Source organism: Nocardioides exalbidus (genome assembly GCF_900105585.1).
Taxonomy (GTDB): Bacteria; Actinomycetota; Actinomycetes; order Propionibacteriales; family Nocardioidaceae; genus Nocardioides; species Nocardioides exalbidus.
Genome location: NZ_FNRT01000002.1, coordinates 285,325 through 511,704, shown reverse-complemented (window position 1 = coordinate 511,704; position 226,380 = coordinate 285,325). Strand labels below are relative to the sequence as shown.

The window sequence follows — 226,380 nt, the reverse complement described above, 5'->3', positions numbered from 1 at the left end:
GGCTGCTGACCAGCGGCTCGTCGCGGCCCGACTCCCTCGACGCGCAGGTCGTCTACGACGACGGCTCGATCCAGGACTGGGCCGACGCGACCTACGGCGACGGGCTCGTCACGGTCACCTCGGCGCTGGTCCCGGCTTCCTGATCACCGCTGGCCCGGGCGGCGGCTACTTCTTGTTCAGCGAGATGCTGATCGAGTTGATGCAGTAGCGGTCGCCGGTGGGCGTGCCGAAGCCGTCGGGGAAGACGTGGCCGAGGTGCGAGCCGCACGTTGCGCAGCGGACCTCGACGCGCTTCATGCCGTGGGTGTTGTCCTCGATGTACTCCACGGTGTCGGTCATCGGCTGGTAGAAGCTCGGCCAGCCGCAGCCGGAGTGGAACTTCGTGTCGCTGGTGAACAGCTCCGACCCGCAGGCCTTGCACGAGTAGGTGCCCTCGGTCTCGGTGTCGGTGTATTCGCCGGTGAAGGCGCGCTCGGTGCCGGCCTGCCGCAGCACGGCGTACTCCTCGGGGGTCAGCTCCTCGCGCCACTGCTCATCGGTCTTCTGCACGTCGTAGGCCATGCCTCCAGCCTACGGCGGCACACCAGCGCGCCGGACGGCTAGGTTGTGGCCATGGCAGCTGCGAAGCCGGTGATGGTGCAGGCCGGCGACCGGGAGGTCCGCGTCTCCTCGCCCGACCGCGTCATCTACGAGGCGACGGAGACGACCGGCGAGGTGACCAAGCTGATGGTCGCGGAGTACTTCGCCTCGGTCGAGGACGGGCTGATGCGTGCGCTGCGCGAGCGGCCGACGGCCCTCGAGCGCTGGACGTCGGGAGTGCGCGAGGGCATGAAGCTGGCGACCGGGCCGCAGGACCGCAACGCCGACGCGTTCTACCAGAAGCGGGTGCCCAAGGGCGCTCCCGACTACCTCGAGACCGCGACGATCACCTTCCCGTCCGGTCGCACCGCCGACGAGATCTGCCCGACCGAGATCGCCGTGCCGGTCTGGTGCGCGCACATGGGCACGCTGACGTTCCACCCCTGGCCCGTGCGGCGCGACGACGTGGACCACCCCGACGAGCTGCGCATCGACCTCGACCCCCAGCCGGGTACGACGTTCGGCGACGCGGTGCGCGTCGCGGGGGTCGCGCGCGAGCTGCTCGCCGACCTCGGGATGGCCGGGTTCGCGAAGACCTCGGGCAACCGGGGCATCCACGTCTACGTCCGGATCCAGCCGCAGTGGGACTTCGCGGCAGTCCGGCACGCCGCCATCGCCTTCGGACGCGAGCTCGAGAAGCGGGACGACGGCGTGACCACGGCGTGGTGGAAGGAGGAGCGCGGGGAGCGGATCTTCGTCGACTTCAACCAGAACACCCGCGACCGCACGATCGCCTCGGCCTACTCCCTCCGCCCCATCGCCGGCGCTCCGGTCTCGACGCCGGTGACCTGGGACGAGCTGGAGACGCTGACCTCGCCGAGCGGGTTCAACCTCTTCACCGTGCCCGAGCGGCTCGCGTCCGACGGCGACCCCTGGGCGACGATCGACGACGAGCACCACTCGCTCCAGCCGCTGCTCGACCTCTGGGACGAGCACCCCGTCGAGCTCAACTTCCCGCCCGACCACCCGAAGATGCCCGGCGAGCCGCCCCGCGTCCAGCCGTCGAAGAAGGTCGAGTCCCACTGGGACTCCGACGGCAACCGGATCGAGGACTGAGGACTCCGGTCACGCTGCCGACACGCGGATGAGCGGTGAGTGACCCACGTTCCGGCGGCCAGGAATGTGGCTCACGCACCGCTCAGCGGCCAGTCGTACGCCGACACCCCCGCCAGCGGTGAGTGACCCACATTCCAGCGGTCAGGAATGTGGGTCACGCACCGCTCAGCCGAGCTCCCAGGGGGCGGCGATCGGGAAGTACTCCTGGAGGAACTCCATCAGCAGCCCGTCGGCCCGCTCGGAGTCGAAGGCGGAGACGTGGTTGTCGGCCACGCAGAAGAAGTCCCGGTCGCGCTTGAGCATCTGCTTGAGCTGGACGGGCAGCTGCTGGTGGCCGAGGTCGACGTAGCCGTGGTGGGCGCTCGCGCGGAAGGCTTGGCCGGTGACGAGGCCGTAGTTCTGCGCGAAGGACGACAGCAGGGACAGGTCGGTCGCCGAGCGGAACGGCGCGTGGGTCGTGGCGTCGACCTCGGCGGGGAAGCGGGCCGCGACCTCCTCGAGGACCGTGCGCCGCTGGGGGTGCGGGCTGTGCATCATCGTGTTCGTCAGCGCCACGCCGAACGCCTCGGTGAGCACGCGGCGGTTGTTCTGCGCGGCCGAGAGGTAGGGGCGGTCGTCGGTGCCGGGGAGGCCGATGGCGCGGTGGTCGGCGACGAACGCGGCGTACTGCCCGCCGGGCGTGAAGAAGTGCTCGGGGCGTCGCGGCTTGCCGAGGAAGACGTCGTCGTTGACGTAGACGAAGTGGTCGGCGAGGTCGGGCACGGCGTGCAGCCGGGTCTCGATCGCGTGCGAGCTGAAGGTCGGCAGCGCGGAGGCCGGGAGGACGTCGCGGTGGTCGACGAGGCGGATCTTCTCGTGCGAGGTGTCGAGCCACGACGGCACCTGGCCTGCGGTGACGAGGTGGATCCGGCGCACCCACGGCGCGAAGAGGTGGATGCTGCGCATCGAGTAGCGCAGCTCGTCACGGCTGCGGAAGCGCGCCGCCCCGCTGGCCCGCTTGTCGGGGGTCTGGCCGAGCCCGGTGAGCCGCTCGTCGCGGGCGTCGAGCCACGCCTCGTCGTCGCCGTCGACCCACGTGTAGACGACGTCGACGTCGAAGCGGCAGTCGTCGACGGTGGGCAGCGCCATCACCTCGAGGGTGGGTACGTCGACTCCCTCGACGGCGATCGTGGTGCGGGGCGAGCCGGCAGGCACGCGGTCGCCGTAGCGGTTGAGGTCCGGCGCCAGGAGGTCGCCCTCGGGCGACACCTCCCAGAACTGCACGCCGACCTCCACGCCCTCGCCGAGGAGGCCGTCGTGACCGCCGCGCATGGGCCACGGCTCGAGGAAGAGCGAGGCGGTGCGGGCCTTGGCCAGCTCGACGGTCATCGCGGCCACCGTGCCGCGGCGCTCCGGCCAGCCGCGCTCGGCGGGGTCGCGCACCGAGAGCCAGTCGGGCACGTCGCCCGCGGCCAGCGTGGTCAGGAACGCGGCCCGCCGTGAGGACGGCACGACGACGACCGGGTGCGGGTCGAGGCCGCGGGCCGGCATCACGAACCAGCCGTCCCCGGCCGCCGCGGCGGCGGAGGCGAGCGCCCGCAGGGTCGTCGTACGGCACTCGGCGGGGGTGACGCCGCGTGCGCCGGTGGTCTCGGGCAGGTCGCCGAGCGGCCCGGGGCGCAGGCCGTGGAGGACGCGACGCGGGGCGAGCGGGTCGGCGCGGCGGGCGACGGCGCGGCGGAAGACGTCGACCCACTGGGCGGCCAGAGTCGGCCCGTCCCATGCCCGGGAGCGCTCGAGGGCGGCGGCGCCGAGGCGGGTGCGGAGGTCGTCGTCGGTGGCGATCCGCAGCATCGCGGCGGCCAGCGCGGGTTTGGACCCGGGCGGGACGAGCAGCCCGTCGACGTCGGGGGTGATGATCTCGCGGGGACCGGACGGACAGTCGTAGGACACCGTCGGCACACCCGCCGACATCGCCTCCTGGAGGACCAGCGGGTAGCCCTCGCCACGCGAGGCGAGGACGGCGACGCTGGTGCGCGCCCACTCGGAGCCGAGGTCGTCGGTGGAGCCGGGCAGGTCGACGCGGTCCTCGAGCTCGAGCTTGCGGACCTGGGCGGCGAGGTTGTCGGCGCGCGGACCGTCGCCCCAGATCCGCAGGGTCCAGCCCGGCACCTCGTCCCGGATCCGCCAGAAGGCGTCGACGACGTGCTCGAACTGCTTCTCCGGCGCGAGCCGGCCCGCGGTCACGAAGGTCTTCTGGTCGAGCGGCGAGCGCCGCTGCGCCTGGGCGGGCAGCGGGTTGGGGATGACGAGCAGCTCCGGGGCGGCGCCACCGAGGCGGCCGGCCAGCCAGCGCGACATCGACTCGGTCAGCGAGACGACGACGTCGGCCCGCGGGGCGAACTCGAGCAGCGCGCCGAGGTCGTTGACCCGGCTCGATGAGGCGCGGTGCTCCTGGTGGACCAGCGCGACGTCGGCCGGGGCGAGCTGTGCGACGACGGCGAGCAGCTCGGGGGTCGTGGTGACGAGGACGTCGGCGTCGATGCTGCCGAGCGCCTCGCGCAGGGTCGCGTCGGTGAGGCCGTTGAAGAGGGCGTCCCAGCTGCGCGGCACGATCACCGACTCGCGCTCGGCGAGCTCGGCCGGGTGCCTGCCGTCGACCGCGACGTGCTGCGGGCGTCGTACGTCGACGAGGTAGGTGACCTCGACTCCGTCCGCCAGCCGGTAGTGCGTCGACTCGCCGCTCCGCGTGACGCTGAGGATGCGGACCCGGTGCCCCTCGCCGAGCCCGGCCAGGGCGTTGGCCTGCTCGATGCCGGAGCGGGCGGTACCGCCCATGCCGTCGGCGTTGAAGAGCACGAAGACGATGTCGAGCGGGCCGTCGCGGCGGACCCGGCGCACGGCCGAGCGCACCTTCCCCCCGAGCTTGTCGGTGAGCGCCACGTGTCCCTCAGTCCTGTCTCTTCGAGCGGGTCGCCACGATCCTAGAGGCCGGGCGAGCGGCCGATAGGGTGAGCCGCATGCCGACGTCCCCCACCCCGCTGGTCCTCGTCTCCGGTTCCGGCCGCAGCGGCACCAGCTCGCTCGCCGGCACGCTGAAGCGGCTCGGCCTGCACGTGCCGCAGCCCGAGGTGGAGGCGTCGGAGACCAATCCGCGCGGGTTCTACGAGCCGCAGTGGGTCATCGACTTCCACAAGCGGCACCTCAAGGAGCTCGCGCTCTTCAACATCGACAGCCGCCCGGCCGCGGTCCAGCTGGTCGCAGACTACGTCGCCGGGGGAGTCCCCGCGGCCGAGCTGCGCGAGTGGATGGCCGGCCAGCTCGAGGCCGATCAGGTGGTGGTGAAGGACCCGCACGCCTTCTGGTTCGCCGAGGTCTGGGAATCGGTCTCCGCTGAGCTCGGCGCCGACCTGCGCTGGCTCACCGCGCTGCGCCACCCGGCCGAGGTCGTCGGCTCGCGCGACATCGCCTACCTCTCCAGCCAGTCCGACGAGCTCCGGCTGACCAAGGAGACCTCCAACGTCGCCGGCTGGGTGCACGCCGCGCTCCTGACCGAGCAGGCCGGGCGCGGCTCGAAGCGCTCGTTCGTGAAGTACGTCGACCTGCTGGCCGACTGGCGCGCCGCGCTCGCGCCGGTGCAGGAGCAGCTCGAGCTCTCCTTCAACACCGGCCTGTCGTCGACGGAGCACCACTCCGTCGACGACTTCATCGAGCCGTCGATGCGCAAGTCGCAGCTCGGCTGGGACGACGTCGCTACCCCCGACTGGCTGAAGGACATGGCCGAGGAGGTCTGGCAGCTGCTCGGTGTGCTGACCACCTCGCCGCACGACGAGGCCACGATCGCCCGCCTCGACGAGGTCCACGCCGACTACGTCGCGCGCTACGCCGACGCGGTCGCGCTCACCTTCGACCACACCAAGGCCGAGTCGACCCTGGCCGCCCGTGAGGCCCGCGACTCCCAGCGATCCACCCTCCAGCAGGTGCGCCGCGACCTCGAGCAGGCCCGCCGCGCCGGCTCGACCCCGGTCGCCCAGACCGTCGGCGGCCGCGAGGCGGCCGCGATCCTGCGCCGCGCCGTCGTACGCCGCGTCACCCGTCGCTGAGCCCGCCGCTGAGCCTGCCGGCCGTCAGAGGCCGGTGACGCCCTCGCCGGTGCCGGAGGCCTGCTCGTCGAAGTTCTCGTGCTCGATGAGGTGGAGGACCGGTACGCCGAGCTTGCGGCGCGCGCGCGATGTCCAGTCGACGTGGAAGAACTCGGCCACGACGTGCGGACGGGTCAGGATGATGGCCTCGCGGGCGTCGACCGCCGTGACGAGGGCGGCCAGCGCGTCGACGGGCGGCTCGGACGTGACCTTGCCGTCGGCCTGCGCGCCGGCGGCGACCAGGACGGCCAGCGTCGCCTGGAGGTCGGCGGAGGAGGTCTCCTCGCACTCGCGCCGCAGCGACTCGAGGTCGACGTCGTTCATGGTGAGCGCCGGGGCGGCCATCAGGTCACCCGCACCGAGCGTCCCCATGGACGCCTCGACCCGCGCCGCGGCGTCCTCGAGCGGCAGGAGGACGTGGTAGACGACCTGGTCCTCGATCTCGGAGTGGAGCGAGCGCACCTGCTGGGCGTCGCCGGCCGTGAGGGCCTGCTCGACGAGGAGCACCACGTCGTAGGTGCCCTGCCCGTCGTGGATGTCGCCGTCGTCGATCGGGCTGTTCTCGGTCATCAGTGGCCTCCAGGTTCGGTGCTGAGGATGCGGGTGAGGTCGTAGCCTGCCGGTTCGTCGAGCTGGGCGTAGCCGCAGGTCTCGGGGTCGCGGTCGGTCCGCCACCGCTTGAAGTGCGCGGTGTGGCGGAACCGGCGACCCTCCATGTGGTCGTACTTCACCTCGAGGACCCGCTCGGGGCGCAGCGCGGTGAAGCCGAGGTCCTTGCCGGCGCTCCAGCGGCTCTGGGTGCCGGGGACGCGGTCGGGGTTGGCGGTGAGGAACTCGTTCCACCGGCCCCACGGGTGGTCGGCGACGTCGCAGACCAGCGGCTGCAGCTCCTGGAACAGCTCGGCGCGGCGCGCGGCGGTGAAGCTGGCCGAGACGCCGATGTGCTGCAGCTCGCCGTCGTCGTCGTAGAGCCCCAGGAGGAGTGAGCCGATCAGCGGCTCCTCGGGGGTGGAGGTCTTGTGCTCGCGGTAGCCGGCGAGCACGACGTCAGCGGTGCGCTCGTGCTTGATCTTGAGCATGGTGCGCTTGTTGGGCTCGTAGACCGAGCCGAGCGGCTTGGCGACGACGCCGTCGAGGCCGGCCCCCTCGAACGCCTCGAACCACCGCTCCGCCTCGGCGGGGTCCTCGGTGGTGCGGGTCAGGAAGCACGGGCCCTTCCCGTCGAGCCCCGAGAGCGCCTCGACGAGGGCGGCCCTGCGCTCGGAGAGCGGCCGGTCGATGAACGACTCGTCGCCGAGGGCGAGCAGGTCGAAGGCCACGAAGCCGGCGGGGGTCTCGTCCGCGAGCTTGTCGACGCGGCTCGCGGCGGGGTGGATGCGCTCCTGGAGGGTCTCGAACTCGAGCCGCCAGCCGTCCGGGCCCTCGAGCCCGACGAAGATCTCGCCGTCGAGCACGATCCGGTCGGGGAGCTGCTCGCGCACTGCCGCGACGACCTCGGGGAAGTAGCGCGTGAGCGGCTTGGTGTTGCGGCTCGCGAGCTCGACCTCGTCGCCGTCCTTGAAGACCAGGCAGCGGAACCCGTCCCACTTCGGCTCGAAGCTCAGGCCCCCGTGCCTGGCCGGGTCGGGCACACCGCTGACGCTCTTCGCGAGCATCGGCTGCACGGGCGGCATCACGGGGAGGTCCACGAAATCGAGCCTATCCCTGCGGCGTCCGGCACGACCTAGGGCAACGCCGCGTAGGCCCTGCCGACCGCGGTCGGCCGCGCGCCGGGCTTGTAGAGCCCGCTGCTCGGACCCTTCGCCGCGGCGGGCAGCCCGAACCACGCCCACCGGCTCACCCAGTCGCGCGTGCCCAGCGCGCGCGACATGAGCTTCACGAACCGCGCCTGCACCTTGCCCGGCGGGACCCGCGGACCGCCGTCGAAGCGCATGAGGGCGACCTCGGTGAGCCAGATCGGCTTGCCGTAGCGGTCGTGCACGGCATCGAGGTACGACGTCAGCTGCTCGACGGCGCGCCGCGGCCGCCAGTCGCCGCCGTACCAGTGCAGGGCGACGGCGTCGACGCGCAGGTCGCGCTGCTCGGCACCGGTCATGAAGCGGTCGAGCCAGCCGCCGGCGTCGGCGCCGCCGATGGCGACCGCGGGGCTGACCAGCCGGAGCCCGGTCGACTCCAGGCGCGGCCACAGGTCGAGGGCCTGCTCGACGTCCATGTCGGCCTGCTCGGCGAGGTCGGGCTCGTTGAAGCCGAGCAGCCACGGGCCGTGCTGCTTCGCCGAGGCGAGCGCCTCGTCGGTCACGGAGCCTGCGCCCCAGATCATCGGCACGAACTCGGCGCGGGTGCGGCCGACGTACGCCGGCGGCTCGGCCGTCCAGGCGTGGTACCACCCGGCGCGCGACTTCCGCAGCGCCTTCGTGGCTCCGCGCATCTCCCACACTCCGACGCCGCGGACCTCGCGGCTCTGGACCCGCTCCGTGGCGGGAGCCGCCGCGGCCGGGTCGGTCAGCAGCGCTGCCAGCAGAGGGACGACGAGAAGTGCTCCGAGCCGCGACATCTGCCCAGCCTAGGTGTGATCAGTCCTCGCCGCGGAGCGAGAACGAGCGCAGCCGGTCGCCCGCGAAGAACACACCGACCACCGTGACGAGCGCGCTGGCGATGATCGCCCACGGCAGGTTGGCCGGGTCGGGGAGCTGGTCGGAGATCTCGTGGCCGACCCGGATGCCCCACTGGCCGATGCTCAGCCAGGCCACGCCGGTGAAGAGGTTGCCGAGCAGGCTCTCCCAGATCAGCACGAACATCAGCGACGCGATGACCGCGTGCCGGGTCACCGCCGAGATGGCCAGGAAGAGCGCGCTGTAGGCCGTCCCCGCGACGACCGCACCGACCAGCAGGGCGACCGCCCGGGTGGTGTCGCCGGTGATGAGCGCGGCGACGAAGATCGGCAGCGAACCGGCCGTCAGCGTCGCACCGAGCGCGACCAGCCACTTGCTGATCGCGACACCGTGCCGGCTGACCGGCTTCGAGAGCAGGTAGACGATCGAGCCGTCGTCGACCTCCGGACCGAGCACCGACGAGGCCGCGAGGATCGCGACCAGCGGCAGCACGAGCGGGTAGCCGAGCCCCGGGATGAGCTCGTAGGCCGCTTCGCCGTCCGTCAGCGCGGTGACCAGGGCGACGAGCCCGATCAGCATCACCGGGAAGGCGAGCAGCAGGTAGAAGCGGCGCCGGCCGAGCAGGGCCTGCAGCGCGAGCTTGGCGATCGTGGTGTTGATCATCGGGCCACTCACCTCGCGACCAGGTAGGCGAACACGCTCTCCAGCGACTCGTCGCTGGGGGAGAGCTCGAAGAGGGTCAGGTCGTGCTGGCGGGCGAGGCCCGGGAGCCCGACGGCGAAGCTGCCGAGGTCGTCGACCTGGACGTCGAGGTGCTCCTTGCGCAGGCCCACCGCGCGCACCGACGCCTCCGCCATGAGCAGCGCGGCCAGGCGGCGGTTGTCGCTCGAGCGGACGGCGTACTGCACCGGGCGGTCGGTCATCAGCCGCCGGATCGCGCCGAAGTCGCCCGAGGCCGCGTGCCTGCCGGAGACGACGACCTCGATGTGTCGGGCGAGCCGCTCGACCTCCTCGAGGATGTGCGAGCTGAAGAGCACCGTCTTGCCCTGGTCGCCGAGGCGGCGGAGCAGGTCCATCAGGTGCATCCGCTGCCGTGGGTCGACGCCGTTGAAGGGCTCATCGAGCAGCAGCACGGCCGGCTCGTGGACCAGCGCGGCGGCGATCTTGATGCGCTGCCGCATGCCCTTGGAGTACGTGTCGAGGCGACGGGCGGCCGGCTCGACCATGTCGACGACCCCGAGGATCCGCTCCGTGGCGGCGGCCGCGTCGGGGAGCTTGTGGAGGTCGGCGTTGGCGCGGACGAACTGGCGGCCGGTGAGGTAGCCGAAGCTGAGCTCGCGCTCCGGCACCAGTCCGATCTGCCGGTAGATCGCGGTGTTGCGCCACACCGGCTGCCCGTCGAGCGTGACGGAGCCCGCGGACGGCGCGAGGTAGCCGGCCATCATCGCCATCAGGGTCGTCTTGCCGGCACCGTTGGGCCCGAGCAGGCCGGTGACGCCGGGGCCGATGCTGAGCGAGACGTCGTTGACGGCGACGACGTTGCCGAACCAGCGCGAGGCGGAGTCGAGGACCAGGTCGCTCATCGCGAGCCCACCTTCCGGAAGCGGGCGACCAGCGCCAGGAGGCACCCGCCGACGAGCAGCAGGGCGACGATGGCGTACGCCGGCACCCAGGCGCCGTCGACCGTCACCGGGTTGCGGACCCCGGCGTCCCACGCCTGCCCGAGCCCGCCGTAGAGCGACCAGGGCGACAGCAGGCCGGCCCAGACGCCGACGGTGTCGGAGTCCTGCTCGTGCGCGATCGACTGGACGACGGTGATGACCGAGGCCAGCACGATCAGCACCATCACCGAGCCGACGACCGCGAAGCCACGCCGCAGGGAGACCGACGAGATGAACCCGGACAGCCCGGCGACCAGCGCGGCGAGGAGCACCTGGAGGACGAGCGCCTTCCACAGGTCGCTGAGCTGGTCGCTCTTGTCGAGCCCGGCCAGCAGCGCGCCGACGAGGAGGAGGAGCGTCGGGACCAGCGTGAAGAGGAAGATCGCGACGCTGAGCGAGAGCCAGCGCACCAGCGCGAAGACCGAGGCCGACAGCGGGCGGGCGAGGTAGAGCACGATCGAGCGGTGCCGCAGGTCGCGCGAGAAGAGCACCGGCGCCTGCGCGGCGGCGAACAGGCTGACCAGCAGGTTGGTCTGGTTGCTGTAGTCGGCGTAGGTGACCGGCAGGCTGGCGAGGCCGGTGAGGACCACGACGCCGACCACGATCGCCGCCGGCAGCACGGACATGCCGAGCAGCAGGAACGGCATGATCTTCGACTTGCCGGAGCGACCCAGGCCGTACGCGTGGCGCAGGCCGGTCACGAACAGCGTGCGCCCGATCGCGCCGGTGCCCTCGCGGGGGCCGTCGTAGTGGCGGTAGCCGAGGTCGTGGATGACGCCGGAGCGCCCGCTCGCGTCAGACACGCGCGCCTCCTTCGAGGAAGACGTCCTCGAGGTGCCCGCGGTCGGGCTCGAGGCGCATCAGGCCGAGGCCGAGGTCGGCCGCGACGTCGCGGATGAGGTCGTGGGCGGCGCCCTCCCCGGCCAGCTCGGGCGGGGGCGGGTCGATGGCGATCACCTTGCCGCGCGGGCGGCAGACCAACCCGCGCTGCGCGAGGGCCTCACCGAGGCGGTCGCGCTCGGTCTCGGTGCCGACGACCTCGACGAGCAGGCTGCCGGTCTGGCGCAGGAACTCGGTGGTGGCGCTGGAGCGGAGCAGGTGGCCGCCGTCGAGCACGATCACGTGGTCGCTGACCTGCTCGAGCTCGCCGAGCAGGTGCGAGGTGACGAGCACGGCGATGCCGAAGTCGCTGCCGATGCGGCCGACGAGGCGCAGCATGTCGGTGCGGGCGGCGGGGTCGAGGCCGTTGGTGGGCTCGTCGAGGAAGACCAGCCGCGGGTCGTGCACCAGGGCCTGCGCGAGCTTGGCGCGCTGCTTCATGCCGGTCGAGTAGCCGCCCATCGGCCGGTAGCGCTCCTCGTCGAGGCCGACGTGGCGCAGCACGTCGGCCGCCCGCTCGCGCGCCGCCGAGGCCCCGAGCCCCGACATCCGCGCCATGTGGACGACGAAGTCGCTGGCGCTGACGTCGGGCGGGAGGCAGTCGTGCTCGGGCATGTAGCCCACGAGCCGGCGGATCTCCTGGCTCTCGTGCTCGATGTCGTGCCCGAGGACCTGCGCGTGCCCGCCGGTCGGCTCGAGCAGCCCCAGCAGGATCTTGATGAGCGTCGACTTCCCGGCACCGTTGGCGCCGACGAGCCCGGTCACGCCGGCCCCGACGTCGACCGTGAGGTCGGTCAGGGCGTGGACGTTGCCGTAGTGCTTCGTCAGGCCCGCAGTCGCGATGACCGGCGGCCGTCTGGCCTCCGGTGTCAGTTCCCCCGTCACGCCCGCCACGCTAGCGGGACGTCGTACCCACCGGCATCAGGGATCGCCCGGATCGGTGTGGAGGTGTGGTGAAGATCCGGGGTCCCGCGGATCCGTCATCCTGGGCGGAGGCCATGCGTGCGGGTTCGTACGACGGATCGGCGCGGCCCTAGGCTGGGCGGCACATTCCCCGGTTGGTCTGCCGGTAGGGCCCGCCTGACTTTGAATCAGGACTAGCGACGTAGGTTCGACTCCTACCCGGGGAGCTTGCTGAGTTCGCCCCGTCACCGGGCGATGCAAGACTGCGGCCATGGACAACCTCACCGTCATCGTCCTCGCCGCAGGCGGCGGCACCCGCATGAAGTCGAAGACCATGAAGGTGCTGCACCCGATCGCCGGGCGCTCCATGATCGGCCACGTGCTCAACGCCGTGGCGGCCGTCGAGCCGACACGCGTCGTCGCGGTCGTGGGCCACCAGCGCGACCAGGTGGGCCCGCACATCATCGACCTCATGCCGAACGCCGTGCTGGCGGTCCAGGAGACCCAGGACGGCACCGGCCACGCCGTACGCATCGCGATGGAGGCGTCGGGCACGACCACCGGCACCGTGATCGTGGCCGCCGGCGACACCCCGCTGCTGGAGGGCGAGTCGCTGCGGGCGTTCGCGGCCGAGCACGAGGCGGCGCAGCGCGCGGTGAGCATCCTGAGCGGGCGGGTGCCGAACCCGTTCGGCTACGGCCGCATCGTGCGCAACCACGAGGGCGACGTCGAGGCGATCGTCGAGGAGAAGGACGCGTCGCCGCTGCAGCGTGAGATCGACGAGATCAACTCCGGGATCCTCGCCTTCGACGCCGAGTTCCTCGTCTCCGCGCTGCCGCGGATCAGCAACGACAACGCGAAGGGCGAGTACTACCTCACCGACGCGGTCGGGATCGCGCGCGAGGACGGCCTCACCGTCGGCGCCCACCTCATCGAGGACGTCGCGCAGACCGAGGGCGCCAACGACCGTGCGCAGCTCGCCGACCTGGGCAGGGAGCTCAACCGCCGCATCGTCACCCGCTGGATGAAGGACGGCGTCACGGTCATGGACCCCGCCACGACGTGGATCGAGGCCGACGTGGTGCTCGAGCCCGACGTGGTGATCCTGCCCGGCACCCAGCTCCTCGGCGCGACCGTCGTCCGCGAGGACGCCGTGGTCGGCCCCGACACCACGTTGAAGGACTGCGAGATCGGCGCCGGCGCCCGCGTCGTACGCACGCACGGCGAGCTCGCGGTCGTCGGCGACCAGGCGAACGTCGGACCGTTCGCCTACCTCCGCCCCGGCACGCAGCTCGGGATCGCCGGCAAGATCGGCACCTTCGTGGAGACCAAGAACGCGCAGATCGGCGACGGCGCGAAGGTCCCGCACCTGTCCTACGTCGGTGACGCGGAGATCGGCGAGGGCACCAACATCGGCGCCGGCACGATCTTCGCCAACTACGACGGGGTGGCCAAGCACCGCACCGTCATCGGGCGCCACGCCCGGACCGGCTCGAACAACACCTTCGTCGCCCCGGTGTCCCTCGGGGACGGTGCCGGCACTGCCGGCGGGACGACCGTACGCCGCAACGTGCCGGCCGGTGCACTGGCCGTGAGCGCCTCCGCGCAGCGCAACCTCGAGGGCTGGAGCGAGTCGAAGCGACCCGGCACCGCGCAGGCCGAGGCGGCCCGAACGGCGCGTGAACAGCAGGAGAAGACTGCCGAGTGACCGGGGAGTGACCGTCCAGTGACCCCGGTCTTGGGGACGCCCGGGATGTGGTCCAGAATCAGTGCGAACACCTCCGAAACAGCCCCCCGAGCGAGGAGTTGCGTGGCGTGACCGGAATGAAGCGGACCACCGAGAAGAACCTGATGGTCTTCAGTGGCCGGGCCTTCCCCGAGCTGTCGCACGAGGTCGCCGACCTCCTCGAGTGCGGGCTGGTCCCGCAGGACGCGCGGGCCTTCGCCAACGGTGAGCTCTACGTCCGATACGAGGAGTCGGTGCGGGGGTGCGACGCCTTCGTGATCCAGAGCCACACGGCTCCGATCAACGAGTGGATGATGGAGCACCTGATCATGGTCGACGCCCTCAAGCGCGCGTCGGCCAAGCGGATCACCGTCGTGATGCCGTTCTACGGCTACGCCCGCCAGGACAAGAAGCACCGTGGCCGCGAGCCGATCTCGGCGCGGCTGGTGGCCGACCTGTTCAAGACCGCCGGCGCCGACCGGCTGATCACGGTCGACCTGCACGCCGACCAGATCCAGGGCTTCTTCGACGGCCCCGTCGACCACCTGATGGCGCTGCCGATCCTCACCGACTACGTCAAGCAGAAGTACGGCGACCAGCCGCTCGCCGTGGTCTCGCCGGACGCCGGCCGGATCAAGGTCGCCGAGCGCTGGTCGGCTCGCCTCGGTGGCGCGCCGCTGGCCTTCATCCACAAGAGCCGTCGCATCGACGTGGCCAACGAGGTCGTCGCCAACCGCGTCGTCGGTGACGTGAGCGGCAAGATCTGCATCCTGACCGACGACATGATCGACACCGGCGGCACGATCGTGAAGGCCGCCGAGGCCTGCGTCGAGGCCGGTGCCGCGGGCGTGGTCATCGCCGCGACCCACCCGATCCTGTCCGACCCCGCCGTCGACCGGCTCAAGAACTCCTCCGCCATCGAGGTCGTGGTGACCAACACGCTCCCGATCCCGGCCGACAAGCAGTTCGACAAGCTCACGACGCTCTCGATCGCCCCCCTGATCGCCCGTGCCATCCGCGAGGTGTTCGAGGACGGGTCCGTGACGTCGATGTTCGACGGTCACGCCTGAGCTGATCCGGGTGCTGTGCACCCGAGTCTCCCGCTTTGGCACCCAGATCTGGGCCGACAAGCGGGGCGGTCACCGGATATCCGGTGACCGCCCCCGCTCAGAGCGTCCGGTCGAGGTCGTCGAGCGAGTCGTTCCAGGAGCGCGCGAGGACCGTGGGCACGTCCCCCGCCTCGAGCGCCGAGGCGACGGCGGCGCGGAGCTCGCGGCGTACGTCGACGGTGAGCGGCAGCCGGGGGAAGGCGTCGCCGATGACGTCCGACATCGCCTGGCCCGAGCGGCGGGCGAGGTCGAGGCCCTCGGTGACGTAGCGGTCGAGGTACGGGCGGAGCAGGTCGGCCTGCTCCCAGCCCCAGAAGCCCTCGCCGACGGCGTCGAACTCGTGGTTGCCGAGCTCGCCACCCATCAGCCGCGCCCAGATCTCCTCCTTGGCCTCGGCCGTGGGGATCGCCGCGCGTGCCCGGAGCGCGGAGTGGTGCCCGGAGACCGACTTGTCGCGCTCGGACTCGACGTCGATGTGGGACGGGTCGCCCAGCTCGGCGAGCCGGTGCACCGCGGCCCAGCGGACGCTCGGGTCGACGTCGTCCTCGCCGAGCCAGCCGACGAGGAAGTCGCGGTCGGCGCTGAGCCGGGCGAGCACCCGGGAGGCACCGGGCGCCAGGGTCGGGTCGCCCCCCTCGACGGCACCACGCGCGATGTCGGCGATGACGGCGAGGTGCCCGGCGACCTCGGACGGCGTCGAGTAGCGCCGCGCGATCAGCTGCAGGTTGCGCATCACGCCCTCGAAGACGATCGGGTGCGACTCGGGGCGCAGGTGCTCGTCGGCGAGCGCGACCAGGTCGGCCACCGCGATGACGTGCGCCTCGGTCAGGTCGACCGCGGTCCACCAGAGCATCGCGCGGGTGAGCTGCGACTCCACCGACGACAGTCCGGCCGTGATCGCGGCCCACGACTGCTCGTCGGGGCGGATCACGGCGAAGGTCTCGTCGCCCGAGCTCGGCACCACGACCCGGCCGGCGAACGCCTCGAGCCGCACGTTCTCGTCACCGATCAGGACGTCCTCGCTGCCGACGAGCGCCATGTCGTCGTCGTACGCCGACACGGTGATGCGGTGCGACCGCGAGCCGTCGCGCGTCAGCACCGGCACGCCCGAGGAGTCGCGCGTGACCACCAGGGTGTCGAAGCCGGTGGTGCGCAGCCACGCCTCGGCCCAGCCGCGGACGTCCTTGTCGGTGGCCGCGTCGAGGGAGTCGAGGAAGTCGGCGAGGTCGGCGTTGCCGAAGGCGTGCGCGGTGAGGTGCTTGTTGACCCCGGCCAGGAAGTCGTCCTCGCCGAGCCAGTGGCCGAGCTGCGCGAGGGCGGAGTTGCCCTTGGCGTAGGTGATCATGTCGAAGTTCGCGAAGGCGGTGTCGACGTCGACGATCTTCTCGGTGTCCTCCGCGATCGGGTGCGTCGAGCGGCGTCGGTCGGCGCGGTAGCCGGTCGGCTTGCGCGTGATGGCCGCCGACGTCCAGGCATCGGTGTAGCCGGCCGCGACACCCGCGACGTCGTAGCCCATGAAGTCGGCGAACGACTCGTTGAGCCACGAGTCCTCCCACCACTTCATCGTCACCAGGTCGCCGAACCACATGTGCGCCATCTCGTGCGCGATGGTCGAGGCGACCCACTCCTTCTCGAGCTCCGTCGGCGTGCCGGGGGAGAGGAAGGAGTCGCGGAAGACGACGCAGCCGGGGAACTCCATCGCGCCCCAGTTGAGGCCGGGCGCGAAGACCTGCTGGTAGTCGGCGTAGGGGTACTCCGGTTCGAAGACGGTCGTGTAGTGCTGGAAGCAGGCGCTCGTGATCCGCTTCAGCTCGTCGGCGTCGCGGCGCAGCTCGCGCTCCTGCGAGGCGCGCGCGTGCCAGCCGAACGGGAGCGTGCCGCCGGGCGCCGGGGCGTAGGGCTCGTCCCACGTCACCGAGACCCACGGCCCGCCCTGGACGGTGAAGAGGTACGTCGAGAACGGCGGCGTCCTCTCGAACCGCCACGTGTCGCCGGCCTCACCCGACGCGCGCTCCGCCAGTGCGCCGTTGGCCACGACCGTCCAGTGCGACGGCGCCGTGACCGACACCTCGAACGTGGTCTTGATGTCGGGCTGGTCGAAGCACGGGATCACCTTCTGGGTGATGTCCATCGAGGTGTGCGCGGAGAGGTAGCGCTCACCGTCGGCGGGGTCGATCGTCTCGGTCATGCCGTTGCCGTCGTGGACGTAGGGCATCCGTGCGGTGACGTGGACCGTGGTGGTCGCCCCGAGGTCGGTCAGCGCGATGCGCCCGTCGGCGTACGGCGCCGGCTGCCCGTCGAGGGTCACGTCCGAGCCGCCGTTGAGCTCGAGGAACGTCGAGGCTCCCGGCTGGGTGCAGCCGAAGGTGATGGTCGCCTCGACCAGGAAGTCATCGGTCGAGGTGAGGTCGAGGTGGACCTCGGTGTGGACGTCGGTCAGCAGGGCGGCGCGCTCGCGCGCCTCGGGGAGCATCAGGGGCACCCGGCCACCCTAGGTGCCGCGCACGAGGCCGCGCTCCCGGGATTCGACCCCGGGCCGCGGCTCGGCGTAGAGTTCCCGGGTTGCCTCGGCGAGGGAGCACGGTCCTACGACCGGGACTCCGTGATCGACTGGGCCGGTCAGTCCCACTGCGCCGCGCTCACGATCCGGAGCGCGGCGTTCGTCGTCTCCGGCCAGGCCCCCGAGTTCTAGTCCACGTCCAGCAGTCCAGCAACGGAGAACACCATGTCTGCCCCCGAGAAGATCGTCGCCGAGTCCCGCACCGAGTTCGGCAAGGGCGCCGCCCGCCGCATCCGCCGCGACAACAAGATCCCCGCCGTCGTCTACGGGCACGGCAACGAGCCGGTCCACGTGATCCTGCCCGGCCACCAGACGATGATGGCCCTCAAGCACGGCGGCGCCAACGCGCTCCTCGCGCTCGACATCGACGGCTCCGAGCAGCTCGCGCTGACCAAGGACATCCAGGTCGACCCGATCCGCCGCGTCATCGAGCACCTCGACTTCGTCGCCGTCATCCGCGGTGAGAAGGTCACCGTCGACGTCCCGATCCACGTCGTGGGCGAGGCCGGCCCCGACACGCTCGTCGTCAACGAGAACACCGTCGTCTCCGTCGAGGCCGAGGCCACGCACATCCCCGAGTTCTTCGAGGTCTCGGTCGAGGGGCTGCCCGCCGCCACCCAGATCCTCGCCAAGGAGCTCGACCTCCCGTCGGGCACCACGCTGCTCGCCGACGAGGAGCTGCTCATCGTCAACGTCACCGAGCAGATCTCCGCCGAGGCCCTCGAGGCCGAGCTGGAGGAGGCCGAGGCCGAGGCCGGCATCGAGCACGACCCGTCCGACGACGAGATCGCCGAGGCCCAGGAAGAGGCCATCGCCGAGGACGCCGCCGCCGAGGGCGACTCCGACTCCGAGTGACGAGCGGGCACTTCGTGCCCGTCCTGACTGCCGACCGGGCGGTTCGTCCCCACTGACCGGGGACGGACCGCCCGGTCGCTGCACGTGACGGGGATGAAGTGCCCGGTCGCCGTGATGGAAGGATGTACGCCGTGAGTGACGCAGCTGCCGCCCCGCAGGGCGACGTGTGGCTGGTCGTGGGCCTCGGCAACCCCGGGCCGACCTACGCCGGGCACCGCCACAACATCGGCTACCTGGTCACCGACGAGCTCGCCTCGCGGATGGGCAGCGGCTTCCGGTCCCACAAGTCGGGCCGTGCCGACGTCGTCGAGGGCCGGCTCGCCATGGGTGGCCCGCGCGTCGTCCTCGCCCGGCCCCGGTCGTACATGAACGAGCTCGGCGGCCCGGTCAAGGCGCTCGCCACCTTCTACAAGGTCGCGCCCGACCACGTCATCGCCATCCACGACGAGCTCGACATCGCCTTCGGCACGCTCCGGATCAAGCTCGGCGGTGGCGACAACGGCCACAACGGCCTCAAGTCCATGCGCTCCTCGCTCGGCACCGGCGACTTCCACCGCGTCCGCGCCGGCATCGGCCGCCCGCCGGGCCGCCAGGACGTCGCCGACTTCGTGCTGTCCAACTACTCCACCGTCGAGCGCAAGGAGCTGCCGTTCCAGGTCGGCGACGCCGCCGACGCGGTCGAGTCGCTGATCACCGACGGCCTCGAGAAGACCCAGCAGCGCTTCAACTCCTGAGCCTCCCCCGTTTGGGGCATGAGCGAAGGCGCGTCGCCCCCTAGCGTCGTGTGGTCGGCACCCGGCCGGCGAGGGGGAAGGCACGATGGCGACGAGCAGCGCGAGCCCGCGCGGTCAGACGGGTCCCGGGACCATCCGGATCCCGGCGCCGCGACGCGCCTCGGACCCGCCGCTGGCGCCCACCACCCCGCCCGTGCGTCGCAAGCGCAGCGTCGTACGCCGTCTCCTGCTCGTGGTCGTCGTGACCGGGCTGCTCGCCGCGCTGGCGGGGGCCGTGGTCAACGTCGTGGTGGTGGGTCGCCTGGAGCGGATCGACGGGGCGTTTGCCGGCCTGGCGGACCGCCCGCCGGAGGCCGCGGGACGGACCTTCCTCATGGTCGGCACCCGCCCCGGCGTCGCCGGCCCCGACGTGCCGTGGCTCGAGGGCGAGCAGTCGGTCGAGGCGGTCATGCTCGTCGAGGTGGCACCCGACGATCGCTCCGCGCGGGTGGAGACGCTGCCAGCCGGCAGCGGGGTGGAGGACACCGCGGCCCAGGAGCGGCCCAGCGCCGTCGTGGCCGCGGTCGAGACGTGGTCGGGCCGTCGCGTCGACCACCTCATCGCCGTCGACTGGGACACCTTCGCCCGCCTGGCCGCGACCAACGGCGCCGACCCGGCCTACGTCTACGGCTCCGGGCCGGAGGTCCAGCACGACTACCTCAAGCAGGCGATGGAGGCGACGCTCCACCAGGAGCTGCGCAAGCGACCGCTCGACCTCTACCGCGCGCTGAGCACCACCGTGGACGGCACGGCCGTCGACGACGACTGGTCGGTCCTGGGGATGGACCTGCTCGTCCTCGAGTTGCGCAACCTGCGCTCGCTGGACATCACCTACGCCATGGCGCAGCCGGGCTGACGACGCCTCGTCGGCGCCGCACTCCCCAATTTCGGCGAAAGCACCCGACGAGCCCCCACTCGGGCACGTCCAGTCCACAGGATCGGGGTGCTGCACGGGACGTGGGGTCCGGTGCACGCGACTTGGGGGAGTTGAGATGGCACTTGCCAGCGTCATCATCCCGGCGCACAACGAAGCGGCCTCGATCGGTCGCAACCTCCGTGCGCTGCGGGAGGGCACGCGCGGCGACGACCTGGACGTCGTCGTGGTCTGCAACGGCTGCACCGACCGGACCGCCGAGGTCGCCCGCACTGCCGACCCGCTCGCCCGCGTCATCGAGATCCAGCAGCCGTCCAAGGCCGAGGCAGTCCGGGTCGGCAACGCCGCGACCGACGTCTTCCCGCGGATCCACCTCGACGCCGACATCCAGCTCACCGGCACCGACGCGCTCCAGCTGCTCGAGCCGATCGCCCGCGACCAGGTCCTCGCGACCGCGCCGCGTCGCGCCGTCCCGAAGGCCGGCTGCTCACCGCTGGTCCGCTGGTACTACGACGTCTGGGAGGCGCTCCCGCAGGTCGAGGCCGGCCTCTTCGGCCGCGGTGTCGTCGTCCTCTCCGAGCAGGGCCAGGCGCGCGTCACGGCGCTGCCGCGGATGATGAGTGACGACCTCGGCATGTCCGACTCCTTCAGCGGCGCCGAGCGCCGCATCGTCGACGGTGCCGTCGCGGTCGTCCACCCGCCGCGCACCGTGCGCGACCTCGTCCGTCGCCGGATCCGCATCGTGACGGGCAACGCGCAGGCCGCGCAGCTCGGCGTACGCCGTCCCGCGTCCCGCACCGGCGCCCGCTCCCTGCTCGGCCTGGTGGTCAGCCGCCCCGGCCTCGCCCTTCGACTCCCGGTGTTCGTGGCCATCCACGTCGCCTCCCAGCTCGGTGCCCGCAAGGCGCTGAGGGCTGGGGACTTCACCACGTGGCAACGAGACGAAAGCTCACGCACATGACCCTGTCCAGCGCGAGGCCCCACTCGGGCGCCCGCACCATCGTCGCGCCGACTGCGACCGTCGAGGACGGCGCCCGCGTCGGCCCCGGCGCCCAGGTCTGGGACCAGACCGTGGTCCGGTCCGGCGCCCAGATCGGTGCCGAGACCATCCTCGGCCGCGGCGTCTACATCGGCCCCGGCGCCCGCCTCGGCGAGCGCTGCAAGGTGCAGAACCAGGCCCTCGTCTACGAGCCGGCCGTGCTCGGCAACGGCGTCTTCATCGGTCCCGCGGTGGTGCTGACCAACGACACCTACCCCCGCGCGGTCACCCCGGACGGCCGCCGCAAGGGCGCCGAGGACTGGGAGGCCGTCGGCGTCACGATCGAGGAGGGCGCCGCGATCGGCGCCCGCGCCGTGTGCGTCGCCCCCGTGCGGATCGGTCGCTGGGCCAGCGTCGGCGCCGGCTCGGTGGTGACGCGCGACGTGCCCGACCACGCACTGGTGGTGGGCACCCCCGCACGACAGGTCGGGTGGGTCGGACGCAGCGGTGTGCCGCTGGTGTCCGACAACCGCGACCGGTGGATCTGCCCGGTCTCGGGCGAGGTCTACGTGGAGATCGACGGACGACTGGAGGAAGCACGATGAGCACCACCCCGCACCAGCCCATGGGGATCGCCGTGATCGGCGCCGGCTACTGGGGACCCAACCTGGTCCGCAACTTCGCCGGCTCGCCCGACTGGGACCTCAAGCTGGTCTGCGACCTCGACCTCGACCGGGCCCGCAAGGTCGCCGGCCCGCACGTCGGCGTCACCGACAGCCTCGAGCGGGTCCTCGACGACCCGGAGATCCAGGCCGTCGCCATCGCCACCCCGGCGCGCACGCACCACGGCCTCGCGCTCCAGGCGCTCCGCGCCGGCAAGCACGTCGTCGTCGAGAAGCCGCTGGCCGACAGCGTCGCCCGCGGTCGCGAGATGGTCGAGCTGGCCGAGGCGCAGGGCCTGGTCCTGATGACCGACCACACGTTCTGCTACACGCCGGTCGTGCAGAAGATGCGCGACCTCGTGCAGAGCGGCGAGCTCGGCCAGATCCACTTCATCGACTCGGTGCGGATCAACCTCGGCCTCGTGCAGCCCGACATCGACGTGCTGTGGGACCTCGCGCCCCACGACCTCGCGATCCTCGACCACGTCCTGCCCGGCGGGCTGCCCAGCACCGGCATCGGCGCGACGGGTGCCGACCCGATCGGCGCGGGTCGCGCGTGCGTGGGCCACCTGACGCTCCCGCTGCCCGACGACGGGCTCGCGCACGTCCACGTCAACTGGCTCAGCCCCACCAAGATCCGGCAGATGGTGATCGGCGGCTCGCGCCGCACCCTGCTGTGGGACGACCTCAACCCGCAGCAGCGGCTGAGCGTCTTCGACCGCGGCGTCGACCTGGCCCGGACGTCGGTGGGCGGGGATGACCCGACCGCGTCGCGCGTCTCCTACCGCCTCGGCGACACCTGGTCGCCGGCGCTGCCGGAGCGCGAGGCGCTCGGCGCGATGGTCACCGAGTTCGCCGCCGCGATCCGCGAGGGCCGCCCGGCGCTGACCGACGGCCGCGCCGGCCTCCGGGTGCTCGAGGTGCTCGAGCAGGCCTCGCACCGACTCGCCGAGCAGGCGGGGAAGACGTACGCCGACGGGGTCATGATGCCCGCCGGCCCACCGCCCGTGCCGCAGCAGGCCGCCGCCGCGTCGGTGCTGGAGGGGGCACGATGACCGCGCTGCAGGGGGCCACCGCCCTCGTCACCGGGGGCGCCGGCACCATCGGCTCGACCCTCGTCGACCAGCTCTTCGAGGCCGGCGCTGCCGAGGTGCGGGTGCTCGACAACCTGGTCCGTGGCCGTGAGGCCAACCTCGCCGAGTCGATCGAGCGCAGCGGCTTCTCGCTCGTGCGCGGCGACATCCGCGACCGCGACCTCGTCCACGACCTGACCCGCGGCTGCGACCTGGTCTTCCACCAGGCCGCCATCCGGATCACCCAGTGCGCGGAGGAGCCGCGCCTGGCACTCGAGGTGCTCGTCGACGGCAGCTTCAACGTGATCGAGGCCGCCGCCGCGACGCCCGGCGTCGACAAGGTCGTCGCCGCCTCGTCGGCCTCCGTCTACGGCCTGGCCGAGGAGTTCCCGACCACCGAGGTCCAGCACCCCTACGCCAACGACACCTTCTACGGCGCGGCCAAGACCTTCAACGAGGGCATGCTGAAGAGCTTCCGGGCGATGCAGGGCCTCGACTACGTCGCGCTGCGCTACTTCAACGTCTACGGCCCTCGCATGGACGTCCACGGTCTCTACACCGAGGTCCTGGTCCGCTGGATGGAGCGCATCGACGACGGCCTGCCGCCGCTGATCTTCGGCGACGGGCGCCAGACGATGGACTTCGTCTTCACCACCGACATCGCTCGCGCCAACGTGCTCGCGGCCTCGTCGCCGGTCGTCGAGGGGGTCTACAACGTCGCCCGCGGCGAGGAGACCAGCCTGCTCCAGCTCGCCGAGACCCTGCTCACGGTCATGGGTTCCGACCTCCCGGTCGAGCACGGCCCCGAGCGCGGGGTCAACGGCGTCGTGCGCCGCCTGGCCGACACGTGCGCCGCCGAGCGCGACCTCGGCTTCGTCGCCCAGACCGGCCTCGAGGACGGACTGCGCCAGCTCGTCGAGTGGTGGCGCCCGCAGCGTGACGAGATCGCCGCCGGCCGCACGCCGCAGGCGGTGGCGTCATGAGCATCGACCAGCAGCTCACCCGCATCAACGTGATGCAGCCGTGGCTGGGCGAGGAGGAGGTCGCCGCGGTCTCCGAGGTGCTCCGCTCCGGCTGGGTCGCCCAGGGTCCGCGGGTCGCGGCCTTCGAGGAGGCCTTCGCCGCCTCCCAGCAGGCCGCCCACGCGGTCGCCGTCAGCAACTGCACCACCGCCCTCCACCTCGCGCTCGTGGTCGCCGGCATCGGTCCCGGCGACGAGGTCGTCGTGCCGTCGTTCTCCTTCGTGGCGACCGCCAACGCACCGACCTACGTCGGCGCGACGCCCGTCTTCGCCGACGTCGACGAGTCCACCGGCAACCTCACCCCCGCCACGATCGCCACAGTGGTCACCCCGCGGACGCGCGCGGTGATCGCTGTGGACCAGGGCGGCGTGCCGCTCGACCTCCGCGCCATCCGTGCCTGGTGCGACCCGCGCGGCATCGTCGTGATCGAGGACGCCGCCTGCGCCGCGGGCTCGACCTCCCACGGTCGCCCCGTCGGCGCCGAGGCGGAGATCGCCGCCTGGTCCTTCCACCCGCGCAAGCTCCTCACCACCGGTGAGGGCGGCATGCTCACCACCTCGCGTCCCGAGTGGGCCGCCCGGGCCAGGCAGCTGCGCGAGCACGCGATGAGCGTCTCGGCCGCCGACCGGCACGCCTCGGTCCTCGCGCCCCCGGAGTCCTACGCGGAGATCGGCTTCAACTACCGGATGACCGACCTGCAGGCCGCCGTCGGCCTGGTCCAGCTCGGTCGGCTCCCGGAGATGGTCGCCCGCCGCCGCGCGCTCGCCGCGCGCTACGCCGAGGTCATCGCCGGGCTGCCGGGCCTCCGGATGGTCAGCGACCCCGCGTGGGGCACCACCAACTTCCAGTCGTGCTGGCTCGAGGTCCTGCCCGAGCACCCGCTCGACCGAGAGGAGCTGATGATGCACCTCGCCGATGCCGGGATCTCCGCACGCCGCGGGATCATGGCGGCCCACCGCCAGCCCGCGCACCGCGACCGGTCGCACGTCCCGCTGCCGGTCACCGAGCGGCTCAACGACCAGACGCTGATCCTGCCGCTGTTCCACCAGATGACCGACGCCGAGCAGGCCCGGGTCTGCGACGCCCTCCTGACGGCGTGGCGCCCGTGAGCGGCCTGCTGATGGTCGGCGCGAGCGGCCTGGCGCGTGAGGCCACGGCGGTCGCGGTGCTGCTGCACGAGGACGGCCCGCTCGACATCGTCGACGACAACCCCGCGGTCTGGGGCACCCTCCACGGGCTCACCCCGGTCATCGGGTCGGTCGACCTGGTCACCGAGCTCGCCGACCACGGCGTGCTGCTCACCCTCGGCAAGGGGCGGCACCGCAGGCGGGTCGCCGTACGCCTCGACATGCTCGGGATGGACCCGGCCCGCTACCGGTCGATGATCCACCCGCGCGTGGTGCTGCCGGGCAGCTGCCACATCGGCGTCGGCTCGATCGCCCTCGACGGCGTGGTGCTCACCGCCGACGTCGAGGTCGGCGACCACGTCGTGCTGATGCCGCAGGTGACCCTCACCCACGGCTGCACCGTCCACGACTACGCCACGATCTGCGCCGGCGTCTCCCTCGGCGGCGACGTCGAGGTCGGCGAGGCCGCCTACATCGGCATGAACGCCTCCGTCCGCGAGGGCGTCCACATCGGCGCCGGCGCCACCGTCGGCATGGGGGCCGTCGTGCTCCACGACGTCCCCGCAGGAGAGACCTGGGCCGGAGTGCCCGCCCGACCCATCCGCACAGGAGTCCTCACATGAGCAACGTCCCCTTCGTCGACCTCGCCTCGCAGCACGCGGAGGTCGCGGCCGAGGTGGAGGCCGGCATCGCCGCGGTCTTCGCGGCGACGTCCTTCGTCGACGGCCCGCCGGTCGCCGACTTCGAGCACGCCTACTCCGAGTTCGTCGGGGTCGAGCACACGATCGGCGTCGCCAACGGCACCGACGCGCTCGAGCTCGCGCTGCGGGCGGTGGGCGTGGGCCCGGGGGGCGAGGTGGTCATCCCGGCCAACACGTTCATCGCCACGGCCGAGGCCGTGTCGCGGATCGGCGCCGTGCCGGTGCTGGTCGACTGCGATGACGAGCGCCTCCTCATCGACCCCGACCTCGTCGAGGCCGCGATCACCGACCGCACGCAGGCCGTGGTCGCCGTGCACCTCTTCGGCCAGCTCGCACCGATCGCGCGGCTGAAGGAGATCTGCGACGCCGCCGGCGTGCCCCTCGTCGAGGACGCCGCCCAGTCCCAGGGCGCCCGTGTCGGCGGTCGCGGGTCGGGCGGTCTCGCGACGATCGGCGCGACGAGCTTCTACCCCGGCAAGAACCTCGGCGCGGCCGGCGACGCCGGCGCGGTCACCACCGACGACGCCGCGGTCGCGGCCGAGGTCCGTCGGCTGCGCAACCACGGCTCGGCCGTGCGCTACGTCCACGACGTCATCGGCATGAACTCCCGCCTCGACACCATTCAGGCCGTTTACCTCCGCGCGAAGCTCGACCGGCTGGAGAAGTGGAACGAGCTGCGCGTGCGTGCTGCCGCCCGCTACGACCAGCTGCTGGCGGACGTCCCGGCCGTACGCCGCCCGCTGCCCGGCGCCGACGGCCAGCACGTCTGGCACCTCTACGTCGTCCGCGTCGCCGACCGTGACCGGGTGCTCGCCGAGCTCAACGGCGCCGGCGTCGGCGCCGGCATCCACTACCCCTACCCGGTGCACCTGACCGGCGCGTACGCCCACCTCGGCCTGGGGCGTGGGACGGCTCCGGTGGCCGAGAAGGCGGCCGGCGAGATCCTCTCGCTGCCGATGCACCCGCACCTGACCGAGGCCATGCAGGACCGGGTCGTCGAGGTGCTGCGCAACGTCGTCGGAACCACCTCCGAAGGGACCACCGCATGACCACCCTGCTCGTCGCCAACGACGGCGGCCACCTGATGCAGCTCCACACCCTGCGCCCGCGCCTCGGCGTCGGCACGGACGTCGTGTGGGTGACCGTGCGGACGCCGCAGACCGAGTCGATGCTCGCGGGGGAGCAGGTCCACTGGATGGAGCCCTGCCCGCCGCGCGACCTGCGCGCGGTGGCCCGCAACACCCTCGCCGCCCGCAAGCTGTTCCGCCTTCACGACGTGCACCTCGTCGTGAGCACCGGCGCGGCCCTGGCGCTGGCGGTGCTCCCGCAGGCGCGGATGCGCGGCATCGAGACGGTCTACATCGAGAGCGCCACCCGTCGCGACGAGCCGTCGCTGTCGGGCCGCGCGATGGCCGCGATGCCGGGCATCAAGACCTTCAGCCAGTCGAGCGACCTCGACAAGGGTGCCTGGCACTACCTCGCCTCGCCCTGGGAGCTGTACGACGTCGCCCCGACCGATCCGCGTCCGGTGCGGTCCATGGTGGTGTCCCTCGGCACCCAGCAGGACTACGGGTTCCGGCGGCTGCTCGAGCGCCTGGTGCCGCTGGTGCCCGCGGGCACGGAGGTGCTCTGGCAGACCGGCTGCACCGACACGTCCGGGCTCGGCATCGACGGTCGGGAGAAGGTGCCGTCGGAGGAGATGCGCCAGGCGATCAGCGAGGCAGACGTCGTCGTCGCGCACGCCGGGACCGGCATCGCGCTCATGGCGCTGGAGAACGGTAAGTTCCCGATCCTCGTGCCGCGGCGGGCCAAGCACGGCGAGCACGTTGACGACCACCAGCTCACGATCGCCCTCGACCTGGCCCTGCGCGACCTGTGCATCTCGCGCGACGCCGACAGCCTCAAGGGACGCGACCTGGCGTCGGCGGCCGCGCACCGGGTCAGCAAGATCGCCGACCCGCCGCCGCTGCACATCAGCGGCGTCCGCATCCCGCGCCAGCGGGGCGCCGGCGCCGTCGCGGCGGCGGCCACCGCGGCGACCGTCATCCACGGCTGAGGGCCACACCGAATTGTGGGGATATCCGCCGGAGGCCATCGAGGCCGCGGTGAAGCGTGACCAAAGATCAGGATCGCGGTATCAGGCGCGCGACGAGGGGTGTGGAGACATGAGCAGGTCGAAGAGCGGCAGTTCGCGATCGTGGGCAGCGAAGGCGACGGCACTCCTGCTGATCGCGGGGCTGAACGCACTGGTGGGTCCGGCGATCCTCGGTGGCCCGACGGCGGCCAACGCGGCGGATCCCTGCGGTCCGACGGGCAACAAGATCGCGTGCGAGAACTCCAAGCCCGGCGCCGATCCGGCTGAGTGGGACATCTTCGGTGCCGGCGCCGCCTCGATCCAGGGCTTTGCCACCGACATCTCCGTCAATGTCGGGCAACGCATCGACTTCAAGATCAAGACTTCTGCCTCTGCCTACACCATCGACATCTTCCGCACGGGCTGGTACCAGGGCCTGGGTGCACGCAAGATCGCATCCGTGGCGCCCAGCGTCTCCCTGCCGCAGAACCAGCCGAACTGCATCACCGACGTCGCGACCGAGCTCTACGACTGCGGCAACTGGGCGGTCTCCGCGTCTTGGAACGTTCCCTCGACTGCTGTCTCGGGCGTCTACTTGGCAGTCCTCCAGCAGAGCAACGGCGACCGCAGTCACATCACCTTCGTGGTCCGCGACGACTCCAGCACCTCCGACATCGTGGTGCAGACCTCGGACCCGACCTGGCACGCCTACAACACCTACGGCGGCTCGGACTTCTACCAGGGCGCTGCCAACGGACGTGCCTACAAGATCAGCTACAACCGGCCGTTCAACACGCGTGGGACCGCCTACGGGAGAGACTTCTACTTCGGTACGGAGTACCCCTTGGTGCGCTTCCTCGAGCGAAACGGCTACGACGTGTCCTACATGGCCGGCGTCGACACGGATCGCCGCGGCAACCTGATCAAGAACCACAAGACGTTCATCTCCATGGGTCACGACGAGTACTGGAGCGGCGCCCAGCGAGCCAACATCACGGCTGCGCGTGATGCAGGGGTCAACCTCCAGTTCCTGGCCGGCAACGAGGGCTACTGGCGCACGCGCTACGAGTCGTCGGCCGACAGCTCGCACACTGCTTACAGGACCCTCGTGAGCTACAAGGAGACGTGGTCGGACGCCAAGATCGATCCCACCGCGGAGTGGACAGGGACATGGCGAGACCCTCGCTTCGCCTCGCGAGCGAACGGCGGAGGCTCGCCCGAGAACGAGCTCATCGGGACGGCCTACATGGTCAACTTCAGCGACCTCGCTCTGACAGTCCGTCAGGATGAGGGCAAGCTCCGGCTGTGGCGCAACACGGGCCTCGCCTCGATGACGGGTCCGTCGACGACCCTCGCGCCGCACACCGTGGGCTACGAGTCCAACGAGCCGCTCGACAACGGCTTCGGTCCACCCGGCTTGATCAAGCTGTCGACCACGACGGGCGCGGTTCCCGAGTACCTGCGTGACTTCGGCAAGACCGTCACTCCCGGTACGACGACCCACAACCTCACGCTCTACAAGGCTCCGAGCGGTGCGCTCGTCTTCAGTGCCGGGTCCGTTCAGTGGGTGTGGGGCCTGGACGCCACTCACGACTCCGAGTACCGCGACGCGGTCGCAGACACGCGGATGCAGCAGGCGCAGGTCAACTTGCTGGCCGACATGGGAGCCCAGCCCACCACCCTCATGACCGGTCTTGCGGCTGCTTCGAAGTCAACCGACACGGCCGGACCCACCGTGGCCATCACCTCGCCCGCGGCCGGAGCAGCGCAGAAGAACGGCGACCGCGTCACGGTCACCGGCACGGCCTCGGACGCCGCCGGGCGGGTTGCCGGGGTCGAGGTGTCGACCGATGGCGGCACGACCTGGAGAGCGGCGACGGGCACCACGTCATGGACCCACACTTTCGTCCAGCAGGGTCGCGGTAGCACGGCGATCCTGGTCCGGGGCGTCGACGACAGCGCCAACGTGGGCGCAGCGGCAACCCGCTCGTTCTCCGTGACGTGCCCGTGCAGCATCTTCGGTAACGTAACCCCGGGCACCCCGGACACGGATGACCCGGGCGGGGTGGAGCTGGGGCTTCGCTTCACCGCCATGACTGACGGCTTCGCGACGGGTGTCCGCTTCTACAAGGGATCCGGCAACACCGGGACCCACGTGGGCTCGCTGTGGAGCGCCAGCGGGCAGCGGCTCGGGCAGGTTCAGTTCGCGGGTGAGACTGCCACCGGATGGCAGACGGCGACGTTCGCCGCGGCGATCCCGCTCACGGCGGGCCAGAACTACACCGTTTCCTACACCGCGCCGAACGGTCATTACGCATCGGAGGCTTACGCCTTCGCCTATCGCGGCAAGGACGCCGGCGCGATGCAGGTCGAGGGCGGCTACGGGTCCACGCCCGCCGGTGTGTTCGGAAGTGCGGGCACCCTCCCGTTGCAGAGCCACCAGAACACCAACTACTTCGTGGATGTCTCCTTTTCTGCCACGGACGACTCACCGCTCGTCGCGCTGAGCCAGGCGCCGGCTGCGGGTGCGACCGCGATCCCGATCGACACCAAGGTCTCGGCACGATTCTCCAAGCCGATGACCGGGACTCCGGGTATCTCGGTCGTCGACGCCAACGGTGCCACGGTTACCGGCACCAAGTCCTACGACGCCACGACGCGGATCCTCACGTTCACGCCATCGACTGCGCTCGCGTCGTTCGTCCGCTACACCGTGACCTTGTCAGGCACGGACACCCAGGGCAGCCAGATCAGCTCCGGCGGGACCTGGTCCTTCACCACAGCGAAGCCGCCGAACCAGCCCGGGGTCTGTCCCTGCTCACTCTTCAGCGACGAGACCGTTCCCGCGACGCTGGAGATCAACGACGGGGTCCCGCTGTCGCTCGGCACCCGCTTCACCTCGGACGTCAAGGGCGTCGTGACCGGGATCCGGTTCTACAAGTCGCCCGGCAACACCGGCGCCCACGTGGGGTCGCTCTGGAACGCCAATGGGGTCGAGCTGGCCTCCGGCACGTTCACGAACGAGTCGGCCAGCGGTTGGCAGCAGCTGAACTTCGCGACCCCGGTCGCGATCGCGAAGGACACGCAATACCTCGTCTCCTATCGCACGACGACCGGTCGTTACTCGGTCTCTCCGAACGCCTTCGCTGAGCGTGATCTGTCCTGGGCGCCGCTCCGCGTCACTTCCAGCGCGGGTGCGTACACATACAGCACGGGCTTCCCGGGTCAGACCTCGAGCTCCAGCTATCTCGTGGACGTGGTCTTCGAGAAGACCGTAGCGAGCATCTCGATGACGTCGCAGACACCCGCGCCGGGAGCTGTCGACGTCCCCCGCACCACCACTGTCATGGTGGACCTCTCGTCCCCGATCAGCGCCGGCTGGGCGGTGAGTGTCTCCACGGCCAGCGGTGCGGTCACTGGCTCTGCACTGCTCTCCCCGGACGCCACCCGCATCACCTGGACGCCCAGCGCTGCTCTGCCGCCCGGGACCGACGTGACGGTCAACCTCACCGGGGTCGTGTCAAACGATGGCGCGGCACTCGGCGCCAAGACGTGGACCTTCCGCACCCGGGTCGCAGAGGACACGCAGAACCAGACGCTCCTCGGGGACGCAGTGCCAGTCACGGCTGCGCAGGACGACGGCGCGCCGATCGAGCTCGGCATGGCGTTCACGCCCGCGCGTTCCGGGACGATCAAGGCGATCCGCTTCTTCAAGGGAGTCGGCAACGGTGGCACGCACACGGGCTCCATCTGGTCCGTTGGCGGCACGCGGCTCGCGACAGTCACGTTCACCGGGGAGACCGCTTCCGGATGGCAGACGGCGACACTGCCACAGGCGCTGAGCGTGACGGCCGGTACCACCTATGTGGTCTCCTACTACGCGCCGCAAGGCCACTACGCGGTGACGGGTGGATACTTCGCCAACCCGGTCACCCAAGGTGACCTCGCGGCACCGGCAGCTGGAAACGGTCGCTACCTGTACGGCGCTGGCGGTGGCTATCCGTCGTACTCGTACGGGGCTTCGAACTACTTCGTCGACGTCGTCTTCGCCCGCGAAGCTGCGACCATGTCGGTCACCAGTCGCAATCCCGACGCGGGTGACGTGGACGAGGCGGTCACGGTCAAGCCGTCGCTGACCCTTTCCGCCCCGCTGGCGACGGGTTGGACGATGTCGCTCGCACGTAGCGGGTCCGCGGTCCCAGGCGCGGCGGCCTTGTCGACAGACGGCAAGACGATCACCTTCACGCCGTCGGCGGCACTGGCGGCCGGGTCAACCTTCACCGTGACGGTCACTGGTCTGACCTCCACCGAAGGCGCGACCCTACCGACACAGACCTGGTCGTTCACGACGGCTGCGGCGAGCTCGGGGACGACCTCGCTCTTGCTCGGAGCCGCACCGGCAACAGCAGCGGCCGACGACACCGACGCCATTGAGATAGGCATGAAGTTCACGCCGTCCGTCGACGGCACGGTGACGGCGGTCCGGTTCTACAAGGGCGCGGGCAATACCGGAACGCATGTGGGCTCGATCTGGAGTCCAGGAGGAACCCGTCTCGGTCAGGTCACCTTCTCGGGCGAGACCGCGACCGGATGGCAGACAGCCACCCTTGCCACCCCGGTGGCGCTGACCGCGGGCAACACCTACACCGTCTCGTACTACGCGCCAAACGGGAGGTACTCGTTCACCGGCGCCTACTTCGCTTCGCCGCGCACGGTCGGTCCGCTCACTGCGCCGGGGGGAGGCAACGGCGTCTACCGTTACGGCGCGGGGGGCGGGTTCCCGTCATCCTCGTGGAACTCGACCAACTACTTCGTCGACGTGGCGTTCGCCGCGTCGCCGTGACCGGCGGGACGACCGCAGGACGGATGGACGACACGGCTTCGGGGGGATGCGGGTGGAGAGCGACACACAGCTAGCGCGCGCCGCTGCTGGTGCCTTCGGGTGGAGCTTCCTGAACACGGCGATGTCCAGGCTCGGCACTCTTCTCGTCGGAGTGCTGCTGGCGAGGACGTTGGGCCCGGACGAGTTCGGCACGTTCGCCGTCGCCATGGTCGCGCTCGTGGCCGTCCTCAGCTTCAATGAGCTCGGCGTCAGCCTCGCTGTGGTGCGCTGGGAGCGTGATCCGGAGACCGTCCTGGGCACGGTCAACACGATCTCGACGATCGGGAGCGTGCTCCTCTTCGTCACACTGTGCGTCACCGCAGGACCCGTCGCAACGCTGCTGGGCGCTCCGGATGCTGCCGGGATCATCCAGCTGATGTCCGTGTCGGTCGTGTTCAGCGGAGCCGTCGCGGGGCCGGCGGCCCTTCTTCAGAGACAGTTCAGGCAACGACGCAGGTTCGCGATCGACCAGGTCGTCACCTGGACCGGTGCCGGTCTCTCGCTCGCCCTCGCGCTCATGGGGTTCGGCGCGTGGAGCCTGGCGTGGGGACGCGTGGTGTCGACGTTCGTTGGGGTGGTGCTGTTCGTGCTTGCGACCAGGCCCTACCGCCTGCGGGTCGATCGGAGTCTCGTCGAGCCGCTGCTGCGGTTCGGGCTGCCGCTGGCTGGCGCCAGCGTCATCGTGTTTGCTGTGGCGTACGTCGAGCAGGTCGTCGTCGGTGCGACACTCGGGGCTACGACCCTCGGGTACTTCGTCCTGGCGTTCAACTTGGCGTCGTGGCCGGTGAACATGTTCTCGCAGCCCCTGCGAAGCGTGGCCCCAGCCGTCTTCTCCCGGCTCCAACGAGATATCACAGCACTCGAGCGCTCCTTCACGCTGCTGCTCAAGGTGGTCGCGATCGTGGCGCTGCCGGTGTGCCTGGTCGGGGCGTCTGCAGCCGACGACGTCGTCACGTTCGTCTATGGACGGGAGTGGGCTCCCGCCGCCGACGTGTTCGCACTGTTGGTCCTGGTCGCTTCGTTGCGGATCTTCTTCGAACTGTCTTACGACCTCCTGGTCGTCTTGCGTCGTACAGCATCGCTCCTGTTGGTCCAAGCGCTGTGGCTGGCGGTGCTGGCTCCCGTGGTCGTGGTTGCGGCACGACGCGAGGGAATGGTCGGCGTCGCCTCAGCGGAGCTCGCCGTGGCGCTCGTGGCGATCCTGCCGTGCTACCTGGTTCTCCTGCGGCGCGCCGGTCTCAAGGTCGCCCCGTTCGCCGCGGCGGTACGCGTCCCGCTACTGGTCGCCGTCGGGGCAGCCGCGGCCACCTCGGCCGTGCTCGGCCGCGTATCCTCGCCCTTTCTTGGCTCGTGCGCCGCAGGGATCATCTGCTTGGCCGCCATCGGTGGTCTGGTCGCGTTGCACCCGGAGCAGGCACGGCAGGTCCGCGCCCTGCGCAAGCCTCCTGAGACGGTCAGCGCCCTCGCAGGAGTCGGGGAACGATGATCGACCACCGTCAGGCCGACCAGAACTGGGCGACGTTCCAAGACCTGGTGAACAGAAGCCGGATTCTGGAGAGACGCGGTAGGCACGAGCCCGCTGCGGTGGCGGCCATGACTGCGGCGACCTTCGCCTGGTGCAATCCCACAGGTTCGTTCGCCTCCCCGGAGCTCGAGCGAGTGCTCGTCGGCCTGGGGGCGTCCGTCGAACCGGTGCTGCGTCGGCCAGTGCTGCGTCGGCCGCAGCAGCGCGATGTCCGCCCGCGAGTCCTCCACGTCGCGTCGCAGCTGTACGCCACAGGTGGGCACACGCAGATGCTGGCCAACTGGTTGCATCTCGACAGCGATCGCGATCACCACGTGGTGGTGACTGCCCAGGGTGAGCGGGAGGTGCCGAAGAAGATCACAGCATCCCTCACGGGACCCGACTCCGTGACGCTCCTCGACAGTCCTGGCCACGGGCTCGTGACGCGCGCCGCGACCCTGCGCCGGCTGGCGGTGGAGTTCGACCACATCGTGCTGCACGTGCATCCCAACGACGTCGTGGCGTGGATCGCGCTGTCCGGGATGCAGGATCGCCCCGAAGTTCTACTCGTCAACCACGCCGACCACGTCTTCTGGCTGGGTGCGTCCTTGGCCGATCGTGTCGTCAACCTGCGGCACAGCGGTGCTCGGCTGAACGCGGAGCGTCGTGGGATCGCCGAGGATCGCAACGCATTGCTGGTCCGACCACTCCAGCTGAAGGAGCGCAGCCTTTCCAGGGAGGAAGCCCGGTCTCGTCTCGGTATCGACTCCGACGCGGTCGTGATCGTCAGCGCCGCCGACACGTACAAGTACGGCGCGGCGCCGGGAGAAGGTCTGCTGGACGTCCTGCTTCCTGTGCTGCGGGACCATCCAGAGGTGCGGATGCACGTCGCGGGGCCTAGCCCCGACGGGGACTGGAAGGTCCTGGCCGACGAAGGTCTGGGCCGAGCCTGGGGACTTCTTCCTGATGTCGGCACGCTGCTGGAGGCCGCCGACATCTACATCGATTCCTATCCGTTCTCGTCACTCACCTCGATGCTCGAGGCCGCCACGCTCCACACACCCGTCATGACCTGGAGAGACCCCGACGAGCGTGTTGCCGTCCTCGGTGCTGACACGCCCGAGCTGGAGGACGTGCTCATCGCCACGACTTCGGGTGACGGGCTCGCAGCTGAGCTCGTGCGACTGATCGAGTCGTCCGCGCTGCGGGAGGAGCTAGGGATGCGCTCGGGTGCTGCGGTGCGGCGGTTCCACTCGGAAGGATCATGGCTCGAGCAGGTGGGAAAGGTCTTCGATGCGCCGTCCGCCACGCCCTCCGCGGTCAGCTCGCCAGTGGTCCCCCGACAGGTTGGACCACTCGACCTGAGTCTCGCGCGCGTCATGCAGAACGGGGTCGGCCAATCGCTGGTGGGCACGCTCGACGTGATGGCGCCGGAGCTCGGCTGGCTGGACCGGCTCCGCGCTGCGGCGCTGCTCGCGGGGCAGGGTCGCGCTCGCCCTGCGCTGCTGCTGCCAGCTCCGTGGGCCCGTCGGGCCAAGGACCTGCTCAGGTCGCTACGGCGGGCTCACTGAGTCGGCGCATGGCACCGGCCAGACCGAGCATCAGGAAAAGTCCGCCAGCAGACTGAGGAAACGCGAAGATGTCGAAGAACGCCGTGCCGGCGGCGGCGGCGATGATGGAGGCCAGGACCGCGTGCGCGAGCTGCCTGTCGTCCTGGTGGGACGCCCTGGCCTTGGCTCGGCGAGCGGCCAGGACGCCGGTCGCGGTGACGACGAGAAGCCCCGCCAGTCCCAGGATGCCTCCCTCGATCAGCAGGCCGAGGTAGCCGTTGTCAAGGATCCAGTACTTCGGCAGGAACGTGCCGAACCCGCGCCCCAGGAGGGGGCTGTCAGCGATGAATCGGCCGGCGACGTCGTAGCTCCCGGTCCGCGAGGCAACGCTCGGGTCCTTGCCGGCGTTGGAGAACAGCCCCCGGATCGCGCCCAGCAGACCGGGCACGGACACGTAGACCGCTGTGCTGGCCACCATGAGCAGTGCCAGGGCCTGGAGGCGCTGACGGTTGTTCCATGCGATCGCCATGACGAGGAGGCCCACCAGTGTGCAGAGGTACGCGGATCGCGACACCGAGAAGTAGATCGAGGCGACCGCTGGGACGAGCAGGAGCCGGAACAGGAACCGGTGGCGCTGCTGACTCCCCGCGAGCGCGATCATGATGGGAAGCGCAAGCGCCAGCACCACGCCGTACTCGATGGGACTGGTCGACGTCCCGCTCGGGCGGGCGAATCCCGACCGACTGCCGAGCTCGTCGCCCAGCGACGCGCGCGTCAGTCCGGGGATCGACAGCTGGTCGACCAGCAACCGGTGGGTGAGGTACTGGAGGAGGCCGAGGATCGCGACGGCGCCGGCCGCCATCGCCAGCCTTCGCAGGAGGAGGTGCAGTCGTGCCGGGCTCGTGATGCCGTCGTGGGCCAGGAGGAGAACCCCTGCCAGTCCCAAGAGTCGGAGCATCCCGTTGTCGGCGACGCTGATCTCGTCACGCGGGATCGGACCCGACATCGCGTGGGCGTAGACGATGACCATCACCACGAGCCAGGCGAGCACCGCAACCCGCATCAGCTGGAAGGGCTGGCCGGTTGGACCTGACCGCTGGACGTGGGACCAGGCCCACCAGAAGAAGCAGGCCACGCCCATGAGGCTGGAGGGGCTACCGGCGCTACCGAGGGCGGGCACCACCATCGAGGTCGGGATGAGCCACAGGAGTAAGAGGTAGACCGTCAGGATCGTCGTGGCGTCAGCTCCGCGCCTGACGACCACGACGCCGAAATCTGGAGAAGCGGCGCGTGTCTGGGTCATCGGTTCCTGCTGGAGGCCTTCGTCCTCGAGGTCGTGAACAGAACCTCACGGCCGCCGAGAGGAGCGTGAAGGCCCGAGGACTCGGACCCCAGGGACCGTCGCGACCACCTCGAACGGGCAGGACTGACCGCCAGATCGGACTCCAGCGGGACCCGGTAGGTGTAGGCCACCTCGGGTTCTTCCTCGGGATCTCCCGCGGGTTCGCGCTCCACCATCGGAGGGCCATGCGCGTCGCCTGGGCGCTCGTCGCCACGGTCGTCGGTGTCCGCGGTCTCGTCTGTGGTCTCGTCGGACCTCTCGGACCTCTCGGACCGCCGGCGGACGCGGAGGTTGAGCAGCGAGTCGGCGAGGGCGAGGAGCAGCAGCCCCAGTCCGGCGGTCATCGCTGCGACGAGCAGCGCGGCTCGGATCTGATCCTTGTGGACCACCGCTGGTCGGGAGTCCTGGGTCAGCTTCCGTGCGGTGACGAAACCGTCCTGTGGCAGGCCGAGCCCGTCCTGCAGGTCGACGAGGATGCTGGGCACCCTGCCCATGAGGTCGTCCAGCGCGGCCGCCGCCCCGGTGGCTGTGCCTCCTTCAACGACGAAAAGGATGATCGGCGCACTGTTGGTGAAGTCGGGGGTGACCTCGTAGGTCATGCCGGGAAACTGCTCCTCCCAGTCGGTGCTGACGTTGCGCGACGTCAGCGACCGGATGACCACGTCGCGTGCCTGCGACACGCCAGCCAGCTCTAGGTACGGGTTGCCGACCGTCTTTGTCTCGCCCTCGGATCGCGTTGAGCTCGCCGGCGGGAACACCAGAGCCGAGCCCTCGGCCTTGTAGGTCGGTCCAACGGTGCGGACCGCATAGGCGGTCGCCCCGACCGTCAGCGCCAGCACCACGAGTGTGAGGTACCAGCGACGGCGCAATGTGCGCCAGAAAACGTGCAGCTCCACGCTGCCCCCTTGCTTCTGCGTGATCAGCTCGGTTCCGAGAGTTCCACGGGCCCGGGCAGGTCGGGCGCGCTCGTGGACCCCTTCCCACAAATGGGGTACGTGCCCCTCGCGCGAGGGGTACGGCGGCCGCTGCTTCCTACGGTGGTCCCATGGTTGACGGACCCAGGGGGGTGGACGTCGGTCCCATCAGGGACGAGGACGTCCAGGCCGTCGGTGAGTTCCTTCACCGGCACTTGAACAGTCGCCTCAGCGGCCGGCTGTGGGCGCGCTCGGCGCTGCCGACGTGGACCGTCGACGCACCCAACCACGGCTTCCTCCTGCGCCAGGGCGACGACGTCGTCGGCGTCTACCTCGCCTTCTACTCCGAGCGTCGCGCCGGGGACGACGTGCGCAAGGTCTGCAACCTCGCCGCGTGGTGCGTGCTGGAGGAGCACCGCGCCCACGGCGTACGCCTGGTGCGGGCGATGCTGCGCCAGAAGGGCTACGACTTCGTCGACCTGTCGCCGAGCGGCAACGTGGTCGACCTCAACACCCGGCTGGGCTTCGAGTTCCTCGACACCACGTCGGCGATGGTGCCCAACGTGCCGCTGCCGTCACGCCGCGGCGTCCGGGTGCTCACCGAGCCGACCGACATCGAGCAGGCGCTGCCCGAGCACGAGCTCGCGGTCTACCGCGACCACCGCCACGCCGGTGCCGCGTGGCACTTCGTGGTGCAGGTCGGCGACGAGTCCTGCTACGTCGTGGCCCGACGCGACCGACGCAAGCGGATGCCGGTCTTCGCGACGCTGCTCCACGTCTCGGACCCCGCCGTGCTGGCCCGCGCCGGCCACGCGCCCTACCGCCACCTCCTGCTGCGGCACCACACCCTCGTCACCCTTGCCGAGCACCGCGTCGCGGGCCGGCCGCCACGGCTGTCGCGGCCCCTGCGTGCCCCGCGGCGCCGGATGTACCGCAGCGCGCACCAGACCCCGGCCTCGGCCATCGACTACCTCTACAGCGAGCTGACATGCGTGCCCTGGTGACCACCGCCCCGTCCGCGACCCGCACCCGCCTGCACCACCTCGTCGAGGAGCAGGCGCACGTCCGGGCCGACCGCACCGCACTGACCCACGGCGACACGTCGTTGTCGTACGCCGACCTGTGGGACCGCGTCTCCCACCTGGGCGCGGTCCTCGCCGACCTCGGCGTCCGGCGTGGCGACCGGGTCGCGGTGTTCCTCGACAAGCGCGTCGACACGGTCGCCTCGATCTTCGGCACCTCGGTCGCCGACGGCGTCTTCGTGCCGGTCAACCCGGTCCTCAAGGCGCCGCAGGTGTCCTACATCCTCGGCGACTGCGCGGTGCGTGTGCTCGTCACGACGCGCTCCCGCTGGGAGGCGGTGCGCGAGGACGCCAAGGAGTGCGCGGCCCTCGAGCACGTGCTGCTCGTCGACGGCGAGGCCGGCTCGTCCGAGGGGATGGTGCGCGCGCTCGCCGACCTCGACGAGGTCGCACCGGTCGACACGGCGGACTCGACGGTCGACCTCGACATGGCCGCCATCCTCTACACCTCCGGCAGCACCGGCCGCCCCAAGGGCGTCGTGCTCAGCCACCGCAACATGGTCGTCGGCGCGGAGAGCGTCAGCACCTACCTCGCGAACACCGAGGACGACGTGATCCTCTCGGCGCTGCCGCTCAGCTTCGACGCCGGCCTCAGCCAGCTGACGACCGCGTTCTCCGTCGGCGCCCACGTCGTGCTGCTCAACTACCTGCTGCCGCGCGACGTCCCGAGGCTGTGCGCGAAGCACGGCGTCACCGGCCTCACCTGCGTGCCGCCGCTGTGGCTCCAGATCGTCACCGTCGAGTGGCCGCCGGAGGCGACCGCGTCGATGCGCTACCTCGCCAACACCGGCGGCCGGATGCCGCGCGCGACGCTCGACCGGCTGCGCGAGATCTTCCCGTCGGCCAGCCCGTTCCTGATGTACGGCCTCACCGAGGCGTTCCGGTCGACCTACCTCGACCCCTCGCAGGTCGACGCCCGCCCCGACTCGATCGGCAAGGCGATCCCCAACGCGGAGATCCTCGTCGTCAGGCCCGACGGCACGCCGTGCGGCCCGGGCGAGGAGGGCGAGCTCGTCCACCGCGGGCCGCTCGTCGCGATGGGCTACTGGGGCAACGCGGAGAAGACCGCCGAGCGGTTCAAGCCCGTCCCCGGGCCGGCCTCCGACTGGCGTGCGCCGGAGCTCGCCGTATGGTCGGGTGACCGGGTGGTGAGCGACGAGGACGGCTATCTCTACTTCGTCGGGCGCACCGACGACATGATCAAGACCAGCGGCTACCGCGTCTCCCCGACGGAGATCGAGGAGGTCGCCTACGACTCCGGCCTGGTCACCGACGCCGTCGCGCTCGGCCTGCCCGAGCCGGGCCTGGGCCACCGGGTGGTGCTGCTCGTGAGCCCCTACGGCGGCGACACCGTCGACACGGCCGAGCTGCTGGCGATCATGCGCCGCACGCTCCCCCTCTACATGGTGCCGGCGGAGGTCGTCGTACGCCCTGAGCTGCCGCGCAGCCCCAACGGGAAGTTCGACCGGGTGCTGCTGCGCCAGCAGCTCGAGGAAGCGCTGGAGACCGTGGGGGAGCAGGCATGAGGACCGAGGACCACCTGGCCGCGTTCGGCAGGGACGGCGGCGAGCTCGTCGTCGCTGGGATCCCGCTGGGCCGGCTCGCCGCGCGCGTCGGCTCGACGCCGTTCTTCGCCTACGACCGCGCCGCGATCACGGCCCGGGTCGGCGAGGTGCGGACCGCGCTGCCGGACCGCGTCGGACTGGGCTACGCCGTCAAGGCCAACCCGATGCCCGCCGTGGTCCAGCACCTGTCCGGGCTCGTCGACTCCCTCGACGTGGCATCGGCGGGCGAGCTCGCCGTCGCGCTGGACACGGGCCACGACGCGTCGCGTATCAGCTTCGCGGGGCCCGGCAAGACCGACGCCGAGCTGCGCCGCGCCGTCGCCGCCGGCGTGATCGTCGAGGTGGAGTCGCGCACCGAGATGCAGCGCCTCGTGCGCACCGGCAAGGAGCTCGCGGTGCTGCCGCGCGCCGCGATCCGGGTCAACCCCGCCTTCGCGGTCAAGGGCTCGGGCATGCGGATGGGCGGTGGTCCGCAGCAGTTCGGCGTCGACGCCGAGCTGGTGCCCGCTCTGCTCGGGGAGGTCTCGCCGGCGGACGTGGACGTGCTCGGCTTCCACGTCTTCGCCGGCTCGCAGAACCTCCGCGCCGACATCCTCGTCGAGGCCCAGGCTCGCACCGTCGAGCTGGTCCTCGAGCTCTCCGAGCACCTCCACGACGAGGCGCGCTACGTCAACCTCGGCGGCGGCTTCGGCATCCCCTACTTCGAGAAGGACGAGCGGCTCGACCTCGCCCACGTCGGCGAGCGCCTCGGCGCCCTCCTCGACGAGCAGCTCGTCGACCGGCTCCCCGAGGCGGAGGTGTGCCTCGAGCTGGGGCGCTACCTCGTCGGCGAGTCCGGGGTCTACGTCACCCGCGTCGTCGACGTGAAGGAGTCGCGTGGCGAGGCCTACGCCGTCGTCGACGGCGGCATGCACCACCAGCTCGCGGCCTCGGGCAACTTCGGCCAGGTGATCCGTCGCAACTACCCGATGGCGCTGGGCAACCGGCTCGGTGACACCGGCTCCGAGACGGACGCCGGTCCGGTCACCGTCGTGGGCTGCCTCTGCACCCCGCTCGACCTGCTCGGCGACCACGTCGAACTGCCGCGCCCGGAGGTGGACGACCTCGTCGTGATCTTCCAGGCCGGCGCCTACGGGCTGACCGCGAGCCCGACCGCCTTCCTGGGCCACGACGCACCCGTCGAGGTCCTCCTGTGACACCAGAGCCCGTGACATCCGAACCGACAGCACCAGGGAGCACCGCCATGACCGCCAGCACCGACCTCTCCACCGACGCCACCCTCGCGGGGGTCGTCGAGGTGCTCACCCGCACCCTCGGCATCGAGGACCGCGCCGGGTCGATGACCCGCGACACCGGCCTCTTCGGCGAGCTGCCCGAGCTCGACTCCCTCGGCGTCGTCGAGCTGGCCGCGGCCCTCGAGGACCGCTTCGACATCGAGATCGACGACGAGGACTTCACCGGCGAGGTCTTCGAGACCGTCGGCAGCCTCACCGACTTCATCGCCTCGCGCGCCTGACGGTCGGAAGGCCGAGGGAGCGAAGACGTGACGACCAGGGACCTGATCAGTGCTGCCCTGCGACGCTGGTACGTCATGCTCGTCGGCGCCCTCGTCACCCTGGGCTTCGTCTACGTCTCGACCCACCAACCCACCGTCTACTGGACCCAGTTCAACGTCCTGTTGATCGGACCCAAGATCGATCAGTTCCCCAACTACCTCGAGAATTCCAGGTACACGCTCTTCCCCCTCGTGGGCGTTGTCGCGAATGACCTGAACGACGGCGACCCGGTGATGGTCACCGCCTCGACTGACACGAACATGGTCGGGCAAGGCATCTCGGACGGCATCCAGGTGCGCGTGCCCAACCTCGGCACCCAGTGGCGTCGCACCATGACTGCCAACTACCTCGATGTTCAGGTCGCAGGGGCGACGCCGGACGAGGTGACCGAGCGAGCGAAGGAAGCGGTGGAGAGCGTGGCGAAGGCCCTCGTCGAGCGCCAGGACGAGATCGGGATCTCACCCGCGTTGCGAGTCACCTCGGTTGCCGCCACGGACGACCCCACGGTGTTCGCCATGGACGGGAGCCGGATGCGGGCCACGGCTGCCACCGGCGCGAGCGGAGCAGCCGTGACGATTTCGCTCGTCTACTGGCTAGAGCGGCGACGGGCGAAGAGGCGGGCCAGAGCCTGAGCCCTCGTGCGTCCGCCAGCCGGTTGGGCACGACCGGGCACGCGGACCTGGTCGAGCCACTGCGGCCCACGCTGCGAGCGCAGCAGGGACGGTCTGAACAGGACGCGTACCGCAGCGCGCGCGGTGGCGTCGCCCCGGCCGGCCCGCGTCGCCTCGCGCAGCACGAGGGCGAGCCAGTACAGAGACGTGCCGACGTGCGACGAGCTATGTGAGTGATGCCGGAGCCGATTGGCCGTGAGGAGTGCCCAGAGCCGCGGCGACGTCGCGGAGTCACCTTCCAGGTGGGTCGCAGTTGCGTCGGCGACGTAAGCCACGCCCAAGCCGGCTGCACCGGCCCGGAGGTGGAAGTCGGTCTCCTCCGAATACAGGAAGTAGGTTTCGTCCCACGGTCCGCAGGCATCGAGACACGCACGGCTGACAAGCTGTGTCGATCCCTCCGCCCAGTCCGTCCGCCTGTCCGACTCGTACAGCCCCGGGTCCGTCACCACTTCGCCCAGCGCGGCCCAGCGACCGGCTCGCGTGGCTCCGATGATCGCGTCGGAGAATGCCTTGAGAACGGTGGGCCGCCGGCGCATCGAGAAGATGAGCTTGCCGTCGCCGTCGACCAGACGCGGAACCGCAATCCCGATCCCGGGCCGCGTGAGTGCGTCCATGAGTGTCGGCAGGCAGCCGGGCGCCAGGCGGACGTCGGGGTTGAGCACCAGCACGGCCGGTGCAGCCGTGTCGGCCGCGATCGCGGCGTTGACGCCAGCCGCGTAGCCGGCGTTGCGTCCGGTCTGCACCACGGTGACGTCCGGCACCAGCGCGCGCGCCACGTCGGTCGTGCCGTCGCTGGAGGCGTTGTCGACCACGACTAGGTGGTAGGGCACCTCCCCGGCACCGGCGGCCAGCGAGTCGATCAGGCCGGGCAGGACGTCAGCACTGTTCCAGGTCACCACCGCGATGGTGACCGGCGCCGACCCGGCCGTGGGCGTCGTCATGGGTCCTCACCCGACCCGGGCGCGCGATCGCGCACGGAGGGGCACCGCCTGCGGTCGGCTCCACTCGAGCGGCGGGTCGAGCGCCGGCGGCCCACCGAGCAGCCACACCTCGTCCCACTGGACTCCGGCCATCCACCGCTCGGGCTCGATGACGTCGCGCAGCTGCGGGAGGTCCTCGAGCGACAGCCCGGTCACGAGGACGGGCTCGTCGGGCGAGACGTCGGAGAGCGACGAGCGGAGGCCGTCGAGGTCGGCGACGGCCTCCATCAGGATCGGGCGGTCGCGGCGCTCGAGGACCTCGGGCCGGCCGGCGTGGGCCGCGAAGCCGCCGACCCGGTCCAGGTTGACGAGGCGGAGCGGGGCGTCGGACGACCAGTCGACGAGGTCGACCTCGTGGGCGATGTCGGCCAGCACGACGGGGATGTCGAGGGCAGTCGTGACCCGAGCCGCCGCGGACGACTCGCGCAGCCACCGGCGGCGCCAGCCGTGCTCGCGCACGAGCGGCAGCTGGCGCAACCGCGACGGGCGCGCCGCGACGGTGCCGCAGGTCGTGTGGATCGGCGTGAGGTCGGGGTAGCCGTCGGCGACGTGCCGGTGCGCCTCGTCCAGACGGGCGAGGTTGATGGTCAGGCTGTTGTGCGTGATGGCCGTGTCGACGGCACCGACCAGCCGGCCGCGCGCGCGGGTGCGGAGGGCGTACTCGACCGCGTAGGCGTGCCAGGCCAGCTCGGGGTCCTCGCTCAGCGGTTCGGCCACCAGGTCGTCGCGGCGCGCCATCACCAGCACCTCGTCGAGGGTGTCCACCTCCACCGGGTCGGGGGCGGAGTCACCGATCAGGATCACGCGGTCGCGCAACCGTCCGACCGAGCGTCGACCGGACGTCACACCGTTGGCGCCGAGGAAGCCCCACCGGGGGTCGTCGAGTGCCGCAGCCGCCCTGGCCAGCTGGTCGAGGTCGTGGAGGTACACGTCCTGGTGGACCATCACCACGACCTCGTGGCGCGCCATCCGGGCAGCGTGGTTGAGCGCGGCCCCGGCCGACGTGAACGCGTGCGCGGTGTTGTCGACCGGGAGGTACTCGACCTCGACCGGGCCGTCATAGGCAGCCAAGGAGCGGTCCAGGCAGTGCTCGCGCACCGCGAGGTCGTTGTACACGCATGCGATCGTCATCCCCACACGGACGAGTCGACCACGACAGCGTGTTCCCGCGTGCTCGGAGCGGGTGACATCCCCCGACTGGGGTACGCCGGTGCGGGAGCGTGGGTCGGGTGCCTCAGCGCAGCCGCTTGACCGTGCCGACCAGGGCGCCCTTCGCCTGGGCCGCCACCCTCGGTCGTCCCAGCACGCCTCGCTCGAACGACTCCGGCGTGTCGTCGTGGTGGAGGCTGTAGCGCGGCTGGAGCCAACGCTCGGAGCGCGCCCACCGGCGGTCGCTCGTGTGGACCGAGCGGTAGCCGGCTCGCCTCAGCGCGGACAGGACGGTGCGGTCGTATCGGCCCAGTGGGCAGGCAGCGTCCAGCACCGGGCGGCCGACCACCTGTGCGAGCACCGCGCGGGAGGTGACGAGCTCCTCCTGCTGGCGGGCGACGTCGAGGCCGCGCCACGGACGGTGCGTCATGCCGTGGTTGCCGATCGTCATGCCGGCCGCGTGGAGCTCGCGGACGTCGTCGCGCGAGAGGCTCCCGTGCTGGTCCAGCCGACCGGCGACGACGAAGAAGGCCGCCGTCAGGCCACGCTCCTGCAGGGCGGGCAGCGCGATCCGGATGTCGGACTCGTTGCCGTCGTCGAAGCTCAGGCGCACGTCGTCGCGGTCGGCGACGCGGTCCAGCACGCCGAGGAAGGTGTCCGGCGTGGTCCAGTAGGCCTCCTCGCCCGGCTCGAGGGCTCGCTGGGGCGACCCGATGCCGTGGAAGCAGACGTTGACGACACGCATGTCACCTACGGTAGAGACGACCGCAGCCGACCGAGTGGCTGTGCGGCGCTGTCCCCTATCGGAGGTAGGTCCGCCCCGGTCGGCGTCGCACGTCAGGGATTGATGGCGCCACCACCCTCCCAGACGTTGCCCGCCCACACGTTGCCCGTCGCACGTCGATCGAAGTCCGTCACCGGCCCGTAGACGCCACACTTGCGGTTGGTTCCACGCTGGAAGACGTTGTTGGTGAACTTCATGTTCGTGGCCTGGTGCGGCTTGGACGGCGTGCCGCCTCCGAAGACGCAGTAGGAGATCGAGTCGTTGTTGGCCATCATGTAGTTGTTGTCGACCACGACGTTGTCGATCGGGCCGAAGTCACCGAAGAACGAGATGTCGCCCGTACAGCCGCCATCGTTGTCGTTCAACGTGGTGGTGCAGTGCAGCGTGTTGTGGCGGATCACCATGTTCTTGCCGCCGTTCGAGATGAACGCGTTGTTGTGGAAGCTCTCGCTGGCGGGGTTGTACTGGTCGTGCAGCCACGAGTCGGTGACTGAACAGTTGTCGTTGCAGTGGAAGCTGTGCTGACCGCCGGTGACGTCGACCCGGGTCGCTGTGATGTTCCAACCCCAGATGGCGCCGGTGGAGGTGTTTCCCGCCCGGACGTCGGAGTCGGTGATCGTCACCGAGCTGCCCCCATCCTGGTAGATCGACCAGACGCCTGGAACGGCCGAGTTCTGGATGACCACGCCCTTGGTGTTGACCACGATGGCGTCACAGGTGCTCGTGGCGTCCACTCCGGAAAGCGTCCGGGGCGACGAGATCTCGCACGAGCCCGTGTAGGGGGTGAGCGCCGTACCGGCCGGGACCCCGGTGTTGTCCGGGCCCGGCCATTGGGACGTCGTCGGGGTGGGGGTCGTCGTCGGTGTCGGGGTGGTCGTCCCGGAGCCTCCCGGAACGAAGCGCACGTCGACCCAGAAACTGGCGTCACGCCGTGCTGCCTGGTTCGGGAAGCGCGGACCGTCCGACACGACCGTCACGCCGTTGTTGCCGCCGGGCGCCCGTAGGTGGGCGTTCTTCTTGCCCGTGCGGAACACCCCCGGTGTGGCGGCGTGCACACCCTTGCCCCGGGTGTGCACCGAGACGACGTAGCGGCTCTTGGGAGTCAGCGTCACCGCGCGCTTGAAGGTGACACGCTGCCACCCGGCGCCCTGCACGGCCATGATCTTGCGTCGTGCGAGGACCTCACCGGCGCTCGACCACAGGGTCGCGGTCTGCGGTGTGGAGGACTTCCACCGCAGCGGCTTGTAGTAGCGCAGCCCGACCACGCTCCCCGCCACCCGGGGCATGAAGCGCATGCCGACCTCGCGGGATGCTCCGCGTCGGACGGTCATCCCGGCCTGCGGTGCGGACGTGCCGAACAGGCCGGTCTCCGCCGCAGCGGCCCGGTCCGCTCGCGGTGAGGCCGGGGACGGCCACGGAGCGACGGACAGGGCGGCGACGACGGCCGCGGCCACGGCGAGCGGCACGATCCGGCGGACTCGCAGGTGGCGTCGGTCAGGGGACAAAGGAGCACTCATGTCGGAACCTCATGACCAGCGCTGCCCGAGGGAGCCCGGGCTGGGGGTGGGCGCAGGTCCCGGCATCGTGCAACGGTCGGCAAGTACTTCTCAAGCCCGCCCCCTCCCTGTGCAGCAACATCCCCAATCGGGGGCAGCCGGTCTCACGGCACGACAGTCGGCGACCACGCCTGCTCGATGAGCAGCTGGGGCGTCGCGTCGGCCGTGGCGTCCACCGACCACACGTCGGTGACACCCGGCTCCTCGGCGCGTGGCAGCCCGTACATGATCGTGTCGTCGTCGAGCCACGCCACTTGGTCGTCGAGCCCGCGCGGACCGTTGGCCAGCAGGGTGCGCTCGCCGCTCGCGAGGTCCAGCACCGCGATCTGCCAGACGATCTTGCGTCCGGGGTCGACGTCGACCTTGAACGCGACCTTCGAGCCGTCGGGAGAGAGCGACGGACACTCGGCGTGCTCGGACACCGCTGTCAGGGTGCGGGTGTCGAGGTCTCCCTCGACCAGCCAGGTCGTCCCGCCGGTGCCGACGGTGGCGTAGAACGTGCGGTCGTCGACGAACGTGACACCCCAGATGTTGCGATCGACCGGGTCGACCGGCTTGCCGTCGATGACCAGCTGGAACTTCTCCAGGTTGCCCCAGCGCTTGCCTCCGCCGAAGGTGTGCACCTCGGTGGAGGTGGAGAAGCCCGTCGACATGTAGGAGTGGCCGGTCACGAACACGGTGCTCGCGGCAAGCGTCCCGTCGGGGGACAGGCGTGTCCGGCTGGGAATGCCCGGCAGGTCGCTGGAGTCGATCAGCTGCCAGTCCGCGTCGTACTCCCGGTCCTCGAACGACGTGGCGATGCCGGCGTCGGTGTAGAGGCACGAAGCGCCGCTGGCACGGGCCGCCACCCGGTCGCACGTCACGCCGGTGAACGCGCGCGGTCCGCCAGGATCGTCGAGTGGCACGATCGCCACCACGCCGAGCTCGTTGTCGATGCCGGTGTGCTTGAAGACGATCCGGGGCCCGTCGATGACCGAGGAGACGGGGGTCTCCGGGGCCACGGGGTCGGCCGCCCGCTCGGCACGGACCTCGCTGCCGGTGCGCAGCACGTAGAGCCCGGCGCCGATGACCAGGACCACCACGATGGCCACGAACGCCAGGATCCGGGCACGGGTGCTCACGACCGCATCACGGCGTGACCTCGGCTCCGTCGAGGCGGGAGATGCGGGTGGCCGCGGCGAGCACGGCGACGACCAGCAGCGCGGCCACGGTGCCCATCGCGGCCGCCGGGCCGAGGAGGAACCAGAGCAGCCCGAAGCCGGCCGAGGCGAGCATCCGGGCGACGGCGACCACGGTCTGCGCGGCGGCGATGCCGCTGGTCCGGGCCTGCACGGGAACCAGACGGCCGGCGATCGCGGCGATCACGCCGTCGGTCGCGGCGTAGAACGTGCCGAGCAGGGCGAGCGTGCCGATCGTCGCCGCGGCGGTCGACGTGGGCAGCACCGCGCAGAGGTAGGCACCGACCAGCGCGAGGTGCCCCACGACCAGGATCCGCGCGCGGCCGATGCGGTCGGCCATCCGGCCGATCGGCACGGCGAGGAGGAGGTAGGCCAGGTTGGTGCCGACGTAGAAGAGCGGGAACCACGACACGTTGACGCCGCCGTGGTCGAGGAGGGCGAGGTAGATGAAGCCGTCGCCGACGGTCAGCAGGCCCAGCACGCCGGAGATCACCAGGAGTGGACGCAGCCGGCGGTCGGCGAGGTCGCGCCACTGGAAGGGCGGTGGCGTCGGTCCTGCCGCCTTCTCCTTCTCACGCCGCGCGCGCACGTCCGGGCCGAGCAGGCCGAGCAGCGCGACGCCGGCGAGGGCGAAGGCGAGCGACACGACGAGGACCACGGGGTAGCCGTCTGGCACGAGCATCAGCAGGCCGAACGCGATGAGTGGTCCCAGCGCGGCGCCGATCGTGTCGAGCATCCGGTGCACGCCGAAGGCCCGCCCGAGGTGCTCGCTCGGCGTCGAGGTGCTGATCATCGCGTCGCGGGGCGCCGTGCGGATCCCCTTGCCGATCCGGTCGGCCGTCACGACCGCGGCGATGCCGGCGGCGCCCGAGGCGAAGAGCAGGAAGATGCGCGCGACGGCCGACAGGCCGTAGCCGAGGAACGCCACCCACTTCGGGCGGTCGGAAGCGTCGGAGAGCCAGCCGCCGCCGAGCCGGACGAGGGCGCTGACGCCCTGGTAGAGGCCGTCGACGAGGCCGTAGGCCACCGGCGAGAGACCCACGACCATCGTGAGGTAGAGCGGGAGGATCGCCGAGACCGACTCCGAGGAGACGTCGGTCAGCAGCGAGACGATGCCGAGGACGATGACGACGCGCCCGACGGGCGGGCGGGTCGCGGTGCGGGACGAGGCCGCCTTGTCGTCGGACGTCGGGCGGTCGCGGACGGTGATGTACATCTGCTCACTCGCCTCCTGCCACGAGGGTGGCGTGGATGGAGTACGTCGTCCGTGAGCCCTCGCTGGTCGCGGTGATCGTGATCCTGCTTCCCTGGCGTCGGAAGGATCCGGCCACCGATCCAGCGGTGGTGGGCGGGTCGGCCAGCTCCACCACGCCCCGCTTGCCCAGCCGGGTGCGGTAGGCGAGCAGCACTTCGGTCACGGAGAGGCGGGACGAGGCCACCAGGCCGACCTGCAGCCGATCGCCGGACGGTGAGATCCCGCTCGTGACGACCCGGCTCGCAGAGGTGGGCCGCAGGACGGTCGGGAACCCGCCGACCAGACGTCCTCGTGCACTCGCGGGTCGAGGGAGTGGAGCGGTGACCAGCGGTCGGGAGTCCATGGAGCCGAGGAGCTCGGAGAGGCTGTCCACCGTCTCGGGTGCCGCCTCGGGCACCTCCAGTCCCGCGCCGGTGCCGTCACCGGTGGTCCCGGAGGACGACCCGTCGGACCCGCCCGACGAGCCGGACGCCGACGGACTGGCACTCGGCGATCCCGACTGCGTCGACTGCCCGGATCCCTGCCCGGATCCCGTGCCGGATCCTGTGCCCGGCGTCGTGGTGCCGTCCCCGGAGCCGCTTCCGGCCGGGGACGTGGAGGCACCGGCCGACGGCGAGGAGCCGTCTGCCGGTGTCGTGTCGTGTCCGCAGCCCGCGAGGACCAGGCTCGTCGCCGCCCCCAGCAGGACGAGCCTCAGGATCCCCGCCTTCACGGGCCTCATCGTCATAGTGTCTCCGCCCCCACGGCCGGTGTACCAGTAGTTGTGCAGTTGTCTCGTCGTGCGATGGATCAGGTGGATCAGTAGGCGCCGCGGTGCCCCAGGACTGCCTGGGCGGTGCGGGCCAGGATGGTGAGGTCGAGCCGCAGCGACCAGTTGTCGACGTACTTCAGGTCGAGCCGGACCGACTCCTCCCAGGTGAGGTCGGAGCGTCCCGAGACCTGCCAGAGCCCGGTCACCCCGGGCTTGACCACCAGGCGGCGGCGCGGGTCGACGTCGTAGCGGGCGACCTCACCGGGCAGCGCGGGCCGCGGACCGACGAGCGACATGTCGCCCCGGACCACGTTCCACAGCTGCGGCAGCTCGTCGAGGGAGTACTTGCGCAGCTTCTGGCCGAGCGGCGTGATCCGCGGGTCGAGCCGGATCTTGAACAGGACGCCCTCGCTGTCGCTGGACAGGCCGGACTTCTGGCCCTCCGCCTCGACCCCCATCGAGCGGAGCTTGAGCATCGTGAACGGGACGCCGTCGCGGCCGATGCGCTCCTGGCGGAAGATCGCCGGGCCGGGCGTCTCGCGCCGGATGGCCAGGCAGAGCGCGGCGAGCACCGGCAGGGCCAGGACGAAGGCGACGAGGGCGACCGAGCGCTCGACGACGTCCTTCACCAGCCGGCGGGGGCCGTCGAGCGCAGGCTGCGTGACGTGGAGGACGTCGAGTCCGCCGGAGGACACGACGCGGGTGCGGGTCGGCTCGACGTCGAGCAGGCCCGTGCCGAGGTAGAGCTCCGTGCCGACGCCTGCCAGGGACCAGTGCAGGCGGCGGACCTCGACCGGCTGCAGTCCCGCCCCGGGCAGCACGACGAGCGCGTCGGCACCGTGGTGGTGCGCGACGGAGGAGGAGCTCTCGAAGCCGACGTAGGTCGGCACGTCGCCGAGCGACTCCTTCGAGCTCCGGGTCAGGCAGGCCGCGACGACCTCGTGCCCGGTCGCCGGTGACATCGACGCGAGGGCATCCCGCACGTCGGCGGGACGTCCCGCGAGGACGAGGCGCAGTCCGCGGCGGCGGGCGCCGACGAGGGCCGGCACGGTGCTGGCGAGCGCGCATGCGGCGACCAGCGTGGCGAGCGCGATGAGGTGCGTCGTCCAGAGCAACGGCGAGACGGCGAGCGCGACGACGGCGACCCGCCCTCCGGTGCGCAGGACCAGCCCGGGCCGTGCGAACCGGCCCTGGCCGAGCGACAAGCGGCCGTAGCGACCCGCGGCCAGGAGGGCCAGCGGCCACCCGGCGACGACGGCGGCCGCGACGGCGAGCGGTGCGACCTCGAGGACGACGGCCGTGGCGGCCAGCGCGAGGGCGATCGCCGCGTCGAGCACCAGCGCGAGCCGCGGCGACGTCGGACGCACGGGTGCCGGCGACACCGGGACGGTGGACACCTCCGGAACAGCGGGGACCGACGGGTCCGGCAGCACCGGCGCGACGAGCTGGGTGGGCGGGACGGGTGTCGGTGCGACCCTGGCCGCCGAGCGGATCCCCCGCGGCGCGGGAAGCTGCGTGCGCAGCAGCGCGGTGTCCGCTCCGACCACGTCGTTCACGACCTGCGTCATCCCCATCAACCCCCCTGAGGACCGCCGCCCAAGGCGGTCCGATGCTGACCTGGGTGCGAGCCTAGGAACGACATCCGGTCGGCTCATGCCGCAAATGAGCGAAAGCCGTGCAGGGTCGGGAGATACCCGATCAGAGGGATGGGCACCACCGGTGCCGAGACCTACTCTCGGGTTGTGCACCATCGCTGGTTCGCTGTCTAGGCCATCACGGCACTGGACGTCCTGCAGGTGGCCGATTGTGTGACGAGGACCCCCACGCCTCGCCACCCGGACCTCCACCGGACCAGCAGCGGCGGTCGAGGTTCCCCCGCCTCGGCCGCCGCACCATGCCCGCACGACGTCCGGCTCGGACAGGACGGGTGGTGCCATCGCGACGTCTGCTCCCGTGCTCAGGACGCCGGGCCCGGCGTCGCCATCGAGCGCGAGGCCTGGCGCGGCTGCGGCAGCGTCGGAGGCGCGCCGAAGAAGCACTCGTGCCAAGTCTCGAGGGCGAGCAGCGTCCAGAGACGTACGTCGACGTCGCGGGCGGTGCGGTCACCCCGCTCGTGACGGTCGACCAGGTCGCGCACGACCGTGCGGTCGAGGGTCTGGCCGACCCACGACCCGGAGCCGGTGAGGCGTTCGCGGGCGTCGCGGCGCAGGCCGTCGCGCATCCAGCCGGCCAGGTCGGGACGCGATCCCGACCTCCGGGGGTCGATCACCTCGTCCGGCAGCAGCGGGCGTGCGACCTCGCGCAGCACCCACTGGGTGGACCCGGCGCGCACCTTGAGCGACGTGGGCAGGCGGAAGGCGAGCTCGACGAGGCGGTGGTCGAGCAGCGCCGGGCGCACCTCGAGCGAGGCGGCCTTGGACATCCGGTCGGACCGCTCGAGCAGGTGGTCGGGCAGGTCGTGGCGCAGGTCGTGGCGGAGCATGCGGTCCACCGCGTCACTGCCGAGGGCGGGTGACGTACGCCGGTCTGCGGGCGCGGTGGTGCCCAGGAGACGGTTCCGCTCGGCCGCGGTGAAGGGTGCGCCCATCCGGCGCTGCACCGAGCCGGCGACCCGGCTGCGCATCGGGGCCGGGAGCGCGAGCGAGCGCTCGGCGAACCGGGCGAAGCGGTAGCGGCCGTGCCCGCCGAAGAGCTCCTCGCCGCCGTCGCCGGACAGCACCACGCCCACGTGCTCGCGTGCGGCGCGGGCCAGCCCGAAGGCCGCCACGTCGGCGAGGTCCGAGATCGGGGCGTCGCGGTGCCAGGTGAGCCGGGTCCACAGGCCCTCGAGCTCGTGCGGGTGGACGTGGACCTCGTGGTGGCGGGTGCCGAGCAGCTCGCCGACCCGGCGCGCGGAGGCCTGGTCGTCGTCGGCGGGCGTGCCCAGCCCGACGGAGAACGTGTGGACCGGGTCGTCGCCGCGCAGGCGCTGCATCTGGGCGGCCGTGAGGGCGCTGCCGAGGTCACCGGAGAGGTAGGCGCCGACCGGGACGTCGGCGACCAGGGCGCCGCGCACGGCCTCGCGCACGCCGTCGCCGACCGCCTCGACGGCGTCGCTGGCCGACCAGGTGCCGTCGGCGTCGGACTCCGGCGGCGTCCAGTACTGCACCTCCTCGAGGTGCCCGCCCGCCGTGACCGAGACGCGGTGCGCGGGTCGTACCTTCTTGATCCCCTCGAACAGGGTGTCGGGAGCCGGCACGTAGTGGTGGGCGAGGTAGGCCTCGAGGCTGCGGTGGTCGACGCTCGGCGCCGGACCGACGGTGAGCAGCGCCTTCACCTCGGAGGCGAAGGCGATCCCGCCGGGGACGTGGCGGTAGTGCAGCGGCAGGATGCCGAGCCGGTCACGGACCAGGTGGGTGGTGTCGGTGCGCCGGTCGTGCGCGACCAGGGCGAACTGGCCGCGCAGGCGCTCGACGAAGCTGATGCCCTCGATCGACAGCCCGGCCACCACGACCTCGGTGTCGCCGTGCGAGCGGAAGGGGTACGACAGCAGCGTGCGCAGGCTGTCGTGGTTGACGATCTCGCCGTCGAGCACGACGACCCAGCGTCCGTCGGCCGACAGCATCGGCTGGCGCGAGTGCTCCTCGTCGATGATCGCCAGGCGGTTGTGCGTGAGGCCGACGCCGTCGCCGGTCCACGTGCCCGACGCGTCCGGCCCGCGGTGGCGCAGCCGCTCGGACATCTCGCGGAGCTCGGCAGCCGCGACCTCTCCGCCCGCGAAGACCCGGACGCCCCCGATGCCGCCCATCAGACGCCGACCTTCCACCCGATCTGGTTGGCCATGCCGACCGCGGCGAGCTGGGAGGAGACCTCCAGCTTGCCGAGGATCGACTTGACCTGGGTGCGGACCGTCGCCTCGGAGACCACGCTCTTCTGGGAGATGTCGCGCACGGTGTGGCCGTCGATGAGCGAGCCGAGCACCTGCCGCTCGCGCGGGGTGAGCAGGTCGAGACGGCGCCTGATGTCGTCGCTGACCTGGCGGTCGCGGGCCCAGACCTCGAGCAGGCCCTCGAGCTCCTCGCGGGTGACGACCGGGAGGCCCTGGTGCAGCCGTCGCACGGTCGACAGCGCCTGCTGGAGCGCGCCGGTCTTGGGCAGCACCTTGCGGGCTCCCATCCGCATGCACGCGCCCCACCGGCCGACGTCCTCCGACGCGGTGAGGACCACGACGTTGGCGTTGGCGCGGGCGAGCGGGGCGATGAGGTTCATGCCGTCGCCGAACCGGCCGAGGTCGAGGTCGAGCAGGACGGTGCGGGGGTTGGCCCGCAGGGCGAGCGACCGCACGGTGGCCATCGAGCCGCCCTCCTCGGGCAGCTCGAGGCGGCGTACGTCGTAGCCCTCCAGGGAGAGCGCCAGCTCGAGCGACTCCGCGAAGAGCACGTGGTCGTCGACGATGAGGACGCGGTGGTCAGCGCGCGAGGTGCCCTGCGACATGGTCCACCTCCTCGAGGAAGAGGGAGCCGGCGTCGACGGCGTTCTCCGGGGACCGGCGCGCGGCCGGCAGGGAGATGACGAAGGCGGACCCGGGACCGGTGTCCTCGGCGAGCCGCAGCGACCCGCCCTCCTCCTCGACGAGGCGCTGGGCGAGGTTCAGCCCGATGCCCTCGCCCGGGGAGTCGTCGCCGCGGTCGCCCCATCCGAAGATCCGCTCGCGGTCGGCCTCGGCGATGCCGCGGCCCCGGTCGGACACGGTGATGTCGACGGTCTCGTCGTCGCGCTGGACGACGTCGATCCGGCTGACGTCGGTGCCGCCGTGCGTCGCGGCGTTGTCGACCAGGATGTTGACGACCTCGGCGAGGGTGTCGTAGCGGGCGTGGATCGCGTCGCCGCTGGTGTGCAGCTCGACGGTGCGGCCCTTGAGGTGCTGGAGGTCGGCCATCCGGCCGAGCGCGTCCTGGAGGTCGATGTCGGTGGGCTGGTCCTCGTCGCCGGTGACCAGGCGCATCATCCGGTCGAGCTCGCGCCGGACGGAGCCCAGGAGGCGCTGCCGGGTTTCGGCCGGGAGGTCGAGGTCGTCGAGCAGGGACGATCCCTGGACCAGGCCGGCGAGGGTGCTGCGCAGCTCGTGCATCCGCTCGCGGCGGTCGCGCTCGGTGGCCTGGACCGCGAACTCGATCTCGCGCTGGTGCCGGGCCGCCTGGCGCTCGGACGCCCCCTGGATGCAGCCCCAGGCCGCGGCGGACCAGAGCGCCCCGACGGCGGCGAAGGCGAGCGAGGTCACCGTGTCCCAGGCGGTGCCGTGGAGCTCGACGAGCATCACGGCGAGCCCGGCGGCGACCACCGTGACGGTGCCGGCCAGGAGCCAGGTCGTGGTGGCGGGCACGAGCCGTCGTGCCGCGACGACGGCGACGGCCAGCACGTGGGTGCCGACCAGGACGCCCATCAGCACCAGCATCGACGGCGGCGGCGGGCTGGAGACGGGCACCAGGAGCAGCAGGTGGCCGGCGGCCAGCACTCCCATCCCGATCCCGACGACGAAGACGTCGTCGGCCACCTGCTCCTCGTGCCGCAGCCCGCGCAGGGCACCGAGCACGCAGCCCAGGCCGAGCAGGGCGATGGCGAGCAGGAGTGCGAAGTCCGTCGCGAGCCGCGGCGGCGGGCTGGCGATGGCGGGCAGTGCCACCACCAGCGCCTGGAGCGCGACGAGCGCCCCGGCGGCGAAGGTCCAGCCGGTCGTCGCGTGGTGGCGACGCCAGCTGACGACGGCCGCCAGCGCGGCACCGGCGAGGAACATGCCCCCGACCAGCCCGTCCGCGACCGACTGGGACTGCGCGCTCGCAGCCTCAAGGGGCGGGAGCCCGCCCCGTTGGGTCCACAACAGGACCAGGAATGCCAGGACACCGACACCGCGCGTCCCCACGCGCTGGTGCTGTCCCCCCTCGTGCTGCGCTGAGTCGCGCATGTCTTCCCCCCACAGAAAGTCGAAGCGTGTGATCGAAACTGATGAAGCCGAGATGTCGAGCAGTCGAGCCGAGCCCGTCGTGCTGACCGGGTGAAGCTCTCGATGGGGGGTTGCGAGGAGTGTGTGGCAGGTACCCGATATGCGGCAAACGTGGTCTATGCCTGCTTTCGGCATGAGGTCCGGGGTAACGCTCAAGTGCGCCTCAAGGGCCCTGCAAGACAGGCCCCCAGACCGGCCGAACCACGCTCAGCAGCGTCTACACGAGACCTGATGGGAGAAATTGAGGCCTCCCCAATTCTGTGCACGTTGGTATCAGGCCCACGGGAGCGCTCCCACCAACCGGGAGGCTTGCGTTGTTGAGCCATCCACGGTCAGGGAGGGAGGTGCGATGGCAGACCAGGCGCCCGTGTGGGTCGTCTCTCCCCACCTGCTGGTGGCCCAGGCAGTCGCTGCTGCCCTCTCGTCGGTGGGCACTCCCGCGGAGGCCCACGCCTGGGAGTCGGCGGTTCGCGACCGGGAGGCCGGCGTCACCCGCCCCGGGCATTCCCGCCACGTGGTCGCGATCCTCGACGGCGTCGAGGCGGGCGACGTGGTCGAGCAGGTGACCGCGCTCGTGCGCGGGGGCGACGTCCGCATCGTGGTGGTCACCACCGACGAGGGCGCCGTCCAGTGGGGCGGGCTGCTCGCGACCGACGCGGTCGACGTGGCCACCACGACCACCTCGGTGGTCCAGCTCGCCGAGGTCGTCGAGAGCCTGGTCGACGGGACGTCCTCGATGGACCCGTCGGGTCGGCTCGCCCTCCAGGCGTCGTGGGCACGTGCGCTGGCCCGCCGCCGCAGCATCACCGCGATGATGGCGACGCTGTCGCCCCAGCAGCGGCGGGTCCTCGAGCTGCTCGCCTCCGGTCGCCGGGTGGCCGAGGTCGGTGACACCCTCGGGGTCGCGCACGGCACGGTCCGCAGCCACGTGAAGGCGCTCAGGGCCAAGCTCGGAGCGCGCAACCAGCTCGAGGCGGTCGCCATGTGGCACCAGATCTCGCGCACCTCCGACGGCTCCTCGCGCGTCCCGCGCCCGCGCAGGGAGAGCAAGACCGGAGGGGTCACCGGGCGTCGATAGGGTGGCGGCCATGATCGATCCCACCTCGCTCGACGACCACGCCTTCGCCGTCTGGGCAGCCGAGCGCGCCGGCGCCGTCCTCATCGACGTACGCGCGGGGGCCGAGGCCGCCGGGCTCGAGGGCAAGGCCCTCAAGGACGCCGGTGACGCCGCGGCCCAGGCCGAGCTCGACCGGGTCCTGACCGCGCACCGCCCCGGCGACTCGGTGCTCTCCGAGGAGGCCGCCGACGACAAGTCGCGACTGACCGCCAGCCGGGTGTGGATCATCGACCCGCTCGACGGGACGCGCGAGTTCTCCGAGCCGCCCCGCGACGACTGGGCCGTGCACGTCGCGCTCTGGCAGGACGGCGACCTCGTCGCCGGCGCCGTCGCGCAGCCGGCACTGGGGGAGACCTTCAGCACCGGCCGGCCGAGCGTCGTCCCGCCCCGCACCTCCGAGCGCCCCCGCATCGCCGTCTCGCGCAGCCGCCCGCCGGCGTTCGTCGAGGCGCTGGCCGCCGAGCTCGACGCCGAGCTCGTCCCGATGGGCAGCGCGGGGGTGAAGGTCATGAGCGTCGTGCGCGACGTCGCCGACGCCTACGTCCACGCCGGCGGCCAGTACCAGTGGGACAACGCCGCCCCCGTCGCGGTGGCCCGGGCCGCCGGCCTGCACTGCAGCCGCGTCGACGGCTCGCCGATCGTCTACAACGAGGACGACACCTCGCTGCCCGACCTGATCGTGTGCCGCCCCGAGCTGGCCGAGCAGATCGTCGACTTCGTCCGGCGCCACGGCACCGACTGACCACCGCAAACGCGGTTGCGGGACGGCGCGCGGCGCGCGAGGTTGGGGCCATGACCTCCTTCGTCTCGCACACGACCGTCGACTGCCACGACGCCTACGCGCTCTCCGAGTGGTGGAAGGGGATCCTCGGCTACGTCGACGTCGAGGACGACCCCAACGAGCCGGGCCACGAGGAGTGCATGATCCTCGACCCCGGCACCGGCCACAGCATCCTCTTCATCGAGGTGCCCGACGAGGTGCTGCCGGCCAAGCGGATCCACTTCGACCTCCGCCCTCGCGAGGGCAGCCGCGACGAGGAGATCGAGCGCGTCCGCGGCCTGGGCGCGACCGAGCTCGCGGATGAGCGCGGGCAGTACAGCCCCGGGACGGGCTGGGTCGTCTTCGCCGACCCGGAGGGCAACCAGTTCTGCATCCTGCGCTCGCAGGCCGAGGTGGACGCGGGTCCGCCGCCCCCGAGCACGCCTGACGGCCCCCGCGCGATCAGCTGCGGTGGAAGACCTCGGTCTGCCAGATGTAGCTGTTGCCGCGCCAGCGCGAGTCGCCGCGCACCGACACCTGCCAGTACCAGACGCCGTCGCGGGCGGGCAGCTTGATGCGGTACTTCCCGGCCCGGTTGGTGCGGATCTTCTTGTACGCCTTGAAGGGGCCGGTGCGTGACCTGCTGGCCTTGACGGTGACCTTCTTGCCCCCGTAGCCCGGGGTCACCTTGCCCTTGAGCACGAGCCCGGCGGACGGGTGGGTGATCAGGCGGCGCACGCCGACCTGGAACTCGGCCGACTCGCTCGGGGCGAAGCTGTCGTCGGACGACGAGGCTGCCGAGAAGCCGGAGTAGACGACCTTGTAGGTCGTGTTCATCGTCGGCTCGACGTCGTAGAAGTCGCTGCCGGGCGAGCTGCTGGTCGCCACCGTCGTCCACGACGCGGCGCCGGACCTGAGCGCCTGCAGCGTCGTCGTACCGCCGGTGGGGGAGAAGCCGGTCGTGCTGTCCAGGTCGACCGAGACGTCGAAGGAGTCGCCGTAGTCGAGCATCGTCACGCTCGGCTCGGCGACGGTGTAGGTCGTCTCGGGCTCGGCCGCCCGCGCCGGCGCGGTGAGGACGAGGGGAGCGACGCCGATCAGCGCGGCGGTGGTCACGCCCGTGACGAGGCGCGTGGTCGTGCTCATGGTCCGGTGGGTCCTGTCGGTCGGGGTCGGTCGGGCCGGTGGCGAAGACTCTGCCAGACGTACGACGACGGCGCGCCGTCCAAAGTTGTGGACGACGCGCCGTCGGGATGTTTCAGGTGGGGCTCAGCCCGGCTCAGTAGACGTAGGTGCGCCAGGTGTAGCCGTTGGCAAGGTACTTGGAGTCGCCCTTGACGATGACGTTCCAGTACCAGACACCGCCGCGCTTGGGCAGGGTGACCTTGTACTTGCCCTTCTTGTTGGTCTTGATGGTCTTCCACTTCTTGAAGCCCTTGTTGGACTTCTTGCTCACCGAGATGGTGATCTTCTTCTTGGCGCCGTCGGGGCTGACCTTGCCCTTGAGGACGAAGCCCTTCTTCGGGGCGGTGATCTTGCGGCCGACACCGATGGTGAACGGCGCGGACTCGGCCGCGGCGTAGTTGTTCTCGTAGGTCGAGGTGGCGGTGTAGCCGCTGTAGACGATCTTGTAGATCGTGTTGATCTTCGGCTTCACGTCGGTGAAGTAGGCCGACGTCGACGTGCCGGTCGCGACCGGGACGAACGCGGCGGCGCCCGCCTCCATGGCGTAGAGCGTCGAGGTACCGTCGTAGACACCGGTGCCGTCGGTGGCGTCGGTGACGCGGACGCTGATGGACAGGTCGTCGCCGTAGACCAGCGAGGTCTCGCTGGGCGTGGCCGTGACGGTGGCGGTCCGGTTCTCGGTGGCGCTGCTGGGCGATGCGATGGCGATCGGCGTGAGGCCGAGCAGTCCGGCAGCGACAGCGCCGGCGATGAGGCGGTTGGTGCGCATGTGTCCCCGTGTTCCTCTCAGGTGAACGTCTTGGGCGTCCGGTGCTCGGGCACCGGCGTTGACTTCCTTGCTACCCGCGTGACGCCCGGGACAAACCCCCCGGTTCCGGGTAGCGGTGTCCCTGAGTCCCTCGAACGTCGCTGTCGGGCAGCAGTCGTAGACTCTCAGGTACCCCCCATGCGCCGCGCGTCTGGGGTCGTTGTGCGTGCTCTCGAAGGGATCCCCGGTGTCCTCCACACCCCCGCCCACCCCGCTCTCGGCCGTCGCCGAGCGCCTCGTCTCCGCCCCGACCCTGGGCGGTGCGCTGGCCGACGCGTCGGTGCAGACCGCCCTCGACCTGACCGGCCCGGGCGCCGTCCGCCCGTTCGTCGTGCACGGCCTCGTCGAGCGCGGGCGCACCGTGCTCGCGGTGACCGCGACGTCGCGCGAGGCCGAGGACCTCGTCGGGGAGCTCGCCGACCTCGTCGACCCCGACGCCGTCGCCTACTACCCGAGCTGGGAGACGCTCCCGCACGAGCGGCTCAGCCCACGCAGCGACACCGTCGGCCGCCGGCTGGCGGTGCTGCGTCGCCTGCGCCATCCCGGCACCGACGCCTCCAACGGCCCGCTGAAGGTGGTCGTGGCGCCGATCCGCAGCCTGCTCCAGCCGCAGGTCCCGGGTCTGGCCGACATCGAGCCGGTCGAGCTCGCGACGGGCGACTCGCGCGCGATGGACGACGTCGTGCGCGGCCTGGCGGAGGCGGCGTACTCCCGGGTCGACATGGTCGAGCGTCGTGGCGAGTTCGCCGTCCGCGGCGGGATCGTCGACGTGTTCCCGCCCACCGAGGAGCACCCGCTGCGCGTGGAGTTCTGGGGTGACGACGTGGAGGAGATCCGCGCCTTCTCGGTCGCCGACCAGCGCACGCTGGAGAAGGTGGACCGGCTGTGGGCGCCGCCCTGCCGCGAGCTGCTGCTGACCGAGGACGTACGCCGTCGCGCGGCCGAGCTCGGCCAGGCCCACCCGCAGCTGCTCGAGCTCACCGACAAGATGGCCGCCGGCATCGCGGTCGAGGGCATGGAGTCGCTCGCCCCGGCGCTCGTCGACTCGATGGAGCTCCTCGTCGACCTGCTGCCGGCCGACACGACGGTGCTGGTCCTCGACCCCGAGCGGGCGCGCACCCGCGCACACGACCTGGTCGCGACGAGCGAGGAGTTCCTCGGGGCGTCGTGGGCCGCGGCCGCCGGTGGCGGCACCGCTCCCATCGACCTCGGCGCGGCGTCGTACCGCGAGATCGCCGACGTCCGGCTGCACGCGCTGGGGCTCGGTCACGCGTGGTGGTCCGTGAGCCCCTTCGGCATCGACACCGACGACGTGCCCGCCGCCGCCCTCGTGGACGCGGAGACCGCCGGGGTGCCGGCACGCAGCCTGCCCACCCACCCCGCCGAGGCCTACCGGGGCGACCTGCAGAAGGCCGTCGACGACATCCGCGGCTGGGTGGGCGAGGGGCTCGACGTGGTCGTCGTCCACGCCGGCCACGGCCCGGCCCAGCGCTTCGTGGAGCTGCTCGGCGAGAACGACATCGCTGCCCGGTTGGTCGAGGAGGGCGGGACCGCCGGTCCCGGCGTCGTCACCGTCACCTGCGGCCACGTGGTCAACGGGCTCGTCGACGACGAGGCGCTGGTCGCGATCGTCACCGGTGACGACCTGTCGGGCCAGAAGGCCTCGACGCGCGACATGCGCAAGATGCCCGCACGCCGCAAGAAGCAGATCGACCCGCTCGAGCTCAAGGCCGGCGACTACGTCGTCCACGAGCAGCACGGCGTCGGCCGCTTCGTGGAGATGAAGCAGCGTGAGATCGGTGGCGCGGTCCGCGAGTACCTCGTCCTGGAGTACGGCCCCAGCAAGCGCGGCGGACCCAACGACATGCTCTACGTCCCTGCCGACACCCTCGACCAAGTCACCCGCTACGTCGGCGGCGAGAACCCGAGCCTCGACCGGCTCGGCGGTGGCGACTGGACCAAGCGCAAGAACAAGGCGCGCCGCGCCGTCCGCGAGATCGCGGCCGAGCTGATCAAGCTCTACGCCGCCCGCCAGGCGACCAAGGGCCACGCCTACGGCCCCGACACCCCGTGGCAGCGCGAGCTCGAGGACGCCTTCCCGTTCACCGAGACCGTCGACCAGCTCACCACGGTCGACGAGGTGAAGGCCGACATGCGCAGCGTGGTGCCGATGGACCGGCTCGTGTGCGGTGACGTCGGCTACGGCAAGACCGAGATCGCGGTCCGGGCGGCCTTCAAGGCCGTGCAGGACGGCAAGCAGGTCGCGGTGCTCGTGCCGACGACCCTGCTCGTGACCCAGCACATGTCGACCTTCGCCGAGCGCATGTCGGGCTTCCCGGTCGTGATCAAGGGCCTCTCGCGCTTCCAGACCGACAAGGAGGCCAAGGAGGTCATCGCCGGCATCACCGACGGATCCGTCGACATCGTCGTCGGCACCCACCGCCTGCTCAACCCGGAGATCAGGATGAAGGACCTCGGCCTGATCATCGTCGACGAGGAGCAGCGCTTCGGTGTCGAGCACAAGGAGCAGATGAAGCGGATGCGCACCTCGGTCGACGTCCTCTCCATGAGTGCGACGCCGATCCCGCGCACGCTGGAGATGGCGGTCACGGGCATCCGCGAGATGTCCACGATCACCACCCCGCCCGAGGAGCGGCACCCGGTCCTGACCTACGTCGGTGCCTACGAGGACCGCCAGGTGGTCGCAGCCGTGCGCCGCGAGCTGCTGCGCGAGGGCCAGGTGTTCTACATCCACAACCGGGTGCAGTCGATCGAGAAGGCCGCCGCCCGGATCCGCGAGCTCGTGCCCGAGGCGCGGGTCGCCACGGCCCACGGCCAGATGGGCGAGCACGCCCTCGAGCAGGTGATGCTCGACTTCTGGGAGAAGCGCTTCGACGTGCTGGTCTGCACGACGATCGTGGAGTCCGGCCTCGACGTGTCCAACGCCAACACGATGATCATCGAGCGCTCCGACACCCTCGGTCTCTCGCAGCTGCACCAGCTGCGCGGTCGCGTCGGCCGCTCGCGCGAGCGCGCCTACGCCTACTTCCTCTACCCGGCGGAGAAGCCGCTCACCGAGACCGCCCACGAGCGCCTCGCGACGCTGGCCCAGCACTCCGACCTCGGCGGCGGCATGGCGATCGCGATGAAGGACCTCGAGATCCGTGGTGCCGGCAATCTGCTCGGCGGTGAGCAGTCCGGCCACATCGCCGACGTCGGGTTCGACCTCTACGTCCGGCTCGTGGGCGAGGCCGTGGCCGACTTCAAGGGCGGCGGCGAGGACGAGGTGGCCGCCGAGGTCCGCATCGAGCTGCCGGTGGACGCGCACCTGCCCCACGACTACATCCCGAGCGAGCGGCTGCGCCTCGAGATCTACAAGCGGCTGGCCGAGGTGCGCACCGACGACGACGTCGACGAGGTCCGCGCCGAGCTGGTGGACCGCTACGGCAACCCGCCCGAGGCCGTCGACTCGCTGCTGATCGTCGCGCGCTTCCGCGCACGCTGCCGCCAGGTCGGCGTGGGGGAGGTGACGGTGGCCGGCAAGTACGTCAGGTTCGCCCCGGTCGACCTGCCCGACTCGCGCGTCGTACGGCTCCAGCGGCTGCACCCGCGCAGCATCGTCAAGGCTCCGGTCAGCACGATCCTCGTGCCGCGCCCGCAGGGCACGGGCTTCCCCGTGCAGCCGGTCTCGGGCGTCGCCCTGCTTGAATGGGCCCGCGGTGTGATCGACGACATCATCGCCGCGCCGACTCCACCCCCGACGACCACTGGGAGCGAATCGTGAGGCAGCAGAGCAAGTCCAGGGCCCGCCTGGTGACGGCCGTGACGACACTGGGCGCCGGCCTCCTGCTCACCGGGTGCGGGAGTGCCTCGCCCGGGATCGCTGCCAGGGTTGGCGACGAGGAGCTCACGGTCCGCCAGGTCGACCAGACCGCCGAGGAGATGTGCACGGCGCTGGGCGACCAGTTCGCCTCCAGCAGCACCGTGCTGCCGATGAGCTTCATCCGGCAGGGCACCGTCCAGCTGCTGACGCTGCGTGCGCAGGCGCTGCAGATCGCCGACGACTACGGCATCGAGCCGGGGTCGAGCTACGAGAACGCCGTCGCCCAGAGCCGCGGCACCACGGCCGCGATGCCCGAGGACGTGCGCGACACCTACCTCGAGCTCAACACCGCCAACGCCCTCGCGACCGACATCGTCAACCAGATCGGCGCGATCGTCCTGGAGGACAACGGCGTCGCCGACCCGACCGACGAGGAGATCACGCAGGCCGGCGCCGACGCGTTCAACCAGTGGCCCGACGCCAACGGTGTGGACATCGACCCGCGCTACGGCCTCGAGAGCGTCGACGGAGTCCTCACCCCGGTCGACACCAACACCTCGTTCGCCGTGAGCGACATCGCGAAGTCCGGGCTCACCAGCGAGCCCGACGCGTCGTACTCCGCGACGCTCCCGCTCACCCAGCGTTGCGGCTGAACGACCCGATGACGGCTCCGGTGCCCGCTCCTGCTCCGCGTGACGGGTCGCAGCTGGAGGCCTTCGCCGACCAGATGCGGCTGCTGCAGCGCGAGTGCCTCTGGAAGCGCGAGCAGACCCACACCTCGCTGATCCCCTACGTGCGCGAGGAGGCCGAGGAGGTCGTCGAGGCGATCGAGTCCGGCGACCCGGCCCGGCTCTGCGACGAGCTCGGCGACCTGCTGCTCCAGGTCGTGATCCACGCGGTCATCGCGGAGGAGGCGGGGGAGTTCACGCTCGACGACGTGGCGCGCGGCGTGATCGCCAAGATGGAGCGCCGCAACCCGCACGTCTTCGGCGACGCCACGGCGAGCACGGTCGCCGAGGTGATGGATCTCTGGAACGCGGCGAAGGCTGCGGAGAAGCGCGCGACGTCATGAGGATCCCCGGTGCGCACCGGGGATCCCCATGACGTCAGCCTGCGCCCAGCGGCGCGACCGTCGGATGGGGTGAGAACGCGTCGACGTAGGCCGCTGCGACCGGCACGGTGTCGTCGTGCGGGGTGCGGGCCGGCAGCCGGATCCCGTCGGGCGGGTGGAAGTGCACCTCGCCCGGTGCGTCGATCTCCCAGGTGGTCGGGTTCGCGCGCCACTCGGACGGCGACGCCCCGAGCTCGCGGCGGAAGGCGCGGACGAACACGTCGTAGCCCCGGAAGCCGCACTCGACCGAGATGTCCTGGAGCCGGCGATCGGTGTGCCGCGCGAGCCAGGCCGCCCGCTCCAGCACGAGCCGGTCGCGGAACCTCGGCGCCGACTCGCCCGCCATCGCGACCCGGACCCGTGCCGCCTCGGGGTCGCTCGCCGGGTCGACCTCGCTGGCCGTCGCGCGATCGACGTAGGCCCCCAGGTGGTCGGCGGGCCCGGGCCCGGTGCGGTTCACCCTGCCGACCGTAGCGACGCCCACGGACACCCGGCGACGTCCCACGCCTTCGTGACTAGGCTGATGGCCGACCCCAAGTCGTCCCTGTTCAGGAGCTCTCCCCATGTCGATCATCGCTGCAGTTGGCGCCCGCGAAATCCTCGATTCGCGCGGCAACCCCACCGTCGAGGTTGAGGTCCTCCTCGAGGACGGCGCGTTCGGTCGCGCGGCGGTCCCGAGCGGCGCGTCCACCGGTGCCTTCGAGGCCGTGGAGCTGCGCGACGGCGGCAAGCGCTACGTCGGCAAGGGCGTGCAGAAGGCCGTCGACGGCGTCATCGACACGATCGCCGGCGCGGTCGTCGGCCTCGACGCCGACGACCAGCGCCTCGTCGACCAGGTGATGCTCGACCTCGACGGCACGCCTAACAAGGCCAAGCTCGGCGCCAACGCCATCCTCGGCGTCTCGCTCGCGACGGCGAAGGCCGCGGCGGAGTCGTCCGGGCTGCCGCTGTTCCGCTACGTCGGCGGCCCCAACGCCCACGTGCTGCCGGTGCCGATGATGAACATCCTCAACGGCGGCTCGCACGCGGACTCCAACGTCGACGTGCAGGAGTTCATGATCGCCCCGATCGGCGCCCCGACCTTCCGTGAGGCCCTCCAGCAGGGCGCGGAGGTCTACCACGCCCTCAAGTCCGTGCTGAAGAAGAAGGGCCTCTCGACCGGCCTCGGCGACGAGGGCGGCTTCGCCCCCGACCTGGAGAGCAACCGCGCGGCGCTCGACCTGATCGCGGAGGCCGTCAAGGCCGCCGGCTTCAAGCTGGGCAAGGACATCGCGCTGGCGATGGACGTCGCGGCCAGCGAGTTCCACGACAAGGGCAAGTACACCTTCGAGGGCAAGAAGATCTCCAGCGACGACATGGTCGCCTACTACACCGACCTCGTCGCGTCCTACCCCATCGTCTCCATCGAGGACCCCCTCGACGAGGAGGACTGGGCCGGCTGGAAGGCCATTACCGACGGCCTCGGCGACAAGATCCAGATCGTCGGCGACGACCTCTTCGTCACCAACGTCGAGCGCCTGCAGCGCGGCATCGACGGCGGCCAGGCCAACGCGATGCTGGTCAAGGTCAACCAGATCGGCTCGCTCTCGGAGACCCTCGACGCCGTCGAGCTCGCCCACCGCAGCGGCTTCCGCAACATGATGAGCCACCGCTCGGGCGAGACCGAGGACACCACGATCGCCGACCTCGCCGTGGCCACCAACTGCGGCCAGATCAAGACCGGTGCTCCTGCCCGTTCGGACCGCGTCGCGAAGTACAACCAGCTCCTCCGCATCGAGGACGAGCTGGGTGACGCGGCTCGCTACGCCGGTCGGGGCGCCTTCCCGCGTTTCAAGGGCTGACCAAGGCACACTTGCCTGCATGCCTTCCCAGCGCCGTACTCCTCGGGGTGGGCCCGGCGGTGGAACGCGCGGACCGAGGCAGGGCAGCACGACGCGTCCTGGTGACCGTGGCCCCCGGCCACGGGGCGCCACGACCCGTCCGCCGCTCTCCTCGGGCAGCGCGTCCACGCGCGAGACCAGCACCGGTCTCGACCTCCGGGCACGTCCTGCCTCCCCGAGGAGTGCTGCGCGCCGTCCCCGCTTCACCGGCCGGGCCGCCGTGCTCGTGCTGGTGCTCGCGGTGCTGACGGTGTCCTACGCGTCGTCGCTGCGGGCCTACCTCCAGCAGCGCTCGCACATCGGCGACCTCAAGGCACAGATCGCCGAGCGCGAGGCCAGCATCAACGACCTCGAGCGCGAGAAGAAGCGCTGGGACGACCCGGCCTACGTCAAGGCCCAGGCCCGCGAGCGGTTCGGCTACCTGATGCCCGGCGAGTCGGGCTTCGAGGTCATCGGCACCGACGGCAAGCCGCTCGAGGCCCAGGCGAGGCTCAACGACCCCGACGACGTGATCAAGACCGTGCCCAAGGCGTGGTGGACCGGCGTCTGGGAGTCGGTGGAGCTCGCCGGCAACCCACCACCACCCGAGGAGCAGCCGGCCGACCTGGTCGACGGCACGAAGAAGCAGTGAACGAGACCCCCGCGAGACACCCCGCGACAACCCGCGCATCGACGCCGCCGACGAGGCCGCGATCCGCGCGCAGCTCAAGCGCCGCCCGCGCGGCATCGACTCGATCGGCCACCGGTGCCCGTGCGGCAACCCCGACGTCGTCGCCACCGAGCCGCGCCTGCCCAACGGCACGCCCTTCCCCACGACCTACTACCTCACCTGCCCGCGCGCGGCCTCGCGCATCGGCACCCTCGAGGGCAACCACGTGATGAAGGAGATGCAGGACCGCCTCGCCACCGACGAGGAGCTCGCCGCCGCCTACCGCTCCGCCCACGAGCGCTACCTCGAGGCGCGCGCCGAGATCGGCGAGCGGGCCGGCCTCGAGGTGCCGGAGATCGACGGCATCAGCGCCGGCGGCATGCCCGACCGGGTGAAGTGCCTCCACGTCCTCGCCGGCCAGTCCCTGGCGATGGGCCGCGGGGTGAACCCGCTCGGGGACGAGGTGCTCGATCGCATCGGTGACTGGTGGGCGAAGGGCCCGTGCGTGTCCGTCGACGCGCCAGGATGAGCCCATGACCCCCGACCACGCGTCGAGCCCGGTCGCGGCGATCGACTGCGGCACCAACTCGATCAAGGTCCTCATCGGCCGCCGCCGCGCCGACGGCACGCTCGACGTGCTGCTGCGCGACTCCCGGGTCGTTCGGCTCGGCCAGGGCGTCGACCAGACCGGGGTCCTCGCCGACGAGGCGCTGGCCCGCACGTTCGCTGCGATCGACGAGCTCGCCGAGACCATCCGGCGCCACGCGGTCCCGCCGGCCCGCGTCCGGTTCTGCGCCACCTCGGCCACCCGCGACGCCGGCAACGCCGACGTCTTCCGCGAGGGCGTGCGCCGTCGCCTCGGCATCGAGCCCGAGGTGCTGTCCGGCGACGAGGAGGCGGCGCTGGTGTACGCCGGTGCCATCGCCGCGCAGGCCCCGATGCCGCCCGAGCCGGTGCTCGTCGTCGACATCGGCGGCGGGTCCACCGAGCTGGTGCTGGGGGAGGGTGACGGGCGGCGGTCGGTCTCGATGAACATCGGCTCGGTCCGGCTCCACGAGCGCCACCTCCACTCCGACCCGCCGACGGCCGCGGAGATCGACGCCTGCGTGGCCGACGTCGACGCGCACCTCGACGCCTCCGGCGTACCCCTCGAGCGCACGCTGACCGCGATCGGCACGTCCGGCACGATCAAGACGCTCGCGTGCGGCGTCCTCGACCTGGCTGCCTACGACCGCGACGCCTTCGACGGCGCGGTGCTGTCCAACGTGACCACGACGGACTTCGTCGACCGCCTGGTCGCGATGACGGTCGCGGAGCGCCGTGCCCTGCCCTACATGCATCCCGGCCGGGCCGACGTGATCGGCGCCGGCGCCCTGATCTGGAGCCGGATCCTGGCGCGGGTCCCGGTCGCCGACCACCTGGTGTCCGAGGCCGACATCCTGCACGGCATGGCCGCCGCGATCGAGCCGTGACCCGGCTGCCGCACCCGCTCGTCGGCGGTGCGTTCTCCAGCCCCGTGGCGCCCGGCACCGGCTGGCCGGACGACCCGGCGGACCCGGACACGCCGGTCGCCCGCACCCCCGACGACGTACGACGACTCGCGCACGCCGACACGCTCGACGAGCTGACCGCCCGGGTGAGCGTGTGCGCGGCGTGCGACCGGCTCGTCACCTGGCGCGAGGACGTCGCGCGCGACAAGCGGGCGTCGTTCGCCGATCAGCCCTACTGGGGCCGGCCGATCGCGGGGTGGGGCGACCCGGAGCCGGCGCTGCTCGTCGTCGGCCTGGCTCCCGCCGCCAACGGTGGCAACCGGACCGGACGCATCTTCACCGGCGACCCGAGCGCCGACTGGTTGTTCGCCAGCCTGCACCGCACCGGGTGGGCGACGCAGCCGACGAGCGAGCACGCCGGCGACGGGCAGCGGCTCCTCGACGCCCGGATGGTCGCGACCGTGCGCTGCGCGCCGCCGGACAACAAGCCCACGCCCGCCGAGCGCGACACGTGCGCGCCGTGGATCGCCGCCGAGCTGGTCCTGCTGCCGACCGTGCGAGCGGTCGTCGCGCTCGGGTCGTTCGGCTGGGACGGCGCGATCCGCTCCCTCGTGGCCGCCGGGGCGGAGGCGCCCGCGCGGAAGCCGAAGTTCGCCCACGCGGCCGAGGTGGTGCTCGGGGACGTCACCGTGATCGGCTGCTACCACCCCTCGCCGCACAACACCTACACCGGCCGGCTGACCGCGGAGATGACCGACGCCGTCTTCGAGCGGGCCCGGCGGGTGACGGACACGGCGCTGACAGACTGATCCCACGACGGCCCCGGTATCCCAACCGGTAGAGGAAGCGGTCTTAAAAACCGCACAGTCTGGGTTCGAACCCCAGCCGGGGCACCTCTCGTCGCCACCTCGCCGGAGGGTGGCCGCTAGGGAGCAGCGGCCGTCCCGGGCGTGTAGAGGGCGACGCCGGAGATCTTGCCCAGCACGTCCTCGAACAGGTCGATCGTGAGCCCGCAGCCGTTGACCGCGTCCGGGCCCCCTGCCATCAGCACCAGCCGGGTGGACGGGACGACGGCTCCCACGGGCGTGGCTCGGGGGTGGCCGCACGTGGTGGCGGGAGGTGTGCCCTGCGAGACGGAGACCACCGGCTGCCCCAAGGGGTTCGGTGCAGGACGGGACACGTACTGGAGGACGGGGTCGCTCACCGCCGAACGCCACCCGGGCGAGCTCGCCGACGCCCCTCCGTCCACCACGGTGACCTGCTCGCCGTCGACGTACAACCGCACCCCCGGTGCGAAGTCGGGGTGCGCCGATCCTCCGACGAGGAACCGGAGGAACGTCCAGGCGCGGGCACGTGAGTCCCCGTCCGCAGGGCACTTCCACTGCGGCGTCGAGGTCGCGATCACCGTCACCACCTCGTCGGTCCCGATCGCGGAGCCCGCGGGGGGATCAGAGCCCAGCACCTGTCCGGCGGGGTTGCACTGGGGCACGCCGACCACGTGCACGGCGATGTCGTCGCGCTCGAGGGTGCGGGTGGCCTCGGCCGCCGTGAAGCCGAGGAGGGAGGGCATGGTGGGAGCCCGGTCCTCGTCACGCGTGACGTACGCGAGCGACACCGCCAGGACGACGGCGGCGCAGGCGACGAGGGGGACGACCGTGGCCGACCTGCCGCGCTGTCGACCACCGAGGATCCTGTCGCGCAGCGCCGGGACCACGACGTCATCGGGGTCGTCGGCCCGCCGGATGCGTCGCTGCTGCTCCTCGATGACCTGGTCGACCACGACGGCCGACTCCTCTGCCGGCACGCCGAGCTCGGTCGCGAGCTCGACGAGCCGCGTGCGGCGCGCTGCTCGGTACTCGTCGATGTCCATCGCTGATTCCCGACCTCGGCCCCGTCGTAGTTGCGTCCAGTCTCCGCGTCGGCGCAAGCCCGACGGGTGTCGGTCGCCCGTCGTTCGCACGGCGTTCGCCTGACGGGGCCTCGCTGTTCTGCCGGCACCGCAAGCATCCGCTCGGCTGGTCAGCCGTCCCCCGTCCCTTGAGTGGAAGCGTCCTCATGCACCGATTGCTGCGACTGTCCCTGGCGTGTGCCCTCACCGCCACCACCCTGGGGGTCGGCGCCCTCGCCGCACCCGCCCAGGCCGACGCCGTCACCGACGTGAGGGTCAACGAGGTCGAGTCCAGCGGCGACACCTTCGACTGGGTCGAGCTGGTCAACACCGGCACCACCGTGGCCGACGTCTCCGGCTGGATCGTCAAGGACAACGACGACACCCACGCGATCACCGTCCCGGCCTCCACGACGATCCCGGCCGGCGGCTACCTCGCGATCAACACCGACGACACCGCGGTGTCCGGCAGCTTCGGCCTCGGCACGGCGGACTCCGCGCGGGTCTTCGCGGCCGACGGCACGACGCTGGTCGACTCCTACTCCTGGACGTCCCACGCCACCACGACGTACGGCCGGTGCCCCGGACCGAACGGTGCCTTCACCACCACGGCGGCACCGACCAAGGGAACGCCCAACTCCTGCCCGCCGGCGACGACCGACCCGACCACGGTGAAGCTGAACGAGGTCGAGTCCAACGGCGACACCGTCGCCGACTGGGTGGAGCTCACCAACATCGGCACCACGCCCGCCGACGTGTCGGGGTGGAAGCTCAAGGACGCCGGCGCCACCAACCCGTTCGTCACGATCCCGGCCAACACGGTCATCCAGCCGGGTGCGTACGTCGCGATCTACACCGAGACCCCGCCGCCGGGCTTCGGGCTGGGCGTCGACGACACCGTCACGCTCTACCAGGCGGACGGCACGTCCAAGGTCGACGAGTACAGCTGGTCCGGCGGGCACGCCGCCACGACGTACGGCCGCTGCCCCGACGGCACCGGTGCCTGGCAGGTCACCACCGTCCCGACCCGCGGCGCGGCCAACGCGTGCAGCCCGATCCGGGTCAACGAGGTCAGCTCCAGCCCGACCGACTGGGTCGAGCTGGTCAACCTGTCCGGCGCGGCCGTCGACGTCACCGGGTGGGTCGTCAAGGACAGCACGGACACCAACCCGGCCACCCTCTCCGGCTCGGTCCCGGCCCACGGCCGCCTGGTGGTCGAGGGCACCCTCCCCGGCCTCGGCTCGGCCGACTCCGTGCGGCTGTTCGACCCGACCGCGAAGCTGATCGACTCCTGGACCTGGACCGCGCACGGTGTGCCGACGTACGCCCGCTGCGCCGACGGCGTGGGCGCCTTCACCACCAGCGCCTCCGCCACCAAGGGTGCGGTCAACGACTGCCCCGGCCTCGAGACGGAGCCGTGGTTCGGCTCGCAGCAGGTCGTGACCTCCGACCTCGTCGAGACGTTCGTCCAGGACGCGAGCGGCGTGGTCTTCGACCCGGCCGACCCGACCGGCAGGACCCTGTGGGTCGCGCAGAACAAGGCCGGCACGCTCTGGAAGATGACGAAGAACGGCGCCACGTGGGAGCCCGCGACCGGCTGGTCCGGCGGCCGGAACCCGCGCTACAACGACGGCACCGGCGCACCTGACACCGAGGGCATCACGATCGGCCCGGACGGTGCGGTCTACCTCGCGGCCGAGCGGAACAACGACGTCAGCGGAGCCAGCTTGAACACCGTGCTGCGCTACGTGCCGGGCACGTCGACCAGTGCTGATCCGCTTCGCGCGACCGACGAGTGGGACCTCAACGGCCTGCTCCCGACCCTCGGCGCCAACCTCGGCCTCGAGGGGATCACCTGGATCCCGGACAGCGCGCTCACCGCCGGCGGCTTCCTCGACCAGGGCAGGGGGAAGGTCTACTCGCCGGCCGACTACCCGAACCACGGCAGTGGCCTGTACGCCGTCGCGGTCGAGGGCACCGGCCTGGTGTACGTCGTCGCGCTCGAGCAGACCGCCGCCGTGCAGGAGGCCGCCCACCTCGTCGCCACGATCGACCCCGAGCTGATGACCAAGGCCGGCACCCCGTCGGCGATGGACGTCGCCTGGGACCCGGAGGCCACGGTGCTCCGCGTCCTCTGCGACGACAGCTGTGACGGTGTGTCCGTGGCCATGGACATGACCGGTGGGGTGTTCGGCGTGGCCCACGCCTACGACCGCCCGACCACGATGCCCAACCTCAACAACGAGGGCATCGCCTTCGCCCCGCAGACGTCCTGCGTCGCCGGGGCCAAGGAGGTCGTGTGGAGCGACGACGGGGACACCGGCAGCCACTCGCTGCGGTCGGGCACCGTTCCGTGCCAGGTGCCGCCGACCACGCCGACGCCGAACCCGACGCCCACCCCGACGCCCACGCCGACGCCCACTCCGGTCCCGACCCCGACTCCGGCGCCGACCCCGGTCCCGACGGTCAAGCAGCCGGCCGCGGCGAGCGTGTCGAAGGAGAAGGTGCGCGGCCGCGTCGGCGAGCGCGTCAGGGTCACCCTCCGGATCCGGTCCGGAGACCGTCCCGCGACGGGCCTGGTCAAGGTGAAGGTGAAGGGCACGGCGGGCTCGTCCCGGGTGCGGCTGCAGGACGGGAAGGCCGTCATCAGGTTGCCGCGCTTCAAGCGGGCCGGCACCAAGACCGTCTGGCTGAAGTACCTCGGGGACGAGGACACGAAGCGGTCGACGACCACCGTCAAGGCGATCATCTCCGCCTGACGCCACGGGCCGCCGCCGCCCCGACTGCTACCGCGGTCGGTGCGGCGGCGTCCTGCGTCTCCACCTTTGGTAGCAGGCATCCTGAGAAGTTGCTTTGTCGGGAACAGCGACCCGCCCGGGCACGTTTGATCAGGTGTCACCCCGGCTAGAGTGGAGTGACGAAACAGGCGTCGTCACCGCGACGGCGTCGCACTCTCCGGATTGTCCGGAGGTGGCCTCCAAGGAGAGACCATGAAGAGCAACAACCCCGTTTTCGCCCGTTCCGAGGAGTTCAACCGCGCCTCGTCGAGCGCCTACGGAAACCAGACCTACCCCGCCGGTGGAGCCGCTTACCCCGGCTACGGCGAGTCCGACCCGTCCACCTGGGGCACCGGCACGCCCGGCCAGGTCGACCAGGGCCGCATGACGGTCGACTCGGTGGTGCAGAAGACCGCCATCTCGATCGCCCTCGTGTTCGTCGCCGCCTTCGCCACCTGGTGGTGGATCGGTGACCTCACCGAGAGCGCGAACCTGGGCCGCGTCGGCCTGCTGGCCACGGTCGGTGCCGGTGGCGCGTTCCTGCTCTCGCTGGTCAACTCCTTCAAGCGGGTCATCAGCCCCGCCCTGGTGATGGCCTTCGCCGTCCTCGAGGGTGTCGCGCTCGGCGCCGTGAGCAAGCTGTTCGAGGCGTCGTACCCCGGCATCGTCACCAGCGCCGTGCTCGGCACGTTCGCTGCGTTCGCCGGCACGCTGACCGCATACAAGGTGCTCGACATCAAGGTGGGCGACAAGTTCCGCCGCGGTGTCGTGGCCGGCATGTTCGGCATGGTGGGCCTGGGTCTGCTGTCGCTCGTGCTGAGCTTCTTCGGCATCAACACCGGCGTCTACGGCAACGGCGGCATCGGCTTCATCTTCGCGCTCGCCGGCCTCGTGCTCGGTGTCTTCATGCTGATCCTCGACTTCGACTACGTGGAGCAGGGCGTCGCCGCCGGGCTCCCGGAGCGCGAGTCGTGGCGGGCCGCCTTCGGCCTGACCGTCAGCCTGGTCTGGATCTACACCAACCTGCTCCGGATCCTCGCGATCCTGCGTGGCGACTGACCGTCCCCGCACAGCTCCGCCGGCCCGCCCGAGTCGCTCTCGGGCGGGCCGGCGTCATTTCTGCCGGCTGCCGGAGCGGTGCGTGAGCCACCTTTCGCGCGCGCCGGATGTCGCTCACGCACCGCCCACGGCGTACGACGCCTGTCCGGTGCTCGTGGCGGTGACCCACCCACATTCGGAGCTGGAGGAATGTGGGTCACTCACCGCTCGGCGCGGGGGTTCCTGACCCGGTCTCCGGCTCGGTCCCTGACTCGGTCTCCGGCCCGTGGTCCTCGTGGTCCTCGTGCTCGCCCGGCGACTCGGCGTCGGTGGAGGGACGGCGGCGGCGGTGGCGGAGCTCGACCCAGCGGCCGCGGAGGCCACGCTGGTTGCCGCCGACCTCGGTGCCGTCGACCTCGGTGCCGGGCGTGCGCGCGGCGCGTACGGCGGCGGCCGCGACGGGCAGGATCCCCTCGCGTCGCAGCGGCTCGGGCAGCGCCTCGTCGTCGGGCAGCAGGTCGAGCGCGGCGAGGCACGACGGCACGAGGACCGAGGCGAGCTGCTGGTAGCCGTCGGCCGAGGGGTGGAAGCGGTCGGGCCCGAAGAGCACCGCGGGGGCCGCGTCGAACTCGGGGCCGAGGATGTCGCCGAGCGAGACCGAGCGGCCGCCGTTCTCCACGACGGTGATCGTCTGCGCGGCCGCCAGCCGCCGCGACCACTCGCGCGCCACCTGCTTCAGCGGAGGCGGGATCGGGCGGATCGTGCCGAGGTCGGGGCACGTGCCGACGACCACGACGACGCCCTCCTCGCGCAGGCGGCGCACGCCCTCGGCGAGGTGGCGCACGGACGCCGACGGGAGCACGGAGTGCGTGACGTCGTTGGCGCCGATGAGGACGACGGCGAGGTCGGGGTGGGTGGTCAGCGCGTGGTCCACCTGCTCGGCCAGCGCGCTCGACTGGGCGCCGACGACGGCGAAGGAGCGCAGGTGGACGCGCCGGTCGGCCTGATGGGCGAGGCCCGTCGCGAGCTGGGCGCCGGGGGTCTCCTCGACCCGCTCGACGCCGTAGCCGGCGGCGCTGGAGTCGCCGAGCAGCGCGATCCGGATGGCCGGCGCGGGCCGGCCGCGGCCGTACCAGCCGGTCGCGTCGGGCGGGACGTCGTCGGCGTTGCCGATCGCCTTGCGGGCGAACTTCGCCTCGGCGACCAGCAGGCCGTAGAGCCCGGCGCCGAGCACGGAGACCCCGCCCCCGCCCAGGGCGGCGGCCGATGCCAGCTTGCGTGCTGCTCCCGTTGCCCCCACGACTTCATGTTACGGAGCACCGGGTCGGTACATTGACCGGGTGCAGTACGTGAACTCGGTCCTCGACCTGATCGGCAACACCCCGCTCGTCCGGCTCGGCCGGACCCTCGACCTGCCTGACGCCGCCGCGGACGCTCCGCTGGTCCTGGCGAAGGTGGAGTACCTGAACCCCGGCGGGTCGGTGAAGGACCGCATCGCCACACGCATGATCGAGGCCGCCGAGGCCTCGGGCGAGCTCCAGCCCGGCGGCACGATCGTCGAGCCGACCTCCGGCAACACCGGTGTCGGGCTGGCGATGGTGGCCCAGCAGAAGGGCTACAAGTGCATCTTCGTGTGCCCCGACAAGGTCAGCGTCGACAAGCGCAACGTGCTCAAGGCCTACGGCGCCGAGGTCGTGGTCTGCCCGACCGCCGTCGCGCCCGAGCACCCGGACTCCTACTACAACGTCTCGGACCGGCTCGCCTCGCAGCCCGGTGCGTGGAAGCCCAACCAGTACGCCAACCCGCACAACCCGCGCTCGCACTACGAGACCACGGGACCGGAGATCTGGGCGCAGACCGAGGGCCGGATCACCCACTTCGTGTGCGGCATGGGCACCGGCGGCACGATCAGCGGCGTCGGGCGCTACCTCAAGGAGCAGAACCCCGACGTCCAGGTGATCGGCGCGGACCCGGCGGGCTCGGTCTACTCCGGCGGCACCGGCCGGCCCTACCTCGTCGAGGGCGTCGGCGAGGACTTCTGGCCCGACACCTACGACCGCACCGTCGCCGACCGCGTCATCGAGGTCTCCGACGCGGACTCGTTCGCCTTCACCCGCCGCCTGGCCCGTGAGGAGGCGCTGCTCGTCGGCGGGTCCTGCGGGATGGCCGCGTGGGCCGCCCGGCAGGTCGCGCAGGAGCTCGCCGCCGAGGGCCGCACCGACGCCGTCGTCGTGGTGCTGCTGCCGGACTCCGGTCGCGGCTACCTCACCAAGATCTTCAACGACGAGTGGCTCGCCCAGTACGGCTTCGCCACCGGCGACCAGGAGGACCACCGCACGGTCGGCGAGGTGCTGCGCGGCAAGTCCGGCCAGCTGCCCGACCTGGTCCACACGCACCCCAGCGAGACCATCGCCGAGGCCGTGCACATCTTCCAGGAGTACGGCGTCAGCCAGATGCCCGTCGTCCGCGCCGAGCCGCCGATCGTGGCCGCCGAGGTCGCGGGGTCGGTGTCGGTCTCGACGCTCCTCGACGCACTCTTCGCCGGCACGGCCAAGCTCAACGACCCGGTCGAGGACCACATGTCCCCGGCCATGCCGACCATCGGCTCCACCGAGGCGGCCTCCGACGCCGTGTCGCTGCTCGAGAACTCCGACGCCGTGCTGGTGCACGAGGACGGCAAGCCCATCGGCGTGCTCACCCGCCAGGACCTGCTGACCTTCGTGGCCGCCTCGTGAGTGGCGGCACCGTGAAGAGGTTCGCCACGGCCCTGGTCGTCCTCGCCTGCCTCGGGCTGAGCGCGTGCAGCGGCGACGACGTCGACACCAGCTCCGACCCGGTCGAGGTCGAGGTCGGCAAGGCCTTCTCGTGGAACGGCTTCACCGTCGACGACGGCTGGACGCTCGAGGGCGTCGAGCGGTCCGTCAACGGCGACACCGTCACCACGCCCAACGTGAAGGGCACGATCACCAACACCCTCGACGAGGACCGCGCGGCCATCTTCGAGATGGTCTTCTCCGCCGACAGCGACCCGGTCGCGACGATCAGCTGCTCCGCGGCAACGATGGTCAAGGACCAGTCGCAGCAGTTCGAGTGCCCCGGCCTCAGCGCCACGATGCCCGACGACTACGACGCCGTGGTGGTGCAGGAGTTCGTCCGCGACGACGGCTCCAGCTCCAGCTGACGTGGGCGACCTGTCCCTCGAGGTCGTCGGCTTCCTGGTCCTCGCCGCGCTCGTCGCGGGGTTCGTCGACGCCGTCGTCGGTGGCGGGGGACTGGTCCAGCTGCCCGCCCTCCTCATCGGCCTGCCCGGCGCCTCGGTCGTCCAGATCGCGGCGACCAACAAGCTCGCCTCGTTCTGCGGCACCAGCATCAGCGCGGCGACGTACGTCCGGCGCATCCGCCCCGACCCGCGGACCTTCCTGCCGCTGATGCTCGCCGCCGGCCTCGGGTCGGCCGGCGGTGCGCTGGTGGCCTCGCTGATGCCGCGCAGCGCCTTCGACCCGATCATCCTGGTCGTGCTGGTCCTCGTCGGCGGCTACGTCTGGTTCAGGCCGAGCGTCGGCGAGCTGACCCGGCTGCGGTTCCAGGGCGGGCAGCACCTCACCGCCGTCGTGCTCACCGGCCTGACGATCGGCTTCTACGACGGCTCGATCGGGCCGGGCACCGGGTCGTTCCTCGTCTTCGCGCTCGTGGGCCTGCTCGGCTACAACTTCCTCGAGGCCTCGGCCAAGGCCAAGCTCGCCAACTGGGCGACGAACCTCGCCGCGCTCATCGTCTTCATCCCCCAGGGCGCGGTGATCTGGCCACTCGCGCTGGTGATGGCAGCGGCCAACATCACCGGTGGCTACCTCGGCGCGCGACTCGCGATGGCGCGGGGGGCGAGGTTCGTCCGGGCGTTCTTCCTCGTCGTCGTGTCCGGTTTCGTCGTGCGACTCGGAGGCGGCCTCCTCGGCTGGTGGTGACAGGCACAGGCTGCCGCGACCGGTAGCCTCCCTCTCGTGGGAGCAGTGAGCGGGGTCGACAGGTTCCAGCGCCGTCATTCCGTGCTCGGCTTCCCGATCGCGGTGATCTACAAGTACTTCGACGACCAGGGGCCCTACCTCGCCTCGGCGCTGACCTACTACGCCTTCGTCTCGATCTTCCCGTTGATGCTGCTCGGCACCTCGATCCTGGGCCTCTTCCTGCGCGGGGAGCCCCAGTGGCAGGAGCAGATCCTCAACTCCGCGCTCTCGCAGTTCCCGATCATCGGCGACGAGCTCGGCCGCCCCGAGGGGCTCCAGGGCTCCATCCGGGGTGTCGTCTTCGGTGCCCTCGCCGCGCTCTACGGCGCGATGGGCCTCGGGCAGGCACTGCAGAACACCCAGCACGTCGCCTGGTCGGTCCCGCGCAACAGCCGGCCCAACCCGGTCTACGCCCGGGTCAAGACGCTGGTCCTGCTCGTCACGGCCGGCTTCTCGCTGCTCACCGTCACGGTCGTGTCGACGCTCGCCAGCAGCACCGACGTGTTCGGGTCCTTCGTCGCCGACGGCTTCAAGACCTTCCTGCCGCTCATCACGGTCGCCGTCGTCGGGACCTTCCTCACCCTGCTCTTCCGCTTCGCCGCGACCGGCCAGCACTCCTTCTGGCGCGCGGCGCCCGGCGGCTACTCGCTCGCGATCATGTGGCAGGTGCTGCAGATCGGTGGCGCGGCCTACGTCGACAACGTCCTGGTCGACACGTCGTCGATGACCAAGACCTTCGGCCTCGTCCTCGGTCTGATCGGCTTCCTCTGGATCGGCGCCGTCATGGCTGTCCTCGCGATGGAGATCAACGTGGTCGCGGCTCGCCGGCTCTGGCCCCGCGCGCTGCTGACGCCGTTCACCGACAACATCGCGCCCACCGACGCCGACCGCCGCGCCTACGCCCTCTACGCCGGCATGCAGCGGCACAAGGGCTTCGAGAAGGTCTCCGTGACGTGGGACCCGAGCCCGGTCGAGATCAAGGCGGCCGAGCACGAGGACCCGCCGGCCGACGAGCCTGCGCCCGAGCCCGCGCGGTCCGAGGCCGAGTCCGCGCCCGAGCCCGCGCGGTCCAAGGCCGACGACCGGACCGCGTGACGTCGTACGACACCGTGGCGCGAGCCGCGACCGCCGAGGTCGAGGACCGCGGGTCCCGCTTCGTCTGCACGATCCGCCGGGTGGGCGACGAGGACGAGGCGCGGGCGCTGGTCGCCGTGCTGCGGCGTGAGCACCCCGGCGCGCGGCACCACTGCTCGGCCTTCGTGATCGGACCGCGCGGCGAGGTGCAGCGCTCGTCCGACGACGGCGAGCCCGCCGGCACGGCCGGTGCGCCGATGCTCGAGGTCCTCCGGGGCGCGGGTGTCAGCGACGTCGCGGCCGTCGTGACGCGGTGGTTCGGTGGGACGCTGCTCGGGGCCGGGGGACTGGTGCGCGCCTACGGCGACGCCGTCCGCGCCGCCCTCGCCGAGGCCGGGACCCTCCGGCGGTCGCTGCTCACCGAGCTGGCGCTCGACCTCGACCACGCGGACGCCGGCCGGGTCGAGGGTGAGTTGCGCTCGCGTGGCGTGACCGTCCTCGAGGTGGCGTACGACGCCCGCGTCCGGTTGTTGCTCGCCGCTCCTGCGTCGGAGGTGGAGCGGGTCACCGACCTCGTCGCCGCCGCGACCGGGGGCGCGGCCGCGCCGGCCCCCGTCGGAGAACGCTGGATCGACGCCCCCGGCTGATCGGGACGCCCTCGCGGGAACGAGCACGGCGCAGGGCCCGTCCCAGACCCATGGATGCCATGGCGCGCGGTGATCTCCGGGTGTTGCGCAACATCGTCGCCGTGCTCGTGCTGGTGACCCTGGTCGCGGGTGCGGTCGTGTGGTGGTCGTCCTCGCCGGGCGTGACCTCCCGGCGTGAGCTCGACCAGGCCAGGGCGCGGTGGGCCGAGCGGGAGCCCACGAAGTACTCGTTCGTGATCTCCAGCTGCAGCGGGATGTGCATCGCGTGCCCGTGGCGCATCACGGTCCTGGACGGAGAGCCAGTCGCCGTCGAACGCGCAGGCGGTGACCGCGGGTGCGGCGCGCCACCCACCGTCGAGCAGGCGAGCACGATCGACACCCTGCTGGACACGGCCGACCAGGAGCGGGCCCGGCTCTTCGGCCACACCTGGGTCGCGTACGACGCCCACTGGGGGATCCCGGTCCGCTTCGAGGACACCTGCACCGATGCCGACTGCGGCAGCGGGACCTCGATCTACGACTTCAGGGTCCTGGCTGAGTGAGGTCCGTCAGTCGACGTCGCCGTCGACGTAGACCCAGCGGCCGGCACGCCGCTCGAAGCGGCTGACCTCGTGCATCGAGCCGCCCTCCCACGACGCCACGAACTCGACGGTGTCGTCCTCGGCCGCGACGATCCGCAGCCCGGTCCACCGGGTGCCCGGGTCGGGACGGAGGTCGTCCGGCCGGGTCCGCGGGTGCCAGGTCCGGAAGAGGTGGCCGGCGTCGCCGCGGACGTGGGCGGTGTAGCGCGAGCGCATGAGCTGCTCGGGCGTCGCCGCCTGCACGGCGTTGGCCAGCAGCGGCCCGCAGCAGGCGTCGTACGGCCTCCCGGACCCGCACGGGCAGCTCGGTGTCAGCACGTCGCCGAGGGTAGCCGGAGGCCGCGGTCTAGCCTCCGGGCATGACGACCAACGGGGGAACACCGGCGCTCGACGCCCTGGCCGAGCTGGCGCGACAGCAGGCGGAGAAGGACGGACTCGAGGCCCGGCTCGACGTCGCCCGGACGCGGCTGTCGGCCGCGGACGACCGGGCGGGCACGGCCACGATGCGGCTCGACTCGGAGCTCGACGACGTGGCGCGGCTGGAGCAGGTCTCGATGACCCGCATCCTCGCCACGCTGCGGGGCCGGCGCGACCAGGACCTCGATCGCGAACGGGCCGAGGCGGAGGCCGCGCGCTGGACCGCCGCCGAGGCGGAGGAACGGCGACGAGCGGCCGAGGTCGAGGTGGACGGCATCGCGGCGCGGCTGGCGTCGTTCGGTGACCTGACCGCCCGCCGGGTGGAGCTGCTCGCGCAGCGCGAGGCGGAGGTCGCCGCCGACCCGTCGAGCCGTGCGACGGCGGCGCGGCTGGAGGAGGTGGCGACCGCGCTGGGCGAGCGGGCCGCCGAGGCCGTGCAGGTCGACGAGGCGGTCGAGGCCGCCCGGGTCGCCGCGGAGTGCCTCGACCGGGCCGCGCGCCACCTGGGCAGCGCGGGCAGCTGGTCGACGTACGACACGTTCTTCGGCGGCGGCTTCTTCAGCGACATGGCCAAGTACGACAACCTCGACCGGGCGGCCGTCCTGATGCGCCAGGCCGACGGCGCCCTGGGCCACCTGGCCACCGAGCTCGCCGACGTCGGCATGTCGTCGGTCGGCGGCATCGAGGTCAACCAGCTCACCAGCTTCTTCGACGTCTGGTTCGACAACATCTTCAGCGACTGGGCCGTGCGGGACCGGATCCGGGAGGCGAGCGGCCGGGTCGAGCGGGCCCGGGCCGGCGTCACGCAGACGCTCGAGACGCTAGGTGGACGACGTACGACCTGTCTCGAGGCCTCCCGCCGGCTGGCCGAGGAGCGCGAGGAGCTGCTCGGGGCATAAGCAGTGGCGGGTCTTGTGTTGCAGTGTAATCATGTAAGCAACGCAAGAAGGAGAATGCTCATGATGACCCGAGACAACGACGACGACAGCCGCGGCGAGGGCCGCGGACGACGCGGCGAGCGGGGAGAGCGCGGCGAGCGCCGCGGCCCCCGGAGTGAAGGACGCGGTGAAGGCCGCGGTGAAGGACGCGGTGGGGGACGGGGCGAGCGCGGCGAGGGCCGCGGTCGCCGTGGTGGGTGGCAGGTCGCCGACCTGCCGCCGGCCGACGACGCCGCCGACTGGTTCCGCGGGCGGTTGCCCGAGGGCTGGTTCAGCGAGATCGAGGTGACCGCCGACCGTGAGGAGATCACGGTACTCGGCACCCTGGCCGACGACACCGCCGACGGCGCCGAGGCGGAGGGCCGCATCGGCCGGTTCCGCTCCGAGACCAAGGCCGAGCGCATCGAGATCGCGCTCGAGGCGCAGTCTCGCTACCAGCGCAAGGTGTCGTGGGGGGTGCGGCTCGGCGAGACCGAGGCACTCTTCACCCACGTCGCCGCGCCGGTGATGACCCGGCTCCGCCAGCCCGAGCGACAGGTGCTCGACACCCTCGTCGACGCCGGCGTCGCCCGGTCCCGGTCCGACGCCCTCGCGTGGTCGGTCCGCCTCGTCGGCGAGCACGCCGAGGAGTGGCTGGGCCAGCTGCGTGGCGCGATGGCCGAGGTCGACAAGCTGCGCGGCGAGGGCCCGACCCTCTGACCGACCAGCGGACCCGACGACGACCGCCCCGCTCCTCGCGAGCGGGGCGGTCCGTCGTATTGCGGTGTTCGGTCCGTCGGCTCGCGCACTACGGTGCGGGCATGACGATCGAGCGCCCGTCCCCGTCCTACAGCGACACCGAGGTCGGGATGCTGCGCTCCTACCTCGACCACTTCCGTGCCACGATCCGGCTGCAGGCGAGCGGGCTCACCGCCGCCCAGCTCGACCAGACGCTCCCGCCGAGCGACCTGACCCTGGGCGGGATGCTCAAGCACCTCGCCTACGTGGAGGACTACTGGTTCTCCTACAACCTCGGCGCCCACGAGCCGTCCCCGCCGTGGGACACCGCGCCCTGGGACGACGACGCCGACTGGGACTGGCACAGCGCTGCCGGAGCCGACTTCGACGAGCTCGACGCGCTGCTGGTGGCCGCGATCGCCCACTCCGACGCGTGCCTCGACGCGGCCCTGGCAGCCGACCCCGACCTCGGGCGCCCGGTCGCCCGCCCGCGCGACCCGGCCAAGGGCGGGACCGCCACCGTCCGCTGGGTGCTGGTGCACATGGTCGAGGAGTACGCCCGCCACGCCGGCCACGCCGACCTGATCCGCCAGTCCATCGACGGCGCGACCGACGTCTAGGCCGGGTACGTCTCGGGCGTACGACAGTGGAGCCAGCGGCCCGACCTAACGGCCGTGCGCTCCACTGTCGCTCCCGGGGCGCGGACTTCGAGCGCACTCCACGTTGACGGGCAGGTCTAGCGTGGAAGACGTGACCCAGCAGCAGAACGACCAGCGCAGCCAGCACCCCGACGCCAGCACCGTCGGCCAGCTCCGTGAGAGCGGCCACCAGCTCAGGACGCTCCGCCAGGAGCTCCGCGACAACCTCCTGACCCGCCTGGCCGCCGGCGACGACCCGTGGCCGGGCCTCCACGGCTTCTCCGAGACCGTCATCCCGCAGGTCGAGCGCGCCCTCCTCGCGGGCCACGACATCGTGCTGCTCGGCGAGCGCGGCCAGGGCAAGACCCGGCTGCTGCGCTCGCTGGTGGGCCTGCTCGACGAGTGGACGCCGGTGATCTCGGGCTCCGAGCTCGGCGAGCACCCCTACGAACCCATCACCGTCACGTCACAGCAGGCGGCCGCCACCTACGGCGACGACCTCCGCATCTCGTGGAAGCACCGCGACGAGAGGTACGCCGAGAAGCTGGCGACGCCGGACACGTCGGTCGCCGACCTGATCGGCGACGTCGACCCGATGAAGGTGGCCGAGGGCCGCCACCTCGGCGACCCCGAGACCATCCACTTCGGGCTGATCCCGCGCAGCCACCGCGGCATCGTCGCGATCAACGAGCTGCCCGACCTCGCCGAGCGCATCCAGGTCGCGATGCTCAACGTGATGGAGGAGCGCGACATCCAGATCCGCGGCTACATCCTCCGGCTCCCGCTCGACGTCCTCGTCGTGGCCAGCGCCAACCCGGAGGACTACACCAACCGCGGCCGGATCATCACCCCGCTCAAGGACCGCTTCGGGGCCGAGATCCGCACCCACTACCCGCGCGAGGTGGAGGAGGAGATCGCCGTCATCGAGCAGGAGGCCGACCTCGTCGCCGAGGTGCCGGCGTACCTCCTCGAGGTGCTCGCCCGCTTCACCCGCCACCTGCGCGACTCGCAGTCCGTCGACCAGCGCTCGGGCGTCAGCGCCCGCTTCGCCATCGCCGGCGCGGAGACCATCGCGGCCGCCGCGCTGCACCGCGCGACCACGCAGGGCGAGGAGCAGGCCGTGGCCCGCGTCGTCGACCTCGAGACCGCGGTCGACGTGCTCGGCGGGAAGATCGAGTTCGAGACCGGCGAGGAGGGCCGTGAGACCGAGATCCTCACCCACCTCCTGCGCACCGCGGTCGCGGAGGCGGTGCGGGCGCACCTGGCCGGCATCGACCTGCGGCTGCTCGTCGAGGCGATCGAGGAGGGCGCGATGGTGAGCACCGGCGCCCGTGTCGGCGCCCGCGACTTCCTCGCCGGACTGCCGGTGCTGGGCGAGTCCGACCTCTACGACGAGGTGTGCGACCGGCTCGGCGCGACCAACGACGGCGAGCGCGCCGCCGCCCTCGAGCTCGCGCTGGAGGGCCTCTACCTCGCCCGCAAGATCGGCAAGGACACCGACGCAGGGGAGACCGTCTATGGGTGACTCCGTCGTCACCCTGCGACCCGCCACCGGGCACGACATCCCGGGCTTCGTCGCGCTCGGTCGCGCCGTGGTGCCGCCGACCTACGGCCCGATCGACGCGGCGTACGCCCAGCGGATGATCGACGAGTGGTGGACGCCCGAGGTGTTCACCCGGTCGATGCAGACCAACACCCACCTCGTCGCCGAGGCCGACGGCGAGGTTGTCGCGCTGGCCAACCTGGGCCGGCTCTCGCGGTCCTACCGGGCCTTCCCGCACGTCACGGACGACCGCGAGGTGATGTGGAAGCTCTACGTCCACCCCGACCACCAGGGTCGCGGGATCGGCGGCCGGCTGCTCGCCGAGATCGAGTCGCTCGTCGAGGGTGACGAGCTGTGGCTCGAGGTCGTCGACGGCAACGACGCGGCCTTCGCCTTCTACCGCGCCCACGGCTTCGAGGAGGTCGAGCGCGTCGCCGACGACGAGTGGCCCGACGACGTGTGGATGAAGAAGGTGCTGGCCCGATGAGCCGCTTCCGGAAGTACGACGGTGGCGACCCGCTCGCCCCGCCGGTGGACCTCGCGGAGGCGCTCGACGCGATCGGCCAGGACGTGATGGCGGGTTACTCGCCGGAGCGCGCGATGCGGGAGTTCCTGCGCCGTGGCGGGTCCGACCAGGCCGGGCTCGACGAGCTCGCCCGGCGCGTCGCGGAGAAGCGTCGCGAGATTCTCCAGCGCAACAACCTCGACGGCACCATGCAGGAGGTCAAGGAGCTCCTCGACCAGGCCGTCCTGGCCGAGCGCGGGCAGCTCGCCCGCGACATCACGATGGACGACGCCGACCGCGACTTCCGCGAGATGGTGCTCGACAACCTGCCGACCTCGACGCCGGCCGCGGTGAGCGAGCTGGCGTCCTACGACTGGAGGTCCTCCGAGGCCCGCGAGGCCTACGAGCAGATCAAGGACCTGCTCGGCCGCGAGCTGCTCGACCAGCGCTTCGCCGGGATGAAGCAGGCGCTCGAGGGGGCGACCGAGGAGGACCGGCAGGCCGTCTCGGAGATGCTCTCCGACCTCAACGACCTGCTCGAGAAGCACGCGTCCGGAGGGGTCAGCGACGAGGAGTTCGCCGACTTCATGGACAAGCACGGCGACTTCTTCCCCGACTCACCGCAGGACATGGACGAGCTGCTCGACCAGCTCGCCCAGCGTGCCGCGGCGGCCCAGCGGATGATGAACTCGATGACGCCAGAGCAGCGCCAGGAGCTGATGGAGCTCTCGCAGCAGGCGTTCGGCTCGCCGCAGCTGATGGAGCAGCTCGCCCGGATGGACGCGAACCTCCAGGCGCTGCGGCCCGGTGAGGACTGGTCGGGCTCGGAGAGCTTCGAGGGCGAACAGGGGATGGGGCTCGGTGACGGCACCGGTGCCCTGCAGGACCTCGCCCAGCTCGACGCGCTCGCCGACCAGCTCGCCCAGTCGCACCACGGCGCCCGGATGGACGACGTCGACCTCGACGCGCTGGCCGACCAGCTCGGTGCGGATGCCGCGGTGTCGGCGAAGACGCTGCAGGAGCTCGAGCGCGCGCTGCGCGACAGCGGCTACCTCAAGCGCGGCTCGGACGGCGAGCTCCGGCTCTCGCCCAAGGCGATGCGCCAGCTCGGCAAGGCACTGCTGAGCGACGTCGCCGACCGGATGAGCGGTCGCAGCGGCGCCCGCGAGACGCGGACGACGGGCCTCGCCGGTGAACCCTCCGGCGCCACCCGGCGCTGGGAGTTCGGCACCACCGAGCCCTGGGACGTGCCCCGCACGATCACCAACGCGGTGCTGCGGCAGGGCGGCGCCACCCCCGTGCGGATCCAGGTCGACGACATCGAGGTCACCGAGACCGAGGCCCGCACCCAGGCGGCCGTCGCACTGCTGGTGGACACGTCGTTCTCGATGGCGATGGACGGGCGCTGGGTGCCGATGAAGCGGACCGCGCTCGCCCTGCACCAGCTCATCCGCTCGCGCTTCCGCGGCGACGACCTCCAGCTGATCGCCTTCGGCCGGCACGCGCAGGTGATGGAGATCGAGGAGCTCACCGCGCTCGACGCGAAGTGGGACAAGGGGACCAACCTCCACCACGGGCTGCTGCTCGCGAACCGCTTCTTCCGCAAGCACCCCAACGCCCAGCCGGTGCTGCTGATCGTCACCGACGGCGAGCCGACGGCCCACCTCGAGCAGGACGGCGAGGTCTGGTTCTCCTACCCGCCGCACCCGCTGACGATCGCGCAGTCGGTGAAGGAGCTCGACGCCTCCGCGCGCCTCGGCGCGCAGGTGACCTTCTTCCGGCTCGGGGAGGACCCGGGGCTGGCGCGCTTCATCGACTCGATGGCCCGTCGGGTCGACGGCCGGATGGTCAGCCCCGAGCTCGACGACCTCGGTGCCGCGGTCGTCGGGTCCTACCTCGGCTCGCGCGGCCCGGCGTCGTCGTACCGCGAGCAGTTCGGTGACTGGTACGGCGGTGGGCGCGGCTTCTGGGTCTAGGAGCCGGCGGCCTCGAGCATCCGCACGAGCTCGGCGCCCATGTGCTGGATCACGGCGTCGAGGGCCTTCTTCGGGCGGACCATCACGGTGAAGTCGACGATCCGGCCGTCGGCGTCCCACGTGATCATGTCGACGCCGGACACGTCGAGGCCGCCGACCTCCGACCGGAACTGGAGCACCGCCGAGTCGTCGCCGAGCCACTCGCGCTCGTAGGTCAGGTGCGGGCCGAGGACGGTGAAGGCGGCGGTGAGGTAGCCGACGACCGTGTCGCGGCCCTCCTGCGACGTGTGGACCGCGGGGCTGCGGAAGACCGCGTCCTCGGCGACCAGCGCAGGGAGGCCGGCGGGGTCGCGGCTCGCGACGACGGCGTGCCAACGGGCGAGGGCGTCTGCAGCATCCTGGGAGGCGGGCATGGTCGCCATCGTGCCACCCACGGCTTCGCCGTCTGACAGGCTGGCGCGGTGGACCTGCGCGACCTGCCCCCCGTCGTGTGGGCGCTCGCGGTGGCACGGTTCGTGTCGTCGGCGTCGTCGTTCACGATGCTCTTCCTCACGCTCTACCTCACCGGCCCGCGCGACCTCTCGACCACGACCGCCGGCCTGCTCGCCGGATCGGTCGGCGTCGGCATGCTGGCCGGCTACTTCACCGGTGGCCGCTGGGGCGACCGGTTCGGCCACCGCCGCGTGCTGCTGACCGCGAGCTCCGCCGGCGGCCTGATGCTCGTGGCCGTCCCGTTCGTGCCCCTGTGGGTGCTATGGGTGCTCCTGCCCGTCCAGAACTACCTCGCCGCGACCGGCGGGGTGTCCTCGGGGGCGCTGTCCGCGCTCGCGGTGCCCCGCGGCCGGCGTCGTACGTCCGTCGCGGTCGGCCGCGCGGCCTCCAACGCCGGGTTCGTGCTCGGGCCACCGCTCGGGGCGCTGCTGGTGACGTGGAGCTACGACGCGATGTTCGTCGTCGACGGCCTCGCCGTGATCGTCGTGAGACTGGCGCTGAGCCGGGTGCTGCCGAAGGACGCGCCCGACGTCGCCGACCACGACGCGCCGCGCGGCGGCTTCCTCCGGGCGGTGCGGGCGGACAGGGCCCTGATGGTCCTGATGGTCGGCGTGGTGCTGGTCGACCTCGTCTACCGCCAGCTCTACTCGACGCTCCCGCTCCACCTGCGCGACTCCGGGCAGCCGGTGTGGCTCTACGCGACGGTGATCGCGGTCGGCTCCGGGCTGATCCTGCTCCTGGAGATCCCGGTCACGCAGTGGCTGCAGGGGCGCGCAGCACACGGCGTCATCGCGCTCGGCTACGCGCTCGTCGGTGTCGGGACGGCGATGTTCGCGCTGCCGGTCACGGTCGTGTCGGTGCTGCTCGCGATGGTCGTGCTGACTGCGGGGGAGATCCTCTACAAGACCACCGCCACGGCCCACGTGCTCGACCAGGCGCCCGACCACCTCGTCGGCCAGTACCAGGGCCTCTACACCGGCGCCGCCACCTCCGGCACCCTCCTCGCCGCCCCTGTGGGGACGGCGATCTACGCCGCCGCGCCCGGCCTGCTCTGGCCGGTCATGGCCGTGGTCGCCCTCGCCGCGTCGGCGTTCGTGCTGCTGTCGCGACGAGCCGCGTCGCGGTAGGGCAGCGTCAGTCGGCGAAGCCGGGCAGCGACTCCTCGAGGATCTCCCGGAAGGGCGCGGTGGCGTCGAGCTGGCTGAGCAGGCCGATGGCGCCGATCCACGTGCGGTGGATCAGCAGGTAGGACGTCGGCAGGTTGAGCTTCATGGCGAGGGTGAAGGCCTCCGAGCGGGGGTCGTTGACGCGCTCGAACTGCTCGCGCATCCACTCGCGGGTGAAGGTGAAGCGCTCCTGGGCGGCGGGCTCGACGAAGGGGGCGAGGTAGGTCATGACCTGCTGGGGGTCGACCTCGATGCGGTCCTTGATGAACCCCTCGGCGCGCAGTCCGGCGACGAGCGACTGGTCGTCGTTGTCCAGCGCGATGCGCATCAGGCGGCCGGTGGCGGGCGGCATCCCGCCGCCCTCGAGCCGGGCCACGGCGCCGAAGTCGAGGACGCCGAGCCGGCCCAGGCCGCCGTCGGGTGCCGGCAGGACGCGGAAGTTGCCGGGGTGCGGGTCGGCGTGGAGCATCCCGGTGCGCCGGGGTCCCTCGAAGAGGAACCGCACGAAGATCTCGCCGTAGTGGTCGCGCTCCTCCCGGGTGCCCTCGCGGATGAGGTGGGCCAGCGAGTAGGGCGAGTCCATCCACTCCGTCACGAGCACCTGCTCGCCGACGGCGACGACGTCGGGCACGCAGATCTGCGGGTGGTCGGCGAAGGCCTCGGCGTAGGCCGCCTGCGCCTCCGCCTCGAGGCTGTAGTCGAGCTCGTCGGCGGCCCGGGCCTGCAGCTCGGCGACCAGCGGCTTGATGTCGAGGCCGGGGAAGACGGGGGCCACCCCGCGGGCGAGGCGCGAGATCTGGCGCAGGTCGGACATGAGGGCCTCGCCGGCACCGGGGTACTGCACCTTGACCGCGACGTCGCGCTCGCCGGCGCCGGAGCCGTCGTCCCAGCGGCCCCGGTGGACCTGGCCGATCGATGCGGCGGCCGTCGGCGCACCGTCGAGCCAGACGAGGCGGTCCTTCCAGTCGGCACCGAGGTGGGTCGCCAGCTGCTCGCGGACGGTCGAGGTGGGCATCGGGGGAGCGGAGTCCTGGAGGGCGGTGAGGTGCTCGCGGTAGGGCGCGGCGAGGTCCTCGGGCAGCGCCGACTCGAGCACGCTGAGCGCCTGGCCGAACTTCATCGCACCGCCCTTGAGCTCGCCCAGCGTGCGGAAGAGCTGCTCGGCCGTGCGCTGCTGGAGCTCGTTCGCCACGGACTCCGCGGACCTGCCGCCCAGGCGCTTGCCGAGCCCGAGGGCCTGACGACCGGCGTAGCCCAGGGGCAGCGCCGCGAGCCGCGCGGTGCGCGCGGCGGCCTTGCGGGGCAGCTCGGTCATGCACCCATCATCCACCGCGGGGCAATCCGGTCGTCGGCGGCCGCCGAACAGCCCGTGCAGATGCCTCCCAGGACGGGCGTGACCCCGCGCGCCGTACGTCGTTGAGTGGGCGACGACTCGACACCTCGGGAACCTCGGGAGACCACCGTGAACCTCAAGCCCCTGCTCGCCTGCGCGGCGAGCGTGCTCGCCGCCTCGGCGACCTTCGCCGTCGCCGGCACCGCCCAGGCCGCGCCCGACGCGAGTGCCCCGGCCAACCTCAGCTCCTTCCTGACCCAGCAGCTGACGGGCCTCACCGGCAGGACGACGGTGATGGTCCACGGCAGCTCGATCGCCGCCGCCCGCCAGGCCGTGGCCGCGACCGGGATGCGGAAGACCGGCGAGTTCACGGGCATCGGCGTCGTCATCGCCAATGCCACCAGGAGCCAGATCCAGTCCGTGCGCACCGCACCCGGGGTGACCTACGTCGAGGGTGGCGCGCAGCCGATCACGTTCGCGCAGGAGACCTCGAACACCGCGACCCGCGGCGCCGAGGCGGCCTCCACGCTGACGGGCGCCGACGGCTCCGCACTGACCGGCAAGGGCGTGAGCGTCGCCGTGATCGACTCCGGCGTCGACCCGACCCACCCCTACCTCAAGGAGGCCGACGGCTCGAGCGCGGTCGTGGCCAACCTCAAGGCGCTGTGCGAGCCGCTGACCGAGACCTGCTCGGTCCAGAAGCTGCCGAACGTCGTCGACACCGACACCCTGTCGGTCGGCGGCCACGGCACGCACGTCAACGGCATCGTCGCCGGTCGCCCGACCACGCTGAGCGACGGCGCCAGGCTCCAGGGCGCCGCTCCGGGCGCCAAGCTCGTCTCCATCTCGACCGGCGCCGCGATCGTGATCCTCGGCGCCGACTCGGCCCTCAACTGGGTCCTCGAGAACCACGCGGCACCGTGCGGGGCCGGCGTACCCGCCTCCACGTGCCCGCCGATCAAGGTCACCAACAACTCCTACGGCCCGACCGGCGGGGGTGCCTTCGACCCCGAGTCGGCCACCGTCAAGCTGCAGCGGGCGCTCGCGGCCGAGGGCGTCGTGACCGTGTGGGCCGCCGGCAACGACGGCGGTGACGGCTCCGCGAGCCTCACCAACCCGCCCGGCCAGGACCCGACCGGTGGCATCCTCTCGGTCGCGTCCTACTACGACCAGGACACCGGCACCCGGGACGGCGTGGTCTCCGAGTTCAGCTCGCGCGGCCTGTCCACCGACGCCTCGACCTGGCCGGACATCTCCGCGCCGGGCGAGAACATCACCTCGTCGTGCCGGCTCTACCTCGTCATCTGCGCCACCGGGCTCGACCCGCAGAACGGCCCCGGCGTCCTCGACATCGGCACCTTCAACACGATCAGCGGCACGTCGATGGCCGCCCCGCACGTCGCGGGCATCGTCGCCCAGCTGTTCCAGGCCCGACCGAGCGCGACCCCCGCCGAGATCGAGCAGGCGCTGAAGGTCTCGGCCCACAAGTTCACGGACGGGGCTGCCTACCAGCCCGGTCCCCTCGGCACCACGTCCTACGACAAGGGCTACGGCCTGGTCGACGTCGTGGCTGCGGTCGCCGCCCTGGGGTAGCCACAGGGTGCGGATCGACTTCCCTCTCCAGGGGGAACCACCGTGCAACAGGGGCGCGGTGGAAGGACGGGCAGGAGTCACAGGGGCTCCTGCCCGTCCTGCCATCTCGGCACGGGTCCCGGTCGGATCTCTGCGAGGGTGGGCGGCATGGAGATCGAGTTCGCCGGGGAGGTCGTCGAGTGGCGCGGCCCCGCGCCGTACTTCTTCGTCCGGCTTCCGCTGGACGCCGCCGACCTCGTCGAGGACGTCAAGGCCGAGGTCGTCTACTGGGGCGTCGTGCCCGTCGTCGCGCAGATCGGCGACACCGAGTTCGAGACCGCGATGTTCCCGCGCGAGGAGACCTGGTTCCTGCCCGTGAAGGTGGCCGTGCGGAGGGCCGAGGAGGTCGAGCTCGGCGACGTCGTCGAGGTGCGGATGCAGGTCGGCCGCGACTGACCGGCCCCTCGGGTCCTCTTTCGCCATTCCACGTACGCCGCGGGTGCGGACGTGAAATCGTCCGTCTGTCAGCGCACGGGTAGAGGACGGATCGGGTTTCGGGTGGAGACGCACGCACCGCTGGTTTCGACGGCGGCGACCCGGAGGACGGTGATCGCGGCCGGTGCCGCCACCGTCGTCACGGTCGCCGCACCTGACATCGCCGAGGCCGCCACGGCTCCGAAGCGCGCGCGTTTCGAGAAGCTCGTCGGCGAGACCTTCGAGGCGACCCTGGGCGGTCGCACGCTCAAGCTGCGCCTCGACGCCGTCGAGGACGGCGACTACCGGCCGCGCGGCTTGAAGGGCAAGAAGCTCGCCAAGTGGCGCCGGAAGTCCTACGTCCTGGTCTTCAGCACGCGCGCCACGGCCGAGCAGGGCACCTGGAGCCTCAAGACCCGGCGCTCGCACCGCTTCCGGCTCTTCCTGGTGCCGGGCATGCCGGCCGCCAAGGGCAAGCGCACTCAGGTCACTGCCACGTTCAACGGATGGAGGGGCTGATGGGTCAGCCGTACGTCGGCGAGCTGCGGATGTTCGCGGGCAACTTCCCCCCGATGGGCTGGATGTTCTGCGAGGGTCAGGTGCTCCCCATCTCCGAGAACCAGACGCTCTTCACCCTCATCGGCACCACCTACGGGGGTGACGGGCAGTCGACCTTCGCGCTGCCCGACCTGCGCGGCCGGCTGCCCATGCACGCGGGCACCTCGCAGGGTGGCACCACCCACACGCTGGCCGAGACCGGTGGCGTCGAGGAGGTGACGCTCACTGCCAACCAGGTCCCTGCCCACTCGCACGGCCTCCCCGTGTCGTCCACGGCTGCCAGCAGCCGGTCGGCGGTGGGTGGCGTGCCTGCGGCGACGGCCGCCGAGGCGCCGTGGGCGACCGCGGGACCGACCGAGGCGATGACGACCTCCACGGCTGCCGGCGGTTCCCAGCCGCACACCAACATGCAGCCCTACCTCTGCGTGAACTTCATCATCTCGCTCTTCGGCGTCTTCCCGCCGCAGAGCTGAACCGGACGGAAATCCCTCGTGGCCAGTGAGCCCTTCGTGGCTGAGATCAACCTCTTCCCGTTCAACTTCTGCCCCAAGGGTTGGGCGTGGTGCAACGGGCAGCTCTTGCCGATCTGGCAGAACACCGCCCTCTTCTCGTTGCTCGGCACCACGTACGGCGGCGACGGCAAGAGCACGTTCGCGCTGCCCAACCTCAACGGCAACGTCGCGATGCACCCCAACCAGGGGCCTGGTCTCTCGCTGCACGACCTCGGTGAGACCAGCGGCACCGAGAGTGTGACCCTGCTGCAGTCCGAGATCCCGGTGCACGCCCACCAGGTCAACGCATCGACCGTGGTCGGCACGTCCGCCAACCCCGTCACGGCCTACCCGGGCACCACCGAGCTCCCTGTCTTCCACTCGGCGACCTCTGCCAACGGGCCACTGCAGCCGGCCGGTGGCGACCAGCCGCACAACAACATGCAGCCTTACCTGACCCTCTACTACGCGATCGCGCTCCAGGGCGTGTTCCCTCCGCGTTGGTGAAAGGACCCTTCGATGCTCGAACCGTTCCTCGGTGAGATCCAGTGGGTCTCCTTCAACTTCCCACCCAAGGGCTGGGCCTTCTGCAACGGCCAGCTGCTCCCGATCAACCAGAACCAGGCGCTCTTCTCCCTGCTGGGCACGATGTACGGCGGCAACGGCCAGACCAACTTCGCGCTGCCCAACCTCCAGGGCCGCGTCATCGTCGGCGCGGGCAGCCACGTCCTCGGTCAGACGGGCGGCGAGGAGGCGCACGCGCTCACCCAGGCCGAGATGCCGCGCCACTCGCACGGCTACGCGGTGTCCGACCACCGCGGTACGACCGGTGACCCCGGTGCGCCGTCCGGCACGGCGTTCGCCAGTGGCGAGACCGTCTACACCGCACCGAGCGCCTCCAACGGCACCTTCCACCCGGCGACGGTCGGCAACGTCGGCGGCAGCCAGCCGCACACCAACCTGCAGCCCTACCTCACGCTCAACGCGATCATCGCCCTCGTGGGCATCTTCCCCTCGCAGAACTGACCGGCCACCGCCGACCTCCCTCGATGCTCACCTCAAGGACACCCGTGCCTCTCCGCCACCGCCTCGCCGGGGTCACCGCACTGACCCTGGCCGCCTCGCTGCCCGCCCTCGTCCAGGCGCCCGCCCACGCCGGCGCGCTCGGCGCGGGCGAGACCGTCATCTCCGGCGCGACGACAGCTGTCGGCGTGGGCGAGTCCGTCGCGGCCGGGCTGCACGACGGCCGCACCCTCGTGGTCTGGGAGGGCGCGCGCAACGTCGCCAGCGGCAACACGCAAGGAGTGAAGCGCGAGGTCTACGGCCGCATCCTCGACGCCTCGGGCGCGGCCACCGGCCCGATCACCCTCCTCGCCTCGATGGGCGCCACGGACGACGCGACGCAGGACGCGACCGACCCGGCCGTCGCCACGCTGCCCGACGGCAAGGTGGCGCTGGTCTTCGCCGGCGACGTGCTCGCCGACACCACCGGGGCTCCGACGCCGACCGACACCACGAGCTGGCAGGTGCTCGGCGGCATCCTCGACCCCGGTGCTCTCACCAAGATCACGCCGACCGCGCTGACAGCGGTCGCGCCCACCAACCCGGCGTACGACCAGCAGCACCCCGACGTCACCCTCGACCAGGGCCAGCTCCGCGTCGTCTGGGACGGCGACACGGCCACGACCGGCGACGGCACCTACGGCGTCTGGACCACGCGAGTCCCGTTCGACCTGTCCGGCACCCCGACCATCACGCAGGTCGGCACCGGCACCCGGCCGCGGGTCGCGTCGGTGAACCTCGGCGGCCAGCGCGCGGCGATCATCTGGGAGGGCGCAGGCCCGGAGCGTCGCATCCAGGTGGCGCGCGTGACCAACGGTGTCGTCACGACAGTGCCGTCGATCGGCGCCTCGGCCCCGGCCGGCGCGGCGATCGAGCAGCTCTCACCGGACATCCGCGGTGGCAGTGACTACCGGGTCGTGTGGTCGTCCAACAGCGCGGGCAGCGGCTACCAGGTCTTCACCGCGCTCTTCGGCGACAACTACGTCGCCGACGCCGGCACGGCCGTCACCTCCGGCGCCCACGACACGTGGCCGACCGTCGCAGGTGACCCGGCCCAGGGCCAGGACGTCATCAGCTTCGCGCGGCGTACGTCGACCGCCGGCACCGGCCACTACGAGGTGATGTCCGGCCGCGTGTCGGGCACCTCCCTGGTCGATCTCGCCCAGGTCAGCACGACCGACGCGGACATGTCCTACGACAACGCCGAGTCGATGCGCCCGGCCCTCGCCACCTACCTCACCGGTGCGGTCCAGCACGTCTGGTCGCGGGTGCGCTCCGACGCTGTCCCCGGAGTGGCGATCCGCCGCTCGGCCGCGCTCGTCGACCTCGCCACGACCATCTCGGTCTCGCCGGCCAGGCCGAGCCCCGCCCGCGCCGGCGTCAACGCCGCGGACACCGTCACCGTGACCGTCGGCTACGGCACGACGGCCGCCTCGGTGGGCAGGGTCGCGAGCCGGCTCACCCTGGCGTTCCCGGGCTTCACCCAGACCGGCAGCACCGTCACCGGGCCCGCGGTGTTCTCCGCGGGCGGCTGGGACGTCCCGGCGATGAACCCGGGCGCCGGCGGCACGATCACGCTGACCGGGTCCCTGGACGCGGCCGCCGAGGGCACGGTCCGCACCGCCACGGCCACGGTCGCTCCCGTCGGGCTCGTCGTCGACGACCCGGCGACCAACGACACCGCGACCGCCAGCACCACCGTCGACTACGCGCCGCAGGTCACCGGCATCACCCGGTCGGGGAGCACGCCGACCAACGCGTCCAGCGTGGCCTGGCAGGTCACCTTCGACCAGGTCGTCTCGGGCGTGCTGCTCGACGACTTCCAGCTCGCCACGACCGGCGGGCTCTCCGCCACGCTCGCCTCGGTCACCTGCGCCGGCGCCTCGTCGACCACCTGCACCGTGACCGCCACCCTCGGCTCCGGCGCGGGCGACGTGGCGCTCGTCGTGCCTGCCGGCGCAACGGCCACCGATGCCAGCAACAAGTCGCTGGCGACGGGCAACCTGCCCTTCACCGGCCCGGCCTACACGGTCGACCGCCAGCCCCCGTCGGTCACCACGACCGCCCTCGGGCCCGACCCGACCAACGCCTCGCAGATCGAGTTCCGCCTCGACTTCTCCGAGCCCGTCACGCAGCCGCAGGCCGCGCAGCTGACGATCACCGGCGGCACGTTCGCCAGCGTCGTCCGCACCAACGCCGGCACCGGGCCCACCGACTCGTGGACCGTCCGGGTCACGCCGAGCGCCGACGGCCAGGTCACGCTCCGTCCCGGCGCGGGGACCTCGTCCGACGCCGCCGGCAACCCCAGCACGGCCGGGACGACCACCGCCTCGCGCACGTCCGACCGCACGGCCCCCGTCATGACCCTCACCGGGCCCACCGGCCCGCAGCGGACGGCGTACGACGTCACGGTGAGCGCGAGCGAGACCGTCACCGGCCTCACCCTCGGCGACTTCACCGTCACCGGTGGCACCGCCGACCAGCTCACCGGTGCCGGTCCGTGGACGGTCCACGTCGTGCCTGCCACCGAGGGGCCGGTCGTCCTGCGGCTGCCCGCCGGATCCGTGACCGACGCCGCCGGCAACGGCAACGCGATCGCCACCAGCACCACGACCTACGACGCCACCCGCCCGGACGTGACGGTCGCGTCGGCCGCGGGCGAGCGGACCGGCGACAACCCGATCGTCTTCACGCTGACGTTCACCGAGCCGGTGACGGGCCTGACGGCCGGCGAGCTGACCGTCACCAACGGCACGGCGAGCCTGTCGGGCACGGGCGCGACCCGCACCGTCAGCGTGGTTCCGTCCGCCGACGGTCCGGTGTCGGTCGCCGTCCCCGCCGACGTCGCCGTCGACGGCGCCGGCAACACCAACACGGCGGGCTCCGCCGTGTCCCGGACGTACGACACCACCGGTCCGACGCCACAGATCACGACGAGCGCCTCGTCCCCGACCAACGCGGCGTCCTTCCCGGTCACGATCACCTGGCCGGAGGCGGTCACCGGCTTCACGGCCGCCGACGTGGTGGTCACCCGCGGCACGCCGTCGGGCTTCACCGCGGGCCCGGGCAACACCTGGACCCTCTCCGTCGCCCCCACCGGCGACGGGCAGGTCAGCGTCGCCGTCCCGGCCGGTGTCGCGCAGGACCTCGCCGACAACGCGTCCCTCGCCGGCACGACGCTGACCGTCGACAGCGACCGCACCGCACCGAGCGTCGTGCTGAGCAGCTCGGCGGGAGACCCGGTCAACGACGCCATCACCGTCGACGTGACCTTCTCCGAGCCGGTCTCGGGGCTCGGACTCGGCGCCTTCACGACCGACAACGCGGTGGCCAGCAACCTGACCGGCAGCGGCACGTCCTTCTCCGTCACCCTGACGCCCGAGGACGAGGGCACCTTCGGCGTCAGCCTGGCCGCCGGCGCGGCCGCCGACGCGGCCGGCAACGCGACCCTGGCCGGCACGCTGCTCGAGCGGACCTACGACACCACGGCGACGGCCGACCTCGCCTACACCGGCCCAGCGCTGGTCAACGCTCCGATCACGCTGACCCTCACCCTGAGCGACGACGCCACCATCAGTGCCGGCGACTTCGACACCACCAACGGCACCGTGACCTCCGTGGCCGGCGGCCCCCGCGTCTTCGACGTGGTCCTCGCCCCGACGACCGACGGCTCGGCCTCCGTCCGGCTGCCCGCCGGCACCTGGACCGACGACGCGGGCAACGCGAACACCGCGTCGGACACGGTCGCCGTCACCTACGACGCGACCTCGCCGACGGTGTCCTCGCTCCGGGCACCTGCGACGGCCACGACGGCGTACGACGTCGACGTGACGTTCTCCGAGCCGGTCCTCTCGCTCTCCACGGCCCTCGTCGCGGTGACCAACGGGTCCGCCTCGCAGGTCACCGGGTCGGGCACCGACTGGTCGTTCCGGGTCACCCCGTCCTCCGACGGTGACGTCACCGTGTCCGTGGGTGCCGGCGCCGCGACCGACGCCGCTGGCAACCCGAGCGTCGCCAGCGGTGCGGTGTCGACGACGTACGACACGACCGTCCCGGTCCTGACCGTCTCCTCGCCGACCGGTGCGGTCGTCACCACCTCGCCGGTCCCGGTCGTGATCGCCGCGTCCGAGACCGTGACCGGCCTGGACCCCGCCGACCTCGTGGCGACCAATGCGACGGTCACCAACCTGGTCGGCGGCGGCAACCGCTGGACCGCCGACCTGGTCCCGGCCAGCGAGGGCACGGTGGGCCTGCGCGTGGTCGCGGGCGCCACCGAGGACCAGGCCGGCATCCCGTCGGCCGCGAGCAACACCCTCACCCGTGAGTTCGACTCGACGCGCCCGACGCTCGCGCTGACCTCGCCGGTCTCCGGCGTCACGACGGCCTCGACGATCCCGGTCACGGCGACCTTCAGCAAGGCCGTGCTGGGCTTCGAGGAGTCCGACCTCCGCGTCGCCGGTGCGACGCTGTCGGGCTTCACGAAGGTCGACGCCCGCACGTGGACTTTCGTCCTGGCCGCGACCGCTGACGGCGACGTCTCCGTGACGGTCCCCGAGCTGGCGGCGGCCTCGGCAGGCGGCAACCTCGCCTTCGGGGCGTCGTACGCCGTCCGCGTAGACCGCACCGCGCCGGTGCTGCGGGTCAGCGGTCCGTCGTCGGTCACCGAGGCCGGACCAGTCACCTTCACGGTGACCGCCGGCGAGGCCGTCACCGGGCTGGACGGCGACGACCTGTCGGTCTCCGGGTCCGCGCGGTCGAGCGCCGTCACGCTCACCCCGGTCGCCGGCACCACCTGGCAGGCGACGGTCACCGGCATGACCGCAGCGGGCGACGTCACCCTCGCGATCCGCGGAGGCGCCGTCACCGACGCAGCCGGCAACACCTCCGCCGCCGCTTCCGGCACGGCGGCGTGGCGCCCTGCCGGCAGGCTCACGTCGCTCCGGCTGCTCCAGCGCCCCGGCAACCGCGAGGCGAACCGTGTCGCGCTCCCGCTAGAAGTCGTCGGCAGCGACGTCACCTTCACGGCGACGTCGTCGAACGAGAGGGTCCTCCCGGCCTCGGCGATCAGCGTCACCGGCTCGGGCACGGTCCGCCAGCTCACCCTGGCCGGACGGGCCGAGGCCACCGGGGCGAGCACCGTCGTCGTCACGGCGACGGCCGGGTCGGCGACCCGGACCGTCAGGCTGCGGTTCGTGGTCGACGGTGACGGCGACGAGCGACTCGTCGGCAGCCGGGGCATCGACGTGATGCTCGCCCGCCACGGTGACGACGTGCTGCTCGGCAAGGGCGGCGACGACCACCTCTACGGCGGGTTCGGCGACGACCGGCTCGTCGGCGGCGCGGGCGACGACGTGCTCGTCGGCGGCCCCGGCGCGGACGCGCTGGTCGGCGGGAAGGGTGCGGACCTGTTCGTCGCGTGGGGCAAGGACGACGTCGTCGACCCTTCGAAGAAGCAGGGCGACCGGGTGCTGCGCCCGTCGCGGGCCGAGCGTCGCCTGCTCGGTCCCTGAATCACGCGAGACGTGTGGCGGTGCGGCGGTCAGGACCGCCGGACCGCCACACGTCCTTGAGCCCGGACCGTCAGCTCGAGGCGACCCAGTCGGTGAAGCTGCGCGGGGCGCCGAGCCAGTCCACCTTCGTGTCCTTGCCGTTGGGCTTCGTGCCGGCCACGCGGACGGCCACCCGGACCTCGTCGGGGTCGCCGAGGGCGGCGCGGGAGATCCGGAACCGCACGGTCTCCTTCTCGTAGTCCACCTTCATCTTGTAGGACCCCTCGACCGGGTCGCCCCACGCCGACGTCGCGAACCCGTCGGTCGTGAGCAGGTTGTAGTCGGTGCCGACGAAGAACCCGCCGACGAAGACGTACTCCGGGCCGGCGTCGTCCGGGTCGGTGTCGAGGAAGACCGCGCCCGACGAGCCGCTGCGGAACGACTCGACCAGGTCGGTGTGGGTCGTGGTCACGACCACGTTCCTCGTGCCGTGCTCGACGGTGACCGAGCGGAGGTCGACCCCGTGCTTGAGGTCCTTGGCGTCGGAGGCCCCGGCGCCGTCGGCGCTCGCCGGGGCGAGCTGGGTCAGGGTGAGGGCTGCGACCGCCAGTCCGGCGGCGCCCAGGATGGTGGTGCGCTTGGTGGTGTTCATGACGGGTAGACGCACCAGGGCCGGGAGGGGTTGCCTCGGGTTCGCAGGTCCTACTTGACGACCCGGACCTCCTGGGGCCACCCGCAGCCCTCGGCGACCTTCGCGGCCCACTCCCTGGCCTCCTCGAGGGTCTCGACCTCGATGATCGTGATCCCGCCGAGCTGTTCCGTCGTCTCCGTGTAGGGGCCGTCGGTCACGACCATCTCGCCGCTCGTGCCGTCGGCGCTGAACGCCTGCGTCATGTCCTCGACGAGCCCGCCCGCGAACACCAGCACCCCGGCGGCCTCCATCTCGGCCACGACGGCCGTGGACGGCTCGACGCGAGACATGAACCACTCCATCGGGTGGTCCCCGACCCACTGCTGGTGGAAGTAGATGGCGTACTTCGTCATGGAGGCTCCTGACGTCACGGGCCGCCCGGTGCGGCCCTCCACCACTGTGACGCACGAGCCGCCCCGCGATCGACAGGCCGGGGGGACACAATGTCCGCGTGATGGAGCTGCGACCCTCCTGCGAGCAGTGCGACCGGGACCTGCCGCCGGAGTCCCCGGACGCGCGGATCTGCACCTACGAGTGCACCTTCTGCGTCGACTGCGTGCGCGACGTCCTGGCCGGCGTGTGCCCCAACTGCGGCGGCAACTTCGAGCGGCGTCCGGTCCGACCTCCGGCCCAGCTCGCCAAGCACCCCGCCTCGACGACCCGCGTCCTCCGCACCTGACGGTGGGCACGCCGGTTAGGCTCCCGCCCGAGGGGCCCTCCCGATCCGGTGAGGCCGCACGCCCCGGGCGACACGGCCGTCGGCCGAGGAGTGGGACGTGAGCAGCAACAAGCAGCGGAAGACCCGTCGGGAGGTCGAGCGCGAGGCGCTCCAGCGCGCGCAGGAGCAGCAGGCAGCAGTACGCCGTCGACGTACCGTCCTGCTCAGCGTCCTGTCCGCGGTGGTCGCCGCGGTGGTCGTGGTGGGGCTGGTCGCGATCCTGACCCGGGGTGGTGACGAGCAGGACCCGGCCGCGGACCAGGGATCGGGGGAACCCCAGGCGCAGGACACCTCGATGCTCGAGGAGGAGGCGGCCGGCGAGGCCCAGGCAGCCGCGGCCAACGAGGCGATGGCAGCGGGCGAGGTGGTCGCCGAGGACTTCACCGTCCAGCCCGGCACCGCCGTCGACAGCGGGCTGAAGCCGCCGCGTGACGACCGCCCGGTGGCCTGCGGCGCGAGGGCGCCGGCCAACGCGCGCGCCACCCGGCCGCGCTTCCCCGGTGGGCCCGCGCAGGTGGTCGAACCGGGCGTGGACTACGTCGCGCGGATCCAGACGTCGTGCGGTCCGATCGTCATCGACCTGCTCGAGGACGACGCCCCCGTGGCCGTGAACTCGTTCGTCTTCCTCGCCCGGCAGGGCTTCTACGACGGACTCGAGGTCTTCCGCGACTACGGGGCGATCGCGGCGGTGGAGGCCGGCAGCGGCGACAACACGGTCGGGTGGGACGCCGGTTACCGCCTGCCCGACGAGCTCGACCTCGCCGAGCGGAAGGGCTACCCGGTCGGCACGGTGACCACGGCCGGGCTCGGCCAGCCCTACACGGCGGGCAGCGGCTTCTTCATCGCCTACGGCAAGGAGTTCGAGGCCGGCTTCGCGACCAACCGCGTCCAGACGGCCTTCGCCCGGGTGCTCTCCGGCATGGACGTCATCGACACCATGACCGCGATGGACCGCCTCGGCATGGGCGGGGAGTCCTTCGCGAAGCGCCTGTTCATGGAGAAGGTGACGATCGAGGAGCGCTGACAGGCGCAGATTCGGACCTCTCGGGCTTCTCCAGTCGTAGATCAGCGACTACGCTCGGCTGACCATGCCGCAGATGAGGATTCGAGATGCAGCCGCCTACCTCGGGGTGAGCGACGACACCGTCCGCCGGTGGATCGACCGGGGACTCCTGACCGCCACCGACGACGAGTCCGGTCGCAAGGTGGTGGACGGCTTCGAGGTGGCCCAGGTCGCCCGCCAGCACGCCTCGCTCCCGGCGCACCCGGACGGGCCGGTGAGCTCGGCGCGCAACCGGTTCGTCGGCCTGGTGACCGACATCCAGGTCGACAAGGTGATGGCGCAGGTCGAGCTGCAGTGTGGACCCTTCCGCGTCGTGTCGCTGATGAGCAGCGAGGCCGTGCGCGACCTCGGGCTCGAGCTCGGATCCGTGGCAGTGGCGGTCATCAAGTCGACCACCGTGGTCGTCGAAGCCCCCCAAGGAGAATCATGAAGCGCTCCACCCCCCTCGCCCTCGCCACCTCGCTGCTGCTGGCGACGACGCTGGCTGCGTGCGGCTCGGACGACCCGGCGGGGGAGGCCGCGGACGGTGGCGGGACCACCTTGGTCGTCTATGCCGCGGCCTCCCTGACCTCGACCTTCGAGGACATCGCGGACGACTTCGAGTCGACCCACGACGGGGTCACGGTGGAGTTCAACTTCCAGGGCTCCTCCGACCTGGTCGCCCAGATCCAGGAGGGCGCGCCCGCCGACGTCTTCGCGTCCGCGGACCAGGCCAACATGGACAAGCTGACGGCCGACGACCTCCAGGGGTCCGAGCCCGTGGTGTTCGCCTCGAACACCCTCGAGATCGCCGTCCCCCCGGGCAACCCGGCGGGCATCGAATCGTTCCAGGACCTGTCGGAGAAGGGCCTCAACCTCGTCATCTGCGCCCCCGAGGTGCCGTGCGGGGCCGCCACCCAGACGGTGGCGGACTCGGCCGGGGTGCAGCTCTCGCCCGTGAGCGAGGAGCAGTCGGTGACCGACGTGCTCGCCAAGGTCACCACGGGTGAGGCCGACGCCGGGCTGGTCTACGTCACCGACGTCATCGTCGCGGGCGACGACGTGGAGGGCATCGAGTTCCCCGAGTCCTCGGCGGCCGTGAACTCCTACCCGATCGCGACGATCGCCGACAGCGAGAACGCCGACCTCGCCCAGGAGTTCGTCGACCTGGTCGTCGGCCAGACCGGGCAGTCGGTCCTCCGGGACGCCGGGTTCGCGCCGGCTCCCTGACGTGGCCGGCTCCCGCAACCGGGCCGCCGTACCGGCCTGGATCTTCGTGCCTGCGCTGGTGGGCACGTGCTTCGTGCTGCTCCCGCTGCTGGCCATCGTGCTGCGCACGCCCTGGAGCAGGTTCTTCGAGCTGATCACCTCGGAGGCGTCGCGGGAGGCGCTGCTGCTGAGCCTGCGGACGTCGGCCACCAGCACCCTGCTCTGCATCCTCCTCGGTGTCCCGATGGCGTTGGTGCTGGCCCGCACCGAGTTCCGCGGCCAGGGGGTCCTCCGCTCCCTCGTCCTGCTCCCGCTGGTGCTGCCGCCAGTCGTCGGTGGCATCGCACTGCTCTACACGTTCGGCCGTCGCGGGCTCCTGGGTGAGACGTTCGAGGTGCTGGGGGTCCAGGTCGCCTTCTCGACCACCGCGGTGGTGCTGGCCCAGACCTTCGTCGCGCTCCCGTTCCTCGTGGTGAGCCTCGAGGGGGCGCTGCGCACGGCCGGGCAGAGGTACGAGGTGGTGGCGTCCTCCCTCGGCGCACGTCCGACCACCGTGCTCCGGCGGATCACCCTGCCGCTCGTCCTGCCGGGCCTGGCGTCCGGATCCGTCCTGGCCTTCGCCCGGTCGCTGGGCGAGTTCGGCGCCACCATCACCTTCGCCGGGAGCCTGCAGGGCGTCACCCGGACGATGCCGCTGGAGATCTACCTGCGCCGGGAGACCGACGCCCAGGCCGCGGTCGCCCTCTCGCTCGTGCTCGTCGTCGTCGCGGTCCTCGTCATCGGGTTCGCCCGCCGGGGGAGTGACGCGCTGTGAGCCTGCAGCTCGACGCCGTCGTGACCGAGCGCTCCGTCGACATCGCCTTCGAGGTCGGCGACGGCGAGACGGTGGCCCTGCTGGGCCCGAACGGGGCGGGAAAGTCGACCGTTCTCGCGGTCGCCGCGGGGCTCCTGCGTCCCGACCGCGGGCGGGTCACGCTCGACGGCCGCCCGCTGACGGTGCGTGGGCACCGGCAGCGGGACGTCGACGTACCCCCGCACGACCGCCACGTCTCGCTCCTCGCCCAGGAGCCGCTGCTGTTCCCGCACCTCAGCGTCCTCGACAACGTCGCCTTCGGGCCCCGGAGCCGCGGCCGGTCCCGCGCCGCGAGCCGCGACGCGGCGATGCGATGGCTGGATGAGGTCGGCATCGCCGAGCTGGCCGACCGCAGACCGCGCCAGCTCTCCGGGGGACAGGCCCAGCGCGCCGCGGTCGCTCGCGCACTGGCGTCCGAGCCGCGACTCCTCCTCCTCGACGAGCCCATGGCCGCCCTGGACGTGGCGGTCACGCCGGCACTGCGCCAGACGCTGCGCCGCGTCCTGGCGGACCGCACGGTCGTGCTGGTCACCCACGACGCGCTGGACGCGCTGCTCCTGTCCGACCGGGTCGTGGTGATCGACGAGGGAGAGGTCGTCGAGAGCGGTCCCTCGGCCGAGGTCCTCGCCAGGCCGCGCAGTGCCTTCACGGCGCAGCTCGCCGGCCTCAACATGCTGGTCGGCACCTGGCGGAGCGATGGCGTCCACACCGCGGAGGGGCACAGGATCGAGGGGCGCGTCGTCGGCCCGGCACCACGAGAGGGTGAGCAGGCGGTGGCGGTCTTCCCGCCGCGCGCCGTGGGGGTCTACCTCGACCGCCCGGTCGGCAGCCCGCGCAACGCGCTCGAGGTGACGATCAGCCACCTCGAGCCGCACAGCGGGCAGATCAGGGCACGTGCCGACGACCTCGACGCCGACATCACCCCGCAGGCGGCGGCGGAGCTCGACCTGGCGCCGGGCTCCCGCGTCCACTTCACCGTCAAGGCCAACGAGGTCACTGTCTACGCGATGTGACGCGTGGTCTGATGGGATCGTGCCCACGATCAGCACCGACGCCCCGCTGGCGGTCGCCGTCACGCGCGCGATCCACGTCGGCGACGTCGAGGGGCTGCGCCGGCTCCTCGCGGACGACCCCGACCTGGCCGCCGTACGCCTCGGCGACGACGACCCCGGCGGGATGAGTCGTCCGCTGCTGCACGTGGCCACCGACTGGCCCGGCCACTTCCCACGGGTCGCCGAGACGATCCGCGTCCTCGTCGAGGCCGGTGCCGACGTGCGGGCGCGGTTCCGCGGCCCCCACGAGGAGACCGCGCTCCACTGGGCCGCCAGCTCGGACGACGTCGAGGCCCTCCACGCGCTGCTCGACGCCGGCGCCGACATCGATGCGCAGGGCGCCGTGATCGCCGGTGGCACGCCGCTCATGGACGCGACGGCCTTCGGCCAGTGGGACGCGGCGCGTGCGCTGGTCGCCCGCGGCGCGAGGGCGAGGGCCTCCGACCTGGCGGCGCTCGGCATGACGGACGAGGTGCTGGCGGCCCTGTCCGGGGGCCAGCCGGGCGAGGTCGACCACGCCTTCTGGTCCGCCTGCCACGGCAACCAGGTCGCGACCGCGCAGGCGCTCGTCGAGCTCGGTGCGGACGTGGACTGGGTGCCGCCGTGGGAGAACGCGACGCCGCTCGACATCGCCGCGCGCGACGGTGCCCACGACGTGGTCCGCTGGCTCCACGGCCTCGGCGCGCGGTCGTACGACGACGTGGGGAGCTAGCGGGTCAGCAGCAGGCCGCGACTGCCTCCGTGCCCCTGACGCCCTCCAGGTCGGGCCGGGAGTCGGCGAGGACGACGTAGTTCTCCCACTGCTGCGTGTCGGGCCCGGTGACCCAGTGCTTGTCCTGGCGGGCGTAGCAGCACACGACGTCTCCCTCGACGTCGAGCGTGAGCCCCGCCGCCTCGAGCCTGTCGGCCTCGGCGTGGACCTCGTCGATCGATGACCGCTCGACCCCGAGGTGGTTGAGGGTGCCGGTGGCGTCCGGGTCCTCGATGAGGACGAGCTTCACGGGAGGGTCCGCGATCGCGAAGTTGGCGTAGCCGGGTCGCCGCTTGGCCGGCGGCGTGGCGAAGAGCGTGGAGTAGAACTCGACGGCCTCGTCGATGTCGTGGACGTTGAGCGCGAGCTGGATACGGGACACGGATGCCTCCTCAATGCATAGACGGATGTCGATGTGTCTTCGAGGTTGGCACCAGACATCGACATCTGTCAATATTCACGTATGTCGAAGTCTGTGCTCGAGCTGACGCCCGTCGAGGCGGTCGCGTGCTGCTCGCCCGTCACCCGGGAGCCGCTGTCGTCCGAGGCAGCCGAGCGCATCGCGCCGCTGCTCAAGGCCGTCGCCGATCCGGTCCGACTGCGCCTGCTCTCGCTCGTCGCCTCGCACGCGGACGGCGAGGCGTGCGTGTGCGACCTCAACGACGCCTTCGACCTCTCCCAGCCCACCGTCAGCCACCACCTCAAGCAGCTGCACGAGGCCGGTCTGCTCGACCGGGAGAAGCGAGGCGTCTGGGTCTACTACCGGGTCAACCCGACCGCGCTCGCCGACCTCGCCGCGCTGCTCGGCGGCGTCACGACGTGAGCCGCGACGTCCGACGTCGCGCCGTCGCGGAGGCCCTCGGCACGGCGTTCCTGGTATGCGGAGTGGTCGGCTCCGGCATCGCCGCCCAGCGCCTGTCGCCGAGCGACGTGGGCCTCCAGCTGCTGCAGAACAGCGTCGCGACCGGTGCCGTGCTGGTGGCCCTGATCCTCGCCCTCCAGCCGGTGTCGGCGTCGTTCAACCCGGTCGTGACGGTGGTCGAGGCCGCCCTCGGGCGCGTCGGTGCCTCCGTCGCCGTGGCGCTGGTCGCGGCCCAGGTGATGGGCGGACTCGTGGGTGCCGTCGTCGCGAACCTCATGTTCGACCTCGCGCCGGTCTCGGTCGCCTCGCAGGAGCGGGGTGGCGCCGGACAGCTGGTCGGCGAGGTGGTCGCGACACTCGGCCTGGTGGTCGTCGTCTTCGGTGCGCTCCGCTCGCCCCGGGCCGAGACGGTGGCGTTCGCGGTCGGTGGCTACATCACCGCGGCGTACTGGTTCACGAGCTCCACCAGCTTCGCCAACCCGGCCGTGACCCTCGCCCGGACCCTGTCCGACACCTTCGCCGGCATCGCCCCGGGATCGGTCGCCGGCTTCGTCCTCATGCAGGTCGTCGGGGGAGTGCTGGGGTTCCTCGCCGTCCGCGCGCTCCACCCACCTGCCCCGATCTCCCTCGACCAGGAGTCCTCATGACCCACCGCCCCACCGTCCTCTTCGTCTGCGTCCACAACGCCGGTCGCTCGCAGATGGCCGCGGGCTTCCTCCAGCACCTCGCCGGCGAGCGTGTCCAGGTCCTCTCCGCCGGGTCGCAGCCCGGCGCCGCGATCAACCCCGTCGCCGTCGCGGCGATGGCGGAGGTCGGGATCGACATCGCGGCCAACGAGCCGAAGCTCCTCACCGACTCGGCGGTGCAGGAGGCCGACGTCGTGATCACGATGGGGTGTGGTGACGAGTGTCCCTTCCACCCCGGCAAGCGCTACGAGGACTGGGTGCTCGACGATCCCGCCGGTCAGGACATCGACGCCGTGCGTCCCATCCGCGACGAGATCCGCTCCCGGGTGGAGGCGCTCGTCGCCGACCTGGCGTCCTGAGCGTCGGGCCAGCCGTCGGCCACGGGCGTAGCCTCCGGGGATGGGGATCAAGTACGTGGTGTGCCGAGTCGCCTACGCCGCGATGGACGTCGACTCCCCGGCGGCCGACCGCACGGTCAAGGACTTCCCCGCCGAGACCCATGCCCAGGCGGAGAAGGACGCCCGCAGGTGGGCCACGAGCCGCAACGACCAGCGGAGCGACGAGGACCGCCTCGAGTGGCCGTGGGTCCTCGAGCGCTGGGACGTGACGAGCCGGTCCTGGGAGTTCCTCGCCCAGCTCAACTGAGCCTCGCGCAGCCTCGTCGCCGGCACCGGGTGGCCCGGGACGTCGCCGGGGTCAGCCGTACGTCGGGTACTGGGGCCAGCCCTCAGGGCTGTCCTCCCAGTCCTGCTGGCGCCCGTAGACGGTGCGGTCCATGATGTGAGCGACCGGCAGGATCGCCTCCGTGCCGCGGGCGGTGGTCATGTAGGTGAGGTGGGGCGTGCCGTCCTTCAGCAGGTAGTAGGAGTAGCCCGGCTGCTGGCCCTCATTGCCCTCGTCGTCGGTCTGCGTCCACCCCCAGTCGTGGTGGTAGCTGGTGTCGTGGGACGACACCCAGGTGTGGTCCCAGCCGCGCTGCTCGCGCCAGGCCTCGAGCTTGTCGATCGGAGCCTGCGAGATCATCGCGAAGGCGATCCCCTCGTCGGCGAGCCGGTCCATGTTGGCCGGGAGGTTGTCGACGGCCCAGGTGCAGCTGGGGCAGCCGGCGACCCAGGACGGGTCGAACATGACGTTCTGGACCATGAGCAGGTAGCGACCGTCGAACAGGTCGGTGAGCCGCACGGGACCGTCGGGCCCGGTGAAGGTGTAGTCGACGACCTCCACCATCGGCAGGCGCCGTCGCGCTGCGGAGACCCGGTCGTCGTGGCGGGTGACCTCCTTCTCGCGGGCGACCTGCCCGGCCAGTGCCGCGTCGAAGGTGGAGCGGTCGGCCACCTGGGGCGTGGCGGCGGGCTGGTCGAGCTTGTCCATGAGGTCTCCTCCGTGGCGTGGGAGCGTGGACCTCGAGCCTCGCGCGGTGCAGTGCCGAGGGGAAGGCCTTTCGGCGGTGGGAGCGACCGTCAGGCGGTCGCCGGGAAGGCCACCCCGGTGTTCGCGTGGCAGCGGTAGCCGAAGGGGTTCTTGGCGAGGTACTGCTGGTGCGGGTCCTCCGCGTAGTAGTACGGCGTCTCGGAGGCCGGGCGGATCTCGGTGGTGATCTCGCCGAGGCCGCGGCGGGCGAGCTCGTCGCCGTACACCTTGGTCAGCTCGCGCGCGGTCTGCTCCTGCTCGGGCGTGGTCCAGTAGATGGCGGAGCGGTACTGGGTGCCGACGTCGTTGCCCTGGCGCATGCCCTGGGTCGGGTCGTGGATCTCGAAGAACTTCTTGACCAGGTCGGCGTAGGACACGACGGCGGGGTCGAAGACGACGCGGATCGCCTCGGTGTGGCCGGTGCGACCCGAGCACACCTCCTCGTAGGTCGGGTGCGGCGTGCTGCCACCGGCGTAGCCCACGGACGTGGACCACACGCCGGGCACCTGCCAGTAGATCTCCTCGGCGCCCCAGAAGCAGCCGAGGCCGAGGAGCGCGACCTCGTGGCCGGCAGGTACGTCGTCGCTCACGACCGGGGTGTGCAGCACGACGTGCTCGCCGAGGGTCCAGGGCTGCTCGTCGCGACCGCGGAGGGCCTCGTCGGCGGTGGGCAGGGTGGTGGGCTTGCCGAATCCGAACATGCCTCCATTGTCGCTCGCTCGCGCAAGGGGCCTACGTAGAACTACGTGGACTAGACGTCGTGCTGTCACCGATGTGCTCCCGGTCACACGAGAGGACCGTCTTCCGTGCGAGCCCACCTCGGGTTCGCGAGGGGAAAGGAACAGCACCATGTCTTCACGTCGACCGGCCCGCCAGATGATCGTGGCCGTCATGCTCGGAGTGCTCGTGGGCGGCGGCCTGATGGCCATCACGCCCGCTGGAGCCCAGGTCAACCAGGCGCTCGAGACCAACTGGAAGAAGATCTGGAAGAAGGAGCTCAAGCCGCTCGCCAACAAGAGCTACTACAAGAAGTCCGAGACGGATGCGAAGTACGCCAGCAAGGCCGAGGCGGCCGCGGCCGCCGCTGCCGCGCAGAACGCCGCGAACTCCGCCACCGACGGCAAGCTCGGCAGCTACTACAAGAAGACGGAGTCGGACGCGAAGTACGCCCCGGCCGGGTCGTCCTACACCAAGGCCGAGTCGGACGCGAAGTACGCACCTGCGCCCAAGCTGATCCGCGGGACGTTCCAGCTGGGAGGCCAGGCGGCCTCGTCCTCGGACAACTTCCGCACCGGCATCTCGTTCGGCACGACGTTCTCGGCGCCGCCGACGGTCCACTACATCAACGACGGCGCCGCCACGCCCGCCGGGTGCCTCGGCAACGCCGCGAACCCGGACGCCGAGCCTGGCAACCTCTGCGTGTTCGAGAACGGCTCCGGCAACCTCAGCACCCGCGGGATCTGCAGCGGCGTCGCGAACACCTGCGGGGCGGCGGACCGCTTCGGGGCCGGGATCTACGTGTACGCCGCGGCGGCCGGGAGCTCCTTCGCGCTCGGCACGTGGGCGGCTCGGCCCATCGCGACCGTCTCTCCCGCCCTCACGTCCCCGAACCCCGCGAAGGTCGGACCATCTGGCTGTGACGCGGCGAGTGGCTCCTGCTGAGCCACGGACTCTCAGAACGGCCGCCACGCCCCATCGTGGCGGCCGTTCTGCGCCTCCGGAGGCCGGGGTCTACGCTCGCCACGTGACCCAGACCAGTGCCGACCAGGGGCGTGCCAACAAGGCCGGGTTCGAGACGCGTGCGATCCACGCCGGCTACGAGCCCGACGCGATGACCGGGGCGGTCAACCCGCCCATCTACGCCAGCAGCACCTACAAGCAGGACGGCGTCGGGGGCCTGCGCGGCGGCTACGAGTACAGCCGCTCCGGCAACCCCACGCGCACCGCGCTCGAGGGCGCGCTCGCCGCGGTCGAGGACGGCGAGCGCGGCTTCGCCTTCGCCTCCGGCCTGGCCGCAGAGGACACGATCATCCGCGCGCTCACCGCACCCGGCGACCACGTGGTGATCCCCGACGACGCCTACGGCGGGACGTACCGCCTCTTCGACAAGGTCGCGAAGCTCTGGGGCACCGCCCACAGCCCCGCACCCGTCGCCGACGTCGACGCGGTGGCCGCGGCGGTCGAGCCCGGCCGCACCAAGCTGGTGTGGGTCGAGACGCCGACCAACCCGATGCTCACCATCGGCGACATCGAGGCGCTCGCCACCGTCGCCCACGACGCCGGCGCGCTGCTCGTCGTCGACAACACCTTCGCCTCGCCCTACCTCCAGCAGCCGCTCACGCTCGGCGCCGACGTGGTGGTGCACTCGACGACCAAGTACGTCGGAGGGCACAGCGACGTGGTCGGGGGAGCGGTGGTCGTGCGCGACCTCGACCTCGCCGACAGGATCGGCTTCCACCAGAACGCCATGGGTGCGGTCGCCGGGCCGTTCGACGCGTTCCTCACGCACCGCGGGCTCAAGACCCTCGGTGTCCGGATGGACCGCCACTGCGACAACGCCGAGCGGGTGGTCGCCTTCCTCGACGGCGACCCGCGCGTCACCGAGGTGATCTATCCCGGTCTCGCCTCGCACCCGGGCCACGAGGTCGCCGCGCGCCAGATGAAGCGCTTCGGCGGGATGATCTCCTTCCGCGTCGCCGGTGGCGTGGAGACCGCGCTCGCGGTCTGCGAGCGGGCCGAGGTCTTCACGCTCGGCGAGTCGCTCGGCGGCGTCGAGTCGCTCATCGAGCACCCCGGCCGGATGACGCACGCCAGCGTCGCCGGGACGGACCTCGAGGTCCCCGACGACCTGATCCGGCTCAGCGTCGGCATCGAGACCGCCGACGACCTCGTCGCCGACCTCGACCGTGCCCTGGGCTGAACGAGCCGTGCCTGACAGGCTCTGTCTGTCACCGGTGCGCGGGTGAGAGGCTGAGCCGTGACCGCGCCCCAGAACACCGACATCCGGTTCTCGCTCGCCAACGAGCGCACGTTCCTCGCCTACGAGCGGACGGCGATCGGGCTCGTCGCCGCGTCGCTCGCGGTGTTCCACCTGCTGGAGCCGTCGTGGCCGCAGAAGGTCCTCGGCCTGCTGCTCGTGCTGTCGGGCCTCATCGCCTCCGTCGGCGGCTGGCTGCGCTACCGGCAGGCGGAGAAGGCCATCCGTGAGGGCCACGACCTCCCCACCGGCAACACGGTCCACTTCATGGCCGTCGCCGTGCTGGTCGTGATCATCGCCGCCGGCATCTCGGTGGTCGTGTGAGCAGCTCCTGCGTGGTGTGCGTCGACTTCGGGTCGACCTTCACCAAGTCGGCGCTGGTCGACCTCGCGACGGGCGACCTGCTCGCCACGGCCAGCCACCCCACGACGCTCCCGGGCGCCGACGGCACGGGCGACGTGCTCGACGGGTACGACGCCTGCGTCGCCGCCCTGGCCGACCAGGACCCGCGGGCCGAGGACGCCGACGTGCTCGCCTGCTCGTCCGCGGGCGGCGGGCTCCGGATCGCTGTGGTCGGCAACGAGGAGCTCGTCACGGCCGAGGCCGGCCGCCGGGTCGCACTCTCCAGCGGCGGCAAGGTCGTGCTCGTGCTCTCCGGCGGTCTCGACGACGACAAGCTCGCCGAGCTGCGTGCGGCCGAGCCCGACGTGGTGCTGCTGGTCGGGGGCACCGACGGCGGCAACGCCGAGGTGCTGGAGGGTGACGCCGGCTTCCTGGCCCGCACGCCGTGGGCCGGGCCGGTCGTGGTCGCCGGCAACGTCGAGTCGCAGCCGCTCGTGGCCGAGCTGCTCAGCGGGTCCGGGACGCCCCACGTCCTCGCCGACAACGTCGTGCCCCGCATCGGGGTGCTCGCCCCCGACAGCGCCCGCCGCGCGATCCGCGAGATCTTCCTCAGCCACGTCATCGGCGGCAAGCACCTCAGCAGCCGCACCGACGCGCACGGACGCTCGTTCACCGACCTGGTCCGCGGCGCGACCCCGGACGTCGTGCTGACCGGCGTCGAGCTGCTCGCCCGCGGCCTCGACGACCTGCACCCCGGTGCCGGCGACGTGGTCGTCGTCGACGTCGGCGGCGCCACCACCGACGTGCACAGCGTCGTCGAGCTCGACCCCGAGGACAGCGGGCTCGCCCGTGAGGTCGTTGCCACCACGCCGGTCACCCGCACCGTCGAGGGCGACCTCGGGATGCGCTGGTCGGCGATCTCCACCGCAGAGGCCGCCGGTCGTGACGACCTGCACGCCGCCGCCGTACGACGCCGGGCGGACCCGGACTACCTGCCCGACTCCGACCCCGAGCGAGACGCGGACCTCGAGATCGCGGCGGCCGCGGTGCGGATCGCGCTGGAGCGCCACGCCGGGCGGAGCAAGGTCGTGGTGAGTCCGGAGGGCCGGGTGGTGGAGCGCAGCGGCAAGGACCTCCGCGAGGTCGACCTGCTCGTCGGCTCGGGCGGCGTGCTGCGCCACGGCGGCCCGGACGCCGTACGACGCGTGCTGCTGCCGGCGACCGGGGACGCCTTCGAGGGAGGGTGGCAGCTGCCGCGCGACCCGCGGGTCGTCGTCGACGTCGACTACGTCCTGGCCGCGGCGGGACTGCTCGCCGACGACCATGCCGTGACGGCACACCAACTGGTGTGCCGGCTGGGTCGGCGGGGTGGGTAACGTGGGCGGGTGAGCGACGAGCGCACTCCCGACCGGGAGCAGTCCACCCCGACCGACGAGGAGACGGGGCGGCGGCGGCTCTTCGACCTGATCGGCCGGAGCGAGGTCGACGACGAACGCCTCACCGAGCGCATCGTCGCGCAGTGGGCGCAGATGCGCGCCGAGCGCCGGATCGAGCAGCCGGTGACCTTCAGGACCGGCCCGTCCAACTTCAGCCGGGCCCAGGTGCCGTGGGGACTCGACCTCGCGGCCGCCTGGTCGTGGCGGCTGATCACGATCGCCGCAGCCGCCTACGGGGTGCTGTGGCTGCTGGCGTACTTCTCCGTCATCACGTTCCCGATCGCGATCGCCCTGCTGATCGCCGCGCTCTGCACCCCGGTCGTCGACGCGCTGCGTCGCACCGGGATGCCGCGCGGACCGGCGACGGGCATCGTGATGATCCTCGGCATCGCGGTCGTCGCGCTGCTCCTCACCTTCGTCAGCCAGCAGATCGCGCAGGGCGCCAACGACCTCGCCGACTCCGTCGTGAAGGGCCTCGGCCAGGTCCGCGACTGGCTGCGCAACGGCCCGCTGTCGATCTCCGACTCGCAGCTCGACGGCTACATCAAGCAGGTGCAGGGCGCGATCACCGAGAGCACCGGCACCGACGGCGTGGTCACCCGCGTCACGGAGGTCGGCACCGCGCTCGGCCACGTGGTCGCCGGCTTCTTCATCGTGCTGTTCTCCACCTACTTCTTCCTCGCCGACGGTGAGCGCATCTGGGCGTGGATGGTGCGGATCGCCCCCCGCGCCGCGCGCGAGCGGGTCGACGCCTCGGGCCGCGTGGCCTGGCGCTCGCTCACCCAGTTCGTCCGGGCCACGGTCATCGTCGCGCTGGCCGACGCCATCGGCATCATGATCGTCGCCGCGATCCTCGGCGTGCCGTTCGTCATCGCGATCGGCGTGCTGGTCTTCCTCGGTGCCTTCGTGCCGATGATCGGTGCCACCGTCGCCGGCTCCGTCGCGATCCTCGTCGCGCTCGTCGACCAGGGGCCGTTCACCGCGCTGCTGATGTTCGGCGGCGTGATCCTGGTCCAGCAGATCGAGGGCCACATCCTCCAGCCGTTCCTCATGGGTCGCTTCGTCTCCCTCCACCCGCTCGGCGTGATCGTGGCGATCGGTTGTGGCGTGCTCGTCGCCGGCGTCGCGGGCGCGCTCATTGCCGTACCCCTCGCGGCGGCCGGCAACGCCGTCGCACAACACCTCGCGAGCTACACCGCGATCGGGGAGGAGGACCACGACGAGGCCCTCGCCGAGGACATCGCGCCACCTCCGACGGAGGGCGACCTGATCCCGGCGGACGACAGCCCGCTGGCAGGTCCGCCGGCCCCGGAGGAGGACGAGAAGTGACGCAGGCGGTCACCCTGGCCGACATCGAGTCCGCACGCGACGTGCTCGGCGACCACATCGTCACGACCCCGATCGAGACGTCGCGGTGGCTCTCGGCACTCGTCGGCGGCCCGGTGTCGCTCAAGTGCGAGAACCTGCAGCGCACCGGCTCCTTCAAGTCGCGCGGCGCCTTCGTCCGGATCTCGCGACTCACGCCGGAGGAGCGCGCGCACGGCGTCGTCGCCGCCTCGGCCGGCAACCACGCGCAGGGGGTCGCCCTCGCCGCGACCACCCTCGGCATCACCTCCACGGTGTTCATGCCCGAGGGCGCGCCGATCCCCAAGGAGAAGGCGACCCGCGGCTACGGCGCAGACGTGGTCTTCCACGGCCGCTACCTCGAGGACTCGCTCGCCGCGGCCCGGGCCTTCAGCGAGGAGACCGGAGCCGTCCTGATCCACCCGTTCGACCACGTCGACGTCGTCGCGGGCCAGGGCACGCTCGGCCTCGAGGTGCTCGAGCAGTGCCCGGACGTGCGGACCGTGCTGGTGCCCACTGGTGGTGGCGGGCTGCTGGCCGGCGTGGCGATCGCCATCAAGGCGCTGCGCCCCGACGTCCGCGTCGTGGGGGTCCAGGCCGAGGCGGCCGCCGCCTTCCCCGGCTCGCTCGCGGCCGGCCGGCCAGTGCCGCTGGAGTCGATGAGCACGATGGCCGACGGCATCGCGGTCGGCCGGCCGGGCGACATCACCTTCGCTGCCGTACGCGACCACGTCGACGAGGTCGTGACCGTCTCCGAGGAGTCGCTGTCGGTCGCCCTCCTCGCGCTGGTCGAGCGGGCCAAGCAGGTCGTCGAGCCCGCCGGCGCCGCCGCGGTGGCCGCCCTGCTGGACGACCCGACCGGCTTCGAGACCCCGGCCGTCGCGGTGCTCTCGGGCGGCAACATCGACCCGCTGCTGCTCAGCAAGGTCATCCGCCACGGGCTCTCCGCCGCCGGGCGCTACCTCTACCTCCGGGTCCTGATCCCCGACCTCCCCGGCGGCCTGGCGGCCCTGCTGACCGACGTCAGCCAGACCGGCGCCAACGTGCTCGAGGTCGCCCACGAGCGGATCTCGCCGACCCTGACGCTCAACGAGGTCGAGGTCCGGATCCAGCTCGAGACCCGTGGCGAGCCCCACGCCGAGCAGGTCCTCGGCCGGCTCCGCGAGCGCGGCTACCGCGTCGACTGAGGCGGCGTAGTCCTGAGCTGTCTGATCGTCTCGTGGGGCGGTGAGTGAGCCACATTTTCGGTGCGCACCCGGTGGCTCACTCACCGCCCGCACGATGGACACGCCCGGAAATGCCGAGGAGCGGTGCGGCAGCCACATTTCCGGCGTACGGAATGTGGCTCACGCACCGCTCCAGGGAGCGGTCGAAGCGCTCAGGCCTTGTAGGGCTCCGCGTCGACGATCTCGACGGAGAACTCCTTGCCCGTGGGCGCGGTGTAGGTCACGGTGTCGCCCTTGGACTTGCCATTGATCGCGGCACCGAGCGCGGTCTGGGGGGAGTAGACGTCGAGGTCGTCGCCGTCCGAGAGGTTCTCCCGCGCGCCCAGCAGGAACTTCTCCGCCGCCCCGCCGCCGATCTTGGCGGTGACGACCATGCCGGGCTCGACGATGCCGTCGTTGGCCGGCGTCTCGCCGACCTCCGCACGCCGGAGCATGTCCTCCAGCTGCCGGACGCGGGCCTCCTGCTTGCCCTGGTCGTCCTTGGCGGCGTGGTAGCCGCTGTTCTCCTTGAGGTCGCCCTCGTCACGCGCGGCCGCGATCTTCTCGATGATCTCCTGGCGCTTGGGGCCCCGGAGGTCGTCGAGCTCGGCCTGCAGCTTGTCGTAGGCCTCCTGGGTCAGCCAGATGGTGCCCTGGTCGGTCATGTCAGTACTCCTGCTTCACGTGCGCCTGCGCTGGGGATGTGCCTCAGCGCAACCGCATCCGGTCGGTGGATCTCTTCCGTCCGATCAGGGTCAGCGCGGCGCAGACGTGGGCCAGCGCTGCCGGACGGGCAGACGAACAGGCTAGCAAGCAGAGCGGAAAAGTGCAGGTCGTCGGCTCGACGCGGGGGTGGTACGACGCTCAGCGGGGGCGCGGCTGGTCGGGCGTGGTGCAGCCGAGCTTCTCCACCGCGGTGGCCTCGCGCTCGGTGCGGATGACCACGTCGTTGTTGCCGTTGACCGGGGTGAAGGCGATCTCGCCGACAGCCGTCTTGTCCGCGGCCAGCGCCCGCAGCCGGCAGGTGGCCTGCACGTCCTCGCCGAGGCGTACGTCGACTCGTGCGGTGGTCTCGCTGCTGCTGACGACCTCGAACGTCACGAGCTCCGAGCGCACCTCGGGGGAGCCGTGGAAGAACGCCGCCCACGCGAGCCACACCAGGCCCACGGCGGCGAGAGCCACGGTGATCCCGATGGCGACGCGACGACGCCACGGCGCGGGGGCGCCGTAGCGCTCGGCAAGGCGCTGTTCGGAGCCTGTCGACGGGGCGGAGGTCACCGGGGAAGCCTAAGTCGCACGTCCTAGGATCGTGCACATGCCCCAGCCCCACGTCGACGACCGGTCCAGCGCCGGCCTCCGGCTCATGCACGTCCACGCCCACCCCGACGACGAGTCGAGCAAGGGCGCGGCCTCGACCGCGCGCTACGTCGCCGAGGGGATCGACGTCCACGTCGTGACCTGCACGGGCGGCGAGCGCGGCTCGGTCCTCAACGCCAAGATGGACCGCCCGGAGGTCTGGGACAACATCACCGAGATCCGGCGCCAGGAGATGGAGCGGGCGCGCGACATCCTCGGCATCCGCCAGGACTGGCTCGGCTTCGTCGACTCCGGCTGGCCCGAGGGCGACCCGAAGCCCCCGCTCCCGGAGGGCTGCTTCGCGCTCGTCCCGCTGGAGGAGTCGACCGAGCGCCTCGTGCGGCTGATCCGCGCGTTCCGCCCGCACGTGCTGACGACCTACGACGAGCGTGGCGGCTACCCCCACCCCGACCACATCCGCTGCCACGAGGTGTCCGTCTCCGCTTACCACGCGTCTGGCGACCCCGGGCAGTTCCCCGACGCGGGGGAGCCGTGGCAGCCGATGAAGCTCTACTACCACCACGGCTGGAGCTGGGCGAAGACCAACGCCCTCCACCAGGCGATGCTCGACCACGGGCTCGAGTCGCCCTACGCCGAGCGCCTCGAGAAGTGGGAGCGCGAGCCCGACTGGGACGAGCGCATCACCACGAAGGTGCCGTGCGGCGACTTCTTCGGCGTCCGCGACCAGGCCCTGCTGGCGCACGCGACGCAGATCGATCCCGACGGCATGTGGTTCGCCATCCCGCGCGAGATCCAGCAGAGCGTGTGGCCGACCGAGGACTACGAGCTGGTCGAGTCGACCGTGCAGAGCACGCTGCCGGAGGACGACCTGTTCGCCGGCATCCCGACGCCCGCACCCTGACCGCCCACGACGAGCCACGAGGTGGGAGACTGACCCCATGCTCCACCAGCTGATCGTCCTCGCCGCCGACGACCCGACCCCCAGCGACAACGACGTCGTCGCCGGTCCGCTCGGCTTCGCGATCTGGATCTTCATGATCCTCGCGGTCGTCGTGCTCGCCTTCAGCCTCGTCAAGCAGCTGCGCAAGGCGCAGGCCGCCAAGGACGCCGGGCTCTACGGCGACCAGCCGGTCGACCGCTCGGCCGACGACGGCACGAAGGCCGACACCCAGGGCTGAGCCCGGAGTCGACCCGGACCCGACTGGTCCGTCACCGGGCCTGTCACGAGGCCCGTCACGAGGTGCGTGCGCTCCCGGGCAGCCACCAGTTCCAGCGACCCAGCAGGGTCATCGCCGCAGGCAGCAGCAGCCCGCGCACGATCGTCACGTCGAGCAGGACGGCCACGGCCATCCCGACGCCGATCTCCTTCACCGCGACCAGCTCGCCGGCCACGAAGCCGAGGAACACGATCCCGATCGCGACCGCCGCCAGCGTCACGACCGGACCGGACGCGACGATCCCGTCGAGCACGGCGTCGTCGTTGCGCTCCCGCTCGGAGGCCGTACGACGTCGCGGGGCGTCCCACGCCTCGCGGATCCGCGCGACCAGGAACACGTGGTAGTCCATGGATAGCCCGAACGCGAACATGAAGAGCAGCAGGGGCGTGGTGATGTCGAGCGCGCCCCACGGGTCGAAGCCGAGCAGGGACGACCCCCAGCCCCACTGGAAGATCGCGACGACGACGCCGAGCGTGGCGCACAACGACAGCAGGTTGAGCAGCACCGCCTTGGCGGGGACCGCGACCGAGCGGCTGAGCCGCCCGACCAGCAGCGCGGTCGCCACCACGACGAGCAGCACGGCCCACGGCACCCGCTCGGCCAGGGCAGCGCGCGTGTCCACCAGCTCCGCAGCGGGCCCGCCGACCCGCACCGCCACGCCGAGGTCGGCCTGGCGCAGCTCGCCGACCAGCGCCTGCGCGTCGGGGCCGTCGCTGGTGCCCGTGGGCTCGACCATCACCCGGCTGCTGCCATCGGGCATCGGGTCGAGGAGCAGCACGTCGTCGACGTGCTCCATGGCCCCGATCCCCGCGAGCAGGGTCGCGACCTCGGGGGAGTCGGGAGCCTCGGCGGCGAGCACCGTCAGCGGCGTCGTGCGGAGGTCGGGGTGGGCCGCGTCGACCACCTCCTGCGCCTGCCGCGGCTCGCTGTCGCGCGGCAGGGACCGCGCGTCGGAGTTGCGCAGGTCGAGGGCCAGCAGGGGTGAGGCCAGGAGCAGGAGCAGGGCCGTGCAGCCGAGCAGCACCGGCCACGGTCGCCGCTGTGCCGTCCGCGCCAGGCGGGGCAGCAGCGCGCCCGGGCTCGGGGTGCCGCCGAGCAGCCGCCCGCCGGCCGGTGGCGGCGGGATGCGCCGGTGGGCGACGGCGAGGAGGGGTGGGGTGAGGGTCAGCCCCGCGGCGGTGGAGACGCCGACGGCCACCAGCCCGCCGACGGCCATCGGGGACAGGACCGGGTCGCCGAGGAGCAGCAGGCCGGTCAGCGCGGTGCCGACTGTCAGCCCGGAGACGAGGACGGCGCGCCCGGCCGTCGCGAGCGTGGTGGCGAGCGCGTCGGCGACCGCTCCCTGCTCGTCCGTACGACGACCCTGCCGCGCGCGCTCCTCCCGGAACCTGGCCAGCACCAGCAGCGCGTAGTCGACGGCGAGCCCGAGGCCGAGGAGGGTCACCACGTTCACGGCGTAGTCGCTCACGGGAGTCAGCCGGGCGAGCGACGCCAGCACGAGGAGCGCCCCCGCCACGGAGGCGAGCGCCGTGACGACGGGCAGGACGCCGGCGGCGATGCCCCCGAGGGCGAGCACGAGCACGACGAGCAGGACGACCACGGCGACGCCCTCGCCCCGGGCCGCGTCGGAGATCGCCTGCTCGGCGAACGCCTCCTCCGCGAGCAGCGGTCCGCCCACGAGCACGCCGGGCATCTCGATGGTCCGCAGGTCCTCGGAGACGTCCGCGGCGAGCGCCAGCGCCTCGTCGTGGTCGAGTCCCGGGTCGAGCTCGACGGTGACGACCGTGCCCGACCCGGTCGGCGCCACCAGGTCCCGGGCGCCGGTGGTCCACGGGTCCCGCACCTCGTGGACGCCGGTGAGCTCCCGCACCCCGTGCAGGACGCGGCTCGCCTGGTCGACGAGCTCGACCGCCATCACGTCGCGGCCGCTGAGCACCGCGACCACCCGCTCACCCTCGGGGTCGGCGGTCTCGAGGCTCCGCTCGACCAGCGCGGACTCGGCGTCCGGACGCACCGGTTCGGGAGTCGTGGCGAGGTCGAAGACGCCACCGCCGAGCACGCCACCGAGGACCACGACACCCGCCCACGTCGCGAGCACCCCTCTCCGCCACCGGTGCAGCCGGCGTCCCAGACCCTCGAGCACGTGGTGACTGTAGTGACGCCTCGTCCTTTTGGCGATGACCAGACAAAAGTTGTTCACAAACCGACTGATTGGCCCTACGGTGATCGACGTCACATCCGTCCCGGCGTGCGTCCGGGGTCCCAGGAGGTCGTCCCGGTGTCGAAGTCCCCCCAGCCTGCTCGCGGGCGGATCCGCGCCATCGCGGCCGCCGTGTCCGGAGTCCTCGTGGCCGGAGTCGGCGTCGCGGCGATCGCCGTGCCCCCCGGTGACGAGCCGGGGGTGACCATGCGCGCCTTCCAGCTCGGGCAGTCGATCTCCTCGCTCTGCACGATCAAGGCCGCGCAGACGCCCAACGTCGACCAGCTCAAGCCGACCGTCGACTGGAGCAGCCCGGCCGACTTCGGCGGCCTGCAGGACAACTTCCTGGTCCACGTGCTGGCCAACCTCACGATCGACACGGCCGGCACCTACATGTTCCGGCTGATCAGCGACGACGGCTCCGAGCTCCTCATCGACGACGAGCTCGTCGTCGACCACGACGGACTCCACGGTGACACCGCGATGGACGGGTCCGTCACGCTGGCGTCCGGGGTGCACTCGCTGCGGATCAACTACTTCGAGGCGACCAACGGCGAGCGCCTCACCCTGCAGTGGCGCAAGCCGGGCGAGACGGCGTTCACGCTCGTCCCGAGCTCCGTGCTCAGCACCGAGGCCGACGTCACCCGCGTCACGGCGCCCGGCTTCAAGCAGTGCGAGGGCCAGGACGAGTCGGCCGGCGACGGCCTGCAGCTCGACTCGGTCAACCCGGCCTACACGCTCACCGACCTGCGGCCGCAGGGCTTCGAGCCGCAGGTCACCGGCCTCGGGTGGGACGGCGACGACCTGCTGGTGCTGACCTGGGGCGGCAACGGCAACGACCAGGGCAACGTCTCGCTCGGCGAGCTGCACCGGCTCTCCGGCGTCCGCGACGCCGCCTCCCCGGCCGACGTCACGCGGGTCCGCGTCGCGGAGGGGCTGAAGGAGCCGCAGGGCATCACGGTCGTCGACGGTGACGTCTACGTCTCCGAGAAGACCGGCCTGGTGCGGCTCGTCGACGCCGACGCCGACGGCGTCTTCGAGGGCAAGGACGTCATCGCGACCTACCCGTTCGACGGCAACTTCCACGAGTTCGGCTTCGGCATGCTCTACGCCGACGGCAAGTTCCACCTCAACCTGTCGGTCTCCATCAACCTCGGCGGTGCCACCACCGTGCCGCAGGGCTCGCACCACCGCGGCACCCACATCACCGTCGACAAGGAGACCGGCGCGATCGACTACGTCGCCGGCGGTCTCCGCACACCGCACGGGATGGGCTGGGGCCCCGAGGGCGAGATCTTCGTGACCGACAACCAGGGTGGCTGGCTGCCGGCCAACAAGCTGATCCAGATCAAGCCCGGGGAGTTCTACAACCACTTCACGACCGGCCCCGACGGCACCCCCGGCGAGTTTGACGACCAGCCCGTCACCCAGCCGGTCCTGTGGATGCCGCAGAACGAGATCGCCAACTCGCCGAGCACGCCGATCATGGTCGAGGGCGGGCCGTACGCCGGCCAGATGTTCATCGGCGACGTCACCTACGGCGGCCTGCAGCGGGCCGACCTCGAGAAGGTCGGTGGCAGCTACCAGGGAGCGCTCTTCCGCTCCAGCCAGGGCCTCGAGGCCGGTGTCAGCCGCGTCCTCGCCGGTGAGGACGGCCAGCTGATCGTCGGCGGGCTCGGCGCCGGCGGCAACTGGGGCCAGACCGGCAAGCTCCGGTACGGCCTGCAGAAGCTCGACCTCAACGGCACCGTGCCCTTCGACATGCTGTCGATGGACGTCGTCGAGGGCGGCTTCGAGATCGAGTACACCAAGCCGCTGTCGGCCGAGACCCTCGCCGGACTCGCCGACGCCTACCAGCTGAAGCAGTGGCGCTACCGCCCGACCGCGCAGTACGGCGGCCCCAAGCTCAACGAGGAGACCCTCGAGGTCACCAGCTCGACCGCCTCGCCCGACGGGAGGACGGTGCGGCTGGCCGTGGCCGGGATGAAGCCCGGCCGCGTCGTGCACCTGCGCTCGCCCCGTCCGTTCTCCGCGGCGTCCGGTGAGACGCTGTGGAGCACCGAGGCCTGGTACACCCTCAACACCTACCCGGGCTACGTCGAGCCAGAGCCCGAGCCGGCGCCGTTCGGCCTCTACGAGCTCGAGGACGGCGAGCTGCTCGGGGGCGCGAGCATCCAGACCGAGCACGAGGGCTACAGCGGCAGCGGCTTCGTCGCCGGGATGGGCGACGTCGGCTCCGGCACCGAGGTGCAGGTCGTGGTCGACGAGGCCGGGACCTACGACGTCACGATCGGCTACGCCAACGGCCCGAACCCGAGCCCCGACCCCGTCACCAAGACGCTCAGCATGTTCGTCAACGGCGAGCGCACGCAGATCGGGCTGCCGCCGACCGGCAGCTGGAAGACGTGGGGCACCCACACCGTCCAGGTCGACCTCCCGGCCGGCCCGAGCACGCTGCGCCTGGAGAAGGTCCAGGGCGACGACGGGCACGTGAACCTCGACTACGCCCAGGTCCTCCCCCCGACCTCGACGCGCTACGAGGCCGAGGCGGCGGCCAGGTCCGGCGGCGCCGCCGTGCAGACCGAGCACGCCGGGTTCAGCGGCAGCGGCTACGTCGGCGGGATGGAGAGCGCCGGCGCGAAGGTCACCTTCACCGTCGACGCCGCCGAGGCCGGCGAGCACGCCCTGACCCTCGGGTACGCCAACGGGCCGCACCCCTCGCCCAACCTGGTCAAGACCCTCGACGTGTCGGTCAACGGTGGCGCTCCGGAGCAGCTCTCGCTCCCCAACACCGGCGCGTGGAACCAGTGGAGCACCGTGGTCGACTCGGTCGAGCTCGCGCAGGGCAGCAACACGATCTCGTACGCCGTCCCGGCCGCCAACGGGCCCACCGACGGCCGGGTCAACCTCGACTACCTCGACGTCGGCGCCGCCGGCGTCACCTGCGACCCCGACCAGCCGGTCTCGCCGGACGACGAGTTCGACGGCGACCGCCTCGACACCTGCCGGTGGACCACCATCCTCAACCCCGCTCCGGGCGGCCTCGAGGTCCGCTACGGCACGCTGCGGATCTCTGCGCAGAGCGGCGACCTCTCCGGTGGTGCGGTGAGCGCCCGCAACATGGTGCTGCAGCCGGCGCCTGCGGACGGCGTCTGGGCGGCGACGACCGAGATGTCGCTGAGCGGCACGGACGACTACCTCCAGGGCGGACTGGTCGCGCACACCAGCAACGACAACTACGCCAAGCTCGTCGCCATGCGGACCCCGCAGGGCCAGTGGGTGCTCGAGCTCGGCCGTCGCATCGACGGTCAGATGGTCTACTCCAACAGCCCGCCGCTCGCCGGAGCCCCGAACCGCCTGCTGCTGCAGATGGCGTCCACCGGCACGGCGATCCAGGGTCGCTGGTCCGTCGACGGCGGTACGACGTGGCAGTCGATGGGTGCCGGCTACCCGGCCGACGGGCTCGTCGCTCCGCGCATCGGCGTGGCGGCCTACAACGGCACGGGCAGCGAGGTCGGTGTCTTCGAGCGCTTCACGGTCACCGAGCCGGTCATCGAGCCCGACACGTGCGAGGCGACCGAGGCCGACCCGGGCTACCGGATGCTCTTCGACGGCACCCAGGAGAGCCTGGCCGGCTGGAACCACGCCGGTCCCGGCTTCTTCACCCGCGAGGCCGACTGCACGCTGATGACCAACGGGGGCCTCGGCCTGCTGTGGCACTCGGAGCCGCTCGAGGACGACTACTCCCTGCAGCTGGACTGGAAGCTGGTCAAGGACGACAACGCCGGCGTCTTCGTCGGCTTCCCCGACCCGGGCGACGACCCGTGGGTGGGCGTCGACCAGGGCTACGAGATCCAGATCGACGCCACCGACCTGCCGGACCGCACCACCGGTGCGATCTACACCTTCCAGGGTGCGGACCAGGCGGCGCGCGACGCGGCGCTCCACCCCGTCGGTCAGTGGAACCACTACGAGATCCGGGTGGAGGGCAAGCGCATCCGCGTCTACCTCAACGACACCCTGGTCAACGACTTCACCAGCCCCGCCGCGGAGGCCGGACGCCTCACCTGGCCGTCCTACTTCGGCCTGCAGAACCACGGCAACGGGGAGAACGTCTACTTCCGCGACGTCCAGCTCATGGAGCTCGACGACCCCGAGGACGTGCCGGCGACGGTCACCGTGACCGCGCCGGCCGAGGTGGAGACCGGGAAGACCGCGACCGTCGAGGTCGAGGTCACCTCGCAGGCGCAGAGCACGCCCACCGGCGAGGTCACCCTCACCGTGGACGGCGAGGCACTCGCCCCGGTCGACCTCGAGGACGGCACGGCCACCTTCGAGGTCGGTCCGGTCGCGACGGAGGGGACGGTCTCCCTGGCGGCGGCGTACGCCGGTGACGTCGCGCACGAGCCCGGCCAGGGCAGCACGACGATGGCGGTGAAGGCCCCGGCAGGACCGACCACGGGACCGACGCCGACGACCGACCCGGGCCCGACGCCCCAGCAGCCCCAGCCGACCACCCCGGTCGGGCCCGTCGGACCGACCCCGTCGGTGGGCGTCGGGGGCGGCGGGAAGGTGGACGCGGTGCCCGACCGGCGCCGGGCCTCGGTGGTGCTGCAGTGCGGTGCGACCGACTGCGAGGGCCGGGCCGTGCTCCGCACGAAGGGCGGCAAGAAGCTGGGCGCCGGGGCGTTCGACCTCGACGCCCGCGAGAAGAGGAAGGTGGTCGTGAAGCTCAACGCGCGCGCCCGGGCCCTCCTCGACAGGCGCAAGGTCGTCGGAGCCGTGCTGGTCGTCCGCTTCGAGGACGGTCCCACCCAGCGGCTGAGGGTGCGGCTGAAGCGCTGAGTCCTGCGCGCGGGCGTCGGGCCAGGGTCAGGGCCCGGCGCCCGCGTGCACCAGTCGGCTCAGGCGTCGACGGCGCGCACGCGCAGCACGCGCGCCTCCTCCGGGTGCAGGACCGGTAGCGCGACACCGGCCACGGCCAGCAGCCGACCGGTGAGCGTCGACCCGGAGGCCGACCAGGAGTCGGTGAGGTCGGCTCCGCCCGGTCCCGGGGGCAGCTCCTCCGTCAGGCGGTAGAGGCGGTCCGGGTCGAGGCCGGTCAGTCGCAGCGCCGCCGGGTGCTGCGTGTCGGTGGACGCGACGGTCGCGACGACGTACCACCCCTCGGTGCGGTCCGCGGCGACCACGCCGGTGACGAGCACGGCGGGGTCGGCGTGGTCCGGGTGCACCAGCGTGCCGGTGCCGATGAGGGGACGGACGCGCTTGTGCAGCTCGATCCACGACGCCAGCTCGCCCAGGGCGGTCTCGTCGAGCCCGGTCATGTCCCACTCGATCCCGAAGTGGTGCAGCAGGGCGGTGGCGGCGCGGTAGCGCAGGGTGTGCGTCCGCTCGGTGGTGTGGGAGGTCGGAGGTCCGACGTGCGCGCCGATCAGCTCCGGGGGCACCAGCAGCGAGGTCCAGCGCTGCAGGTGCTGGCGCTCGAGGGGGTCGTTGGTGTCGCTGGCCCAGACGCGGTCGGTGCGTGCCAGCACGCCGGCGTCGACCCGCGCCCCGCCCGACGAGCACGACTCGATCTCGAGCGATGGATGGGCCGCGCGCAGCTCGTCGAGCAGCGTGTAGGTCGCCAGGGTCTGTCCGTGGACCGCCGGGCGGCCGTCGTGGGTGACGTCGGTGAGGTCGCGGTTGTGGTCCCACTTGAGGTAGGCGATGTCGAGCTCGTCGAGCAGGGCCAGGAGCGCGTCGCGCAGGTCGGCGTAGGCCGCCTCGTCCTGGAGGTCGAGCACCTGCTGGCGCCGCCAGGCCGGCGGCACGGCCGCTCGCCCGCGCAGCACCCGCTCCGGGTGCCGTCGTGCGGTCTCGGAGTCGGGGCTGACCATCTCGGGCTCGACCCAGAGGCCGAACTGCATGCCGCGCCCGGTCACGTGCTCGACGAGGGGTCCGAGGCCCTGCGGCCACACGTCGGGGTCGACGGTCCAGTCACCGAGGGCCGTGGTGTCGTCGCGCCGGCCGAGGAACCACCCGTCGTCGAGGACGAAGCGCTCCACGCCGACCGACGCCGCGACGTCGGCGAGCTCGGCGAGCCGCTCGAGCGACTGGTCGAAGTAGACCGCCTCCCAGGTGTTGGCGATGACGGGTCGCTCCGTGCGGGCGCGCGGCGTGATCGCGCGGAGGTGGGCGTGGAAGCGGTGGCTGAGGGGGTCGAGGCCCGCCGGCGACCAGGAGCCGAGCAGCTCGGGGGAGCGGTAGGTCTCGCCCGTGGCGAGGACGACCTCGCCCGGTGCCAGCAGCTCGCCGCCACCCAGCAGGCAGTCGCCCTCGGGCGTGCGCTCGGCGTAGTGGGTGTGGTTGCCGCTCCACGCGGTGTGGACAGCCCACGCCTCGCCGGCGCCGAAGGAGAAGCCGGGCGTCCCGGCGACCAGGAGCAGGGTGGCGTCGTGGCCCGTACGACCGTGGCGGGCGTCGCGCCGGTGGGTGCCCTGCACCCACGGGTGCCGCTGGGGCGTGCGCTCCTTGCACCAGCGGCCGGTGAGGTCGAGGAGCTCGGTGGCGTGTGCTGCGACCGGGAGCGACGTGAGGACCGACGAGAGGTGGAGGTCGCCGGCCACGGTGTTGGTCACGCTCGTGCGGGCGTGCAGGAGGCCACCCTCGTCTAGGGCCAGCTCGACGTCGACCTGCCACCCGGCCTCGTCGTCGACCGAGGTGCAGGTGAGGGTGTCGCCGTCACGCTCCACGGTCCAGTCGACCAGGCTGGGCGCGGCCGCGCGCGCGTCGCCGCCGACGCGGTGACCGGCCAGGCCGGGGGTGCCGCTGAACCCCCGCGTGCCGTCGGGGACGAGCCCGGTGCGGCGCGGGAGGTCGTACGACGACCGCGAGACGCCCGGTCGGCGCGCGACCTCGAGCGCGAGCAGGGTGGCGTCGTCGACGTCGCCGAGGCCGGCACCCCAGTGGAGGACCACGGGGACGCCGGACGCGTCGCGACCGACGACGAGGCTCACGCCCGACCGTGAGAGGTGGGTGGGGACCGACTCGTTCACGCGTCCTCCGCCGTGTCGAGGTCGTCCATGTCGGCGGGGTCGACGACCACCAGCTCGCCGACGTGGTCGGCGAGCGCGCCGCTGGCGTGCGCGGAGAGCCCGGAGTCGGTGACCAGCACCGACGCCTCCGAGAGCCCGGCCATGCTGCTGAGCCCGACCACTCCCCACTTGCTGGAGTCGGCGAGCACGATGAGGCGGCGCGAGCGCTCGATCATGGCGCGGTTGGTCTCGCTCTCGAGGAGGTTGGGGGTGCTGAACCCGGCGCGCACGTCCATGCCGTGCACCCCCATGAAGAACGCGTCGACGTGCAGGGTGCGCAGCGACGAGACCGCGACCGGACCGACGAGCGCGTCGGACGGCGTGCGGAGCCCGCCGGTGAGCAGCACCGAGGTCGTCGCGTCGCCGGTGCGGTGCAGCACGTCGGCGACCCACACGGAGTTGGTGACCACCGTGAGGTTCGGGATGCGGGCGATGTGCTCGGTGAGGGCGTGGGTGGTGGTGCCGGCGGAGACCGCGATGGCCATGCCGGTGTGCACGAGCGTGGCGGCGGCGGCGGCGATCGCCTCCTTCTCCTGCCGCAGCTGGACGGACTTCGCGGCGAACCCCGGCTCGGACGACGACGGCTCGGCCACGGCGAGCGCGCCGCCGTGGACCTTCTCGAGGAGGCCGTCGCGGTGCAGCGCGACGAGGTCGCGGCGCACGGTCATGTCGGAGACCCCGAGCAGCTCGACGAGGTCGGTGACGCGCACGGTGCCGTCGCGGCTGAGCTCGGCCAGGATCCGGCTCCGTCGCTGTGCGGCGAGCATCAGGCGCTCCGACCCGGCGCCGGTGCCTCGCGGACCACGGCGACACCGCCGGCCGGCACGACCAGGTCGCCCGCGACCTCGTGACCTCGCACCAGCTCGACGCCGTGGACCGGCACGGAGGCCGGACCGGTGTCGTGGTTGACCACGAAGAGCCAGCTCGCGTCCTCGCCCACGCGCCGGGTGACCTCGACCGAGGCGGATGCGCCGGGGAGCCGCTCGAGGCCGGCCTCCTCGACCACCTGCGCCACCAGCCGGTCGGTGCCGGCCTCGTCGAGGCGGGTGGCGACGTACCACGCGGCGCCGGAGCCGACGTCACGCCGGGTGACCGCCGGCTTGCCGACGGCGGGCCCGTCGACGTGGGACGCCACGACCTCGGCACCCGCCAGCTCGAGGTCCTCGGCCCACACGTCGGCGCCCACGGCCCCGTCGCCCAGCCCCTCGACGCGGACCTGCTCGCCCTCCATCAGCGGGAGGAACTCGGTGGTGCGCACGCCGAGCAGGTCGCGGAACGCGCCGGGGTAGCCGCCGAGGCGGATGTGGTCGTGCTCGTCGACGATCCCGCTGAAGTAGGTGATGACGACCGTCGCCCCGGCCTCGGCCGCGGCCGTCAGCGCGGCCACCGTGGCGTCCTGGACGAGGTAGAGGGTGGGGACGACGACGAGGTCGTAGCCCGCGAGGTCGGTGCCGGGGTGCACGACGTCGACCCCGACGCCGTGGGCCGAGAGCGCGCGGTGCAGGTCCTCGGCACGGTCGCGGTAGCGGACGTCGACGCTCGGGTGGGAGTCGAGCTCGCAGCCCCACCAGGCCTCGTAGTCGAAGAGGATGGCGGCCCGGTTGCGCGCGGTGCTGCCCGCGACCTCCTCGATCGCGTCGAGGGTGCGCGAGAGCTCGACGACCTCGCGCCACTGGCGGGTGTCGGTGCCGGCGTGGGGGAGCAGCCCGGAGTGGAACTTCTCGGCCCCCGCGCGCGAGGCGCGCCACTGGAAGAACAGGACGGCGTCGGCGCCGCGGGCGACGTGGGTGATGCTGTTGCGGATCATCTCGCCGTCGACCTTGGCGCGGTTGCGCGGCTGCCAGTTCACCGCGCTGGTCGAGTGCTCCATCAGCAGCCACGGCTTCCCGCCCGCGGTGCCCCGGGTGAGGTCGGCGCTGAAGGCGAGCTCGCGGTGGCCGGTGGGCTCCGCGGAGATCAGGTAGTGGTCGTTGGACACGACGTCGAGCTCGCGTCCCCAGCGCAGGTAGTCCATCTCCATGGTCTGGCGCATGACCATGAAGTTGGTGGTCACCGGGACTCCCGGCGAGACGCGGTGCAGCACGTCGCGCTCGGCGACGAAGTTGTCGAGCAACTGGTCGGAGGAGAACCGCAGGAAGTCCAGCTGCTGAGTGGGGTTGGCGTGGGTGGGAGCGGACCGGGGCGGGAGCACCTGCTCGAAGTCGTCGTAGCGCTGCGACCAGAAGGCGGTGCCCCAGGCGTCGTTGAGCCGGGCCACGTCGTCGTCGTACCTCCGGCGCAGCCAGGTGCGGAACGCCACCGCGCTCACGTCGCAGTAGCAGCGGGCGTTGTGGCAGCCCAGCTCGTTGGACACGTGCCAGAGCGCGAGGGCCGGGTGGTCGCGGTAGCGCTCGGCCAGCGCGGTGCACAGCGCCAGCGCGTGCTCGCGGTAGACCGGGGAGCTGGGGCAGAACGCCTGACGCCCACCCGGCCACAAGGTGGTGCCGTCCTGCGTCACCGGGAGCATCTCGGGATGCTGCCGGGCCAGCCACGGCGGCGGGGACGCGGTCGCCGTCGCCAGGTCCACCCGCACGCCCGCGGCATGGAGCTCGTCCATCTGCTCGTCGAGCCAGGCGAAGTCCCACTCGTCCGGCCCGGGCTGGAGCCAGGCCCACGAGAAGACGCCGAGCGTGACGAGGTCGACCCCCGCCTCCCGCATCAGCGCGCGATCCTCGACGTGGGCGGCGCGGGGCCACTGCTCGGGGTTGTAGTCACCACCGAAGGCCAGTGCGGGCAGGGGAGTCGGCATGCGGTCACTGTGGCGACCCTCACATGTCAAAGTCAACGTCTTGAGGTGGAAAAGAGTTCGGAACTGTTCGATCTGGTCGGAAATGCGGGGTGTTTCACCCTTGACGGGTCTGTGGTGGCCGTCACATGCTGTCCGTCCCTGTTGGTTTTTGTCTTCTGGAGGCCGTCGTGTCCCGTTCCCGTTCCAGCGCCGTACCCCGGTCCACCGTCGCCACGATGTCGGCCACGCGTCGCTCCGTGATGCGCGGCATGGCGCTCAGCGGCCTCGCCGTCGGAGGCGCCAACATGCTCGCCGCGTGCGGTGGCGGCGACGAGGGTCCGGCCACCGGCTCGGGCGCCTCGGTGAAGTTCGGCATCAACGAGGCGGAGGGCTCGGGTCCGGCCTACGACCGGCTCAAGGCCATCGCCGACACCTACGCCAAGGAGACCGGCACCGAGGTCGCGCTCAACGCGGTCGACCACAACACGTTCCAGGAGAGCATCAACACCTACCTCCAGGGCACGCCCGACGACGTGTTCACCTGGTTCGCGGGCTACCGGATGTCGCAGTTCGCCGACAACGGGCTGATCACCGACCTCAGCGACCAGTGGCCCATCGACGGCCTGGGCGACTCGTTCAAGCAGGCGGCCACCGCCTCGGACGGCAAGCAGTACTTCGTGCCGATCAGCTACTACCCGTGGGCGGTCTTCTACCGGAAGTCGGTCTTCGAGAAGAACGGCTGGACCGCGCCCACCACCAACGACGACTTCATGGCCCTGATGGACGACATGCAGGGCAAGGGCATCACCCCGTTCGCCTTCGGCGACAAGGACGGGTGGCCGGCGATGGGCACCTTCGACATCCTCAACATGCGCCTTAACGGCTTCGACTTCCACATGAGCCTCATGGCGGGCACGGAGAAGTGGGACGGCGACGAGGTCAAGCTGGTCTTCGACACCTGGCGCAAGCTGCTGCCCTACCACCAGGCCGACCCGCTCGGTCGCACCTGGCAGGAGGCGGCCACCTCGATGGGCAAGGGCGACTGCGGGATGTACCTCCTCGGCACCTTCGTCGTCGACGGCCTCGGTGAGAACGGCGAGGACCTCGACTTCTTCACCTTCCCCGAGCTCGACTCCTCGATCGGCGCCGACGCGCTCGACGCCCCGATCGACGGCTTCTGCGTCTCGGCCGCGGGCAAGAACCAGGAGGCCGGCAAGGCGATGGCGAAGTGGCTGGGCAGCGCGGCTGCCGCGGACGCGGGCAACAACGCCGCCGACGCGCCCTTCATCGCCGCCAACGACGGGGCCAGCACGTCGACCTACAGCGACCTGCAGAAGAAGTCGGTCGAGGTCGTCAGCGCGGCGGCCAACATCGCGCAGTTCATGGACCGCGACACCAACGCCGACTTCGCCAACACGGTGATGATCCCGTCCATCCAGGACTTCCTGAAGGACCCCAACGACATCGACGGGGTCACGGCCAGCATCCAGGAGCAGGCCGCCTCGATCTTCGGCTGACGCATGACCGACATCGACACGGCGCCGCAGGACGCGCCGACCGAGGGGAAGGCGCCCCGCTCGCGGGGCGAGCGCAAGCTGGCCGGACGGGACCGGTGGACCGTCATCGCGATGGTCACCCTCCCGACCGTGCTGGTCGTCGGCCTGGTCTGGGTCCCGGCGCTGGGTTCTGTCCTGCTGTCCTTCACCAAGTGGAACGGCTTCGGCGGGCTCGACACGATCGAGTGGGTCGGCCTGCAGAACTACGAGGACATCGCCACGATCTACCCGCCGTTCTGGCCGGCGATCCAGCACAACCTGATCTGGCTGGTGTTCCTGTTCGTCTTCCCGACGATGCTCGGCGTCCTGCTGGCGGTCGTGCTCGACCGCGAGATGAAGGGGAGCCGGTTCTACCAGACCGCCTTCTACATGCCGGTCGTGCTGTCACTGGCGCTCATCGGCTTCATCTGGCAGCTGTTCTACTCACGTGACCAGGGCCTGATCAACCAGGTCCTGGGCACCACCGTGGACTGGTACGGCGATCCCGACATCAACCTGTGGGCGGTGCTGGTGGCGACCGCCTGGCGCCACACCGGCTACATCATGCTGCTCTACCTGGCCGGCCTGAAGGGTGTCGATGCGTCGCTGCGCGAAGCGGCGGCGGTCGACGGCGCCAGCGAGGTGAAGACGTTCTTCCACGTCATCTTCCCGGTCATGCGGCCCATCAACATGATCGTGATCGTCATCGTGGTGATCGAGTCGCTGCGGGCCTTCGACCTGGTCTGGGTGATCAACAAGGGCCGCAACGGTCTCGAGATCATCGCCGCGCTCGTCAGCCAGAACGTGATCGGGGAGGCGACGAGGTACGGCTTCGGGTCGGCGCTCGCCGTGATCATGATGCTCATCTCGTCGATCTTCATCACCCTCTACCTGCGGGTCGTCTTCCGCGAGGAGCGCAACCGATGACCGAGACCGTGGTCGCCACGACCCCGCCGAAGGCGTCCGGCAAGTCCCCTGCGCCCCGCTCGGGCGGCGGGCTGAACAGCCCGCGCGGAACCGTCGCGACGGTGATCATGGCCGTCCTCGCGCTGCTGTGGCTGTTCCCGCTGGTGTGGGCGTTGATCAACTCGTTCCGCGACTACGACTACACCCAGGCCAACGGCTACCTGTCCTTCGGCGGCTGGACGCTCGACAACTACCGGGAGGCCTGGGAGCGCGGGAACTTCGGCCTGCACTTCAAGAACTCGCTGCTGATCACGGTCCCCGCCGTGCTGCTGACGCTGTGGCTGTCGTCGATGGTCGGCTTCGTGCTCGCCCGGTTCAGCTTCCGGCTCAACCTCACCCTGCTCGGCGTGTTCCTGGCCGCCAACCTGCTCCCGCCGCAGGCGCTGCTCATCCCCATCTTCCGGATCTTCCGCGAGATCCCGCTGCCGATGTTCATGAGCGACTCCGGGTCGATGCTCAACAGCTTCTGGTCGCTCATCCTGATCAACACCGCGTTCCAGCTGGGCTTCTGCACGTTCGTCCTCAGCAACTACATGAAGACGTTGCCGCACGAGATCTACGAGTCGGCCGAGCTCGACGGAGCGAGTGTCTGGCGGCAGTACTGGCAGCTCACCATGCCGCTCGTACGACCCGCGCTGGCGGCGCTCGCCACCTTGCAGGTGACCTGGGTCTACAACGAGTTCTTCTGGGCGACGGTCCTGCTCCAGCAGGGCGACAAGTACCCCGTGACCTCCGCGCTCAACAACCTGCGCGGCCAGTTCTTCACCGACACCAACTTGGTCGCGGCGGGCTCGATCCTGGTGGCGCTGCCGGTGCTGGTGGTCTTCTTCGCGCTGCAGAAGCAGTTCGTCTCCGGCCTGACCCTGGGCTCGACCAAGGGCTGACGCGGGAGGGCGCGCGGGGGCGGGGCCGAGGTTCGGGTCAGTAGCCGACCCAGGCTCCCGCGCGCATCACCCGCAGCACGTCGAGGTCCGCGTCCAGCACGACCAGGTCGGCACGTCGTCCCGCCTCGACCGCGCCGACGTCGGCCAGCCCCCACACGCGGGCGGGCGTCGTGCTCGCTGCCCGAACGACGTCGAGCAGCGGCAGCCCGGCCGTGCGAACGGCGTAGCGCACCGCCGCGTCCATGGTGAGGGTGGAGCCGGCGATGGCGCCGTCGCCGCCGGACGAGGCGAGGCGGGCGACCCCGTCGCGGACCTCGATCGCCATCGGGCCCAGCGCGTAGTCGCCGTCGGGCGCACCCGCGGCCGCCATCGCGTCGGTGACCAGCACGCACTGGTCGGGCTTCGCGGCAAACACGGTGCGCAGGACCGCCGGGTGCAGGTGCACGCCGTCGGCGATCAGCTCGACGTCGACGGGGGAGTCGAGGAGCGCGCCCACCGGGCCGGGCTCGCGGTGGTGGAGCGGGCGCATCGCGTTGAAGAGGTGGGTGCCGAGCCGGGCGCCCGCGTCGAGCGCCTCGCGGGAGACGTCGTACGTCGCATCCGTGTGGCCGATCGCGGCGACCACCCCGCGCTCCGCGAGCTGCCGGACGGCGTCGATGCCGCCGGGCAGCTCGGGGGCGAGGGTGACCATCCGCACGGCGCCGCCGCCGGCGTCGAGGAGCGCCTCGATCGCGGCCGGGGTCGGCGCGGCGAGTGAGCCGGGTTGGTGCGCTCCTGAGCGCTGCGGGCTGAGCCACGGCCCCTCGAGGTGCACGCCGGCGAGGTGGCCGTCCTCGACCAGCAGGGCGAGCTCGCGGACGGCGTCGGCCATCCGCTGCGGGGTGTCGGTGACGAGGCTGGCGGCCATCGACGTGGTGCCGTGCGCCAGGTGCGCGTCGGCGACGGTGGCCGCCGCGTCCGCCGTACCGGTGTCGAAGCTCGCGCCGCCTCCACCGTGGACGTGCAGGTCGATGAAGCCGGGGACGACGGTCGCAGCGCCGAGGTCGACGTCGGGGGTGCGCGGTGGCGTGCCCTCCCCGACCTCGGCGATGCGGTCGCCGTCGAGGCGCAGCCACCCCGGCGCGAGGATCCGCGCCGGGGTGACCACCTGTGCTGCGGCGAGGAGCACGTCAGGCCTTGTTGTCCTGCTCGAGGATCGATCCGCCGGCGACGTCACCCTCGTCCTCGCGGCCGGGGGTCTTCAGGTTCCACTTCCGGATCACGAACCGGAACAGGAAGTAGTAGACGACCGCGTAGGCCAAGCCGATCGGGATGATCAGCAGCGGCTTCGTGGCGATGTTGAAGTTCAGCACGTAGTCGAAGAGTCCGGCGGAGAAGCCGAACCCGTCCTTGATCCCGAGCGCGTTGACCAGTGCCATCGACGTGCCGGTGAGGACGGCGTGGATGACGTAGAGCGGGAATGCCACGAACATGAAGGCGAACTCGAGCGGCTCGGTGACGCCGGTGAGGAAGGCGGTCAGCGCGGCCGAGAGCATGATGCCGCCGACGAGCTTCTTGTTCTGGGGCTTGGCCTCGTGCCAGATGGCGATCGCGGCGGCGGGCAGGGCGAACATCATGATCGGGAAGAAGCCGGTCATGAAGGCTCCGGCAGTCGGGTCGCCGTGCAGGAAGCGTTGGATGTCACCGTTCCAGACGGCGCCGCTGCTGTCGGTGTACTCGCCGAAGACGAACCACGGCGGGTTGTTGAGGATATGGTGCAGGCCCAGCGGGATGAGCAGGCGGTTGAGCGTGCCGTAGATGAAGCCGCCGAGGACGGCGTTGCCGGTCACGGACTCGCCGAGCCAGGTCAGACCACTGTCGAAGGCCGGGTAGACGAAGCTCATCAGCACCGAGATCACCAGCATCGCGAAGGATGTGATGATCGGGACGAAGCGTCGACCACCGAAGAAGGCGAGGTAAGGCGGGAGCGAGATCCGGTGGTACCGCTGCCACAAGAAGGCGCTCACGAGACCAGTGACGATGCCGCCAAGGACGCCGTACTGGATGCCGTCGGTACCGAGCTTCGCGGCGTCGACAGTCGATCCCTCGACGATGTAGGGAGACATCACGTTGCCGACGCCCTTGAAGACCAGGTAGCCGACCACTGCAGCGAGGGCTGTCGAGCCGTCCGCCTTCTTGGCCATACCGATCGCGATGCCGACCGCGAACAGCAACGGCAGGTTGTCGAACAAGGCCCCACCGGCAGCGCCGATGACGGCCGCGACGTTGTCCCAGCCCAGCCCGTCGGCGCCGAGCAGGTCGGCGGAACCCAGGCGCAGGAGCAGTGCCGCCACGGGGAGGGCCGCGATCGGGAGCATCAGGCTGCGCCCGAACTTCTGGATCGGCGCGAGGTTGATCTTGCGCTTCGTGGTGCCGCCCGCGGCGGCGTCGGTTGTGGTCATGAGGACCGTTTCCTTCCGGTGGTGCTGTTCGTGCCTGCCCGAGAGCCAGGCCTCCCACTGGCGCCCGGGGTGGCGCCGAGGTTCATGTGCACCTGGTAGCGGTCGCCGCGATAGCGCGAGACGACGTGCTCGACCGGGGTGCCGGCCGCGCTGGACACGCGGCGGAAGACGAGGAGCGGGGTGTGGGTCGGGGCCTCGAGGCGGCGCGCGGTCGCGCCCTCGGCCGCCTCGCCCCACAGGGTCTGCTCGGCGGCGTCGATGACGAGGCCGTAGCGCGAGGCGAAGAGCGTGTAGAGGGAGCCGGTGAGGTCCTCGGTGTCGAGGTCGGGCAGCAGCGCCTGGGGGTACCAGCCCTGCTCGATCGCCATCGGCGCGCCGTCGGCCAGGCGCACGCGGTCGATGCGCCAGGCGGTGCCGCGGGCGCCGAGGCGCAGCGAGCGGGCCACCTCGGCGGGCGGCCGCTCCTCGTCGACGAGCATCAGGCGCGTGGAGGGCTCGAGACCGCGACGGCGCATGTCGTCGGAGAACGACGCCAGGTGCAGGTGGCTCTCGACGCGGGGACGCGCGACGAAGGTGCCCTTGCCCTGGATCCGGTGGAGCAGGCCCCCGCGACGAGGCTGTCGATCGCCTTGCGCACGGTGGCGCGCGAGACGTCGTACGTCGCCATCAGGTCGCGCTCGGACGGGATGGCCGCGTCGGGACCGAGGTCGCGGGTCGCGAGCTCGGCCAGCACGTCGCTCAGCTGGACGTGCTTGGGCCGCGGGCCGTCGTCGATCCTGCGGGCCATGCGCCGCCTTACCATCGGTGGTCCGTATTGGTACGGTCTGGTACGTACCAGTTGACGAGCATGGTGGTGGCGCGGTCGAGTTGTCAAGGACAACCCCACACGGTCGACCCGGTGTCACCGGACGAAAGGCACACGACATGAGCAGCAAGGCAGAGCAGATCCTGGCCGGACTCGGCGGAGCCGACAACGTGGTCGAGATCGAGGCGTGCATCACCCGGCTCCGCACCGAGGTCAAGGACGGGGCCCTCGTGGACCAGGCCGCCCTCAAGGCCGCCGGCGCGCACGGCGTGATGGCGAGCGGCACCGTCGTCCAAGTCGTCGTCGGCCCGGAGGCGGACAACCTCGCCGACGACATCGAGGACCTGATGTGACCGACGTGCTGTCCCCGTGCGCGGGGAGGGTCATCGCCATGGTCGATGTCCCCGACCCGGTCTTCGCCGAGGAGATGGTCGGCCCCGGCGTGGCCATCGAGCCGGCCGCCGGCCCGGTCACCGTCGTGTCGCCGATCGCCGGCAAGGTGCTCAAGGTGATGCCCCACGCCTTCGTGGTGATGGGGGACGGCGTCGGCGTCCTGGTCCACCTCGGCATCAACACGGTCCGCCTCGACGGCGAGGGCTTCGAGGTCGTCGCCGAGCAGGGCAGCGAGGTCGCCGCCGGCGACCCGATGATCACGTGGGACCCGTCCGCCCTCCCCGCGACCGCCGGCGGCCAGGACGTGTCGCCCGTGGTGCCGGTCGTGCTGATGGACGCCCCGAAGGGCTCGGTCTCGAGCGACGCGATCGGCGGCGACGTGGTCGCGGGCGACCTGCTGTTCGGCACCGCATGACGGGCGCCCCCGCGGGCATCTCGGCACTCCTGCTCGACCTCGACGGCACCCTCGTCAACTCCGAGCCCCTGCACCGCGAGGGCTACCGGATCTACTTCGCGGAGAAGGGCTGGGACGTCCCCGACCTGACCATCTTCACCGGCCGCAGAGCGCTCGACGTGCTCGAGGCCGAACCCGGCCCGTGGTCCGGCCACGACCCGCAGGCCGTGCTCGACGAGATCCTCGAGCACGTCCCCGACGAGGATCCCGACCCCGTGGCGGGTGCCCGTGAGCTGATCCTCGGCGCCCGCGCCACGGGCACGCCCGTCGCGATCGTCACGAGTGCTCCACCCTCGTGGGTCGAGCGCTCCCTGGCCTCGCTCGGGCTCGGTGTCGGCAGCGTCGACCTGGTCGTCACCGCGCTCGACGTGTCGGCAGGCAAGCCCGATCCGGAGGGCTTCGCGCTCGCCTGCGAGCGCCTCGGCGTCGACCCCGCCGCGGCGGTGGCGGCCGAGGACTCGCCCGCGGGCATCCGCGCCGCGCTCGCCGCCGGTGTGCGGCGCGTGCACGGGATCACGACCACCCACGACGCCGCGGAGCTCCGCAGCGCCGGGGCGGTCGAGGTGCACGACGACGCGCGCCCACTGGTGGACCTGCTCGACTGAGGTCCCTCAGCCGCGCGTCAGCGTCGGCAGCCTGATCTCGATGCGCGTCCCGCGGCCCGGCGCCGAGTCGGCCCGGATCGTCCCGCCGTGCCGGTCGACCGCGGCCTTGACGATGGCGAGGCCCAGGCCGGAGCCGGGGATCCGGCGGTCGTGGGCCTCGGTCGCCCGGTGGAACGGGCTGAACATCAGGGCCAGGTCGTGCTCGCCCATGCCGATGCCGTCGTCGGAGCAGGTGAGCAGCGTGCCGTCGCCGTCCGCGCACACGCCCAGGCGTACGACGCCTCCCGCCGAGCTGTACTTCACGGCGTTGCCCAGGACGTTGTCGACGATCATCTCGAGCTCGCCGGCGTCGCCGGTCACCTGCGTCCCGGCAGCCACGTCGGAGGTCTCGAGCTCGACGCCACCCGAGCGGGCGATGCGTTCGTAGGCGTCGGCGCAGCGCATCACCAGCAGGTCGAGGTCGACGAGCTCCCGCGCCGCCGGCTTGCCGGGCTCCTCCAGGCGGGCGAGCGACAGGAGCGACTCGACACTGTCCTCGATGATGCGGGCGGAGCGCTCGATCGCCTCGAGCCCTCCGCTCACCTCCGCCGGCGTCCCGGCGCGGCCGTCGCGGAGGGCGGTCAGCTCGTCCAGGTGCAGGCTGATGCTGGTCAACGGGTTGCGGAGCTGGTGGGCCAGGGTCGCGGTGAACCAGCTCTTGTAGTTGCTCAGCTCGCGCAGCTGGTCGATGAGCTCGACCTGCCGCTCGAAGGCCTGCGCGTGGCGGACGGCGTTGCCGACCTCGCGGCCGATCGCCAGGACGGCGTCGACGTCGTCGAGGCTGAACGGCTCGTGGCCGTCGGCGCGGGTGAGCACGATCCACCCGACGCACCGGCCGTCGGCGCCGAGCGGCGCGAGCAGCATCTCCCTGGCCCCGAGCGTCCGCATGAAGCCCAGGGCGAAGTCGCGCCCCTCCGGTGTCGTCAACGGCTCGGCGTCGGGCTCGTCGAGGTGGTGCAGCGAGGCCGTCTGCCGCTCCCAGCAGACCTGGGCCGCCAGACCGGCGCGCTCGACGACCTCCGGCGTGATGAGGTCCTCGACCTCCGGGGGGTGGGACGCGCCGTAGTCGCGACCGGCGCTCATCGGGTCGTCGGACCCGAAGGCCTGGATCGTGGCGAGCTGGCTGTCCATCACGCGCTGGAGGACGCGGACCGCTTCCGAGATCACCCTCTCGACGTCACGGTCCTTGACGGCCGCCTCCACCACCTCGGCCACGGCGTTGCGGAGCTGGGTCCGGCGGCGCTCGACCCGGCGCCTGGCCGAGGCGCGCATGTGGGCGGCGAGCAGGACCCCGACGGTGTCGACCATCCCCTGGTTGCGACCGATCCCGGTGTGCGCGGCGTCGGAGCCGGCTGCGACACGGGCCACCTCCTGCAGGAGCTCGTAGGCGTCCTCGCCCCCGAACTCGGCGAGCGCGTCCACGCCCTCGGCAAGGATCGCGAGGCCGTCGCGCGGCCTGGCGGTGTCGGTCTCGTCCAGCACTGGCTCCCCTTGGTGGTGCGGCCCAGAGTAGGGGACGCTCGTCACGTGCGGGGGTGTGGATCGCCGTTCTGGTCTCCGGTCAGCGCTTGACCTTGATGACCCACGTCGACGTCGCCGGCAGCGTGGTCGCGTCGCCGGAGTAGCGGACGCTGATCCGCAGCCTGCCCGCCTTCACCCTCGGCAGCCGCACCTTCGCGGTGCCGGACGAGAGGGCGAGCGTCCACGACTTCTTCCCCGCCGTGACCACCACCGTGCCGGTGGCGGCGACCGATCCGCGGTCCACGGTCACCACGACCCTGGGACGGCTCCCGGCCCTCGCGGTCGCCGGCGCCTTGACCCGCAGGGTCGCGGGTGCCGGCGGGGACGAGCTCGTCGAGCCCGGCGGGGTGGTCGGGACCGTCGGGGTGGTCGGGGTGGTGGCCGGCGGGGTCGTGGGGGTCGGCGTCGGCGTCGGTGTGGGCGTCCACGTGACCGGGGCGACACCGTCGCAGCTCCCGGTGCGGGACAGGGTGTACGCGCCGAGCGAGCCGTAGTCGTCGTACCCCGTGGTCCACGTGCCGTTGCCGACGCCGTCGACCGCCACGTAGTACTGGCCCGACGCCAGTGTCCGGCTGAGCGAGGCGTCCATGCCCGAGGCGGTGGTGTCGCTGACCTGTGCCGAGGGCGGGTCGGCACTGGCGACGACCTGGCCGGTCGCGTCGAGGAGGCTCAGTCCGATGTCGAGGTTCGTGGCTGCCGCGAGCGGCTCGGCGTCGACGGTCACGGGTCCGGAGCAGGTGCCGAGGGCGTACGTGTCGACGTCGGCGCGTGCGGCGATGTAGGCCGTCGAGCCGGGGAGCGCTGGTGCGCCCACGATCGTCGGCGGCGCCTCGTCGGTGCGCAGCCCGACGACACTGGTGATGATCGCGACATCGTCCTGATGCTCGTTGGCTCCGTTGTAGTCGCCCTTGCTCCACTGGCTGATCGCCTTGTAGTAGCCGACGCCCATGATCGGCGCCCACGCGCCGTGTCCTGCGTCGTAGTCCGGGTTCCCGGTCGAGCTGCCGTCGTGGTCGAGGCCGAGGTTGTGCCCGACCTCGTGGCTGGCGGCCTCGGCGATGGCCTTGGAGGAATTGGACAGCGACTGGGGGAAGACCCAGGCTGGCTGGTAGTAGCCGTAGCCGTCCCCGCCGGGCGCCTGCGTCTGCCCGAAGGCCCGGAGGTAGGCGACCCCGCCGCAGCCGCCGCGACAGATGGCCGATTGCGCGCCGGTGCTCGGCGTGATCAGGACGTGCGACCCGTAGGTGGTGTCGGCGGGGCTCGACCGGTGGATCGCGCTTGGTCCGGGGTCCTGCGTCGTGACGTCGACGTCGAACGGTGCGTAGTCCTCCGCCACCGCCGCCCAGACGGCCTGGATCTTCGCCTTCTCCAGGTCGTCGAAGGCGGCTCCATTGCCAGAGGGGTCCCAGCCGGGTTGGGTCGTCGGGACGGACGCGTTGGTGGCGTGCCAGCTGGTGCCGCTCGCGGTGCCACCGTCGAAGTCGAGGAAGATCGTCCGGGCCGAGTCCGCCTTGCTGTGCAGCGCGAAAGTCTGGTCGAGGGGAGCGACCGCTTCGACGGGTCCGGTGGCGGGCGCGGAGAAGCCATTCTCTTTGAAGAACACGCGGCCCGCGAGGTCGAGCCAGGCGGTGCGGTCGGTCGTGAGGAGCTCGTCGAGCTCGGGACCGGTCATGCCGTTGAGCGCGGCGGCCTCGTCGACCTGGTCCCCGAGGAGGCGTACGGCGCTCGCACCCCGCGCCGGTCGCGGCAGGTCGACGTCGGATGCCGTCCCGACGGACGACCCGGAGGCCTGCACGGTCCCGGGGACCGTGGCGAGCGCGCCCGCGGCGAGCAGCAGGGACAGGGCTGACGTGGCGCCGATGCGGCTGCCGACGGATCGACGCATGGGCGAACGCTAGGGATGCGGTACCCCGGGCCGCAGGCGAATCTCCAGATCGACTCCCTCCGACGTCTGCGACGCGTGGACAGCAGTGTGGAAATCGTTATCGACATCGATTGACACCTCCGCTCGCCGTGCTGCACGCTGCACAGGTGTGACCTACGTCATAGGGGCGTGGGCGGAGAGGACCGATCGAGATGCGGAAGCAGACACGAGGCGCGGCGCTTGCCCTGCTGTGCGTGGGGATGTCGTTGACGGCTGCCTGCGGCGGCGGTGACGACTCCGCCAGCGGTGACGACAACACCATCACGTGGTGGCACAACTCCAACAACGAACCGGGCAAGGGCTACTACGAGAAGGTCGCGGCGGACTTCGAGGCCGACCACCCCGGCACCACCGTCGAGGTCACGGCGATGGCCCACGAGGACATGGTCGACAAGCTCGCCGCCGCCTTCCAGAGCGGCGACATGCCCGACGTCTACATGGAGCGCGGCGGCGGTGAGCTCGCCGCCCACGTCGACGCCGGCCTGACCCGCGACCTGACCGAGGACGCTGCCGACGAGATCGAGGCCATCGGCGGTTCCGTCGCCGGGTGGCAGGTCGACGACCGCACCTACGCGCTGCCGTTCTCCCTGGGAGTCGTCGGGGTCTGGTACAACACCGACGACTTCGCCGCAGCGGGCGTCGAGCCGCCCACGACGATGTCCGAGTGGGAGGCGGTCAACGCCGACCTGAAGGCCGACGGCATGACCCCGCTGTCCCTGGGCGCGGGGGACAAGTGGCCGGCCGCGCACTACTGGTACTACGCCGCCGTGCGGACCTGCAGCCAGGACGTGCTCACCCAGGCCGTGACCGACCTGGACTTCTCCGACCCGTGCTTCGTCGAGGCGGGGGAGGTGGTCCAGGACCTCATCGGCACCGAACCGTTCAACAAGGGCTTCCTCGCCACACCGGCACAGGAGGGCGCCACCTCGGCATCGGGCCTGCTCGCCACCGGGAAGGTGGCCAGCGAGATGCAGGGCCACTGGGAGCCCGGCGTGATGCAGGGCCTGACCGACGACGGCAAGGGACTCGGGGCGAAGACCGGCTGGTTCCCGTTCCCCGCGGTCGAGGGCGGTGCCGGCGACCCGGCCGCCGCGCTCGGGGGCGGAGACGCGTGGGCCGTCGCGCAGGACGCGCCCGACGCTGCCGTCGACCTGGTGAAGTACCTGCTGAGCGAGGACGTCCAGAGGGGCTTCGCCGAGAACGACATGGGCCTGCCCACCCTCCCGGCCGCGACGGACGCCGTCAGCGACCCGGTGCTCGCGGACCTGATCCAGGTCCGTGACGACGCGCCCTTCGTCCAGCTCTACTTCGACACCGCCTTCGGCGAGTCGATCGGGGGCGCCATGAACGACGAGATCGCCCTCATGTTCGCCGGCCAGGCCAGCCCGCAGGACGTCGTGGACGCCATGCAGCAGGCCGCCGACGAGCAGGGGTGAGCCAGCACCTGTGAGCCTGCAACACGCCTCGACCACCGCCCCGGACACGGGGACGGCTGCTCCCGCGCAGGGGGCGCGACCCGTCGCATCGCCGACGCGTCGCGTCCCGCGGCCAGGACGACGCCCGCAGTGGCGTGAGCGGCTGGAGATCCTCGTCCTCGTCCTCCCCGCGCTGGTGCTCCTGGGGATGTTCGTGGCGTGGCCCGTCGCCTCTGCCGTGCGGATGTCGCTCTACCGCTGGCGTGGGTTCGGCCCGATGGACGACTTCGTGGGGCTGGACAACTACCGGCGGGTGATCACCGACGACGTGTTCACCCAGGCGGTGACGCACAACCTGGTCATCGTCGTCCTCAGCATCCTGATCCAGCTGCCCCTGGGGCTGGGAGTGGCACTCCTGCTCGACCGCTCGATGCGAGGGCGTGGCCTGGCGCGCACCTTGATCTTCGTGCCCTACGTGCTCGCCGAGGTGATCGCAGGCGTGATCTGGTTCCAGCTGCTGCTCCCCGGCAGCGGTGTGGTGGACGGTCTGCTCGGCGGGGTCGGCATCACCCCGCCCGACCAGGGCTTCCTCGGCACACCGGGGCTGGCGCTCTGGGCGATCATGGCGGTCCTGACGTGGAAGTACCTGGGCCTGGCGATCCTGCTCTTCCTGGCGGGACTGCAGACCGTCCCGGCCGACGTCCACGAGGCGGCCCAGCTCGACGGCGCATCCTGGTGGCAGACCCAGTGGCGCATCGTCATCCCCCTGCTGGGACCGACGATCCGCACCTGGTGCTTCCTGTCGATGATCGGATCGCTCCAGCTCTTCGACATGGTGTGGGTGCTGACCGGCGGTGGTCCGGCGAACGCCACCACGACCATGGCGACCTACCTCATCACCCAGGGCACCCAGCGCGGCAACTACGGCATCGCGGGAGCGGCCTCCGTGGTCCTGTTCGTCATCGGCGTGGTGATGGCCGCGCTCTACCAGCGGATCGTGCTGCGGCGCGACACGCACGTCGAGAGGTGAGCCCCGTGTCCCCCACCCAGCCGTCACGCCGGCGCCGGACCGCCCACGGCGGCGGTGGTCCCGCCGTGTACGTCGTCGCGCTCGCGGTCGTGGCGCTGAGCGTCGGACCGGTCGTCTACGGGGCGCTCAACGGCTTCCGGTCCAACGAGCAGCTGGCCCGCGACCCCGCCGGCCTGCCGAGCCCCTGGCGGTTCGACAACTACTCGGCGGTGTTCACCAACCCCGACTTCTGGCGCTACGCCACCAACTCGATGGCGGTGGCCGCGCTGACCACGGTGATCGCGGTGGGCGCCGGTGTGATGGCCGCCTACCCGCTGGCCCGCTACCAGTTCCGGGGCCGCGAGCCGATCTTCATGGTCTTCGTCCTCGGTCTGCTCTTCCCCCTCGCGACGGCGATCATCCCGCTGTCGATCTTCATCAGCCGCGACCTCCAGCTGTCGAACACGTGGTGGGGGGTCGCGCTGCCGCAGGCCGCCTTCGCGCTGCCGGTGACCGTCGTCATCCTCCGGCCCTTCCTGATGGCGCTGCCGCGCGAGCTCGAGGAGGCCGCACTCATCGACGGGGCGTCACGGATCGGCGTCTTCTGGCGGATCGCGGTGCCCCTGAGTCGTCCTGCCCTGATCACCGTCGGCGTGCTGGCGTTCGTCGGGTCGTGGAACTCCTACCTGCTTCCGCTGCTCGTCCTGCAGGGCGAGATGCGCACCCTGCCCCTGGGCGTGGCCGACTACTCCACCCAGTACTCCGCCGACACCGCCGGGGTGCTGGCCTTCACCACCGTGGCGACCCTGCCGGCACTCATACTCTTCCTAGCCCTCCAGGGACGGATCGTGAACGGACTCCAGGGCGCGGTGAAGGGATGACGAGGATGGTGGGCATGCCGGGTGCGCCCCGCGGGATCGACGACCTCGCCGCCGGCCCCGGCGTGCGGTCCCACCGGCGGGTGACCATGCAGCAGGTCGCCGTCGAGGCCGGGGTCTCGGTGTCGACGGTGTCGAAGGTGATCAACAGTCGCTACGGCATCTCGGCGGCCACCGCGGCCCACGTCAACGGGGTGATCGAGCGGCTGGGCTACGAGACGAGCCTGGTGGCCCGGAGCCTGCGCAACCAGCGAACCAACGTGATCGGTGTGCTGGTCGCCGACTTCGAGCCCTTCAGCACCGAGGTGCTCAAGGGCGCGGCCGACGCCATCCGGGATTCCGGCTTCGAGCTCGTCGCCTACTCGGCAGGCGGACGGGTCGACGAGCACGTCGGGTGGGAGCGCCGCTACCTCTCCCGGCTGATGGGCACCCTGGTCGACGGCGCCGTCCTGGTGACACCGACCGTGACCGACGTCGACAGCGACGGTCCCGTCGTGGCCATCGACCCCCACACCGGGAGCACGACGATCCCGACGGTGACCGCTGACAACCTGCAGGGCGCGCGGGCCGGCGTGCGACACCTCCTGCAGCTGGGTCACACGCGCATCGGCATGGTCACCGGCCGCGTCGACCTGGTCTCGGCCCAGCTGCGTGAGCAGGGCTTCCGCGAGGCGCTCGCCGAGGCGGGTGTCGCCGTCGACGATTCGCTCGTCGTGCCCGGAGCCTTCGAGGCCGACGTCGCGCGCGAGGCGGCTCGCGGCCTGCTCGGCCGGCCCGGACGACCCACGGCGGTCTTCGCCGCCAGCGACCAGATGGCGCTGGCCGTGCTCGAGGTCGCGGCTGAGCTCGGCATCCGCGTCCCTCACGAACTGTCCGTCGTCGGGTTCGACAACATCCCCGAGTCGGCGCTCTCCGACCCGCCGCTGACGACCGTCCAGCAGCCGATCCGCGAGATGGGTCGCGACGCCGTCGCGCTGCTCATCGAGCTCATCGAGGGCGCCGAGCCCGCCGAGCTGCACCGCACGCTGGGTACCGACCTGGTGCTGCGTCGCTCCACCCGAGCCCTCGGAGGTACCCCGTCGTGACCACGCCCTCATCCGCTGATGCTCCCGTGCCGTGGCGCGACCGGGGTGCCGCGGTCGCGGACCGGGTCGAGGACCTGCTGGGACGCATGACGCGCGAGGAGAAGGTGGCCCAGCTCTCGGGCATCTGGCTCCTCGCGGCCGACTCCGGCGAGATGGCGCCGATGCTCCACGAGTCCGGTCCCGACATCTCGTGGGAGGACACGATCGTCGACGGCCTCGGCCAGCTCACCCGTCCGTTCGGGACGTCGCCGGTCGAGGTGGAGCACGGCCTCCGCATCCTCGCCGAACGACAGACCCAGGTCCGCGCCGCCAACCGCTTCGCGCTCCCCGCCCAGGTGCACGAGGAGTGCCTGACCGGTCTCAACGCCTGGGGAGCCACGATCTACCCCACGCCGGTCAGCTGGGCCGCGACCTTCGACCCCGACCTGGTCGAGCGGATGGGCGAGCAGATCGGCGCGCTGATGGCACGCCTGGGGATCCACCAGGGCCTGGCCCCGGTCCTCGACGTCGCCCGGGACCTCCGCTGGGGACGGGTCGAGGAGACGATGGGGGAGGACCCGTTCCTGGTCGGCACGATGGCCTCGGCCTACGTCCGCGGCCTCCAGTCCGCCGGCGTCGTCGCCACGCTCAAGCACTTCCTGGGCTACTCCGCCTCCCGGGGCGGCCGCAACCTGGCTCCCGTGGGCATGGGCGTGCGCGAGCTCCACGACGTGATGCTGCCGCCGTTCGAGATGGCGCTGCGCGCCGGCGCGCGCTCGGTCATGAACGCCTACACCGACATCGACGGCGTCCCCTCGGCAGCAGACCCGACCCTGCTCACCACGCTCCTGCGTGACGTCCTGGGCTTCGAGGGCACGGTGGCCGCCGACTACTTCTCCGTCGCGTTCCTGCACTCACTCCACGCGATGGCCGCCGACCTGGCCGAGGCCGCCGGCCTGGCGCTGGAAGCGGGGATCGACGTCGAGCTGCCGACGGTCGACGCCTACGGTCCTGCGCTGCTGGAGGCCCTGTCCGATGGGCGCGTGGACGAGAAGGTGGTCGACCGTGCGTTGCGTCGTGTGCTGCGGCAGAAGTGCGAGCTCGGGCTGCTCGAGCCCGACTGGGCGCCGGCTCCGGTGCGACCCGTGGACCTCGACCCACCGGAAGCCCGTGAGCTGGCGCTCGACATGGCCCGGCGCTCCGTCGTCCTCCTGGCCAACGACGGTGCCCTCCCACTCCCGCCGTCGAGCCGGGTCGCGCTGGTGGGCCCCAACGCCGACACCGGCGAGGCGATGCTCGGGTGCTACTCGTTCCCCATGCACGTGCTCGCTCACCACCCCGGCACCCCGCCGGGGCTGGCGATCCCCACGCTGCGCGAGGCGCTGTCGACGGCGTACGACGTGGTCCACGAGCGTGGCTGCGCCGTCGGTGTCCCGGGGCGGGCGGAGGACGACGCAGCCGATCCGGAGGCCGAGCTCGAGGCGGCGGTGGCTGCAGCGCGTGGGGCCGACGTGTGCGTGGCGGTACTGGGTGACCGCGCCGGGCTCTTCGGCAAGGGCACGTCGGGCGAGGGCTGCGACGCGCCCGACCTGCACCTGCCGGGCCGGCAGGAGGAGCTGCTGGAGCGGCTGCTCGACACCGGCACCCCGGTCGTCGCCGTGCTGCTCGTCGGCCGCCCCTACGACCTGAGCGCCTACGCCGACCGGCTCGCGGCAGTCGTGTGCGGCTTCTTCCTGGGGGAGGAGGGCGCGACCGCGGTGGCCGAGGTGCTCTCGGGACGGACCAACCCCTCGGGCCGGCTCCCGGTGAGCTTCCCCTCGGCCGGCAGCACGCAGCCCTCGACTTACCTGGCCTCACCCCTGGCGCAGCGCAGCGCCGTGACCGCGCTCGACCCGACCCCGCTCTTCCCGTTCGGTCACGGCCTGGGCTACGACCGTGCGACCTGGCGGGGAGTGGAGCTGGGCTCCGGGGCGAGCTGGCCGACGGACGGCGAGGCCGTCGTCCGCGTCGAACTGTCCAACGACTCCGGCCGTGACGTCTCGGAGGTGGTGCAGGTCTATCTCCACGACTGCGCCGCCTCGGTCGTCCGGCCGGTCCAGCGGCTCGTCGCCGCCGTCCGCGTCGACCTCGCCCCGGGCGAGCGGCGCCGGGTCGACCTGCGCCTTCACGCCGACCTCACGTCGTTCACGGGTCGGGACCACGTCCGGATCGTCGAGCCCGGCGCCGTCGAGCTGCGGGTCGGCCGTTCCAGCGCCGACCACGAGGCGGTGCTCAGGCTGACGCTCGCCGGCCCGGGCCGATCCGTCGGCCCCGACCGGGTGCTGGAGCCCGTGGTCACGCACGAGGCCCTGTGAGCCGTGGCGTCGCGCCCGGAGGGGCGACCCGCCCGGTCCCGGCACCCGTCGAGGAGGCCCGCGGCACGGGCCGCACCGCCGCGCTGACCTTCGACGACGGTCCCGACCCGCGCCAGACCGGTCGGCTCCTCGACGTCCTGGGTGCCCATCGTGTCACGGCCACCTTCTGCGTCGTCGGGTCCAGCGTCCTGGCGCCGGGTGGTGCTGCGCTGCTGCGGCGCATCGTCGCCGAGGGCCACACGGTGGCCAACCACTCGGTGGACTTCGACGACCTCGGCGCCGCGACCGAGGACGAGGTCGAGGCGCGGCTCGCGGAGACGCTGCGCATCATCCGGACGACCCTGGGCGATCCCCACGTCCCGGTGCCCTACTTCCGCGCCCCGAACGGCTCCGTCGGTCGTACCGGTCCGGTGGCCGTGCGGCTGGGCATGCAACCCCTGGGCCTGGGCAACGTGATCCACGACTGGGACGCCTGCGCGGACCGCACGGTCGGCGCGCTGGAGGACCGCCTGCGTGCCGCGGTCTCGCCCGGCGCCGTCGTCCTGGCCCACGACGGCGGCGGCGAGCGCGCGAGCACCGTGGACGCCGTGGCTACCGTGGTGCCCGAGAAGATCGCCGCTGGATTCACCTTCACCCTGCCGCGTGGCGGCGCCGAGGAGCTTCGATGAGCGCCCGAGACCCGAGCCGCCGCACCAACTGGGCCGGCAACGTGACCTACCGGGCCCGCGAGCTCGTGGAGCCGGGCAGCACCGAGGAGCTGCAGGAGGTCGTCGTGGCGGCGGCGAGGGCAGGGCACCGCGTCCGTGCCCTCGGCACCCGGCACTCCTTCTCGACCGTCGCCGACACCGACGGGGTGCACGTCGGCACGCGCGGCCTGGGCACGTCGGTGCGGCTCGAGGACGGGCGGGACGGGGTGCTGGCGGTGGCGCCTGCCGGATCGACGTACGCCGAGATCGCCCCCGTGCTCCACGCGCGAGGTCGCGCGCTGCACAACCTCGGGTCGCTGCCGCACATCAGCGTGGCGGGTGCCTGCGCGACCGGCACGCACGGGTCGGGCGACCACCTCGGGTCCCTGGCGACGGCGGTCGCCGCGATCGAGCTCGTCACCGCGTCCGGTGACCTGGTCCGCATCGACTCCGACGACGCCGACTTCGCAGGAGCGGTGCTGTCCCTCGGGGCGCTCGGTGTGGTCACCCGGCTGTGGCTGCACACCGAGCCCACCTACGACGTGGGCCAGCGCGTGTGGGAGGACCTGCCGCTCGGCGAGGTCGCCGAGCAGCTCGACGCGGTGCTGGGGAGTGGCACCAGCGTCAGCGTCTTCACCGACTTCGTCGACCCCGACCGGGTCACGTCGGTCTGGGTCAAGGAGCGCGTCGGTCGTCCGGCGAGCCTCGCGCCGTGCCTGGCGTCGCGAGCGCCGTCGACGCGCCAGGTGCACCCGGTGCCAGGTGTCGACCCGGCCGCGGCGACTCCGCAGCAGGGCATCCCGGGGCCGTGGCACGAGCGCCTGCCCCACTTCCGCGCCTCCCACGTGCCGAGCGTCGGGGAGGAGCTGCAGAGCGAGCTGTTCCTGCCGCGCGCCGCCGCACCGCACCTGCTGCCGGCCCTGGCCGCGATCAGCGACGTGGTGGCACCCGCGTTGCTGGTCCACGAGATCCGGTCGGTCGCGGCCGACGACCTGTGGCTGAGCCCGCTGCGCCACCGGGACTCGGTCGTCGCGCACTTCACCTGGCGTCCCGAACCCGCGTTGGTCCAGCCCGCCCTGCGCGCCGTGGAGGACGCCCTGGCGCCGTGGGAGCCGCGCGCGCACTGGGGCAAGATCACGGCCACCCCGGAGCTGCGCGTTCCGCCGGGTGCCTACGACCGCGCTTCCTTCGACGCGCTCCGCCTCCGCCTCGACCCCGGTGGCGTCTTCGCCAACGACCTGCTGCCGGACTGAGCCCGGGCGGACCCGTCAGGGGCCGATCGCCGCCTCGAGCGCTGCGACGGCGGCCTCCGGTCCCGGTGCTGCGGCGACCGCGGCGGCGACTGCCCGGCACCGCTCACGCGTCGCGCTGTCGCCGAGGGTCGCGACGACCTGCTCGCCGATGTCGTCGGCCGACGCCGTGGCCGCGTCGAGCGTGGTGGCCAGGCCGAGCTCCGAGGCACGCCGGGCGTTGTGCGGCTGGTCCGCCCCGAGGGGGAGGAGCACCGACGGGAGGCCGTGCGCCAGCGTGGCCACCAGGCTGCCCGAGCCGCCGTGCGAGACGACGAGGTCCACGCCCGGCAGCACCTCGTGCTGCGGCAGGAACCGCTCCACCCGGACGTGGGACGGTTGCGGCCCGAGGTCGGCAGGGTCGAGTCGCCGGCCGACGGTCGCCACGACGTCGACGCCCCGGTCGTGCAGACCGGCCAGGATGCGGTCGAAGAGGTCGCCCGAGCCGTGGTTGAAGATCGTCCCGAGCGTGACGTAGACCGTCCGCCGTCCCCGTGGCTCGCGCAGGGCCGGCGGCGTCGTCGACCGGTAGTGCACCGGTGTGACCGCCAGGGGCGCCTCGGGGCTGCGGAAGCCGGGCGGTGCGTCCGAGAGCACCAGGCCGGACGTCAGCCGGGTGAGCGCCGGGTCGGGTGCCAGCCCGTGCTCGGCGCGTACGACGTCGAGCTCGGGGCCGACCAGCTCGGGACGGACGAGCAGGCCGGAGGCCAGCACGAGGTGGGTCGCGACGGGCACGCCGAGCAGCTCGGCAGCGATCGTCGTCCCGAGGTCGGTCTCGTCGCGCAGCACCAGGTCGGGCCGGAACGCGTCGATGACGGCCGGGACCGCGGCCGCCATCCGGCGGGCTCCGCGGGACGCGAAGTTGCGGGCGAACTCGGCCTCGGTCGCTGCGGCATCCATCACCTCGAGCGGTTCGCGACCCTGGCTGGCCGGGACCTGGTCGTGGTGCGGCGGCGGGCTCGTCGCGAAGGCCCGGAACCCGGCCTCCTCGATGGTCGGGACCAGGCCTCCCGACCCGGCGATGCCCACCTCGTGACCGGCGTCGCGGGCCGCACGGGCCAGCGGCAGGAGCGGTGCGAGGTGGCCGAGGCCGCCGACGAACGTGACGAGGAGTCGCATGGTCCGGCCAGCCTACGGAGGCTGTCGGCTGTCGGTGCGGTTCGCCAGACTGGGTGCATGGGGACTCGGGAGCACGACGGACGCAGGGGGCGCGGCGGCCACAACGCCATGGCACGCATGCCCGTCCCGCGGGAGCCGCGCCGGTTCTACGACGGCGGCACCCTGGCCGGCGACGACGGTCCCGGCGAGCCGCCCGACCCCGGCACCGACCCGCGGATCGTGCTGGAGCGGCATGCCGAGGAGGGCGTCGAGCTGTTCGAGCTCGAGCGCCGCCTGGCCTACCTGGACCGGCACGTCGGCGAGCTCCTGGTGCCGGCGAGCCCCGACTTCCGCACCGACCTGACGTCCGTGCCGGCACTCTTCACCTGGCTGGTGCCGAAGACCGGTGCGCACCTGCCGGCGGCGCTGCTGCACGACGCGCTCGTGGCGGGGCCCGACGACCCGTCGTCCTACGTCTCGACCGACGGCGTCGAGGTCGACCGGGTCGAGGCCGACCGGATCTTCCGCGACGCGATGGCCGACACCGGCACGGGCGTGATCCGCCGGTGGATCGTGTGGACCGCGGTGACCGTGGCGACGATCTTCGTGGGACGTCCGGTGCCGTGGAGCCGCGCGCGGCAGTGGACCTACCGCGTCGTCGCCGGTCTCACCATCGCGACCATCGTCTACCTCGGCTACAGCTCGACGAGCGACCTGTTCGACCGGTCGTGGTGGGGAGCGGTCGACGTGCCGTGGATGGGCGAGCGGCCGTTCGTCGTCGAGCTGGCCGGCGGCCTCGCGGGCGCCATCGTCGTCCCCCTCGCGCTCAGCCTGCTGTGGGGTCGGCTCCGGATGGCCGGTGCGATCGCCGGCGTCATGCTCGCCGTGCTGCTGCACGTCACCGTCGGGCTCGCCGTGATCGCAGCGACCTACGTCGCGCTCGAGCGGCTCGCCCGGCGGTCGCCGCCCGCCGCCTGGACGCTGGCGGCCGTCGTGGTCGTCGCCTCGCTCGTGGTCTTCGGCGCGGTCAGCCTCGGCTGATCCCGACCTGCGCGAGCCAGCGGCCGGTGAACGAGTCCGCCGGCAGGTCCTGCGTGACCAGGTCGACCCCCGTCCGGAAGGCGACGTAGACGAGCCCGAGCGCGACCGCGGTCACGACCATCCCGTTGAGGTTGCGCGGGAAGCGGCTCGGCACCGACCGCACGCGGTGCCAGCCACCGACGAGGCCGGCGGTCACCACCGCCGACACGATGCTCGCGGCGGCCGCGCCTAGCACGGTGCCGAGCAGGCCCAGCCGGCTGATCAGGATCGCCGAGGTCGCGGCGGCGGTGGCACCGGCGACGAGCTGGGGCAGGCTCAGGTCGAGGAGGGGCTTGCGGTCGGTCTGTGGGTCGTCTGGTTCAGGCATCTCATGCGTACGACGACCGGGCGCGGCGGTTGGTTTCCGGTCGTGAGCAGCCTCACTGTGCTCTTGGCGCTCGCTCCGCTCGCGCGTCCCTCCGCGGAGTCGTGACGGCGCACGTGCACGTCAGCCGACCACTCAGCTCAGCCGTCGCGCTCGCCGCCCCACGTTGTCGTGACGACGAGCGAGCAAGCGGGGCGAGCGCAGCGAGGCAGCGCAGGTCGAGCGAGGAGGAAGGACGACGTCCTCCGGGGCGGCGAGCACGCGCGAGCGGAGCGAGCGCCAAACAAGCACAGCTGATTCAGCGCAGCGAGTAGGTCGCGAGGGAGACGCCGACGTAGTGCGCGACGAACGCCAGCACCGTGAACGAGTGGAAGACCTCGTGGAAGCCGAACCAGCGCGGCGAGGGGTTGGGGCGCTTGAGGCCGTAGACCACGCCGCCCACGGTGTAGAGGATGCCGCCGGCGGCGACGAGCACGAGCGTCGCGATCGCGATGCCGGAGCTGAACTTGTCGGCGCCGTCGACGAACTGCGGGATGAAGAAGACCGCCGCCCAGCCGAGCGCGAGGTACATCGGGGTGTAGAGCCAGCGCGGAGCGTCGGTCCAGAAGACCCGGAACACGACGCCGGCGATCGCGGCGCCCCACACGAGCACCAGCAGAGTCGTGCGGGCGCCCCCGTGCAGGAAGAGCAGGGCGTAGGGCGTGTAGGTGCCGGCGATGAGCACGAAGATGTTGGCGTGGTCGAAGCGGCGCAGGAACGCCCACGCGCGCGGCGACCAGGTGCCGCGGTGGTAGATCGCGGAGACGGTGAAGACCAGCAGCGCCGACAGCGCGAACGCGGCAGAGCCGATGCGTGTCGAGGCGGTCGGGGAGAGCGCGACCAGGACGATCCCGGCGGCCAGCGCGACCGGGGCGGTCCCGGCGTGCAGCCAGCCGCGGAGCTTGGGCTTGACCTCGGCCATCTTGTCGGCGACGAGCTCGCTCGCACGCTCGACGGCGTTCTCGACGCGGTCGCGCTGCGTCATGACGTGGTCTCCATGTAGAGAAGTTACCCGCTCGGGGGTGACGCGCGCACGACACCGCGACAAGTTCTGCCCCTCGCCCGGCGCTACCATCGCTGGGTGGTCAACATGAAGGACGCCGTGCGTCGGGTGCTCTACCCGGCCTACGAGTCCCGGGTGGTGAGGAACCTCTCGTCCGACCGCATCCCCCAGCACGTCGGCGTGATGCTCGACGGCAACCGCCGCTGGGCCAAGGCCGTCGGCCTCAACACGGCCGCGGGCTACCAGGCCGGCGCCGACAACATCCGCCCGATGCTCGGCTGGTGCGAGGAGGTCGGGGTCGAGGTGGTCACCCTGTGGCTGCTCTCGAGCGACAACCTCACCAACCGCCCGCCCGAGCAGCTCACCGGTCTGCTGACGATCATCGAGGGCGCCGTGGAGTCGCTCGCCGAGGCGGGCCGCTGGCGGATCCACCCCGTCGGCGCGCTCGACCTGCTGCCGACGGAGACCGCCGAGCGGCTCAAGGCGGCCGCGGAGGCCACCCGTGACATCGACGGCATCCTGGTCAACGTCGCCGTCGGCTACGGCGGGCGCCGCGAGATCGCCGACGCCGTCCGCGCGCTGCTCGCCGACCACGCCACGAAGGGCACCTCGCTGGAGGAGCTGGCCGACCTGATCGACGTCGAGCACATCGCCGAGCACCTCTACACCAAGGGCCAGCCCGACCCCGACCTCGTCATCCGCACGTCCGGCGAGCAGCGGCTCGGCGGCTTCCTGCTCTGGCAGTCGGCGAACTCGGAGTTCTACTTCTGCGAGGCGCTGTGGCCCGACTTCCGCCGGGTCGACTTCCTGCGCGCGATCCGTGCGTACGCCGCCCGCGAGCGCCGCTTCGGCGGCTGAGCGCGACCTCCCGCAGCGGCCCGGCTGCGTCCGCCGGGTCGTCGTACGACCTCGTAACACGGCCGTAGCAAACGTCATCTGGCCGTCACCTCGCGTTCGGGCGTGTCGCCCGGGTTCGAGGTGTGTGCGGGCGTACTTTCGCGACATCGGCAGGTGGGGAAGCCAGCCGAACCGGGAGGGCAGCCTTGAGCACTCTGATGGGAGCTTTCCGGTCCGTTGAATGACAGCGGGCCGGGGCGAGGAGTGCGCGCGCCGGCCCACAGCAAGGGGTTCGCAGTGGCCACCAGCTTGACCTCGTCCCGTCGCTCCGCCAGCACCACCTCCATCAGCGCCGACCGCCGCACGTACGTCCTGGACACCAGCGTCCTGCTGGCCGACCCGGCGGCGATCAAACGCTTCGCCGAGCACGAGGTCGTGCTCCCCGTCGTGGTGATCACCGAGCTCGAGGGCAAGCGGCACCACCCCGAGCTCGGGTTCTTCGCCCGCTCGGCGCTGCGTGCGCTCGACGAGCTGCGGATCGTCAACGGCCGCCTCGACCAGCCGGTCCCGATCGGCACCGAGGGCGGCACGCTGCGCGTGGAGCTCAACCACACCGACGCCGCCTCCCTGCCGTCGGGCTTCCGGCTGGGCGACAACGACACACGCATCCTCGCCGTGGCCCGCAACCTCGCCGACGAGGGCTACGCGGTCACGCTCGTGTCCAAGGACCTGCCCCTGCGGATCAAGGCCTCGGCCGTCGGCCTCGACGCCGAGGAGTACCGCGCCGAGGCGATCAGCAGCTCCGACACCGGCTACTCCGGCATGGCCGAGGTCGAGGTGGCCGCCGCCCAGCTCGACGAGCTCTACGAGGACGGTGTCATCGACCTCGACGAGGCGCGTGACCTGCCGTGCCACAACGGTCTCGTGCTGCTGTCCGACAGGGGCACGGCGTTGGGCCGCGTGGGTGCGGACAAGCGGGTGCACCTGGTCCGCGGCGACCGCGACGCGTTCGGGGTCCACGGCCGCTCGGCCGAGCAGCGGGTCGCGCTCGAGATGCTGCTCGACCCCGAGGTCGGCATCGTCTCGCTCGGCGGCCGCGCGGGCACCGGCAAGTCGGCGATGGCGCTGTGCGCCGGCCTGGAGGCCGTGATGGAGCGCCGCCAGCACAAGAAGGTCGTCGTCTTCCGTCCCCTCTTCGCCGTCGGCGGCCAGGAGCTCGGCTACCTGCCCGGCTCGGAGAACGAGAAGATGTCGCCCTGGGCGCAGGCGGTCTTCGACACTCTCGGTGCGCTGGTCTCGCGCGACGTCGTCGACGAGGTGATGGACCGTGGCCTGCTCGAGGTGCTGCCGCTGACCCACATCCGCGGCCGCTCGCTCCACGACTCCTACGTGATCGTCGACGAGGCCCAGTCGCTCGAGCGCAACGTGCTGCTGACGGTGCTCTCGCGCATCGGCGCCAACTCCAAGGTCGTGCTCACCCACGACGTCGCCCAGCGCGACAACCTCCGGGTCGGGCGCCACGACGGCATCGTCGCGGTGGTGGAGAAGCTCAAGGGCCACCCGCTCTTCGCCCACGTCACCCTCACCCGCTCCGAGCGCTCGCCCATCGCGGCGCTCGTGACCGAGATGCTGGAGGACGTCACCCTCTGACGGCGCCGCTGCTGCACCCACCCCGGGCTCGCCGAGGTGGGTGCAGCAGCTCGACCGGCGTCGCAGCCATCACATCGAGTGGCTGGTGGGGTCGGTGATACGGCCGGTGCTGGTGTGACTGAAGGGGCACCTCCAGTTTCGCCGTTCGGTTTGCGTGCCCTCCGGGGCTCATGCATGGTGGCTGAGACCGTTTCGTGATCTCGGTCGTGAGCAGGGTCGGGGACCCGGCTCCGTCGCCCCGAGATCGGCCCGGTCGCCGGTGCGCCCAGGCGTGCCCCACCCCCGTCGTCGACCCCCCGAGAACCGTGCCGAAGCCAGACAAGTACGTCCCCAAGCACCGCGCCCCCGGCAAGCACAAGGCCGCGCGCGTCCCGCACCGAGCGGTCCGCACGACGGTGGCCCTGACCGGCATCGCCGCCGCCGTGACCGGCGTGAGCGTCGCAGGCGGCCTCGCCGGCAGCGACCCGTCCACGCTGACCCCGGCCGCGGCCGACGTCGCGACCAGCTCGCCGGAGTCGTCCACCGCCGCGTCGAGCACCCCGACGCTCAGCGCAGCCGAGACCGCCGCCGCGCTCGAGCGACGCGAGCAGGGCCAGGTCGTGTCGCGCTCGGCGCGACGCACCGACGCCACCAAGGCCACGACGCTCTCCATGTCCGCGGGCACCGCGGTCACGAAGACCCAGAAGCTCTCCGAGGGCGACCCCCGCGACATCGCGCGGGCGCTCCTGCCGGTCTACGGCTTCTCCTCCGACCAGTTCTCCTGCCTCGACTCCCTCTACATGAGCGAGTCCGGCTGGCGGGTCGACGCGGACAACCCGTCGTCGTCGGCCTACGGCATCCCGCAGGCGCTGACCGGCCTGCACGACATGCCGGAGGGCTACATGACCTCGGCCGAGGTCCAGATCCGCTGGGGCCTGGACTACATCCAGGGCACCTACGGCACCCCCTGCAGCGCGTGGAGCTTCAAGCAGGGCAACGGCTGGTACTGATCCCGGTCGGCCGAGTGGTCTAGCGGATCTCACCCAACTGGCCCGATCGCCCCCACGGACGCCCCGGACGCGCCAGACTCGGTGACCGACAGCTCGCGTGCGCCTCGCGCAGGGCGGGCTGCCACGAGTCGACCGGGGGGTCGAAAGAGGCGCGACCCGACCGTCCGTGGACACAGGGTGGACGTACGGGTCGCGCCTCGCTCTCGTGGCTCCCGCGGCAGGTCGTGGGCTCAGCCCGCCGCCGCGACCTCGATCGACATCACGCAGTTCTTGAGGCCCTTGGGCCGGTCGTAGGTGAAGCCGACGCGCTCGTACATGCTCCGCGTGCCGTTGTAGAGCCACGACGCCGACGTCTTCTTCGTCTGGCCGGTCAGGTCGTGGGGATAGCCCTCGACCGTCCCGCCGCCGTCCGCGGCGATCAGCTCCAGCGCGCCCCGCAGCGCCACCTCGGCGAGCCCCTGCCGCCGTCGTCCCTTGTCGACCCGGATGCAGGTGATCCGGTAGTCGGGATCGGCGTCCTTCTCGGCGTCGTACTGCTTGCGGTGGTGGATGTCGGGCAGCTCCTCGGGGGTGCCGTACTCCGCCCAGGCGACGGCCTCGTCACCGTCGAAGACCAGCGCCGCGTGCGCGATCCCCTCGTCGACCATCGCCTTCTTGAAGGCCTTGTTGCCCTCCGGCCCGGGCTCGCGGTCGTCGCGGTCGGCGTGGAAGGCGACGCACCAGCAGCCCCCGAAGAGGCCGCCCATCCGTTCGTTGAGGCCCACGAACGCGGTCCACGTCTCGGGCGTCAGCCGTCGGACGTCGTACGTCGGCGAGGTGGCGGTGGTCGCGTCGCTCATGCCGCGACCGTACGACCGGAGGCGGACGATCGGCTACCGGCTCTGCCCGCAGATGGTGGTCAGCGGGCCTCGAAGACCGTGACGTGCCCGGTGTAGGTGCGCGGTCCCTCGAAGTCCGGCATGACGAGGCCCTCGTCGAGGGTGTCGAGGTAGGCCTGCGCCTGCTCGCGGTCGACGAAGACGGCACGGGTCTCGAGGTCTTGGCGGCGAACGTCGCTGAAGCGCCGGCCGAGGGTGAACTCGCCGTTCTCGCTGGAGAAGTTCAGCACCATCCGCCGGCCGCCGGTCTCGCGGCGCAGGTCGCCAAGGTGGTCGTCGCCATTGGTCACCGCGACGAAGGTGCCGCCCGGACGCAGCACGCGCCGGACCTCCGCGAGCGCCCGGTCGAGGTCGCGCACGTGGTAGAGCATCCAGCCGGCGTAGACGACGTCGAAGCTGTCGTCCTCGAACGGGAGGTAGCAGACGTCGCCCTGGCGGGCGTCGACCCCCCGGGCGCGGGCGAGCTCGACGAAGGCGTCGGACCAGTCGATCGCCACGAGGGTGACGCCGGGGAGCGCCGCGATCCGCTCGGCCATCGCGCCCGTGCCGCAGCCGACCTCGAGGACGTCGGAGTCGCCGGTCATCGCCCGGTCGATCGCCTTGAACGCCTCGTTCGACGGGTCGCGGCCGTCGTCGGTGGGCTGCCAGACCGACGTGCGGGTGGCCAGCTTGTCGTCGGTGTCGTACTGCGACCGGAGGTGCTCGGGGCGGGTGATGTCGTCCACGGGAGCACGCTCTCACGGACAGGCGTCAGGGGCGGAGCGGAGCGTGAGCCGCGTGCCCCTGCGTCGGCGCGGCCCCCAGGTCGTCGGCGATCGACACGAGCAGGCCACCGAGCATGAACGCGACGATCGCCGCGACGAGCGTGGGCGTGGCGAGGTCGGGGACGAGACGCCTGCTCCCGGTCGGGGTCGCGCCCATGTAGCCGTGGGTGAGGGCATGGCCCTTGCCGCGGGCGAGCAGCCACCGGTTGACCGGCCACGCCGCGAAGAAGGCGACCGTCAGCGACAGCATCATCGACCACCAGAACGTGGGGTTCACCAGGCCGGCGTCCATCGCGCCGGGGACGGCCACGACGACGAGGTTGTCCACGACCTCCATGGTGAGGATCGAGAGGGTGTCGGCGGCCAGCACCACCGAGAGCGCCGCGCCCACGGCGAGGCCGGCACGGAGGACTGGCAGCGTCGAGAGGGAGTAGCCGAAGACGAACGCGAGGGCGAACGACACGACCACCGTCGACGCGTTGCCCAGCCCCAGGGCCGTGCCCGCGATCAGTCCGACGATCTCGCCGATCGCGCAGCCGGTGAGGCAGTGCAACGTCGCCGAGACGGCCATCGCGTTGGTGCTGCCCGTCGAGTGGTGATCGTGCTCGTGACCGCTGTGCTCCATGAGCCCATCATACCCCCGCAGGGTATATGGTCCGACGGTCAGCTACCCGTCATCGAGTCGACGTCGAGGGCCGCGTCGAGCTGCTCCTCGGTGAGCTCGCCACGCTCGACGAAGCCCATCGCGATCACCGTCTCACGGATGGTGGCGCCCTCGGCGAGCGCCTGCTTGGCGACCTTGGCAGCGGCCTCGTAGCCGATGCGACCGTTGAGCGGCGTGACCACCGACGGGGACGACTCGGCGTAGCGGCGCATCCGGTCGGCGTCGGCGGTGATCCCGTCGACGCACCGCTCGGCCAGCAGCACCGTCGAGGTGGAGAGGACGTGGATCGACTCGAGCAGCGCGTGGGCCATCACCGGCATCTGGACGTTGAGCTCGAAGCTCCCGGACGCGCCGGCCCAGGCGATGGTCGCGTCGTTGCCGACGACCCGCGCGCAGACCATGAGGGTCGCCTCGGGCAGCACCGGGTTGACCTTGCCGGGCATGATGCTGGACCCCGGCTGGAGGTCGGGCAGGTGGATCTCGGCGAGGCCGGTCGTCGGTCCGGACGACATCCAGCGCAGGTCGTTGCACGCCTTGGTGAGACCGACCGCGATCGTGCGCAGCGCCCCGGACAGCTCGACCAGCGAGTCGCGCGTCCCCTGCGCCTCGAAGTGGTTGCGCGCCTCGGTGAAGGGCTGGCCCGTGCGCTCGGCCAGCGCCGCGATGGCCTTCTCGGCGAAGGCGTCCGGGGTGTTGATGCCGGTGCCCACCGCCGTACCTCCGAGCGGCAGCTCGCGGACCCGGGGGAGCACCGCCTCGAGCCGCTCGGCACCGAGCCGCAGCGTGGCGGCGTAGGCCCCCATCTCCTGGCCCAGCGTCACCGGCGTCGCGTCCATCAGGTGCGTGCGGCCGGCCTTGACCGTGTCGGCGAACTCGGTGGCCTTCGCCTCGAACGACGTCGCGAGCCGGTCGAGCGCCGGCAGCAGGTCGTCGACCACGGCGAGCGTCGCGGCGACGTGGATGCTGGTGGGGAAGGTGTCGTTGCTCGACTGCGAGGCGTTCACGTGGTCGTTGGGGTGCACGTCGACGCCCGCCCGCGCGGCCAGGGTCGCGATCACCTCGTTGGCGTTCATGTTGGAGCTCGTGCCGGAGCCGGTCTGGAAGACGTCGAGCGGGAAGTCGCCGGCGTGCTCACCGGCGACGATCTCCTCGGCCGCGGCGACGATCGCGCCGGCCCGCTCGTCGTCCAGCACGTCGAGCGCGCGGTTGGCGATCGCGGCCGCCGCCTTCACGTGGGCCATCGCCTGGACGTGCCGCGGCTGGAGGGTCAGGCCGCTGATCGGGAAGTTCTCGATCGCGCGCTGGGTCTGGGCCCGCCAGAGGGCGTCGACCGGGACCTCGACCTCGCCCATGGAGTCGTGCTCGATGCGCATCTCGCTCATGCCTCCCACGCTAGTCGTTGACAAATAGGTAACGGATCGGTTACCAATAGGGCATGGACCCGTTCGCCGCCCTGGCCGACCCGGTCCGGCGCGACCTGGTCGTCCGGCTCGCCGGGGGCCCGGCCCGGGTGGTCGACCTGGCCTCCGGGCACGCGATCAGCCGTCCGGCGATCAGCCGGCACCTCCGGCTGCTCACTCAGGCCGGCCTGGTCTCGGCCGAGGACCGCGGGCGCGAGCGCCACTACCGGCTCGAGCGCGGCGGGCTCGAGCCGGTCGCCGACCTGCTGACAGCGCTGCGCGAGACCCCGGTCCCGCCGATCGCCGACGCCGACCTCGACGGCCTCGAGCTCGAGGTGCGGCGCGCCGGTCGCGACCGTCGTACGAACCGCACCCACACCCAGGAGGACACCGCATGAGCACTCCCACGCCCGGTCCCACGCCAGCCCCGATGACCGGCCGCAAGGTCGACCGCGACGGGGAGAGCCTGCTCGTGATCGAGCGGCGGTTCCGCGCGCCGATCGACGACGTCTGGGCCGCGTGCACCGACCCCGAGCGGATGCAGCGCTGGATCGGCACGTGGAGCGGTGACCCCGCCTCCGGGTCGATCTCGTTCCGGATGACGGCCGAGGGTGAGGACGTGGAGGCCGAGGAGATGGACGTGCTCGCGTGCGAGCCGCCGCGTCGCTTCGCCGTCCGCGGGCGGGAGCCCCAGCCCTTCAGCGCCGACGGGTCCGGCGCCACGGCCTACTGGCAGATGGAGCTCGAGCTGGCCGAGGCCGACGGCGTCACGTCGCTCTCCTTCGTCCAGGTGCTCGCGGCCGGTGACCTGGGTCGCGAGATGGTCGCGAGCGTCGGCCCCGGCTGGGACTACTACCTCGACCGCCTGGTCGCGGATCTCGCCGGCGAGGACGTCGCCTCGGTGGAGTGGGCGGCGTACGAGGGCGGGTCGGACCACTACCGCTCGACCTTCGCCTGAGCACGCGTCGCACCTTCGCCAGCGTCGCACCACCCGCCACAATGGCATCGTGCGCCTGCGTCCTGGTCTCGGTCCCGCTCTCGGTCTCTCCCTCGTCCTCGTGGGGGTGGGCTCCGCCTGCTCGGTGCTCGGCGGCGAGGACGACACCGACCCGGCCGATGACCTCGCCACGGAGCTCGCGGCGTCGCTGTCGCAGCACACGCTGGGTGACCTGCCGCTGACGACCGAGGAGCAGCGCGACGCCTTCACCGAGCTCGTCACCCCGCTCGACGACCTGCCGGTGGCGGTCTCGGTGTCCTCGGTCGACACGACCGAGGAGGAGGGCTGGGCCGACGTCGGGCTGTCGTGGAGCTGGCAGGTCGCCGACGGCCAGACCTGGGCCTACGACACGACGGTGCGGCTCACGGCCGCCGGCGACGCGTGGTCGGTCGACTGGACGCCCGAGGCGCTGGCCTCCGACCTCGTCGAGGGCGACACGCTCGGCCTGCGCACGCTGACGCCCGACCGCGGCGACATCACCGGTGCCGACGGTGCCGTCCTCGTCACCGAGCGCCCGGTGCTGCGCTACGGGCTCGACAAGACCAAGGTCGAGGGAGCGCAGGTGGCCCGCAGCGCTCGCAGGATCGCGCGGATCCTCGACGTCGACCCGGCGTCCTACGTCGAGCGCGCGGAGGCGATGGGTGCGGAGGCCTTCGTGGAGGCGGTCGTCCTGCGCGAGGACGACGCGAAGCAGGTGCTGCCCGCCTTCCGCCGGGTGCCGGGCGCGCTCGCGGTCAACGACAGCCTGCCGCTCGCCCCGTCGCGTGAGTTCGCCGCGGCGCTGCTCGGCCGGGTCGGCGCCGCGACCGAGGACGTCGTCGAGGACTCCGGCGGCGCGATCGTCCCCGGCGACGAGGTCGGCCTGTCCGGCCTGCAGGCCCGCTACGACGAGCAGCTGCGCGGCGTCCCCGGCACGGCTGTCGTCGCGCGCGGCGCCGACGACCGGCTCCGCACCCTGTTCGAGGCTCCCGCCACCGACGGCACCCCCCTCGCCACGACGATCGACCCGGCCCTGCAGGACAAGGCCGAGCTCGCGCTCGCCGACGTCGGGCCGGCCAGCGCGATCGTCGCGATCAGGCCGTCCGACGGTGCGGTCCTCGCCACCGCCAACGGACCGGGTGCCGCCGGTGCCGACCTGGCCGACACGGGTCAGTACGCACCCGGCTCGACGTTCAAGGTGGTCAGCTCGCTGGCCCTGCTCCGGAGCGGGATGGAGCCCGGCGACCGGGTCCCGTGCCCGGCGACCACGGTCGTCGACGGGCGCTCCTTCAAGAACTACGACGACTACCCAGCCGCGGCGATCGGCGACATCACGTTCACCCAGGCCGTGGCGAACTCGTGCAACACCGCCTTCATCTCCCAGGTCGACCGGCTGGCGGACGGCGACCTGGCCGCCGCCGCGGCCGCGCTCGGGCTCGGCGTCGACCACGACCTCGGCTTCCCGGTCTACTTCGGCCAGGTGCCGCCACCGGAGACGGAGACCGGTGCCGCGGCCGACCTGATCGGCCAGGGCACGGTGCTCGCGAGCCCGTTCGCGATGGCGACGGTGGCCGCCTCGGTCGCGGCCGGCCGTACCGTGCTGCCGACGCTGCTGCCCGAGCACCAGGTCGAGCAGGTGCAGCCGGAGGTGCCGCTGACGAAGGGCGAGGCGACCCGGCTCCGCGGCCTCGTGCGCGCGGTCGTCGACACCGGGTCGGGGCGGTTCCTCCTGGACGTCCCCGGCGTCACGGGCGCCAAGACCGGCACCGCCGAGTACGGCGAGCCCGACGCCGCCGGCAACCTGCCGACGCACGCATGGATGATCGCGATCCGTGGCGACCTCGCCGTCGCGGTGTTCGTCGGGACCGGCGTCTCGGGGTCGCAGACGGCCGGCCCGGTCCTCGAGTCGTTCCTCCGCTAGGACTGCCGGGCGAGGTAGAGGAAGTACTCCTCGGGCCGGTCCTGCAGCAGCACGTCGTGGGCCTGCTCCTCGGCGTCGCCGAAGACCGCGCGCATCGCCGCGAGCAGCGCAGGAGCGGCGCTCGCCGACCAGATCACCAGCACCCCGCCGGGCGCGAGCACGTCGCGGCAGCGCTGGAGGAACGCCGACTCGTAGACCACCTCGTTGGCCGCGTGGACGAGGTAGCCCGGGCCGTTGTCGACGTCGAGCAGCACGAGGTCGTACGACGAGCGTGCTTCCGCGATCGCCATCGCGATGTCGGCGTTGACGACCGTCGCGCGGGTGTCCGCCAGCAGCGCGGGGCCGTGGGGGACCACCGTGGCGTCGCGCATCCACTGCACGAGGGGCTCCTCGATCTCGACGACCACCGCCCGCTCGACGCGCGGGTCGGCGAGCACCCGCTGGAGCGTGAAGCCGAGGCCGAGCCCGCCGATGAGCACGTTGCGCGGGTCGGCGACCACGGCGAGCGCCTGGGCGGCCAGCTCGATCTCGCTGGTGGTCTCGAGGGTGTCCATCACGAAGACCCCGTTGACCCGGAGCTCGAGCACGTCCGGTGCCGTGTCCGACGTGCGCCGGCGCAGCACCACCTCGCCACGCTCGGTCTCGGCCCGGGCGATCTCGACGCTCTCCACGGGCACATCCTCGCGGGTGCCTCGTGCGGCTCGACCGGCGAGGGTCAGGAGACGACGGTGACCGTGATCGCCGAGTCCGTGCAGCCCGAGGCCACGCTCGACAGCGCGCTCTTCTCGGAGGAGTCGGCGGTGAGGCCCCAGCGGATCTTCACCGCGACCCACTCCTTGACGTAGCGGCACTCGTTGATGGGCGGCAGCCACTCGGCGACGTCCTGGTCGCCCTTCGAGCGGTTGAGCGACGCGGTGACGCCGACCAGGGACCGGCTGTCGCCGAGGTCGTTGGCGTACGCCTCGCGCCGGGAGGCCGACCAGCCACCGGCCCCGGAGTCCCAGGCCTCGGCGAGCGGGACCATGTGGTCGATGTCGAGCGCGGAGGCCGAGGTCTGGGAGGCGCCGTCGTAGTAGGAGTACCACCGGCCGCCGCCCAAGCTGCACGACGATCCCACCGTCGGAGCGTCCTCCGCCTCGGAGACCAGCACCTCGTTGCGGGTGTCGCACCCGTCGCCGTCGGCGTCGACCCAGTGGTCGAACAGGTCGCGGTCGTAGCCGGTGCGGCTCTCCGTGCCGACCGGGATGGCCGAGATGCCGGACGTCAGCGTGCCGCTCCACGACGAGTCGGCGTGCGCCGCTCCGGAGGAGACGGCGACGAGGGCGCCGGTGACGAACAGTGCGCGTGCCGAGGTCGCGAGGACCCGCCCGAGGGAGATCATGCCCGTCATCCTGTGTCGCGCTCGCGCCCTCCCGGAACCCTCAGGTTCGTGCACTGCAAGGTCCTGACCCATGCCGGGGGACCGGCTCGGTGGCTCCGCACAGGCATTCGGAAACTGTCCAGGGATTGTCCACGGTGGGCGCGCCCGCATGCGTGCCTCAACGGCTGCCCACCGGCCGCGCTGGGCCTATTCTGGATGGGTGTACACCGTCAGCCGAGCCGCGCAGCTCACGGGCGTGCCGTCCGGGACGCTGCGCAAGTGGGAGCAGCGCTACGGCGTCGTGGTCCCGCAGCGGACGTCCGGCAACTACCGGCTGTACGACGACGAGGCCGTGCGCCGCCTGGTCGTGATGCGCAGCCTGGTGGACGCCGGCTGGTCGGCGCAGGAGGCCGCCCGGCGCGTGGTCGAGGACGCCGCCGGCGCGGAGTCGCAGCTCGCCCGGCCGGAGGTCGAGACGGCCGACCACCGTGTCGAGGAGCTGGCCGAGTGCGCCCGTGACTTCGACGTGCCCCGGCTCGAGAAGGCGCTCTCCGAGGCCTTCGTCGGGCGCGGGCTGGCCGACGTGGTCGACGAGTGGTTGATGCCCTCGCTCGTGCGGCTCGGCAGGGCGTGGCAGCGCGGTGACGTCTCCGTCGCCGGCGAGCACTTCGTCACCGCGGCCGTGCACCGCCGCCTCGCCCACACCTTCCAGTCGCTCCCCGCGGTGTCGTCGCACGCCCCGCGGGTCGTCGTCGGGCTGGTCCGTGGGTCGCGCCACGAGCTGGGCGTCCTGGCCTTCTCGCTCGTGCTGCGCTCGCACGGCGTCGCGGTGACCTACCTCGGCGGAGACCTGCCGCTCGAGGCGTGGATCGGCACGGTGGAGCTCCTCGAGCCCCGGGCCGTCGTGCTCGCCGTGCCCACGGTCGAGGACCTCCCCGCCGTGCGCGAGGCCACCGAGGCGCTGCTGCCGCTGACCGCCGTCATGCTCGGGGGAGCGCACCAGGGCGAGGTGGCCGGACCCGAGCACCTGGGCCACCGGGCGGGCGCGGCTGCCGTCGAGCTGGCCGACCGGCTCCTCGCCTGACGGCCCGGCTCAGCGCCTGAAGTCGACGACGCGGGTCGGTGCCACGCAGTCCGACCCGGTCCACCCCGTCCCGTGCCCGGCGTCGAGCTGGCACGTGTCGCTGGTCGGCGGCTCGGTCGAGGCCGGGGGCGCGAACGCCACGGTGCCGAGCGCTGCGACGAACATCGCGGCGACGCCGGCGACGTAGAGGCCCACGCTCGGGCGGTCGTCGCCGGGGTCACCGATCGGTGAGGTCGTCATGTCTGGCTCCCGTCTCTGTCCACAGTTTGTCCACGGTGTGTGGATGAGAGGACCGTAGAAGTTTGTCCATGGTTTGTCCACTCCGCTGCTACCGTAGGGGTGTGTACACGGCTGGTCGCACCGCAGAGCTCACGGGAGTGCCCCGGGAGACGCTGCGCAAGTGGGAGCAGCGCTACGGGGTGGTCCGGCCCGCCCGCAGCGAGGGCAACTACCGGCTCTACGACGACGACGCGGTCCGCCGGCTCTCGGTCATGCGCGACCTCGTGGACGCGGGGTGGTCCCCGCGGGAGGCGGCACGCCACGTGCTCGAGGAGCCGACCGCGAGCGCGGTGGCGCTCCCCGACGGGACGGAGGCGGCGTTCGGTCCGGTCGACGAGCTCACCGCGTGCGCGAACGACTTCGACCTCGTGCGGCTCGAGCAGGCCCTCGACAAGGCGTTCGCCCAGGACGACCTGCGCGCGGTGGTGGACGACTGGCTCATGCCGTCCCTGGTCCGCCTGGGCGAGGCCTGGCAGCAGGGAGCGGTCACGGTGGCGGGTGAGCACTTCGTGAGCGCAGCCGTGCTCCGACGGCTGTCCCAGACCTTCGAGCACCTCCCGCACGCGCCGTCGGGAGCGCCCCACGTCATGGTCGGCCTCGCCCGCGGCTCGCGCCACGAGCTCGGCGTGATGGCGTTCTCCGTCGTGCTGCGCAGCCGCGGGGTCCGGGTGACCTACCTCGGGGCGGACCTCCCGGTCGAGGCGTGGGTCGACACCGCCCGCGCCCTCCGTCCGGACGCCGTCGTGCTCGGCGTGCCGACGGTCGAGGACCTGCCGGCCGTGCGCGAGGCGGTCGGGGCGATCGCCCGGATCGCCCCCGTCCTCCTGGGCGGCGCCCACCAGGGGCGCGTCCCGCAGGCCGAGGGTCTGGGGCACCGGGCGGGGGAGGCGGCGCTCGCCCTCCGTGACCGGCTGGTGGCGACCTCGTAGGTCACCGGCGCCGTCCTACTCGGCCGAGCGGACCCGGATGCCGGCTCCCGTGAGCGAGCTCAGCGGGACCGTCACGGCGCCGGAGGGGTCGGTGAAGAAGTCGTTGCCCTTGTCGTCGACGACGATGAAGGCCGGGAAGTCCTCGACCTCGATCTTCCAGACGGCCTCCATGCCGAACTCCTCGTACTCCACGACCTGGACGGACCTGATGCAGTCCTGCGCGAGCCGGGCGGCGGGGCCGCCGATGGAGCCGAGGTAGAAGCCGCCGTGGGTGCCGCACGCCTCGGTGACCTGCTTGGACCGGTTGCCCTTGGCGAGCATGACCATCGATCCGCCCGCGGCCTGGAACTGCTCGACGTAGGAGTCCATCCGGCCCGCCGTCGTCGGCCCGAACGAGCCCGACGGCATGCCCTCGGGGGTCTTGGCCGGGCCTGCGTAGTAGACGGGGTGGTTCCTGAGGTAGTCGGGCATCTCCTCGCCGGCGTCGAGGCGCTCCTTGATCTTCGCGTGCGCGATGTCGCGCGCCACGACGAGCGGCCCGGTGAGCGAGAGCCGCGTCTTCACCGGGTGCTGCGAGAGCTCGGCGAGGATGTCGGACATCGGCTGGTTGAGGTCGACCTGCACCACCTCGCCGCCAGCGATGTCGTCGGCCATCCCGGCCTCGGGCATGTAGTGGGCCGGGTCGGTCTCGAGCTGCTCGAGGAAGACGCCGTCGGGGGTGATCTTGCCGAGCGCTTGGCGGTCGGCCGAGCAGGAGACGGCGATCGCGACGGGGCACGAGGCTCCGTGGCGGGGGAGGCGGATGACGCGGACGTCGTGGCAGAAGTACTTGCCGCCGAACTGCGCGCCGATGCCGAACGACTGGGTGAGCTCGAAGACCTGGGCCTCCAGCTCCGTGTCGCGGATGCCGTGCGCGGCCATCGAGCCCTCCGTCGGGAGGTCGTCGAGGTAGTGCGCGGAGGCGTACTTCGCGGTCTTGAGGGCGAACTCCGCGCTGGTGCCGCCGATGACGACGGCGAGGTGGTACGGCGGGCACGCGGCGGTGCCGAGCGAGCGGATCTTCTCGTCGAGGAACTCCATGAGGCGCGTCGGGTTGAGGACCGCCTTGGTCTCCTGGAAGAGGAACGACTTGTTGGCCGAGCCCCCGCCCTTGGCCATGAAGAGGAACTTGTACTCCGGGACGTCCTTCGCCGGCGTCGAGTAGAGCTCGATCTGCGCCGGCAGGTTGGTGCCGGTGTTCTTCTCCTCGAACGTCGTCAGCGGCGCGAGCTGGGAGTAGCGGAGGTTGAGCCGGGTGTAGGCGTCGTACACGCCCTTGCTGATCGCCTCGCCGTCGTCGGCCCCGGTGAGCACGCGCTCGGACTTCTTGCCCATCACGATCGCGGTGCCCGTGTCCTGGCACATCGGCAGCACGCCGCCGGCGGAGATGTTGACGTTCTTGAGCAGGTCGAGCGCGACGAAGCGGTCGTTGCCGGACGCCTCGGGGTCGTCGATGATCTTGCGCAGCTGGGCGAGGTGACCGGGCCGGAGGTAGTGGCTGATGTCGTGCATCGCCTCCTCGGTGAGCCGGCGGATCGCCTCGGGGTCGACCTTCAGGAAAGTCTGGCCGTCGACGTGATGAGTCGACACGCCCTCGGTCGTCACGAGCCGGTAGGGGGTCTCGGCCTCGCCGTTGGAACCGGCGGTCGGGAGGAGGTCTGAGTAGAGGAAGTCAGCGTCGCTCACGAGTGCTGAGCGTACGCGGACGCGCGTGGCGCGGACGCACGGGCCGGGGAGGCCGCCGGCCCGCCGGGCGTGGTGGTGGGTGAGGTGGTGGAGGCGCCCCCGGGATTCATCGCGCGTATCCACGACGTCCACTCGGGAGTAGCCTCCGGTCGGCGGGACCTACGAGGCTCCGCCCGGCAACTCGTGCTGATCTCGGAACTTCGCCCCTGGAGGTCTTCTTGAACACCCGCAAGACGCTCGTCTCCCTCGCCGCGATGGCGACCCTCTTCTCGGCCGCCGCGTGCGCCGCGCCCGAGAAGGAGAAGGACACCACGACCGAGAGCGGTGTCGACTCCGCCACGGCCACCTCCGCCGAGGACTTCGGTGGCATGGACGAGCTGGTCAAGGCCGCTCAGGACGAGGGCGAGCTCAACGTCATCGCCCTCCCGCCGGACTGGGCCAACTACGCCGAGGTCATCTCGACGTTCGAGGACAAGTACGACATCAAGGTCAACTCCGACCAGCCCGACGCGGCCTCGCAGGACGAGATCAACGCGGCCAACGACCTCAAGGGCACCGACCGCGCGCCCGACGTGTTCGACCTCGGCCAGTCGGTCGCGCTCGCCAACACCGACATGTTCGCGCCCTACCAGGTCGAGACGTTCGACGAGATCCCCGACGAGTTCAAGGACGCCGACGGCACCTGGGTCAACGACTACGGCGGCTACATGTCCATCGGCTACGACTCGGCCGTCGTGCCCGACATCACCTCGGTCGCCGACCTGCTCAAGCCGGAGTTCAAGGGCAAGGTCGCGCTCAACGGCGACCCGACGCAGGCCGGCGCCGCGTTCAGCGGCGTGATGATGGCGGCCATCGCCAACGGCGGCTCCGCCGACGACATCGCCCCCGGCGTCGACTTCTTCTCCGAGCTCAAGAAGGCCGGCAACTTCCTCACCGTCGACCCCGAGTCGGCGACCATCGAGCAGGGCACGACGCCGGTCGTCATCGACTGGGACTACCTCGGCGCAGCCGCGGCAGCCAACGTCGACACGTGGAAGACGGTCGTCCCTGAGGAGGCCGTGGTCGCGGGTTACTACTACCAGGCGATCAACGCCGACGCGCCGCACCCGGCCGCCGCGCGCCTGTGGCAGGAGTTCCTCTACAGCGACGAGGGCCAGAACCTCTGGCTCAAGGGTGGCGCCCGACCGGTCCGCGGTGACGCGATGGCCGAGGCCGGCACCATCGACGCCGACCTGTGGGACGCCCTGCCCGAGGTCACCGGCGACCCGGTGATCCCGACCGACGACCAGACGGTCAAGGCCGGGGAGTACCTCGCTGCGAACTGGTCCAAGGCGATCCGCTGAGCACGACCGCTCCGAGCGGGGCTCCGGGCCGGCGGTTCGCCGTCGGCCCGGTCCTCCCGCTCCTCCCGTTCCTGCTGTTCGTCCTCGTCTTCCTGGTCGTCCCGACGCTCACCGTCGTGCTCGGCGCCTTCCAGGACGAGGCCGGCGCCCTGACGTTCGGCAACCTCGACGCCCTCACCAGCGACGCGGCGCTCACCGCGCTCAAGGGGTCGTTGATCCTCTCCGCGTCGACCGCGGTCATCGGCGCCGTGCTGGGCGCGCTGCTGGCCTACCTCGTCGTCTCGATGCCCGAGTCGAGCCTGCTCCGGCGCACGACGCTCGCGGTGAGCGGCGTGCTCGCGCAGTTCGGCGGCGTCGTGCTCGCGTTCGCGTGGATCGCGACCATCGGCCCGGTGGGCGTGATCACCAAGGCCGTCGACGCGATGGTGGGCGTCAACCTCTACGGCTCCGGCTGGCTGTTCGGGCTGCCCGGCCTGGTCGTCGTCTACTGCTACTTCCAGATCCCGCTGATGGTCATCGTCTTCGCCCCGGCCTTCGAGGGGCTGCGTCCCCAGTGGCGGGAGGCCGCGACGAACCTCGGTGCCTCCACCTGGGACTACTGGCGCCACGTCGCGATCCCGCTGCTGACGCCGGCCTTCCTCGGCGCGACCCTGCTGCTCTTCGCGAACGCGTTCGCGGCGTACGCCACCGCGGCGGTGCTGGTCAGCCAGGGCCAGCCGATCGTCCCGCTGCTCATCCGGCAGGCGATCACCAGCGAGGTGCTGCTCGGCCAGGCCAACGTCGGCTTCGCGCTGGCGCTCGAGATGATCGTCGTGGTGACCATCGTGATGGTGGCCTACAACGTGCTGCTGAAGCGGACGTCGAGGTGGATGCGATGACGCCCACCCGGTCGTTCCGGATCCTGCGTGCGGTGCTGCTGCTCGCGTTCGCGGCGTACTTCTTCGTGCCGCTGCTGGCGATGTTCGACTTCTCCACCCAGGCCCGGGGCAGCGCCGAGGGTCGCACCTGGGAGAGCTGGGCCTACATGGTCACCGACGAGGACCTCCGGTCCTCGATCATCGCCTCGCTGCTGCTGGCGCTCTTCACCGTCGTGCTGATGGTGGCGTTGCTGGTGCCGACGATGGTGTGGGTGCGGCTGCGGGTGCCGAGGGCGCGCAAGCTCGTCGAGTTCCTCTGCCTGCTTCCCCTGACGATCCCCGCGCTGGTGATCGTCGTGGGCATCAGCAACGTCTACTCGTGGGTGACCTACCTGCTCGGTGACTCACCGCTCGTGCTCACCTTCGCCTACGTGGTGCTGGTGCTGCCCTACTCCTACCGGGCCATCGACGCGGCGCTGTCCGCGATCGACGTCCGCACCCTCGCGGAGGCGGCCCGCTCGCTGGGTGCGGGCTGGCTGACCGTGATCGTGCGCATCGTCCTGCCCAACATCACCAGCGGCGTCCTCGGTGCGGCCTTCATCTCCGTCGCGCTCGTGATGGGGGAGTACGTCTTCGCCTCGCTGCTGCACTTCGACACCCTCCCCGTGGCGATGGCGGCGCTCAACCGGAGCAACTCGCCCGCGGCCATGGCCGCAGCCCTCGCCTCGATGGTCTTCGTGTCGGTGCTGCTCGTCGGCCTCACCTTCCTCAGCCGTGACCGGCACAAGCAAGGAGCATCCTCATGACCGCCCTCACCACCGAGCGTGGCCTCGCCGTCGAGCTGACCGACCTGACCCGCGTCTACGGGGCGGTGCGCGCCCTCGACGGGCTCACCCTGCACCTCGAGCCGGGGGAGCTGGTCTGCCTGCTCGGCCCGTCGGGCTGCGGCAAGACCACCGCGCTGCGCATCCTCGCCGGGCTCGACCACCCGACCGCCGGGACGGTGACGGTCGGCGGCAAGGACCTGACGAAGGTGCCGGCCAGCAAGCGCGACATGGGGATGGTCTTCCAGGCCTACAGCCTCTTCCCCCACATGACCGTGGTCGACAACGTCGCCTTCGGCCTCAAGCTCCGTGGCAAGGACGGTGCCTCGCGACGCAAGCGGGCCGGCGACATGCTCGACCTCGTCGGGCTGGGACAGCACGCCGACCGCTACGCCCACCAGCTCTCGGGCGGCCAGCAGCAGCGTGTCGCCCTCGCCCGGGCGCTCGCGATCGAGCCGTCGGTGCTGCTGCTCGACGAGCCGCTCTCGGCGCTCGACGCGAAGGTGCGCGTGCAGCTGCGCGACGAGATCCGCCGCGTGCAGATCGAGGTCGGCACGACGACCCTCTTCGTCACCCACGACCAGGAGGAGGCGCTCGCCGTCGCAGACCGGGTCGGCGTGATGAACGCCGGCCGGCTCGAGCAGCTCGCGACGCCGACCGAGCTCTACTCCTCGCCGGCCACGCAATTCGTCGGCGAGTTCGTCGGGCTCAGCAACCGGATCCCGGCGCAGGTCGGCGGGGGTACGGCGACGGTGCTGGGGCAGGCGGTGCCCGTCCTGCCGGGATCGGCCGAGGGCAGCGGCTTCGCACTCGTCCGGCCCGAGGCGGTCTCCGTCGTCGCGGACGCCGCCGGTCAGGGCACGGTCACGACCGTGCAGTTCCTCGGTCCGCTCTCGCGGGTCACCTGCTCGCTGGCCGACGGCACGGACGTCGTCGCCCAGCTCGCCAGCTCGGACGCCGTCCGGCTCGCGGCGGGAGACGTCGTACGCCTCGAGGTGGCGCCGGCGCCCGTCCTGGTCGTCGCCTGACCCGAGGCCGGGACAGCCCTCAGGAGGTCGGCTGGTCGGGCTCCGGCCCGGCCTCGCCGGCCTCCTGCTGCGTCCTCTTCTGCTCCTGGGCCCTGCGGCGCTGCTCCTCGGCCCGCTCGCGCACCTTCTTCAGGAAGGCGTCGTCCGCCTCGGGGTCCGCCGCGGCGAACCGACCCGGCCGGTCGTACTCCGGGAACGCGCTCGCGCTCCGCTCGTAGGGGCCCGACCGGCGGGGCGCCCGCACCGGCCGTCCGGCGGCGAGCCACGCGATCGACCCGACGAACGGGAAGAACAGGATCAGCACGATCCACAGGATCTTGGACAGGTTGCGCACCTCGTCGTCGCGGCTCGAGATGGCTTCCACCACGCAGTAGATGGACAGCACGATCGGGACCAGGAAGAACAGCAACCGAAGCATGGGACCCCCGCAGGTCGGCCCGGCCGGGGCCACGGTCGACGGTCCGATCCGTCGCGGCGGCAGCGTAGCGCGGGTCGATGGGCGGTGGGCGAAGTCCCTGATTTGCACCATGGGGCCAAGAGTGCAAAACTGCACTGTGTGTCCGATAGTGCAATTCAGGGTGCCGGGCGAGGGCGCGGCAGGCGCGCCACGCAGCTCCGCATCGCCGACGCCGCGCAGCGCCTCGCCGACGAGCGCGGCAGTGTCGACGGCTTCACGATGGAGGAGCTCGCCGAGGCGTCGGACGTCTCGCGCCGCACCCTGTTCAACCACTACCCGAGCAAGGTCGACGCCGTGCTCGGGCCGGAGCTCGACCTCGACTCGCAGGAGCTCGAGCTGTTCCGGAGCGGCGGCCCGACCGGCGACCTGGTCGACGACCTCCAGGCCCTGCTGCTCAACCTCCTCGAGAACGAGGACGTCGACGTCGCGACGATCCAGCGCTTCGACCGCATCGTCCACGCCAACCCGGTCCTGCTCATCACGCTGAAGCAGCGCATGCGTCGGCTGGTCGAGCAGCTCGTCGACGTCGCCGCCCAGCGGCCCGGGGGCGACCTGCCCGTGCGCGACATGCAGATCGCCATCGCGGTCGTCGGTGGCGTCACCGAGGCCGCCGTCACCGCCTTCGTCGACGACCCCGAGCAGGACTTCGCCCAGCTCATCGTCGACGGCATCGCCACGGTCCGCCGGCTCTTCGGCTGATCCCGGCTCCGCCTCACTCATCCACTCACCGATCCAGCACGCACCACTCGACGGGGGAACCTTCCCATGGCACGTCTTCTCCACCGCCTCGGCCGCACGGCCCACCGGCGCTGGTACGCCTTCATCGCCGCCTGGCTCGTCGCGCTGGTCGCGGTCGGCTTCACCGCCACCGCCATCAGCAAGCCGATGACCGACGCCTTCTCCATCCCGGGCATCCCGTCGGAGAAGGCCGCCGACCTCCAGGCCGAGCTCTTCCCGGACTCGGTCGACGCCTTCGACCAGGCCGGCATCACGGTCGTCGTCGCCGCGCCCGAGGGGCACACCCTCGCCGAGGAGCCGTACGCCGGCCAGGTCGGCGACCTGGTCGCCGAGCTGGCCGACACCCCGCAGGCGCCGGCCGCCGACACGATCCTCGACCCGGTCACGGCCGCGGACGCCCAGGAGCAGCAGATGGTCGACGCCGTGGTCGAGGCCGGGGGTGACGAGGGGCAGGCTCGCGAGAACTTCGCCGCGCTGTCACCGCTGTCCGACGACGGCCGCATCGGCACGATCACCTACGCCCTCGACGTGGACCAGGTCACCGACGTCGAGCCGGCGACGGTCGAGGCGATCAAGGACGCCGTCGCCGACGCCAACACGGGTGGCCTGACCGCCGAGGTCAACGGCTCCGGACTCATCGCGCAGCTGGAGGGCGGCTCGTCCGAGCTCATCGGCATCGGTGTCGCCGTCGTCGTGCTGCTCATCGTCTTCGGCTCCGTCGTCGCCGCGGGCATCCCGATCATCACCGCGCTGATCGGCCTCGGCACCGGCCTGCTCGGCGTCGTCGGTGCGACCGCGTTCTTCGACATCGGCTCGAGCACGCCGATCCTGGCGAGCATGATCGGCCTCGCGGTCGGCATCGACTACGCGCTCTTCATCCTCGCCCGCTACCGCAGCGAGCTCGACCACACCGACGACCGCGCGGAGGCGATGGGCATCGCCACCGGCACCGCCGGGTCGGCCGTCGTCTTCGCCGGCCTGACCGTGCTGATCGCGCTCTCGGCCCTGTCCGTCGTCGGCATCCCGTTCCTGACGAGCATGGGCCTCGCGGCCGCCGGCACCGTCCTGATCGCCGTCCTCGTCGCGCTCACCCTGCTCCCCGCGGTCCTCGGCATGCTGGGGTCGAAGGCCTTCGGTGGCCGGGTCCGCCGCTACCGCCCGCAGCGCGACGAGAAGGGCCGGGTGCTCAACAACGGCGTCCGCTGGGCTCGCCTCGTCGGCCGGGCGCCCGTGGCCGCGATCCTGCTCGTCGTCGTCGGCCTCGGCGCGCTCGCCGTACCCGTCGCGAACCTGCACCTGGCCTTCCCGACCGATTCCACCGCGTCGCCGGAGACCACCCAGCGCCGCGCCGCCGACCTCGTGACCGAGGGATTCGGCCCCGGCCGCCAGGGTCCGCTCGTGGTCGTCGTCGACGCGCGTGACGTCGCCGAGGACGAGCGCGGCACCGCCTTCGGCGAGGTGGTCGACTGGGCCGCCGGCATGGACGGCGTCGTCAACGCCCAGGTCGTCGCCACCAACGAGGACGGCACCGGCGCCCAGGTGATGATCACGCCCGCCACGGGGGCGGACGAGGTCGCCACCGAGGACCTGCTGCACGAGCTGCGCGACGGCCAGGCGGCCATCGAGTCCGAGACCGGCACGACGACCGGCGTCACCGGCATCACCGCGATCCAGGCCGACGTCTCCGAGAAGCTCGCCGACGCGCTGCCGGTCTACCTCGCCGTCGTCATCGGCCTCGCGTTCCTGCTGCTGATGCTGGTCTTCCGCTCGATCCTGGTGCCGCTGACCGCGACGCTCGGCTTCCTGCTCTCGGTGCTGGCCACGCTCGGCGCGACGGTGCTGGTGTTCCAGGACGGGATGTTCGGGATCGTGGAGGGCGCACCGCTCGTGTCCTTCATGCCGATCTTCCTGATCGGCGTGGTCTTCGGGCTGGCGATGGACTACCAGGTCTTCCTCGTCACCCGGATCCGCGAGGCGCACGTGCACGGCGCGTCGATGCGCGAGGCGGTCGTCGACGGCTTCCGCAACTCGGCGCGCGTCGTCTCGGCCGCCGCCGTGATCATGACCTCGGTCTTCGCGGCCTTCATGCTCACCGACGAGCCGATCATCAAGTCGATGGGCTTCGCGCTCGCCGTCGCGGTCCTCTTCGACGCCTTCATCGTGCGGATGGTGCTCGTCCCGGCGCTGCTCTACCTCATGGGCGAGAAGGCCTGGTGGCTGCCGAGGTGGCTCGACCGCCTGCTGCCGGTGATCGACGTCGAGGGCGAGTCGCTCGACCGTGGCCATGCCTCGGCCCAGTGGCGCGAGGAGCCCGAGCCCGAGCTGGTCGGCTGACTCCTACCGGGGAGTCACCGGATATCCGGTGACTCCCCGGGGAATGCGGTTCTCGTGACGCGAATCCCACGTCACGAGGACCGCACTGTCGTCCGAGGCCTACTTCCAGGCGGCCACCAGCGCAGCGAGGTCGGGAGCGAGCTCCTTCATCAGGAGAGGCCCGAAGGTCACCCGGTGCACGCCCAGTGCGCGGAGCTCGTCGAGCGAGCCCGACGGAGCACCCGACCTCGGGTTGGCGGTCACGTTGACCGGCCCGTCCAGCGCGTCGAGCAGCGCCTTCAGGGTCGAGGCGTCGGGCACGCGCACGGGGTAGCTGCTCCGCGACCCGGCCGCCTCGCACGCCTGCATCCGGGTGATGGCCTCGGCGAGCGGGTCGTCGAACTGCCCGTCCTTCATGAAGACGTCGGTGCGGGCGTTGACGACGAGGTCGACGCCGGCCGCGTCCGCGGCCTGCCGGATCGCACCGATGTAGTCGGCATGCTCCTCCACGTCGCGCAGCCGCCCGCCCTCGGAGTGCACGGTGTCCTCGATGTTGACGCCCACCGCGCCGGCCTCGAGCAGGCGCTCGACGAGCTCGTGCGCCGGTGCACCGTAGCCGGACTCCATGTCGGCGGAGACCGGGACGTCGGGGACCGCGGAGCAGACTCGGCGGACGCCGTCGAGCGCGTCGTCGATCGTCATCCCCTCGTTGTCGGCCTGCCCACGAGAGTCCGCCAGCGGGTGGCTTCCGATGGTGAGGGCCGAGAAGCCCGCGTCGACGACGGTCCGGGCGGACCAGGCGTCCCAGACGGTGGGCAGGACCAGCGTGGAGCCCGTGTGGTGGAGGTCGAGCAGCGTGGTGGCGCGAGTGGCGATGTCCATGACCCGAGGCTTCCACGGAAGGGCGCCCGGGCATAGGTCCCGACGGACGGGTGTTCAGTCGGCGTGGAGATCTTCGACTCGCTCGTCATCGGCGCGGGCCAGGCCGGCCTCGCGGCGTCCTACTTCCTCCGCGAGCGGCGCATCGAGCACCTCGTCCTCGACGCGAACCCCGGCCCCGGCGGCGCGTGGCAGCACCGGTGGTCGTCGTTGAGCATGGCGGACGTCCACGGCGTCGCCGACCTGCCGTCGTCGTCCGCACCCGACGGCTCGGCGCTCGCCGCCAACGTCGTGGTGCCCGACTACTTCGGCGGCTACGAGCGCGACCAGCACCTCCCCGTCGTACGCCCCGTCCGCGTCGACCGGGTCGAGAGCGAGGGCGACCTGCTCGTCGTCCGTGCCGGCGCGCGCACGTGGCGCACGCGCACCCTCGTCAACGCCACCGGCACGTGGACCCGGCCGTTCGTGCCCTGGTACCCGGGCATCGCCGACTTCATCGGCGAGCAGGTGCACACCGCGAACTACCCGGGCGCCGAGCACTTCCGCGGCAAGCGGGTCCTCGTCGTCGGCGGTGGCGCCTCGGCGGTGCAGCTCCTCGGCGAGCTCGCGCCCATCACCGACACCCTCTGGGTGACGCGGCGGCCTCCCGTGTGGCGCGACGAGTTCGACGCAGCCGCGGGCCTGGCCGCGGTCACCGCGGTCGAGGAGCGCGTACGCCGTGGGCTCCCACCGGCGAGCGTCGTCAGCGTCACCGGGCTGGCGTTGCGCCCGCAGGAGCAGGAGGCGGCCCGGCTCGGGGCGTACGACCGGCTCCCGATGTTCGAGCGGCTGGAGGCCGGGGGAGCCAGGTGGGCGGACGGTCGCGTCGAGCCCGTCGACGCGATCCTCTGGGCGACCGGGTTCCGGCCCGCGGTCGACCACCTCGCCCCGCTCGGGCTGCGCACGCCCGAGGGCGGGATCGCGCTCGTGCCGGTGCGCGGCAACGTGCAGGGCGCGACCACCTCGGTCGTCGACCCGCGCGTGCAGCTCGTCGGCTACGGCCCGTCGGCGAGCACCATCGGCGCCTCGCGCGCCGGGCGGCAGGCCGCGCTGGCGGTGTCGCGCCACTTGGCGTCCGCAGCCGCCGAGGACCTCACCGGGTTGGGCGCCTGACGCCCGTCACGGGTGCCGGGGCCGATCGCTCGCTAGTCTGGGCCCATGGGGGAGATCGAGAACCGCCCGCACGATCCGTCGCAGATGCGCATCTCCGACGCCGACCGCCAGCGCGTCGCCGACGTGCTGCGTGACGCCGCCGGGGACGGCCGCCTCGACCTCGACGAGCTCGAGGAGCGGCTCGAGCTGACGTTCGCGGCCAAGACCTACGGCGAGCTCGTGCCCATCACGCTCGACCTCCAGGCGACGGGCCCGGTCGCACCGCCGGCAGCTTCCCCCGTGCGCCGTCCGCAGCCGCAGCTGCCCATGGTCGGGCACAACTCCTCGACGGCGATCATGGGGGAGACCAAGCGGCAGGGCGTCTGGTCGGTCCCGGAGAACCACAGCGCCTTCGCGCTGATGGGATCGGTCGTCATCGACCTGCGGCAGGCGCACCTCCAGTCGCACGACACCCAGATCAACGCCAGCTCGATCATGGGCGAGGTCAAGATCATCGTCCCCGCGCACATGCACGTCGTCGTCGACGGGACCCCGATCATGGGCGACTTCACCCAGGGCAAGGACAAGGTGCCGGCGGAGATCGGCCCGGACTCCCCGACGCTCCGGGTGCGCGGCATGGCGCTGATGGGCTCGGTCAACATCCAGCGGCTGCCTGCTCCCGGCACGCCGAAGAAGTACCTCGGCACCTACTGATCGCCCGCCGATCCCGCTCGACCGTCTCACGGCAGCCGACCGGGTGCTGCGCCTCCACACCCGGTCTGACTAGTGTGGCCTGCGTCACTTCACTACGGATCGTCCGGCACGTACCTGCCGGTGAAGGAGCAGACAATGGCAACAGTGACGTTCGAGAAGGCCCAGCGGTGGTATCCGGGGGCCGATGAGGCAGCAGTTCCGGGGATCTCCCTCGAGATCGAGGACGGCGAGTTCATGGTGCTCGTCGGCCCGTCCGGCTGCGGCAAGTCCACCACCCTGCGCATGCTCGCCGGGCTGGAGGAGATCAACGACGGGAAGGTGTTCATCGGCGACCGGGACGTGACCAACGTCCCGCCGAAGGACCGGGACATCGCGATGGTGTTCCAGAACTACGCGCTCTACCCCCACATGACCGTCGAGGAGAACATGGGCTTCTCCCTCAAGATGGCCAAGGTCTCGGCCTCCGAGCGCAAGGAGCGCGTGGCCAAGGCGGCGGAGATCCTCGGGCTCACCGAGTTCCTCCAGCGCAAGCCCAAGGCGCTCTCCGGTGGCCAGCGCCAGCGCGTGGCGATGGGTCGCGCGATCGTGCGTGCGCCGCAGGTCTTCTGCATGGACGAGCCGCTGTCCAACCTCGACGCGAAGATGCGGGTGCAGACCCGCACCGACATCGCCCGGCTGCAGCAGGACCTCGGTGTCACGACGGTCTACGTCACCCACGACCAGGTCGAGGCGATGACGATGGGCGACCGCGTGGCGGTGATGAAGCTCGGGGTCCTCCAGCAGGTCGACACCCCGCTGAAGCTCTACGACAAGCCGGCCAACCTCTTCGTCGCCGGCTTCATCGGCTCGCCGCAGATGAACCTCCTCGAGGGGGTCGCCGGGGACGACGGCACGGTCAAGGTCGGTGGCTACGACGTGCCGGTCGACCCGACCGCCGAGCGCAAGATGAGCGGCAACGTCACCGTCGGCGTGCGCCCGGAGAACTGGCGCATCGTCGGCGCGAGCGAGGGCGGCCTGCCCGTGCTCGTGACCGTGGTCGAGGAGCTCGGGGCCGACAGCTTCGTCTACGGCACGTGCGACGTGCAGGGCACGCCGTCCAACGTCATCGTGCGGGTGGCGGGACGCCAGCACCCGCAGAAGGGCGAGCTGCTCCACGTGACCACGGACCCGCAGCACGTCCACGTCTTCGACACCGAGACGGGCGAGCGACTCTCCGCCTGAGACCTCCGTCGGATCGGCACGGGCCCCGGGAGCGCGAGCCCCCGGGGCCCGTCGCCGCCGGGCCGCCATACTGGGTGCCGTGCTCCCGTCCGACGTCGACTTCGAGAACAGGCTGCGTCGGCTGCTCCCCGACCTCCGCGAGACGCTCGGGCGGGTCTACGGCGCGGACGCCGTGCCCGGCGTGGCCGACCGGCTGGTCGCGATCGCCCGGGCGGCACACGAGGCGCGGCCGACCGAGCTGCGCGACCTCGACCTGCGGCGCGGCTACGCCCCCGACTGGTTCCAGCGCGAGGGGATGCTCGGCTACGCGGCCTACGCCGACCGCTTCGGCGGGACGCTGGCCGGGGTCGCCGAGCGGGCGCCGTACCTCCGCCAGCTGGGTGTCGGCTACCTCCACCTGATGCCCCTGCTGACGCCGCGACCGGCGCCGAACGACGGTGGCTACGCGGTGATGGACTACCGCTCGGTGCGGCCCGACCTCGGCACGACCGACGACCTCCGCGACCTCGCGACCGTCCTGCGCTCGCAGGGCATCAGCCTGTGCCTCGACCTCGTGCTGAACCACGTCGCGCGCGAGCACGAGTGGGCCGTCGCCGCGCGCGCCGGGGACGCGGACAAGCGCGCCTACTTCCTCGTGTACGACGACCGCGCGACGCCCGACGCGTTCGAGGTGACGCTGCCCGAGGTCTTCCCCGACTTCGCGCCGGGCAGCTTCACGTGGGACGACGAGCTGGCCGGCTGGGTCTGGACGACGTTCAACGACTACCAGTGGGACGTCGACTGGTCGAACCCGGCGGTGCTCTGCGAGTACGCCGCGATCATCCTCGAGCTCGCGAACCTCGGCGTCGAGGTGTTCCGCCTCGACGCGATCGCCTTCATCTGGAAGCGCCTCGGCACCGACTGCCAGAACCAGCCCGAGGTGCACGAGCTCACCCGGGCGCTGCGCACCGTCGCCCGGATCGCGGCGCCCTCGGTCCTCTTCAAGGCCGAGGCGATCGTCGGGCCGGCCGACCTGCCGGCCTACCTCGGCGTCGGCCCGCACGCCGGCAAGGTCAGCGACCTCGCCTACCACAACGGGCTGATGGTCCAGGTCTGGTCGATGCTGGCCGCGCGCGACGTGCGGCTGGCCTCCCACGCCCTCCAGCAGGTGCCGCAGCCGCCGGGGACCACGTCGTGGGTGACCTACGTCCGGTGCCACGACGACATCGGCTGGGCGATCGCCGACGAGGACGCGTGGGCGCTCGGGATCGACCCGGTGGCGCACCGCCGGTTCCTGTCCGACTGGTACTCCGGGTCGTTCCCCGGCTCGTGGGCGCGCGGCCTGGTGTTCCAGCAGAACGACGTCACCGGCGACCGCCGGATCTCGGGCTCGCTGGCCTCCCTCGCGGGGCTCGAGGCGGACGATCCCGGCGCGGTGCCCCGGATCCTGCTGGCGCACGCGATCGTGCTGTCGTTCGGCGGGCTGCCGGTGCTCTGGATGGGCGACGAGATCGGCCTGCCCAACGACCTCGGGTTCGTCGACGACCCCGCGCACGCCGCCGACAACCGCTGGGTCCACCGCCCGCGGATGGCGTGGAGCGAGGCGGACGCGGACCCGCACGGCATCACGAGCGGGCTGCGGCACCTCGTCGACGTACGACGCTCACTGCCGCAGCTGGCCGCCACGGTCCCCACGGAGGTGTGGGACCCGCGCGACCCGCGGGTGCTGCTCGTCGTACGACGTCACAGCGACGGGCCGCTGCTGGCAGCCGCCAACGTCAGTGACGAGGAGGCCTGGGTCGACGCGGACGTGCTCCACTGGCTCGGGCTGCACGTACCGGGCCTGCGCGACGCCCTCACCGGCACCGCCCCCTCACTGGTGGAGGGGGCGGTCCGGCTGGGTCCGTGGACTGCCGCCTGGTTGCACGACGGCGGCGCCTGAGGAGGTCGAGCCTCCGGGCTAGACGGCGTCCTGCTCCTCGCCGACCTGCTCGGCCTTGGCCATGACGTTGCCGCCCGGCACGATGCCGGCCTTGTCGTGGTCCATGGTGAGGTTGTCGCCGGTGGACGGGTCGAAGAGGTGGATCTTGCGGGCGTCGACCCAGATCGTGGCCTCGTCACCCTCGGCGATCCGGCTGGCGCCGTCGAGCGAGACGACCAGCTGCGTGCGCAGCGACTCGCCGTCGAGGTCCTTCTCGAGCTGCGCGAGCTGCTCGCGGACCTCGGGCGGCGCCTCGAACGGGATGTAGGCGTAGGCCTCGTTGCCGAGCCACTCCACCACGTCGACCTTGGCCTTGAACGTCGCCTCCTCGGTGACCTTGTCGCTGTCCACGACGCTGGCGTCCTCGAAGTGGTCGGGCCGGATGCCGGCGATGAGCAGGCCCTTGTCCTGGACCTTGGCGGCCTTGTCCTCGGGGATCGTGACCGTGCCGAACGGCAGCTCGACCTGGTTGCCCTTGACCGTCGCGGGCAGGAAGTTCATCGGCGGGGAGCCGATGAAGCCGGCCACGAAGAGGTTGGCGGGGTTCTCGTAGAGCTCGCGCGGGGTGGCGTGCTGCTGCAGGACGCCACGCTTGAGCACCGCGACGCGGTCGCCCAGAGTCATCGCCTCGGTCTGGTCGTGCGTCACGTAGACCGTGGTGATGCCGAGCCGCTTCTGCAGCCGCGAGATCTCCGTGCGCATCTGGCCACGGAGCTTGGCGTCGAGGTTGGAGAGCGGCTCGTCGAAGAGGAACGCCTCCGCGTCACGCACGATCGCGCGACCCATCGCGACACGCTGGCGCTGGCCGCCCGACAGGTTGCCGGGCTTGCGCTCGAGGTGCTCGTCGAGCTCCAGCGTCTTCGACGCCTCGCGCACCTTCTCGTCGATCTCCGACTCGGGCTTGTTGGCCAGGCGGAGCGGGAACGCGATGTTCTCGTAGACGGTGAGGTGCGGGTAGAGCGCGTAGTTCTGGAACACCATCGACAGGTTGCGCTCGCGCGGCGCGAGGTCGTTGACCCGCTTGCCGCCGATCACCATGTCGCCGCCGCTGATGTCCTCCAGGCCCACGATCATCCGCAGCAGCGTCGACTTCCCGCAGCCCGAGGGGCCGACGAGGATGAGGAACTCGCCCTCCTCCACGTCGATGCTCACGTCGTTCACGGCGGGGAAGCCGTCGCCGTACTTCTTGACGATGTTCTTCATCTGAATGCCAGCCATGAGCTGATCACCCCTTCACTGCGCCGGAGGTGAGGCCGGCGACGATCTTGCGCTGGAACAGCAGGACGATGACGATGATCGGAATCGTCGAGACGACGGCTCCGGCAGCCAGCAGTGACGCCGGCCGGTTGAACGGGTCGGCCCCGACGAAGAAGGACAGCGCGGCCGGGATCGGTCGTGCGTTCTCCGTCGAGGTGAGCGAGATGCCGAAGACGAAGTCGTTCCACGCGAAGAAGAACGTCAGGATCGCGGCGGTGAACACGCCCGGTGCGGCCAGCGGCACGATCACCTTGCGGAACGCCTGCCACGACGTCGCGCCGTCGACCTGGGCGGCCTGCTCCATCTCCCACGGGATCTCGCGGAAGAAGGCGGACAGGGTCCAGATCGCCAGCGGCAGCGTGAACGACATGTAGGGGATGATCAGCCCCGGCCAGGTGTCGTAGATGCCGAAGGTGCGCCACATGTCGAACAGCGGCCCGACGAGCGAGACCACCGGGAACATCGCGATCACCAGGGCCAGCGTCAGCACGAACTTCTTGCCGGTGAACTCCAGCCGCGCGATGGCGTACGCCGCCAGCGTGGCGATGATGACCGACAGGGCCGTCGCGATGAGCGAGATGCCGATCGAGTTGAAGATCGCCCGGCGGAACTGCTCGTCGGCGAGCACGTCGGAGTAGTTCTGCCAGCCTGCCCCGCCCCCCTCGGACGGGAGGAAGCCCGGGCTGCCGTTGGTGATGGCGTCCTGGCTCTTGAACGACAGCGAGATGATCCACGCCACGGGCAGCAGGCACCACACGAGGATGAGGACTGCGCCGATGACGACGCCGATCTTGTTCTTGGTGCTCATGTCAGCCCTCCTGCCGCGCTGCGGCCAGGTCGACGCGGAAGATCTTCACGATCAGGAACGCGATCAGCAGCACCGAGAGGAACAGCAGCACCGACAGTGCGGACCCGATCCCCAGCTGGAACTGCTCGATGACCTGCCGGTAGGTCAGGAACGACACCGACTCGGTGCCCTGCGCTCCCGCCGTCATCACGAAGATGTTGTCGAAGATGCGGTAGGCGTCGAGGGCGCGGAACAGGACCGCGACCATGATCGCCGAGCGCATGTTGGGCAGGATCACCTTCCAGAGCCGCTGCCACCAGGTGGCCCCGTCGACCTTGGCGGCCTCGAGCATGTCCTCCGAGACCTGGGCGAGGCCGGCGAGGAGGAGCAGCGACATGAACGGCGTGGTCTTCCAGATCTCGGAGACCATGATCGCGACGATGCCGCTGCCGAACTGGCCGAACCAGTTGAAGTCGTCGCCGATGAACGGCAGCCACCCGTTGACGAAGCCGTTGTTGTTGCTGAAGGCGAACTGCCAGGCGAAGCCCGAGACCACGGTGATGATGCCGTAGGGGATCAGGATCGACGTGCGGATGATGCCGCGGGCGAAGATCACCCGGTGCATGACCATGGCGAAGACGAAGCCGATGACCAGCTCGAACGCCACGGTCACGACCATGATCAGCACGGTCACCGCGGTGTCGCGCCAGAACAGTGAGTCCGTCAGGGCGGTGACGTAGTTGCCCAGCCCGATGAACTTGCGGTCGTCGGGTGCGGTGAGGGAGTAGTTGAAGAGGCTGAGGTAGAGCGCCCGCAGCATCGGGAACGCGGTCACCAGCAGCATCAGGAAGATGGCGGGTGCCACCAACCGGATGCCGAGGCTGTTCTCGGCCCGCGAGCGGTCGCTCATCGCCGCGCGCTTGCTCGCCTTCGTGTCGGGGGCGACGGTCGTGCTCGTCACAGGAGCCTCTTTCCGGCCAGGACGTCGGCGAGGTACTCGGCCGACTTCTTCGGCGTCGAGTCGGGGTTCACCGAGGTCGGGGAGTGCCAGACCGACTGCACCGCACTCGAGATCTGGCTGTAGAACGGGCTCTTCGGCCGCGGTCCGCCCTCGTCCACGCTGGTGCGGTAGAGGTCGAGCAGGTCCTCGGGGAAGTCACCGGTGGCGGCGACCTTCTCGTAGGCCGAGTTGGTCGACGGCATCAGGCCGTCGTTGACCGCCAGGTCGACCTGCGCCTCCGTGGAGGTGATGCACTGGGCGGCCTCCATCGCGAAGTCGCCGTTGTCGGAGTAGGCGCCGACGCCGATGTCGATGCCGCCGATCGGGGGCTTGGAGGCCTCGCCCTCGACCGTCTGCGGGTAGCGCGCCCAGCCGAGGTCCTCGAACTGCTGCTCGTCGGCCGGTCCGCCCGGCTTGCCGACCAGGCCCTTGTAGTTGGCGTAGACGAACGTCCAGTTGACCATGAACTCGCCCGGGCCCTCGGCCGGGAACATCTGGCCGAGGCTGGTGCCCTCGTTGGAGACCGTGAAGTCCGCCTGGGCGGCCTTGCTGTCGGCGAGCTTCTGGATCACCGCTGCCGCGTCGCGGCCGGCGTCGCTGTCGAGGTCGACCTTCGCGTCGCGGCCGGCCTCGGTGTCGCTGACGATGTCGCCACCGGCACCCTGCATCAGGGCGTTGATCCACACCACGTAGGCCTCGTACTTGTTGGCCTGAACGCCGACCGTGCCGCCCTCCTTGTCGGCCGCGTCGATGACCTGGTCCCACGTGACCGGCTGGCTCATGTCGAGCCCGGCCGCCTCGGCGAGGGACTTGCGGTACCAGAGGACCTGCGTGTTGGCCCAGAGCGGGATGGCGTAGACGCCGTCGTCCCACGTGACGGTGTCGGCGGCACCCTCCAGGTAGTCACCACCGTCGGTGATGTCGCCGGCCAGGTCGTCCGGCACCTTCTCGAGCCAGCCGGCGTTGGCGAACTCCGCCACGAAGACCGGGTCGAGGTTCATCAGGTCGGTCGACGAGTCCTGCGCAGCGAGTCGTCGCGCCAGCTGGGTGCGCTGGTCGGTCGCGCTCGACGGCAGCTGCTGCACCGCGATGTCGTACTGGTCCGTGCTGCACTTCTCCGCGTAGGTGCGGAAGGTGTCGACCCCGTCGGGGTTGACGTACCAGTTCAGCGTGGGTGTTCCCGAGTCGCCTCCGCAAGCCGTCAGGAGGCTGCCGGCGAGGGCCAGTGTGGCCACCGATCCGGCGATGCGTCTTCCCCCTGGGCGACCCCGCGAACGCGACGATGATCGTGATGCCATGCGCCCTCCTCTGTATGACGTCGATCACTGGTCTATCCGGTGGCGATAGGGTTTGGCAACCGCACCCCCTCCCTTCGAGATTCCGCGGAATCCGCAACCCGAGAGGCCTGTCGTGAGTCGTTGGTTCGCGCCCGGACGCATCAACCTGATCGGCGAGCACACCGACTACAACGACGGTTTCGTGCTGCCCCTGGCCCTGGCGATGGGGTGCACGACGACGCTGTCGCCGGCCGCCGACGGATGGACGGTCGTGTCGGCGCAGACCGACGGTGAGGTGGAGGTGGAGCCTTCCGGCCTCGCCGACCGGCCCGACGTCCCCGACTGGACGACCTACGTCCTGGGCGCGCTGTGGCTGCTCCGGGACGACGGTGTCGAGGTGCCCCCGTTGCGGATCGAGGTCGACTCCGACGTGCCCACCGGGGCCGGGCTCTCCTCGTCCGCCGCGCTGGTGTGCTCCGTGGTCTGCGCGCTCGACGACCACCTCGGCCTCGACCTCGGGCCGGCCGGGTTGCTGGCGCTGAGCCGGCGCGTGGAGAACGACGCCGTCGGCGCCGCCACCGGCGGCATGGACCAGCTCGTCAGCCTCCGCGGCGAGGCCGGGCACGCCCTGTTCTGCGACATGCGCGACCTCACCTCCCAGCCCGTGCCGTTCGACCCGGCCGCCTCCGGCCTGACCCTCCTCGTCGTCGACACGCGCGCGCCGCACCGCCACGCCGACGGGGAGTACGCCGCTCGCCGCCAGGGGTGCGAGGAGGCGGCCCGCCGGCTCGGGGTGACCGCCCTCCGCGACGTGACCGCGTCAGGCCTCGACGAGGCCCTGGGCCGGCTGGACGACGACGAGCTGCGGCGCTACGTCCGCCACGTGGTCACGGAGGACGCCCGGGTGCTGGAGGCGGTCGAGGTGATGCGGGGCGGCAGGCTCGACGAGCTGGGGCCCCTGCTCACGGCGTCCCACGCCTCGATGCGCGACGACTTCCGGATCACCGTACCCGAGGTCGACACGGCGGCCGAGGCGCTGCTGTCGGCGGGCGCGGTCGGGTCGCGGATGACCGGCGGAGGCTTCGGCGGCTGCGTGATCGGGCTGGTCCCGGCCGACTCCGTCGACGCGGCGGGTGACGTCGTACGCCGTGCCTTCGCCGACGCGGGCTTCGGCGAGCCGACGGTCTTCACCGCCGCTTCGGAGGCCGGCGCGCGGCGGCTCGAGGCCTGACGCCCGGTCGTGAGTCTCCGGGAGACTCACGTGCCAGCAGCGCTCAACCAGCGGCGTCGGCGGTGCGGCCCATCGCCTCGACGACCTGCTGCCACAGCTCGGGTGGCAGGTCGTGGCCCATGCCGTCGATCGTGATCAGCTCCGCGCCGGGGATCGCGGCCGCGGTCGAGCGGCCGCCGCTGACGTGCACCATCTTGTCGGCGTTGCCGTGGATGACCAGCGCCGGGACGCGGAGGCTGCGCAGCCGGTGCGTCCGGTCCTCCTGCTTGAGGATCGCCAGCATCTGGCGCATCATCCCGCTCGCGCTGTAGCCGCGGTCGAAGGTCTCTCCGGCCCGCCTGGCCAGCTTCTCCGGGGTGCTGGGGAACTCCGGCGAGCCGATGACGCCCCAGAACGCGACGCTGGTCTCGACGTAGGACTCACGGCCCGGCTTCCGCGGGGCCAGCAGCGCAGGGATGATCCGCGGGTCCTGCCAGCCGACGGTGCGGCGCCCGGTCGTCGACATGATGCTGGTCAACGAGCGCACCCGCTTCGGGTGCTCGACGGCGATCGTCTGCACGATCATGCCGCCCATCGAGATGCCGGCGACGTGGGCGGACTCCCAGCCGAGGTGGTCCATCAGGGCGACGGCGTCGGAGGCCAGGTCGCTCATGGAGTACGGCGCCTTGGCCTTGCGCCCGCTGAACGCGCGGACCAGCTGGCCGCGGGTCACCCGCGCCTTGATCCGGGTGGACCGACCGGTGTCGCGGTTGTCGTAGCGGACGACGAAGAAGCCGGTGGAGGCGAGCAGCCGGCAGAAGTCCTCGTCCCACCAGTTCATCGGACCGCCGAGACCCATCACCAGCAGCAGCGGCTCACCGTCGGGGTCGCCGAAGGTCTGGTAGCACAGCTCGACCTCGTTGCCGACGGGCGCGAAGAGCTCCTCGGACACGACGGGTGCCTCGGTGCTGGCACGACGAGATGACATGCCCCCAGTGAACACGACGGCATACCCAAAACGATGCACAGTGGGGGATGTCCCCCATTCCTTGGGGGTTCTGGGCTAGGTTCGGCGACTGTGACGCATCGCACAGTGGCGACCTTCCTGACGCCGGACGGCTTCTCCCAGCCGCCCGTGGTCGCCGTCCTTCGCGAGGGCCGGGTCGTGTCGGAGGCGGGTCGCTACGCGGTGCGCGCGCTGGGCTCCCGCGGCGCCCGACGTCGTACGCCGTGCGGTTCCGCGCCCGTGCGCGCGACCGAGCCGGTCCTGCTGGTGCCGGGCTTCCTGGCCGGCGACTCCTCGCTCGCGCCGATGAGCCGCGCGCTGCGGTGGGACGGCTTCCGGACCTACCGGTCCGACATCCGGGCCAACGTCGGGTGCACCCTGGCCGCCGCTGCGCAGCTCGAGGAGCGCCTCGAGGAGATCTCCCAGCGACGCGGGTCGCGCGTCCGGATCGTCGGGCACAGCCTCGGCGGGATGCTCGCCCGCGGCGTCGCAGCCCGTCGTCCCGACCTGGTCGCGGGCATCGTGACGATGGGCAGCCCGATGCTGGCGCCCGGCGCCCACCACGCGTCGCTTACCCGCAGCGTCGACCTCTTGGTCCGGCTCAACCGGGCCGGGATGCGCAACCTGATGGCCGAGGACTGCGTGGCCGGCGTGTGCGCCCGCGAGAGCTTCGACCAGGCGCGGGCGCCACTGTCCGACGACGTGGACTTCACCGCCATCTACTCGCGGCGCGACGGCATCGTCGACTGGCGCGCGTGCATCGACCCGGCGGCCACGGCCGTCGAGGTGCGGTCGTCGCACCTGGGCATGGCGTTCGACCCGGACGTCATCGCCGCGGTCACGGCCGCGCTGCGCCCGGCCGCGCCGCTGTCAGTTGTCGAAGTCGATCGTGGAGAGATTGCGTAGCTTCGAGAGCTGGTGCTCGGCGGTGATGGAGCGGACCGTGCCGCTGCGCGAGCGCATGACGAGCGAGTGGGTCGTCACTCCGTTGCCGCGGTAGCGCACGCCGCGCATCAGCTCACCGTCGGTGATGCCGGTGGCCACGAAGAACGCGTCGTCACCGGTGACCAGGTCGTCGGTGCCGAGCACGAAGTCGCGGTCGAGGTTGTGGCCGGCGTCGAGCGCCTTCTGCCGCTCGTCGTCGTCCTGCGGCCACAGCTGGCCCTGGATCTTGCCGCCGATGCTCTTCATGGCGCACGCCGTGATGATGCCCTCCGGCGTGCCGCCGACGCCGAGCATCAGGTCGACACCGGTGTCGGGCCGGGCGGCCATGATCGCGCCGGCGACGTCGCCGTCGGTGATGTACTTGATGCGCGCGCCGGTCTCGCGGATCTCCTCGACCAGCTTCGCGTGGCGCGGCCGGTCGAGCAGCACGACGGTGACGTCGTGGATCGAGATGCCCTTCGCCTTCGCGACCCGGGCGATGTTCTCCTTGACCGGCAGCCTGATGTCGACGTGGTCGGCGGCCTCCGGCCCGGTGGCGAGCTTGTCCATGTAGAACACCGCGCTCGGGTCGTACATCGTGCCGCGCGGCGACACCGCCAGCACGGAGATCGCGTTGCTCATGCCCTTGGCGGTCAGCGTCGTGCCGTCGATGGGGTCGACGGCGACGTCGCACTCGGGACCGGTGCCGTCGCCGACCTGCTCGCCGTTGAAGAGCATCGGGGCGTTGTCCTTCTCGCCCTCGCCGATCACGACCGTGCCGCGCATCTCGACCGTGGAGATCATGTAGCGCATCGCCTCGACCGCGACGCCGTCCGCGTCGTTCTTGTCGCCGCGGCCGACCCAGCGGCCGGCGGCCATGGCGGCTGACTCGGTGACCCTCACCAGCTCGAGGGCGAGGTTGCGTTCGGGCTGCGGGGCGCTGGCGCTCATGGGGCGGATGCTATCGGCCGGGCACGCACTGGGAGGATGGGCCCGTGAGTGAGCAGCCGAGCCGGTACAACCGCTCGTTCGGCGGCATGACCGGCGCCCTGATCGTGACGGTGGTCTTCGTGCTGGCCTTCGTCGCGTGGCGCGGGATCTTCCGCACCGACACCGACGACACGCCCACGCCCGTCGACTGGCAGCAGAGCGTCCAGCTCGCCGAGCGGGCCGGCTACGCGGTCGTGCACCCGCGCGAGCTCCCGGCGGGCTGGACAGCCACGAGCGTCGACCCGCTGTTCGGCAGCGACGACCCGCGCTGGGGCCTGGGCGTCCTCACCGACGACGGCAAGTTCGTCGGCATCCGCCAGGAGCGCACGTCGGTGGACGACCTCGTCGAGACCTACATCGACGAGAAGGCCGAGCCCGGCGATGACGCGTCCGTGACCTCCGACATCACCGACACCTGGCAGACCTGGTCCGACGACGGTGGCGACCACGGCTACTCCACCGAGGTTGGCGACCAGAACCTGCTCGTCTACGGCTCCGCGCCGGTCGAGGACCTCGAGACGTTCCTCGGGCTCCTGACGCGCTGATCCGCCCGGTGGGCGGTGCGTGAGCCACGTTCCCGGCGCCCCGGAGGTGGCTGGGTCACCGCCAGCGGTCAGTCGGCGGACTCCGCGCCCGTCGCCTCGTCGAGCCGCTTGCGGGCCCCGTCGAGCCACTGCTGGCAGATCTTCGCGAGCGCCTCGCCGCGCTCCCAGAGGGCGAGCGACTCCTCGAGGGTGGTCCCACCGGCCTCGAGGGTGCGGACCACCTCGATGAGCTCCTCGCGGGCCTCCTCGTAGCCGGGGGTTGCGTCACTCATCGGGATCCTCCTGGATCAGGCTGGCTTCTTCGATGCGGTCGGTGGTGGCGTGGATCCGGCCGTCGGCGACCCGGACCGAGACGGCCGCGCCGGCGATGGCCTGCGCGACCGACGTGACGACGTGCCCGTCGGCGTCCTGGAGGACGGCGTACCCGCGCTGCAGCGTCGCCAGCGGCGAGAGCGACTGGGCGCGTGCGCGGTGGTGGCCGATGTCGTCGGCGGCGCGGTCGAGGCGGTGCGAGAGCGTACGACGAGCACGCGCCAGCAGGTCGTCGAGCTCGTCGGACCGTGCGGAGAGCAGGTTGCGGGGGTCGGCCATCGCCGGCCGCGAGCGGACCTGCGCGAGCCACTCCTGCTCACGGGCGATCCGCTGCGTGATCACCTGGCGCAGCCGGTCGCGCGCCCAGGTGACGCCGTGCGCCTCCTCGGCCATGTCGGGCACGACGAGCTTGGCGGCGTCGGTCGGGGTGGAGGCACGGACGTCGGCGACGAGGTCGAGCAGCGGCTGGTCGGGCTCGTGGCCGATCGCGGACACGACCGGCGTGCGCATCCCGTGGACCGCGCGGATCAGCGCCTCGTCGGAGAAGGGCAGCAGGTCCTCGATCGAGCCGCCGCCGCGGGCGACCACGATGACATCGACGTCGCCGTTGCGCTCCAGCCTGTCGAGCGCCTCCATCACCTCGGCGGCGGAGCGGGTGCCCTGCATCGCGGCGTAGGCCACCTCGAACTGGACGGCGGGCCAGCGGCGGCGCGCGTTCTCCAGGACGTCACGCTCGGCGGCGCTGTTGGGCGCGGTCACCAGGCCGACCCGGCCCGGCAGGAACGGCAGGTCGCGCTTGAGCTCGCTGGCGAAGAGGCCCTCGGCGGCGAGCAGCTGCCGGCGTCGCTCCAGCCGGGCGAGGAGCTCGCCGAGCCCGACCATCCGGATCTCGCGCGCGGCCAGCGAGAAGTTGCCGCGGTTGGCGTAGAAGCTCGGGCGCGCGTGGACGACGACGCTGGCGCCCTCGACCAGGGGCGGGTTCATCGAGTCGACGAGCGAGCGCGGGCACGTGAGCGTCACCGAGATGTCGGCGACGGTGTCGCGCAGCGTCATGAAGACCGTCTGGACGCCGGGGCGGCGGTTGACCTGCGCGATCTGGCCCTCCACCCACACCCCGCCGAGCTTGTCGATCCACTGCGAGACGGCGTTGGCGACCGCGCGCACGGGGGCCGGGGACTCGGCCGTGGCGTCGCGGAGTGAGGGCACGCCGCGAGGATAGGGGAGGGCAGCGACAGGACCGGCCGATCAGGCGGGGTCGGGCCCGTAGACTCGACCCCATGACAGACCTCGGCCTGCCCCCGGTGCTCGACCCGGAGACCGCGAAGAACGTCCTGCTGGCAGCGCCGCGTGGCTACTGCGCCGGTGTGGACCGCGCGGTCATCACGGTCGAGAAGGCGCTGGACCTCTACGGCGCCCCGGTCTACGTCCGCAAGCAGATCGTGCACAACAAGCACGTGGTGGCCAACCTCGAGTCGCGCGGCGCGATCTTCGTCGAGGAGCTCGACGAGGTGCCCGAGGGCCGGACCGTCGTCTTCTCCGCCCACGGCGTCTCCCCGGCGGTCCACGCCCAGGCGGCCGACCGCGGCCTCAAGACGATCGACGCGACCTGCCCGCTGGTGACCAAGGTCCACCACGAGGCCAAGCGCTTCGCCAGCGACGACTACGACATCCTGCTCATCGGGCACGAGGGGCACGAGGAGGTCGAGGGCACGGCCGGCGAGGCGCCCGACCACATCCAGCTCGTCCAGAGCCCCGCCGACGTGGCCGGCATCGTCGTGCGCGACCCCGCGAAGGTCGCCTGGCTGTCGCAGACCACGCTGAGCGTCGACGAGACCCTGGAGACGGTGGCCGCGATCCGGGAGAAGTTCCCGCTGCTGCTCGACCCGCCGAGCGACGACATCTGCTACGCCACGCAGAACCGCCAGCTCGCCATCAAGGAGATCTCCGCGGAGGCCGACCTGGTCATCGTGGTGGGCTCGCGCAACTCGTCGAACTCGGTCCGACTCGTCGAGGTCGCGCTCGAGTCCGGCGCGAAGGCGTCCTACCTCGTCGACGACCACACCGAGATCGACGAGGCCTGGCTCGAGGGCGTCGAGCAGGTGTCGGTCACCTCGGGCGCGTCGGTGCCGGAGGACCTCGTCGAGGGCGTGCTCGCCTTCCTGTCCGAGCGCGGCTTCCCCGACGCCCGCGCGGTCCACTCCGCCGAGGAGTCGCTCATCTTCGCCCTGCCGCCGGAGCTGCGTCGCGACCTGCGCGCTGCCCAGAAGGCCTGAGGCCCGGTCGTGGCCCGCTTCCTCGACATCCATCCCGACAACCCGCAGACGCGGCTCGTCACCCAGGTCGTCGAGGCGCTCCGCAACGACGAGCTGATCGCGTACCCGACCGACTCGGGCTACGCGCTCGGCGCGCAGCTCGGCAACCGCGACGGCCGCGACCGGATCCTGCGGATCCGCGAGCTCGACGACCGCCACCACTTCACGCTGATGTGCAAGGACTTCTCCCAGCTGGGGCAGTTCGTCCACGTCGACAACAACGCGTTCCGCGCGATCAAGGCCTCCACCCCAGGCCCCTACACCTTCATCCTCCCCGCCACCGGCGAGGTCCCGAAGCGGCTGATGCACCCGAAGAAGCGCACGGTCGGCGTCCGGATCCCCGACCACCCGCTCGTGTGCGCGCTCCTCGAGGAGCTCGGCGAGCCGATCCTCACCAGCACGCTGATCCTGCCCGGCGAGACCGAGGCGCGGACGATGGGCTGGGAGATCAAGGAGGACCTCGACCACGTCGTCGACATCGTGATCGAGTCCGGCGAGGTGACCGCCGAGCCCACGTCGGTCATCGACTGGAGCGAGGGCGAGCCCGTCGTCGTACGACGCGGGGCGGGCGACGTCTCGCGCTTCGAGGACTGACCGGGCACTTCGTGCCCGTCACGTGAGGTGACCGGGCACTTCGTACCCGTCCTGCATGGTGACCGGGCACTTCGTGCCCGTGTGCCGGGGACGGTCGGGCACGAACCGCCCGGTCGGCGGTTGGGACGGGCACGAACCGCCCGGTCGGCGGTTGGGACGGGCACGAACCGCCCGGTCGGCGTCAGCCGGCGCGGCGGCCGAGCTCGTGGCTGAGCTCGATCGCCATCCCGGTCTCGCTCTCGCGATGCAGCCGCCACCCGAGCCAGCCCAGGCAGAGGGCGTAGCCGACGAAGAGTGCGATGCCGTGGGTGGCGACGCCGGACACGACGGCCTGGAGCAGGCTGTCGTCGACCTCGGCCACCGCGTCGCGCGCGACGAGGGCGATGAAGGTGAAGACGGCGGTCATCAGCACCGGCGGCAGCAGGGCGACCATGTAGAAGTCGCGACGTCGCACGAGCGCGGCCAGGCCCAGGCACAGCGTCATGAAGCTGAGGTCGAAGAAGAGCGTCAGCCGGCCCGACAGGAGCATGTCGTAGCTGACCGCGGTGAGGGTGACCGCGACCCCGAGGGACACCACCTGGCGGCCCGGCTCGTGCCCGACCTCCCAGAACGCCCTCCAGAACCCGTCGGCTTCTGTCACGGGGTCAACCTAGGACCGATCTCAGGCGCCCGGCGCGCGGCGCGCCGGGTCGTGGGAGTGCCCCGTCGGGGGCTCGCCGACCAGCAGGTCGTCGAGCGTGGGCTCACCGACCGCGCCGGGGACCTCGTCGAACACGCCCAGCTCGGGGGCGGCCGTCGACCGCGGGACCGTCTCCACCTGGCGGGGCTGCTCGAGCGGTTCGGTGGTCACGCCCAGCTCCACGAAGCGCCGGGCCGAGACCAGCACGCGGCCCTCGAGCGAGCCCATCGCCTGGTTGTAGGCCACGACGCTCGCGTTGAGGGAGCGCCCCACCCGGTCGAGATGGCCGGCCATCGAGCCCAGCCGCGCGTGCAGCTCCTGCCCGAGCCGCTGCACGAGCTGGGCCTGCTCGTTGAGCACCTCGTGCTGCCAGCCCTGGGCCACGGTGCGCAGCAGGGCGATGAGGGTGGACGGGGTGGCGAGCACGACGTTCTTCGCCGAGGCCTGCTCGACGAGGTCGGGCACCGCCTGCAGCGCGGCCTGGAGGATCGCCTCGCCCGGGAGGAACAGCACCACGAACTCCGGCGTGTCGGGCATCGCCTCCCAGTAGCGCCGCGACCCCAGGTCGCCGACGTGCTTGCGGACGTGCTCGCCCAGCCGGGACAGCGCGCGGTCGTGCTCGGCCGGGTCGTCGGCGCTCGTCAGGTCGAGGAACGCCGCCAGCGGGGCCTTTGCGTCCACCGCGATCGTGCGCCCGCCCGCGAGGGAGACCACGAGGTCGGGCCGCAGCCGGCCGTCGTCGTAGGTCACCTGCTCGGCGAAGTCACAGTGGTCGACAAGGCCGGCGAGCTCGACGGTGCGGCGCAGGTGCAGCTCGCCCCACTGGCCGCGCACCTGCGGCTTGCGCAGCGCGGTCGACAGCGTGGCCGTCTCGCGACGCAGGGTGTCGGTTGACAGGCGCATGTCGGCCACCTGCTGGTGGAGCTGGGCCTGCCACGCGGTCCGGTCGTGGGCGAGGTCGCTGAGCTGGTCCTGGAGGCGCTCGAGGCCCTCCTGCACGACCGCGTGGTCGGCGACGCGCTGCTGGAGCGCCGCCACGGCGCCGTCGTCTGCCGGGCGGCTGCGCGACCACAGCACGCCGATCAACGCGCCCAGCGCGAGGCCGACGGCGAGGACCAGCGCCAGGGTGAGGAGCAGGGGGAAGGTGTCCATGTCCCCAGCATGGACGTCGGCACCGACACCACCCCGGCGACGAGGTCAGGCGCCGCGGAACGTCCGCCGGTACGCCGAGGGCGAGACCCCGACGCTGGTCCGGAGGTGCTGGCGGAGCGAGGCCGCGGTGCCCAGCCCCGCGCGGGCGGCGACCTGGTCGACGGACAGGTCGGTCGCCTCGAGCAGGTGCTGCGCGTGCCGGATCCGCTGCTGGGTGACCCAGGCGCCGGGGGACTGGCCGGTCTCGTCGCGGAAGCGGCGGGTGAAGGTGCGCACGCTCATCGACGCCTGTCGGGCGAGGGTCGCCACGTCGAGCGGCTGGTGCAGGTGGGCCTGCGCCCACGCGCGGACGTCGCCGGTGGCCTCGTCGCCGCGCCGCGGGACGTGCCGCTCGATGAACTGCGCCTGCCCGCCGTCGCGCCACGGCGGCACGACCATGTGGCGAGCGACCGCGTTGGCGACCGCGGTGCCGTGGTCCCGGCGCACGAGGTGCAGGCAGAGGTCGGTGCCGGCGCTGAGCCCGGCGGAGGTCAGCACCCGCCCGTCGTCGGTGAAGAGGACGTCCTCGTCGACGGCGACGTCGGGGTAGAGCCGGCGGAAGTCGTCGGCGTACTTCCAGTGGGTGGTGGCGCGGTGCCCGTCGAGGATCCCGGCGGCGGCGAGCACGAAGGCGCCGGTGCAGATCGACACCCAGCGGGCGCCGGCGGGCACGGTCGCCAGGGCGGCGCGGATGTCGTCCGGGAGCGTGCCGTCGCGCCGCGGGCCCGCGATCTGGGTGCCGGGCACGATCACGGTCTCCGCCGTCGCGAGCGCCTCGAGACCTGCCGACGGTGCGATCGCGTAGCCGCGGGTGGCCGCGACCGGACCTCCGTCGAGCGAGACGACCTGGACGTCGTAGAGCGGTCGCCCGGCGTCGTCGTAGGCCTCGCCGAGGACCTGCGGCGGGATGGTGAGGTCGTAGCCGATGACCGGCGGGATCGCGAGGACGACCACGCGATGAGGAGTCGTCATGGCCGGATTCTTGCACATGTTGGCATTTCGGCCACTCGTGCAGCGGTCGCCGCAGCAGCGAGGATCGTCCGGTGACCACGACGACGCCTGCGACCCCGACGGGCCCCGACGCCACGCGCCGACCGCCGCTGCACTGGGCCTGGGTCGTCGCGGCGACCGCCTTCGTGACACTGGTCGGCGCGGCAGCCTTCCGCTCGGTGCCGGGCGTGCTGATCGAGCCGCTGCACGAGGAGTTCGGCTGGTCGCACGGCCTGATCGGCTCGGCCGTCTCGCTCAACCTCATGCTCTTCGGCCTGATCTCGCCGTTCGCGGCCGCCCTGATGGACCGCTTCGGCGTCCGCCCGGTCGTCACCTTCGCGCTCGTGATGGTCTCGGTCGGCAGCGGTCTCACCGTGTTCATGACGCAGGCGTGGCAGCTGATCCTCTGCTGGGGCCTCCTCGTCGGCATCGGCACGGGCTCCATGTCGATGGCCTTCGTCGCGACGATCACCAGCCGCTGGTTCGTCGCCCGTCGGGGCCTGGTCAGCGGCATCCTCACCGCCGGCAACGCCACCGGCCAGCTGATCTTCCTGCCCGTGGTGGCGTGGTTCGCCACGAACCACGGATGGCGTACGGCGGCGCTGCTGGCGTCCGCGGCCGCACTGGCCGTCGTACCCCTCGTCCTGCTCTTCCTCCGCAACCACCCGGCCGACCTGGGCCTGAAGGCGCTCGGCGCCACCGAGGCCGACCCCGGCCCGCCGCCGCACCAGCAGGTCGGCTCGAGCGCCGGCCGCGCCCTCGCGGTGCTGCGCGACGCCGCGCGCACCAGGACCTTCTGGCTGCTCGCCGGCGGCTTCGCGATCTGCGGGATGACGACCAACGGGCTCATCGCCACCCACTTCGTGCCAGCCGCCCACGACCACGGCATGCCCGCGACCACCGCGGCCGGCCTGCTCGCCGTCGTCGGCGTCTTCGACGTGGTCGGCACCATCGCCTCGGGCTGGCTCACCGACAAGTGGGACCCGCGCCTGCTGCTGGTGGGCTACTACGTGCTCCGCGGCGTCGGGCTGATGACGCTGCCGGCGCTGATGGCGCCGCACGTCGAGCCGAGCATGTGGGTCTTCATCATCGTCTACGGCCTCGACTGGGTGGCGACCGTGCCGCCGACCGTGGCGATCTGCCGCGAGTGGTTCGGCGCGGCCTCCGGCCCGATCGTCTTCGGCTGGGTGTTCGCCAGCCACCAGGTCGGCGCGGCCGTCGCCGCCACCGGCGCGGGCCTGGTCCGCGACCTCACCGGCGACTACGACCCCGCCTTCTACGCCGCGGCCGGGCTCTGCGCGGTCGCCGCGTGGATGTCGTACGCCATCACGCGGCGGCCGGCCGTCGTCCTCAGCTGAGGTCGACCACGACCGGCGCGTGGTCCGACGGCGAGCCGGTGCCCTGCGCCGGGTCGCGCTCGTCCTTATCGATGAACGCACCGGTGACCCGGGAGGCGAGCGCGGGGGAGGCCAGCACGAAGTCGATCTTGAGCCCGCGGTCGCGCTCGAAGCGCTGGCGGTAGTAGTCCCAGTAGGTGTAGCCCGGCGCGTGGGCGCGGGTGACCTCGGCCCAGCCGTCGTCGAGGAACCCCTGGAACGCGGCGCGCTCGGGCGGGGTGACGTGGGTCGACTTCGCGAACTGTCCGATGTCGAAGACGTCGTCGTCGGTCGGGCAGATGTTCCAGTCGCCGACCATCGCGGTCTGGCCGTCGAGCCAGTCGCCGGCACTCGCACGCAGCCGGGCCAGCCAGTCGAGCTTGTAGACGTAGTGCGGGTCGTCGGGCTTGCGGCCGTTGGGGATGTAGAGCGACCAGACCCGCACGCCACCGCAGGTCGCGGCGATCGCGCGCGACTCGGCCGCGGCAGGATCGCCGTAGGGCGGCTGCCCGGGGAAGCCGACCTCGACGTCGTCGAGCCCGACGCGCGAGAGCAGCGCGACGCCGTTCCACTGGTTGGTGCCCGCGACGGCGATGTCGTAGCCCAGCGCCTGCAGGCCCATCAGCGGCAGCTGGTCCTCACGCGCCTTGGTCTCCTGGAGCGCCAGCACGTCGATCTCGTGGCGTTGCACGAAGGCCTCGACGCGGTCGATGCGGGAGCGGAGGGAGTTGACGTTCCAGGTCGCGATGCGCACGGCACCACCCTACGAACCCGCCGCCGTGTCCACAGCAGCGGGATTTGCGCCCGTGGCCGGGAGGCGCGGAGTACGGTGAGGAGACCACGATCCGAACGCCCCTTCTGTCCCGAGCGGAAGGGGCGTTCAACTCTCCCGGGCCAGGAACCCCGTCAGCAGGCCGGGCGTGGTCTCGTCGGCGAGGGCCACCGCCACCTCCAGCCGGACGTCGCGCACGAGCACGCGCTCGTCGCCCGCGGCGGTCGTCGCGGTGAGGTCGGCGAGGCCGATCCGGCGCTGCCACCACGACTGCGTGACGACCCAGCCGATGATGCCGTCAGTCTCGAGGGCGGTGCGGATCCGGGCAAGGACGCCGCTGCCCGCGACCAGGTGGTCGCCGGCGAGCCGGTGCCCGAGATGGCGGTACGACGCCTCGCCCGCCGCCGCACCCAGCAGCACCGCCACGACGGCGAGGGCCACGACCCACCAGATCGAGAAGTCGAGGAACCACCACGCGACCGCCGCCACCAGGACGACGTCGAGGGAGTTGCGGACCTGCCTGAACCACGCGCGGCGGTGGGCCTTCGGTCCGTGTGCGACGAGCGGCTCGGTGAGTGGCCCGCTGTGGTCGAGCACGGTCTCGCCGACCCCGATCGCGACGCCGCGGGGACAGGGCGGCAGCACGGTCGTGACACCGTCCTCGACGCCGGTCGCGAGGGTGGCAAGCTCCGCGCCGCCGACCCCGCGCATCAGGACCGGCTCGGTGAGGCGGACACCGCGGACCTTGGCCTCCTCGACCGTGATCGAGCGGCGGGTGAACAGGCCCGAGGTGAGGTGGAGGGAGCCGTGCTCGCGGACGAGCAGGAAGTTCCACCACTGCACGACGTAGCCGCCGACCGAGACGACCAGCCATCCGAGGAGGGCGCCGACCAGGAGCACGACGGCGACGACGGCGAGCGCGAACTGGGTGATCCACTGCCACGCGGAGGTGGCGGTGTCCTCGTTCCAGATCGGCAGGTTGTCGGCGAACTGCGAGAAGAGGCCGACCGCGCCGGCGACGATCACCAGGCGGCCCAGCGAGAACGGGGCGAACCGCAGCCACGACCAGTCGATCCTGGCCAGCACGGTGGGGGCCGGCTCGACGTAGGTCGTCGGCCGGGGCGCACGCTCGGCGGATGCGTCGTCGCCGGCGTCCGGCGCCTCCGCCACGGTGGCCGGCTCAGGTGCCGAGCGGCGGTGCAGCAGGGTCGTACGCAGTGCCTGCGCGTCGGCGACCGCCAGCGCGTCGAGCGTGATGCGGTCGTCGTCGACGCCGGTGCCGACCTGCACCTTCTGCACCCCGAGAACCCGGTGGAGGAGCGAGGCCTCGAGGTCGACGCTGCGCACCCGGTCGAGGGGGGCGGTCGACGTCTGCTTGTTGAGGATGCCCTTGCGGACCTGGATCTGGGTCGAGGTGAGGCGGTAGTGGGTGGTCAGCCACGGCAGCACGCCGAACAGGACCGGACCGACGATCGCGATCGGCAGGATGATCGGCCAGTAGCGCGGGTTCTGGCTGATGCCGACCAGCGCCACGACCACCGGCACGATCGACTGCCCGACCGCCTTGACCGGGTCGAGGAGCAGCTTGCGCGGGCTGAGCCTCGACCAGCCCTCGCCGGGCTCGCCGGGGGCCGCGATCACGTGGCGTCGCCCTCGGTGGACGCGGTGATCGCGGTGAGCTGGGTGACGACCTGCCGGGCGGTGTCGTCGTCGAGGCAGGAGACGGTGATCGGGCCGGCGGCGGAGGCGGTCGTGACGGTGATCGAGGCGAGGCCGAAGAGTCGCATCAGCGCGCCCTGCCGGGAGTCGACGGTCTGCACGCGGCTGATCGGGGCGATCCGGCTCTCGCGACCGATCCAGCCCTCGCGCGTGTGGACGGCGGTGTCGGTGACCTCCCAGCGGTGCACGCGGAAGCGGATGCGCGGCATGAGCAGGACGTGGGCGACCGCCGCGACCGCGAGGAGCAGGACGAGCAGGCCGACCCACCCGGGGACGTCGGGGACCAGGAAGTACGCGACAGCGGCTGCGACGACCACGACGGCGTCCCCGAGCAGGGCGGAGACGGTCCAGAACGGCACCGCCCTGGGCGAGACCTGGTGGGCGGGCTCGCGCAGGATCGCCCTCCGCTCGGCGCTGTCCCCACCGTCGACCGTGCCCCCGTCGTCACTCATGCGGGCGAGTCTTGCAGGTGGGCCCGACGGTGCGGCGGAACGGTGTGGCGCGTGGTGAAGATGTGCAGTTCTGCATGCCCCTGCGCAGACCATCGCCGTTTTGCAAGTTTGTGCACTGCAATTTCCTGACCGTCCGTTCACCTTTCGCAATCCGGTCTAGACCGGAGAGGTTGGAAGAGCCAACCGAATCCAACCGGAAGAAGTGAAGCAATGTTGACGAGCAGGATCAGTCGGATCGCAGCCTCCAGCCTCGGGGTCACCGCCCTGGCGTTTTCGATGGTGCCGGGCGCCAACGCCGCCCGCGCCCAGGAGGACGTGCCGACCTTCCAGGAGTTCAGGGCCGCCACGTTCCAGGACGTAGGGGGTCAGTACGTCGTGAACGGCGACGAGACGATCGCGACCAGCAACGAGCTGCGTGACTACTACGAGCGCATGGTCAACTCGCGCGACACGGACTCGCAGTCCCTCGTGGTCAACACCGTCGGCGGCGCGGACGACCTCTGGTCGGCCAGCCAGGCCGCCAACCTCAGCTACTGCGTCAGCGACGACTTCGGTGCCGACAAGGCCGACATGGTCGCGGCGATGCAGTCCGGCGCGGGCCAGTGGGAAGCCGCCTCGAGCGGCGTGAACTTCACCTACGTCCCGTCCGCGGACGCGAACTGCACGACCTCCAACAGCGCGGTCCTCTTCTCGGTGGAGCCCACCGAGACCACGCAGTACATCGCGCGCGCCTTCTTCCCGAGCAGCCCGTCCTCCCAGCAGAACGTGCTGGTCGACGACTCGATCTGGACCTCGGGCTCCTGGACGCCGAGCAACATCCTCGCCCACGAGCTCGGCCACGTGCTGGGCTTCCGCCACGAGCACACGCGGCCCGAGGCCGGCACCTGCTTCGAGGACAACAACTGGCGTCCGCTGACGCCGTACGACTCCTCCTCGATCATGCACTACCCCCAGTGCAACGGCTCGTCGAGCGACCTGTCGATGACGGACACCGACCGCGAAGGGGTCGCGTCGGTCTACGGCTCCTGACGCGTCACCGACGCATCCGGAGCGAGGGGCTCGGCCAGCCGGCCGGGCCCCTCTTCCTATTTGGTCCCAGTCGGTGCCGCGCCCGTAGACTCCCGGCCCGTGGCTCTCACCATCGGCATCGTCGGTCTCCCCAACGCGGGCAAGTCGACCCTCTTCAACGCACTGACCAAGAACGACGTCCTCGCGGCGAACTACCCGTTCGCGACGATCGAGCCCAACGTCGGGGTCGTGGGCGTACCGGACGAGCGCCTCGCGAGGCTGGCCGAGGTCTTCGAGTCGGCGAAGGTCCTGCCCGCGACGGTCGAGTTCGTCGACATCGCCGGCATCGTCCGCGGCGCCTCCCAGGGTGAGGGCCTCGGCAACAAGTTCCTCGCCCACATCCGCGAGTCCGCGGCGATCTGCCAGGTCACCCGTGTCTTCCGCGACGAGGACGTCACCCACGTCGACGGCGAGGTCAACCCCGCCAACGACATCTCCACCATCCAGACCGAGCTGATCCTCGCCGACCTCGAGACGGTCGAGAAGGCTATCGCGCGGCTGGAGAAGGAGTCGCGCAAGGTCAAGGAGCTCGTCGCCAACCTCGACGCCGCCGTCGCCGCCAAGGACGCGCTGGAGTCCGGCACGCCGGTCATCGCGACCGACATCGACCGTTCGCTGCTGCGCGAGCTGTCGCTGCTGACGGCCAAGCCCTTCATCTACGTCTTCAACTGCGACTCCGACGAGCTCGCCGACGAGGCCCTCAAGGACAAGATGCGCGAGATCGTCGCGCCGGCCGAGGCGATCTTCCTCGACGCGAAGTTCGAGTCGGACCTGTCCGAGATGGACGACGACGACCTCGCGCACGAGATGCTCGCCGAGATGGGCATCACCGAGTCCGGGCTCGACCAGCTCGCCCGCGTCGGCTTCGACACGCTCGGCCTCCAGACCTACCTGACCGCCGGTCCCAAGGAGACGCGGGCCTGGACGATCCGCAAGGGCGCCACCGCTCCCGAGGCCGCCGGTGTCATCCACACCGACTTCCAGAAGGGCTTCATCAAGGCCGAGGTCGTCTCCTTCGACGACCTGATGGCCGCGAGCTCGATGCTGAAGGCGCGCGAGGCCGGCAAGGTCCGCATGGAGGGCAAGGACTACGTGATGGCCGACGGCGACGTGGTGGAGTTCCGCTTCAACGTCTGACGGGAGCAGGTCAGCCCCGCGCCAGCCCCACCGGCGCGAGCTCGGGCCAGCTCCCTCCGGCCCCGAAGGCGCGATCGATGCCGAGCAGCAGGGTCGACAGGGCTGCGTCGCGATCGGCCGGCGACAGCCCACGCAACGGTCCCTCGACGTTGAGAACCGAGAAGCCGTGGACCGCCGACCAGCACGTCACGTCCGCCCCCGCTCGTTCGCGCGCGTCGAGGTAGCCCACCTCCACCAGGTCGTCGAGTGCCTGGTTGAGCATGCCGTAGGGGTCGTCGCCTGCAGGGTCGCCCTTGTCGTCCTTGCCGCCGGGGGCGTCGGGGTAGGCGGTGAAGAGCAGTCGGAACAACCCGCTCTCGGTCATCGCGAACGCGACGTAGCCGACCCCGATCTCCACGAGCCGGCGTCGCGCACGGGTCACCTCGTCGGGGTCGTCGACGGTGTCGAGCCGGTGGTGCACCTCGGCCACGAGCGAGGCGAGCGCGCGCTCCGCGACCGCGTCGACGAGTGCCTCGCGGTCGGCGAAGTGGCGGTACGTCGCTGCGTGCGAGACGCCGACCCGGCGGGCCAGCTCGCGCAGCGAGAGCGCCTCCGGCCCACCGTCACGCACGACGTCCACGCCGGCCTCGACGAGCGCGTCGCGGAGGTTGCCGTGGTGGTAGGGGGTGGCGGACACGCTCCGATCCTAGTCGATGTTGACAGTGGTCACATCGTGGGTGCACGCTGATGTTACCGCCGACAACATCACCCCCTCCTGGAGTCGCCATGAACCGCAAGGCCGCCCTGCTCGCGACCGTCTGCCTGGCCGCGCTGACCATCAACCTCGACACCACGATCGTCAACGTGGCGTTGCCGAGCCTCGCCCGCGAGCTCGACGCTGGCACCCGCGACCTGCTCTGGGTGGTCGACGGCTACAACCTCGCCTTCGCTGCCCTCGTGCTCGCGATGGGCAGCCTCAGCGACCGGTTCGGCCGCCGTCCGGCCCTGGTCGTCGGCCTCGCGGCCTTCGCGACCAGCAGCGGGCTGGCCGCGCTCGTGGACAGCGTGGAGGCACTGATCGCGCTGCGCGTCGTGATGGGCATGAGCGCCGCGCTGATCTTCCCCACGACGCTGTCGGTGATCGCCAACGCGTTCACCGAGCGGCGCGAGCGCGCCACTGCCCTCGGGATCTGGGGTGCCGCGGTCGGCATGGGCGTGGCGCTCGGCCCGATCTCGGGCGGCTTCCTGCTCGAGCACTTCACCTGGCACAGCGTGTTCTGGGCACTCGTGCCCGTCGGGGTGATCGCGATCGCGATGACGCTGGCCTTCGTGCCGGAGTCCCGCGACCCGTCGGTGCCGCCGCTCGACCTGCTCGGCCTGGCGACCTCGGTGGCCGCCCTCGGCAGCCTCACCTGGACGATCATCGAGGCGCCCGAGCACGGCTGGGCGTCGGTCACCACCGTCACCGGGTTCGTGGTCGCAGGTCTGCTCGCGCTGGTCTTCGTCGCGGTCGAGCGTGCGGCAGAGCACCCGATGCTCGACGTCACCCTCTTCCTCGACCGCCGGTTCAGCGCGGCGTGCGCGTCGGTGACGATCGCCTTCTTCGCCCTCTTCGGCTTCATCTTCCTCATCACGCAGTTCTTCCAGTTCCTGCGCGACTACTCCGCGCTCGGCACCGGCGTACGCATCCTGCCCGTCGCGATCTCGATCGCGGTCGCCTCGGTCGCCGGCGGCCAGCTCGCGCCCCGGGTGGGCACCAAGGCGGTCGTCGGCACCGGACTGGCGCTGCTGGGGACGGCCTTCCTGTGGATCTCCACGCTCGACGTCGACGTCTCCTACGCCACGACGATCGTGCCGCAGATGGTGATGATGGGCCTGGCCCTCGGCCTCATCACCACACCGGCGACCGAGTCGATCATGCAGGTGCTGCCGCCCGCGCGTGCCGGCGTGGGATCGGCCGTCAACGACGCGACACGCGAGCTGGGCGGCACGCTTGGGGTCGCGGTGGTCGGCTCGCTCTTCTCCTCGCTGTACGGCGCCAAGCTGGTCGAGCTGCTGCAGGGAAGGCTGGACCCGGCGACGTTGGAGTCGGCCCGGGGTTCGGTCGGCTTCACCGACGCCCTCGCGACGCAGGTGCCCGGCGTCGCGAGGGCGATGGAGGTGGCCTTCATGGACGGGCTCTCGCGCGGGTGCCTGGTGATCGGGCTGATGTGCCTCGCGGGCTCCGTCCTCGCGTGGGCGGTGCTGCCCGGCACCCGCTACGACCCGCTCGGCGAGAGCGAGCTGGCGGTCCGCGAGGTGGTCGGCGGCTGACGCCGGGGCGCGAGGCTCGCTCGTCGGCGGTGCCCGCCCCCCCTCCATCCGGCCGAGCCCACGAACGAGCCGCCCGGCGGGGGCGGCGTACGCCCGGGGTCGAGCTCGTGAACATCCTGCGAACCGCACACCACGGCTGGGCTCGTCTCGTAGGGTCGGGACCACGCACGCCCACCTATGTCCGAGCAGGTCCTCCATGCACCACGTCACGGCATTCGCCCTCGCGGGCACGACCTCGATCGAGGTCGACGGCAGCCTGGACGTCGTGGCGGGCTACGACCTGTGGCGACGCGTGGACGCGGCGCTGCGTCAGGGATCGCGGTTCATCGGGATCGACCTCACGCGGGTGACGTCGGCCAGCCCGGAGGGGGTCGCCGGCCTCGAACGGTGCTGTGGCGCGGCCATCGACGCCCGCGCCGCCCTGACCCTGACCGGGTGCAGCCGGCCCTTCCGCGCCGACCTCGCGGCCCTGGAGTCCGGGAGGACCCGACACCTCACCCGGTGAGCTGGGCGAGGTACTCCGCAACGGTCCGGCGATCAGCGGGCGTCCACGGTCACTGCACGTCAGCGCTTGCGGCCCGTCTTGGGCCCGTGGCCGTTGTTGGTCTTGGGGCCGTGGCCGTTGTTGGTCTTGGGGCCGTGGCCGTTGTTGGTCTTGGGGCCGTGGCCGTTGTTGGTCTTGGGGCCGTGGCCGTTGTTGGTCTTGGGGCCGTGGCCGTTGTTGGTCTTGGGGCCGTGGCCGTTGCCCGGCTTGGGCCCGTTGCCGGGCTTGGGGCCGTGGTGCTTGCCGGGCTTGGGCCCATGTCCGCGGTCACGGGTGTCGGAAGGTGGCGTCGACGGCTCGGCTGTCGGCGTGGGGGAGGTGGGCGTCGGGGTGGCCGACTCCGTGCTGACCGTCGGGGACTCCGCCGGCGCCGGTCGGGTCGGCGTCCAGGGCGTCTCGACCAGCCCGACGGCGTACGCGGCGCCGAGGCCGCCGCTCAGCGCCAGGGCGGTGGCGGTGGCGCCGAGCACGGCCGCTCGTCGCCGGGTGCGTCGCCGCGCGGCCGGCGCTGGTCGCGAAGCCGCGGCCAGGCCCGCGAGGCGCGACGCGAGCTCGTCGCCGGGGTCGGCAGGCGGCCGTGGCGCGCGCAGCAGGCGCGAGACGTCGGCTCGTGATCTGATCCTTCCCACGTGCACAACATGTCACGGACTCGCGGGATCGTTACGCTGCAGGTCCCCGATCAGCCCCACCCGTCATCGTCTCCGGGCCGATGACTTCCGACGAGAAGCGACGACGGTGAGACGCACATCCAGCAACCTGGTCTCGGCGGCACGTGCCGGCGAGGAGTGGGGCTGGCGTGGTCTCTACCGGTTGCACAGTGCGCGCATCACCGCGTTGGTGCGCGTGCTCCCGCGATCGGACTGGGCGTCCTCGCCCGAGGACGTGGTGGCGGAGGCGTGGCTCACCGCGGCGTCGAAGATGCACGAGTTCAGCGGATCGGACGAGGACTTCGGGGGCTGGCTCTTCACCATCGCTCGCAACCACTCCACCAACCAGCACCGCACGGGCGTCCGCCGGCGCACGGACCCGGTCGAGCCGTTGCTCCTCGGTGATCGCGGCGGCGAGGCCGCGAACGCGCCTGCCGCGATGGTCGAGCACGACGAGGCGGTCGCAGAGCTGCTCGGCCACCTCAGCCCGCGGGAGGCCGAGGTCGTGGCGTGCATCGACGTCGCCGGCCTGGACGTCGCCGCGACCGCTCGGGCGCTGGGCATGAAACCGACGGCCGTGCGCGTGGCCCGGCACCGGGCGCTGGGTCGGTTGCGCACGGTCCTCGACGGAGAGGGTGAGGCAGCAGGGTCCGCGGCCGGGCCCGTGGCGACGAACGTCTCGTCGTGAGGAGCGTCGTCGTCAGGTGGCGGTGCTGGTCGTGTCGAGAGCCGGGAAGGTGAGCGTGTCGACGCCACCGGGCGTCGTCCGTCCCAGTCCGAGGCTGCTCAGACGCGAGGCGACGTCCCGAGCGCTCGGCCGGTTGTCCGGATCCAGGGCCGTCGTGCTCGCCAGGAGTGACGGCCACCCTCGCGGCAGCGATGTCGGGATGAGCGGGCCGTGATGCAGCCGCGCCATCGCCGCCTCCGCCGACGCGCCGCTGAAGGTGCGCTCGCCGGTGAGCGCCTCGAGCATCAGCAGGCCCAGCGCGTAGACGTCCACGGCTCCTGTCACGGAGTCACCACGCAGCTGCTCCGGAGCGATGTAGGCCGCGGTGCCGACGACGCGGCCGTCCTCCTCGATCGACGTGTCGCCGATCATGAGGCGAGCCACGCCGAAGTCGGTGAGCCGCGCCTGGCCGGTCGAGGTGACCATCACGTTGCCGGGCTTGACGTCCTGGTGCACGACCCCGGCCGCGTGGGCGTGCGCCAGCCCTGAGGCGATGTGCGTCGCGAGGCGGGCGAGGACCACGGGGTCGAGCGGTCCTCGGGCGAGCACCTGGGAGAGTGGCTGGCCCTCGACGAGCTCGAGGACCAGCCAGGGTGGGGTGTCGTCGAGTCCGGCGTCGTACGGCGTCACGATCGACTCGTGCGACAGCCGGGCCAGCAGGCGCGCCTCGTTGACGAACTGGTCGCGGACGTCGCCGCTCACGTCGCTGACGACCTTCACGGCCACGTCCCGGCCCAGGACGCGGTCGCGCGCGCGGTAGACGCGCGCCATCCCGCCACGGCCGATGAGGTCCATGACGTCGTACCGCCCGCCCAGCACCCGCGGGTGCTCGGCGTTCGTGTGCGTCACCGGTGCGTGCCAGACGGTTCTGACCAGCGTGACATCAGACCTCCCCCACCGTGCTCGTTGGTGCAGGACCGGTCAGAGGAGCAGGAAGGCCAGGACGATGACGACGAGGACGAGCGCGACGATGGCGATGGTGCGTGTGTTCATGGCAGGTGCCTCCGTGGGCAGTGAGATGGGTGAGATGTCCTGGCGGTGCGTGGGACGGCGCCTCACAGGTTGTCGGTCCGGTTCTCGCGCACCGTCTGTGATCCGTCCGGGTGGGTCACGGTCTGCACGGCGCGGGAGCGGCGGCCCGTGTTCCAGGTGACGGCGGTGATCGCGATCAGCACGGCGCCGACCGCGGCCATGATCCAGCCGACCATCGTGAGGTCGATCCCGCTGACCCTCTCGTCGACGGCCAGGGCCAGCACCAGTCCGACGACGAGGAGGAATCCTCCGAACCCGTATCCCATGACAACTCCTTCGCGGCCCGAGGGGCCAGGCAACGGCGCCGCAGCGCCCGAGGTAGTTCCTCGCTGATGTCATGTGACGACGGCACGGCGCCGTTACAGGCCGGGACCGAAACCACCCTCAGGGGCGGGACGGTCGCGCGACGCCACGGAGCCGGCGGAAGTCGTCGTACGCCGTGCCACACTCGCGCGGTGCGACACGCGACGGTCGACCGGGCCATCGCCCGGGTGCTCCTCCTGGGCGGCGTCGCCACGCTGGTCGTCACCACCTCGATCGCCTATCGCTCCCTCGGCGAGCTCACCGGCTACCTCACCGATCCGTTGACGCCCCGGCTCCAGGAGGCGGACGCCACGGGGTTGTGGTCGGCGAACCTGATGCTGCTCCAGGTGCTGCTCCTGGCCCGGTTGCCGTGGCTCGAGCGGGCCTGGGGACGCCAGGTCCTGACCCGGTGGCACCGACACCTCGGCACGTGGTCGGTCTGGCTGATGCTGCTGCACGTGCTGCTGTTCGTGGTGCAGCGCGTCTCCCACGAGCCCGAGCGCACGGGCTCGGCGCTGTACCGGCTGTTCGTCACGGAGCCGTGGATGTGGGCCGCCAGTCTCGGCACCGTGATGGTCCTGCTCGTCGTGGTGTCGTCGATCCTCGAGGTCCGTCGCCGGCTGCGCTACGAGACCTGGCACCTGCTCCACCTCTGGGCCTACGTCGGCATGGCGATGGCGCTGCCGCACCAGCTCGTGGGCCAAGAGCTCGGTCGGGGCTGGACCGGCGTCTACTGGTGGAGCCTCTACCTCGTCGCGCTGGCCGGACTCGTGTGGTTCCGCGTCCTCGTGCCGCTCCACCGGACGTGGCGCTCGGACCTCCGGGTCGATCGGGTCCGCCAGGAGCAGGCGGGCGTCGTGTCGATCGAGATGACCGGCCGGCACCTGGACGAGCTGGGCGCGCAGCCGGGTCAGTTCCTCGTCTGGCGGTTCCTCGCGGGCCGCGCCGGCCTGCGCGGTCACCCGTACTCGCTGTCGTCGGCCCCGTCGGGTGGCAGGCTGCGGGTGACCGTCTCGACGGACGGCGACGGTGGCCGGCACGCGGCCGGGCTGCGGCCCGGGACGAGGGTGGCCGTCGAGGGTCCGTACGGCGCGCTCGGTGACCTGCCGCGTCGCCACCCGCGGCTCCTGCTGCTCGCCGCGGGCGTGGGGATCACCCCGTTCCGGGCACTGGTCGAGGGTGGCAGGTTCGCGCCGGGGGAGGTGACGCTGCTCCACCGCGTCCCGGACGCGCGACACGTCCTCCTCGGGGACGAGCTGGACGAGCTCGCGGCGCAGCGCCGGATGGACATGACGGTCCTGTCCGGCCCCCGGCGTGCACACGGGTCGTGGCTGCCCGAGGGCGTCGACGGCTCCGACCACGAGGTGCTGCTGCGCCTGGTGCCGGACCTGCTCGAGTGCGACGTGGTCGTCTGCGGGCCGTTCGGGTGGTCGGCGGCAGTACGCCGCGCGGCGAGGGCGGCCGGGGTCGCCGACCGGGACGTGCACACCGAGGAGTTCGGCTGGTGAGCCACCCGGGGCCAGGGCGTGGACCACTGTGAGTGTCCGCACAACGGGCCTGCCGGGGGAACACCGGGCAGCCGCAGGCGTTCCACTGTCATGACGACCATCGGACTCATCGGCAGTGGACACATCGGCACGGCGATCGCGCGGCGCGCCATCGAGCAGGGCCACGACGTCGTGCTCAGCAACTCACGCGGACCGGAGACGCTGGCCGACCTGGTGGCGGACCTCGGCGACCGGGCGAGGGCGGCGACGGCGCAGGAGGCGGCCGAGGCCGGCGACCTGGTCGTGGTGACCGTGCCGTTCAAGGCCTACCTCGACGTGCCGGTCGAGCCCCTCGCGGGCAAGGTGGTCATCGACACCAACAACTACTACTTCGAGCGCGACGGTCACTACCCCGAGCTCGACGAGGGTCGTACGACGGTGAGCGAGATGCTGGCCGAGCACCTGCCGACCTCGAAGGTCGTGAAGGCGTTCAATGCGATCCAGGCCGCGCACATCGTGACCGAGGGTCGCCCCTCCGGTGCGGCCGACCGGCGCGCCCTCGCGATCGCGGGCGACGACGCGGACGCCAAGCAGGTCGTCACCGACCTGATCGACTCCTTCGGCTTCGACGTCGTCGACGCCGGTCCGCTGGCCGAGGGCAAGCGCTTCGAGCGGGACAAGCCGGCGTACGGCGCCGAGCTCGACGCCGAGGGCATGCGCGCGGCCGTGGCCGCGGGCTGACACCCTCCACCGTGACGCGACCAGCTCCCCGCCGAGTGCGGCAAGGATGACGACCATGGACCGCCTGACCCCGCAGAAGCTCGAGCTCCACGGGCACGAGCTGTCGTACGTCGACAGCGGCACCGGCCCGGTGGTGCTGTTCATCCACGGCATCCTGGGGTCGCAGCGGCAGTGGTCACGCCTGGTGGACCGCATCGACGACGACCACCGTGTCGTCGTGCCGGACCTGTTCGGGCACGGTGACTCGGCGAAGCCGACGGGTGACTACTCGCTGAGCTCGCACGCGGCGACCCTGCGTGACCTCCTCGACCGCCTCGGCATCGAGCGGGTCACGCTCGTCGGGCACTCGCTGGGTGGTGGCATCGCGATGCAGTTCCACTACCTGTTCCCCGATCGCGTGGAGTGCCTCGTGCTGGTCTCGAGCGGCGGTCTCGGGCGAGAGGTGAACCTCGTCCTGCGCTCGGCGACGTTGCCGGGCGCCGCGCAGGTGCTCAGCGTCATCGCCTCCGCCCCCGTCCTGGAGCGGGTCGAGGCCGTCGGACGCGGTGCGCAGAGGATCGGCTGGCGCCCGGGCGCCGACGTCGGCGCGATCTGGCGCGGGTTCACCTCCCTCGGCGACCGCGAGTCACGCCGGGCCTTCCTGGCCACCACGCGCGCCGTGATCGACTTCGGCGGCCAGAGCATCAGCGCGCACGACCACCTCGCGGACGTCGCTCCGCCGCCCACCCTGGTCGTGTGGGGCTCGAAGGACCGGATGATCCCCGCCTGGCACGCGCTCAGCGTGCAGCAGGCCGTGCCCGGCTGTCGCGTCGAGCTCTTCGAGGGTGCCGGGCACTTCCCGCACCTCGACGACCCCGACCGGTTCGCTGCCGTGCTGAAGGACTTCATCCCCGAGGGCTGACCTCGGAGGCAGCTGCACGTGCCACGACCGCGATCGTCACGGCGTGGACTGCGGGCTCTGACCTAGCGACGCCCGGAGGACCGCCACTCGTCCTCGAGCATCGCGAAGACGAGCTGGGTCGCCCAGGCGCCCTTGAAGTGGACGTTGTCGACGAGCCGGGCCTCCTGCCGGAAGCCGAGTCGACCCAGCAGCCGGGCCGAGGCGTCGTTCTCCGCGATGCAGACCGCGGTGATCCGGTGGAAGCCGAGCCCGTCGAAGCCGAGGCGGAGCATCGCGGTGGCGGCCTCGGCGGCGTACCCCTGCCCCTGTCCGTCGCGGGCGAGGGCGAACCCCAGCTCGCCCTGACGGTCCGAGGCCCACTTGAGCAGGACCTCGCCGATGACCCGTCCGGTGTCGCGGACCTCGACGGCGAGCACCAGCCACTGTCCGTGGGCGACGAGCTCGGTCTGGGTGAGCTTGACCCGCAGCGTCTCCTCGGTGGCCGCTCGGTCGCGCACCGGCCACGGCACGAAGCGCACGACCTCGGGGTCACCGTGGAAGCGGACGAGGTCGTCGAGGTCCGACATCCGGTGCGCCCGGAGGAGGAGGCGTGCGGTCTCGAGCGGCAGGCGGAGGGGCAGCGGGGGAGACGGCTGGGGAGGCACGGTCACAACGAGAAGTGTCCCGGCGCGAGGCTGCGGAGCACGCAGAACTCGTTGCCCTCCGGGTCGGCCAGCACGACCCACGACTCGTCACCGGTCTGTCCGACGTCGGCCTGCGTCGCGCCGAGGGCCAGCAGCCGATCGACCTCCTCGTCGCGGGAGCGGTCGACGGGGGAGAGGTCGAAGTGGATCCGGTTCTTGGTGACCTTGTCCTCGGGCACCTTCGCGAGGAACAGCGTCGGGGCCACCGGCCCGGACCGCACGGCGTCGAGGAGCGCCTGGTCGCTCACCCGCTCGGGTCCGATCTCGACGAGACCCTCCGCCTCGCGATCGATCACGACCCAGTCGAGCGCGGCGGTCCAGAACTCCGCCAGCAGGTCGGGGTCGTGGCAGTCGATCGAGAGCTCGGTGAGTCGGGAGGCCATGCCCCGATCAAAGCACTGTGCCGTCGGAGTCTGCTTGGATCGTTCTCGTGCGACTGCTGCTCAACCTCATCTGGCTGGTGCTCGGCGGGTTCTGGCTGTTCCTCGCCTACGTCCTCGCCGGAGTGCTGCTCTGCATCCCGATCATCACGATCCCCTGGGCCGTCGCGTCGTTCCGGATCGCGGTCTTCGCGCTGTGGCCCTTCGGCCGGACCGTCGTCGCCAAGCAGTCGGCGGGTGTCGGCTCGTTCCTCGGCAACGTGATCTGGTTCGTGCTCGCCGGGTGGTGGCTGGCGATCGCGCACGTCCTGTCGGGCATCGCGCTGTGCATCACGATCATCGGCATCCCGCTCGGCCTGGCCGACTTCAAGCTGATCCCGATCTCGCTCGCCCCGCTCGGCAAGGACATCGTGCCGACGCGCCGGGGCGAGTTCGACGTGCGCTGAGCCCGCCACCTCACCGCGCGGCGTACTCCCGCGCGATGGCGGCGCCGAGGCGCGCGTTGTGCTCGACGAGCGCGATGTTGGCCTTCAGCGACTCGCCGTCGGTGATCTCGACGATACGGCCGAGGAGGTAGGGCGTCGCGTCCTTGCCGCGGATGCCGAGCCGGTCCATGTCGCCGAGCGCCTGCTCGATGATGGCGCCGATCTCGTCGGCGGGGATCTCCGCCTCGGCAGGGATGGGGTTGGCGACGACGACGCCGCCGGCGAGCCCGAGGTCCCACTTGGCCTGCATGAGCGCGGCGACCTCGCCGGCGGTGTCGACGCGCATCGGGGCACCGAAGCCCGACGAGCGGGAGAAGAACGACGGGAACTCGTCGGTGCCGTAGCCGAGCACCGGCACCCCGAGGGTCTCCAGCTTCTCCAGGGTCAGGCCGATGTCGAGGATGCTCTTCACGCCGGCGCACACGACCGCGACCGAGGTGGTCGACAGCTCGGTGAGGTCGGCCGACACGTCGTACGACGTCTCCGCGCCGCGGTGCACCCCGCCGAGCCCGCCGGTCACGAACACGCCGATCCCGGCGAGGGCCGCCAGCCGCATCGTCGAGGCGACGGTCGTCGCGCCGTGCAGGCCGCGCGAGACGACGTAGGGCAGGTCGCGGATGGAGACCTTGATGACCGAGTCGTCGGAGGCGAGCAGCTCGAGGTCGTCGGCCGAGAGGCCGATCGTCGGCCTGCCGTGCAGCACCGCGATCGTCGCGGGCACGGCGCCGCCGTCGCGGACGATGCCCTCGACGGTGCGCGCCATCTCGACGTTCTGCGGGTAGGGCATGCCGTGGCTGATGATCGTGCTCTCCAGCGCGACGACGGGCTGCCCGGACGCCAGCGCGTCGCGGACCTCGTCAGTGATCGTGAGCATCGGTGACCTCTCGGGGCGTGGGGGGTTCGAAGGCGGCCATCGCCTGGGCCAGGTCGGCACGGACGGTGTCGGGGCTGGTGATCGTGGCGGCAGCCGCGCGGTGCCCGTCGCGGGCGGCCTCGACGGCGTCGGCACCGCGCAGCCACGCGGCGACCCAGGCGGCGAGCATCGCGTCGCCGGCACCGGTGACGTCGACGACCTCGACCGGGATCGCCGGGAGGTGGACGGTGGGGAGCCCGGCCCGGCAGACGTAGGACCCGCGTACGCCCTCGCGCAGCCAGACGTGCTCGTTGCCGCGGGCGTGCAGGTCGTGGATGCCGGCCCACGGATCGCGGGAGCGACCGGTGAGCGCGCTGACCTCGTCGGAGTTCGGCGTGACGAGGAAGAGCCCGCGCACGAGGTCGTGGAGCCGGCCGGCCTTGGCGACCGAGACCGGCTCGAAGGCGACGGGCACGTCCGCCGCCGACGCCGCGGCGAGGACCTTCTCGACCTGCGCACGCGAGAGGTTGCCGTCGACGACGACGAGCGCGGCGTCGTCGAGGTGGAGGGTGTCGAGCTCGAGCTCGTCGACGATCGCCATGTCGGACACGGCCGAGACCAGCTCGCCGCGCTCGTCGAGGACGGCGGTGTAGGTGCCGGTCCGCCCCGGCGCCCGGCGTACGGCCGACACGTCGGCGCCGCACGCGGCGGTCACGCGGAGCGCCTCGTCGCCGAAGGTGTCGTCGCCGACCGCCGACACCAGTCGCACGGGTGCACCGAGCAGGCCGAGGCAGGCGGCGATGTTGCGGCCGACGCCGCCGGGCGAGATGCGGGTCCGGCCGGGGTTGCTGGTGGCGGGCACGAGGGGCGCGGACGTGCGCGCGACGACGTCCATGTTGGTACCGCCGACGACCACCACCCACTGCTTCACGGGGCAGATCCTGACACGTGGGGCGGTGAGGTCAGAGCTCGTCGTCGACGTACGACGGCGAGGCGACGCGGAGGCCGGCGAGGGTCAGCGGGACCGAGGTCAGCGCCAGCAGCACGATGACCAGCGACCAGCCGCCCGTCGCGTCGTGGATGAGCCCGACGACGAAGGGCCCGATCGCGGCGAGCGCGTAGCCGACCGGTTGGACGAAGCCGGACAGCTGGGCGGTCACCGACGGGTGCCGGGTGCGGGCCGTGATGAGGGCGATCGCGGTCGGGAAGGCGAGGCCGGAGTAGCCGAGGAGCAGGGCCCACAGCCACGGCACGGTCGCCGGGGCGAGGAGGAGGCCGAGGTAGCCCAGGGCGAGGGTGATGCCGTAGGACCAGATCCAGCCGTGCAGGCCCTTGCTGCGGGCGATGACCGTCGGCATGAAGAGCGCTCCGACGATGCCGACCGCCGACAGCAGCGCCTGGAGCGCGCCCGCCGCCGAGGCCGAGAGACCGGCGTCGCGGAAGATAGTCGGCAGCCAGCCGAACTGCACGTAGGCGTGCATCGACTGCACGCCGAAGAGGACCGTCAGGCCGACGGCCGTGCGCGAGTGGATGATCCGGCCGCTCGGCGGGGCCTCACCGCTGACGGCGTGCTCGACGGGGGAGCGGCGCTCGCGCAGCGCCAGGCCGACCCACAGCGGGACCGCAACCAGCAGCATCACGCCCCACATCCCGAGGCCGGTGCGCCACGAGTCGGTCGACTCCGTGACGGGCGCGGTGAGCAGCGAGCCGATCGTGCCGCCGACGACCAGGCCGGTGCCGTAGACGGTCATCAGCACCACCGCGTGGCCGTGCGCCTTGATCCAGGCCGGGACGATCACGTTGCCGATCGCCATGCCGGCGAGGGCGACGACCGTGAGGACGAGGAAGAGCGGGACGCTGTCGGTGGTGACGCGGAGCAGCAGGCCGGCGGCAGCCGCGGTGAGCCCGATCGCGACGGCCGCGGTCATCCCGACGCGTCGCGCGAAGCCGACGGCGAGCGCGCCGACGAGGCCGAAGCAGAGCCCCGGCAGGCCCGTCATCGCACCTGCGATGCCGGCACTCATGCCCAGCCCGTCGCGTACCTCCTCCAGCACCGGCCCCGGCGAGGAGGCACCCGGGCGGAGGTTGACGGAGACGAGGACGACCGCGGCGAGGAGGACGCCGAACGGGACGAGCGATGAAGCGCGAGATCGGGAGTCAGCGTCGGACACGTGCACCGACTCTAGGCACGACCCGCGGCAGCACGAGCAGCGCCCCGAGGACGAGGGTGGCCACCACGACGAACGACGTCGCCGTGCCCTGTCCGCTCGCGTGGCGCAGCAGCATCCCGCCGACGAGCGCGCCGATCCACACGACGATCCCCGACGTGAAGGCCGCGGGCGCTCGACGCGTCGCGGTGAGCGCCGCCCAGGCGACCAGGGTCCCGGCGAGGAACGGCCACGCCGTGGTCCACCAGCCGCCCGCGGTCAGGGTGCCGTAGTGGCTGAGCCGCCCGATCACCGCGAAGATCCCGACGAGCACCAGATCGACCACCAGCCACATGTCCCTGACCCTAGGCTGCCGCCATGCTGGTCCAGCGCGCGGTCTCGTACGCCGTCCTCGTCGCGCTCACGGTCGTCCACCTCGGCGCGCAGCTGGCCGCCCCCGACGGCGCGGTCGCGTCGCTCACCCAGCCGCTGCTGATGCCCGCGCTGGCCGCGGTGCTGGTGGCCGGGACCGCTGCTCCGCGGCCTCTCCTCGTGCGGCTCACGCTGGTGGCGCTCTTCTTCTCGTGGCTCGGGGACACCGTGCCGCGCTTCCTCGAGGGCGACGCCGCCTTCGGGTCGATGGTCGGCTGCTTCCTCCTCGCCCAGGTGGCCTACGTCCTCGCGTTTCGTCCCCTCCGCGCCCAGGCGCCGGGGGCGCGACCGCCGCTCGGGCTGCTCTACCTCGTGGCCTACCTGGTCCTGATGCGGCTCTGCTACGACGACGCCGGCTCGCAGACGATCCCGATCGCGGTCTACGGTGCCGCGATCACCGCCATGGCCGCGCTCGCCACCGGCCTGGGCCGGGTGGGCGGGATCGGCGGTGCGGTCTTCATGCTCTCCGACGCGCTGATCGCGCTGCACGCCTTCGCCGGCGTCGACCTCCCGGCGCACGCGTTCTGGGTGATGCTGACGTACGTCGTGGGGCAGACGATGCTGGTATTCGCGGTGCGCTCGCGGGTCTCTGTTCCGGAACGTAACCCGGGGTTACAGTCGAGGGCATGACGTCGCTCGCCGCGCCCCCGGCCCCACGGATGGTCGGGCGGACGGTCGGGCGGGAGGTGCGCTCGGGCGTGCACTGGGGGGTCTCCCACGGACTCCCGACGCTGTTCCTCCGCCGCGCCGCGGGCCGGGGTGACCTCCAGGCGAGGCTGATCCGGGTCGGGTCGATGGGCACCGATGAGGTCTTCGACCTGATCGAGGAGATCCGGGCGAGCGGACCGCTCTACCGCTCGCGGATCGGCTACGTCGCCACGAGCCACGCCGCCGTGCGCCAGGTCCTGACCAGCGACGACTTCCGCACCGGCTTCCCGGCCGACGAGGGCCTGCTCGGCCGGATCTCGCGGTGGGCCGCGCCGACGACGCTGCACCCCGTCGCGCCGCCGTCGCTGCTGGTGACCGAGCCGCCCGACCACACCCGCTACCGCAAGCTCGTCACCCGGGTCTTCACGATGCGCGCCGTCGAGCGGCTGCGCGAGCGGACCGAGGAGATCGCGGCGGACCTGCTCGACGGGCTGGCGGACCGCGCGGACCGGCCGGTCGACCTGGTCCAGGCCTACTGCGCGGTGCTGCCGGTGACCGTGATCGCCGAGATCCTCGGGGTGCCGGAGCACGAGCGGGCGCGGGTGCTCGAGTTCGGCCAGGCTGCTGCGCCGAGCCTCGACCTCGGACTGGGCTACGGCCGCTACCGCTCGGTCAACCGGGCGCTCGCGCGGTTCGACGCGTGGCTCGGTGACCACCTCGAGCACCTGCGCCGCCACCCGGGTGACGACCTGCTCAGCCAGCTGGTGACGGTCCAGGAGGACGGGCAGGGCCTGAGCGAGACCGAGCTCCGCGCGACCGCCGGGCTGGTGCTGGCCGCCGGTTTCGAGACCACGGTCAACCTGCTCGGCAACGGCATCGCCCTGCTCCACGACCACCCCGACGAGCGCGCCCGCGTGACCGCCGACCCGGCGCTGTGGCCCAACGTCGTCGAGGAGGCGCTGCGGCTCGACCCGCCGGTGCTGCTGACCGGGCGGATGGCCGTGCGCGACACCGTGCTCGCCGGGCAGGAGGTGCGCGCGGGGTCGATGGTCACCGCGATCCTCGGCGGGGCCAACCGCGACCGCGAGGTCTTCGCCGACCCGCTGCGCTTCGACGTCGGCCGCGCCAACGCGCGCGACCACATCGCCTTCTCCGCCGGCCGCCACCACTGCCTCGGTGCCCAGCTGGCCCGGATGGAGGGCGAGGTCGGGCTCCGCGCGATCTGGCAGCGCTACCCCGACCTGCGGCTCGAGCCCGGCGCCCGGCGCCGCGAGACCCGCATCCTGAGGGGATTCGAGTCGCTTCCGGCGACGTTGCGGCCCTGACCGCGATAGGTTCCGCCGGTGCCTGACCGGGGAGCCCACCGCCTGCTCGTGGTGCTGGCGTGCGCACTCCTGCTCGCCGTCGCTGGGCCTGCCTTCTCCGCCGATCCGATCCCGCGGCCGGTGCTCGACGTCGACTTCCCGGACCCCGCCGTCGTCTCGACGCCGAACGGCCTGGTCGCGTACGCCACCGGCGACCGCGTGCCGCACGCGTGGTCGCGCCGCGCCGACGGACCGTGGCAGCGCGGCGCCTCGCTCCTCACGCAGCGGCCGAAGTGGTCGCGCGACGGAGGAGTCTGGGCGGTCGACGTCGCGCGGGTGGGCGGGCGGTGGCTGCTCTACTACGCGACGCCCGTGCGCGGGATCGGCGAGCACGGCCGCTGCATCGGCGTCGCGCGCTCGTCGTCGGCCCGCGGGCCGTTCCGACCGGTGGGTTCGCGGCCGCTCGTGTGCCCGTCGTACGCCCACGCACCCGCGGCGCAGGACCAGCTCCTGCCACGCGACCCGACGCTGCCGCGCGCCGGAGTCATCGACCCGTCGTGGTTCCGCGACGCCGACGGGTCGTCGTACCTCCTCTACAAGACCGATCGCACCCCCTCGACGATCCGCATCGTCGCGCTGACGCGGGACGGGCAGGCCGTGCAGCCGGACGCCACCAGCGTCGAGCTGCTGCGCTCGGCGGACGTCGTCGAGAACCCGGTGCTCGTGCGTCGCGACGGTGGCTACGTGCTGCTCGCGTCGGAGGGTGACTGGACGAAGTGCACCTACCGGACGTCCTGGTTCCGCTCCGCGACGCTGCTCGACTGGACGGCACCCGCGTCGGGCGTGCTGCTCGACACCGACTCGACCCGGCTGTGCGGTCCCGGCGGTGCCGACCTCGTCTCCGGTCGCGGCGGTCGAGACCTCGTCTTCCTCCACGGCTGGACCTGTCGCGGCACGGCGCTGCCCTGCGTCGGGCGCGGCAAGTGGGACCACAAGCCGCGCGAGCGCGGACGCCGGTCGATGTACGCCGCCCGGCTGCGGTGGGTCGACGGTGTGCCCGAGGTCACCGGCTGGCTCCGACCCCGCTGACCGGGGCCGGTCCTAGGCTCGCCGCATGGCTTCCTCCACCGCGTCCGAGTGGGACCTGCACACCGCGATCACCCCGGCCGGCGACGGCCTCTTCGACGCGACGCTCGACCCCGGGTGGGTCGTCGGTGGTGGCGTCAACGGCGGCTACGTCCTCGGCGTCGTCGGCCGCACGATCGCCGAGACGCTGCCGACCAAGCCGCACCCCCTCTCGGTGAGCGCCTCCTACCTCTCCGCCTCGCGCCCCGGCCCCGCGCAGGTCTCGACCCGCGTGCTCCGCGAGGGCGGCACCGTCGCGACCGTCGCCGCCGAGCTCGGCCAGGAGGGCACGACGAGGATCTCCGTGCTCGCGACGTACGCCGACCTGCGGGAGATGCCGACCGACGTGTCGACCACCGCCGTCGAGCCCGCCCTGCCGCCGCTCGAGGAGTGCGTCCCGGGCTCGATGGCACCTGCGGAGACCCGGCGGATCGCGCCGGTGATGGACCGCTTCGACCTGCGCTTCGACCCGGCCTGCATCGGGTGGGCGATGGGGAAGCCGAGCGGCAACGGGCACATCCAGGCGTGGCTGAAGATGGCGGACGGACACCCGCTCGACGCGGTCGGCCTGCTCATGGTGTGCGACGCGCTCCCGCCCGTCACCTTCGACCTCGGCCGCCCCGGCTGGGCGCCGACCCTCGCGCTGACGGTCCACGTCCGCGCGGTCCCGGAGCCCGGCTGGCTCAAGGTCTCGCACCGCACCCGCAACGTCGCCGGCGGACTCTTCGAGGAGGACTGCGAGGTCTGGGACCCGGCCGGTCGCCTCGTCGCCCAGAGCCGCCAGCTCGCCATGCAGCCGCGACCCTGAACCGGCGCACTGGCTCGTGAGTCTCCCAGAGACTCACGAGCGAGTCCCGGGCGTGTCGGGCCCCTGACCTGCGCCTTTCGGTCCTGAGTCGCCGAGAGACTCAGTGGCGAGTCAGGGGCGAGTCAGTCGAACCAGGCCCGGTCCATCGACACGATCCAGCGGCGGCGGGGGTGCTCCGTGAGCGACCAGAGCCGGTCGGTCGACGGCCAGTAGGACAGGTCCTCCGGTCCCATCGGGAGCGCCCAGCGGTGCCGCTTCATCGACCCCGGCTCACCGGCGTACATGCTGCCCGGCGTCCACGGGCCGTGCGACACCGTCACGTGGTAGCGCCCGGACGCGATGACCGCGCCCTGCATCTGGCGTACGCCGCCGTCGTCGACCGCCAGGGGACGCGAGAAGCCGTCGTCGCCGACGGCCAGCTGCCACGTCGCGGGGTCCAGCCTGTAGCGCGCGAGCCGGGTGGTGGCCGTGGCGCCGAGGGCGTACTCGCCGGCGATCAGGCCGGGCGGGTCCGAGCGGCGGTCGAGCGACATGAAGGAGTAGCGCAGCTTCTCGTGGCCGTCGTCGGTGAAGGCCTGGTAGGTGAAGCGCACCGGCAGCACGTAGCGGTGGCCGAACGAGTAGAGGGACGTCCCGTCGATGCCGAGCTCGTCGGGGTGGTCGTCGTCGCCGGCCACCCGCATGATGTCGTCGACCCGTGCGGTGACGAAGCCGCGGCCGGTGGCCGCGATGTGGAGGTAGGGCCCGGCCCAGACGATGCCGCCGGCGTGGATGTTCATCGGCCGCAGGGTGAGGTTGCCGGCCTTGTCGAAGACAGGCGAGACCAGCAGCACGTGGCGGTAGCGCCCGGAGTCGAGGTCGACGAACGTCACCCGCGACCCGCGCTTGATGCCGTCCTTGCCGGTCGAGTACCAGGTCGTCACCACGACCCGCCGGCCCTCGCCCTCAGGAGTGAGCACGGCCTCGGTGTCGGAGGAGTCCGCACTCGTCGAGATGCCCTGGGGGTACCAGAGCTCGTCGCGCTCGTCGTAGTCGTCCCAGCGCCACGCCTCGCGCACCGCCCGCCCCAGCAGCCGCGGCGCCCGCGAGCGGCGGACGGCGTACTTCAGGTCGTCGAGCAGCCCGCCCAGCCCCGTCGGCGTGCCCACCAGCCCGGCCAGCGCGTCGATCTCGCGGATGTTCTCGTCGGTGCGCTGCAGGTGGATCCCCTGCACGAACGGCGACTCCGACGCTGTCGACATGCCCCGACCCTAGCCTCGGTGGTCCGCACCGGATGCGGGCCCGGAGCCCGGCGGGCGGGAGGATGGACGGCGTGAGGGCGATCTTCTTCGACGAGGACGACGCGCGGGCGGTGGTCGCGCGGCTGGTGGCCGACGGCTTCGAGGCGCACGTCGAGCGCGAGCGGCTGGCGGGCGAGGACGACGACGAGGACCACCCGTGGGCGGTGGTGAGCGACGCCCCGGCCTTCATGCTCGAGGTCCTCGTCGACACCCACGACGGGTGGCTCGACGAGGACGATCCCGCGGGGGAACACAGCGACCCCCTCCCGCCGTTGCACCTCCCGACGGCGCCGAAGAGGATCAAGCGCCCCGACCTAGGCTGAGTGAATGACCGAGACGCCCGACCACCGCATCGTGCTCGTCCACGCCCACCCCGACGACGAGTGCATCGGCACCGGGGCCACGATGGCCCGCTACGTCGACGAGGGCGTCGGCGTCACCCTCGTGACCTGCACGGCCGGCGAGATGGGGGAGGTGCTGGTCCCGGAGCTGGAGTACCTCGCCTTCGAGAAGGACGGCGGCCTCGGGGAGCACCGGCGTGGTGAGCTCGACGAGGCGATGAAGGTCCTCGGCGTCACCGACCACCGCTTCCTCGGGGGCTTCGGCCGCTTCCACGACTCCGGCATGGCCTGGCACGAGGACGGCCACGCCATCCCGGCGGAGTCGATCCCCGACAACGCCTTCTGGACCGCCGACCTCAACGCGGCCGCCGACGAGCTGGTGAAGGTGCTCCGCGAGGTCCGCCCGCAGGTGCTGGTGACCTACGACGAGTTCGGCGGCTACGGCCACCCCGACCACATCCAGGCCCACCGCGTCGCGATGTACGCCGCCCAGCTGGCGGCGGCCCCGTCCTACAAGCTCGACCTCGGCGAGCCCCACGACGTCGCGAAGATCTACTGGACCGCGATGAGCGAGTCGCGCATGCGCGAGAGCCTGCGCCAGCTGCGCGAGTCGGGCGACACCGAGACGTTCAAGGGCATGGAGCCCGACGGCAAGCTGCCGCCCTTCGTCACGCCCGACGAGCTGATCAGCGCCCGCGTCGACGGCTCCGCCCAGGTCCAGCGCAAGATGGACGCCCTGGCCAAGCACGACACCCAGGTCGAGCAGGACGGCCACTTCTTCTCCGGCGCGGAGAGCGGCCACTCGTGGTGGTCGGACGAGTACTTCCGACTGGTCAAGGGCACGCCCGGCAAGGTCGGCGCCGACGGGTTCGAGGAGGACCTCTTCGCCGGACTGTGAGGGCACTGCTCGTCCCGGTCGCACTGGTGGTCGGCGCGGTGTCCGGTGCGGCCGGCACGCTCCTGCACCAGCACTGGTGGGGGCTCGGCCTCGCGCTGGTGACCGGGCTGGTGGTGCTCGCGTGGGCGCCGCCCGGCGCCCTACGCGTCGCCTTCGCGCTCGGCTGGTGCGTCCCGGTCCTCCGTGGGGCGCTGGAGCGTCCGGCCGGTGGCTTCCTGATCTCCTCCGACGCGCAGGGCTGGTCGTTCATCGCCGGCTCGTTCGTCCTGCTGGTCGCCGCGCTGGCGACCGTCATGTCCGGTCGTGGCGACGGTCCGGGACGCGCCGGTGATCCCGGACTTCACGCCTGACCTGCCTACACTCGCCGCGTGTCCCAGAAGCCGCCGAGCACTGACCAGCCCCGCGACAAGGCGGGTGCCAAGGTCGTCTTCTGGCTGCTCTTCGGGCTGGTCGTCGTCTTCGGGGGGCTGTACGCCGCTGCGCACTACGCCGCCGGTGACAAGGTCCCGCGCAACACCACGGTCTCCGGCGTCCGG

Annotated in this window: 219 protein-coding genes and 2 tRNA genes (2 of these 221 cut by a window edge); 134 read left to right on the top strand and 87 right to left on the bottom strand. The window is 71.8% G+C overall.

Annotated features, from left to right (window positions below):
• On the top strand, positions 1 to 143 hold the final stretch of the coding sequence (locus tag BLV76_RS02835) for a hypothetical protein (RefSeq protein ID WP_090967769.1). Its footprint begins 724 nt before the window's first position; only the last 143 of its 867 coding nucleotides appear in the window; its start codon lies off the left edge, out of view; the stop codon is at positions 141 to 143.
• Between the two features lie 22 nt (positions 144 to 165).
• Here BLV76_RS02835 and msrB read toward each other — a convergent pair whose 3' ends face one another.
• Entirely contained in the window at positions 166 to 561 is a 396-nt protein-coding gene (msrB, locus tag BLV76_RS02830) for a peptide-methionine (R)-S-oxide reductase MsrB (protein ID WP_090967768.1), read from the bottom strand.
• Positions 562 to 612: 51 nt separating this feature from the next.
• Here msrB and BLV76_RS02825 point away from each other — a divergent pair, with 51 nt between their 5' ends.
• Positions 613 to 1,695, top strand: a complete 1,083-nt coding sequence (locus tag BLV76_RS02825; protein WP_090967767.1) for a DNA polymerase domain-containing protein — start codon at positions 613 to 615, stop codon at positions 1,693 to 1,695.
• 165 nt (positions 1,696 to 1,860) lie between these two features.
• Here the strand turns inward: BLV76_RS02825 and BLV76_RS02820 are convergent, their stop codons facing one another.
• Positions 1,861 to 4,617 carry a stealth conserved region 3 domain-containing protein gene (locus BLV76_RS02820; RefSeq protein WP_090967766.1) on the bottom strand — a complete coding sequence of 919 codons (2,757 nt, stop codon included), beginning with the start codon at positions 4,615 to 4,617 and terminating at the stop codon, positions 1,861 to 1,863.
• Between the two features lie 77 nt (positions 4,618 to 4,694).
• On the opposite strand from BLV76_RS02820, the gene BLV76_RS02815 reads away from it, so the two are divergent.
• Complete coding sequence (locus BLV76_RS02815) at positions 4,695 to 5,777, top strand: hypothetical protein (RefSeq protein WP_139306449.1); 1,083 nt, start codon at positions 4,695 to 4,697, stop codon at positions 5,775 to 5,777.
• A 24-nt stretch (positions 5,778 to 5,801) separates the two neighbouring features.
• Here the strand turns inward: BLV76_RS02815 and BLV76_RS02810 are convergent, their stop codons facing one another.
• Genes BLV76_RS02810 through BLV76_RS02780 form a run of 7 tightly spaced genes read right to left on the bottom strand, consistent with a single transcriptional unit; the run spans position 5,802 to position 11,853 of the window.
• On the bottom strand, positions 5,802 to 6,386 hold the full coding sequence (locus tag BLV76_RS02810; protein ID WP_090967764.1) for a hypothetical protein: 585 nt from the start codon (positions 6,384 to 6,386) through the stop codon (positions 5,802 to 5,804).
• Entirely contained in the window at positions 6,386 to 7,504 is a 1,119-nt protein-coding gene (locus BLV76_RS02805; RefSeq protein ID WP_090967763.1) for an ATP-dependent DNA ligase, read from the bottom strand. Before BLV76_RS02805 ends, BLV76_RS02810 begins: the two co-directional genes overlap by 1 nt.
• A gap of 35 nt (positions 7,505 to 7,539) precedes the next feature.
• Positions 7,540 to 8,370 carry a glycosyl hydrolase gene (locus tag BLV76_RS02800; RefSeq protein ID WP_090967762.1) on the bottom strand — a complete coding sequence of 277 codons (831 nt, stop codon included), beginning with the start codon at positions 8,368 to 8,370 and terminating at the stop codon, positions 7,540 to 7,542.
• Between the two features lie 19 nt (positions 8,371 to 8,389).
• Positions 8,390 to 9,091, bottom strand: a complete 702-nt coding sequence (locus BLV76_RS02795) for an ABC transporter permease (protein WP_090967761.1) — start codon at positions 9,089 to 9,091, stop codon at positions 8,390 to 8,392.
• 8 nt (positions 9,092 to 9,099) lie between these two features.
• Positions 9,100 to 10,011 carry an ABC transporter ATP-binding protein gene (locus BLV76_RS02790; RefSeq protein ID WP_090967760.1) on the bottom strand — a complete coding sequence of 304 codons (912 nt, stop codon included), beginning with the start codon at positions 10,009 to 10,011 and terminating at the stop codon, positions 9,100 to 9,102.
• Entirely contained in the window at positions 10,008 to 10,892 is an 885-nt protein-coding gene (locus BLV76_RS02785) for a hypothetical protein (protein ID WP_090967759.1), read from the bottom strand. Before BLV76_RS02785 ends, BLV76_RS02790 begins: the two co-directional genes overlap by 4 nt.
• Positions 10,885 to 11,853 carry an ABC transporter ATP-binding protein gene (locus BLV76_RS02780; protein WP_245734514.1) on the bottom strand — a complete coding sequence of 323 codons (969 nt, stop codon included), beginning with the start codon at positions 11,851 to 11,853 and terminating at the stop codon, positions 10,885 to 10,887. The genes BLV76_RS02785 and BLV76_RS02780 overlap by 8 nt, the downstream gene beginning before the upstream one ends.
• Positions 11,854 to 12,019: 166 nt before the next feature.
• On the opposite strand from BLV76_RS02780, the gene BLV76_RS02775 reads away from it, so the two are divergent.
• The 3 genes from BLV76_RS02775 (at position 12,020) to BLV76_RS02765 (ending at position 14,667) form a co-directional block, all read left to right on the top strand.
• Positions 12,020 to 12,098 (top strand) — tRNA-Gln (locus tag BLV76_RS02775).
• Positions 12,099 to 12,142: 44 nt separating this feature from the next.
• Complete coding sequence (gene glmU, locus BLV76_RS02770; RefSeq protein ID WP_090967758.1) at positions 12,143 to 13,579, top strand: bifunctional UDP-N-acetylglucosamine diphosphorylase/glucosamine-1-phosphate N-acetyltransferase GlmU; 1,437 nt, start codon at positions 12,143 to 12,145, stop codon at positions 13,577 to 13,579.
• A gap of 116 nt (positions 13,580 to 13,695) precedes the next feature.
• Positions 13,696 to 14,667, top strand: coding sequence for a ribose-phosphate diphosphokinase (locus tag BLV76_RS02765; RefSeq protein WP_090967757.1), 972 nt, complete (start codon positions 13,696 to 13,698; stop codon positions 14,665 to 14,667).
• Positions 14,668 to 14,764: 97 nt separating this feature from the next.
• Here BLV76_RS02765 and pepN read toward each other — a convergent pair whose 3' ends face one another.
• Complete coding sequence (gene pepN, locus BLV76_RS02760) at positions 14,765 to 17,179, bottom strand: aminopeptidase N (RefSeq protein ID WP_245734863.1); 2,415 nt, start codon at positions 17,177 to 17,179, stop codon at positions 14,765 to 14,767.
• A gap of 252 nt (positions 17,180 to 17,431) precedes the next feature.
• Here pepN and BLV76_RS02755 point away from each other — a divergent pair, with 252 nt between their 5' ends.
• The 14 genes from BLV76_RS02755 to BLV76_RS02690 all read left to right on the top strand — a co-directional run bounded on the left by BLV76_RS02755 (position 17,432) and on the right by BLV76_RS02690 (position 35,363).
• Positions 17,432 to 18,121: a 50S ribosomal protein L25/general stress protein Ctc gene (locus BLV76_RS02755; protein WP_090967755.1), complete on the top strand. Its 690-nt coding sequence runs from the start codon at positions 17,432 to 17,434 to the stop codon at positions 18,119 to 18,121.
• Positions 18,122 to 18,252: 131 nt separating this feature from the next.
• Positions 18,253 to 18,855: an aminoacyl-tRNA hydrolase gene (gene pth, locus BLV76_RS02750; RefSeq protein ID WP_245734513.1), complete on the top strand. Its 603-nt coding sequence runs from the start codon at positions 18,253 to 18,255 to the stop codon at positions 18,853 to 18,855.
• 85 nt (positions 18,856 to 18,940) lie between these two features.
• Entirely contained in the window at positions 18,941 to 19,750 is an 810-nt protein-coding gene (locus tag BLV76_RS02745; protein ID WP_090967753.1) for an LCP family protein, read from the top strand.
• Between the two features lie 136 nt (positions 19,751 to 19,886).
• A complete protein-coding gene (locus tag BLV76_RS02740) occupies positions 19,887 to 20,729 on the top strand; it encodes a glycosyltransferase family 2 protein (protein ID WP_090967752.1) in 843 nt (280 codons plus the stop codon).
• On the top strand, positions 20,726 to 21,352 hold the full coding sequence (locus BLV76_RS02735) for an acyltransferase (protein ID WP_090967751.1): 627 nt from the start codon (positions 20,726 to 20,728) through the stop codon (positions 21,350 to 21,352). The genes BLV76_RS02740 and BLV76_RS02735 overlap by 4 nt, the downstream gene beginning before the upstream one ends.
• The gene (locus tag BLV76_RS02730) at positions 21,349 to 22,464 is read left to right on the top strand and encodes a Gfo/Idh/MocA family protein (RefSeq protein ID WP_090967750.1); all 1,116 of its coding nucleotides are present in this window, start codon (positions 21,349 to 21,351) and stop codon (positions 22,462 to 22,464) included. The genes BLV76_RS02735 and BLV76_RS02730 overlap by 4 nt, the downstream gene beginning before the upstream one ends.
• A complete protein-coding gene (locus BLV76_RS02725) occupies positions 22,461 to 23,465 on the top strand; it encodes an NAD-dependent epimerase/dehydratase family protein (protein WP_090967749.1) in 1,005 nt (334 codons plus the stop codon). The genes BLV76_RS02730 and BLV76_RS02725 overlap by 4 nt, the downstream gene beginning before the upstream one ends.
• Positions 23,462 to 24,613 (top strand): DegT/DnrJ/EryC1/StrS family aminotransferase, encoded by a 1,152-nt coding sequence (locus tag BLV76_RS02720; RefSeq protein ID WP_090967748.1) that lies wholly within the window; start codon positions 23,462 to 23,464, stop codon positions 24,611 to 24,613. The genes BLV76_RS02725 and BLV76_RS02720 overlap by 4 nt, the downstream gene beginning before the upstream one ends.
• Positions 24,610 to 25,254 (top strand): NeuD/PglB/VioB family sugar acetyltransferase, encoded by a 645-nt coding sequence (locus BLV76_RS02715; RefSeq protein ID WP_090972247.1) that lies wholly within the window; start codon positions 24,610 to 24,612, stop codon positions 25,252 to 25,254. Before BLV76_RS02720 ends, BLV76_RS02715 begins: the two co-directional genes overlap by 4 nt.
• Positions 25,251 to 26,381, top strand: coding sequence for a DegT/DnrJ/EryC1/StrS family aminotransferase (locus BLV76_RS02710; RefSeq protein WP_090967747.1), 1,131 nt, complete (start codon positions 25,251 to 25,253; stop codon positions 26,379 to 26,381). Before BLV76_RS02715 ends, BLV76_RS02710 begins: the two co-directional genes overlap by 4 nt.
• Positions 26,378 to 27,388 (top strand): glycosyltransferase, encoded by a 1,011-nt coding sequence (locus BLV76_RS02705; protein ID WP_090967746.1) that lies wholly within the window; start codon positions 26,378 to 26,380, stop codon positions 27,386 to 27,388. Before BLV76_RS02710 ends, BLV76_RS02705 begins: the two co-directional genes overlap by 4 nt.
• Before the next feature lie 109 nt (positions 27,389 to 27,497).
• A complete protein-coding gene (locus tag BLV76_RS02700) occupies positions 27,498 to 32,249 on the top strand; it encodes a DUF4082 domain-containing protein (RefSeq protein ID WP_090967745.1) in 4,752 nt (1,583 codons plus the stop codon).
• Between the two features lie 52 nt (positions 32,250 to 32,301).
• Positions 32,302 to 33,774 carry an oligosaccharide flippase family protein gene (locus BLV76_RS02695; protein ID WP_175539547.1) on the top strand — a complete coding sequence of 491 codons (1,473 nt, stop codon included), beginning with the start codon at positions 32,302 to 32,304 and terminating at the stop codon, positions 33,772 to 33,774.
• The gene (locus BLV76_RS02690; RefSeq protein WP_090967743.1) at positions 33,771 to 35,363 is read left to right on the top strand and encodes a glycosyltransferase family protein; all 1,593 of its coding nucleotides are present in this window, start codon (positions 33,771 to 33,773) and stop codon (positions 35,361 to 35,363) included. Before BLV76_RS02695 ends, BLV76_RS02690 begins: the two co-directional genes overlap by 4 nt.
• Here BLV76_RS02690 and BLV76_RS02685 read toward each other — a convergent pair.
• Together BLV76_RS02685 and BLV76_RS02680 are read right to left on the bottom strand one after the other, a co-directional pair.
• On the bottom strand, positions 35,338 to 36,528 hold the full coding sequence (locus tag BLV76_RS02685) for an O-antigen ligase family protein (protein ID WP_175539546.1): 1,191 nt from the start codon (positions 36,526 to 36,528) through the stop codon (positions 35,338 to 35,340). The two genes, BLV76_RS02690 and BLV76_RS02685, sit on opposite strands and share 26 nt — an antisense overlap.
• 113 nt (positions 36,529 to 36,641) lie before the next feature.
• Positions 36,642 to 37,580, bottom strand: coding sequence for a hypothetical protein (locus BLV76_RS02680; protein WP_090967741.1), 939 nt, complete (start codon positions 37,578 to 37,580; stop codon positions 36,642 to 36,644).
• 149 nt (positions 37,581 to 37,729) lie between these two features.
• On the opposite strand from BLV76_RS02680, the gene BLV76_RS02675 reads away from it, so the two are divergent.
• From BLV76_RS02675 to BLV76_RS02655, 5 genes are read left to right on the top strand one after another with little or no spacing between them, the layout of a single operon-like run.
• Positions 37,730 to 38,602 carry a hypothetical protein gene (locus tag BLV76_RS02675; protein WP_217630244.1) on the top strand — a complete coding sequence of 291 codons (873 nt, stop codon included), beginning with the start codon at positions 37,730 to 37,732 and terminating at the stop codon, positions 38,600 to 38,602.
• Entirely contained in the window at positions 38,587 to 40,206 is a 1,620-nt protein-coding gene (locus BLV76_RS02670) for an acyl-CoA ligase (AMP-forming), exosortase A system-associated (RefSeq protein WP_090967740.1), read from the top strand. The genes BLV76_RS02675 and BLV76_RS02670 overlap by 16 nt, the downstream gene beginning before the upstream one ends.
• On the top strand, positions 40,203 to 41,441 hold the full coding sequence (locus BLV76_RS02665) for a pyridoxal-dependent decarboxylase, exosortase A system-associated (protein ID WP_090967739.1): 1,239 nt from the start codon (positions 40,203 to 40,205) through the stop codon (positions 41,439 to 41,441). The genes BLV76_RS02670 and BLV76_RS02665 overlap by 4 nt, the downstream gene beginning before the upstream one ends.
• 47 nt (positions 41,442 to 41,488) lie before the next feature.
• Entirely contained in the window at positions 41,489 to 41,761 is a 273-nt protein-coding gene (locus BLV76_RS02660) for an acyl carrier protein (protein ID WP_090967738.1), read from the top strand.
• Between the two features lie 27 nt (positions 41,762 to 41,788).
• Positions 41,789 to 42,433 (top strand): hypothetical protein, encoded by a 645-nt coding sequence (locus tag BLV76_RS02655; RefSeq protein WP_090967737.1) that lies wholly within the window; start codon positions 41,789 to 41,791, stop codon positions 42,431 to 42,433.
• Here the strand turns inward: BLV76_RS02655 and BLV76_RS02650 are convergent.
• From BLV76_RS02650 to BLV76_RS02600, 11 genes are all read right to left on the bottom strand, one after another.
• A complete protein-coding gene (locus BLV76_RS02650; protein WP_090967736.1) occupies positions 42,388 to 43,413 on the bottom strand; it encodes a glycosyltransferase in 1,026 nt (341 codons plus the stop codon). The two genes, BLV76_RS02655 and BLV76_RS02650, sit on opposite strands and share 46 nt — an antisense overlap.
• A gap of 6 nt (positions 43,414 to 43,419) precedes the next feature.
• Positions 43,420 to 44,568, bottom strand: a complete 1,149-nt coding sequence (locus BLV76_RS02645) for a glycosyltransferase family protein (protein WP_090967735.1) — start codon at positions 44,566 to 44,568, stop codon at positions 43,420 to 43,422.
• A gap of 118 nt (positions 44,569 to 44,686) precedes the next feature.
• Entirely contained in the window at positions 44,687 to 45,346 is a 660-nt protein-coding gene (locus BLV76_RS02640) for a polysaccharide deacetylase family protein (RefSeq protein ID WP_090967734.1), read from the bottom strand.
• A 92-nt stretch (positions 45,347 to 45,438) separates the two neighbouring features.
• Positions 45,439 to 46,902, bottom strand: coding sequence for a DUF4082 domain-containing protein (locus BLV76_RS02635; RefSeq protein ID WP_090967733.1), 1,464 nt, complete (start codon positions 46,900 to 46,902; stop codon positions 45,439 to 45,441).
• A 143-nt stretch (positions 46,903 to 47,045) separates the two neighbouring features.
• Positions 47,046 to 48,062, bottom strand: coding sequence for a TolB family protein (locus BLV76_RS02630; RefSeq protein ID WP_090967732.1), 1,017 nt, complete (start codon positions 48,060 to 48,062; stop codon positions 47,046 to 47,048).
• A gap of 7 nt (positions 48,063 to 48,069) precedes the next feature.
• Entirely contained in the window at positions 48,070 to 49,335 is a 1,266-nt protein-coding gene (locus BLV76_RS02625; RefSeq protein WP_090967731.1) for an MFS transporter, read from the bottom strand.
• 4 nt (positions 49,336 to 49,339) lie between these two features.
• On the bottom strand, positions 49,340 to 50,095 hold the full coding sequence (locus BLV76_RS02620) for a hypothetical protein (protein ID WP_139306447.1): 756 nt from the start codon (positions 50,093 to 50,095) through the stop codon (positions 49,340 to 49,342).
• A gap of 77 nt (positions 50,096 to 50,172) precedes the next feature.
• Entirely contained in the window at positions 50,173 to 51,693 is a 1,521-nt protein-coding gene (locus BLV76_RS02615) for a sugar transferase (protein ID WP_217630243.1), read from the bottom strand.
• Positions 51,694 to 52,082: 389 nt separating this feature from the next.
• Positions 52,083 to 53,912 carry an asparagine synthase (glutamine-hydrolyzing) gene (gene asnB / locus BLV76_RS02610; protein ID WP_217630242.1) on the bottom strand — a complete coding sequence of 610 codons (1,830 nt, stop codon included), beginning with the start codon at positions 53,910 to 53,912 and terminating at the stop codon, positions 52,083 to 52,085.
• Positions 53,912 to 54,598, bottom strand: coding sequence for a LuxR C-terminal-related transcriptional regulator (locus BLV76_RS02605; protein WP_090967729.1), 687 nt, complete (start codon positions 54,596 to 54,598; stop codon positions 53,912 to 53,914). The genes asnB and BLV76_RS02605 overlap by 1 nt, the downstream gene beginning before the upstream one ends.
• The gene (locus BLV76_RS02600; protein ID WP_139306446.1) at positions 54,573 to 56,066 is read right to left on the bottom strand and encodes a sensor histidine kinase; all 1,494 of its coding nucleotides are present in this window, start codon (positions 56,064 to 56,066) and stop codon (positions 54,573 to 54,575) included. Before BLV76_RS02600 ends, BLV76_RS02605 begins: the two co-directional genes overlap by 26 nt.
• Before the next feature lie 388 nt (positions 56,067 to 56,454).
• On the opposite strand from BLV76_RS02600, the gene BLV76_RS02595 reads away from it, so the two are divergent.
• From BLV76_RS02595 to BLV76_RS02585, 3 genes are read left to right on the top strand one after another with little or no spacing between them, the layout of a single operon-like run.
• On the top strand, positions 56,455 to 57,183 hold the full coding sequence (locus BLV76_RS02595) for a helix-turn-helix transcriptional regulator (RefSeq protein ID WP_090967727.1): 729 nt from the start codon (positions 56,455 to 56,457) through the stop codon (positions 57,181 to 57,183).
• Between the two features lie 10 nt (positions 57,184 to 57,193).
• On the top strand, positions 57,194 to 57,964 hold the full coding sequence (locus BLV76_RS02590; RefSeq protein WP_090972238.1) for a 3'(2'),5'-bisphosphate nucleotidase CysQ: 771 nt from the start codon (positions 57,194 to 57,196) through the stop codon (positions 57,962 to 57,964).
• A 50-nt stretch (positions 57,965 to 58,014) separates the two neighbouring features.
• Positions 58,015 to 58,557 carry a VOC family protein gene (locus BLV76_RS02585; protein ID WP_175539545.1) on the top strand — a complete coding sequence of 181 codons (543 nt, stop codon included), beginning with the start codon at positions 58,015 to 58,017 and terminating at the stop codon, positions 58,555 to 58,557.
• Here BLV76_RS02585 and BLV76_RS02580 read toward each other — a convergent pair.
• Positions 58,445 to 59,128 carry a hypothetical protein gene (locus BLV76_RS02580; RefSeq protein WP_090967726.1) on the bottom strand — a complete coding sequence of 228 codons (684 nt, stop codon included), beginning with the start codon at positions 59,126 to 59,128 and terminating at the stop codon, positions 58,445 to 58,447. The two genes, BLV76_RS02585 and BLV76_RS02580, sit on opposite strands and share 113 nt — an antisense overlap.
• 133 nt (positions 59,129 to 59,261) lie before the next feature.
• Positions 59,262 to 59,936 carry a hypothetical protein gene (locus BLV76_RS02575; protein ID WP_090967725.1) on the bottom strand — a complete coding sequence of 225 codons (675 nt, stop codon included), beginning with the start codon at positions 59,934 to 59,936 and terminating at the stop codon, positions 59,262 to 59,264.
• Positions 59,937 to 60,162: 226 nt separating this feature from the next.
• Here BLV76_RS02575 and mfd point away from each other — a divergent pair, with 226 nt between their 5' ends.
• The 3 genes from mfd to BLV76_RS02560 are packed head-to-tail and all read left to right on the top strand — an operon-like array spanning position 60,163 to position 64,870.
• Positions 60,163 to 63,759: a transcription-repair coupling factor gene (gene mfd, locus BLV76_RS02570; protein ID WP_175539544.1), complete on the top strand. Its 3,597-nt coding sequence runs from the start codon at positions 60,163 to 60,165 to the stop codon at positions 63,757 to 63,759.
• Entirely contained in the window at positions 63,756 to 64,451 is a 696-nt protein-coding gene (locus BLV76_RS02565) for a hypothetical protein (RefSeq protein WP_090967724.1), read from the top strand. Before mfd ends, BLV76_RS02565 begins: the two co-directional genes overlap by 4 nt.
• Positions 64,452 to 64,471: 20 nt before the next feature.
• Positions 64,472 to 64,870, top strand: a complete 399-nt coding sequence (locus BLV76_RS02560; RefSeq protein WP_245734512.1) for a MazG nucleotide pyrophosphohydrolase domain-containing protein — start codon at positions 64,472 to 64,474, stop codon at positions 64,868 to 64,870.
• A gap of 34 nt (positions 64,871 to 64,904) precedes the next feature.
• Here BLV76_RS02560 and BLV76_RS02555 read toward each other — a convergent pair whose 3' ends face one another.
• Positions 64,905 to 65,369: a helix-turn-helix domain-containing protein gene (locus tag BLV76_RS02555; protein ID WP_175539543.1), complete on the bottom strand. Its 465-nt coding sequence runs from the start codon at positions 65,367 to 65,369 to the stop codon at positions 64,905 to 64,907.
• A 103-nt stretch (positions 65,370 to 65,472) separates the two neighbouring features.
• On the opposite strand from BLV76_RS02555, the gene eno reads away from it, so the two are divergent.
• From eno to BLV76_RS02525, 6 genes are all read left to right on the top strand, one after another.
• On the top strand, positions 65,473 to 66,750 hold the full coding sequence (eno, locus tag BLV76_RS02550; RefSeq protein WP_090967722.1) for a phosphopyruvate hydratase: 1,278 nt from the start codon (positions 65,473 to 65,475) through the stop codon (positions 66,748 to 66,750).
• A gap of 19 nt (positions 66,751 to 66,769) precedes the next feature.
• On the top strand, positions 66,770 to 67,420 hold the full coding sequence (locus BLV76_RS02545; RefSeq protein WP_090967721.1) for an FtsB family cell division protein: 651 nt from the start codon (positions 66,770 to 66,772) through the stop codon (positions 67,418 to 67,420).
• A gap of 37 nt (positions 67,421 to 67,457) precedes the next feature.
• Positions 67,458 to 67,967 (top strand): DUF501 domain-containing protein, encoded by a 510-nt coding sequence (locus tag BLV76_RS02540; RefSeq protein ID WP_090967720.1) that lies wholly within the window; start codon positions 67,458 to 67,460, stop codon positions 67,965 to 67,967.
• 4 nt (positions 67,968 to 67,971) lie between these two features.
• Positions 67,972 to 68,910, top strand: coding sequence for a Ppx/GppA phosphatase family protein (locus tag BLV76_RS02535; protein WP_090967719.1), 939 nt, complete (start codon positions 67,972 to 67,974; stop codon positions 68,908 to 68,910).
• Positions 68,907 to 69,737: a uracil-DNA glycosylase gene (locus BLV76_RS02530; protein ID WP_090967718.1), complete on the top strand. Its 831-nt coding sequence runs from the start codon at positions 68,907 to 68,909 to the stop codon at positions 69,735 to 69,737. Before BLV76_RS02535 ends, BLV76_RS02530 begins: the two co-directional genes overlap by 4 nt.
• Before the next feature lie 10 nt (positions 69,738 to 69,747).
• Positions 69,748 to 69,821 (top strand) — tRNA-Leu (locus BLV76_RS02525).
• A 32-nt stretch (positions 69,822 to 69,853) separates the two neighbouring features.
• On the opposite strand, the gene BLV76_RS02520 is transcribed toward BLV76_RS02525, so the two are convergent.
• Positions 69,854 to 70,798, bottom strand: a complete 945-nt coding sequence (locus BLV76_RS02520; protein WP_090967717.1) for a PASTA domain-containing protein — start codon at positions 70,796 to 70,798, stop codon at positions 69,854 to 69,856.
• A 185-nt stretch (positions 70,799 to 70,983) separates the two neighbouring features.
• Here BLV76_RS02520 and BLV76_RS02515 point away from each other — a divergent pair, with 185 nt between their 5' ends.
• Together BLV76_RS02515 and BLV76_RS02510 are read left to right on the top strand one after the other, a co-directional pair.
• Positions 70,984 to 73,575, top strand: a complete 2,592-nt coding sequence (locus BLV76_RS02515; RefSeq protein ID WP_090967716.1) for a lamin tail domain-containing protein — start codon at positions 70,984 to 70,986, stop codon at positions 73,573 to 73,575.
• Between the two features lie 231 nt (positions 73,576 to 73,806).
• Positions 73,807 to 74,652 (top strand): Bax inhibitor-1/YccA family protein, encoded by an 846-nt coding sequence (locus tag BLV76_RS02510; protein ID WP_090967715.1) that lies wholly within the window; start codon positions 73,807 to 73,809, stop codon positions 74,650 to 74,652.
• Positions 74,653 to 74,848: 196 nt separating this feature from the next.
• On the opposite strand, the gene BLV76_RS02505 is transcribed toward BLV76_RS02510, so the two are convergent.
• Positions 74,849 to 75,931: an SGNH/GDSL hydrolase family protein gene (locus BLV76_RS02505; RefSeq protein ID WP_090967714.1), complete on the bottom strand. Its 1,083-nt coding sequence runs from the start codon at positions 75,929 to 75,931 to the stop codon at positions 74,849 to 74,851.
• Between the two features lie 40 nt (positions 75,932 to 75,971).
• On the opposite strand from BLV76_RS02505, the gene BLV76_RS02500 reads away from it, so the two are divergent.
• The 6 genes from BLV76_RS02500 (at position 75,972) to BLV76_RS02475 (ending at position 80,895) form a co-directional block, all read left to right on the top strand.
• Positions 75,972 to 77,366: a cystathionine beta-synthase gene (locus BLV76_RS02500; protein ID WP_090967713.1), complete on the top strand. Its 1,395-nt coding sequence runs from the start codon at positions 75,972 to 75,974 to the stop codon at positions 77,364 to 77,366.
• Positions 77,367 to 77,377: 11 nt separating this feature from the next.
• A complete protein-coding gene (locus BLV76_RS02495) occupies positions 77,378 to 77,812 on the top strand; it encodes a hypothetical protein (protein WP_139306445.1) in 435 nt (144 codons plus the stop codon).
• Position 77,813: 1 nt separating this feature from the next.
• Positions 77,814 to 78,593 carry a TSUP family transporter gene (locus BLV76_RS02490; RefSeq protein WP_090967711.1) on the top strand — a complete coding sequence of 260 codons (780 nt, stop codon included), beginning with the start codon at positions 77,814 to 77,816 and terminating at the stop codon, positions 78,591 to 78,593.
• A gap of 36 nt (positions 78,594 to 78,629) precedes the next feature.
• A complete protein-coding gene (locus BLV76_RS02485; RefSeq protein ID WP_245734511.1) occupies positions 78,630 to 79,727 on the top strand; it encodes a YihY/virulence factor BrkB family protein in 1,098 nt (365 codons plus the stop codon).
• A complete protein-coding gene (locus BLV76_RS02480; RefSeq protein ID WP_090967709.1) occupies positions 79,724 to 80,353 on the top strand; it encodes a YigZ family protein in 630 nt (209 codons plus the stop codon). Before BLV76_RS02485 ends, BLV76_RS02480 begins: the two co-directional genes overlap by 4 nt.
• 80 nt (positions 80,354 to 80,433) lie before the next feature.
• Entirely contained in the window at positions 80,434 to 80,895 is a 462-nt protein-coding gene (locus tag BLV76_RS02475) for a DUF6174 domain-containing protein (RefSeq protein ID WP_090967708.1), read from the top strand.
• A 6-nt stretch (positions 80,896 to 80,901) separates the two neighbouring features.
• Here the strand turns inward: BLV76_RS02475 and BLV76_RS02470 are convergent, their stop codons facing one another.
• Positions 80,902 to 81,249 (bottom strand): YchJ family protein, encoded by a 348-nt coding sequence (locus BLV76_RS02470; RefSeq protein WP_217630428.1) that lies wholly within the window; start codon positions 81,247 to 81,249, stop codon positions 80,902 to 80,904.
• Positions 81,250 to 81,293: 44 nt separating this feature from the next.
• On the opposite strand from BLV76_RS02470, the gene BLV76_RS23260 reads away from it, so the two are divergent.
• From BLV76_RS23260 to BLV76_RS02440, 6 genes are all read left to right on the top strand, one after another.
• Positions 81,294 to 82,250 carry a hypothetical protein gene (locus tag BLV76_RS23260; RefSeq protein ID WP_090967706.1) on the top strand — a complete coding sequence of 319 codons (957 nt, stop codon included), beginning with the start codon at positions 81,294 to 81,296 and terminating at the stop codon, positions 82,248 to 82,250.
• A 63-nt stretch (positions 82,251 to 82,313) separates the two neighbouring features.
• A complete protein-coding gene (locus BLV76_RS02460; protein WP_281246146.1) occupies positions 82,314 to 82,988 on the top strand; it encodes a hypothetical protein in 675 nt (224 codons plus the stop codon).
• Between the two features lie 101 nt (positions 82,989 to 83,089).
• Entirely contained in the window at positions 83,090 to 83,626 is a 537-nt protein-coding gene (locus tag BLV76_RS02455) for a mycothiol transferase (protein ID WP_090967705.1), read from the top strand.
• A gap of 130 nt (positions 83,627 to 83,756) precedes the next feature.
• Positions 83,757 to 85,169 (top strand): magnesium chelatase ATPase subunit I, encoded by a 1,413-nt coding sequence (locus BLV76_RS02450; RefSeq protein WP_090967704.1) that lies wholly within the window; start codon positions 83,757 to 83,759, stop codon positions 85,167 to 85,169.
• Complete coding sequence (locus BLV76_RS02445) at positions 85,162 to 85,674, top strand: GNAT family N-acetyltransferase (protein ID WP_090967703.1); 513 nt, start codon at positions 85,162 to 85,164, stop codon at positions 85,672 to 85,674. The genes BLV76_RS02450 and BLV76_RS02445 overlap by 8 nt, the downstream gene beginning before the upstream one ends.
• Positions 85,671 to 87,668 carry a vWA domain-containing protein gene (locus BLV76_RS02440; protein WP_090967702.1) on the top strand — a complete coding sequence of 666 codons (1,998 nt, stop codon included), beginning with the start codon at positions 85,671 to 85,673 and terminating at the stop codon, positions 87,666 to 87,668. Before BLV76_RS02445 ends, BLV76_RS02440 begins: the two co-directional genes overlap by 4 nt.
• Here the strand turns inward: BLV76_RS02440 and BLV76_RS02435 are convergent.
• A complete protein-coding gene (locus BLV76_RS02435) occupies positions 87,665 to 88,081 on the bottom strand; it encodes a nuclear transport factor 2 family protein (RefSeq protein WP_090972230.1) in 417 nt (138 codons plus the stop codon). The two genes, BLV76_RS02440 and BLV76_RS02435, sit on opposite strands and share 4 nt — an antisense overlap.
• 48 nt (positions 88,082 to 88,129) lie before the next feature.
• Here BLV76_RS02435 and BLV76_RS02430 point away from each other — a divergent pair, with 48 nt between their 5' ends.
• On the top strand, positions 88,130 to 89,287 hold the full coding sequence (locus BLV76_RS02430) for an MFS transporter (RefSeq protein WP_217630241.1): 1,158 nt from the start codon (positions 88,130 to 88,132) through the stop codon (positions 89,285 to 89,287).
• 7 nt (positions 89,288 to 89,294) lie between these two features.
• Here BLV76_RS02430 and BLV76_RS02425 read toward each other — a convergent pair whose 3' ends face one another.
• Positions 89,295 to 90,641: an ABC1 kinase family protein gene (locus tag BLV76_RS02425; RefSeq protein WP_090967701.1), complete on the bottom strand. Its 1,347-nt coding sequence runs from the start codon at positions 90,639 to 90,641 to the stop codon at positions 89,295 to 89,297.
• 147 nt (positions 90,642 to 90,788) lie between these two features.
• Here BLV76_RS02425 and BLV76_RS02420 point away from each other — a divergent pair, with 147 nt between their 5' ends.
• From BLV76_RS02420 to BLV76_RS02390, 7 genes are all read left to right on the top strand, one after another.
• Positions 90,789 to 92,252, top strand: coding sequence for a S8 family serine peptidase (locus BLV76_RS02420; protein WP_245734510.1), 1,464 nt, complete (start codon positions 90,789 to 90,791; stop codon positions 92,250 to 92,252).
• Positions 92,253 to 92,399: 147 nt separating this feature from the next.
• On the top strand, positions 92,400 to 92,687 hold the full coding sequence (locus BLV76_RS02415; protein ID WP_090967700.1) for a DUF1905 domain-containing protein: 288 nt from the start codon (positions 92,400 to 92,402) through the stop codon (positions 92,685 to 92,687).
• A gap of 102 nt (positions 92,688 to 92,789) precedes the next feature.
• Positions 92,790 to 93,224 carry a DUF6916 family protein gene (locus BLV76_RS02410; RefSeq protein WP_139306444.1) on the top strand — a complete coding sequence of 145 codons (435 nt, stop codon included), beginning with the start codon at positions 92,790 to 92,792 and terminating at the stop codon, positions 93,222 to 93,224.
• Positions 93,224 to 93,736 (top strand): phage tail protein, encoded by a 513-nt coding sequence (locus tag BLV76_RS02405; RefSeq protein ID WP_090972224.1) that lies wholly within the window; start codon positions 93,224 to 93,226, stop codon positions 93,734 to 93,736. The genes BLV76_RS02410 and BLV76_RS02405 overlap by 1 nt, the downstream gene beginning before the upstream one ends.
• 36 nt (positions 93,737 to 93,772) lie before the next feature.
• Entirely contained in the window at positions 93,773 to 94,261 is a 489-nt protein-coding gene (locus tag BLV76_RS02400; RefSeq protein ID WP_217630240.1) for a phage tail protein, read from the top strand.
• A gap of 12 nt (positions 94,262 to 94,273) precedes the next feature.
• Positions 94,274 to 94,780: a phage tail protein gene (locus BLV76_RS02395; RefSeq protein WP_090967697.1), complete on the top strand. Its 507-nt coding sequence runs from the start codon at positions 94,274 to 94,276 to the stop codon at positions 94,778 to 94,780.
• A gap of 44 nt (positions 94,781 to 94,824) precedes the next feature.
• Positions 94,825 to 100,326 (top strand): Ig-like domain-containing protein, encoded by a 5,502-nt coding sequence (locus BLV76_RS02390; protein WP_090967696.1) that lies wholly within the window; start codon positions 94,825 to 94,827, stop codon positions 100,324 to 100,326.
• 70 nt (positions 100,327 to 100,396) lie between these two features.
• On the opposite strand, the gene BLV76_RS02385 is transcribed toward BLV76_RS02390, so the two are convergent.
• Both BLV76_RS02385 and BLV76_RS02380 read right to left on the bottom strand, forming a co-directional pair.
• Positions 100,397 to 100,957 (bottom strand): hypothetical protein, encoded by a 561-nt coding sequence (locus BLV76_RS02385; RefSeq protein ID WP_090967695.1) that lies wholly within the window; start codon positions 100,955 to 100,957, stop codon positions 100,397 to 100,399.
• Positions 100,958 to 101,007: 50 nt separating this feature from the next.
• Positions 101,008 to 101,349 (bottom strand): YciI family protein, encoded by a 342-nt coding sequence (locus tag BLV76_RS02380; RefSeq protein WP_090967694.1) that lies wholly within the window; start codon positions 101,347 to 101,349, stop codon positions 101,008 to 101,010.
• A 101-nt stretch (positions 101,350 to 101,450) separates the two neighbouring features.
• Between BLV76_RS02380 and BLV76_RS02375 the strand changes: the two genes are divergently transcribed.
• From BLV76_RS02375 to BLV76_RS02345, 7 genes are all read left to right on the top strand, one after another.
• Positions 101,451 to 101,675: a DUF1272 domain-containing protein gene (locus BLV76_RS02375; RefSeq protein ID WP_217630239.1), complete on the top strand. Its 225-nt coding sequence runs from the start codon at positions 101,451 to 101,453 to the stop codon at positions 101,673 to 101,675.
• A gap of 97 nt (positions 101,676 to 101,772) precedes the next feature.
• A complete protein-coding gene (locus BLV76_RS02370; protein WP_090967692.1) occupies positions 101,773 to 102,738 on the top strand; it encodes a peptidylprolyl isomerase in 966 nt (321 codons plus the stop codon).
• A gap of 73 nt (positions 102,739 to 102,811) precedes the next feature.
• Complete coding sequence (locus BLV76_RS02365; protein WP_425433726.1) at positions 102,812 to 103,207, top strand: TOBE domain-containing protein; 396 nt, start codon at positions 102,812 to 102,814, stop codon at positions 103,205 to 103,207.
• Positions 103,204 to 103,986, top strand: a complete 783-nt coding sequence (gene modA, locus BLV76_RS02360; RefSeq protein WP_090967690.1) for a molybdate ABC transporter substrate-binding protein — start codon at positions 103,204 to 103,206, stop codon at positions 103,984 to 103,986. The genes BLV76_RS02365 and modA overlap by 4 nt, the downstream gene beginning before the upstream one ends.
• A 1-nt stretch (position 103,987) precedes the next feature.
• Positions 103,988 to 104,779, top strand: coding sequence for an ABC transporter permease (locus BLV76_RS02355; protein WP_090967689.1), 792 nt, complete (start codon positions 103,988 to 103,990; stop codon positions 104,777 to 104,779).
• The gene (locus BLV76_RS02350; protein ID WP_090967688.1) at positions 104,776 to 105,831 is read left to right on the top strand and encodes a sulfate/molybdate ABC transporter ATP-binding protein; all 1,056 of its coding nucleotides are present in this window, start codon (positions 104,776 to 104,778) and stop codon (positions 105,829 to 105,831) included. Before BLV76_RS02355 ends, BLV76_RS02350 begins: the two co-directional genes overlap by 4 nt.
• 19 nt (positions 105,832 to 105,850) lie before the next feature.
• Positions 105,851 to 106,582: an ankyrin repeat domain-containing protein gene (locus tag BLV76_RS02345; protein WP_090967687.1), complete on the top strand. Its 732-nt coding sequence runs from the start codon at positions 105,851 to 105,853 to the stop codon at positions 106,580 to 106,582.
• Between the two features lie 4 nt (positions 106,583 to 106,586).
• Here BLV76_RS02345 and BLV76_RS02340 read toward each other — a convergent pair whose 3' ends face one another.
• Positions 106,587 to 107,003: an ArsI/CadI family heavy metal resistance metalloenzyme gene (locus BLV76_RS02340; RefSeq protein ID WP_090967686.1), complete on the bottom strand. Its 417-nt coding sequence runs from the start codon at positions 107,001 to 107,003 to the stop codon at positions 106,587 to 106,589.
• 81 nt (positions 107,004 to 107,084) lie between these two features.
• Here BLV76_RS02340 and BLV76_RS02335 point away from each other — a divergent pair, with 81 nt between their 5' ends.
• Genes BLV76_RS02335 through BLV76_RS02320 form a run of 4 tightly spaced genes read left to right on the top strand, consistent with a single transcriptional unit; the run spans position 107,085 to position 108,814 of the window.
• Positions 107,085 to 107,444: an ArsR/SmtB family transcription factor gene (locus tag BLV76_RS02335; RefSeq protein ID WP_090967685.1), complete on the top strand. Its 360-nt coding sequence runs from the start codon at positions 107,085 to 107,087 to the stop codon at positions 107,442 to 107,444.
• Entirely contained in the window at positions 107,441 to 108,130 is a 690-nt protein-coding gene (locus BLV76_RS02330; protein WP_090967684.1) for an aquaporin, read from the top strand. The genes BLV76_RS02335 and BLV76_RS02330 overlap by 4 nt, the downstream gene beginning before the upstream one ends.
• Positions 108,127 to 108,528, top strand: coding sequence for an arsenate reductase ArsC (locus BLV76_RS02325; protein ID WP_090967683.1), 402 nt, complete (start codon positions 108,127 to 108,129; stop codon positions 108,526 to 108,528). The genes BLV76_RS02330 and BLV76_RS02325 overlap by 4 nt, the downstream gene beginning before the upstream one ends.
• A 40-nt stretch (positions 108,529 to 108,568) precedes the next feature.
• Positions 108,569 to 108,814: a hypothetical protein gene (locus BLV76_RS02320; protein WP_090967682.1), complete on the top strand. Its 246-nt coding sequence runs from the start codon at positions 108,569 to 108,571 to the stop codon at positions 108,812 to 108,814.
• Positions 108,815 to 108,865: 51 nt separating this feature from the next.
• On the opposite strand, the gene BLV76_RS02315 is transcribed toward BLV76_RS02320, so the two are convergent.
• Together BLV76_RS02315 and msrA are read right to left on the bottom strand one after the other, a co-directional pair.
• On the bottom strand, positions 108,866 to 109,540 hold the full coding sequence (locus tag BLV76_RS02315) for a DUF899 family protein (protein ID WP_090967681.1): 675 nt from the start codon (positions 109,538 to 109,540) through the stop codon (positions 108,866 to 108,868).
• Positions 109,541 to 109,629: 89 nt separating this feature from the next.
• A complete protein-coding gene (gene msrA / locus BLV76_RS02310) occupies positions 109,630 to 110,280 on the bottom strand; it encodes a peptide-methionine (S)-S-oxide reductase MsrA (protein ID WP_090967680.1) in 651 nt (216 codons plus the stop codon).
• Between the two features lie 148 nt (positions 110,281 to 110,428).
• Between msrA and BLV76_RS02305 the strand changes: the two genes are divergently transcribed.
• The 6 genes from BLV76_RS02305 to ilvA all read left to right on the top strand — a co-directional run bounded on the left by BLV76_RS02305 (position 110,429) and on the right by ilvA (position 116,865).
• Positions 110,429 to 111,241, top strand: coding sequence for a hypothetical protein (locus tag BLV76_RS02305; protein ID WP_139306443.1), 813 nt, complete (start codon positions 110,429 to 110,431; stop codon positions 111,239 to 111,241).
• An 82-nt stretch (positions 111,242 to 111,323) separates the two neighbouring features.
• Positions 111,324 to 112,499, top strand: a complete 1,176-nt coding sequence (locus tag BLV76_RS02300) for a cystathionine gamma-synthase (RefSeq protein ID WP_090967678.1) — start codon at positions 111,324 to 111,326, stop codon at positions 112,497 to 112,499.
• A 57-nt stretch (positions 112,500 to 112,556) separates the two neighbouring features.
• Positions 112,557 to 112,880 (top strand): YidH family protein, encoded by a 324-nt coding sequence (locus tag BLV76_RS02295; protein WP_090967677.1) that lies wholly within the window; start codon positions 112,557 to 112,559, stop codon positions 112,878 to 112,880.
• Positions 112,877 to 114,274, top strand: a complete 1,398-nt coding sequence (locus tag BLV76_RS02290) for a glutamate mutase L (protein ID WP_090967676.1) — start codon at positions 112,877 to 112,879, stop codon at positions 114,272 to 114,274. Before BLV76_RS02295 ends, BLV76_RS02290 begins: the two co-directional genes overlap by 4 nt.
• 9 nt (positions 114,275 to 114,283) lie before the next feature.
• Positions 114,284 to 115,663: an AI-2E family transporter gene (locus tag BLV76_RS02285; protein ID WP_245734509.1), complete on the top strand. Its 1,380-nt coding sequence runs from the start codon at positions 114,284 to 114,286 to the stop codon at positions 115,661 to 115,663.
• Positions 115,660 to 116,865 carry a threonine ammonia-lyase gene (ilvA, locus tag BLV76_RS02280; protein ID WP_090967675.1) on the top strand — a complete coding sequence of 402 codons (1,206 nt, stop codon included), beginning with the start codon at positions 115,660 to 115,662 and terminating at the stop codon, positions 116,863 to 116,865. The genes BLV76_RS02285 and ilvA overlap by 4 nt, the downstream gene beginning before the upstream one ends.
• 191 nt (positions 116,866 to 117,056) lie before the next feature.
• On the opposite strand, the gene greA is transcribed toward ilvA, so the two are convergent.
• Positions 117,057 to 117,548, bottom strand: a complete 492-nt coding sequence (greA, locus tag BLV76_RS02275; RefSeq protein ID WP_090967674.1) for a transcription elongation factor GreA — start codon at positions 117,546 to 117,548, stop codon at positions 117,057 to 117,059.
• Between the two features lie 199 nt (positions 117,549 to 117,747).
• Positions 117,748 to 118,161, bottom strand: a complete 414-nt coding sequence (locus BLV76_RS02270) for a DUF4307 domain-containing protein (protein ID WP_090967673.1) — start codon at positions 118,159 to 118,161, stop codon at positions 117,748 to 117,750.
• Positions 118,162 to 118,198: 37 nt separating this feature from the next.
• Here BLV76_RS02270 and mca point away from each other — a divergent pair, with 37 nt between their 5' ends.
• Entirely contained in the window at positions 118,199 to 119,101 is a 903-nt protein-coding gene (gene mca / locus BLV76_RS02265; RefSeq protein ID WP_090967672.1) for a mycothiol conjugate amidase Mca, read from the top strand.
• Positions 119,102 to 119,138: 37 nt separating this feature from the next.
• Positions 119,139 to 119,378, top strand: coding sequence for a hypothetical protein (locus BLV76_RS02260; RefSeq protein WP_090967671.1), 240 nt, complete (start codon positions 119,139 to 119,141; stop codon positions 119,376 to 119,378).
• 55 nt (positions 119,379 to 119,433) lie between these two features.
• On the opposite strand, the gene BLV76_RS02255 is transcribed toward BLV76_RS02260, so the two are convergent.
• Positions 119,434 to 121,560 (bottom strand): MMPL family transporter, encoded by a 2,127-nt coding sequence (locus BLV76_RS02255; RefSeq protein ID WP_175539542.1) that lies wholly within the window; start codon positions 121,558 to 121,560, stop codon positions 119,434 to 119,436.
• Positions 121,561 to 121,695: 135 nt separating this feature from the next.
• On the opposite strand from BLV76_RS02255, the gene BLV76_RS02250 reads away from it, so the two are divergent.
• On the top strand, positions 121,696 to 126,462 hold the full coding sequence (locus BLV76_RS02250; protein ID WP_175539541.1) for a 3-keto-alpha-glucoside-1,2-lyase-like domain-containing protein: 4,767 nt from the start codon (positions 121,696 to 121,698) through the stop codon (positions 126,460 to 126,462).
• Positions 126,463 to 126,521: 59 nt separating this feature from the next.
• Here the strand turns inward: BLV76_RS02250 and BLV76_RS02245 are convergent, their stop codons facing one another.
• The 3 genes from BLV76_RS02245 to BLV76_RS02235 are packed head-to-tail and all read right to left on the bottom strand — an operon-like array spanning position 126,522 to position 131,481.
• A complete protein-coding gene (locus BLV76_RS02245) occupies positions 126,522 to 128,615 on the bottom strand; it encodes an alpha-galactosidase (RefSeq protein ID WP_245734508.1) in 2,094 nt (697 codons plus the stop codon).
• Between the two features lie 35 nt (positions 128,616 to 128,650).
• Positions 128,651 to 129,460: a DeoR/GlpR family DNA-binding transcription regulator gene (locus BLV76_RS02240; protein ID WP_090967667.1), complete on the bottom strand. Its 810-nt coding sequence runs from the start codon at positions 129,458 to 129,460 to the stop codon at positions 128,651 to 128,653.
• Positions 129,460 to 131,481 carry a beta-galactosidase gene (locus BLV76_RS02235; protein WP_090967666.1) on the bottom strand — a complete coding sequence of 674 codons (2,022 nt, stop codon included), beginning with the start codon at positions 131,479 to 131,481 and terminating at the stop codon, positions 129,460 to 129,462. Before BLV76_RS02235 ends, BLV76_RS02240 begins: the two co-directional genes overlap by 1 nt.
• Before the next feature lie 167 nt (positions 131,482 to 131,648).
• Here BLV76_RS02235 and BLV76_RS02230 point away from each other — a divergent pair, with 167 nt between their 5' ends.
• The 3 genes from BLV76_RS02230 to BLV76_RS02220 are packed head-to-tail and all read left to right on the top strand — an operon-like array spanning position 131,649 to position 134,845.
• A complete protein-coding gene (locus tag BLV76_RS02230) occupies positions 131,649 to 132,977 on the top strand; it encodes an ABC transporter substrate-binding protein (protein ID WP_217630238.1) in 1,329 nt (442 codons plus the stop codon).
• 3 nt (positions 132,978 to 132,980) lie between these two features.
• Complete coding sequence (locus BLV76_RS02225; protein ID WP_090967664.1) at positions 132,981 to 133,922, top strand: carbohydrate ABC transporter permease; 942 nt, start codon at positions 132,981 to 132,983, stop codon at positions 133,920 to 133,922.
• On the top strand, positions 133,919 to 134,845 hold the full coding sequence (locus tag BLV76_RS02220) for a carbohydrate ABC transporter permease (protein WP_175539540.1): 927 nt from the start codon (positions 133,919 to 133,921) through the stop codon (positions 134,843 to 134,845). Before BLV76_RS02225 ends, BLV76_RS02220 begins: the two co-directional genes overlap by 4 nt.
• Before the next feature lie 37 nt (positions 134,846 to 134,882).
• Here the strand turns inward: BLV76_RS02220 and nagA are convergent, their stop codons facing one another.
• From nagA to BLV76_RS22750, 4 genes are read right to left on the bottom strand one after another with little or no spacing between them, the layout of a single operon-like run.
• On the bottom strand, positions 134,883 to 136,013 hold the full coding sequence (gene nagA, locus BLV76_RS02215; RefSeq protein WP_090967663.1) for an N-acetylglucosamine-6-phosphate deacetylase: 1,131 nt from the start codon (positions 136,011 to 136,013) through the stop codon (positions 134,883 to 134,885).
• A gap of 1 nt (position 136,014) precedes the next feature.
• Positions 136,015 to 137,286: a PTS transporter subunit EIIC gene (locus BLV76_RS02210; protein WP_090967662.1), complete on the bottom strand. Its 1,272-nt coding sequence runs from the start codon at positions 137,284 to 137,286 to the stop codon at positions 136,015 to 136,017.
• Entirely contained in the window at positions 137,283 to 137,801 is a 519-nt protein-coding gene (locus tag BLV76_RS22755; RefSeq protein ID WP_217630237.1) for a GntR family transcriptional regulator, read from the bottom strand. The genes BLV76_RS02210 and BLV76_RS22755 overlap by 4 nt, the downstream gene beginning before the upstream one ends.
• Positions 137,765 to 138,073, bottom strand: a complete 309-nt coding sequence (locus BLV76_RS22750; RefSeq protein ID WP_217630236.1) for a GntR family transcriptional regulator — start codon at positions 138,071 to 138,073, stop codon at positions 137,765 to 137,767. The genes BLV76_RS22755 and BLV76_RS22750 overlap by 37 nt, the downstream gene beginning before the upstream one ends.
• 137 nt (positions 138,074 to 138,210) lie before the next feature.
• On the opposite strand from BLV76_RS22750, the gene BLV76_RS02200 reads away from it, so the two are divergent.
• From BLV76_RS02200 to BLV76_RS02190, 3 genes are read left to right on the top strand one after another with little or no spacing between them, the layout of a single operon-like run.
• On the top strand, positions 138,211 to 138,444 hold the full coding sequence (locus BLV76_RS02200) for a PTS sugar transporter subunit IIB (RefSeq protein ID WP_090967661.1): 234 nt from the start codon (positions 138,211 to 138,213) through the stop codon (positions 138,442 to 138,444).
• Positions 138,441 to 138,899 (top strand): PTS sugar transporter subunit IIA, encoded by a 459-nt coding sequence (locus BLV76_RS02195; RefSeq protein ID WP_090967660.1) that lies wholly within the window; start codon positions 138,441 to 138,443, stop codon positions 138,897 to 138,899. Before BLV76_RS02200 ends, BLV76_RS02195 begins: the two co-directional genes overlap by 4 nt.
• Entirely contained in the window at positions 138,896 to 139,543 is a 648-nt protein-coding gene (locus tag BLV76_RS02190) for an HAD family hydrolase (protein ID WP_090967659.1), read from the top strand. Before BLV76_RS02195 ends, BLV76_RS02190 begins: the two co-directional genes overlap by 4 nt.
• Positions 139,544 to 139,549: 6 nt before the next feature.
• Here BLV76_RS02190 and BLV76_RS02185 read toward each other — a convergent pair whose 3' ends face one another.
• Entirely contained in the window at positions 139,550 to 141,064 is a 1,515-nt protein-coding gene (locus BLV76_RS02185; RefSeq protein ID WP_090967658.1) for a sensor histidine kinase, read from the bottom strand.
• 79 nt (positions 141,065 to 141,143) lie between these two features.
• Positions 141,144 to 142,988, bottom strand: coding sequence for an Ig-like domain repeat protein (locus BLV76_RS02180; protein ID WP_090967657.1), 1,845 nt, complete (start codon positions 142,986 to 142,988; stop codon positions 141,144 to 141,146).
• 191 nt (positions 142,989 to 143,179) lie between these two features.
• On the opposite strand from BLV76_RS02180, the gene BLV76_RS02175 reads away from it, so the two are divergent.
• From BLV76_RS02175 to BLV76_RS02145, 7 genes are read left to right on the top strand one after another with little or no spacing between them, the layout of a single operon-like run.
• The gene (locus BLV76_RS02175) at positions 143,180 to 144,463 is read left to right on the top strand and encodes an ABC transporter substrate-binding protein (protein ID WP_090967656.1); all 1,284 of its coding nucleotides are present in this window, start codon (positions 143,180 to 143,182) and stop codon (positions 144,461 to 144,463) included.
• Positions 144,464 to 144,473: 10 nt separating this feature from the next.
• Entirely contained in the window at positions 144,474 to 145,472 is a 999-nt protein-coding gene (locus BLV76_RS02170) for a carbohydrate ABC transporter permease (protein ID WP_245734506.1), read from the top strand.
• A 5-nt stretch (positions 145,473 to 145,477) separates the two neighbouring features.
• A complete protein-coding gene (locus BLV76_RS02165) occupies positions 145,478 to 146,332 on the top strand; it encodes a carbohydrate ABC transporter permease (protein WP_245734505.1) in 855 nt (284 codons plus the stop codon).
• Positions 146,333 to 146,346: 14 nt separating this feature from the next.
• Positions 146,347 to 147,414 carry a LacI family DNA-binding transcriptional regulator gene (locus tag BLV76_RS02160; protein WP_175539539.1) on the top strand — a complete coding sequence of 356 codons (1,068 nt, stop codon included), beginning with the start codon at positions 146,347 to 146,349 and terminating at the stop codon, positions 147,412 to 147,414.
• Positions 147,411 to 149,747 (top strand): beta-glucosidase family protein, encoded by a 2,337-nt coding sequence (locus tag BLV76_RS02155; protein ID WP_090967654.1) that lies wholly within the window; start codon positions 147,411 to 147,413, stop codon positions 149,745 to 149,747. The genes BLV76_RS02160 and BLV76_RS02155 overlap by 4 nt, the downstream gene beginning before the upstream one ends.
• On the top strand, positions 149,744 to 150,415 hold the full coding sequence (locus BLV76_RS02150) for a polysaccharide deacetylase family protein (protein WP_245734504.1): 672 nt from the start codon (positions 149,744 to 149,746) through the stop codon (positions 150,413 to 150,415). Before BLV76_RS02155 ends, BLV76_RS02150 begins: the two co-directional genes overlap by 4 nt.
• Positions 150,412 to 151,686, top strand: a complete 1,275-nt coding sequence (locus BLV76_RS02145) for an FAD-binding protein (protein WP_090967652.1) — start codon at positions 150,412 to 150,414, stop codon at positions 151,684 to 151,686. Before BLV76_RS02150 ends, BLV76_RS02145 begins: the two co-directional genes overlap by 4 nt.
• Before the next feature lie 15 nt (positions 151,687 to 151,701).
• Here BLV76_RS02145 and BLV76_RS02140 read toward each other — a convergent pair whose 3' ends face one another.
• Positions 151,702 to 152,841, bottom strand: a complete 1,140-nt coding sequence (locus BLV76_RS02140) for a glycosyltransferase (protein WP_090967651.1) — start codon at positions 152,839 to 152,841, stop codon at positions 151,702 to 151,704.
• Between the two features lie 57 nt (positions 152,842 to 152,898).
• Between BLV76_RS02140 and BLV76_RS02135 the strand changes: the two genes are divergently transcribed.
• Positions 152,899 to 153,861, top strand: coding sequence for a DUF1353 domain-containing protein (locus BLV76_RS02135; protein WP_139306441.1), 963 nt, complete (start codon positions 152,899 to 152,901; stop codon positions 153,859 to 153,861).
• On the opposite strand, the gene BLV76_RS02130 is transcribed toward BLV76_RS02135, so the two are convergent.
• Positions 153,848 to 154,228, bottom strand: a complete 381-nt coding sequence (locus tag BLV76_RS02130; protein WP_090967649.1) for a hypothetical protein — start codon at positions 154,226 to 154,228, stop codon at positions 153,848 to 153,850. The two genes, BLV76_RS02135 and BLV76_RS02130, sit on opposite strands and share 14 nt — an antisense overlap.
• Positions 154,229 to 154,523: 295 nt before the next feature.
• The gene (gene trhA, locus BLV76_RS02125; protein WP_090967648.1) at positions 154,524 to 155,249 is read right to left on the bottom strand and encodes a PAQR family membrane homeostasis protein TrhA; all 726 of its coding nucleotides are present in this window, start codon (positions 155,247 to 155,249) and stop codon (positions 154,524 to 154,526) included.
• 105 nt (positions 155,250 to 155,354) lie between these two features.
• Between trhA and BLV76_RS02120 the strand changes: the two genes are divergently transcribed.
• From BLV76_RS02120 to BLV76_RS02110, 3 genes are all read left to right on the top strand, one after another.
• Positions 155,355 to 156,125 (top strand): isoprenyl transferase, encoded by a 771-nt coding sequence (locus BLV76_RS02120; protein WP_090967647.1) that lies wholly within the window; start codon positions 155,355 to 155,357, stop codon positions 156,123 to 156,125.
• A 276-nt stretch (positions 156,126 to 156,401) separates the two neighbouring features.
• On the top strand, positions 156,402 to 157,754 hold the full coding sequence (gene phoH2 / locus BLV76_RS02115) for an RNA 5'-3' helicase PhoH2 (protein WP_425433725.1): 1,353 nt from the start codon (positions 156,402 to 156,404) through the stop codon (positions 157,752 to 157,754).
• Positions 157,755 to 158,059: 305 nt separating this feature from the next.
• Positions 158,060 to 158,743: an aggregation-promoting factor C-terminal-like domain-containing protein gene (locus tag BLV76_RS02110; protein ID WP_090967645.1), complete on the top strand. Its 684-nt coding sequence runs from the start codon at positions 158,060 to 158,062 to the stop codon at positions 158,741 to 158,743.
• Between the two features lie 230 nt (positions 158,744 to 158,973).
• Here the strand turns inward: BLV76_RS02110 and BLV76_RS02105 are convergent, their stop codons facing one another.
• From BLV76_RS02105 to BLV76_RS02090, 4 genes are read right to left on the bottom strand one after another with little or no spacing between them, the layout of a single operon-like run.
• The gene (locus tag BLV76_RS02105) at positions 158,974 to 159,582 is read right to left on the bottom strand and encodes a GNAT family N-acetyltransferase (RefSeq protein WP_090967644.1); all 609 of its coding nucleotides are present in this window, start codon (positions 159,580 to 159,582) and stop codon (positions 158,974 to 158,976) included.
• A gap of 59 nt (positions 159,583 to 159,641) precedes the next feature.
• Positions 159,642 to 160,346 carry a class I SAM-dependent methyltransferase gene (locus tag BLV76_RS02100; RefSeq protein ID WP_090967643.1) on the bottom strand — a complete coding sequence of 235 codons (705 nt, stop codon included), beginning with the start codon at positions 160,344 to 160,346 and terminating at the stop codon, positions 159,642 to 159,644.
• Positions 160,347 to 160,371: 25 nt separating this feature from the next.
• On the bottom strand, positions 160,372 to 161,010 hold the full coding sequence (locus BLV76_RS02095; RefSeq protein WP_245734503.1) for a DUF4396 domain-containing protein: 639 nt from the start codon (positions 161,008 to 161,010) through the stop codon (positions 160,372 to 160,374).
• Between the two features lie 38 nt (positions 161,011 to 161,048).
• Positions 161,049 to 162,431 carry a class II fumarate hydratase gene (locus BLV76_RS02090; RefSeq protein WP_090967642.1) on the bottom strand — a complete coding sequence of 461 codons (1,383 nt, stop codon included), beginning with the start codon at positions 162,429 to 162,431 and terminating at the stop codon, positions 161,049 to 161,051.
• 53 nt (positions 162,432 to 162,484) lie between these two features.
• Between BLV76_RS02090 and BLV76_RS02085 the strand changes: the two genes are divergently transcribed.
• Genes BLV76_RS02085 through BLV76_RS02075 form a run of 3 tightly spaced genes read left to right on the top strand, consistent with a single transcriptional unit; the run spans position 162,485 to position 165,346 of the window.
• On the top strand, positions 162,485 to 162,847 hold the full coding sequence (locus tag BLV76_RS02085; protein ID WP_090967641.1) for an ArsR/SmtB family transcription factor: 363 nt from the start codon (positions 162,485 to 162,487) through the stop codon (positions 162,845 to 162,847).
• Entirely contained in the window at positions 162,844 to 163,407 is a 564-nt protein-coding gene (locus tag BLV76_RS02080; RefSeq protein WP_175539538.1) for an SRPBCC family protein, read from the top strand. Before BLV76_RS02085 ends, BLV76_RS02080 begins: the two co-directional genes overlap by 4 nt.
• Before the next feature lie 49 nt (positions 163,408 to 163,456).
• The gene (locus BLV76_RS02075; protein ID WP_139306440.1) at positions 163,457 to 165,346 is read left to right on the top strand and encodes a penicillin-binding transpeptidase domain-containing protein; all 1,890 of its coding nucleotides are present in this window, start codon (positions 163,457 to 163,459) and stop codon (positions 165,344 to 165,346) included.
• On the opposite strand, the gene BLV76_RS02070 is transcribed toward BLV76_RS02075, so the two are convergent.
• Both BLV76_RS02070 and BLV76_RS02065 read right to left on the bottom strand, forming a co-directional pair.
• Entirely contained in the window at positions 165,343 to 166,017 is a 675-nt protein-coding gene (locus BLV76_RS02070) for a spermidine synthase (protein ID WP_090967638.1), read from the bottom strand. The genes BLV76_RS02075 and BLV76_RS02070 overlap by 4 nt on opposite strands.
• Before the next feature lie 44 nt (positions 166,018 to 166,061).
• The gene (locus tag BLV76_RS02065) at positions 166,062 to 166,727 is read right to left on the bottom strand and encodes an HNH endonuclease family protein (RefSeq protein ID WP_090967637.1); all 666 of its coding nucleotides are present in this window, start codon (positions 166,725 to 166,727) and stop codon (positions 166,062 to 166,064) included.
• Positions 166,728 to 166,926: 199 nt separating this feature from the next.
• Here BLV76_RS02065 and BLV76_RS02060 point away from each other — a divergent pair, with 199 nt between their 5' ends.
• The gene (locus BLV76_RS02060) at positions 166,927 to 167,790 is read left to right on the top strand and encodes a MerR family transcriptional regulator (RefSeq protein ID WP_175539537.1); all 864 of its coding nucleotides are present in this window, start codon (positions 166,927 to 166,929) and stop codon (positions 167,788 to 167,790) included.
• A 9-nt stretch (positions 167,791 to 167,799) separates the two neighbouring features.
• On the opposite strand, the gene BLV76_RS02055 is transcribed toward BLV76_RS02060, so the two are convergent.
• Entirely contained in the window at positions 167,800 to 168,030 is a 231-nt protein-coding gene (locus BLV76_RS02055) for a hypothetical protein (protein ID WP_090967635.1), read from the bottom strand.
• Between the two features lie 101 nt (positions 168,031 to 168,131).
• Here BLV76_RS02055 and BLV76_RS02050 point away from each other — a divergent pair, with 101 nt between their 5' ends.
• Positions 168,132 to 168,998: a MerR family transcriptional regulator gene (locus tag BLV76_RS02050; RefSeq protein ID WP_175539536.1), complete on the top strand. Its 867-nt coding sequence runs from the start codon at positions 168,132 to 168,134 to the stop codon at positions 168,996 to 168,998.
• 15 nt (positions 168,999 to 169,013) lie between these two features.
• Here BLV76_RS02050 and BLV76_RS02045 read toward each other — a convergent pair whose 3' ends face one another.
• A complete protein-coding gene (locus tag BLV76_RS02045) occupies positions 169,014 to 170,723 on the bottom strand; it encodes a fumarate hydratase (RefSeq protein ID WP_090967633.1) in 1,710 nt (569 codons plus the stop codon).
• Between the two features lie 218 nt (positions 170,724 to 170,941).
• Between BLV76_RS02045 and BLV76_RS02040 the strand changes: the two genes are divergently transcribed.
• From BLV76_RS02040 to BLV76_RS02025, 4 genes are all read left to right on the top strand, one after another.
• Complete coding sequence (locus BLV76_RS02040; protein ID WP_217630235.1) at positions 170,942 to 172,066, top strand: ABC transporter substrate-binding protein; 1,125 nt, start codon at positions 170,942 to 170,944, stop codon at positions 172,064 to 172,066.
• Positions 172,067 to 172,182: 116 nt separating this feature from the next.
• A complete protein-coding gene (locus BLV76_RS02035; protein WP_217630234.1) occupies positions 172,183 to 172,944 on the top strand; it encodes an ABC transporter permease in 762 nt (253 codons plus the stop codon).
• Complete coding sequence (locus tag BLV76_RS02030) at positions 172,941 to 173,729, top strand: ABC transporter permease (protein ID WP_090967632.1); 789 nt, start codon at positions 172,941 to 172,943, stop codon at positions 173,727 to 173,729. The genes BLV76_RS02035 and BLV76_RS02030 overlap by 4 nt, the downstream gene beginning before the upstream one ends.
• Positions 173,726 to 174,775, top strand: coding sequence for an ABC transporter ATP-binding protein (locus tag BLV76_RS02025; protein WP_090967631.1), 1,050 nt, complete (start codon positions 173,726 to 173,728; stop codon positions 174,773 to 174,775). Before BLV76_RS02030 ends, BLV76_RS02025 begins: the two co-directional genes overlap by 4 nt.
• Before the next feature lie 19 nt (positions 174,776 to 174,794).
• Here BLV76_RS02025 and BLV76_RS02020 read toward each other — a convergent pair whose 3' ends face one another.
• A complete protein-coding gene (locus tag BLV76_RS02020) occupies positions 174,795 to 175,193 on the bottom strand; it encodes a PLD nuclease N-terminal domain-containing protein (protein WP_090967630.1) in 399 nt (132 codons plus the stop codon).
• A gap of 138 nt (positions 175,194 to 175,331) precedes the next feature.
• Between BLV76_RS02020 and BLV76_RS02015 the strand changes: the two genes are divergently transcribed.
• Both BLV76_RS02015 and BLV76_RS02010 read left to right on the top strand, forming a co-directional pair.
• Positions 175,332 to 175,931, top strand: coding sequence for a TetR/AcrR family transcriptional regulator (locus BLV76_RS02015; RefSeq protein ID WP_175539535.1), 600 nt, complete (start codon positions 175,332 to 175,334; stop codon positions 175,929 to 175,931).
• 66 nt (positions 175,932 to 175,997) lie between these two features.
• On the top strand, positions 175,998 to 178,304 hold the full coding sequence (locus BLV76_RS02010) for an MMPL family transporter (RefSeq protein WP_090967629.1): 2,307 nt from the start codon (positions 175,998 to 176,000) through the stop codon (positions 178,302 to 178,304).
• Between the two features lie 99 nt (positions 178,305 to 178,403).
• On the opposite strand, the gene BLV76_RS02005 is transcribed toward BLV76_RS02010, so the two are convergent.
• Positions 178,404 to 179,165, bottom strand: a complete 762-nt coding sequence (locus tag BLV76_RS02005) for an isocitrate lyase/PEP mutase family protein (RefSeq protein WP_090967628.1) — start codon at positions 179,163 to 179,165, stop codon at positions 178,404 to 178,406.
• A 63-nt stretch (positions 179,166 to 179,228) separates the two neighbouring features.
• Here BLV76_RS02005 and BLV76_RS02000 point away from each other — a divergent pair, with 63 nt between their 5' ends.
• The 4 genes from BLV76_RS02000 to BLV76_RS01985 all read left to right on the top strand — a co-directional run bounded on the left by BLV76_RS02000 (position 179,229) and on the right by BLV76_RS01985 (position 184,149).
• On the top strand, positions 179,229 to 180,314 hold the full coding sequence (locus BLV76_RS02000) for a flavin-containing monooxygenase (RefSeq protein ID WP_090967627.1): 1,086 nt from the start codon (positions 179,229 to 179,231) through the stop codon (positions 180,312 to 180,314).
• 45 nt (positions 180,315 to 180,359) lie between these two features.
• Positions 180,360 to 181,007, top strand: coding sequence for a DUF1707 SHOCT-like domain-containing protein (locus BLV76_RS01995; RefSeq protein ID WP_090967626.1), 648 nt, complete (start codon positions 180,360 to 180,362; stop codon positions 181,005 to 181,007).
• Between the two features lie 135 nt (positions 181,008 to 181,142).
• Entirely contained in the window at positions 181,143 to 182,228 is a 1,086-nt protein-coding gene (locus tag BLV76_RS01990; RefSeq protein WP_090967625.1) for an ABC transporter ATP-binding protein, read from the top strand.
• 295 nt (positions 182,229 to 182,523) lie between these two features.
• The gene (locus BLV76_RS01985; protein WP_090972206.1) at positions 182,524 to 184,149 is read left to right on the top strand and encodes an amylosucrase; all 1,626 of its coding nucleotides are present in this window, start codon (positions 182,524 to 182,526) and stop codon (positions 184,147 to 184,149) included.
• An 18-nt stretch (positions 184,150 to 184,167) separates the two neighbouring features.
• Here the strand turns inward: BLV76_RS01985 and BLV76_RS01980 are convergent, their stop codons facing one another.
• The 4 genes from BLV76_RS01980 to BLV76_RS01965 are packed head-to-tail and all read right to left on the bottom strand — an operon-like array spanning position 184,168 to position 188,467.
• Positions 184,168 to 185,406 carry an ABC transporter ATP-binding protein gene (locus tag BLV76_RS01980; RefSeq protein ID WP_090967624.1) on the bottom strand — a complete coding sequence of 413 codons (1,239 nt, stop codon included), beginning with the start codon at positions 185,404 to 185,406 and terminating at the stop codon, positions 184,168 to 184,170.
• Between the two features lie 7 nt (positions 185,407 to 185,413).
• Positions 185,414 to 186,253, bottom strand: coding sequence for a carbohydrate ABC transporter permease (locus BLV76_RS01975; RefSeq protein WP_090967623.1), 840 nt, complete (start codon positions 186,251 to 186,253; stop codon positions 185,414 to 185,416).
• Position 186,254: 1 nt separating this feature from the next.
• Positions 186,255 to 187,193, bottom strand: a complete 939-nt coding sequence (locus BLV76_RS01970; RefSeq protein ID WP_245734501.1) for a carbohydrate ABC transporter permease — start codon at positions 187,191 to 187,193, stop codon at positions 186,255 to 186,257.
• Positions 187,190 to 188,467 (bottom strand): extracellular solute-binding protein, encoded by a 1,278-nt coding sequence (locus BLV76_RS01965; protein ID WP_175539534.1) that lies wholly within the window; start codon positions 188,465 to 188,467, stop codon positions 187,190 to 187,192. The genes BLV76_RS01970 and BLV76_RS01965 overlap by 4 nt, the downstream gene beginning before the upstream one ends.
• Positions 188,468 to 188,642: 175 nt before the next feature.
• On the opposite strand from BLV76_RS01965, the gene galK reads away from it, so the two are divergent.
• Complete coding sequence (gene galK, locus BLV76_RS01960) at positions 188,643 to 189,740, top strand: galactokinase (protein ID WP_245734500.1); 1,098 nt, start codon at positions 188,643 to 188,645, stop codon at positions 189,738 to 189,740.
• 43 nt (positions 189,741 to 189,783) lie between these two features.
• On the opposite strand, the gene BLV76_RS01955 is transcribed toward galK, so the two are convergent.
• On the bottom strand, positions 189,784 to 190,707 hold the full coding sequence (locus tag BLV76_RS01955) for an alpha/beta fold hydrolase (RefSeq protein WP_090967621.1): 924 nt from the start codon (positions 190,705 to 190,707) through the stop codon (positions 189,784 to 189,786).
• Positions 190,708 to 190,797: 90 nt separating this feature from the next.
• Between BLV76_RS01955 and BLV76_RS01950 the strand changes: the two genes are divergently transcribed.
• On the top strand, positions 190,798 to 191,631 hold the full coding sequence (locus BLV76_RS01950) for an alpha/beta fold hydrolase (RefSeq protein WP_175539533.1): 834 nt from the start codon (positions 190,798 to 190,800) through the stop codon (positions 191,629 to 191,631).
• On the opposite strand, the gene glpX is transcribed toward BLV76_RS01950, so the two are convergent.
• Entirely contained in the window at positions 191,596 to 192,600 is a 1,005-nt protein-coding gene (gene glpX, locus BLV76_RS01945) for a class II fructose-bisphosphatase (RefSeq protein ID WP_090967619.1), read from the bottom strand. The genes BLV76_RS01950 and glpX overlap by 36 nt on opposite strands.
• Positions 192,601 to 192,644: 44 nt before the next feature.
• On the opposite strand from glpX, the gene BLV76_RS01940 reads away from it, so the two are divergent.
• Positions 192,645 to 193,184 (top strand): DUF4245 domain-containing protein, encoded by a 540-nt coding sequence (locus tag BLV76_RS01940; protein WP_090967618.1) that lies wholly within the window; start codon positions 192,645 to 192,647, stop codon positions 193,182 to 193,184.
• Positions 193,185 to 193,252: 68 nt separating this feature from the next.
• On the opposite strand, the gene BLV76_RS01935 is transcribed toward BLV76_RS01940, so the two are convergent.
• Positions 193,253 to 193,456 carry an exodeoxyribonuclease VII small subunit gene (locus tag BLV76_RS01935; RefSeq protein WP_090967617.1) on the bottom strand — a complete coding sequence of 68 codons (204 nt, stop codon included), beginning with the start codon at positions 193,454 to 193,456 and terminating at the stop codon, positions 193,253 to 193,255.
• Positions 193,449 to 194,702 carry an exodeoxyribonuclease VII large subunit gene (gene xseA / locus BLV76_RS01930; RefSeq protein ID WP_090967616.1) on the bottom strand — a complete coding sequence of 418 codons (1,254 nt, stop codon included), beginning with the start codon at positions 194,700 to 194,702 and terminating at the stop codon, positions 193,449 to 193,451. Before xseA ends, BLV76_RS01935 begins: the two co-directional genes overlap by 8 nt.
• A gap of 71 nt (positions 194,703 to 194,773) precedes the next feature.
• Here xseA and BLV76_RS01925 point away from each other — a divergent pair, with 71 nt between their 5' ends.
• Positions 194,774 to 195,769: a 4-hydroxy-3-methylbut-2-enyl diphosphate reductase gene (locus tag BLV76_RS01925; RefSeq protein ID WP_090967615.1), complete on the top strand. Its 996-nt coding sequence runs from the start codon at positions 194,774 to 194,776 to the stop codon at positions 195,767 to 195,769.
• Positions 195,770 to 195,778: 9 nt separating this feature from the next.
• Positions 195,779 to 196,402 carry an L-threonylcarbamoyladenylate synthase gene (locus tag BLV76_RS01920; protein WP_090967614.1) on the top strand — a complete coding sequence of 208 codons (624 nt, stop codon included), beginning with the start codon at positions 195,779 to 195,781 and terminating at the stop codon, positions 196,400 to 196,402.
• A gap of 181 nt (positions 196,403 to 196,583) precedes the next feature.
• Here the strand turns inward: BLV76_RS01920 and BLV76_RS01915 are convergent, their stop codons facing one another.
• Genes BLV76_RS01915 through BLV76_RS01905 form a run of 3 tightly spaced genes read right to left on the bottom strand, consistent with a single transcriptional unit; the run spans position 196,584 to position 199,244 of the window.
• Entirely contained in the window at positions 196,584 to 197,042 is a 459-nt protein-coding gene (locus tag BLV76_RS01915) for a DUF6542 domain-containing protein (protein ID WP_090967613.1), read from the bottom strand.
• 21 nt (positions 197,043 to 197,063) lie between these two features.
• A complete protein-coding gene (locus BLV76_RS01910) occupies positions 197,064 to 198,233 on the bottom strand; it encodes a DNA recombination protein RmuC (RefSeq protein WP_090967612.1) in 1,170 nt (389 codons plus the stop codon).
• 45 nt (positions 198,234 to 198,278) lie between these two features.
• Complete coding sequence (locus BLV76_RS01905) at positions 198,279 to 199,244, bottom strand: GlxA family transcriptional regulator (protein ID WP_217630233.1); 966 nt, start codon at positions 199,242 to 199,244, stop codon at positions 198,279 to 198,281.
• Between the two features lie 71 nt (positions 199,245 to 199,315).
• Between BLV76_RS01905 and BLV76_RS01900 the strand changes: the two genes are divergently transcribed.
• Positions 199,316 to 200,620: an MFS transporter gene (locus BLV76_RS01900; RefSeq protein WP_217630232.1), complete on the top strand. Its 1,305-nt coding sequence runs from the start codon at positions 199,316 to 199,318 to the stop codon at positions 200,618 to 200,620.
• Here the strand turns inward: BLV76_RS01900 and BLV76_RS01895 are convergent.
• The 3 genes from BLV76_RS01895 to BLV76_RS01885 all read right to left on the bottom strand — a co-directional run bounded on the left by BLV76_RS01895 (position 200,613) and on the right by BLV76_RS01885 (position 203,581).
• Complete coding sequence (locus tag BLV76_RS01895) at positions 200,613 to 201,392, bottom strand: exodeoxyribonuclease III (RefSeq protein ID WP_090967610.1); 780 nt, start codon at positions 201,390 to 201,392, stop codon at positions 200,613 to 200,615. The two genes, BLV76_RS01900 and BLV76_RS01895, sit on opposite strands and share 8 nt — an antisense overlap.
• A gap of 126 nt (positions 201,393 to 201,518) precedes the next feature.
• Positions 201,519 to 203,051, bottom strand: coding sequence for a PH domain-containing protein (locus tag BLV76_RS01890; protein ID WP_175539532.1), 1,533 nt, complete (start codon positions 203,049 to 203,051; stop codon positions 201,519 to 201,521).
• On the bottom strand, positions 203,048 to 203,581 hold the full coding sequence (locus tag BLV76_RS01885; protein ID WP_090972198.1) for a PH domain-containing protein: 534 nt from the start codon (positions 203,579 to 203,581) through the stop codon (positions 203,048 to 203,050). Before BLV76_RS01885 ends, BLV76_RS01890 begins: the two co-directional genes overlap by 4 nt.
• A 210-nt stretch (positions 203,582 to 203,791) precedes the next feature.
• Here BLV76_RS01885 and BLV76_RS01880 point away from each other — a divergent pair, with 210 nt between their 5' ends.
• Positions 203,792 to 204,610: a M57 family metalloprotease gene (locus BLV76_RS01880; RefSeq protein WP_139306438.1), complete on the top strand. Its 819-nt coding sequence runs from the start codon at positions 203,792 to 203,794 to the stop codon at positions 204,608 to 204,610.
• A 99-nt stretch (positions 204,611 to 204,709) separates the two neighbouring features.
• Positions 204,710 to 205,786, top strand: coding sequence for a redox-regulated ATPase YchF (gene ychF / locus BLV76_RS01875; RefSeq protein ID WP_090967607.1), 1,077 nt, complete (start codon positions 204,710 to 204,712; stop codon positions 205,784 to 205,786).
• A 10-nt stretch (positions 205,787 to 205,796) separates the two neighbouring features.
• Here the strand turns inward: ychF and BLV76_RS01870 are convergent, their stop codons facing one another.
• Positions 205,797 to 206,462 carry a TetR/AcrR family transcriptional regulator gene (locus BLV76_RS01870; protein WP_090967606.1) on the bottom strand — a complete coding sequence of 222 codons (666 nt, stop codon included), beginning with the start codon at positions 206,460 to 206,462 and terminating at the stop codon, positions 205,797 to 205,799.
• 89 nt (positions 206,463 to 206,551) lie between these two features.
• Between BLV76_RS01870 and BLV76_RS01865 the strand changes: the two genes are divergently transcribed.
• Positions 206,552 to 208,078 (top strand): MFS transporter, encoded by a 1,527-nt coding sequence (locus tag BLV76_RS01865; protein WP_090967605.1) that lies wholly within the window; start codon positions 206,552 to 206,554, stop codon positions 208,076 to 208,078.
• 196 nt (positions 208,079 to 208,274) lie between these two features.
• Positions 208,275 to 208,583 carry an STAS domain-containing protein gene (locus tag BLV76_RS01860; RefSeq protein ID WP_090967604.1) on the top strand — a complete coding sequence of 103 codons (309 nt, stop codon included), beginning with the start codon at positions 208,275 to 208,277 and terminating at the stop codon, positions 208,581 to 208,583.
• A 59-nt stretch (positions 208,584 to 208,642) separates the two neighbouring features.
• Here the strand turns inward: BLV76_RS01860 and BLV76_RS22370 are convergent, their stop codons facing one another.
• Complete coding sequence (locus BLV76_RS22370; protein WP_175539531.1) at positions 208,643 to 209,251, bottom strand: hypothetical protein; 609 nt, start codon at positions 209,249 to 209,251, stop codon at positions 208,643 to 208,645.
• 106 nt (positions 209,252 to 209,357) lie between these two features.
• Between BLV76_RS22370 and BLV76_RS22365 the strand changes: the two genes are divergently transcribed.
• A complete protein-coding gene (locus tag BLV76_RS22365; RefSeq protein ID WP_175539530.1) occupies positions 209,358 to 209,957 on the top strand; it encodes an RNA polymerase sigma factor in 600 nt (199 codons plus the stop codon).
• Between the two features lie 12 nt (positions 209,958 to 209,969).
• Here BLV76_RS22365 and BLV76_RS01850 read toward each other — a convergent pair whose 3' ends face one another.
• The 3 genes from BLV76_RS01850 to BLV76_RS01845 form a co-directional block, all read right to left on the bottom strand.
• Positions 209,970 to 210,845: a serine/threonine-protein kinase gene (locus tag BLV76_RS01850; RefSeq protein WP_090967602.1), complete on the bottom strand. Its 876-nt coding sequence runs from the start codon at positions 210,843 to 210,845 to the stop codon at positions 209,970 to 209,972.
• A 72-nt stretch (positions 210,846 to 210,917) separates the two neighbouring features.
• Complete coding sequence (locus tag BLV76_RS22360) at positions 210,918 to 211,055, bottom strand: hypothetical protein (protein ID WP_175539529.1); 138 nt, start codon at positions 211,053 to 211,055, stop codon at positions 210,918 to 210,920.
• On the bottom strand, positions 211,052 to 211,294 hold the full coding sequence (locus BLV76_RS01845; protein WP_090967601.1) for a DUF6458 family protein: 243 nt from the start codon (positions 211,292 to 211,294) through the stop codon (positions 211,052 to 211,054). Before BLV76_RS01845 ends, BLV76_RS22360 begins: the two co-directional genes overlap by 4 nt.
• Before the next feature lie 189 nt (positions 211,295 to 211,483).
• Between BLV76_RS01845 and BLV76_RS01840 the strand changes: the two genes are divergently transcribed.
• From BLV76_RS01840 to BLV76_RS01830, 3 genes are all read left to right on the top strand, one after another.
• Complete coding sequence (locus BLV76_RS01840) at positions 211,484 to 212,839, top strand: ferric reductase-like transmembrane domain-containing protein (protein ID WP_175539528.1); 1,356 nt, start codon at positions 211,484 to 211,486, stop codon at positions 212,837 to 212,839.
• Between the two features lie 90 nt (positions 212,840 to 212,929).
• A complete protein-coding gene (locus tag BLV76_RS01835) occupies positions 212,930 to 213,559 on the top strand; it encodes an NADPH-dependent F420 reductase (RefSeq protein WP_090967599.1) in 630 nt (209 codons plus the stop codon).
• A gap of 55 nt (positions 213,560 to 213,614) precedes the next feature.
• Positions 213,615 to 214,460, top strand: coding sequence for an alpha/beta fold hydrolase (locus tag BLV76_RS01830; RefSeq protein ID WP_090967598.1), 846 nt, complete (start codon positions 213,615 to 213,617; stop codon positions 214,458 to 214,460).
• 62 nt (positions 214,461 to 214,522) lie between these two features.
• On the opposite strand, the gene BLV76_RS01825 is transcribed toward BLV76_RS01830, so the two are convergent.
• On the bottom strand, positions 214,523 to 215,110 hold the full coding sequence (locus tag BLV76_RS01825) for a GNAT family N-acetyltransferase (RefSeq protein WP_245734499.1): 588 nt from the start codon (positions 215,108 to 215,110) through the stop codon (positions 214,523 to 214,525).
• On the bottom strand, positions 215,107 to 215,526 hold the full coding sequence (locus BLV76_RS01820; RefSeq protein WP_090967597.1) for a VOC family protein: 420 nt from the start codon (positions 215,524 to 215,526) through the stop codon (positions 215,107 to 215,109). Before BLV76_RS01820 ends, BLV76_RS01825 begins: the two co-directional genes overlap by 4 nt.
• Before the next feature lie 47 nt (positions 215,527 to 215,573).
• On the opposite strand from BLV76_RS01820, the gene BLV76_RS01815 reads away from it, so the two are divergent.
• Positions 215,574 to 215,969, top strand: a complete 396-nt coding sequence (locus BLV76_RS01815) for a YccF domain-containing protein (RefSeq protein ID WP_090967596.1) — start codon at positions 215,574 to 215,576, stop codon at positions 215,967 to 215,969.
• A gap of 10 nt (positions 215,970 to 215,979) precedes the next feature.
• Here the strand turns inward: BLV76_RS01815 and BLV76_RS01810 are convergent, their stop codons facing one another.
• Genes BLV76_RS01810 through BLV76_RS01795 form a run of 4 tightly spaced genes read right to left on the bottom strand, consistent with a single transcriptional unit; the run spans position 215,980 to position 219,363 of the window.
• Complete coding sequence (locus tag BLV76_RS01810; RefSeq protein ID WP_090967595.1) at positions 215,980 to 216,882, bottom strand: pseudouridine-5'-phosphate glycosidase; 903 nt, start codon at positions 216,880 to 216,882, stop codon at positions 215,980 to 215,982.
• Entirely contained in the window at positions 216,866 to 217,792 is a 927-nt protein-coding gene (locus tag BLV76_RS01805) for a carbohydrate kinase family protein (protein WP_245734498.1), read from the bottom strand. Before BLV76_RS01805 ends, BLV76_RS01810 begins: the two co-directional genes overlap by 17 nt.
• 31 nt (positions 217,793 to 217,823) lie before the next feature.
• On the bottom strand, positions 217,824 to 219,032 hold the full coding sequence (locus BLV76_RS01800) for an MFS transporter (protein ID WP_217630231.1): 1,209 nt from the start codon (positions 219,030 to 219,032) through the stop codon (positions 217,824 to 217,826).
• Positions 219,019 to 219,363, bottom strand: a complete 345-nt coding sequence (locus BLV76_RS01795) for a DUF3054 domain-containing protein (RefSeq protein WP_090967593.1) — start codon at positions 219,361 to 219,363, stop codon at positions 219,019 to 219,021. The genes BLV76_RS01800 and BLV76_RS01795 overlap by 14 nt, the downstream gene beginning before the upstream one ends.
• A 23-nt stretch (positions 219,364 to 219,386) precedes the next feature.
• Between BLV76_RS01795 and BLV76_RS01790 the strand changes: the two genes are divergently transcribed.
• The 4 genes from BLV76_RS01790 to BLV76_RS01775 are packed head-to-tail and all read left to right on the top strand — an operon-like array spanning position 219,387 to position 223,325.
• Complete coding sequence (locus tag BLV76_RS01790) at positions 219,387 to 220,070, top strand: lysoplasmalogenase family protein (RefSeq protein ID WP_090967592.1); 684 nt, start codon at positions 219,387 to 219,389, stop codon at positions 220,068 to 220,070.
• Entirely contained in the window at positions 220,067 to 221,413 is a 1,347-nt protein-coding gene (locus BLV76_RS01785; protein WP_245734497.1) for a cytochrome P450, read from the top strand. Before BLV76_RS01790 ends, BLV76_RS01785 begins: the two co-directional genes overlap by 4 nt.
• Before the next feature lie 18 nt (positions 221,414 to 221,431).
• Positions 221,432 to 222,481, top strand: a complete 1,050-nt coding sequence (locus BLV76_RS01780; protein WP_090967591.1) for a glycoside hydrolase family 43 protein — start codon at positions 221,432 to 221,434, stop codon at positions 222,479 to 222,481.
• A 25-nt stretch (positions 222,482 to 222,506) separates the two neighbouring features.
• Positions 222,507 to 223,325: a thioesterase family protein gene (locus BLV76_RS01775; protein WP_090967590.1), complete on the top strand. Its 819-nt coding sequence runs from the start codon at positions 222,507 to 222,509 to the stop codon at positions 223,323 to 223,325.
• Between the two features lie 122 nt (positions 223,326 to 223,447).
• Here BLV76_RS01775 and BLV76_RS01770 read toward each other — a convergent pair whose 3' ends face one another.
• Entirely contained in the window at positions 223,448 to 224,566 is a 1,119-nt protein-coding gene (locus tag BLV76_RS01770; RefSeq protein ID WP_090967589.1) for a hypothetical protein, read from the bottom strand.
• Between the two features lie 71 nt (positions 224,567 to 224,637).
• Between BLV76_RS01770 and BLV76_RS22355 the strand changes: the two genes are divergently transcribed.
• The 4 genes in view from BLV76_RS22355 to BLV76_RS01750 are tightly spaced (at most 18 nt apart) and all read left to right on the top strand, a layout consistent with a single transcriptional unit that may run on beyond the window.
• The gene (locus BLV76_RS22355) at positions 224,638 to 224,928 is read left to right on the top strand and encodes a hypothetical protein (RefSeq protein ID WP_425433724.1); all 291 of its coding nucleotides are present in this window, start codon (positions 224,638 to 224,640) and stop codon (positions 224,926 to 224,928) included.
• A 4-nt stretch (positions 224,929 to 224,932) separates the two neighbouring features.
• Entirely contained in the window at positions 224,933 to 225,844 is a 912-nt protein-coding gene (gene mshB, locus BLV76_RS01760) for an N-acetyl-1-D-myo-inositol-2-amino-2-deoxy-alpha-D-glucopyranoside deacetylase (RefSeq protein WP_090967587.1), read from the top strand.
• On the top strand, positions 225,841 to 226,194 hold the full coding sequence (locus BLV76_RS01755) for a hypothetical protein (RefSeq protein WP_090967586.1): 354 nt from the start codon (positions 225,841 to 225,843) through the stop codon (positions 226,192 to 226,194). Before mshB ends, BLV76_RS01755 begins: the two co-directional genes overlap by 4 nt.
• An 18-nt stretch (positions 226,195 to 226,212) precedes the next feature.
• Positions 226,213 to 226,380, top strand: partial view of a VanW family protein gene (locus BLV76_RS01750; RefSeq protein WP_090967585.1) — the 5' end (the start) only. The gene runs 1,584 nt beyond the window's last position; the window shows 168 of its 1,752 coding nt (coding positions 1-168); its start codon is at positions 226,213 to 226,215; the stop codon falls past the right edge of the window.

Coding starts and splice junctions, on each gene's coding strand:
- msrB (WP_090967768.1), bottom strand. CDS start 561: ATGGCCTACGACGTGCAGAAGACCGATGAGCAGTGGCGCGAGGAGCTG.
- BLV76_RS02825 (WP_090967767.1), top strand. CDS start 613: ATGGCAGCTGCGAAGCCGGTGATGGTGCAGGCCGGCGACCGGGAGGTC.
- BLV76_RS02815 (WP_139306449.1), top strand. CDS start 4,695: ATGCCGACGTCCCCCACCCCGCTGGTCCTCGTCTCCGGTTCCGGCCGC.
- BLV76_RS02810 (WP_090967764.1), bottom strand. CDS start 6,386: ATGACCGAGAACAGCCCGATCGACGACGGCGACATCCACGACGGGCAG.
- BLV76_RS02800 (WP_090967762.1), bottom strand. CDS start 8,370: ATGTCGCGGCTCGGAGCACTTCTCGTCGTCCCTCTGCTGGCAGCGCTG.
- BLV76_RS02795 (WP_090967761.1), bottom strand. CDS start 9,091: ATGATCAACACCACGATCGCCAAGCTCGCGCTGCAGGCCCTGCTCGGC.
- BLV76_RS02790 (WP_090967760.1), bottom strand. CDS start 10,011: ATGAGCGACCTGGTCCTCGACTCCGCCTCGCGCTGGTTCGGCAACGTC.
- glmU (WP_090967758.1), top strand. CDS start 12,143: ATGGACAACCTCACCGTCATCGTCCTCGCCGCAGGCGGCGGCACCCGC.
- BLV76_RS02765 (WP_090967757.1), top strand. CDS start 13,696: ATGAAGCGGACCACCGAGAAGAACCTGATGGTCTTCAGTGGCCGGGCC.
- pepN (WP_245734863.1), bottom strand. CDS start 17,179: ATGCTCCCCGAGGCGCGCGAGCGCGCCGCCCTGCTGACCGACGTCCAC.
- BLV76_RS02755 (WP_090967755.1), top strand. CDS start 17,432: ATGTCTGCCCCCGAGAAGATCGTCGCCGAGTCCCGCACCGAGTTCGGC.
- BLV76_RS02745 (WP_090967753.1), top strand. CDS start 18,941: ATGGCGACGAGCAGCGCGAGCCCGCGCGGTCAGACGGGTCCCGGGACC.
- BLV76_RS02740 (WP_090967752.1), top strand. CDS start 19,887: ATGGCACTTGCCAGCGTCATCATCCCGGCGCACAACGAAGCGGCCTCG.
- BLV76_RS02735 (WP_090967751.1), top strand. CDS start 20,726: ATGACCCTGTCCAGCGCGAGGCCCCACTCGGGCGCCCGCACCATCGTC.
- BLV76_RS02730 (WP_090967750.1), top strand. CDS start 21,349: ATGAGCACCACCCCGCACCAGCCCATGGGGATCGCCGTGATCGGCGCC.
- BLV76_RS02725 (WP_090967749.1), top strand. CDS start 22,461: ATGACCGCGCTGCAGGGGGCCACCGCCCTCGTCACCGGGGGCGCCGGC.
- BLV76_RS02720 (WP_090967748.1), top strand. CDS start 23,462: ATGAGCATCGACCAGCAGCTCACCCGCATCAACGTGATGCAGCCGTGG.
- BLV76_RS02710 (WP_090967747.1), top strand. CDS start 25,251: ATGAGCAACGTCCCCTTCGTCGACCTCGCCTCGCAGCACGCGGAGGTC.
- BLV76_RS02705 (WP_090967746.1), top strand. CDS start 26,378: ATGACCACCCTGCTCGTCGCCAACGACGGCGGCCACCTGATGCAGCTC.
- BLV76_RS02700 (WP_090967745.1), top strand. CDS start 27,498: ATGAGCAGGTCGAAGAGCGGCAGTTCGCGATCGTGGGCAGCGAAGGCG.
- BLV76_RS02690 (WP_090967743.1), top strand. CDS start 33,771: ATGATCGACCACCGTCAGGCCGACCAGAACTGGGCGACGTTCCAAGAC.
- BLV76_RS02685 (WP_175539546.1), bottom strand. CDS start 36,528: ATGGTGGTGCCCGCCCTCGGTAGCGCCGGTAGCCCCTCCAGCCTCATG.
- BLV76_RS02675 (WP_217630244.1), top strand. CDS start 37,730: ATGGTTGACGGACCCAGGGGGGTGGACGTCGGTCCCATCAGGGACGAG.
- BLV76_RS02670 (WP_090967740.1), top strand. CDS start 38,587: ATGCGTGCCCTGGTGACCACCGCCCCGTCCGCGACCCGCACCCGCCTG.
- BLV76_RS02665 (WP_090967739.1), top strand. CDS start 40,203: ATGAGGACCGAGGACCACCTGGCCGCGTTCGGCAGGGACGGCGGCGAG.
- BLV76_RS02660 (WP_090967738.1), top strand. CDS start 41,489: ATGACCGCCAGCACCGACCTCTCCACCGACGCCACCCTCGCGGGGGTC.
- BLV76_RS02650 (WP_090967736.1), bottom strand. CDS start 43,413: ATGACGACGCCCACGGCCGGGTCGGCGCCGGTCACCATCGCGGTGGTG.
- BLV76_RS02640 (WP_090967734.1), bottom strand. CDS start 45,346: ATGCGTGTCGTCAACGTCTGCTTCCACGGCATCGGGTCGCCCCAGCGA.
- BLV76_RS02635 (WP_090967733.1), bottom strand. CDS start 46,902: ATGAGTGCTCCTTTGTCCCCTGACCGACGCCACCTGCGAGTCCGCCGG.
- BLV76_RS02625 (WP_090967731.1), bottom strand. CDS start 49,335: ATGTACATCACCGTCCGCGACCGCCCGACGTCCGACGACAAGGCGGCC.
- BLV76_RS02620 (WP_139306447.1), bottom strand. CDS start 50,095: ATGAGGCCCGTGAAGGCGGGGATCCTGAGGCTCGTCCTGCTGGGGGCG.
- BLV76_RS02615 (WP_217630243.1), bottom strand. CDS start 51,693: ATGACGCAGGTCGTGAACGACGTGGTCGGAGCGGACACCGCGCTGCTG.
- asnB (WP_217630242.1), bottom strand. CDS start 53,912: ATGGGCGGCATCGGGGGCGTCCGGGTCTTCGCGGGCGGAGAGGTCGCG.
- BLV76_RS02605 (WP_090967729.1), bottom strand. CDS start 54,598: ATGTCGCAGGGCACCTCGCGCGCTGACCACCGCGTCCTCATCGTCGAC.
- BLV76_RS02600 (WP_139306446.1), bottom strand. CDS start 56,066: ATGCGCGACTCAGCGCAGCACGAGGGGGGACAGCACCAGCGCGTGGGG.
- BLV76_RS02595 (WP_090967727.1), top strand. CDS start 56,455: ATGGCAGACCAGGCGCCCGTGTGGGTCGTCTCTCCCCACCTGCTGGTG.
- BLV76_RS02590 (WP_090972238.1), top strand. CDS start 57,194: ATGATCGATCCCACCTCGCTCGACGACCACGCCTTCGCCGTCTGGGCA.
- BLV76_RS02585 (WP_175539545.1), top strand. CDS start 58,015: ATGACCTCCTTCGTCTCGCACACGACCGTCGACTGCCACGACGCCTAC.
- BLV76_RS02580 (WP_090967726.1), bottom strand. CDS start 59,128: ATGAGCACGACCACGCGCCTCGTCACGGGCGTGACCACCGCCGCGCTG.
- BLV76_RS02575 (WP_090967725.1), bottom strand. CDS start 59,936: ATGCGCACCAACCGCCTCATCGCCGGCGCTGTCGCTGCCGGACTGCTC.
- eno (WP_090967722.1), top strand. CDS start 65,473: ATGTCGATCATCGCTGCAGTTGGCGCCCGCGAAATCCTCGATTCGCGC.
- BLV76_RS02545 (WP_090967721.1), top strand. CDS start 66,770: ATGCCTTCCCAGCGCCGTACTCCTCGGGGTGGGCCCGGCGGTGGAACG.
- BLV76_RS02535 (WP_090967719.1), top strand. CDS start 67,972: ATGACCCCCGACCACGCGTCGAGCCCGGTCGCGGCGATCGACTGCGGC.
- BLV76_RS02520 (WP_090967717.1), bottom strand. CDS start 70,798: ATGGACATCGACGAGTACCGAGCAGCGCGCCGCACGCGGCTCGTCGAG.
- BLV76_RS02515 (WP_090967716.1), top strand. CDS start 70,984: ATGCACCGATTGCTGCGACTGTCCCTGGCGTGTGCCCTCACCGCCACC.
- BLV76_RS02510 (WP_090967715.1), top strand. CDS start 73,807: ATGAAGAGCAACAACCCCGTTTTCGCCCGTTCCGAGGAGTTCAACCGC.
- BLV76_RS23260 (WP_090967706.1), top strand. CDS start 81,294: ATGACGACCAACGGGGGAACACCGGCGCTCGACGCCCTGGCCGAGCTG.
- BLV76_RS02460 (WP_281246146.1), top strand. CDS start 82,314: ATGACCCGAGACAACGACGACGACAGCCGCGGCGAGGGCCGCGGACGA.
- BLV76_RS02455 (WP_090967705.1), top strand. CDS start 83,090: ATGACGATCGAGCGCCCGTCCCCGTCCTACAGCGACACCGAGGTCGGG.
- BLV76_RS02445 (WP_090967703.1), top strand. CDS start 85,162: ATGGGTGACTCCGTCGTCACCCTGCGACCCGCCACCGGGCACGACATC.
- BLV76_RS02440 (WP_090967702.1), top strand. CDS start 85,671: ATGAGCCGCTTCCGGAAGTACGACGGTGGCGACCCGCTCGCCCCGCCG.
- BLV76_RS02435 (WP_090972230.1), bottom strand. CDS start 88,081: ATGCCCGCCTCCCAGGATGCTGCAGACGCCCTCGCCCGTTGGCACGCC.
- BLV76_RS02425 (WP_090967701.1), bottom strand. CDS start 90,641: ATGACCGAGCTGCCCCGCAAGGCCGCCGCGCGCACCGCGCGGCTCGCG.
- BLV76_RS02415 (WP_090967700.1), top strand. CDS start 92,400: ATGGAGATCGAGTTCGCCGGGGAGGTCGTCGAGTGGCGCGGCCCCGCG.
- BLV76_RS02405 (WP_090972224.1), top strand. CDS start 93,224: ATGGGTCAGCCGTACGTCGGCGAGCTGCGGATGTTCGCGGGCAACTTC.
- BLV76_RS02395 (WP_090967697.1), top strand. CDS start 94,274: ATGCTCGAACCGTTCCTCGGTGAGATCCAGTGGGTCTCCTTCAACTTC.
- BLV76_RS02385 (WP_090967695.1), bottom strand. CDS start 100,957: ATGAACACCACCAAGCGCACCACCATCCTGGGCGCCGCCGGACTGGCG.
- BLV76_RS02380 (WP_090967694.1), bottom strand. CDS start 101,349: ATGACGAAGTACGCCATCTACTTCCACCAGCAGTGGGTCGGGGACCAC.
- BLV76_RS02375 (WP_217630239.1), top strand. CDS start 101,451: ATGGAGCTGCGACCCTCCTGCGAGCAGTGCGACCGGGACCTGCCGCCG.
- BLV76_RS02365 (WP_425433726.1), top strand. CDS start 102,812: ATGAGGATTCGAGATGCAGCCGCCTACCTCGGGGTGAGCGACGACACC.
- modA (WP_090967690.1), top strand. CDS start 103,204: ATGAAGCGCTCCACCCCCCTCGCCCTCGCCACCTCGCTGCTGCTGGCG.
- BLV76_RS02335 (WP_090967685.1), top strand. CDS start 107,085: ATGTCGAAGTCTGTGCTCGAGCTGACGCCCGTCGAGGCGGTCGCGTGC.
- BLV76_RS02325 (WP_090967683.1), top strand. CDS start 108,127: ATGACCCACCGCCCCACCGTCCTCTTCGTCTGCGTCCACAACGCCGGT.
- BLV76_RS02320 (WP_090967682.1), top strand. CDS start 108,569: ATGGGGATCAAGTACGTGGTGTGCCGAGTCGCCTACGCCGCGATGGAC.
- BLV76_RS02315 (WP_090967681.1), bottom strand. CDS start 109,540: ATGGACAAGCTCGACCAGCCCGCCGCCACGCCCCAGGTGGCCGACCGC.
- msrA (WP_090967680.1), bottom strand. CDS start 110,280: ATGTTCGGATTCGGCAAGCCCACCACCCTGCCCACCGCCGACGAGGCC.
- BLV76_RS02305 (WP_139306443.1), top strand. CDS start 110,429: ATGTCTTCACGTCGACCGGCCCGCCAGATGATCGTGGCCGTCATGCTC.
- greA (WP_090967674.1), bottom strand. CDS start 117,548: ATGACCGACCAGGGCACCATCTGGCTGACCCAGGAGGCCTACGACAAG.
- mca (WP_090967672.1), top strand. CDS start 118,199: ATGCCCCAGCCCCACGTCGACGACCGGTCCAGCGCCGGCCTCCGGCTC.
- BLV76_RS02260 (WP_090967671.1), top strand. CDS start 119,139: ATGCTCCACCAGCTGATCGTCCTCGCCGCCGACGACCCGACCCCCAGC.
- BLV76_RS02240 (WP_090967667.1), bottom strand. CDS start 129,460: ATGCTCGCCGCACAGCGACGGAGCCGGATCCTGGCCGAGCTCAGCCGC.
- BLV76_RS02235 (WP_090967666.1), bottom strand. CDS start 131,481: ATGCCGACTCCCCTGCCCGCACTGGCCTTCGGTGGTGACTACAACCCC.
- BLV76_RS02225 (WP_090967664.1), top strand. CDS start 132,981: ATGACCGACATCGACACGGCGCCGCAGGACGCGCCGACCGAGGGGAAG.
- BLV76_RS02220 (WP_175539540.1), top strand. CDS start 133,919: ATGACCGAGACCGTGGTCGCCACGACCCCGCCGAAGGCGTCCGGCAAG.
- BLV76_RS02210 (WP_090967662.1), bottom strand. CDS start 137,286: ATGACCACAACCGACGCCGCCGCGGGCGGCACCACGAAGCGCAAGATC.
- BLV76_RS22755 (WP_217630237.1), bottom strand. CDS start 137,801: ATGCGCCGTCGCGGTCTCGAGCCCTCCACGCGCCTGATGCTCGTCGAC.
- BLV76_RS22750 (WP_217630236.1), bottom strand. CDS start 138,073: ATGGCCCGCAGGATCGACGACGGCCCGCGGCCCAAGCACGTCCAGCTG.
- BLV76_RS02200 (WP_090967661.1), top strand. CDS start 138,211: ATGAGCAGCAAGGCAGAGCAGATCCTGGCCGGACTCGGCGGAGCCGAC.
- BLV76_RS02190 (WP_090967659.1), top strand. CDS start 138,896: ATGACGGGCGCCCCCGCGGGCATCTCGGCACTCCTGCTCGACCTCGAC.
- BLV76_RS02180 (WP_090967657.1), bottom strand. CDS start 142,988: ATGCGTCGATCCGTCGGCAGCCGCATCGGCGCCACGTCAGCCCTGTCC.
- BLV76_RS02175 (WP_090967656.1), top strand. CDS start 143,180: ATGCGGAAGCAGACACGAGGCGCGGCGCTTGCCCTGCTGTGCGTGGGG.
- BLV76_RS02160 (WP_175539539.1), top strand. CDS start 146,347: ATGCCGGGTGCGCCCCGCGGGATCGACGACCTCGCCGCCGGCCCCGGC.
- BLV76_RS02145 (WP_090967652.1), top strand. CDS start 150,412: ATGAGCGCCCGAGACCCGAGCCGCCGCACCAACTGGGCCGGCAACGTG.
- BLV76_RS02140 (WP_090967651.1), bottom strand. CDS start 152,841: ATGCGACTCCTCGTCACGTTCGTCGGCGGCCTCGGCCACCTCGCACCG.
- BLV76_RS02135 (WP_139306441.1), top strand. CDS start 152,899: ATGGGGACTCGGGAGCACGACGGACGCAGGGGGCGCGGCGGCCACAAC.
- BLV76_RS02130 (WP_090967649.1), bottom strand. CDS start 154,228: ATGCCTGAACCAGACGACCCACAGACCGACCGCAAGCCCCTCCTCGAC.
- trhA (WP_090967648.1), bottom strand. CDS start 155,249: ATGACGCAGCGCGACCGCGTCGAGAACGCCGTCGAGCGTGCGAGCGAG.
- BLV76_RS02120 (WP_090967647.1), top strand. CDS start 155,355: ATGAAGGACGCCGTGCGTCGGGTGCTCTACCCGGCCTACGAGTCCCGG.
- BLV76_RS02105 (WP_090967644.1), bottom strand. CDS start 159,582: ATGAGCGACGCGACCACCGCCACCTCGCCGACGTACGACGTCCGACGG.
- BLV76_RS02095 (WP_245734503.1), bottom strand. CDS start 161,010: ATGGAGCACAGCGGTCACGAGCACGATCACCACTCGACGGGCAGCACC.
- BLV76_RS02090 (WP_090967642.1), bottom strand. CDS start 162,431: ATGAGCGAGATGCGCATCGAGCACGACTCCATGGGCGAGGTCGAGGTC.
- BLV76_RS02085 (WP_090967641.1), top strand. CDS start 162,485: ATGGACCCGTTCGCCGCCCTGGCCGACCCGGTCCGGCGCGACCTGGTC.
- BLV76_RS02080 (WP_175539538.1), top strand. CDS start 162,844: ATGAGCACTCCCACGCCCGGTCCCACGCCAGCCCCGATGACCGGCCGC.
- BLV76_RS02065 (WP_090967637.1), bottom strand. CDS start 166,727: ATGATCTCCCTCGGGCGGGTCCTCGCGACCTCGGCACGCGCACTGTTC.
- BLV76_RS02055 (WP_090967635.1), bottom strand. CDS start 168,030: ATGACGACCTCACCGATCGGTGACCCCGGCGACGACCGCCCGAGCGTG.
- BLV76_RS02030 (WP_090967632.1), top strand. CDS start 172,941: ATGACGCCCACCCGGTCGTTCCGGATCCTGCGTGCGGTGCTGCTGCTC.
- BLV76_RS02025 (WP_090967631.1), top strand. CDS start 173,726: ATGACCGCCCTCACCACCGAGCGTGGCCTCGCCGTCGAGCTGACCGAC.
- BLV76_RS02020 (WP_090967630.1), bottom strand. CDS start 175,193: ATGCTTCGGTTGCTGTTCTTCCTGGTCCCGATCGTGCTGTCCATCTAC.
- BLV76_RS02010 (WP_090967629.1), top strand. CDS start 175,998: ATGGCACGTCTTCTCCACCGCCTCGGCCGCACGGCCCACCGGCGCTGG.
- BLV76_RS02005 (WP_090967628.1), bottom strand. CDS start 179,165: ATGGACATCGCCACTCGCGCCACCACGCTGCTCGACCTCCACCACACG.
- BLV76_RS01995 (WP_090967626.1), top strand. CDS start 180,360: ATGGGGGAGATCGAGAACCGCCCGCACGATCCGTCGCAGATGCGCATC.
- BLV76_RS01990 (WP_090967625.1), top strand. CDS start 181,143: ATGGCAACAGTGACGTTCGAGAAGGCCCAGCGGTGGTATCCGGGGGCC.
- BLV76_RS01985 (WP_090972206.1), top strand. CDS start 182,524: ATGCTCGGCTACGCGGCCTACGCCGACCGCTTCGGCGGGACGCTGGCC.
- BLV76_RS01980 (WP_090967624.1), bottom strand. CDS start 185,406: ATGGCTGGCATTCAGATGAAGAACATCGTCAAGAAGTACGGCGACGGC.
- BLV76_RS01975 (WP_090967623.1), bottom strand. CDS start 186,253: ATGAGCACCAAGAACAAGATCGGCGTCGTCATCGGCGCAGTCCTCATC.
- BLV76_RS01955 (WP_090967621.1), bottom strand. CDS start 190,707: ATGTCATCTCGTCGTGCCAGCACCGAGGCACCCGTCGTGTCCGAGGAG.
- glpX (WP_090967619.1), bottom strand. CDS start 192,600: ATGAGCGCCAGCGCCCCGCAGCCCGAACGCAACCTCGCCCTCGAGCTG.
- BLV76_RS01935 (WP_090967617.1), bottom strand. CDS start 193,456: ATGAGTGACGCAACCCCCGGCTACGAGGAGGCCCGCGAGGAGCTCATC.
- BLV76_RS01925 (WP_090967615.1), top strand. CDS start 194,774: ATGACAGACCTCGGCCTGCCCCCGGTGCTCGACCCGGAGACCGCGAAG.
- BLV76_RS01910 (WP_090967612.1), bottom strand. CDS start 198,233: ATGGACACCTTCCCCCTGCTCCTCACCCTGGCGCTGGTCCTCGCCGTC.
- BLV76_RS01905 (WP_217630233.1), bottom strand. CDS start 199,244: ATGACGACTCCTCATCGCGTGGTCGTCCTCGCGATCCCGCCGGTCATC.
- BLV76_RS01885 (WP_090972198.1), bottom strand. CDS start 203,581: ATGAGTGACGACGGGGGCACGGTCGACGGTGGGGACAGCGCCGAGCGG.
- BLV76_RS01880 (WP_139306438.1), top strand. CDS start 203,792: ATGTTGACGAGCAGGATCAGTCGGATCGCAGCCTCCAGCCTCGGGGTC.
- BLV76_RS01865 (WP_090967605.1), top strand. CDS start 206,552: ATGAACCGCAAGGCCGCCCTGCTCGCGACCGTCTGCCTGGCCGCGCTG.
- BLV76_RS01860 (WP_090967604.1), top strand. CDS start 208,275: ATGCACCACGTCACGGCATTCGCCCTCGCGGGCACGACCTCGATCGAG.
- BLV76_RS01845 (WP_090967601.1), bottom strand. CDS start 211,294: ATGGGATACGGGTTCGGAGGATTCCTCCTCGTCGTCGGACTGGTGCTG.
- BLV76_RS01835 (WP_090967599.1), top strand. CDS start 212,930: ATGACGACCATCGGACTCATCGGCAGTGGACACATCGGCACGGCGATC.
- BLV76_RS01830 (WP_090967598.1), top strand. CDS start 213,615: ATGGACCGCCTGACCCCGCAGAAGCTCGAGCTCCACGGGCACGAGCTG.
- BLV76_RS01820 (WP_090967597.1), bottom strand. CDS start 215,526: ATGGCCTCCCGACTCACCGAGCTCTCGATCGACTGCCACGACCCCGAC.
- BLV76_RS01810 (WP_090967595.1), bottom strand. CDS start 216,882: ATGCTCACGATCACTGACGAGGTCCGCGACGCGCTGGCGTCCGGGCAG.
- BLV76_RS01795 (WP_090967593.1), bottom strand. CDS start 219,363: ATGTGGCTGGTGGTCGATCTGGTGCTCGTCGGGATCTTCGCGGTGATC.
- BLV76_RS01790 (WP_090967592.1), top strand. CDS start 219,387: ATGCTGGTCCAGCGCGCGGTCTCGTACGCCGTCCTCGTCGCGCTCACG.
- BLV76_RS01785 (WP_245734497.1), top strand. CDS start 220,067: ATGACGTCGCTCGCCGCGCCCCCGGCCCCACGGATGGTCGGGCGGACG.
- BLV76_RS01775 (WP_090967590.1), top strand. CDS start 222,507: ATGGCTTCCTCCACCGCGTCCGAGTGGGACCTGCACACCGCGATCACC.
- BLV76_RS01770 (WP_090967589.1), bottom strand. CDS start 224,566: ATGTCGACAGCGTCGGAGTCGCCGTTCGTGCAGGGGATCCACCTGCAG.
- mshB (WP_090967587.1), top strand. CDS start 224,933: ATGACCGAGACGCCCGACCACCGCATCGTGCTCGTCCACGCCCACCCC.